At 54.6% G+C, this 203,339-nt stretch carries 156 protein-coding genes and 3 tRNA genes (1 of these 159 only partly in view); 72 read left to right on the top strand and 87 right to left on the bottom strand.

Annotated elements, in window-relative coordinates:
- Nucleotides 1-685 precede the first annotated feature (685 nt).
- The 4 genes from LAO76_12440 to LAO76_12425 all read left to right on the top strand — a co-directional run bounded on the left by LAO76_12440 (nt 686) and on the right by LAO76_12425 (nt 9,253).
- Nucleotides 686-961, top strand: a complete 276-nt coding sequence (locus LAO76_12440) for a hypothetical protein (GenBank protein MBZ5491730.1) — start codon at nt 686-688, stop codon at nt 959-961.
- 317 nt (nt 962-1,278) lie between these two features.
- Nucleotides 1,279-3,897 (top strand): hypothetical protein, encoded by a 2,619-nt coding sequence (locus tag LAO76_12435; GenBank protein ID MBZ5491729.1) that lies wholly within the window; start codon nt 1,279-1,281, stop codon nt 3,895-3,897.
- A 103-nt stretch (nt 3,898-4,000) separates the two neighbouring features.
- Nucleotides 4,001-6,658, top strand: coding sequence for a hypothetical protein (locus LAO76_12430; protein MBZ5491728.1), 2,658 nt, complete (start codon nt 4,001-4,003; stop codon nt 6,656-6,658).
- Between the two features lie 129 nt (nt 6,659-6,787).
- On the top strand, nt 6,788-9,253 hold the full coding sequence (locus LAO76_12425; GenBank protein ID MBZ5491727.1) for a hypothetical protein: 2,466 nt from the start codon (nt 6,788-6,790) through the stop codon (nt 9,251-9,253).
- Nucleotides 9,254-9,548: 295 nt separating this feature from the next.
- Here LAO76_12425 and LAO76_12420 read toward each other — a convergent pair whose 3' ends face one another.
- Nucleotides 9,549-10,502, bottom strand: a complete 954-nt coding sequence (locus LAO76_12420) for a hypothetical protein (GenBank protein ID MBZ5491726.1) — start codon at nt 10,500-10,502, stop codon at nt 9,549-9,551.
- 736 nt (nt 10,503-11,238) lie between these two features.
- On the opposite strand from LAO76_12420, the gene LAO76_12415 reads away from it, so the two are divergent.
- A complete protein-coding gene (locus tag LAO76_12415) occupies nt 11,239-12,057 on the top strand; it encodes a hypothetical protein (protein MBZ5491725.1) in 819 nt (272 codons plus the stop codon).
- Nucleotides 12,058-12,301: 244 nt separating this feature from the next.
- Here the strand turns inward: LAO76_12415 and LAO76_12410 are convergent, their stop codons facing one another.
- Nucleotides 12,302-13,021, bottom strand: a complete 720-nt coding sequence (locus LAO76_12410) for a DNA recombination/repair protein RecA (protein MBZ5491724.1) — start codon at nt 13,019-13,021, stop codon at nt 12,302-12,304.
- A 274-nt stretch (nt 13,022-13,295) separates the two neighbouring features.
- Between LAO76_12410 and LAO76_12405 the strand changes: the two genes are divergently transcribed.
- The 3 genes from LAO76_12405 (at nt 13,296) to LAO76_12395 (ending at nt 14,471) form a co-directional block, all read left to right on the top strand.
- On the top strand, nt 13,296-13,649 hold the full coding sequence (locus tag LAO76_12405; protein MBZ5491723.1) for a hypothetical protein: 354 nt from the start codon (nt 13,296-13,298) through the stop codon (nt 13,647-13,649).
- 154 nt (nt 13,650-13,803) lie between these two features.
- Nucleotides 13,804-13,998 carry a hypothetical protein gene (locus LAO76_12400; protein MBZ5491722.1) on the top strand — a complete coding sequence of 65 codons (195 nt, stop codon included), beginning with the start codon at nt 13,804-13,806 and terminating at the stop codon, nt 13,996-13,998.
- A gap of 236 nt (nt 13,999-14,234) precedes the next feature.
- Nucleotides 14,235-14,471 carry a hypothetical protein gene (locus LAO76_12395; GenBank protein MBZ5491721.1) on the top strand — a complete coding sequence of 79 codons (237 nt, stop codon included), beginning with the start codon at nt 14,235-14,237 and terminating at the stop codon, nt 14,469-14,471.
- Here the strand turns inward: LAO76_12395 and LAO76_12390 are convergent.
- Nucleotides 14,468-14,794 carry a hypothetical protein gene (locus LAO76_12390; GenBank protein MBZ5491720.1) on the bottom strand — a complete coding sequence of 109 codons (327 nt, stop codon included), beginning with the start codon at nt 14,792-14,794 and terminating at the stop codon, nt 14,468-14,470. The two genes, LAO76_12395 and LAO76_12390, sit on opposite strands and share 4 nt — an antisense overlap.
- Before the next feature lie 355 nt (nt 14,795-15,149).
- Nucleotides 15,150-15,329 carry a DUF3606 domain-containing protein gene (locus LAO76_12385; GenBank protein MBZ5491719.1) on the bottom strand — a complete coding sequence of 60 codons (180 nt, stop codon included), beginning with the start codon at nt 15,327-15,329 and terminating at the stop codon, nt 15,150-15,152.
- A 63-nt stretch (nt 15,330-15,392) separates the two neighbouring features.
- On the opposite strand from LAO76_12385, the gene LAO76_12380 reads away from it, so the two are divergent.
- The 3 genes from LAO76_12380 to LAO76_12370 all read left to right on the top strand — a co-directional run bounded on the left by LAO76_12380 (nt 15,393) and on the right by LAO76_12370 (nt 19,253).
- A complete protein-coding gene (locus LAO76_12380; GenBank protein ID MBZ5491718.1) occupies nt 15,393-16,370 on the top strand; it encodes a hypothetical protein in 978 nt (325 codons plus the stop codon).
- 128 nt (nt 16,371-16,498) lie between these two features.
- Entirely contained in the window at nt 16,499-17,527 is a 1,029-nt protein-coding gene (locus tag LAO76_12375; GenBank protein MBZ5491717.1) for a hypothetical protein, read from the top strand.
- A 649-nt stretch (nt 17,528-18,176) separates the two neighbouring features.
- Entirely contained in the window at nt 18,177-19,253 is a 1,077-nt protein-coding gene (locus LAO76_12370) for a peptidyl-prolyl cis-trans isomerase (protein MBZ5491716.1), read from the top strand.
- A 72-nt stretch (nt 19,254-19,325) separates the two neighbouring features.
- Here LAO76_12370 and LAO76_12365 read toward each other — a convergent pair whose 3' ends face one another.
- From LAO76_12365 to LAO76_12355, 3 genes are all read right to left on the bottom strand, one after another.
- Nucleotides 19,326-21,983 carry a fibronectin type III domain-containing protein gene (locus LAO76_12365; GenBank protein MBZ5491715.1) on the bottom strand — a complete coding sequence of 886 codons (2,658 nt, stop codon included), beginning with the start codon at nt 21,981-21,983 and terminating at the stop codon, nt 19,326-19,328.
- 233 nt (nt 21,984-22,216) lie between these two features.
- Nucleotides 22,217-25,075 (bottom strand): fibronectin type III domain-containing protein, encoded by a 2,859-nt coding sequence (locus LAO76_12360; protein ID MBZ5491714.1) that lies wholly within the window; start codon nt 25,073-25,075, stop codon nt 22,217-22,219.
- A gap of 534 nt (nt 25,076-25,609) precedes the next feature.
- A complete protein-coding gene (locus LAO76_12355; GenBank protein MBZ5491713.1) occupies nt 25,610-25,978 on the bottom strand; it encodes a hypothetical protein in 369 nt (122 codons plus the stop codon).
- Nucleotides 25,979-26,340: 362 nt separating this feature from the next.
- Here LAO76_12355 and LAO76_12350 point away from each other — a divergent pair, with 362 nt between their 5' ends.
- On the top strand, nt 26,341-27,420 hold the full coding sequence (locus LAO76_12350; protein ID MBZ5491712.1) for a hypothetical protein: 1,080 nt from the start codon (nt 26,341-26,343) through the stop codon (nt 27,418-27,420).
- Between the two features lie 549 nt (nt 27,421-27,969).
- Here LAO76_12350 and LAO76_12345 read toward each other — a convergent pair.
- Entirely contained in the window at nt 27,970-31,551 is a 3,582-nt protein-coding gene (locus tag LAO76_12345; GenBank protein MBZ5491711.1) for a hypothetical protein, read from the bottom strand.
- A 9-nt stretch (nt 31,552-31,560) separates the two neighbouring features.
- Entirely contained in the window at nt 31,561-32,433 is an 873-nt protein-coding gene (locus LAO76_12340; GenBank protein ID MBZ5491710.1) for an ABC transporter ATP-binding protein, read from the bottom strand.
- 424 nt (nt 32,434-32,857) lie between these two features.
- On the opposite strand from LAO76_12340, the gene LAO76_12335 reads away from it, so the two are divergent.
- From LAO76_12335 to LAO76_12305, 7 genes are all read left to right on the top strand, one after another.
- Nucleotides 32,858-34,522, top strand: coding sequence for a hypothetical protein (locus LAO76_12335; GenBank protein MBZ5491709.1), 1,665 nt, complete (start codon nt 32,858-32,860; stop codon nt 34,520-34,522).
- 152 nt (nt 34,523-34,674) lie between these two features.
- On the top strand, nt 34,675-35,469 hold the full coding sequence (locus LAO76_12330; GenBank protein MBZ5491708.1) for a hypothetical protein: 795 nt from the start codon (nt 34,675-34,677) through the stop codon (nt 35,467-35,469).
- A gap of 410 nt (nt 35,470-35,879) precedes the next feature.
- Nucleotides 35,880-36,503, top strand: coding sequence for a UpxY family transcription antiterminator (locus tag LAO76_12325; protein ID MBZ5491707.1), 624 nt, complete (start codon nt 35,880-35,882; stop codon nt 36,501-36,503).
- Nucleotides 36,504-36,508: 5 nt separating this feature from the next.
- Nucleotides 36,509-37,504, top strand: coding sequence for a DUF1702 family protein (locus LAO76_12320; GenBank protein ID MBZ5491706.1), 996 nt, complete (start codon nt 36,509-36,511; stop codon nt 37,502-37,504).
- Nucleotides 37,505-37,534: 30 nt separating this feature from the next.
- Complete coding sequence (locus LAO76_12315; GenBank protein MBZ5491705.1) at nt 37,535-43,276, top strand: SDR family NAD(P)-dependent oxidoreductase; 5,742 nt, start codon at nt 37,535-37,537, stop codon at nt 43,274-43,276.
- A complete protein-coding gene (locus LAO76_12310) occupies nt 43,263-43,697 on the top strand; it encodes an acyl-CoA thioesterase (GenBank protein ID MBZ5491704.1) in 435 nt (144 codons plus the stop codon). Before LAO76_12315 ends, LAO76_12310 begins: the two co-directional genes overlap by 14 nt.
- 39 nt (nt 43,698-43,736) lie before the next feature.
- Nucleotides 43,737-44,633, top strand: a complete 897-nt coding sequence (locus LAO76_12305) for an AraC family transcriptional regulator (GenBank protein MBZ5491703.1) — start codon at nt 43,737-43,739, stop codon at nt 44,631-44,633.
- A 77-nt stretch (nt 44,634-44,710) separates the two neighbouring features.
- Here the strand turns inward: LAO76_12305 and LAO76_12300 are convergent, their stop codons facing one another.
- The 6 genes from LAO76_12300 to LAO76_12275 all read right to left on the bottom strand — a co-directional run bounded on the left by LAO76_12300 (nt 44,711) and on the right by LAO76_12275 (nt 50,626).
- Nucleotides 44,711-45,799 (bottom strand): NAD(P)/FAD-dependent oxidoreductase, encoded by a 1,089-nt coding sequence (locus LAO76_12300; GenBank protein MBZ5491702.1) that lies wholly within the window; start codon nt 45,797-45,799, stop codon nt 44,711-44,713.
- Nucleotides 45,778-46,929, bottom strand: a complete 1,152-nt coding sequence (locus tag LAO76_12295; protein MBZ5491701.1) for a cyclopropane-fatty-acyl-phospholipid synthase family protein — start codon at nt 46,927-46,929, stop codon at nt 45,778-45,780. The genes LAO76_12300 and LAO76_12295 overlap by 22 nt, the downstream gene beginning before the upstream one ends.
- A gap of 153 nt (nt 46,930-47,082) precedes the next feature.
- Nucleotides 47,083-47,988: a universal stress protein gene (locus LAO76_12290; GenBank protein MBZ5491700.1), complete on the bottom strand. Its 906-nt coding sequence runs from the start codon at nt 47,986-47,988 to the stop codon at nt 47,083-47,085.
- A gap of 442 nt (nt 47,989-48,430) precedes the next feature.
- Nucleotides 48,431-49,213 (bottom strand): metal ABC transporter permease, encoded by a 783-nt coding sequence (locus LAO76_12285; GenBank protein MBZ5491699.1) that lies wholly within the window; start codon nt 49,211-49,213, stop codon nt 48,431-48,433.
- A complete protein-coding gene (locus LAO76_12280; protein MBZ5491698.1) occupies nt 49,210-50,022 on the bottom strand; it encodes an ATP-binding cassette domain-containing protein in 813 nt (270 codons plus the stop codon). Before LAO76_12280 ends, LAO76_12285 begins: the two co-directional genes overlap by 4 nt.
- 22 nt (nt 50,023-50,044) lie before the next feature.
- Complete coding sequence (locus LAO76_12275; GenBank protein ID MBZ5491697.1) at nt 50,045-50,626, bottom strand: sigma-70 family RNA polymerase sigma factor; 582 nt, start codon at nt 50,624-50,626, stop codon at nt 50,045-50,047.
- Nucleotides 50,627-50,882: 256 nt separating this feature from the next.
- On the opposite strand from LAO76_12275, the gene LAO76_12270 reads away from it, so the two are divergent.
- On the top strand, nt 50,883-51,935 hold the full coding sequence (locus tag LAO76_12270) for a CHAD domain-containing protein (protein MBZ5491696.1): 1,053 nt from the start codon (nt 50,883-50,885) through the stop codon (nt 51,933-51,935).
- Between the two features lie 68 nt (nt 51,936-52,003).
- On the opposite strand, the gene LAO76_12265 is transcribed toward LAO76_12270, so the two are convergent.
- Genes LAO76_12265 through LAO76_12245 form a run of 5 tightly spaced genes read right to left on the bottom strand, consistent with a single transcriptional unit; the run spans nt 52,004 to nt 57,264 of the window.
- Nucleotides 52,004-52,807, bottom strand: a complete 804-nt coding sequence (locus tag LAO76_12265) for a hypothetical protein (protein MBZ5491695.1) — start codon at nt 52,805-52,807, stop codon at nt 52,004-52,006.
- A 50-nt stretch (nt 52,808-52,857) separates the two neighbouring features.
- Nucleotides 52,858-53,757 carry a hypothetical protein gene (locus LAO76_12260; protein ID MBZ5491694.1) on the bottom strand — a complete coding sequence of 300 codons (900 nt, stop codon included), beginning with the start codon at nt 53,755-53,757 and terminating at the stop codon, nt 52,858-52,860.
- Entirely contained in the window at nt 53,745-54,368 is a 624-nt protein-coding gene (locus LAO76_12255) for a hypothetical protein (protein MBZ5491693.1), read from the bottom strand. The genes LAO76_12260 and LAO76_12255 overlap by 13 nt, the downstream gene beginning before the upstream one ends.
- A gap of 43 nt (nt 54,369-54,411) precedes the next feature.
- Nucleotides 54,412-55,374, bottom strand: coding sequence for a hypothetical protein (locus LAO76_12250; GenBank protein ID MBZ5491692.1), 963 nt, complete (start codon nt 55,372-55,374; stop codon nt 54,412-54,414).
- Nucleotides 55,375-55,392: 18 nt separating this feature from the next.
- A complete protein-coding gene (locus LAO76_12245; GenBank protein ID MBZ5491691.1) occupies nt 55,393-57,264 on the bottom strand; it encodes an ABC transporter ATP-binding protein/permease in 1,872 nt (623 codons plus the stop codon).
- A 260-nt stretch (nt 57,265-57,524) separates the two neighbouring features.
- On the opposite strand from LAO76_12245, the gene LAO76_12240 reads away from it, so the two are divergent.
- The 5 genes from LAO76_12240 to LAO76_12220 all read left to right on the top strand — a co-directional run bounded on the left by LAO76_12240 (nt 57,525) and on the right by LAO76_12220 (nt 63,363).
- A complete protein-coding gene (locus LAO76_12240) occupies nt 57,525-58,844 on the top strand; it encodes a PEGA domain-containing protein (GenBank protein MBZ5491690.1) in 1,320 nt (439 codons plus the stop codon).
- A 236-nt stretch (nt 58,845-59,080) separates the two neighbouring features.
- Entirely contained in the window at nt 59,081-59,761 is a 681-nt protein-coding gene (locus LAO76_12235) for a class D sortase (protein MBZ5491689.1), read from the top strand.
- 250 nt (nt 59,762-60,011) lie between these two features.
- Nucleotides 60,012-60,860: an alkaline phosphatase family protein gene (locus LAO76_12230; GenBank protein ID MBZ5491688.1), complete on the top strand. Its 849-nt coding sequence runs from the start codon at nt 60,012-60,014 to the stop codon at nt 60,858-60,860.
- Nucleotides 60,861-61,457: 597 nt separating this feature from the next.
- Complete coding sequence (locus tag LAO76_12225; GenBank protein ID MBZ5491687.1) at nt 61,458-62,543, top strand: YeiH family protein; 1,086 nt, start codon at nt 61,458-61,460, stop codon at nt 62,541-62,543.
- Between the two features lie 223 nt (nt 62,544-62,766).
- Nucleotides 62,767-63,363, top strand: a complete 597-nt coding sequence (locus LAO76_12220; protein MBZ5491686.1) for a hypothetical protein — start codon at nt 62,767-62,769, stop codon at nt 63,361-63,363.
- Between the two features lie 40 nt (nt 63,364-63,403).
- Here LAO76_12220 and LAO76_12215 read toward each other — a convergent pair whose 3' ends face one another.
- Entirely contained in the window at nt 63,404-64,255 is an 852-nt protein-coding gene (locus LAO76_12215) for a Ku protein (GenBank protein ID MBZ5491685.1), read from the bottom strand.
- A gap of 75 nt (nt 64,256-64,330) precedes the next feature.
- On the opposite strand from LAO76_12215, the gene ligD reads away from it, so the two are divergent.
- Nucleotides 64,331-66,808: a DNA ligase D gene (ligD, locus tag LAO76_12210; protein ID MBZ5491684.1), complete on the top strand. Its 2,478-nt coding sequence runs from the start codon at nt 64,331-64,333 to the stop codon at nt 66,806-66,808.
- 136 nt (nt 66,809-66,944) lie between these two features.
- On the opposite strand, the gene LAO76_12205 is transcribed toward ligD, so the two are convergent.
- Complete coding sequence (locus tag LAO76_12205; protein ID MBZ5491683.1) at nt 66,945-67,433, bottom strand: acyl-CoA thioesterase; 489 nt, start codon at nt 67,431-67,433, stop codon at nt 66,945-66,947.
- Between the two features lie 218 nt (nt 67,434-67,651).
- On the opposite strand from LAO76_12205, the gene LAO76_12200 reads away from it, so the two are divergent.
- Nucleotides 67,652-67,903, top strand: coding sequence for a hypothetical protein (locus tag LAO76_12200; protein MBZ5491682.1), 252 nt, complete (start codon nt 67,652-67,654; stop codon nt 67,901-67,903).
- Nucleotides 67,904-68,004: 101 nt separating this feature from the next.
- Nucleotides 68,005-69,162: a pyridoxal phosphate-dependent aminotransferase gene (locus LAO76_12195; GenBank protein ID MBZ5491681.1), complete on the top strand. Its 1,158-nt coding sequence runs from the start codon at nt 68,005-68,007 to the stop codon at nt 69,160-69,162.
- A 48-nt stretch (nt 69,163-69,210) separates the two neighbouring features.
- Here the strand turns inward: LAO76_12195 and LAO76_12190 are convergent, their stop codons facing one another.
- Both LAO76_12190 and LAO76_12185 read right to left on the bottom strand, forming a co-directional pair.
- Nucleotides 69,211-69,804, bottom strand: a complete 594-nt coding sequence (locus tag LAO76_12190; protein ID MBZ5491680.1) for a hypothetical protein — start codon at nt 69,802-69,804, stop codon at nt 69,211-69,213.
- Nucleotides 69,805-69,867: 63 nt separating this feature from the next.
- Nucleotides 69,868-71,454, bottom strand: coding sequence for a benzoate-CoA ligase family protein (locus LAO76_12185; GenBank protein ID MBZ5491679.1), 1,587 nt, complete (start codon nt 71,452-71,454; stop codon nt 69,868-69,870).
- Between the two features lie 239 nt (nt 71,455-71,693).
- Between LAO76_12185 and LAO76_12180 the strand changes: the two genes are divergently transcribed.
- Genes LAO76_12180 through LAO76_12155 form a run of 6 tightly spaced genes read left to right on the top strand, consistent with a single transcriptional unit; the run spans nt 71,694 to nt 78,515 of the window.
- Complete coding sequence (locus LAO76_12180; GenBank protein MBZ5491678.1) at nt 71,694-72,236, top strand: sigma-70 family RNA polymerase sigma factor; 543 nt, start codon at nt 71,694-71,696, stop codon at nt 72,234-72,236.
- The gene (locus LAO76_12175; GenBank protein MBZ5491677.1) at nt 72,233-74,863 is read left to right on the top strand and encodes a FecR domain-containing protein; all 2,631 of its coding nucleotides are present in this window, start codon (nt 72,233-72,235) and stop codon (nt 74,861-74,863) included. Before LAO76_12180 ends, LAO76_12175 begins: the two co-directional genes overlap by 4 nt.
- A gap of 8 nt (nt 74,864-74,871) precedes the next feature.
- A complete protein-coding gene (locus LAO76_12170) occupies nt 74,872-75,831 on the top strand; it encodes an ABC transporter ATP-binding protein (GenBank protein MBZ5491676.1) in 960 nt (319 codons plus the stop codon).
- Entirely contained in the window at nt 75,818-76,702 is an 885-nt protein-coding gene (locus tag LAO76_12165; GenBank protein ID MBZ5491675.1) for an ABC transporter permease subunit, read from the top strand. Before LAO76_12170 ends, LAO76_12165 begins: the two co-directional genes overlap by 14 nt.
- A complete protein-coding gene (locus tag LAO76_12160; GenBank protein MBZ5491674.1) occupies nt 76,699-77,649 on the top strand; it encodes an ABC transporter ATP-binding protein in 951 nt (316 codons plus the stop codon). Before LAO76_12165 ends, LAO76_12160 begins: the two co-directional genes overlap by 4 nt.
- The gene (locus LAO76_12155) at nt 77,646-78,515 is read left to right on the top strand and encodes an ABC transporter permease (GenBank protein ID MBZ5491673.1); all 870 of its coding nucleotides are present in this window, start codon (nt 77,646-77,648) and stop codon (nt 78,513-78,515) included. The genes LAO76_12160 and LAO76_12155 overlap by 4 nt, the downstream gene beginning before the upstream one ends.
- 5 nt (nt 78,516-78,520) lie before the next feature.
- On the opposite strand, the gene LAO76_12150 is transcribed toward LAO76_12155, so the two are convergent.
- The 3 genes from LAO76_12150 to LAO76_12140 all read right to left on the bottom strand — a co-directional run bounded on the left by LAO76_12150 (nt 78,521) and on the right by LAO76_12140 (nt 79,685).
- A complete protein-coding gene (locus LAO76_12150; GenBank protein MBZ5491672.1) occupies nt 78,521-79,150 on the bottom strand; it encodes an MBL fold metallo-hydrolase in 630 nt (209 codons plus the stop codon).
- A gap of 132 nt (nt 79,151-79,282) precedes the next feature.
- Nucleotides 79,283-79,573: a preprotein translocase subunit SecG gene (secG, locus tag LAO76_12145; GenBank protein ID MBZ5491671.1), complete on the bottom strand. Its 291-nt coding sequence runs from the start codon at nt 79,571-79,573 to the stop codon at nt 79,283-79,285.
- A 27-nt stretch (nt 79,574-79,600) separates the two neighbouring features.
- A tRNA-Leu gene (locus tag LAO76_12140) sits at nt 79,601-79,685 on the bottom strand.
- A gap of 718 nt (nt 79,686-80,403) precedes the next feature.
- On the opposite strand from LAO76_12140, the gene LAO76_12135 reads away from it, so the two are divergent.
- The gene (locus LAO76_12135) at nt 80,404-81,126 is read left to right on the top strand and encodes an SDR family oxidoreductase (protein ID MBZ5491670.1); all 723 of its coding nucleotides are present in this window, start codon (nt 80,404-80,406) and stop codon (nt 81,124-81,126) included.
- A 571-nt stretch (nt 81,127-81,697) separates the two neighbouring features.
- Here LAO76_12135 and tpiA read toward each other — a convergent pair.
- The 6 genes from tpiA to LAO76_12105 all read right to left on the bottom strand — a co-directional run bounded on the left by tpiA (nt 81,698) and on the right by LAO76_12105 (nt 86,671).
- A complete protein-coding gene (gene tpiA, locus LAO76_12130) occupies nt 81,698-82,447 on the bottom strand; it encodes a triose-phosphate isomerase (GenBank protein MBZ5491669.1) in 750 nt (249 codons plus the stop codon).
- On the bottom strand, nt 82,444-83,037 hold the full coding sequence (locus LAO76_12125) for an O-acetyl-ADP-ribose deacetylase (GenBank protein ID MBZ5491668.1): 594 nt from the start codon (nt 83,035-83,037) through the stop codon (nt 82,444-82,446). Before LAO76_12125 ends, tpiA begins: the two co-directional genes overlap by 4 nt.
- Nucleotides 83,038-84,249 carry a phosphoglycerate kinase gene (locus tag LAO76_12120; GenBank protein ID MBZ5491667.1) on the bottom strand — a complete coding sequence of 404 codons (1,212 nt, stop codon included), beginning with the start codon at nt 84,247-84,249 and terminating at the stop codon, nt 83,038-83,040.
- Nucleotides 84,250-84,273: 24 nt separating this feature from the next.
- Nucleotides 84,274-85,281, bottom strand: a complete 1,008-nt coding sequence (gene gap / locus LAO76_12115) for a type I glyceraldehyde-3-phosphate dehydrogenase (GenBank protein MBZ5491666.1) — start codon at nt 85,279-85,281, stop codon at nt 84,274-84,276.
- Between the two features lie 994 nt (nt 85,282-86,275).
- Nucleotides 86,276-86,395: a fibronectin type III domain-containing protein gene (locus LAO76_12110; protein MBZ5491665.1), complete on the bottom strand. Its 120-nt coding sequence runs from the start codon at nt 86,393-86,395 to the stop codon at nt 86,276-86,278.
- A gap of 15 nt (nt 86,396-86,410) precedes the next feature.
- Nucleotides 86,411-86,671, bottom strand: a complete 261-nt coding sequence (locus LAO76_12105) for a hypothetical protein (GenBank protein ID MBZ5491664.1) — start codon at nt 86,669-86,671, stop codon at nt 86,411-86,413.
- A 163-nt stretch (nt 86,672-86,834) separates the two neighbouring features.
- Between LAO76_12105 and LAO76_12100 the strand changes: the two genes are divergently transcribed.
- Nucleotides 86,835-87,593: an AAA family ATPase gene (locus LAO76_12100; protein MBZ5491663.1), complete on the top strand. Its 759-nt coding sequence runs from the start codon at nt 86,835-86,837 to the stop codon at nt 87,591-87,593.
- 26 nt (nt 87,594-87,619) lie between these two features.
- Here LAO76_12100 and LAO76_12095 read toward each other — a convergent pair whose 3' ends face one another.
- The 7 genes from LAO76_12095 to LAO76_12065 all read right to left on the bottom strand — a co-directional run bounded on the left by LAO76_12095 (nt 87,620) and on the right by LAO76_12065 (nt 94,134).
- Nucleotides 87,620-88,375 carry a cytochrome c oxidase subunit 3 gene (locus tag LAO76_12095; protein MBZ5491662.1) on the bottom strand — a complete coding sequence of 252 codons (756 nt, stop codon included), beginning with the start codon at nt 88,373-88,375 and terminating at the stop codon, nt 87,620-87,622.
- Nucleotides 88,376-88,405: 30 nt separating this feature from the next.
- A complete protein-coding gene (locus LAO76_12090) occupies nt 88,406-90,130 on the bottom strand; it encodes a cbb3-type cytochrome c oxidase subunit I (protein ID MBZ5491661.1) in 1,725 nt (574 codons plus the stop codon).
- A gap of 118 nt (nt 90,131-90,248) precedes the next feature.
- Nucleotides 90,249-91,043 carry a cytochrome C oxidase subunit II gene (locus LAO76_12085; GenBank protein ID MBZ5491660.1) on the bottom strand — a complete coding sequence of 265 codons (795 nt, stop codon included), beginning with the start codon at nt 91,041-91,043 and terminating at the stop codon, nt 90,249-90,251.
- Nucleotides 91,024-91,602: a pyridoxal 5'-phosphate synthase glutaminase subunit PdxT gene (gene pdxT / locus LAO76_12080; protein ID MBZ5491659.1), complete on the bottom strand. Its 579-nt coding sequence runs from the start codon at nt 91,600-91,602 to the stop codon at nt 91,024-91,026. The genes LAO76_12085 and pdxT overlap by 20 nt, the downstream gene beginning before the upstream one ends.
- A 182-nt stretch (nt 91,603-91,784) precedes the next feature.
- Nucleotides 91,785-92,798 carry a pyridoxal 5'-phosphate synthase lyase subunit PdxS gene (gene pdxS, locus LAO76_12075; GenBank protein MBZ5491658.1) on the bottom strand — a complete coding sequence of 338 codons (1,014 nt, stop codon included), beginning with the start codon at nt 92,796-92,798 and terminating at the stop codon, nt 91,785-91,787.
- A gap of 95 nt (nt 92,799-92,893) precedes the next feature.
- The gene (locus tag LAO76_12070) at nt 92,894-93,400 is read right to left on the bottom strand and encodes a PaaI family thioesterase (protein ID MBZ5491657.1); all 507 of its coding nucleotides are present in this window, start codon (nt 93,398-93,400) and stop codon (nt 92,894-92,896) included.
- 158 nt (nt 93,401-93,558) lie between these two features.
- A complete protein-coding gene (locus LAO76_12065; protein ID MBZ5491656.1) occupies nt 93,559-94,134 on the bottom strand; it encodes a methyltransferase domain-containing protein in 576 nt (191 codons plus the stop codon).
- A 143-nt stretch (nt 94,135-94,277) separates the two neighbouring features.
- On the opposite strand from LAO76_12065, the gene miaB reads away from it, so the two are divergent.
- The 3 genes from miaB (at nt 94,278) to LAO76_12050 (ending at nt 96,710) form a co-directional block, all read left to right on the top strand.
- The gene (gene miaB / locus LAO76_12060) at nt 94,278-95,561 is read left to right on the top strand and encodes a tRNA (N6-isopentenyl adenosine(37)-C2)-methylthiotransferase MiaB (protein ID MBZ5491655.1); all 1,284 of its coding nucleotides are present in this window, start codon (nt 94,278-94,280) and stop codon (nt 95,559-95,561) included.
- A gap of 243 nt (nt 95,562-95,804) precedes the next feature.
- Complete coding sequence (locus tag LAO76_12055) at nt 95,805-96,290, top strand: bifunctional nuclease family protein (protein ID MBZ5491654.1); 486 nt, start codon at nt 95,805-95,807, stop codon at nt 96,288-96,290.
- Nucleotides 96,291-96,386: 96 nt separating this feature from the next.
- Nucleotides 96,387-96,710, top strand: coding sequence for a hypothetical protein (locus LAO76_12050; GenBank protein MBZ5491653.1), 324 nt, complete (start codon nt 96,387-96,389; stop codon nt 96,708-96,710).
- 142 nt (nt 96,711-96,852) lie between these two features.
- Here the strand turns inward: LAO76_12050 and truB are convergent, their stop codons facing one another.
- On the bottom strand, nt 96,853-97,731 hold the full coding sequence (truB, locus tag LAO76_12045; protein ID MBZ5491652.1) for a tRNA pseudouridine(55) synthase TruB: 879 nt from the start codon (nt 97,729-97,731) through the stop codon (nt 96,853-96,855).
- Between the two features lie 49 nt (nt 97,732-97,780).
- On the opposite strand from truB, the gene LAO76_12040 reads away from it, so the two are divergent.
- Nucleotides 97,781-98,482 carry a rhomboid family intramembrane serine protease gene (locus LAO76_12040; GenBank protein MBZ5491651.1) on the top strand — a complete coding sequence of 234 codons (702 nt, stop codon included), beginning with the start codon at nt 97,781-97,783 and terminating at the stop codon, nt 98,480-98,482.
- Between the two features lie 26 nt (nt 98,483-98,508).
- Here the strand turns inward: LAO76_12040 and LAO76_12035 are convergent, their stop codons facing one another.
- The 5 genes from LAO76_12035 to LAO76_12015 are packed head-to-tail and all read right to left on the bottom strand — an operon-like array spanning nt 98,509 to nt 101,752.
- Entirely contained in the window at nt 98,509-99,231 is a 723-nt protein-coding gene (locus LAO76_12035) for an SDR family NAD(P)-dependent oxidoreductase (protein ID MBZ5491650.1), read from the bottom strand.
- Nucleotides 99,231-99,836, bottom strand: a complete 606-nt coding sequence (folE, locus tag LAO76_12030; protein ID MBZ5491649.1) for a GTP cyclohydrolase I FolE — start codon at nt 99,834-99,836, stop codon at nt 99,231-99,233. The genes LAO76_12035 and folE overlap by 1 nt, the downstream gene beginning before the upstream one ends.
- Nucleotides 99,837-99,863: 27 nt before the next feature.
- Nucleotides 99,864-100,286, bottom strand: coding sequence for a 6-carboxytetrahydropterin synthase (locus LAO76_12025; GenBank protein MBZ5491648.1), 423 nt, complete (start codon nt 100,284-100,286; stop codon nt 99,864-99,866).
- Nucleotides 100,283-100,693 (bottom strand): 6-carboxytetrahydropterin synthase, encoded by a 411-nt coding sequence (locus tag LAO76_12020; protein ID MBZ5491647.1) that lies wholly within the window; start codon nt 100,691-100,693, stop codon nt 100,283-100,285. Before LAO76_12020 ends, LAO76_12025 begins: the two co-directional genes overlap by 4 nt.
- A gap of 15 nt (nt 100,694-100,708) precedes the next feature.
- Nucleotides 100,709-101,752 (bottom strand): glycosyltransferase, encoded by a 1,044-nt coding sequence (locus LAO76_12015; protein MBZ5491646.1) that lies wholly within the window; start codon nt 101,750-101,752, stop codon nt 100,709-100,711.
- A 137-nt stretch (nt 101,753-101,889) separates the two neighbouring features.
- On the opposite strand from LAO76_12015, the gene LAO76_12010 reads away from it, so the two are divergent.
- A complete protein-coding gene (locus tag LAO76_12010; protein ID MBZ5491645.1) occupies nt 101,890-102,297 on the top strand; it encodes a TlpA family protein disulfide reductase in 408 nt (135 codons plus the stop codon).
- Between the two features lie 158 nt (nt 102,298-102,455).
- On the opposite strand, the gene LAO76_12005 is transcribed toward LAO76_12010, so the two are convergent.
- Nucleotides 102,456-103,478, bottom strand: a complete 1,023-nt coding sequence (locus LAO76_12005) for an acetamidase/formamidase family protein (GenBank protein MBZ5491644.1) — start codon at nt 103,476-103,478, stop codon at nt 102,456-102,458.
- Between the two features lie 225 nt (nt 103,479-103,703).
- Here LAO76_12005 and LAO76_12000 point away from each other — a divergent pair, with 225 nt between their 5' ends.
- Nucleotides 103,704-105,137, top strand: a complete 1,434-nt coding sequence (locus tag LAO76_12000) for an MATE family efflux transporter (GenBank protein ID MBZ5491643.1) — start codon at nt 103,704-103,706, stop codon at nt 105,135-105,137.
- Nucleotides 105,138-105,140: 3 nt separating this feature from the next.
- On the opposite strand, the gene LAO76_11995 is transcribed toward LAO76_12000, so the two are convergent.
- Nucleotides 105,141-107,651 carry a heavy metal translocating P-type ATPase gene (locus tag LAO76_11995; GenBank protein MBZ5491642.1) on the bottom strand — a complete coding sequence of 837 codons (2,511 nt, stop codon included), beginning with the start codon at nt 107,649-107,651 and terminating at the stop codon, nt 105,141-105,143.
- Between the two features lie 13 nt (nt 107,652-107,664).
- Nucleotides 107,665-107,946, bottom strand: coding sequence for a metal-sensitive transcriptional regulator (locus tag LAO76_11990; protein ID MBZ5491641.1), 282 nt, complete (start codon nt 107,944-107,946; stop codon nt 107,665-107,667).
- Between the two features lie 150 nt (nt 107,947-108,096).
- Between LAO76_11990 and LAO76_11985 the strand changes: the two genes are divergently transcribed.
- Nucleotides 108,097-108,324: a hypothetical protein gene (locus LAO76_11985; protein MBZ5491640.1), complete on the top strand. Its 228-nt coding sequence runs from the start codon at nt 108,097-108,099 to the stop codon at nt 108,322-108,324.
- Between the two features lie 17 nt (nt 108,325-108,341).
- Here LAO76_11985 and LAO76_11980 read toward each other — a convergent pair whose 3' ends face one another.
- Nucleotides 108,342-108,923, bottom strand: coding sequence for a hypothetical protein (locus LAO76_11980; GenBank protein MBZ5491639.1), 582 nt, complete (start codon nt 108,921-108,923; stop codon nt 108,342-108,344).
- A gap of 901 nt (nt 108,924-109,824) precedes the next feature.
- On the opposite strand from LAO76_11980, the gene LAO76_11975 reads away from it, so the two are divergent.
- Nucleotides 109,825-110,664 (top strand): prohibitin family protein, encoded by an 840-nt coding sequence (locus LAO76_11975; protein ID MBZ5491638.1) that lies wholly within the window; start codon nt 109,825-109,827, stop codon nt 110,662-110,664.
- Between the two features lie 38 nt (nt 110,665-110,702).
- Here the strand turns inward: LAO76_11975 and LAO76_11970 are convergent, their stop codons facing one another.
- Complete coding sequence (locus LAO76_11970) at nt 110,703-111,425, bottom strand: SIMPL domain-containing protein (GenBank protein MBZ5491637.1); 723 nt, start codon at nt 111,423-111,425, stop codon at nt 110,703-110,705.
- Between the two features lie 133 nt (nt 111,426-111,558).
- Between LAO76_11970 and LAO76_11965 the strand changes: the two genes are divergently transcribed.
- The 4 genes from LAO76_11965 (at nt 111,559) to LAO76_11950 (ending at nt 115,441) form a co-directional block, all read left to right on the top strand.
- A complete protein-coding gene (locus tag LAO76_11965; GenBank protein MBZ5491636.1) occupies nt 111,559-111,825 on the top strand; it encodes a redoxin family protein in 267 nt (88 codons plus the stop codon).
- Nucleotides 111,826-111,834: 9 nt separating this feature from the next.
- Complete coding sequence (locus tag LAO76_11960; GenBank protein MBZ5491635.1) at nt 111,835-112,143, top strand: redoxin domain-containing protein; 309 nt, start codon at nt 111,835-111,837, stop codon at nt 112,141-112,143.
- Entirely contained in the window at nt 112,144-113,379 is a 1,236-nt protein-coding gene (locus LAO76_11955) for an MFS transporter (GenBank protein ID MBZ5491634.1), read from the top strand.
- Between the two features lie 88 nt (nt 113,380-113,467).
- Entirely contained in the window at nt 113,468-115,441 is a 1,974-nt protein-coding gene (locus tag LAO76_11950; protein MBZ5491633.1) for a beta-lactamase family protein, read from the top strand.
- A gap of 95 nt (nt 115,442-115,536) precedes the next feature.
- Here the strand turns inward: LAO76_11950 and LAO76_11945 are convergent, their stop codons facing one another.
- The 3 genes from LAO76_11945 to LAO76_11935 form a co-directional block, all read right to left on the bottom strand.
- On the bottom strand, nt 115,537-116,910 hold the full coding sequence (locus LAO76_11945; protein MBZ5491632.1) for an NAD(P)(+) transhydrogenase (Re/Si-specific) subunit beta: 1,374 nt from the start codon (nt 116,908-116,910) through the stop codon (nt 115,537-115,539).
- Nucleotides 116,907-117,260 carry an NAD(P) transhydrogenase subunit alpha gene (locus LAO76_11940; GenBank protein MBZ5491631.1) on the bottom strand — a complete coding sequence of 118 codons (354 nt, stop codon included), beginning with the start codon at nt 117,258-117,260 and terminating at the stop codon, nt 116,907-116,909. The genes LAO76_11945 and LAO76_11940 overlap by 4 nt, the downstream gene beginning before the upstream one ends.
- 143 nt (nt 117,261-117,403) lie before the next feature.
- A complete protein-coding gene (locus tag LAO76_11935; protein ID MBZ5491630.1) occupies nt 117,404-118,543 on the bottom strand; it encodes a Re/Si-specific NAD(P)(+) transhydrogenase subunit alpha in 1,140 nt (379 codons plus the stop codon).
- A 246-nt stretch (nt 118,544-118,789) separates the two neighbouring features.
- On the opposite strand from LAO76_11935, the gene LAO76_11930 reads away from it, so the two are divergent.
- Both LAO76_11930 and LAO76_11925 read left to right on the top strand, forming a co-directional pair.
- Nucleotides 118,790-119,269 (top strand): hypothetical protein, encoded by a 480-nt coding sequence (locus LAO76_11930; GenBank protein ID MBZ5491629.1) that lies wholly within the window; start codon nt 118,790-118,792, stop codon nt 119,267-119,269.
- A 20-nt stretch (nt 119,270-119,289) separates the two neighbouring features.
- The gene (locus tag LAO76_11925; protein MBZ5491628.1) at nt 119,290-120,312 is read left to right on the top strand and encodes a hypothetical protein; all 1,023 of its coding nucleotides are present in this window, start codon (nt 119,290-119,292) and stop codon (nt 120,310-120,312) included.
- On the opposite strand, the gene LAO76_11920 is transcribed toward LAO76_11925, so the two are convergent.
- Entirely contained in the window at nt 120,309-121,427 is a 1,119-nt protein-coding gene (locus tag LAO76_11920) for a hypothetical protein (protein MBZ5491627.1), read from the bottom strand. The genes LAO76_11925 and LAO76_11920 overlap by 4 nt on opposite strands.
- 164 nt (nt 121,428-121,591) lie before the next feature.
- Between LAO76_11920 and LAO76_11915 the strand changes: the two genes are divergently transcribed.
- The 5 genes from LAO76_11915 (at nt 121,592) to LAO76_11895 (ending at nt 128,578) form a co-directional block, all read left to right on the top strand.
- Nucleotides 121,592-122,224 (top strand): restriction endonuclease, encoded by a 633-nt coding sequence (locus LAO76_11915; GenBank protein ID MBZ5491626.1) that lies wholly within the window; start codon nt 121,592-121,594, stop codon nt 122,222-122,224.
- Nucleotides 122,225-122,837: 613 nt separating this feature from the next.
- The gene (gene fdnG / locus LAO76_11910) at nt 122,838-126,023 is read left to right on the top strand and encodes a formate dehydrogenase-N subunit alpha (GenBank protein ID MBZ5491625.1); all 3,186 of its coding nucleotides are present in this window, start codon (nt 122,838-122,840) and stop codon (nt 126,021-126,023) included.
- A complete protein-coding gene (locus tag LAO76_11905; protein ID MBZ5491624.1) occupies nt 126,020-126,802 on the top strand; it encodes a 4Fe-4S dicluster domain-containing protein in 783 nt (260 codons plus the stop codon). The genes fdnG and LAO76_11905 overlap by 4 nt, the downstream gene beginning before the upstream one ends.
- Entirely contained in the window at nt 126,799-127,890 is a 1,092-nt protein-coding gene (nrfD, locus tag LAO76_11900; GenBank protein ID MBZ5491623.1) for a polysulfide reductase NrfD, read from the top strand. The genes LAO76_11905 and nrfD overlap by 4 nt, the downstream gene beginning before the upstream one ends.
- A gap of 484 nt (nt 127,891-128,374) precedes the next feature.
- A complete protein-coding gene (locus LAO76_11895) occupies nt 128,375-128,578 on the top strand; it encodes a cold shock domain-containing protein (GenBank protein MBZ5491622.1) in 204 nt (67 codons plus the stop codon).
- A 190-nt stretch (nt 128,579-128,768) separates the two neighbouring features.
- Here the strand turns inward: LAO76_11895 and LAO76_11890 are convergent, their stop codons facing one another.
- Nucleotides 128,769-129,167 (bottom strand): hypothetical protein, encoded by a 399-nt coding sequence (locus LAO76_11890; protein ID MBZ5491621.1) that lies wholly within the window; start codon nt 129,165-129,167, stop codon nt 128,769-128,771.
- A 101-nt stretch (nt 129,168-129,268) separates the two neighbouring features.
- Between LAO76_11890 and LAO76_11885 the strand changes: the two genes are divergently transcribed.
- Both LAO76_11885 and LAO76_11880 read left to right on the top strand, forming a co-directional pair.
- Nucleotides 129,269-129,883, top strand: coding sequence for a sigma-70 family RNA polymerase sigma factor (locus LAO76_11885; GenBank protein MBZ5491620.1), 615 nt, complete (start codon nt 129,269-129,271; stop codon nt 129,881-129,883).
- Complete coding sequence (locus LAO76_11880) at nt 129,880-130,233, top strand: hypothetical protein (protein MBZ5491619.1); 354 nt, start codon at nt 129,880-129,882, stop codon at nt 130,231-130,233. The genes LAO76_11885 and LAO76_11880 overlap by 4 nt, the downstream gene beginning before the upstream one ends.
- A 54-nt stretch (nt 130,234-130,287) precedes the next feature.
- On the opposite strand, the gene LAO76_11875 is transcribed toward LAO76_11880, so the two are convergent.
- A tRNA-Leu gene (locus LAO76_11875) sits at nt 130,288-130,377 on the bottom strand.
- A 308-nt stretch (nt 130,378-130,685) separates the two neighbouring features.
- Nucleotides 130,686-131,240 (bottom strand): hypothetical protein, encoded by a 555-nt coding sequence (locus LAO76_11870; GenBank protein MBZ5491618.1) that lies wholly within the window; start codon nt 131,238-131,240, stop codon nt 130,686-130,688.
- A 295-nt stretch (nt 131,241-131,535) separates the two neighbouring features.
- Between LAO76_11870 and bshC the strand changes: the two genes are divergently transcribed.
- From bshC to LAO76_11850, 4 genes are all read left to right on the top strand, one after another.
- A complete protein-coding gene (gene bshC, locus LAO76_11865) occupies nt 131,536-133,149 on the top strand; it encodes a bacillithiol biosynthesis cysteine-adding enzyme BshC (GenBank protein ID MBZ5491617.1) in 1,614 nt (537 codons plus the stop codon).
- A 213-nt stretch (nt 133,150-133,362) separates the two neighbouring features.
- Complete coding sequence (locus LAO76_11860) at nt 133,363-134,262, top strand: universal stress protein (GenBank protein MBZ5491616.1); 900 nt, start codon at nt 133,363-133,365, stop codon at nt 134,260-134,262.
- Between the two features lie 44 nt (nt 134,263-134,306).
- A complete protein-coding gene (locus tag LAO76_11855) occupies nt 134,307-136,919 on the top strand; it encodes a cation-translocating P-type ATPase (protein MBZ5491615.1) in 2,613 nt (870 codons plus the stop codon).
- Nucleotides 136,916-138,031, top strand: a complete 1,116-nt coding sequence (locus LAO76_11850; GenBank protein MBZ5491614.1) for an AI-2E family transporter — start codon at nt 136,916-136,918, stop codon at nt 138,029-138,031. The genes LAO76_11855 and LAO76_11850 overlap by 4 nt, the downstream gene beginning before the upstream one ends.
- A 109-nt stretch (nt 138,032-138,140) precedes the next feature.
- On the opposite strand, the gene LAO76_11845 is transcribed toward LAO76_11850, so the two are convergent.
- From LAO76_11845 to LAO76_11830, 4 genes are all read right to left on the bottom strand, one after another.
- On the bottom strand, nt 138,141-139,499 hold the full coding sequence (locus LAO76_11845) for a heparan-alpha-glucosaminide N-acetyltransferase domain-containing protein (GenBank protein MBZ5491613.1): 1,359 nt from the start codon (nt 139,497-139,499) through the stop codon (nt 138,141-138,143).
- 156 nt (nt 139,500-139,655) lie between these two features.
- Entirely contained in the window at nt 139,656-140,696 is a 1,041-nt protein-coding gene (locus tag LAO76_11840; GenBank protein MBZ5491612.1) for an inorganic phosphate transporter, read from the bottom strand.
- Between the two features lie 273 nt (nt 140,697-140,969).
- Nucleotides 140,970-141,587 (bottom strand): DUF47 family protein, encoded by a 618-nt coding sequence (locus LAO76_11835; protein ID MBZ5491611.1) that lies wholly within the window; start codon nt 141,585-141,587, stop codon nt 140,970-140,972.
- 75 nt (nt 141,588-141,662) lie between these two features.
- Nucleotides 141,663-142,283 (bottom strand): DUF4126 domain-containing protein, encoded by a 621-nt coding sequence (locus tag LAO76_11830; GenBank protein ID MBZ5491610.1) that lies wholly within the window; start codon nt 142,281-142,283, stop codon nt 141,663-141,665.
- Nucleotides 142,284-142,974: 691 nt separating this feature from the next.
- Between LAO76_11830 and LAO76_11825 the strand changes: the two genes are divergently transcribed.
- On the top strand, nt 142,975-144,912 hold the full coding sequence (locus LAO76_11825) for an OmpA family protein (protein MBZ5491609.1): 1,938 nt from the start codon (nt 142,975-142,977) through the stop codon (nt 144,910-144,912).
- 440 nt (nt 144,913-145,352) lie between these two features.
- Here LAO76_11825 and LAO76_11820 read toward each other — a convergent pair whose 3' ends face one another.
- Nucleotides 145,353-145,685 (bottom strand): antibiotic biosynthesis monooxygenase, encoded by a 333-nt coding sequence (locus tag LAO76_11820; protein ID MBZ5491608.1) that lies wholly within the window; start codon nt 145,683-145,685, stop codon nt 145,353-145,355.
- Between the two features lie 338 nt (nt 145,686-146,023).
- Nucleotides 146,024-147,349 (bottom strand): hypothetical protein, encoded by a 1,326-nt coding sequence (locus LAO76_11815; protein MBZ5491607.1) that lies wholly within the window; start codon nt 147,347-147,349, stop codon nt 146,024-146,026.
- Nucleotides 147,350-147,673: 324 nt separating this feature from the next.
- Here LAO76_11815 and LAO76_11810 point away from each other — a divergent pair, with 324 nt between their 5' ends.
- Nucleotides 147,674-148,684 (top strand): VWA domain-containing protein, encoded by a 1,011-nt coding sequence (locus tag LAO76_11810; GenBank protein MBZ5491606.1) that lies wholly within the window; start codon nt 147,674-147,676, stop codon nt 148,682-148,684.
- Nucleotides 148,685-148,702: 18 nt separating this feature from the next.
- Here LAO76_11810 and LAO76_11805 read toward each other — a convergent pair whose 3' ends face one another.
- The 12 genes from LAO76_11805 to LAO76_11750 all read right to left on the bottom strand — a co-directional run bounded on the left by LAO76_11805 (nt 148,703) and on the right by LAO76_11750 (nt 163,388).
- Nucleotides 148,703-149,953: an MFS transporter gene (locus LAO76_11805; protein ID MBZ5491605.1), complete on the bottom strand. Its 1,251-nt coding sequence runs from the start codon at nt 149,951-149,953 to the stop codon at nt 148,703-148,705.
- A gap of 53 nt (nt 149,954-150,006) precedes the next feature.
- Nucleotides 150,007-151,614, bottom strand: coding sequence for a Na+/H+ antiporter (locus LAO76_11800; GenBank protein ID MBZ5491604.1), 1,608 nt, complete (start codon nt 151,612-151,614; stop codon nt 150,007-150,009).
- Nucleotides 151,615-151,697: 83 nt separating this feature from the next.
- Nucleotides 151,698-152,684 carry a site-2 protease family protein gene (locus LAO76_11795; protein MBZ5491603.1) on the bottom strand — a complete coding sequence of 329 codons (987 nt, stop codon included), beginning with the start codon at nt 152,682-152,684 and terminating at the stop codon, nt 151,698-151,700.
- 31 nt (nt 152,685-152,715) lie between these two features.
- Nucleotides 152,716-153,456 (bottom strand): hypothetical protein, encoded by a 741-nt coding sequence (locus LAO76_11790; protein ID MBZ5491602.1) that lies wholly within the window; start codon nt 153,454-153,456, stop codon nt 152,716-152,718.
- 100 nt (nt 153,457-153,556) lie between these two features.
- Nucleotides 153,557-153,736 carry a CPXCG motif-containing cysteine-rich protein gene (locus LAO76_11785; protein ID MBZ5491601.1) on the bottom strand — a complete coding sequence of 60 codons (180 nt, stop codon included), beginning with the start codon at nt 153,734-153,736 and terminating at the stop codon, nt 153,557-153,559.
- Between the two features lie 112 nt (nt 153,737-153,848).
- On the bottom strand, nt 153,849-154,586 hold the full coding sequence (locus LAO76_11780; protein MBZ5491600.1) for a hypothetical protein: 738 nt from the start codon (nt 154,584-154,586) through the stop codon (nt 153,849-153,851).
- Between the two features lie 2 nt (nt 154,587-154,588).
- Complete coding sequence (locus LAO76_11775) at nt 154,589-156,382, bottom strand: S8 family peptidase (protein MBZ5491599.1); 1,794 nt, start codon at nt 156,380-156,382, stop codon at nt 154,589-154,591.
- A 468-nt stretch (nt 156,383-156,850) separates the two neighbouring features.
- Nucleotides 156,851-157,666 carry an ABC transporter ATP-binding protein gene (locus LAO76_11770; protein ID MBZ5491598.1) on the bottom strand — a complete coding sequence of 272 codons (816 nt, stop codon included), beginning with the start codon at nt 157,664-157,666 and terminating at the stop codon, nt 156,851-156,853.
- Nucleotides 157,667-157,674: 8 nt separating this feature from the next.
- Entirely contained in the window at nt 157,675-159,276 is a 1,602-nt protein-coding gene (locus LAO76_11765) for an ABC transporter substrate-binding protein (GenBank protein ID MBZ5491597.1), read from the bottom strand.
- Nucleotides 159,273-160,079: an ABC transporter permease gene (locus LAO76_11760; protein ID MBZ5491596.1), complete on the bottom strand. Its 807-nt coding sequence runs from the start codon at nt 160,077-160,079 to the stop codon at nt 159,273-159,275. Before LAO76_11760 ends, LAO76_11765 begins: the two co-directional genes overlap by 4 nt.
- On the bottom strand, nt 160,076-160,939 hold the full coding sequence (locus LAO76_11755) for an ABC transporter permease (GenBank protein MBZ5491595.1): 864 nt from the start codon (nt 160,937-160,939) through the stop codon (nt 160,076-160,078). The genes LAO76_11760 and LAO76_11755 overlap by 4 nt, the downstream gene beginning before the upstream one ends.
- A gap of 1 nt (nt 160,940) precedes the next feature.
- Nucleotides 160,941-163,388, bottom strand: coding sequence for a diguanylate cyclase (locus LAO76_11750; protein ID MBZ5491594.1), 2,448 nt, complete (start codon nt 163,386-163,388; stop codon nt 160,941-160,943).
- A gap of 426 nt (nt 163,389-163,814) precedes the next feature.
- On the opposite strand from LAO76_11750, the gene LAO76_11745 reads away from it, so the two are divergent.
- Complete coding sequence (locus LAO76_11745) at nt 163,815-165,095, top strand: sigma 54-interacting transcriptional regulator (protein MBZ5491593.1); 1,281 nt, start codon at nt 163,815-163,817, stop codon at nt 165,093-165,095.
- Between the two features lie 18 nt (nt 165,096-165,113).
- Here LAO76_11745 and LAO76_11740 read toward each other — a convergent pair whose 3' ends face one another.
- Both LAO76_11740 and LAO76_11735 read right to left on the bottom strand, forming a co-directional pair.
- Nucleotides 165,114-165,878, bottom strand: coding sequence for an enoyl-CoA hydratase (locus LAO76_11740; protein ID MBZ5491592.1), 765 nt, complete (start codon nt 165,876-165,878; stop codon nt 165,114-165,116).
- Nucleotides 165,879-166,093: 215 nt separating this feature from the next.
- The gene (locus LAO76_11735; GenBank protein MBZ5491591.1) at nt 166,094-168,625 is read right to left on the bottom strand and encodes an ABC transporter permease; all 2,532 of its coding nucleotides are present in this window, start codon (nt 168,623-168,625) and stop codon (nt 166,094-166,096) included.
- 421 nt (nt 168,626-169,046) lie between these two features.
- On the opposite strand from LAO76_11735, the gene LAO76_11730 reads away from it, so the two are divergent.
- Nucleotides 169,047-169,120 (top strand) — tRNA-Gln (locus LAO76_11730).
- A 2,032-nt stretch (nt 169,121-171,152) separates the two neighbouring features.
- Here LAO76_11730 and LAO76_11725 read toward each other — a convergent pair.
- Nucleotides 171,153-174,053, bottom strand: coding sequence for a DUF11 domain-containing protein (locus tag LAO76_11725; protein MBZ5491590.1), 2,901 nt, complete (start codon nt 174,051-174,053; stop codon nt 171,153-171,155).
- 669 nt (nt 174,054-174,722) lie between these two features.
- Complete coding sequence (locus tag LAO76_11720; GenBank protein ID MBZ5491589.1) at nt 174,723-176,663, bottom strand: peptidyl-prolyl cis-trans isomerase; 1,941 nt, start codon at nt 176,661-176,663, stop codon at nt 174,723-174,725.
- Between the two features lie 328 nt (nt 176,664-176,991).
- Between LAO76_11720 and LAO76_11715 the strand changes: the two genes are divergently transcribed.
- Nucleotides 176,992-177,672: a hypothetical protein gene (locus tag LAO76_11715; GenBank protein MBZ5491588.1), complete on the top strand. Its 681-nt coding sequence runs from the start codon at nt 176,992-176,994 to the stop codon at nt 177,670-177,672.
- An 85-nt stretch (nt 177,673-177,757) separates the two neighbouring features.
- Here the strand turns inward: LAO76_11715 and LAO76_11710 are convergent, their stop codons facing one another.
- The 4 genes from LAO76_11710 to LAO76_11695 all read right to left on the bottom strand — a co-directional run bounded on the left by LAO76_11710 (nt 177,758) and on the right by LAO76_11695 (nt 184,077).
- A complete protein-coding gene (locus tag LAO76_11710; GenBank protein MBZ5491587.1) occupies nt 177,758-178,483 on the bottom strand; it encodes a response regulator transcription factor in 726 nt (241 codons plus the stop codon).
- Nucleotides 178,484-178,776: 293 nt separating this feature from the next.
- A complete protein-coding gene (locus LAO76_11705; protein ID MBZ5491586.1) occupies nt 178,777-180,915 on the bottom strand; it encodes a DUF11 domain-containing protein in 2,139 nt (712 codons plus the stop codon).
- A 5-nt stretch (nt 180,916-180,920) separates the two neighbouring features.
- Complete coding sequence (locus LAO76_11700; GenBank protein ID MBZ5491585.1) at nt 180,921-181,268, bottom strand: hypothetical protein; 348 nt, start codon at nt 181,266-181,268, stop codon at nt 180,921-180,923.
- A gap of 481 nt (nt 181,269-181,749) precedes the next feature.
- Nucleotides 181,750-184,077, bottom strand: a complete 2,328-nt coding sequence (locus LAO76_11695) for a hypothetical protein (GenBank protein MBZ5491584.1) — start codon at nt 184,075-184,077, stop codon at nt 181,750-181,752.
- Between LAO76_11695 and LAO76_11690 the strand changes: the two genes are divergently transcribed.
- Entirely contained in the window at nt 184,043-184,756 is a 714-nt protein-coding gene (locus LAO76_11690) for a hypothetical protein (protein MBZ5491583.1), read from the top strand. The genes LAO76_11695 and LAO76_11690 overlap by 35 nt on opposite strands.
- A gap of 738 nt (nt 184,757-185,494) precedes the next feature.
- Here LAO76_11690 and LAO76_11685 read toward each other — a convergent pair.
- Complete coding sequence (locus LAO76_11685) at nt 185,495-188,185, bottom strand: DUF11 domain-containing protein (GenBank protein ID MBZ5491582.1); 2,691 nt, start codon at nt 188,183-188,185, stop codon at nt 185,495-185,497.
- Between the two features lie 710 nt (nt 188,186-188,895).
- On the opposite strand from LAO76_11685, the gene LAO76_11680 reads away from it, so the two are divergent.
- Nucleotides 188,896-189,345 carry a hypothetical protein gene (locus tag LAO76_11680; protein MBZ5491581.1) on the top strand — a complete coding sequence of 150 codons (450 nt, stop codon included), beginning with the start codon at nt 188,896-188,898 and terminating at the stop codon, nt 189,343-189,345.
- Nucleotides 189,346-190,227: 882 nt separating this feature from the next.
- Here the strand turns inward: LAO76_11680 and LAO76_11675 are convergent.
- Entirely contained in the window at nt 190,228-190,674 is a 447-nt protein-coding gene (locus LAO76_11675) for a hypothetical protein (protein MBZ5491580.1), read from the bottom strand.
- An 865-nt stretch (nt 190,675-191,539) separates the two neighbouring features.
- On the opposite strand from LAO76_11675, the gene LAO76_11670 reads away from it, so the two are divergent.
- The 4 genes from LAO76_11670 to LAO76_11655 all read left to right on the top strand — a co-directional run bounded on the left by LAO76_11670 (nt 191,540) and on the right by LAO76_11655 (nt 202,901).
- Nucleotides 191,540-195,292: a DUF11 domain-containing protein gene (locus LAO76_11670; GenBank protein ID MBZ5491579.1), complete on the top strand. Its 3,753-nt coding sequence runs from the start codon at nt 191,540-191,542 to the stop codon at nt 195,290-195,292.
- A 103-nt stretch (nt 195,293-195,395) separates the two neighbouring features.
- Complete coding sequence (locus LAO76_11665) at nt 195,396-196,121, top strand: Crp/Fnr family transcriptional regulator (protein MBZ5491578.1); 726 nt, start codon at nt 195,396-195,398, stop codon at nt 196,119-196,121.
- Between the two features lie 1,393 nt (nt 196,122-197,514).
- Nucleotides 197,515-198,918 carry a toll/interleukin-1 receptor domain-containing protein gene (locus tag LAO76_11660; GenBank protein ID MBZ5491577.1) on the top strand — a complete coding sequence of 468 codons (1,404 nt, stop codon included), beginning with the start codon at nt 197,515-197,517 and terminating at the stop codon, nt 198,916-198,918.
- Complete coding sequence (locus LAO76_11655; protein ID MBZ5491576.1) at nt 198,915-202,901, top strand: hypothetical protein; 3,987 nt, start codon at nt 198,915-198,917, stop codon at nt 202,899-202,901. The genes LAO76_11660 and LAO76_11655 overlap by 4 nt, the downstream gene beginning before the upstream one ends.
- Before the next feature lie 427 nt (nt 202,902-203,328).
- On the opposite strand, the gene LAO76_11650 is transcribed toward LAO76_11655, so the two are convergent.
- Nucleotides 203,329-203,339, bottom strand: the final stretch of a protein-coding gene (locus tag LAO76_11650) for a cytochrome C peroxidase (protein ID MBZ5491575.1). 2,047 nt of this gene lie beyond the right edge of the window; the window shows 11 of its 2,058 coding nt (coding positions 2,048-2,058); its start codon lies off the right edge, out of view; the stop codon is at nt 203,329-203,331.

The raw sequence follows: 203,339 nt of genomic DNA, 5'->3' as shown, positions 1-203,339 counted from the left end.
TAACTGCTCTCGACGGATAAAGGTAAGTCGTGCATTCTTATGAATGTCCATTCGGGCCTCCAGATTTGAGTTGACTGCTCATCACAATCAGCTTCTCTGGTTTTGCTCGAATGGACAACCTCTTGAAATGTCACAGCTAGCCCAGTCTTTGGGTTCGGCTTTAGTTAGATCGAACGCCGCAATTTTATTCCTTCAAGTTCATCTGGACTGATCCCACGGCCTCACGGAAGCGGGCTCGAGATAACAAGCGGTGAGCCGGAGTGTAGGGGAAGCATGGATGCTCTGGTTTGGTTCGCTTCCCGATCCAGAGATGCGTCAAAACTAAACCCGAAATTCGTTCATACCCGGTAGTGTCCTAATTTGGATCCAAATTAGGACACTGCCTTCATACCTGATCGCTTGATTTTGCGGGCCGTTGTCACGGCCCGAGAGCGCTTCCAATCCCATTACAACTGCCAGATATCTCCATCCTACAGCTGCTCCTAAAGCCAGGAAGTTCTCCATCTTATTGAATGGCCTGTATATAGGCCGTTGCTCCCAAAAAATTAAAAAGTCTAATTAGGGGTTAAGACCGCCTTAATGTCCCTTGAGCAGAATGACTCATCGGCGCAGTGCTCTGCGCGCGACCATTGTCACAACTATGAACTCGCTTTTCATAAGATGTTTTCGCTGCGCGGTGCTAGCCATGATGCTACTGCTCTCAGGGCTGGCAAGCATGGTCTGCTTCTCATATGACGCAGACGGCGACGAGAGCACTCCTCCCGTGACAATCGAGTTCAACGGTGTTGTCCCAAGCAAGAAAAGCATTCAGATCCCAAAGCCACATTCGACCGCGGCGGCCCAGCACGTTAGCAATGAGCAGCCAGCGCCCGTCGAACTACTAGTGGCCTCGAACGATTCATCATCCGCTCCGTTGCGTGACAAAGAGTCACCGCAGCTTGTGGTTCCTCTCAGGCGCTAATCCTCCAGGCCCAAACTCTCTCTTTTTTCGTCAAGTAACAGCCCAGGCAGCAAGGCACGTCTCTGTTCGCGAATGAGCGCGACAGGCACATCAAGCTAACGCAGTTCGTTTAGCAGCTTGAACCGCCTTTTGAACTTTTACCGCCAGGGAATGACGGAAAACAGCCACATACAAAATTGATCACTTTGCTGGCCAGTGTTTGTCCAGCGGAAAGATCATACCTAACCCATTAAGAACAACCAGTCAGTTGTGTGTTTGGCGTGGAAGTGTTTGCCGGACGCCAGCAGACCAATGAACGAACTCTGAGGAGATCAACAATGAAACCGTCTTCCGGGACTCTGGCTTTTGTGCGCATTTTTATCTGGGTAATCGCAATCACCGTGGCCGTTGGATATTTTGCCCATGTGCGCGCGCAGAGCGGCGGGTTACCTGAACAGGGAATGGTGATTCCGCTGCGCCCCCTGGCTCCGCTATCGACTGTTCCAGTTCCACCTGTATTCGGTATGGAAGGAATTCTTGCCGACAAAACAGCGGCGATTCAGCTGGGTAAAGCTTTGTTCTGGGACATGCAGGCGGGCAGTGATGATATTCAAGCTTGCGCCAGCTGCCACTTCAACGCGGGAGCAGACAGCCGCGCCATCAACCAGGTGAATCCTGGACAGGCCGGCGGCGACAACAACTTCCAAGTGGGCGTTTCCGCGAATGGCTCATTGGGGCCCAACTATCACTACAAAGCAGGTACGGCGGGCGCGGGTTTTGGCGGATACCACGACGGAGATTTTCCGTTCCGAAAAGTGTCCGACGTAAAAGACCGCTTCAGCGTAATTTCCGATGTGAATGACGTCTCGGGTTCACAGGGCCAATTTGGACTGACTAACGACAAGATCACGGTAGATGTTCAGGTCAAAGGCATAGGTATTGATGATGGCTCTAGTGTAAGGGAGCGCCATAACACTTCTGAGGATGGCACCAACGACGAGTTTACATACGGGATTGATACTCCGCACCAGCCCAGCAGCAGAAACCGCCCTACGAACAGTTCTAATAAAGGTAGTGGCGCAACGCAATCCAACGGCGGAAAAAGACCCGCAAACAGCGCCACCGTTACCACGTCGAACAGTATTGAGTGGACGACTTCAGTAGCTGACCCGGTTTTCTCTTATCCGAACCAGGTGGACCCAACGCAACGGGTCAACGTCCGCAGGGTAACCGGCCGCAACACGCCGAGCGCAGTGAATGCGGTCTTTAACTTCCGCAACTTCTGGGATGGACGCGCACAGAACGTTTGCAATGGCGCGAACCCGTTTGGCGCCCGTGACAGCTCACTGCACCTGCTGGTGTTGGGCACTGACGGAAAGCTTGGCCCGGCACACGTTGGCATGGCGAACTCCGCTCTCTGCTCGCAGTCTCTGGGGCCGATTCTCAGCAGCGTGGAAATGTCCGCCGATGACCGCAATTTTCACCAAGTGGGCAAAAAACTTCTGGCACGCGTTCCATTGGCAAACCAGAAGATCGATCCCACGGACAGCGTGCTAGGAATTCTCTCGAATGCTTCGGGCAAGGGTCTCAAGACCACTTACTCAGCATTGATTCAGCAGGCATTTCAGCCGGAGTGGTGGCAGTTCTCACGCCACATCTGCACCGCCGCCGATGGCAGCACGGTAACCGATGTCGATCCGGCTGCGTTTGAAACCTGCCCTGCCGGTACTGACGACTATAGCCAGATGGAATACAACTTCTCACTCTTCTGGGGAGTTGCCATCCAGATGTATGAGAGCACATTGATTGCCGACCAAACGCCCTTTGACAAATACATGGAGCAGCAGAAGACGTACACGCTCATCGGCGACAACAATAAACAGAGCTACACGATTCAACTCGATCCCGGAATTCAGCCTTATTCGCTTTCGATCATTGCGCTTGATCCTCTAGCGGACTTCACCGACCAGGAAATGGCATATGCCTTTGACTACGGTGACGGGCGCGTGATGGGCGTAGGTCTGGACAGCGGCATCATTGATTACGCCAGCGGGACGCTGACGGTGCAATTTGGAATGCCGCCGGTCAGCACCTTCCCCATCAAGATCAGCTATTCGGTGGGCGCTACGCCGATGACCACGGGACAGTTGCGCGGCCTGCTTGTGTTCCAGACAAAAGGGCGTTGCGTGAATTGCCACGGGGGGCCGGAGCTTTCCAACGCATCGGTAGGAACAGTAAGCAGTGTTGGCCCGGCAGAACGAATGATCATGGCTGACATGCAAGTCCGGGTTTATGACACGGGCTACTACCACATCGGCGTGCGGCCAACCGCGGAAGATGGCGGGCTGGCTGGCACCGATCCGGTGGCAGGGAAGTCGCTCTCGCAATCGGAATATCTGAGAGAGCGCGTCTGCAACGATCCCTCTGAAGCAATCATGATCCCGGGACGTCCTGGAGACGGCATCTCCATGGCGCCACTGAACTGCGGTGATGAAACGGCGCGAGGCGGCTTCTTTAAAGCGCCGCAGCTGCGCAACGTGGCGCTGACCGCTCCTTATTTCCACAATGGCAGCCAGTTGACGTTGGAACAAGTGGTTGAGTTCTACGACCGAGGCGGCGATTTCAACACCTTTGGTGAAGAACATCAATACATGGATGCCGACATCGACAATCTGGGACTGACGCTTCAGGACAAAACAGACCTGGTTGATTTCCTGCGCAATGCATTGACCGATCCGCGGACAGTAAGCCAGGCTGCGCCTTTTGATCACCCACAACTGCTTACCCCGAATGGTCATCCGCAAAGCTCGAATGGCTATCCGGTGATAGCGGACCCGAAACATCCAGGTCAGGCCACGACGCAGTTCATGGAAGTTCCAGCGACCGGAAAAAATGGCGGCAAACCTCTGCCGACGTTCCTGGAAAACCTACTGGGGGTGACCAATGGCGGCAATTAATTTCCGGCACAAACCAGTTCGGCAAGAGTTAGACGCTTTCCCCCTATCAGCAAGGCAGAGCACGGTAACGAAATTGAAGGACGACGACGGAAGGAGCTTCAAAATGACGGGTTTCGAACAAACAAAAAATATTCTGAGGGTAGCGGGTGTTCTGCTGTTGCTGATGATGGTGCTGGGCGCAAGCATGTCAGCCCAGAGCCTGAATCCGGTCCCTTATCCAACGCCGGCGGTAGTTCCTCCGCCAGCGGCAATCATGCCGGCCTACCAAACCATACCGGCCGGCGTTTTTCCCGCAGGGCAGATCCAGTATGCCTCTCTGGACGACTCACCAGGGCTGTGCAACAAGGACGACAATCCGGCCCCAACACCTGATAATCCGCCGCTACCCGATGGCTGCAAGATGACTGGCGGCTGGATCCAGGTGAATGACGAGTTGATCCGCGTGCCGCAAGGGACGATTGTCGTTTTCCCGAACACGTTCCTGACGTGGGAAGAAATGTTCGAGTTTAATCCGAACGTTCACCAGACAGATGCCGTGAAAGAAAGCGGCTTGGCGATGGCCGATACGGTCAGGTTCCCCGGCACGTATGAAGTTGGCATTGACGCAAACATCGTCAACGGACAGCACATTGCCGGCATCATCCGCATTGCGCAAGACCCTCTCAACACCGTTTCAGGCTTCATTGAAAAGATCGACTATGCCAACGGCGTGCTCTATGTCGCTGGACAGCGCATCCAGCTTAATGATCCGAAAATCACCATCAACATTCCGAATCCAGATGGCTCGCCAACGGGCGTGATCATCACAAAGGGCCGCTATAGCGCGGGGCAATCACCTGATCCGCGCATGGAAGTAGATCAGGGTAACCCGACGGTGCGCACAGCGATGGGGTATCCCATGTGCATACCAGTGACGCCTCCCGGAACATATAACGGCGAACTGGGTATTCCGGGCGTTCCTGATCCTTACGTTCTGGTCGCTCCCGTGGGCTTTACGTTGACTGGCATGGACGATCCGCAGTGTCCGGAAATCAACCGGCCGCGCGATCCTAACGGCCTTGGCCTGGTGCCGATCTTCATTATGAATGGTCCCGGCGATGCGCCAACGCCTGACAATCCATTCCCGCAGGACCCCTACGCGGAAATGCCTTTTGAAGTGGGCGACTTCGTGGATGTGATCGCGACGCAGGAAGTCGATGACCTGGGCCCGTACATGACGGCGACTGAAGTTGTCGGCAACGTGGGCAGCTATACCGCTCCGGGCGTCGATCCCGCTTACCTCGTGGTGGAAGTCACCATCATGGGCACGTCAGGAATGCCTGATCCTCTTTTCCCGCAAGAAGCCGGCGTCAGAACCAGGGTCGAAGGCATGATGACGGATTCCACGCGCAACATCGATGTTTCCGCCATCGATATGGACTGCAACGGCAACGTGACCTTCCGCGAACCCGCATGGGTTTCGAATTTCACGGTTGAGCCAGGATTGCCGGGCATCGGCAAGAAAGGCCGTTGGCGCGTTCGCTTCCCGCAGGGCGGAGACTTTGAGCCTCCTACGCAGAACATTGGTGCGCGCGTAAGCGGCGGCGTGCTGGGCAAAAACAAAAGCGGTCTGGATTTCAACGAGTATCAGTTGCCTACCGGAGAATTTCTCTATCCGGAACTTCTGGTGCCGGGCAATCCTCCGCCGCGCAACAATTTCCGCGACTTCCAATACCTCGTCAACGGCTCAGGCCCGCTGCCTTTGATCGGCAGTGTGTTTGAGAGCACGCAGCTTCAGTTGGGTCTGGCGCCATCGAACTTCTATCCCAATCAGAATTCAATCCAGCTCAATCCGTTCCCGGATGACACGCTGCCTCCGTTGACATGCACGCCTGGCAACTTCAGTTCAGTTGCGCGTCCTGTCTTCACATCAGCGCCGAATCCGCCGTTCGCGGGTGTAACCGTCACTTTGGATGGCACAGCCAGCACGCCTCCAACCGGTCCGTTTACCTGGTCGCAGATCATCAATCCTGGCGATCCGGTCGTAACGATTCTGAACGCCGACAAAGCTAAAGCCAGCTTCATAGCTCCCGTAGTAGCGGGACCGCAGAACCTGGCGTTCCAGCTCATTGTGGGCGGCGACGGATTTACTCCGGCTTCAGCTCCAGCAACTGTATTGGTGCCGATCGTCGTACCAGCGCCAAATACGCCTCCGACGGTTACTGCTTCAGCCTCGGGAAATCCCGTTGGCAGCGGCACACCGGTAACGCTCACGGCCAGCGCAGTTGATCCTGCGAGTGGCGCTCTCACCTTTAACTGGACGGCTCCGGCTGGAATCGTTCTTACACCGGCTGCGCCTGATGGTTCAGTGCAAACCTTCACGGCGCCAATCGTGCCGCAACTCACAGCGCCACAGACACTCACTTTCTCCGTTACGGCCACAAGTGCTGCCAGCGGTTTAACGAGTGCTCCGGTCACTGTGACTGTGGTTGTGAATCCGCAGGCTGACATTATTCAAGTCACCGTGGCTACCTATCGGACGAAGAAAGCTCGTCTCGTAGTTACCGCTACTGACTTCACTCCGGGTGTAACGATCACTTGCACTCTGGACATCATCAACCAGGCAACTGGGCTACCGTACTCCGCGGTGATGGGACCGAGCATTCCGGCGGCGCCGGGTGTGTTCCAGGTGTTCTTCACCAACATACCGTCACCCAACTTGATCACTCTCACCTCCAGCGGAGGTGGCAGCTCAACCACAGGCGTAACAACCTTGAGGTAACTGACTTAACCGGCTGCCGGACTTCGGTCCGGCAGCTTAAAAACTTTCGAATCGCTGCCAGCCTGTGAACTTCAAGCAGCAGGGTGGCAAGGAATCAGCAGAAGAATCAACTTAAGAGAGGAACCGAAAATGAACTCCAAACCTACGCGGGCCCCCAGCAAGGCTCTGCAATCGAAAAATAATTCCTTGCTAACTCGCTTCGGGACACGCATCAAGGCCATCGCACTGGTAGCTTTGTTATCCACGGCCAGCGCATTCGCTACACCTAGCACGCAGATCGCCAACCAGGGCATCAATCAACCCCGCGGCATGGTTCGTTCCACGGTGCCGAACCCTGTCATTGGCGGCCTGCCGCTTCATGATTACTGGATCTCGGATACCGTGCGCGGCTTTTGCCGCATCGACCAGGTACCCGATCCGGCCAATCCCGGATTCACGCACGGCGTGCTCAACGCAGGCACGTGCTATGCGCCCGGCATCTTTGAACCGTCCGATTACCAGGTGGAAACCAACGGTGTGAACGGCTCCAACGGCTACGTTTTCGTCGGTAGCACGCTGGGTATTAGCCGGCTCAACTTCATCGTTGATCCCGCCAATCCGGCAAAGACAGTTGTAGATACGGCGCATATAACAGTCTTCTTCGGCACCGGCTCGCTCTTCACTAACAATGTTTCCATCGGTAAAGCTCCAATTGGTGCAAGCGCCAAGCTTGGTCCCGACGGAAAACTTTATGCCAGCTTCACCGGCGCTACCGACATCTGGCGCGTGCTCAATCCGCTTTCGCCGACTTTCACGCCGGCAGGCAACAAGATTGAGCGCGTTGGCGTAAGCACCGGAATCGGCGGCGTCACCACGGACCTGGCCTGGGTCGGCCACGATCTTTGGCTTGTCGACGTCGGCTTCCTCAATCGCATCCAGAATGCTGACCAGTGCTTTTACACCTTCCCCAAGTGCGCTGCCGTTCTTCAGTTCCAGTTCTTGTCCGTCCACACAGGCCTCGAGTCTGATCAATTCATTTCCACCATCCCGAACGGCCGCTATCTGTATTTTGGCAATGGCAGCCGCGTCGTGCGGTATGACACAACTACTCCGGGCCTGCTTCAGGTCTGGAACCAGAGTGGCACCGTCAACGGCAGCGCTATTCCGCAGGGATACACGCTCATTCTGGGCATCAACTTTATTCAAAGCGCAACACCTACCCTTCTGGCTGACGGCAGCTTCTTTGAAGACATGACCGTGGTGAATGATCCTTTTGTCAACGCGCTGTTCCCGCGCGCCCCGGTCACTCCTCCGCGCAATGGCGCAGGCGTGGGGTGGCTGCTTGCGGCTAGCACGCTGCCGACCGTGGAATCGTGCGTCCAGCCCGTGGGCGTGCCCACACCTCCTCCGTGCGTCAACAGCCCGCTTGGAACTGGCGGCACGGGAACATCGCCAAATCCAGTCCCGACAAAACGCGGAATTCTGTTTGCATCCGGCATCACTCATCCTCGCGGCCTGCTCTTCCTGCAGACCAACTGGTGGGTATCGGACGAACAGTTCGGCTTCTGCCGCATCGATGTGAATCCCGTCACCGGAGCAACATCGCTCAGCCATTGCTTCCATCCGGACGCTACCTTCTATCCCGGACAAACAGCGGCTGCCGCACCCAACGCGTTGGGCCAGCAGAACGTCTATGTGCCGGACGCCTCCGGCTTCTCGTCGAACATATACAGGTTGCAGTTCACGCCTGACGCAACCGGTGGAACAGTTACGCCCACGGGAGTCCTTGCCGGAGCTGGTAGCCGCAAGGGCACCAAAGTTGAAACTGTGGCCCTGCCTACTGGTCCCTCCAATGACGGAGCTCTTTACATCGGCTATTCCGACGAAGGACTCGTTGAAAAAATCACCAACCCGGCAACCGCGCCCGGCGCGGCCCTTCCGGTTGGAAGAGCTTTCAACGGCATCGGCGTAATCAGCATGGCGTTCCAGGGTAATGACCTTTATTTGTCTGAACTAGGGCCGCCACCCATTGACGGCCAGTTCATCAAGAAGGGCGTTGTCACGGCCATCTATAAGGCTTCGCCCAGCGCGAACAACGGAGGAGCTACTCCGGTAAAGCGCGCTATCGCCCGCCTGCAGACTCCGCAGATCATCGTGGAGAATCCCGGCGGCTTCACCATGGGCCCCACCGGTGGAAGACCGTGGTGTCTGCCTCCGTTGGGTGTAAAGCTTTCACCCAGTGTGCCGGCAGATCCGGCAACTACCCCGGCCTTTTACATGGGTACGCTTGGATTAACGGCGGATGGCGTTTTCAATCCCGGCGTAACCCAGGGCCTGGGCGAACAGCCAAGAGTCGATCAATATGACTTCGTCTGCACCACGCAACTTCTGTGGGTAAATGAAGGCTCAATCGATCCGACTCGAAGCCTTAGCAGCCCCCTTGGTCCCGTCACCGCGCTCGGCTTCAGTGGCAATGATTCCTCTGCAGTCCTGGCCATCGGCGACGATCCTTCAGTCCAGGTCCCAACCCAGTCGCGGCAGCATGGCATTCTCCGCCGCAATGGGCCTCCGGGCACTGGCTCAACCGGACAAGGACACGTGTATCTGGTGTTCTAAGAAACGTAGCTGTTCAACTCTAACCGGGCCGGCGCGATTTCTGCGTCGGCCTTTTTCTTGAACCTTTTTTCTTTGAACCAAGAACGACTCTGAATTCGCCGCCCGATCAGCGATAACAACGACATGCCGTTCCGAGAGCCGAACCTACATCTCTGTCACCTTCTGCGGTACTTCCGTGAGGGACAGAGGAATCGGCTCCGCTGGCCTCAAGGATCCACAATCCGGCGCGCACGGCATGAAAGGCATCATCTCTTTCCTCCGATCCCGCGCAAATCCGCGGTAAGCCTTCCTGCTTTCACCCGATGAAGCGTTCTTGTAACACCTTACTCAACTCCAACACCTTCACCGGACACTCAGGCCAATTGTGTTTCCAGCACACAATTAGGTCGCATTGCTTCGCATCATGCATGTGTTTTAGAAAGTTGCGGCTCTCATATTCAAATTCAATCCTGATCCGTTGCCATTTGTCGTCCCCGACCAGGATCATCGCTTCGCAGTCGGGAAACTCCATTCGTATCCACGTCACTACAAATCCCAGTTCGGCGGCCACCGTGCCAAACAGAAAGAGCACGCCCAACTCGTTCATCGGCCCATGGGCCAGCGGATAAGGATGGATCAGCGCTCCATAAAACGGTCTGTCAGGGAAAGGTTGCCAGCGCTTACCTTGCCCAATCGCCGCCCGGAAGATTCTTGTTCGTTCGTCAGTTCCGCCCTGCGCTGGCTTCCACCACCACCCGCCGTTTTCTCTGACAAGCCCTTCAGGCATTCCATCTTTCCCCGCTTCCTCTTTGTCTTTCGCCGTAATCAGCTCCAGCACATCTTTCCACTCTTCCAGCCAGCCCGGTTCTTTCGCGGCTTGGGCTTGAATAAACTGTTTCAATCCGTGTGGCACCAGGTTCCATGTGCCAAAGCGCGTCACCAATGGCTTTTGGCTGTAATGGCTGTTCCTTTCGTATTCGGTGCCGCTGGGCAGTCGTTTCAAGGCCCGCACCACCATCGCCCAGTCGTGAAATAAAGTTTCCAGTGGCACCTTCGCTCCGCCTCCGTACCTCTTCAGATTGCATTCGCGCAGGGCCACCGCATAGGATCCAAAATGTCTTCTTACCTGACGCTTCGTGCAATTGCTCACTCGCATCAGTTGTTTCAGGCTGGGCGCCTCTCCCAGCCTCTCGGCGTATTCCAAAATTGCCGCCAAGATCTTTTGTCTGGTCATCTCATCAAGCTTGCTTCTGGTTACAGTCCTGTTCATCGCTCTCGCTCCGTATAGAAGAAAGTTTTTTCCTGAACTTTGTGGCACAGGCACTGCTGCCTGTGATGGATTGTGGAAGCGCATGCCCGGATCCCCATTGAGCCCGCCTTTGGCTTGGCTCGCCTGCGTCAGACTTAGCTCGTGTCGGTTCGCGGCTGTGGCTTTTGATTTTGGTCTTAGCCAATAGCCTGGCCCTGTGTTTGGCCATGAGTTGGTAGCTAGCGGCTAGAAGCCCAAGACACACATGTCCCTGCATCCTACTTAATAAACTTTTGGATTTAAGATGTACTATCTTCGGGCGGGATTCCCCGATTCCGGCGCTTTCGCGCGATTCCGGCGATTACCCGATCTTTCGTGTCTCGACACAATCTGTGGCCCAAACGGTGGGCCGGCTATGATCGCGTGGTTGCTGGCCTTTTTGGGCTTCCCGCCTCCATCTGGGATACCCTCAATCGCTAACAGCCTTGTTTTCAGCTGCTAATGACGGTTCGCCGCTGCCGCTCCCGGCGAGAACCTTAAGCGCATACTAAACGAAAGGCGAACAGAAGTCAATAGGCAAATTGAGGGGTCTTGGCGTTTACAGCCGTTTTCGAATTGCTGCAATCCGATTTCGGTAAAGAGCGCCCCCCCAGCCCCTCTTTTATAGGGGAGAGTAAGCGCAGCGAAATTGGCCGCGTTAAGGGGATATAAATTCGCTTATCATTAAAATGATGGCAGCATAGGATGTATAAAAAAGATGAATCGAAACGTATCTCAAGTCGCCCAGATTCTCGGAACTGATGTTCAGCAGGTTAAGAGGTGGGCATGGCTCTTTAGGGAATATCTTAGCAAAGGGACAAATCCCGGCAAGGGCCTTACTAGGGTGTTCACGGACATTGACGTATTGGCGTTGATCCACGTGGCCTTGCACTGGGAAGAAGATCCTGACATGGAAGCAATCCAATGCGGATTGGATGGGCGCTATGGTGATTATCGGCATTTTCTTTATCGGAACACTCCCATATTGCAGGAGCCGCCGGAGGACCTTGATGAAACAAGGGTACACGGCCTTTTGTTGAATGGGGGGCTTGTTGACGGATATTTGGAACTTGCCCGAAATTACAAACGAAGCGCAGATGCACTTCTCGACTCAGCACTGAAGAGGGGTGAGGAGGCACGTGATTGGGGCTATCCCGTATTATTTGCATACCGTCATGCCTTAGAACTATATCTGAAAATAATTGGGCGACTCGAAGAACCCACCCATTCACTCCGAGAATGCCTTGACCATATAGAAAAACGTCACAAGCAGAAAGTCGGTTCACCGATCAGAGAATGGATACTTGAGTTTGACAAAATTGACCCTCGGGGAACAGCATTTCGCTATGCCGACGATGAGGCTGCCACGCTAAAGTACGCTGAGTTTTGGGTGGATTTCTTGCAACTCAAGTACGCGATGGGTGTCATCTTTGAAGCTCTTGACCGTTGCGTCTTCGCATTGGAGAGCGACGATATGCCTGTGCGATCATGGCTCTTGCGGGAGCGCCGACAAAAAACACATTTCCAAGTTCCTTGATGGGGAGGTCTTTTGACGGATGCTCACACATTTCCGGTTTGTTCTTCGACTGACAATACTGTGGGTGCCTCATCCTTCGCCACCTTTGCGAAGGGTGGGATTTCACACAGTTTGCCGCACCATATCTGGTTTTTTTACTTACTACGATCACGTATCCATCCCAGACACAAGTGTCAGGGCGAATTAACGGCTAGCGCGAGAAGGGAATAGAGCGTCCACGCCGGCACTCAGGCCGCGGCGTGATTCATGTCCCTTGCGATATTTCGGTGGAATTGTTTCTTGTGCCCTGAACGGCTTTCCTGGTGCGTGTGCGGACAACCTCAACCTTGCATTCCACTTTTGCGAGCAAGCGGTTATGGGGCAGCGTGCCGGGTCCACTCCATTGCGCTGATGCACTCACATTCAGGGTAAGTGCCGCACAGTTCTGCGCCGCGGGGCAGGGCAGCAACATTACCAATGCCGTCGGCAGCGGTTCCATAACGCGGGCAAAGCGGAACCATGTAGTGAGCGGGATTTTCCTGATCAGCTTTTCATCCACATCTCCCAGATCAATTGCAATTATTCCAAAGCCGCCGTTCTGAATCAGAAGGTCGGCGGCCTTGAATGCCTGTTCTACAGCTTTCATCCTGCTGCCGCTGCAACGCACCCAGAGCAAACGGGAGAGACATACTCCATTAGCTTCCGCAGATTCGGGATCGAAACAATCCGTTGCGTCCACAACAGCGCAAACCTGTTCTTTGCCAGTGACTTGCGCCAGCAGCGACACCAGCATGGATGTCCTGCCCGAGGTAATTTCCGCCGGAGAGCATATCTGCGTTAAAGCGCCTTTTGGAATGCCGCCCAGTTCGCGATCGAGGGCCGCGATTCCAGTCGGAAAGACTTCTGGCGCTGAACGTTTAAAAACACTGAGGGCGCCGGGGATCTGGCGTTCAACTTGAGCACGAATTTCAGCAATAGAGGGCATGGCTGGTAAAATTATTCGCTAGTTATTCGCTCCATAAAAGAACTGTAGAACGCCGGTAATCACCTTGTCAATAACTTGTTTTGTTTTTTATTCGATAAGCCTTTGAAAACGGCAGGAATGCCTTTTTCGTCAATCTACTTTTATCTCCATCATCTTGCGACGGACGTTCATTCCTGTGCTATATTGCACGTCTCTAAATTCAACTTTAAGGACCGAGCAAAAGTCCCAGGCAGTACGGGCGGATCTGCTGATATCAGGATCAGCCCACCTTCTTATGCCGCGCATACTGTCCATCTCATACGACAAGGCGTTATTGCACACCAGAGAGCTGATGCTCTGCCGCGAAGGATTTGAAGTCGAATCGGCGGTTGGCTTCTCCGCCGCCGTTGAAGCTTGCAAAGAAGGGGAGTTTGATCTGGTGATCATGGGGCACTCCATCCCTCCGGCAGACAAAGCTGCGATTATCACGCAATTACGAGCAATGTGCGATACGCCCATTCTGGCGCTGCGCCGCCCCAATGACGCGCCTCTTAAAACCGCCGAATACAACCACGATTCTGGAGACCCTCAATCATTCCTCAGCTACGTGAAGGAAATCACGCATCATAAAACGCGATCGGCAAAGTAGCATTTACGTAATTTTCATCGCCGTAACTGCATCGCTGCGCGATAATTTACCCTGAGAGGAACGGCTGATAGTTTGCGCCCATGCAATGGGGCATCAAGGATGATGCCAGGCGTGGATTTCATTGGTTTGGCGTCGGACTGACATGGGCAGAAAAATGAGAGACGATACCAACGTGAAGATGAAGATAAAGATTGTAAGCGTGAATGAAATGGAGAAGGGAATCCTCGTGAACTTTGAGGACGGAGTCTGCGCTTTTTTTGAAGCCGAGTTCCTATACGCGCAGCTGGATAAGCGCCTCAAAGCGGATTTCGGTGACTCGTCTTCAGCTCCATCCGGCGCCGGGTGGTAAGGGACTTCCTTTGTCATCAGTGGCGGGGATAGGCGGATCCTCGCCGATCTGCCGCTGCCGCCGCAAGAATCGTGCGAAGAAAGCAAGCACTAGTTCCCAAAGCTAAACATTAGTACATATTCAGATACCCTGCTGGGCAACCATTCCAATTCTTAATGTATCTTAATGTGGGTAGGTGTTTTCTTCCCCCAAGTTTCCATTGAACCAGTTTTCCGGGTTCGTAAAGGATGCGCCAATTGGTCGCCGCCAAACAGGCCCCAGAGCCACCCAACACGAGACTCTCCGTTGGCGACTATATTGCCGACATTCTGCTGGACGCTCGCCCAAACGGCACTATTTATCATTGGATCGTGCAGCGGGTGGGTTCGGCCGCTATTATTCAATGGGGCCAGGAATACACGTTTGAGGACGCGTACTCAGCCGTCACTACTTATTTAGAAAATCTGGCCCATCCGCAGCAGGAAAAAGCTTAGCCGGCTTTCGGCGTGTCATCTTCCATCGGCGTATCGTCTTCGATTACCGGAAGTTCATACAGCCGGATTCGGGAAGTTCCGGCTTCGGCCTCATCCAGCGCGGCCTGCGTCAGTTCAAAGACGACCGCGGTACCGCATTGGGCGCAACGGGGAAAATACTGATCTCTTAGAAGAGTAACTTCATGCGGGAGCCGATGCTTCTTGTGCCGGACTTTGTAACTTCCGCTCTGGCGAACTATTTCATCGGTATGAAACCTGGGAGGTTTCACCGTCTTTTCCGGAGCGGATTTTGCAAGGAACAGCCGCGGTCCCCGGGCAGCCATTTTAAGACTCCTCCTCCCACTTAAATACGATGCCGGCCGCTCGCGCGCGGCGCACATTATTCCAGGGTCTCTCCTTGCGGTAATGACATCATTGCCGAGCAGCCAGAGAGCCTATAAACAAATTAAGATATTCACCTTGCCGCACTATATTTTTTAGCGCCATTTCGAATCTACTGCTATGAAAGGCAGGTTCATCCGACACATCCTAATTCGTCACCTCCTAAATCCGTCACACTTCTAAATTGACAGGCCAGTCTCCGGAAAGATTCTGGCCTATTTTTTTGCAGGAGTGAAGGCGGGACGATGGCCCCTTCAGGTCTTTGGTTAACGCACCGCGGCGCCGTTCCTATAGCGTTTATTTCTTCTTCAGGCCTTCCTCGATCTTTTTCACGGAGTGACCATACTTCCGCACGAATTCCTGCAACTTGGCTTTTGTAACGCCAAACTTTTTCGTCCAGTACCGCACCTCGTAATCCTCCGTTAAACTGACGCGCGATCTGTCCTGCGGGCCGCGATTCGTTTTGTCATCAGGCATATATTGGTCCCCCTCCACGGTGTTGGATGCTGCAACACAAAGGAACGCAGCATCGAATTCAATATGCAGAAAGGGGTCCGAGACAAGCCGCTCAAAAACGTGGCGCGTTTCGTCGAGCCGATGAAGCCGACCATGGTCCCCCAGCTCCCGGACGATCGCGCCAAGTGGCTGCTGGAGCCCAAGCTGGACGGCTATCGGGTCATCGCCACCAAGACAGGCGGGAAAGCCAACCTGTACAGCATGGACGCCAAGATTTACAACACAGAGTTTCCGGAAATCCATGGCGCGATAACCAAGATGCTGTCCGACAAGGTGACGCTAGACGGCGAAATAGTAGCGGTTGAACCAACGGGCCGCCCAAACTTCAACGCCCTGCAAAATCGCAAATCAACCAAGTTGCCCATTTACTTCATTGCCTTCGACTGCCTGCATTACAAAGGCCGGGACCTGCTGGACAAGCCTATTGAAGAACGGAAACGATATCTGGCCGAAATCGCCCAGGGATTCATCACACCGATCCAGCCGATCATCGTGTTCGAGAGCGACGTAAATCTGGAAACCGCGATCACGGTGGTACGCCAAACCAAGATTGAGGGCCTGGTGGCGAAACGCGCAGGCAGCCATTACCAGCCAGGCATCGAATCCGACCTGTGGCTGAAACAGCGCTTCAATCAGGAAGACAAGTTTTTCATCGGCGGGTACATTCCGGGACCTCGAGGCGTCGGGGAACTTCTGATTGGCGAATACAGGGAAGACGGCAAGCTGTACCACGTCAAACGTCTCACGGCCGGACTTAACCAATGGAACAGACAAGAAATCTTCAAAGCTTTGCAAGACCTCAAGACGAAGGATGTTCCATTCGTGAACCTGCCTGAGAATAAATCAAAACACCAACATGCAGTGACTGAAGAAGTGATGGCGCAGACGCAATGGTTGAAACCAGAGCAGCCGGCAGAAATTGAATTTGTTGAACGCACGCCACATGGGCGGCTGCGCCATGCCAGCTTCAGGCGGCTTCTGTCACGGTCAGGGGAGAAGTAGATCACACCAGTTCGCCCTGCAAACTCTGCTCGCAATTCTGCCGCCTCAGCCCGCATGGCTGCTTCCAGGCCGCCAGTTTCTGGGCCTTCATTGTCGAGGGATACACGGAAATGTTCTAATCAACCACTATGCTAACTGCTCAAGCTGAGCGCCTTCAGCAATTCGTCGAGTACGCCCAGAAGCTAAAAGGCGATGAGAAGGGCGAGGCACAAGTGTTCTGTGATCGCCTTTTCAAAGCGTTCGGACACGACGGCTACAAAGAAGCAGGCGCAACACTTGAAGACCGTCAGTACCGGCGAGGGCAGCGCACCAAGTTCATCGATCTCGTATGGAAGCCTAGATTGATCCTCGAAATGAAAAGCAAGAAGGAGAATCTAAGAGATCACTATCAGCAAGCGTTCGAGTATTGGCTTCATTCAGTTCCTCGCAGACCCAAGTATGTGGTCTTGTGCAATTTCGATGAGTTCTGGATTTATGAATTTGATGAGCAGATGGAGGAACCGATGGATCGAGTGCGGCTCCTCGACCTTCCTAAGCGATGCGATGCGCTGAGCTTTCTCCTGCCGGTGGAAAAGAAGCCACGGTTCGGTAACAACCGCGTCGCGGTCACTCGGTCCGCTGCCGACAAGCTGGCAGTTGTGTTTAATTCGATTATGAGGCGCACCAAGGATCGACTGAAGTCGCAGCGCTTTATTCTGCAATGCCTTGTAGCCATGGTGTCGGAAGACGTTGGGCTACTCCCACATGGAATATTCCTAGAGCTTCTTGAAGAGTGTGACAGTGCAGCTAAGTCGTACGATTTGATTGGGAACCTCTTTAAACAGATGAACAGCGAACGTTCCGCGCAAGGAGGCCGGTACAAGGACGTTCCGTATTTCAATGGAGGTCTCTTCAAGGAAATTGATCCGATGGAATTAACTTCGGGCGAAATCCTCTTGCTGATGCAAGCGGCAGATGAGGACTGGGGCAAAGTACAGCCAGCGGTGTTTGGTTCGTTGTTTCAAAACAGCATGGACCAAAAGGAACGTCACGCCCACGGCGCCCATTTCACTAACGAGGCGGATATTCAAAAGGTGATTCTTCCCACCGTCGTTCGCCCTTTTCGAAAGCGTTTGGAAGACGCCGACACACTCAATAATCGGCTCTTTTTTTGTTGACACATGGGCGAACAAATGGTAGAGTATAGCATTCGGCCCCAGGTTGAAGTGTGTCCTGGGCCATGATCTTTGACAACATAAGCTGCTAACTACTAGCTGCTGGCTCCTAGCTAGAACCGGACAGGCTTCGCCTGATTCAGATCGTTCGACTCCCGGCTTCGCCGTTCGCTCACGATGACAGTTTGAGGGGGCGCGATTGTTGCGCCGCGCGGCTTTGGGCGGTTGCGACCCTCTGCCGACCGAACAGTAAAAATGGAAAAAGAAGGCTGAAATTGGGCCGGATTCGACCGCTGAAAAACTCGAAAAAAAGGCTTCGACCGGTCGGTCACCGCTCGGTCGAATTGCACTTTGGCTTTTGTTTACAACAAAGGGCTATGGGGGGGTGGGGTCTATGGCTGCAGGACGCAGGCAGAAGGCCGTAAGAGCGTTAACCACAAAGGACACGAAGGATCACAAAGGGGGCCTGTGAACTCCACGTCAAGTTCGCGTCCGAATGGTGAAACAACCGACGAGCGCAATGCTGAACACAACCACCAGTCCCGGGCCTTGAGATACGGCTAAACCCAAGAAAACGTGTGCTATTATGGGCCATCAATCACCAAATTTTGCCAGTCGTAATCCATTTTCAACCGAGGTTGATTTGTCCAAAATGATCCGTCATCTGCCGTTCGTGTGTGTGTTAGCAATCGCGCCCATATTGGCGCAGGCCCAAGCTCAGCAGCCACAGCAGCCAGCGCCGCAGTCCGCGCAAAGCCCCCAGCCGCCGGCGGTCGCAAACAGGCCGCAGCCTGTGCAGCCGCAAGCGCCCGTTGCCCCGGATGCGCCTGTGCTCACGGTGCATGGCGTCTGTCCGGCGGGACAGAAGGAGCCCACGGACAAACCAGACGCATGCACTCTGGTGCTGACGCGCGCGCAGTTTGAAGCGCTGGTCTCATCGCTGAACGTTGCCAATACAAACTACCCGCCTCCGGCGCTGCGCGGCTTTGCCACAAACTACGCCAACATATTGGCGCTGGCCAAGGCCGGCGAAACCGTTGGCGTGGACAAAGACCCGCGCTTCCAGGACCTGATGAGGATCACGCGCGCCCGCGTACTTGCGGAATCCTATCGCCGCTATATTCAGGAAAAATACGCGAACCCTTCAGACGACGAGATTGCAGCCTATTACAAGCAGAACGCGGGCAGGTTTGAGCAGATGAAGATCGACCGGATCCACGTTCCTAAAGTGGATCCCACGCGGCCGCAGGACCGCAAGCCCGAGTTTGAAGCAAAAGCGAGGAAGCTTGCCGATGATATCCGCGAACGCGCAGCGCACGGTGAAGACGTTACGTCGCTGCAGGTGGAGGTATATAAAACTTTGGGCCTGAAGGCCCAGCCGCCGCAAACGGAGCTCAGCACCAGTCCGAAACCTACGTTCCCGGCGAATGTGGAGCAGGACATTAACGCGCTGAAGGCGGGCGAAGTGACGAAAGTGGAGATTGAGCCTTCTGGATACAACATATATAAGGTGCGCAGCCGGAACACGATGCCCATGGAACAGGCAAAGGCATTGATTGTCCGCGAAGTTTCACAGAAGAATATTGATGACGCCCTGAAAGCCGCCACCAGCGGCGTGACGTCTGACCTGAATGAGCAGTACTTCAGCCTTCGCCACGCAGCGCCGCCGCAGAGGATTCCGCCGCGCGCGATACCGCCAGGAGGCACGAAGACTGCGCCGCCAAAGTAGGAACTGGATTTCGATCGTTAAGCAACGGTGGTTGCCGGAGTGCAGGAGCACCCCGGCAAAACACCAATTGAGTTAGTGGACTCGAAGAACAATAGTAGCCGTTGGGTTCGAGCTGTCGATGCCGTCAAACTTGACCGTACCGCTTGGCAGCAATTGCAGGTTTGCCGGATTCGGTGCAGTGATGCCGACGGTGACAATCATCTTTTGCACTGCGGCCACGCCATTGACTGGTGGACCGCCCAGACTCGCAATCGTGCAGAGAATAATGTTGCCGCCGAGTCCTGGCGCTGGTGCTCCGCACGAAGCCGGGTTCGCACCATCGGATGGAGTAACGGTCACCGAATTGATGGTCAGAACGCTGTCAATGGTGATCGTAAAAACAACATTATTGGCCGCTGTGGATGAGTTATTGCCGACAGTCCATGTAAGGATCCCTGTGCCTCCCGGTTTGACCGTGGAAGGTGTAGCGCTGCCGGAAACCGAGACTGGAATCTTTATGTCGGGAGGTGGAGGAGGCGGGAGCGAAGGCTGAGTAGTCCGGAATGCCTTGCTGAACGTCAAAGAGACACCGTTCGCATCGAACCCGGTGACAACGGCAGTATCAGTGATGGTTGCGCCGTTCATTTGCGCAATTACGCTGATGTTAAGCACCTGTCCCGGGGCCATGCTGGCCACGTTGCAGATAGTTTGCGTAACGCCTGCTCCCACAGCGGTGCAAGCTCCCGCATCCGGTTGGACCGAGAGGATGAATGCTCCATCAACGCTGCTGAGAATGTTGTTCACTACAATATTCTGGATTGGAAACAGTGACGCGTTTGTAACCACGATTCCGTAAGTTACCTGCGTCGGTGTGGCAGCTACGCCAGCGGGGCCGTTCACCACGATTGTCGTGTTCGGTACATTCGTGATGAGCGGCGTTACGGAAAGAGAAGGCGCCGACTCAAAACCATTCCCCGCTGCGTTGGTTGCATGGACAGTGAATGTGTAGGCGGTCCCATTCGACAGGCCGGAAACTACGGCGCTACCAGTGCTCGATCCCGGAGCAGGCGGTGGAACCGTCGCGCTGATTGCTGTGGCAACTCCGTTGATGCGGGCCGTTACGGTGTAACTGGTAATGCCATTTACGCTTTGTGGAAGCGTCCAACTCACGGCAGCTTGCGCGTCGCCTGCGGTGGCCACTACAGCGCTAGGCACACCCGGAAGACTAATCCCCAGCGGTACGCTGTTGCTGGGAACTGAAAGCGGACTGCTTCCTTGCGCGTTGCTGGCCAGGACCTGGAACTGGTAAACGACTCCGGCGGTCAGTCCAGGGATGGTGACTGATGTAGGAGGATACAGCCCACCACTTGCTGGAGCGATTGCCACATCCGCGAGCGGCAGGCCGTTGGATGCGAAGTTGTTAATCACTCTGTAGCCGGTCACCGGCTGTGCAACTTGTGCAGGACTCCAGCTGACGATGGCGTTCGTACCGATTTCAGAAGCGACCACATTCAGTGGAGCGCCGGGAACGTCAGGCGCTGCCGTGGTCTGGCTGGTCTGGAATAGGCGGCCTGCTCCAGCCGTGCCCAAACCACTGGGATCGTCTCCACTGTATAGGACCAGGTTGGCCGGATCAGTACTGTCTATGACTAAAGCGCCAATGCCACTGAGCGGCGCTGCAACCGGAATTTGCGCTGAGTCGATATAGGTTAGATCGAGGCTCTGCCCTGCGGCAGCGCCCGTCACGTTGCCCACCCATGCCACATTGTTCGCTGCAAGCGCAAAATAAAGATTGTTGCCGTTGGTGGCGGGATAGGCCTGATCGCCGACCATAGCATTCGCTCCGCCAATGCCGGTTAGAGTGCTCGTCGCGCTCTTGTCCGTACACGCTGCATTGGGAGAAACAAGACAAGCCGTATCTGCGTTGCGGATGAAAAATGGCGATTTGCTGTCAACGCTCCACAGATCGTGGCCGATCCAGGCCAGGCCATTGCTACGCTTCTTGTCAGGCGTTGATGACACTACCTGAATGAAGTCCTGGCATGTGCCAAACGCTGTTGCAGTGGCGAGCGCCGGATTATTGAAGCGAATGATTACGCCGCTTCTGCCAAACCCGACCCAGAGGTTGCCCCTAGGATCAAGCACCGCTGAGTTGGGTAAACTCGGGTTTCCGGGCAAAGCGCAGCCCGTCTGTCCGCCGGGAAATACATCCGTAGTGCTGTTGCCACCCAGTGAGAACGTGCTGCTGAAATCGAATGATCCGTTGCCGCTGTCACCCTGGGGAAGGTATTGAATACGGAAAACGCCTCGCGTCGCGGAGCGGTTATCCACAAAGTACAGAAAGTTATTTACCGGCTCGAATGCCATGCTGCCGCCCGTAACTTTGGTCGAGCTAAGAGGGCAACTGCTGTTGTTGATCGCAAACGGCCCGGGTGAATCCAGATCAGGATCAACGCGGCAAACGCCTGCCGTTCCGTCTGCTACCCACAAATGCCGAACGGGCTGGCTTGTACTGGAGTTGATTGCAGTGCCAGACAGCACGATTCCGCCTTTGGCCGCTGTGATCGGGCTCGTGACATCAGGGGCCCCGGCCAACTGGATCGTATTGGTGTTGGCGTTAAGAATGTTTTGCGCGCTAGCCGCCGCACTGGCGATAGCAAGGAAAGCAACCAGGCAGTACAAAACGTGAGTGGAAGAGTTTCTTACACTCCGAGTGCCTGACTTGTCAGGGGAGTTGGACAAGGAGTTCAAGTGACGTACCTTTCTGTCTCGTAAGCTCAGGGCTTCGAGATCTTCATGTAAGCAGCACCCGTCACTCTGACAACACTGTTTGGGACAGCCGGAAGATTGCCAGAACACCACGAAAATTCAGGATTGAGATCCTCCGTGGCTGGTTCCCTAGGTATGGAGGATTAAAGCAACATCTGTAAGTTGCTGTTGCAGGCTTGCCCGGCGAGTGATCCAGGCAAGCCCGCGCAGCGGTTCTACTGTCCCACAATTTTTACCGTGAAGGACTCGTTGCCCGGCTTGGCTTCAATGCCATCAAATGAAACCGAACCGGTGCTGTTGAAAGTTCCCACGGCATTGATGACCACGTTCACCGTAACGGTAATTGTGCCGGCATTTGCCAGAGTGGGAGCGGTGCAAGTCACCGTCCCGCCCAGCGAGTTGACTGGCGGTGTGGTGCAAGCTCCCAGAGTGGTAGTTGCTGAAGTGAAGCGCAGGCCACTGGGTATGACCTGCCTGAACGTTGTATTGGGCGCGTCCACACCTTTGTTGCTGATCGTCCAGGTGTAGGCGTTGGTTGAATTCACCTTGCCGCTACCGTGCGCCGCCTTGCCGGTGATAGCAAGATCGGTTGTAACCCCGGTGGTTGAAGGCGGAGGCGGAGGCTCAGCGGTTGTGACGCTGGCGCTGCTGCTTACCAAGGCAGTGCCTGCTGTGTCAGTTCCGCTTACCGTGGCGGAGTTGGTGATGGTCTGGTTTTGCATTTGCACGAGCACGTTGATCCGTGCGACGCCGCCCGGAGCCAGCGAGCCCACGGAGCAGGCCACGGTGAATACACCAGCGCCTCCGCCGGTACACGCTACAGGTCCGCTGCCCGCAACAATATTTACCAGCGGCTGAATAGTAGCCGTGCCTGACACGCTATTCGCCACCAAGCCAGCCTGCGAATAAGTAAAGCTGGTGTTGGACGGAACAGTGGCAATCGGGAACGTGCCGTTGAAGGATGGATCAGCAACGCCGGCAACGGTTACTGTTTGGCCAAAGGCGAATGCTCGAGGCGCTGTCAGGGTGATCGTTACAACTCCGTTGGCATCGCGTGAAGCGCTGGCTATGCTGGCCGGAACTGTGTTCACCGTATCCACCACTGTGATGTTTGAAGCTGGGAACGGCGATGTGTTTGTCACCGTGATGTTGTAAGTCAGTTGCGTCGGCGTGGAGGTTACTGAAGTCGGCCCTGACATTGCGATGGATACCGTGGGCAGATTTGCCGCCGAAGGAATGACCGCATTCGACAGATTCGACGCAGCGCTGAATCCCGCGATGTTCGTCGCTTGCACCGTGAACGTGTAAGTATGGCCGTTGGTCAGGCCGCCAACCAGCGCGCTGTCAGTGTTCGATCCGAAAGCCGGCGGCGGAACCGTGACAAAGATTGCAGTGCCAACTCCGTTATCCAATACGTTGACCGTGTAGCTGGTGATGGGCGAGCCGCCATTGCTGGCGGAAACGGTCCAGGTAACGAACGCTTCGGTATCTCCCGCAACAGCAGTTGCGCCCGTGGGAGCGCTTGGCACGCCGATACCCGGAGGTGTGATCGTATTGCTTTGCGCGGAGAACGCGCTGGTACCGTTGCCGTTCGTCGCCGAAACTTCAAAGGCGTAAGAAACACCGTTCGTCAGTCCGGGGATTACAAGCGAAGTCGGCGGATAGATGGAGCCAGGCGCGGGATTGACGACGATATCCGCCAAAGGCGCGCCGACCGAGATGAAGCTGTTCCGCACGGTGTAACTGGTCACCGGCTGCGCGATTTGCGCCGGACTCCAGCTCACTGTGGCTTGCGCATTGCCAGCCACGGCGATGACATCCAGAGGTGTTCCTGGAGCCGCGGGGCCAGCGGAGGTTTGCGTTGTCTGCCACCAGCGCGCCTGGCCCAACAATGGCGGTACCACAACTGGCCCTGGATCTTCAGCCGAGTAGACCACCAGGTTCGCCGGATCTGTCCCATCCACTGCCAGGCCAACGACGCCTGCGAGCGGAGGAACGGGCGCCGGATCAGTGATATAAGTTACTGTAAGAGTCTGACCGGCCGGGCCTCCCGCCACATTACCAACCCAGGCAATCTGTGCTCCCACCCCAAAGTAAAGATTGTTGCCATTGGTCTGGGGAAAGAACTGATCTCCAACCAGGGGGCCCGTTGCCCCCACCGCGGCCAGTGTGGGTATAACCGTTCCATTTGCCGTTGTGCAATCAACGCTGGGAGGAACCAGGCAGGTTGTATCGGCATTGGGAATGACAAATGGAGAAGTTCCATCGCCGCCCCAAAGGTCGTGACCGATCCATGCCAGACCGTTGCTGGTGGCGCCGTCCGGCGTTGTTGCCACTTTTTGTACGAATTGAGCGCATGTGCTGAACCCGGTTTCTGACGCTGTGCCGGGACTGTTGAAACGCAGAATGTCGCCGCTATCCAAAAAGCCAACGTAGAGATCACCCAGAGGGCTTAGCGCCGCACCGCTCGGCTGAGTGCCGGTCGTAGGCAATATGCAGCCAGTACCACCCAGAAAGTGGTTGGCCCCTGCGCTACTGCCTAAAGTTAGTGCGGTGGTCAAATCAATCGCCCCATGACCACTATCTCCACTTGGATTGAAGCCAATACGAATAACGCCCTGGCCGGCAGCAACGTCGTCTACAAAATATAGGAAGTGTTTTGCCGGGTCATAGGCAAACTGTCCGCCAAACGGGATCGCGGCGCCGCCGCTGATAATGAAAAACTCGCAAGTACTATCGCTCATGTGCCAGGGACCGGGAGCGTCAATTTCCGGGTCCATGCGGCAGATACTGTCAAAGCTGTCCGCCACCCACAAATGGCGCACGGGCTGTCCTGTGAACTGGCTCGTGGCGGTGCCTTGCAGGATGATGCCTGCCACAGGATTGGTGTTGTGATCTTGCGGATCCTGAGCGGCCTGGCCGGAGAACAAGATCGTGTTCGTGGTGGGATTCACTGGTGTTTGAGCGCTCGCTGAAGTCGCGGCGACAAGAGCAATCATGAGGCAGAGCCACATGATCTGAAGAGAATACTGCGCACCTGAGCGCTGTGCGTCTTTAGTCGAGGGGGATGTCATTTGTACCTTCCTGTTTTTATTTGTTCTTTGTTGCATCTCTTGGCCCCCGGAAGTTGTGGCTAAGAGCAGAGGAAAAAAGGCCGGGCCTAATGGCCCGGCTGCCCAACAATAGGACTTTGTGAAGTTTTAATTTAGGAGAAAAAAATTCGCTTCTATTCTCTGAGTCCTCCTCTTGAGGTCCCCGGCGAAAAAATCGCTGACCTCAAATTGTTCTTCACTGAAAGTGACACTGGTTTACAAGCTCACCCGTGTCCGGGGCAGGTCTGCGTCGCATGCAGAGCTCTCCTGGAAACGGCGGGCATCAAGTCATGGATCATTCAGGGACAAGTGCTGCAATTCCCAAAATGCGCGATCCAAGTGCTGTTGTGCTTATGTTTTGTCGTAGCAGCAGGTTCTGCGTTTGCTTCCGATTCAGAACATTCAGGTCCAGTTGGTACTTGTCTGGGTCCTGGTTCTGTTGGCTTTCCCGTTATAGAGCAGGGAACAAGCGTTCTTCGGAATTAGCTACGACGAAAAGAGAAATTGGAACGAGAATTAGCGCCTGAGCGGAACAACAAGTTGCGGAGATCCCTTGTCCATATCCGTGGCCGGAATGGAAAGGTAATTTACAGATGCCAGAAGTTCGGTGGAAGCAGGCTGAACGTTGCCAACGTGCTGGGCAACAGTGCTCGAACGCGGACTGGAAACCTGGATACCTTTTTTGCTGGGAACAACACCGTTGAACTCAACCGTCACCGGAGGCGTGCTGTCGTCGCCGTCCGCATCGTAGGAAAAACACACCATACCGGCCATGCCTGAAAGCAGCAGCATCATGCCAAGTACGGCGCCACGAAGATATCTGATGAACAGCGGTTTCATAGTGTTGTTACACAAGTCGCCAAACAGCATTTTGGCGATGTACAAGTCTGCTCAATTGGCATTAGAAGATCCTTAATGCAAGATTAGAATTTCTAATGAATTTGAGCGGTCGAACGGGTCAAGAATGAGTGACGAAGATCACGGACATCTCCTCAACGACCTGCTAAATGTCAATGGTGTACCCCACTCCCCTGGCTAATCGTCCCTTCTGAAAGGTGCCATTAGCACAACTCTTAGAAAGTCGGCTTCAAATGGCATCTAAATCCGGCATCGCTGCAAAATCCGCTGTTCTGGAACCCAACTACGCAAAAGCAGGGAGCGCCCCGTTTAGCCTGGAGACCACTTCAGGATCCATTCCACATCGCCTCGCCAGATACTTCGCAGGGGGGCAAGATGGGCAATCGCCCGTGGGAATTAGAGTTTACCTGACGATCATATTGCTAACCTACGTTCCGATGTATCTGGCTGCGGTGGCCAGCGGTCTTCCTTTGGCGAAGCCGTCAATGTCACTGCATCTGCCCTTTCTTTACGATGTGAATGTGGCCTTCATGTTCCTGGTTTCATTTCCGGTCTTGATCGGGATCATAGTGACGGACCAGGAAGTGCTTACCTCGGCGCTCCGGCAGGTGCAACTGGAAAAAGTGTTGATCATGTCACGAGATGCCGCTCAGGGCCTTAGAACTCGCTGGGAGCGGAGATTTCGCGCTATCAATGTAGCGGCTCAGGTAATCGGCATTCTTACCGGAATCACAATTGCCTGGTGGAATTACAAGGTGTATGTGCAAGCCCCCGTGGGTTTCTGGGCTGGGCCGGATGGCAAACTGGTCTCGGTTGGATACGTGTTCCTGGTGTGCTGTGCTTTCTGCTACGCGTTTGTGCCGCTCTTTATCATTCGCTGCCTCGGTTTTTTCTTTTTCCTCAAAGACGTGGTATCCAAAGCGGAGCTCCATCTCCTGCCTTTTCACCCGGACCGGTGTGGAGGGCTGCGGTCAGTCGGACGGATTGGCATGCGCAATCAGTACGTTCTTACCTTTTTTGGGATCAATGTTGTGCTGCTGATTATTGTCTCTTTCCATTATTTTAACGTGCCGGGCTATCTCGCCTCGTTGATTGCCGCGGCAGTAGCGGCTTACTTGCTGTTTGGCCCGCTGGTCTTCATCGGCCCGCTACTGCCGTTCCGTGCCGGCATGTTGCAAACAAAAAATCTGCTCATGGGAGAAGTTGCACAACGACTTCGTATTGAATTGGAGAGGCTCCGCCAAAAACTGCCAGCAGGAATAATTGCAAAAGAGGACGAAGAGCTCATTGACCGCCTTCGAAGGATCGGCGCTATTATTGACGAACTCCCGGTCTGGCCTTTTGATGCAGGTACACTGCGCAAGTTCCTCACCGCTTACATTATTCCGGTACTAAGTGCTGTGGCGTATCCGGTGGGTAAGGCCATTTTCGATTGGCTTGTATCGAAGAACCTGCTTCCGCTTGGGTAAATTTTGACCAACCCTTCTTCTAGCCATCCGCCCACTGGTTCAGAAGCGCGTTTGTCTGACTTGCCGAAAAGCCAGCCACGGATCTGTTCATCTTGCGCGCAAATAAATCCGGCCGGCAGCTTACAATAACAAGCTATGACCTCAATAAGAGAATTCCGTTGTGAAATCTGCGGGAGGGAAACGACCGATCCCAAGCACTGGTTTGTGATTCAATGCGGAAACTCGACCCTGACTGTCATCAAATGGGATTCCGAGGCGGCCAATGCAGCGGGCGCGAGGCACTATTGCGGAGAGGCCCATGCTCAGGTTTACATTAGCAGATGGTTTGAATCTGTCTGTTCGCCGCCCAAGCCGGACTTTTTACGGCCATCGCAGCGAAGTAGTTAATGGCCGTGCGATGAAATTTATACCAAATTAAAAAAGGCCGATAACGATTCGCAAAAGATCGGGAATTTCTGCGCGCCAGGGCTGCCGAAAGCCGGTGGCAGCCAGGCCGAAAACACCGATCCGTGTCCTGACTAGCTGGTCGCTTCGAACCCACTACCGCTGTCATTTGCCGCCTACCAGGCTCACAGTCTTTGTGTTGTCATCCGGCACACGGTCTATCAGCAAGGCGAACGGGTCTATTCCGGCTTTTTCCGGCAGCGAGTTCGTCACAAATGTAAAAGTCGCGGCAGTTTGCGTGATGTGCTCTCGTTCGCGATAAAGCGTGTCACCATACTTTTTGCCCTTGGCAGGCTTGGCGAATGCGCCAATGTCGATGTAGTCGTTGATCGGGACTTCGGTCTCATTTCCCTTTGCGTCAGCTTTGTATTTGCGTGCTTCCACTTTTATCGTCACGTCATACTTACCGTCGGCGCGTGAATGGGCTGTAGCGTCAAGCGTACGGTTGGAAAAAATAGTGATGTCTTCAAACAGGTCCTTGATCAAATATTGCAACTGCGGTGGCGTTTGCTCTTGTAATGCATCCACCAGCGCATGTGACGTGGGATAAGGCGGCTGCGCATACGCATACTGCTGGATCACTTTGCGCAACGCCCGGTTGACCGCTTCTTCGCCAATCATCTCCTTGAGGTAATACAACACCACGCTTCCTTTGCGATAGTGAATGTATCCCTGGTTCGCCTCCACCGTCAGCAAAGGGCGCTCCTTTAACCGTTCCGCGCCCCGGGAGCGCAGATAATTGTCCATCTCATACTTAAGGAATTTGCGCATCGTGTCGCGGCCATATTCTTTTTCCATCACCATCAGCGCGGAATACTGCGCCAGGGTTTCAGAAAGCAGCGTAGCTCCTTCCATATCCGCGCCAATCACCTGGTGCGCCCACCACTGATGGCCCATTTCATGCGCGACCACATAAAAGACAAAATCGATATCGTCGGGCTTGTTGATGTTGGCGATAAAACCGATGGCCTCTGAATACGGCATGGTGCCGGGGAAAGCCTGGGCAAAACGGGCAACGCGAGGAAACTCAATAATGCGGGCTTCCTTATGGTAATAAGGACCGAAGTTTTTTGTGTAATAATCCAGCGATTTCTTGAGCGAATTCATCATTCGCGGGACGTTCCACGGATGTTGCCGGTCGTAATACACCTCAAGCTTGATTCCATTCCATTCCTCCCGCGCCACCTCATAGCGGGCAGACATGAAGGAATAAAAGTTCATCGACTGGTGATCGAGCTTGTATTCAAAATAGCGGCGGCCATTCTCCTGCCATTCCCGCAGGAGCGAACCCGGGGCAATTGCCAACTGGTCGGGTGAAGTGCTAATGACCGTCTGCACATCCACCCAATCGGAATGGCCGCCCAGGTATGTCTCCATGCAATCAGTCGTGCAGTTGCGCTCAAGCACCGGCATCAGATCGATGTCTTTTAATCCAAACTTTTTTCGATCATTTGGATCAGAGAGCTGGCGTTGTGAGTTATAACCAATGACCGGGCCAATCGTGTTATTGAAGAAGGTCCCGTTCTGCACCAGTTCCACCGTGCTCAACTCATTTTCAAAGCCGCGATTTTTGCTCTTGACCGTGAAGTGCATGGTGCGGCTTTCACCGGGCTGCAGAGGTGAATCGAATTTGTAAATCCGATAGTAGAGCTTCTCATCGTCTTTGCTGAGGGACGCTCCCGGTATATCAATGTCGGTCACATAGTTGGGACCAGTGGTGAAGTGAATTTCGGTAAGCGGTTGCGGATATGGGTTTTGAATTACCTGCTCCGCACGCATCGTTATGTTGCGTGACTCTGGATAGACGTCAATGGCGTACTTCACGCTGCGGACACGCGGCTGCAGTTGCTTCTCAAACTGCTTGTAACTCTTTTCGTATTCGGCCTGGCGGCGCTGCAGGGTCTTGGGGCCAACAACGCGATTGATAACCGTGGTGTTATACCAGATCCAGACGCCCGTACAGGCAAAGGCCACCAGGCACAGAAGTGTTGCCGAAATCCAGCCACCGTGGAACCGTAACGCAGCATTACGACGCCGGCCCCGCCAGCGGTCCTGTTTGCCGCGCGGCCAGAACATTACGGTAAGGATCGCCAGCACCCCGCAGAAGATGAGCCAGTAAAGCGTGTACCAATTCCATGCGGTGCGATACGGCGCTTCCCCAAACATGTCTGAATAAGTTTCGGCTGACCTGGCGCCGAACTGCACCAGCCTGGTGGCTACATTCAAAGGCCGCCATATAAACGCGTTGGCTGCAATAAAAGCGATATAGAAAAAATAGCCAAGGTACTTGTTGGGCGAAAATACATGGATCAGGAAAGCCAGCACGCTCAGAAATAGAAAACCAGATGCATCGCGAACCAGAAGCTCATATAAATAGAGGCCAATCTGGTAGCGATGGTAACCATGCCAGGCCTGTACCATTACGCCGCCCAGCAATGCCGCGCTCTGCATCAGCATAATCATCAAAATTAACGTGAGCAGGCGCGAGGCATAGGAAATCCAGTCGGGAGCGGGCGTGGAATCAGCAATTTCGTCCATGCGTTCATCACGGTCTTTCCAGACAAGCACGCCGGCATAGTAGGTAATCACGATGATCACAAACAGATACAGCGTGCCCCGTATGAGGTCGAGAATCCAATACGTGACCGGAAGCGTCTGGTTGCCATAGCCTTCAGTAGCGCTCAAGGCAAGGCTGGGAATGCAATTCAAGAGTGATGCAACAGCAATCACAACAAAGAATGTGCTTCTTGCCATACCCAGGAAGTGGATCTTGAATGAGCCTACAAATTTGGCCCACGGCGCATCGTGTAATTGCGGGCGGGGCAGAGCAATCGCGACCGGTTGGATAGCTTCTTCAGTATCGGCTTCAATGGGACGGGGCTTGGTGCTTCTTTCAGCAAAGCTGAAACGAAAATAGGCTGCGGCAAAAGTCAGGCAGCCAACGCCGACCCAAAGCAGGCGATTCCAGAACAACAGCCCCTGAAGCCCAATCGAGAGACTGTTTTTGTCCGCGACCGTCCAGTAACGTGTGACCAGATCAAAAGCGCGCGTGCCAAAAGGATCGAGAAGTGCGGCGATCTGCTCATGTTGAATGTCCTGCAGAAGATAGCCGGCGACACCATACCCAGTAAGCAGTATCAAAGCCGCAACAAACGAAACGATCTCATTGCGGGCCAGCACGGCGATGGCAAAAAGAACTGCCGCCATGAAAAATGCGTTGGGCAAAGCAAAAATGACAATGCCGTTCAGGTGCGCGGCCCAGTTCACCCGTCCCCATCGATCAGCATCGGCCCAGGGCATGTACTTGGCCAGAAGTATGCCAATAGAGACACCCAGCATGGGTATCACCGAGATAAGAGTGGCGCCAATAAAACGGCCTATCAGAAAATCAAAACGTTTGAGGGGCGTGGTAAAAATAATCTGATAGGTATTGTGGCTGAAATCACGAATGGCGGCCGCAGTTACAAATGCCGTGGACATCAGCAGCGTGAGCAGCCCAATGAACGAATAAAAATTCTGGATGACATAAGGCGCGTTGTGGTACGTGTTGGATAAAGAGTTGCCTACCTGTATCTGGTCAGTGCTGACCGCGCCGAAGATCAACAACGCGATGAGGAACAGGAAAATCCAGACCATCCAGGACCGGAGCCAGAAGCGGATTTCGAACAGCGCTATGCGTAGAAACATTGATCGCTCCTAATCCCAGTTCCGGATTTTTGTAAAGAAAACGTCTTCCAGATCTGCCTGGATGGGCAGAAACCCGTCGCCAGGCAGCTGCTCTCCAAAGACATGCAGGAAGGGTCGCCCGCCAACCAGCTTGTTGGAGACGACGCGGAAGGTCTGCTCGTAATGCGCCAGCTCTGCCTTTTCAATGGAACGTTGCCAGATCCGACCATTCAATCTGGAAATCGCGGATTGCGGCTCTCCCTGATAAAGCACTTTTCCTTCATGGATGATCGCCATGTTGGTGCAAAGGTCCATCACGTCTTCCACAATATGCGTTGAGAGGATGACGATGACCTGCTCTCCAACCTCGGCGAGCAAATTGTAGAAGCGATTGCGCTCGCCCGGATCAAGACCCGCCGTGGGTTCATCCACGATCAGCAGCTGCGGATTGCCAAGCAGCGCCTGGGCAATGCCAAAACGCTGCCGCATGCCTCCGGAAAACCCGGTCAGCGCCTTCTTGCGGACATCGTAAAGATTGCAGCGCTGAAGCATGGCGGACACGACGTCTTTGCGCTCCCGTGAGTTGGTGATGCCTTTCAGCAGCGCCAGATGGCTCAACATGTCCTGGGCGGAAATGCGAGGGTACACGCCAAATTCCTGCGGCAGATAGCCAAGGCGGCGGCGCACCTCATCTTTTTGCTTGAGAACGTCGATGTCGCCCAGCGTGACGCTGCCGCTGTCCGGCTCCTGCAGCGTGGCCAGCGTCCGCATCAGGGTGGACTTGCCCGCGCCATTCGGCCCCAGCAGGCCATACATGCCCCGCGGAATCGTGAGCGACACGTTATCCAGCGCTTTCACGCCGTTCTTATAAGTCTTGGAAAGGTTCTTGATGGTTAGTTCCATGCTCATACCTCATTGATACGTAAATATGCCGGATAAGTTTCGAAACTATGAACAAATAGTATCCTGAAATGGTATTTGCTATTGAAGAGACGCTCCAGGTATCGTTTTGTCACCGCTCGAAAGGCACTGAAATCCGCGACGCAAGCGGTCCAGCCTGCATTCGGACCCGTGGAAAGATGGTTTGCAGCGTCGTGGCGGCGATGACGAGCTCGAATCGTGGACTTCCTGCCGGGTAAGGCAGGCGCGCTTCGCGGCGTTGCAATCGTCTAATTTGTTGTGGATGTTAGCGCGCTGACAGTATAGCGGCTGCGGCAGAGCGGGTCAAAAGCTCGTAGTGCTCAATCCATTCGGAATCTGCAATGAAGTTACATGGAATGTCTCACATCAGTTGTAGCCGCTTTATAATGGCGCGGGATTTTCCAAGATGCTTGTACTCACGCGTGCTCTCTCTCTTCTGTTCGTTCTCTCTATGACTCTTTCTCTGCGGGCGCTTCCATCTGACCCTGAAGTGCTGGTGGAAGGAACAGTGATAAACAAACTGACGAGCACGCCCATAAAGGGAGCACACGTGATATACACCAGAATCGCGTCTGGCAGTGATCCGGCTGCTTCGCCCATCAGTCGTGACACGGATATTCAAGGTCATTTTCATCTTGAGCTCAAGCCAGGTTCATATCGTTTGTGGGTGGAAAGGGAAGGGTTTGCCCGCCAGAGTTACGGCTCATCTGTTCCGGAAGGTACGGGAACTATACTGACTGTTTCATCAGGCCGGGAACTTCACGATCTCGCGTTTCGAATCACTCCTTTGGGCGCGCTGTCTGGGCGAGTGTTCGATCAGGACGGCGACCCGTTACAGGGAGTCGGAATTCAGGTCTTACGCGTAAGTTATTCGAGCGGCATCCGGCAACTTATCCCCGTGGCCGGCGCCAGTTCTAACGATCGCGGAGAATATCGTTGTTACGATCTGCCAGCCGACCGTTACTTTGTCCTTGCCATTCCTAAAGGTTCGCCGCTATCTCACCCGATGGAAGCGGGTGCGCTCGTCCCTGAAGTTCAGGACGCTTATGTTCCCCTTTATTATCCCGGTGTAGTTGATCTCGAATCAGCAACTGCGGTTCCTGTACCTGAAGGCGGTGACGTTCAGCAGATTGATTTTCGCTTGCAAAGCGTTCGTGCATCCACAGTGCGCGGGCGCGTCTCCGGTCCTATGAAGTTTGACTCAAACCAGGTCCAGGTCGTCCTTGCGCACAATGATCATGGCTTCGCGTCTTACATTGATCGGTCAACGGCCGTAGTGGATCCGGCTACGGGAAAGTTTGAAATAAGACGTGTTGCTCCGGGATCGTATTTTCTGGTGGCTTCGCAGTTAGGCAACGGCCAAGTATTCTCCACCAGAGTGCCCGTTGAAGTTACGTCAGGCGTCCCTCCAGAAGAGGTGCCAATCCACATGTCGCCGGCAGTAGAGGCCCATGGAACCGTGTTGATGGACGACGGCTCGCCGCTTCCCAATAATCTTGTGGTGCGATTGTTGCCGGTCGAAGGACTATTGCCTGGTCCTCCGCCGTCTGCCGCGGTTAATTCAGACGGAAGCATTCGCCTTTCCGGAGTATTGCCGGGAACCTGGACGCTGTCAGTTGAACATTTGCCGGAAAACATCTGGATGAAGAACGTTAGCTTCGGTGATATACGCTCCGCTGGCGGGCAGTTGAACCTCCCGGCGGGCGCGCGAGGACCTTTGCGTGTTGTCTTGGCCGCAAATGGCGGCCAGGTTTCGGGCATCGTGGCAGACGAGGAGCAGCCGCGGCAAGCGACCGTGGTGCTTGTTCCCTTGGAAGCAGAGCTGCGGCTTTCGCCACATGCATATCGCTTTACTCCCACTGATAGCCGTGGCGCATTCATTTTCAAAGGAGTTCCACCGGGCAGCTATCGATTGTTTGCTTTTGAGAGCATTGCTCCCAATGCCTGGATGGATCCTGGGATTCTGAACGGTGTAGAGGATCTGGGCCAGGAGCTTGTTGTAAACGCGAGCGAAAGATTGACACGCCAGCTAAAGCCAATCTCCTATGACGCTGTGCTTCCGTCACGTTGAACGCCGGACTTCTCTCATAGTCCCTTTCAAAGTTCCATTTTGAAACTGCTGGGACGCTTATTTAGAAGATTTTCACTTTTCGCAATCCAGGAGAAGAATGTCGCTGGCCCTGAAGTTTCTAATCAAGTCTCATCTCAAGGAGACTGAAATCTATGAAAAATCCGCTGTCCAGTATGTTGACAAGATCGTTCGTGTCAAAGAGTTTGTTGGTGCTGTCGATATTTGCCGTTTCTGTATTCGCCTCGGCGCAAACGGCTGGCTACGACCTGTTGCAAACCGGGTCAGGTGCTTCCATCGATCTTAGCTCGGTCAATTTGGGCAACGTGCCTCTGAATGGCGTGCCAATTCAGGGCGGTACGGGAACCACTGACACGATCATGCATCGCACACAGGACGTGCCTCAGGGCGGTGGAACGGTACCATTGGAAGTAACCGCATTGTTCATGAAGAGCGCTTCCTCTGTTACCTTCAACGGACAGCAGGTGGATGTATACGTGACCATCAACAATTCCGGTGGAAAAGTTTCCACCAGCGTATTGCCGCAGCCGGATTCTCTTTCCGGATCCACTGGGACCATGACGGTCCGCACGGACGGCACGTTTGACTCCAGCTTCAACGTAAATGCGGATGTGATTTTTGTGAAGGCCGGCACCAGCGTTACAAATTCAGCGAATTACGTTGGGCATCAGGCAGCCAAAACGATCTCACTGAGTTCCACGAACTCCACTTACACAACAACGCCGCCTGCCGGATACCCATCCTCCTCAACATTTCCGTCGGGCGGTATATACCCAAGGCCGGTACATAATGGGCCGCATCCAGTGGTGCCGAGCAAGTGTAGCTCTGGGGTCCAGCCTGCTAGCCCGCAGTCACCCGCCGCCGCGACTTTGAGTAACGGACCCACCGGCTCCGCGACTGCTATAGCTACTTGCATCTCTGCCCAGTGAGAGTAGAGATCAAGGAATAGAACACCTGTACGGGCGGCGCGCTTCTTGCATTCGAGCAAGCGCGCCGCTTGCTCCCGCCGAACACCGGCGGCTTCTCTGGCTGCGATGTGACCTTCCCGTTTTGGAACAAAACCAAAAAAATTTTTCATACCGTTTTGTTTGCCTATTGCTAATGCAATTCTCAAGTCGTAATGTGGATTTCTCTAATCCTGGGGCTGATAGGGCGGCTCCGGGAGGAGAAACTTTAATCAGCTCGCTCGCAGCCGGCAGCAGGTCAATATTTCCGTTCGCCTGCTTGCACTTTCAAAGACTGCGTCTTTTCTCACCGCAAGAAGGGGTCCAGGTCACACATCCCTGTAAGTGACGGGGCGAAGCTTCATCCTTCACTCGTTTAGCCAATCAATACAATCGTGGGCACCCTCCCTCCATTTGACTCATTTCAGCCGCAATGGTTTGTGCTGTTCGTCCGCACAAATCAGGAAAAGACAACTGCGTCCCGGCTCGATCATCTACAAGTAAAACACTTTCTTCCGTGCTTTCGGTCGCTTCGGCAGTGGAAAGACCGCCGGGTTACGCTTGATGTGCCCTTATTTCCCGGCTACGTCTTTGTCCATCTGCCGCATGCGGAACGCATGCGCGTGCTCACACTGCCAAATGTGCTCTATTTTGTTGGTTCGGGCAGTTCTCCCGCGGTCCTCAGTGATGAAGAAATTGCGTGGATTGGACGCGGGTTGAAGTCCGGCAATGCAGTGCCGCATGAATGTCTGAATGAGGGACAGCGTGTTGTGATTACCGCTGGCGCCCTTGCGGGACTCAAGGGAATTCTGGTTCGCAAGGTGAACAACACTCGTGTCGTAGTTTCGCTTGATTCCATTGGGCGAGCGTTTGCAGTTGAAGTCGATCTCGAATCAGTGCGCACACTCAAGAGCACGCCCTTGGTTATCGATAGACCATTGCCGCAAAAGTTTCCTGTCCAGATGTCAGAGGATGAACCAATCGATCTTCCACGCATTTCATCCGGTACTCGGCGTTAGCAATGTTGCCGATTCTAAACAAATTGTTAGTCATCGACCGCCGCGAAGTTACATTCGCGCGTCGCGGATTTTTCGTTGTAAAACCCGAGGTCCGCGACCGACTGGAGCATGTGGGTACGATTTTTCTTGTGGGATATCACGAGGCCCTGCAGGAAAATAGGTTGCAAAGGCTCACTGAAAAGCTTGAGCGAGTCGAGTTGGAGTATCTAGGCTTTGCTTATGAAGGTGCGGCCATGGCGCTGGCGCTTCGCGATGCCTTAGTCCCCGGCTCGAACCTTTTTGCAGAATTTATAAAAGGTGCAGGCAAAAGACACATCTATATGCTTCACGTCGGTGCAGGATGGGCGTGCGCCCGGTTGCCGTGGTTGCGCTGGCGCATAGAGAAAGTTATCTGCAAATTCGATCCTGTACTGCGCTGGCTGGTTCTGGATGGCTATGGATTTCACCAGGGGTACTTCCATTACAAAGAACCCGTAATCAATGCCGTTAAACGCCTCTCTGCGGATGCTCGCCATGTTTTTTATCAAGGATTCGGGCGCAGCTTGTGGTTTGTCCATGGTTGTGATTTTCATCAGATCGCGATAACGATCTCCGGTTTCCCCGACATATATCAAAGCGATGCTTGGAGCGGCATTGGTTTGGCCTGCGCCTATGCTGGCGGCGCGCGGGCTGCGGAAATGAAAGATGCAGTATCACTCGCGGGCTGCTTCACTTCTGCTCTTGCGCAGGGCGCTGCTTTTGCCGCCAAAGCCAGGCAACTGGCAGGTAATAAAGCCGCGCATACGGAAGAGGCGTGTGCTGTTTTGGCCGGGATAAAAACAGAGCAGGCCGCTACCCTGTGTGACCGTGCGCTGGCACATGTCAACAAAAACTCTTCCTCTCCATATCAGCAATGGCGAGAGCTGGTACAGAACTACTTTTCAACTTCACGAACTCCAGTACGAGGGAACTCACATGATTCTGAACTCGTCCAATCGTTGGTTTCGACAAAACCTGACTAAAATTGCGGCAGCTCTGATCGTGGTTTGGGCATGAGTGAAATTGCCCTTGTCGGTATGGCGTGCCGCTATGCCGAGGCCCGTTCTCCACGTGAATTGTGGGAGAACGTGCTGGCGCAGCGGCGCTCCTTCCGCCGCATTCCTCGCCTGCGTCTTAATGTTGCCGATTATTCCGCGCCACAACAGAATGAAGACACTATTTCCGTGACCATGGCGGCGGTGCTGGAGGATTACGAATTCGACCGTGTGCGTTTTCGAGTTTCCGGCGACACGTTTCTCTCCACCGATCTCGCGCATTGGTTGGCCCTTGATGTCGCGGAGCGAGCTCTAACGGATGCGGGGATGACGAATGACAGCGCCAGTCAACGTGAGAGAACCGGCGTTTTTGTTGGCAATACGCTGACTGGAGAGTTCTCACGCGCCAACCTGATGCGCTTGCGTTGGCCTTACGTTCGGCGCGTGATCAGCGCTGCGCTCCAGAATGGCGGGAAAAAGCTTCCTGGCGATTACGCGCGCCTGATCGCCGAGATTGAGTCGCTCTACAAAAGTCCTTTTCCCGCCACGACTGAAGACTCTCTGGCCGGAGGCCTTTCCAATACGATTGCCGGCAGGATCTGCAATTACTTTGACCTGAAAGGTGGCGGCTACGTAGTGGATGGTGCTTGCGCCTCCAGCCTGCTTGCAATTGCCAATGCCTGTTCCGCGCTGCAAGCCGACGATGTTGATGTGGCTCTCGCGGGCGGTGTTGACCTGAGCCTGGATCCATTTGAACTGGCCGGTTTTTCCAAGCTTGGCGCGCTGGCCGGAGATAAGATGCGCGTATTCGATGAACACTCGTCAGGCTTCTGGCCGGGCGAAGGTTGCGGATTTGTGGTGCTGATGCGACATGAAGAAGCAGTGGCGCAACAGCATGCCGTTCGCGCTGTGATTCGCGGTTGGGGAATTTCTTCCGACGGCAGCGGCGGCATCACGCGACCGGAGTCGTCAGGACAGATTCTTGCACTCGATAGAGCTTATCGTCGTGCAGGATACGGCATCGATTCCATTAGTTATTTTGAAGGTCATGGAACAGGAACCTCTATTGGTGACGCCGTCGAGTTACAGGCGCTCTCGCAGGCAAGGCGAGCAGCTAGCGATCACGCTCCAGCGGCGGCCATCGGATCAATAAAAGCCAATATCGGACACACCAAAGCGGCAGCCGGGGTGGCCGGCTTGATCAAGGCTGCGATGGTCTTACAGGCAAAAGTCATTCCTCCGACTACAGGCTGCGACCGTCCTCATTCCGAACTCAATGGAGAGCGGCCTGCGCTACGCATCATGCGTGAAGCTGAGCTGTGGCCGGACGAAGCGCCGGCGCGCGCTGGTGTAAGCGCATTTGGTTTTGGCGGGATCAATACCCATATCACGCTTGAGGCTGCAGATCGTTCCCGTCGCAAGAGCTTTACGGGCTATGAGCAGCAGCGGCTTTCGTCCGTGCAGGATTGCGAACTTTTTCTCCTGCAAGCTTCAGACCTAAACGAATTGGCAGCTCAGCTGGATGAAATCCTCATGCTTGCCAAGGAGATTTCCTATGCGGAGATGACCGACCTGGCGGCTCATCTCGCCAATAAATTGGATAGCGGCCATAAGCCAGTGCGGGCGACATGTGTCGCGGCGACCCCACAAGAACTTGGGCACGCCATTCAGGTGCTGCGCGATTGTTGCGCATCGGGCAGCACGACGCTAATGGATTGTAGTCACGGAGTATTTCTAAACAGCGGTGATGCGCCACCGCGCATCGGCTTCCTTTTTCCCGGACAAGCTTCGCCTGTTTATGCCGATGGCGGAATTTGGTCGCGGCGGTTCAGTGATGTTCGCGACCTATACAAGCGTGCCCATCTTCCACAGGTGCGGAGTGCTGACACTGAGGTCGCTCAGCCCTGCATTGTTACGGCTTCACTTGCTGGACTGCTGCTGCTGCGCTCGTTGGGAATCGAAGCAAACATGGCCGCCGGTCATAGCCTGGGAGAGCTGGTCTCTTTGTGCTGGGCCGAAGCCATGGATGAAAAAACGCTGTTGCGTATGGTTGCAGAACGTGGACGCTTGATGTCCCAACTGGGCGATCCTACTGGCAGTATGGCATCCATTCAAGCAGCCTGTGAAGATGTAAGGCACAGGTTGAATGGCGATCCTATTGTTGTGGCTGCGGACAATGCACCGACACAGACGGTCGTCTCTGGAAAGGCATTTGCCGTAAAGCGTTTTCTAAGCCACCTGACCGCTGACGGAGTCACGGCTACCATGCTTCCCGTTTCGCACGCTTTTCATTCACCGCTGATGGCGGATGCGGCCATGGCATTCTCCCGGTATCTGGAGTCGGAACGCCTGGGGTATATGCACAAAGAACGCCGCGTATTCAGCACAGTAACGGGAACCGTTGTAGAAGAAAATGCCGATCTGCGGCAACTACTCACTGACCAGCTTACGATGCCGGTACTGTTCTCAAAGGCCGCTGGACGCATGGCTGCGGAAGCAGATCTTCTCATTGAAGTGGGACCAGGATCGATACTGACGGATATCATGTCACAGCAGTTTGGTTTGCCTGCCGTGGCGCTCAATGTTGGAGGCGATTCGCTGCGAGGATTGCTGGCCGCGGCTGGAGCTGCATTTGCACTTGGCGCAAGCGTTCATCCGAAGGCTCTTTTTGCCGATCGCTTTTACCGGCCAATTGACTTGCTGCATAAGCACAAATTCCTGCAGAACCCCTGCGAAAGCGTTCCGAATACGAGCTTTGCTCCCGCGGTCGCACCCGTTCTGCCAGTGGTCGCCAAGCCGCTGCCGGTTGTCACACCCTCGTCAACATCGGTCCTGGAAGGACTACGCAGGCTGGTCGCGCAACGGGCAGAACTTCCTTTGGAGACGATCCTGCCTGAAAACCGTTTTCTGGACGATCTTCATCTTAACTCGATCAGCATAAGCCAAATCGTGTTGGAAGCCGCCGCGCAGTCGGGATCGGTTGCGCCGCTCTCTCCGGCAGAATTTACGAATGCCACTCTGGCAGAAGCCGCGGAGATATTGGAACAGAACCGGCATCATACAGCCTCGCGCAGCGAGCAAAAGTATCCGGCAGGAGCGGAGCCGTGGATTCGAACTTTGGAAGTCGAGTTCGTGGAAAAACCGCTTCGAACTCGCCCTTCGCCGCAAAGTGGATCGAGTCAGTGGCAGGTAATGGCAATGGAGCAAGGAGATTTCACACAATCGCTGGCTCAGCAGTTTGAATCGGTTTCCGGTAGAGGAGTTATTTGCTGCGTCCCTCGCGAGCGAAGCACGGACTCAGCGAAGTTTCTGCTGCGATCTGCGCAGCAATGTTTGAAAGAGAAGATTGACCATATTGTTTTTGTCCAGAATGGGGGCGGTGCCGGAGCCCTTGCTCGTTCATTGTTCCTTGAACATCGCGAAATGACCGTCGCAGTGGTTGATGTTCCTGGAGCGTCCGCACATGCGGCTGAGTTGATTGCGCGCGAGGCGATGGGCGCATCGGGCTTTACGGAAGCTCTTTACGACGCGAATGGCATTCGCCGCGAGCCACAGTTAAAAGCGCTTTGGCCCGAGCGGAATGACACAACGAAAGCCCTGGGCGTAGATGACTTGTTGCTGGTTTCAGGGGGCGGCAAGGGAATTACGGCTGAGTGTGCCCTCACTCTGGCCCGCTCTTCCGGGTGCCGTCTGGCCTTGCTGGGACGTTCGCATCCGAAGCACGATGAAGAACTGCAGAACAACCTGAACCGTTTCCGCAATGCCAACGTAAAATTCGGATATTTTTCGGCCGATGTCACCGATGAAGCGGCTGCGTCTGAGACCATTCAACGAATCCAGTCTGAAGTGGGAACCGTGACGGCTGTGCTTCACGGAGCGGGCATCAACAATCCTAAACAGATGGAAGATCTGACAGAGCGCGACCTGCGCACCACATTGGAAGTAAAAGTAGCTGCGCTGCGCAATATATTAAGAGCTCTCGGGGCACACAATCTTCGCCTGCTGCTTACCTTTGGCTCCATTATCGGCAGGAGCGGGCTCCAGGGCGAAGGGCATTATGGGCTCGCCAACGAATGGCTCAGGATGGAAGTGGAAAATTGGCAACGTCAGCACCCTGCTTGCCGTTGTTTGAACCTGGAATGGTCAGTCTGGGCGGGCGTGGGAATGGGCCAGCGTCTGGGCGTTTTAGAGTCTTTGCAACAACAGGGAATTGTGCCGCTGCCGCTTGATCAAGCGCTTAGCTGCTTACCGGAAATGCTTGCATGGGAAAATGCGCCTGCATCCTGCATTGTTACAGCGCGAACCGGCAACTCGCCGACGCTTGGCTTTGGCCATTCTGATTTGCCTTTCCTGCGGTTTCTGGAAAATGTGCGCCTGCACTATCCCGGCATTGAGCTGATTGCCGATGCGGAAATTTCTGCCGACACAGATCCGTATCTGAAAGATCACTGCTTCCGGGGAGATCAAATCTTGCCGGCCGTAATGGGCATGGAAGCGATGGCGCAGGTGGCAAGCGCGCTGGAAGAGACTAAACAATTGCCGCAGTTTCACAAGCTCCGCTTTAATCGACCCATCGTTGTTCCTCCGGGGAAATCGATTGTGCTGCGGGTGGCTGCTGTGCGCCGCCGACCCGGAGTGATTGCAGTCGCGGTGCGCAGTTCAACCACGTCCTTTCATGTCGATCACTTCACCGGCGAGTGTGTTTACGGCGCTCCGTCGGATGGAGACATGGAGCTCACCGTAGGCGGTTTGACTCAACGGCAAATTCTTCCACTCAGTCCTGAGGGAGATCTTTACGATCGCATTCTTTTTCATCAGGGGCGCTTCTGCCGTATCACTGCATATCACGAGCTCCAAGCGAAGCGCTGTGTTGCGGGGATCTCCGGCTCCGTAAAACAGCAGTGGTTCGCGCGTTACCTTCCCGGCGACATGCTGCTGGGCGATGCAGCCATGCGAGACGCAGTCATCCATTGTGTTCAAGCCTGTATTCCTCACAAAACCGTTCTGCCGACCGGAGTAGATTCGGTCTCGACCAGCGCAACATGGACAACTCAGGCAGCTATCGTTACAGCCGAAGAACGGGAGCACAATGGCGATGATTTCATTTATGACGTAGAAGTCGAAAATTCAAATGGCCAAATTTGCGAGCGCTGGAGTGGGTTGCGACTGCATGCTGTTGCGCCCATTGAGATGCAATATGCCTGGCCGGCGGCTTTGCTTGCGCCCTATCTGGAGCGTCGACTGGCCGACATCGTGCCATCCGCCGATCTACGTATTTCTTTGAATGAAGCTGCAACGAATCAGGATTCCAAAGGTTCCTGCCATAGGCCGGACGGCAAGCCGGAAGAAGAAGCACACCCAGAAACGCAAGTTTCCCGTTCGCACTGCGGAAGTTTGATTCTCACAGCACGCTCGCAACAGCCCGTGGGTTGCGATATGGAACAGTGTACAGAACGCGATGAGGCGTCATGGAGAGCATTGCTGGGTGAACAGTGGTTTTCTGTAGCGCAGTTGATTGCGACTGAAACAAATATTCCGCTGCAAAACACGGCCACTCAGGTCTGGGCTTTGAAAGAAAGCTTAAGAAAATGCGGGGCCGCCTTCGACCAGCATCTGCAAGTTAGCACCCGGACTACAGATGGCTGGACCATTTTTTCATCAGGAGAATTGCAGGCCGCGACTTTTCGAACGTCGATTCAAGGTTTCAAGGACGGAGTTGCATTTGCCTTTATCGCCCAACAGCGCCATGAAGTTTTATGAATACAAGCAGGTGATTGGATTCGAAGAGACGAACCTGACAGGGAACGTCTATTTCACCAATTACTTCCACTGGCAGGGAAGAGCGCGCGAGTATTTTCTTCGCGAATACGCTCCTGAAATCCTTCAGCAATTGGAGGAAGGGCTTGCGCTCATTACTCTGCATTGCTCATGCACTTTTCTGGATGAATTGAAGGCCTTTGAAGAGGTGACCGTGCGAATGTTCCTGGAAGAGATCCAGCAGAACAGGATCACAATGCGTTTTGAATACTGGCGGGACGGAGCGGAACCGGTGCTGGTTGCGCGCGGGGAACAGCAGATAGCGTGCATGCGCCGTGATGAAGGGCGTCTTACGCCATCGCCTGTTCCTGAGTGTCTGCGTCGGGCCCTGGCTGGGTTCCTTGAGCCAGTTGCTTCCCACTGATGACGAGGCATATTTCAGCGACGCGGAAAGGATAACGATATGGACCAGGCAGTAGTACGTGAATCAACGACGAGGCTGCACTATGAATCGGTAAAGCGTGCCATCGCCGCCATGCGCGGGCAGATGGGGCAGCCAATGTCATTGCGCTCGCTGGCTAAAATCGGCTTTGCCAGCCCGTATCATTTCACGCGGACTTTTCGAAGTGTCACCGGCCTGCCGCCACTTCATTTTCTTTCTGCGTTGCGTCTGGACGCCGCACGCGATTTGCTTTTGCACACCCGCAGCAAGGTCATAGACATCTGCTATGACGTGGGCTACAGCAGCGTAGGTACTTTCACGCGGAGATTTACCGGCTCCTTTGGCGTTTCACCGCGCCAATTTCGCGCCCTGGCGCAATCGCCGCGCCACGCCATACGCGATCACCAGAGCTTGCCGGCTCCGCACGCCAGACTTGCTGCCGGTCCCGGTTTTTCAGGACGCGTGATATTGCCGGACGGTTTCAAGGGAATTGTCTGCCTCGGTCTCTTTTCTGCCCCGATTCCACAATCCAAGCCGCTGGCTTGCACGATTGCCGCACCGAATGGCGACTACTATATGCAGGGTGTTCCACAGGGCAAGTCTTTCCTGTTTGCTCTTGGGATGGAACTCCCAATCCAGGCTCGCGACTGTTTCTGCCATGATTCGGTTTTGCGCGCTGGTGGACAAGCCATCCGTGTGTCCGAAGATGACGTCTCTGGCGATACCGATCTCATCTTGCGCGCACCTTTGCCAACCGATCCCCCAATTCTTCTTTTTCTGGCTGACTTGATGCGAGCGATCAAAGTTGGGCGACGCAACGGCGATTTAGCATCATCGATACCCGCTCGGGATGGAATGTTCACCGCTCAACAGGCTGGCGATGCCGAAGGAACGGCAAGGCTATCAAAACCGCTATAGCCTGCATTGCAGAGACGCACCCGAATACACTTACCACTGTCCTGTATCTGGTTGCGGAAAATAGTTTTGCCGCCGCATCAACGAAGAAACCAATTCTCCACCACCACGCGACGGCAGAACCATTGTGTCTTTAGCAAAAAGTGCGCAAAGCCATTGCGCAACCAATGAGGCACGTAAGCCAGCGCTGCGGCGGACCTATGACCGCCAAATTGCTTACTAAGCAGTGCGGGATAAGCTCGCAGGCTCTCCGCGTCGTACTGTCCGTCCGCCGCCTTGATCACGCTCGCCGCAAGCAATCCTGATTCCACCGCAGGCCGGATGCCTTCGCCACTTTGAGGGAATGCAAGGCCAGCAGCATCTCCGATGAGCATCACCGAATCAGCCATTACCTTCCGCTTGCTGTAGCCGAAAAGCAGGTAAGCGTGTCCGCAGAATTTGCCGGGAAGATCAAAAACTACTTTGCCTGTGGCGCGCAGGAACCCAAGGAAATCAGCCACGTGCTTGGAAAGCGCGTGCTGGTCAAGCCGGCCCAGTCCTATATTCAAAAAATTACCTTTGCGAAAACACCAGCCATAGCCTTGTAAATCCGGACAAAAATAGAGTTCAGGGATCTCCCCCTGGATGCCGCAGAGACGCGCTTCGTCAGGAGACATCTCAAACTCAATCTCCTGCGCTACCACCGGTTCATCTGAATTGCTATTTCCCATGTGCCGCGCCACTGGACAGAAATGTCCCCCAGCCCCGACCAGCATCTTGGCTTTGATTGCGCCATTAATGATCCAGTGCTCGCCAGAGCGCTCGATCTTACTGATCCCCGTCCCTTCACGTATCTCAGAACCCGAGCGGCGGAGCAGGTACTCGTCAAACTCGCAACGCCGGATGCCATAGCTGATGACGCGGTCATATGGGATTCCGACTTCCTGCGCTCCCATTGAGCTCACGCGAAAGCCGCGAATCTCTTGCATGGTTCGGTCCAGGGAGTAATCTGCGGCGTCGATCTCAAGCGCCTGCAAGACCCACGGAGTGATCCAGCCTCCGCACACCTTGTTACGCGGGAAGCTCGCTTTATCCAGGATCACAACGTGCAATCCCGAAGAGCGCAAAGCCCAGGCGCAAGATGATCCTGCGGGACCTCCGCCTACGATTAGGACATCGCACGAGTCCATTGCACATCCTGTGAATCCTGTTCAATTGCATTGTAGAGGTGGGCCCGAGTCAACGGCTGCGACTTACAAGACCGGCCGGCAAATACAAGTTGGAATAATTGTAGAGTGCCCACTCTAAAACCGGCGATGGAACCGGCTAGATACAGCCGCCACATTCGGGCAAAAGTCAGGCCAAAGTGCTCCACCACTTGATCAAAGTGGCGTTCATAACGCTGCAACCAGAACTCAATCGTCCGCGCATAGTGCATGCGCAGATTTTCAACATCAAGTACGCTGAAGTCATGCGGTTCAAGTACGTCGATTGCCTCCCGCAGAGTAGGTGTATAAGCGCCGGGAAATATGCGTTTCCTGATCCAGACGCTGAATGGCTGCGGCTGGTTTTTTCCGATGAAATGCAAAAGGCCGCGGCCCGTATCACCAATCGACCGATGGATAATCTGCCCTAATTCTTGATAATGCTCGCGGCCAATGTGCTCTAACATTCCCACTGAGACGAACGCGTCATAATGAGCAGCGATATTACGGTAATCATCTTCAATAAATTCAACTCTGCTCTCCAGTCCTTCACGTTTTGCCTGTTCCCGGGCAAATACAATCTGCTCATGTGAGATGTTGAAAGCTTTTACCCGTACGCCGTATTCGCGGGCCATGTGGAGGCTTAGTGCGCCCCAGCCGCAACCAGCTTCCACCACGGTTTCACCTGGTTGCAACCAGAGCTTGCGGCAGACCAGGTCCATTTTTGCCTTCTGCGCGTCTTCCAGAGTTGTGTTCTCACCTGGGAAGTAAGCGCATGTATATACAAGCTTTGGATCAAGCCAGAGTTTGTAAAAATCGGTCGAGATATCGTAGTGGTGATGGATATTCTTGCGCGCAGCGCTCAGCCCGCAGGACTGAACCCATCCAAGCCAGCGCGAAATCAGGCGCGTAATAAGACGGTCGGGTGCATGGTAGAGAGCCTCCAGCGCCTTGACGAGGTCACCCTCCACATCAATGTCACCCTGGCTGTATAGATCCCCGAAATTCATTTCAGGGTTCAAGAGCACGGCAATAAGTGTTTTTCTGTCCTTCAGGCGCACGACGGGCAGCGTTGGACATAGAGACATTTGTCTCGACGAAAAGCCCAGTTCCATGCGGACCCGTGCTGATCCGGTGAGCTTATGGATACTGCTTAGCAAACGGCGGTCAAGCTTTTTGTGTGGCATGCAACCACTCCACTACAGAAAAGATGTACTACCTAATATATTCGAGGTACCAACTACAAACTTTAGTTGTCCCTGATCCGGTTACCACCCATCGCCGAAATGAGAGGTCAGCACCGGACATTCCGATTCCAGCACGACCTTGTAGGGAACCGTGTTTCGGAAATGAGTAGTAATTTCTCCAGCTTTCTTGACCCCGAAACCAATTAAGTCTACCTTTTCGGCGCGCGCATGAGTCAATATCCTCTCAGTAGGATCACCGGCTTCGACTATCAGCTTAACTTCGCAACGTGGATCAATTTGTGGAGCAAACATGCGTTGCATCGCGCTCCGCAGACTGTCAGGTTGATCCATGGCGGCAGGGTGTCTCCGATCCTCCACCGGGACAACGTGTAACAGCGTGATGCAGGCCGCGTACTCGGCTGCCACAGCCGCAAGATATGGAAACACCGCAGCTGACTCCTGGGAAAGGTCCGTCGGGAACAAGATCTGTTTGATTTCTGATTGATTATCGAACCGACTTGAAATATTCGGCCCCACAGTCAGCACCGGGCAAGGCAGGCTACGGAAGAGTTCTTCCGCCACCGATCCCATCAAGAGCCGTTTAAATCCTGTTCGTCCATGTGTGCTCAAGATGGCCAGATCAATATGGTGCTGGTGCACAATCCGGCTAAGCTCCCGTGTTGCTTCGCCACATTTCAAGATCGGCGTGACAGGCAAACCTTCAAGTTCCTTGGTTTGCATGAATTGCTCGAGCACCTCCCGGGCATCGCTTTCCTCCTTATGTTCAAGCACGGAAAGCGCCTCAGGCGTCACCATGGAATAAGGGAGAGGAGCCCAAACGTGCGCGGCAAAGATCCTGGAACCGTATTTCCGAGCAATGGCCGCAACAATAGGCAGCGCGGCCCGTGACGGTTTTGAGAAATCAGTCGTATAAAGAATATTTTTTAACCGGACGGCAGGAAGCACGGGAATGGCGACGGCATTCATAATCATCTCCACTCTTACTATGTGCGCTGCAATCCCGGCAAACAGTGACGGCTATCACACATCGCAGATCTCATTGACCGCATAGCTCATATCAAACGGCGAAGTCCATTTCGAGTTACCCTGGCCACGTGATCTGGATCACCGCAGCAAACCGGTTAAGCGATCATCATTGTCTCTGGATTTTTGTCCAGCCGAGCACGGCCGATAGGAGGCTACAATGCGATTGTTAGCAAGAGCCAGGCAAGCATTTAGCCATCCCCGGGAAACTGCGGTGCTGCCACACAACGTTTGCTCCCATGAACGCATTGGGCTTTGGTATCTGCTCGTTGCATTGCACCTGCTGTTGCTCTTAGTCAGCGCCTCCAGGGCATAACCAAGCTTCCGCCGCGAAACGTCTCTATGCTCACAAGCTACCTGCAAGAGCAGGGAACTGTGCCGGTTTTCAAACCTGTTTACGGGTGAATGAAGCAAACACAAAAGTAGCGGCAGAAACCAGGACTACCGCTGGCCCGCTGGCCCCCATCCCTTGAAATCCAGAAGAAATTGCCAGGCCGATGATTACTGCGGTTGCGCCGGCGACCGCAGAAAATGCCAGGAAAGAGCTGAGACTCGTCGCCAGTCTTCGTCCCGTAGCCGCGGGGATCATGAGCAGCGCGCCCGCAAGCAGTGCTCCAAGAAACTTCAGGCTCAGAAGAATCGTAAGACTGAACAGAAGAAGAAATTCAAGACTGAGACCACTCAGATTGATACCACTGGCAGCCGCGATATCGGGAGAAAAGAGCGCAAGAGCCAAGTGATGCCTGCGAACCAGAACCACAGTGATCACGCCTGCAGCCGCAGAGCATCCCACAATGAATTCCAACAACCCCAACGGCCGCATGCTCCCGAATAAGACTTCTTCGAGTTCCTCCCGTGGAGTAATAAGAGCGCCGACAGCAAGTGACGCAGCAAACACCACGCCAATTACGGCTTCCGTGGCAATCCCGGTTTTCTTTTCGACTCCCCAAACCAGCAAAGTGCCAATCAAGAGCGTGGAAGCTGCTCCCAGGACAGGATTTAGACGAAGCGCCAACGCAATGCCTATGCCGGGAAGCGCGAGATGAGAAACGACATCACTTGCCAGGCTCATTCTCTTCATCAGTGCAAATGAGCCGACCAGTCCTGCGGCTATTGCCACCATTACGGCAGCAGCAAACTCGTATATCTGACCGGAGGCGAGCCTCATGGTTTATTTTCCAGATTGTGAGAATGGAAGCGTAAAGGCGCACCGAAAGAGGATTCAAGAACGTCTTGCCGGAGCATGGTCCTGGCGGTTCCAAAAGACGCGACACCGGCATTGACACAGATGACGTGGGTAGCCAGATGGCCTACGAGCGCAAGATCGTGCGACACAATAATAATGGTGGTGCCACGCGACTTTCTTGTAGTTTCAAGCAATTGAAAAACGTGTTCTTCTGAGCCTTCATCCAGGCTCGCGGTTGGTTCGTCCACCAGGAGTACGTCGGGAGCGCCCATCATCGCCATCGCCAGCAGCACCCGTTGCAATTGACCGCTGGAAAGCGCACCCAGACGCTGCTCAAGCAGGCCGCCAATCGCGGCCCATGCCACGGCGTCTTCAACATTGCCGGCCGTCAGTTTTTGCACAAACGCCTTGGCCTTCAGGATTTCCCTCACTCTTATGGGCAGGTTAGGATCAGCCGACACTTTCTGGGGAACGTAGCCTTGCCTTGAGCCAGGTGCCCAGCGAATGACGCCGGTGGAGGGGAGTAACCCGAGAAGTGCTTTCAATAGCACGGTTTTTCCTGAGCCGTTAGGGCCGATCACTGCCAGACCCGAGCCTCGGGGTATCGTGAAATTTGCATCCCGGATGATGCAACGGCCACCAATTTCGATTGAGAGGTTCGAGACAGAGACAATGGGTTCCCCCCGAATTTGCTTCACATGGGGATTAACCGTCATTTCACTGGCGGTCGCGCCTGTCCGTTCGATGTCTGCCTGGTGCTTCATCGGTTTTTGCAAATGCCATGCCGGCACATTCCTTTACAAGGAGACGAAATTAACGCGACCAAGCCACTTGCGGCTGAGACGACCGGTTCAAACACGATCGAATCTGGCGATGGGCCCGGTAAAGATTAGATTTGCTGGTTCCTGGAGGAATGCCTAGGATTCGAGCTATCTCGTTGTGTTTATAACCGTCAACGTCATGCAACATTAATACCGCACGATATCCGGGCCGAAGGGCCGAAACCGCCTGGGTGAGCAGCAGCCGATTATCGAGCTGCGGCGGTCCTGATGAGAGTAGTTCCTCAAATGACCATTGGTCCTTAACGCGCCGGCTGATTTGGTTTTCTTCAAGATGGCGTTTTTTCTTGCGGAAATGCATAAATACAATATTTGTTGTCACCCGATGGAGCCAGGTACCGAATCGGGAATCGCCACGAAAATCAGAAATTTTCTTCCATGCCTGAATAAATACATCCTGTCTCAGGTCTTCAGCGGTGTCAGGGTCTTTAGTCAGTCGAAGGCATCTGCTATAGACATTTTTGCTGTAATTGTCATAGAGCATGCCAAAGGCGTGCAAATCGCCAGCCCGCGCCCTTCCGATCACCTTTTTCTCGGTTTCCCCTGACCAATTCATGCAAGACTCCAGTCGGTGAAGAACACCTGTCTAGTTTTTGCCGGGCCCCCTCTAATCACCCAGGTCAATGCCGTTGAGAGATCCATCGACAGTTTGTGCCAATCTTTGTCATTTCACTGTGATCCTTATCACTGAGCATCTCTCGCTTGAAAGGCACAATGGAAAGTGGACAGCGCAAGTCCGGCAGCTTTCATGGAACGAGCCCGGAGCACAAGAGCCTAAGGTTTCAATAGGTTAGCTACAAGGGGAGTTCACGATGAGTTCTTCCACAAATATCGCCGTCAATGCAGAGGTACGGCTACCGCTGGCCAAATTGCAGAACGAGGGACCGCATGGCAATCAAAATGGTGGAGGACAGCCTTTCTGGGAATGGACGAAACTACGCAAAATTGCTTTGCGTCAGATGGACAAGTTTATTGATCTGATTCCAGTTGTGCTGCGGGATGAAGACCTCACCGCCGTCAATCGTATGCGCGTGTATTGCCGCAGACTTGAGGAGGTACTGGATCTAATCTATGTTAAGCCGCGGCCACGCCACATTAGGAAACTCCGGCGCCGCGTGAAGTTGTGCAGACAAACCCTGGGAAAGCTTCGCAATTGTGACGCTCTGCTTGCAGCGGCGGACAATTCTATTGCCACACGAGGCCCGGACAGCGAAGCGTGGCAGGTCCTCAGAGCGCACCTGCAGTCCGTTCGAGCGCAGATTGCCGCTAGATCTTTGGAAAAGCTCGGACGCGTCAACCTTTCAGTCCCTTACCTGCGTTTGAAGCGAGATTTTGCAATGGGCCCGGAGGAGATCGCAAACAATAGTCATGAGGACAGGCCCGAGATTCATCCGGAGGTGACTGTCATTTACGCCCGTATTGTCCGTTCGCTCGACAGGCATTGGCGTGAATTTACCGACGCAGTGGAGAGATCACACCATGATCCCTGCGAGCATGTCATCCACCGCATGCGGATTGCCGCCAAAAGGCTGCGTTATCTTGCGGAGGTAATGAACAAATTGCATATCGCGGGAACCATTGACGCATTGAACTGGTTAAAAACTCTCCAGCGTACGATTGGCATCTGGCACGATCTTGAGATCATGGAAAGAGTCTTATGTGAGATTGTGCGAGGCAAAGCGTTCCATGCGGACGCAGTAATGGCGAGCCAGGTTGATCATATTATCCGGCATAATCGCGAAGTAAAAAAAACCTCGACCAAGAGGTTTTTTCAGATGACGCGCCACTCACGAGATTACCAGTTGGTAAAACACTGGGTTTCTGACGTCCTGGCATTGCATGCGGCCCACACAACCCGGCACTAAGGCTACAGACCAATAATCGATGCAAGGCCGCCCCTGAATGTGTCGCGAGGCTCGACTCGATGGCGATTTCAGTTGCCTTTCCTATCTTCTTCTTTCCTGGTGCTGGCGGTTTTGGTGCTGGGCGTTTTTTTCGTACTGCCAAATTGCACGTGGGGACGGATAAACTCTTTCAACAGATTGATCGCCAGATCGCCAGCCAGATTCATCGAACCCAGTACAACGGCGTTATGCAGGTCAGAGTGTTGCGCTGGATACCAGGTATTCGCAATGAATCCCGATCCGTACGCGCCAACAAGCCGTGACCATCCGAAGCTGCGCCCTCCACCCTCTTTTTTGGGAATAAACGTGTATGAAAGGGTGTGGCCCGCGCGCTTCAGGAACGCGTTCTTGGGATAGGTGGATAGCGGATAGCGCAGGTCTTCATGATCGAGTGTGGCGACGCCAAAACTAATCGTATCCTCAAGTACTGAGCCTCCATAAGCCGAGGCTACTCGTTTACCGAAACCTTCCGCGCCCTGGTTCCACTCCGGCGGATAGTTTCTCCACTGGCTCAAGCCAGCGCCAAAAGCAGGCATAACCACTGCCCACGGAGAAAAAGTTGCCGACCGATAATCCTGAAAGCGTTCCTTGAAATTGCGAGGAGACTCTACCGTGGGCTCTGCCGCCGGCAGCAGTTGTACTGCCGAGCTGGACACCTGCAACGGAGCGGAATTATCTGTGCTGCTGCCTGCTGACGATGCGGCGCGACTGCCGTCGCCGGCCTGTTGCGCGATCGCACCAGGGTGCAGGAACAGCAGACCACCAACCACAAGTGTCTGGCTCACCGCCAGGAAAGTGGAAGCAGCTCTATAACTTCTATTTGTTTTATTCACAATATTCTCCAATTCGTCAAAGCATTTGTTGCTGTTTCGGGATGGGGATCTCAGCGACCATGAAACAGCTCAGTCATCTGTTTGTTGAAATCCGGGATGTCATAAACAACGCCAAAATGCACCAGGACGTGCTGGCTGCTGCGCGTTAACCCAAAGTGTGGTCCGGCCTTGATTGCGAGACGTTCGCTCAGTTTCCATGACATCTCCGGCCCCAGATATTGAGGGGTGTTCTGCAAACCGAAGGAGCGCGCATCACCCAATCCGCCATAAAATTCCACTCCCGCGCTAATGCTTCTGCGACAAAAAACGCAATGTCTGTCCTTTTCAGCCGTAGAGAGAGGGCGGCTGGTCCCGAGCGAATAGCCGAATTCCCACGGCTCCCCTGCCAGGTCCTTTGCAGCCATCACGTTCCCAGCAAAGTTCCAGCCTTTGTGATCACGTGAAACAATCAGCTTCATTTCAACTTCGTGTTCATGGATCTTCCTTGTAACGCTGTTGGACAACGCAAAATCCTCTTCCGAGCCGTGTCCTTCAATTTCAGCAATGCATTTGTCAGCGGCATTGCCATCCTCCCAACTGACAACAAATGCGGAGTTAAGCCAGCGATTGGATGGAAAGAGCTTGAATTTATTCGTCCAGCTATACCCGGTAAAGATCGTGCTATCGTTCCTCGTTGTCTGCCCGTCGACCTGCACTTCGGTAGCCCAAAAGGCCGTTATGCGATATTCAAGCTCCATCTGCGAGCCAAGAAATTCATTTCCTTTCTTCGGCGCGCCCAGAACCGAGTAATTGGAAATCCCTAGATTCCCAGCCTCGTGCAGATGATGGTGTTCCGTAACAAAGTACGTATCTTCCTGTGCATTTGCTTTTCGTGCTGCCGCGACCATGAACAATGCAGCCAGCAAAAGGAACCGTCCCACCATGCGCGATTTGTTTACTAGTCGTCGCAAGACCCCCTCCCCGCGGGCAGCGCAATCGAATTCCTGAGTATGTCCACGACCATGTCCGCTTCCACGTCAAGCAGAATGAGGTCTTTATTTACAATCCGATACTCCACTTCTTCGGGGAGCCGGGGAAGATGAAGCAGAATGGTTGGGGGCATGGGGTTGTATTCCCACGTTGCCGGGTAAACATCATTAGGCTGCAACTTCCGGTCCTCTTCCGATATGCAGACCAAATTTGCGAGAATGCCTTCAGAGTTTGCGCCATACGCTGCCGCCAAGGCCCGCTCAAAGTAAGCCTTTACCTCCGGGGTAAAGATGTCGCCTTCACGAGCGTTCCTGCGTAGTTCTCCTATATGGCGTGCCATTGCGCGCTGGCGCTGCTGGATTTTCCTGATCGATCCCGTAGGTTTGAGGTGAGGAAGATGAAACGTGTCTTCAGCCTTGTGATGCACCCGCACGTAGGCTTCCACGCGCTCATTGAAGTTGTGCAGAGCACGAGCATCATGCCGGTGCTCCTGGTTTTCACCGCTGCCCATGTAACAGCCAAGGCCTGTGAGCACCGCAATGATGACCGAAGCAACATAAGGACCTTGGCGCAGCCGTTTTCCTTTTTTCATAACCGCTCCCTATTCCGATCGAAAAGAAGTCCTTCAAGCGCTATCAATCAAGACGAGCTGAGGGACTCTGAAGGCTTACGAGTTCATTGATCTTGTCTCGGACCTTGCGGCTAAACCCATCGATTTCCGCATCCGAAAATCCGCCTGCTCGAAAAGCATCACGGAGTTGCTGATCTGAGAGCTGGGTCAGGTAGCCGCCAATCCAAATGGCATTGGCGCGTGGAATATGTTTGAAATGCCAGAAATCTATGTATTCGGGACCAGCATTCTTGATCAAAGGCAATGCCTGATAGTCAGAGAGCTTGCCCTTTGTGCGCATAAAGCCTTTGCCTGCTTTTCCGAAACTTCCTCCCACGTCAGCAGCCACATAGCGTTGTTCCACGCCCTTCACGTCATACACGTGCTGCTGCACGGTCTTTAAATCCGTGTTGCAAATGATTTCCATCATGATCTTCAGACCATCGAGCTCTTTTGTTCCAACAAATGGATTCTTGTCCCATGACCAGTCGGCAACCTGGTGCTCACCCTTGTTGTGGCGTTTCAGTCTGACTCCATCGATCTTGCTGTTTTTGATCCGGTTTTGGCCGCGAGTGAGAGCTAGGTCCCCCACCTTCAATTCAGGCAGGTAATAATCCTCATTGGTGAAATAGCCCACGGCCCATATCAAGCGCGTGGCGGCCGTTTCAGGCTTGGCTTCATTGCCCATTTTCACGCCCCAGCGGATACCAGATTCGTCACGAACATCGAACTTGGGATTTACTCCATTAAACTTTTCTTCAATGAACGTCAGCTTGCCGTTCGGCATGTGGTCCGGGCCACCCTGTCCGTAGAACAAGTCTCGTGTCTTGATGTCCACTGGCTCGCGCCAAAGCACGGCAGGCGCACTTCCCAGCTTCGGAAGATCTCCCTTGCTTTTTTTCTTTCCATCCGCGGCCAGAGAATTCACGGCACACGCAAGAAGAATAATCAGGACTGACTTGGCCAAGGTGTTTCTATTGCTCAACATAATTACTCCATTCTTGGTTCAACTGACTTCGCACGTAACTCCGCCCAGGAGCGGATTGGCTTGTGACTCTTTTTCTTGATCTTCTTTTTGCGATTGCAACTGGTAGAACTGCGCATAGAGCCCGCCGGCGGCGAGCAATTCCTGATGGCTTCCACGCTCGGCGATGACGCCATCCTGCAACACGAAAATAACGTCCGCCTTCTGAATGGTCGCCAACCGATGCGCAACCATGATGGTGGTCCTGTTTTCCATGAGATGAGCGAGCCCTTCCAGGACCAGCTTTTCTGAAGCCGCATCCAGTCCGGTGGAGGGCTCGTCAAGCAGGAGGATTGGGCTGTTTCGAATGATTGCGCGAGCAATGGCGATTCGCTGGCGCTGCCCGCCGGAAAGAGTTACGCCGCGTTCTCCAATCATTGTGTTGTAACCATCGGGCAAGCGGTCGATAAATTCGTCCGCGTTGGCAAGGCAGGCAGCCCTCACAATGTCGCTCTGGGTGGCTTCCGGCTTGCCATAGGCGATGTTTTGCCAGATGGGAGCGCGAAAGAGCAGTGTTTCCTGCAAGACCAGGCTCATTTGTTGTCGAACTGTCTTGCGCTGGTACTTGCGCACGTCTACGCCGTCAATTTTGACCGCGCCGGTTGCCGGATCGTAGAAGCGGGGAATAAGGCTGATCAACGTACTCTTTCCAGATCCGGTAGCGCCCACCAAGGCGGCCATTTGTCCGGGCTGAACTCTGATGCTTATATCTTTCAGCACCATGCGATCTGGCAGGTAGCCGAAATTCACGTGCTCCATTTCAATCTCACCCTGGAAGTCAGGTGCAGGCTGGGCGCCGGGCAAATCTCGTACCTGAAGATCAATGGCAAGGAAATCTTTGATCCGCTCCCAACCAATCAGCGCTTTCGAGTAGGTGTCTGACATTTTTGAAAGTTCGCGTATCGGCTTATACATCTTGCCCAGGTACAGAAAGAAAACGACCAAGACGCCAGGCGTCAGCGCGCCGCTCAGAACCTGTCTTGATCCGAACCACAGCACCAGGGCGGTGCCGCAGGCCACAATGATTTCCACTGCCGGCGAGAGCTTAGCTTTGATATCGCGCGCTTTAAGTGCCAGATCCACACTTTCAATGCTCTCGTCTTCGAAGCGCTTTTGCTCATACTCTTCGCGGCCGAAAGCTTTCACAATGCGAATTGAGGACAACACTTCCTGCAGAGTCGAGACCATCTCGGCTTCTTTTTTGCGCAATGCGCGTGAAGCCGCCTTAATGCGCTTGGTGAACGTGTAAACAACAAGAAACAGGGCCGGGAGCACAGATAGCGCGACCAACGTGAAACGCCAGTCCAGATACATCATGATCCCAATCATGCCCAGCAGGGTCAGCGTGTAATACAAAGCATCCAGGATGCCAGAACTGACGGCGCTCTGGATGGAGTCAATATCGTTAGTTACCGTGCTGATGACTTCTCCTGTCCGCTTGTTATCGTGGTAAGACATGGAGAGTCGCTGGACGTGCCAGTAAAACATCCGTCGTAATCCATGCATTACCTGCTGGCCTACCGCGGTAATTGTTCGTTTTTCAACATAAGTGCCGATGGCTCCTACTGCGGCAATTGCGATAACGGCCAGGGCCGTAAATTTGAGAATGGCCAGGCTGTCATGGCCTAGCGTGGCAGCAATCAGACGTGATAGCCAATCTGGAGATTTTTTTGTGTGGAGAACGCTATCAAGCACAATCTTGAGTGGCCATGGTTCCAGAAGTCCGGCAACAGTTTCGGCGGCAACAGCTAACAACCCTATGAACAGCCCTTTCCAGTGCGGTTGCAAGATATGTGCCACCGTGAAATCTTTTTCAAGCTCTCGCTGCGTCAATTCTTTGTAGTGATCTGACATGCCGCTGTCTCGCTACTGATGCTTCCGCCTCTCTTTTGTAGCTGAAGGCGACCAACGCTTCCGTGATACGTGTCACATCCTGATCCGACCGTCTTCCCTCAGCAACTGGTACTTCTGCCAGATGTTGTCACTGGAGGGTGTGATCAGGCGCACAGTCTTGGAAGGCAAAGTCTTAGTAATGTCGTAGTGAACACATTAAGAAGATTGCCCTGGCATTAGGACTCCATCGTCGGAAACAGGGCAACTCTCGAGGAGGAGCAATGAAATCTTTACTATTCCGACGTTTATTCGTTCTCTTGACCGTGGTTGCAATTAGCGCATCCATGGCTTTTGCGGAAAAACCAGAGAACGCCAAAATTCGGGTGAACGTTACTCCGAGTGAGGCATACATTTTCATTGATGGGCAGCCTTATACCCATCGCAGCGCCACTCTCAGGCTCGCTCCTGGAGAGTACACAATTGGCGTGTACAACTATGGGTTTGTGCCACAGGTCCAGAAGCTCACCTTGAAAGCAGGTGACAATCCGGAGATCAATGCAAGATTGGTCGAAGTTCCGGGAATGGTTACCGGCCCATGGGGACGCATTCAGATCGAAGGTAATGTTAACGACAAGGCCGCAGTCTTCCTCAACGGCACAACCCCGGATTATTTTGTTGGACATGTGGATGAGATGAACAACAGTGTTCTGGCCAAGCAGCGCCTGATTGTTCCTGTGGGCACCTATCAACTGATCCTGGTTAACCCAAAAGAAACCACACCTTTCTTCAACGGGCAGGTTGAGGTTCGAGCCAACGAGAGAGTCATTGTCGACGTTGCTACAAAAGAGAACACGCGCACCTACAAGCCGTGGAAAAGAGGCGAAGATCATGAGCCCTTCAAACGGTTTGAGGCAGGCAGCAAGACGGCCGATATTGCCGTGGCTCCAGTAAAGGCCAGCATCGGATTGGACAAGACGCAGATTGCCTGTGGTGATTATGTCCAGCTCGGGTGGACTTCAGCTGAAGCAGCCGATGTGGTCATTACGGAAAATGGCAAGCCTCTTTTTAATTCTCCTCTAAACGGAGATCAAAAACTGCGGCCATTACAGACTACGACGTATGAACTCCGCGCAACGGGCCCCGGCGGGATCGTTACGCAAAGTACCACTGTCAACGTGGATACCACCGTAAAGACGTCTTTAACCGCTACGCCGGCTGATGTCACGTTTAACAAAGTAGGAGACAAAGTAGTTGAACAAGGCTCTTCCAACCTCGCTTGGACTGCTGCCAACGCCGATCAGGTGCGCATTGATCCAATTGGGCCAGTAACCGGCGCAAACGGCACCGAGCCTCTAACATTGGTTCCATCTCAGACTGGACTCGGAGTCGTGGATGAGACCAAAACCTACACCATCAGTGCCACTAATATTTGCGGTGGCTCTGATACGCAGACTGCCTCAGTCCATCTTACCGGAGCAATTGAGCCTGAAATGACAGCTGCTCTGCCACAAACGGCTTCTCCGCTGCCGCTGTTTGGACTCCTGGGCCTGGGCTCCGTGCTCACTGGACTTGGCATCCGTCGATTCCGTAAAGGACGTTGAACGACCTAAAGCCCACCACCTCGGGCTTGTCAGATCCACCAGATTCAATCTGGTGGGTCTTTTTTTGCTGTTACTTCGTGCGAAGCAGGCCACACAATGCCTTTTGTTTGCCGTGATCCACGTCACGGTAGCTGTTAATCCCGTTCTTCTATGGTTAGTGCATGGGAATTCCGATGCGGCGCACTGAACCAGTACTTCGAACAGGCCGGACAAGAGCACGGTTTGGAAGTAAATTCATGCGCTGGATGTCGAATTTTCTTCTAGTGATTGGTCTTGCTTTGCTAGCCGTGTACCTGGCCGCTTATCTTCACCGTATGGTGATGGTACGCGTGGGCATGAAGAGCTTTGAAGATGCAAGGCGCCAGGCAGCTGCCAGCATGACGGATTCTCAAATCAAAGAGACTGGCGCAGAAGAAGGAGTTCCAGGCTCTTCTGCGGAGAACGCAAGGTCGCTAGGCTCCGAAGGACGGGGAAGTCCCGCAGCGTCCGCCCATCGATCATGGACAGTGCCTCTTGCGATCTTGCGGATACCCCGCATCCACCTCGATGTCCCGGTTTTTGGCAGCACGGACGATATCACTTTGAACCGTGGCGTCGGGAGGATTGCCGGAACGGCTGCGCCAGGACGAAAAGGTAACATCGGAATAGCGGGCCATCGCGACAGTTTTTTCCAGAACCTAAAAGAGGTGAACCGAGGTGATGAGATCGAACTTGAAACCACCACGACCTTAGAGATATATGTTGTGGACCGTATCCTGGTTACGGGTGAAGATGACCTCAGCGTCCTGCAGCCACGCAACTCACAGTCACTCACGCTGGTTACTTGTTATCCATTCCACTATGTAGGGCCTGCGCCGCGGCGGTTCGTGGTGCAAGCGACGATAAAAGAACTCGCGAGCCCCTCACCAGAAAAATAACTGCAAGGCTCAAGACATCATAGGCAAGGGGTCGAAAAATGCTTACTCCAAGCCAGCGCGCGTCACTCAACCGAGTGATGCGTGTCACAGCCAGAGCGACACGAAGACCTTATGATCGAATGTTTGAGCGTAGCACTTTTGTGAAAATGGCTGGCGAGGTGCTCTACGTAAATCAGACAGAAATCCATCAAGCGTGTTTTGCTGAGCTGCCTGTTATGGCGTTCCGGCGGAAACAGAAAAGAGGGAAAGCATGAGACATAAACTTTGGATCGCTCTGTTAATGCTGGGCTGTGCCGCAGCAGCGTTCGCGGCCATGCCACAATCGAAGCACGTAGTAGTTATCGTGGAAGAAAACCACTCCTTTGATAACGTGATCACCCAGGGCGGAATGCCATATCTGAAATCGCTGGCAGAAAAACATACGATTCTGGTCAACTATTACGCCAATCATCATCCTTCCATGGGCAATTATTTCACCATGACAACAGGGCAGACCATCAGCACCGATGACGGTTATAAGGGTGTTGTCCAGGATGAGAATCTTGTTTCGCAGTTGATCGCGGCGAACAAGCAGTGGAAGGCATACGGACAAAGCATTCCGCGGGCGGGTTACGTGGGTGGCAACCGGAAACCTTTCGTTAAGAAGCATTTTCCCATGGCATATTTCACCAATGTTCGCGACGATGACAAACAACGCATGAATCTGGTGCCATACGAGCAGTTCATGCAGGACCTGAAAAGCGGAGCGCTTCCAGATTTCAGCATGGTCATCCCCGATCAGGACCATGACGCACATGACGGCACACTACAGGAAGCTGATGATTGGCTTAAACAGTGCGTGGGCCCGCTGCTTGAAGATCCCGGCTTCCAGCAGGACGGCGTTCTCATCATTACCTTTGATGAGGCAGCCAAGAGCGATTCCAGCCACGGGGGTGGGCACATCACCACAGTTGTGATAGGCCCGCAAGTCAAGGAAAAATTTGCCGATAATACGTTTTATCAGCATCAGTCACTGCTTGCGACAATCGAGGATCTTTTGGGGTTGCCGCGGCTGAAACAGACAGAAAAAGTGCCATCTTTCACGAACGCTTTTAAATAGGTTGGATATTTTTCAGGGAGCCGGGTTCTTGCGACTCGGCTCTTTTCTTTTGTGCTTTGAAACATAGTTTTTCTTTTTCTCATCGAATGCTTGCAGCACAGGTGGCTTCGACGCATTCGCGCCACGGCCCATGGATGTAACTCGTCCCAATTGGGAACCCGTCTATCCCCCCAAAAAAGTTGAGAATCGATTATGTTTTGACAAACATCCAACACGCTCGTAAGATACGTTCTTCGAATGACAACTCTTCGCCAGATGCCGATGTGTATGAACAACTCATGTTGTTCGTGCGTCTTGTTCGGCACATCTGGCGGGTGATTTCATTAAGGCAATAATTTAGGAAAGTTGCTGAAGCCCACTCACCAGACGTGAGTGGGCTTTTTGTTTTGTGGGAACAATCGTACACATTTGAACAACGCAATATAGAGGAGGACTAAGCAGATGGCGGATCAAGTGACACAGGAAAAATCAAAGAGAGGCCTTTCGCTAGACGGCTGGGCCGTAGGTATTGCCTTGCTGCTGGCAGCGCTCGTGAAGTTGGGCGCCTTGAAACATGTGGGTTGGTAACGCGCAACAAGATTGACTGGAGGATTAGCAATGGCAAGTACTACAACCGTATTGAGAGCAGAACCAATTCAATTGCCGCGCAAATTTCTGGCCATGCTGCCAGGCATTGGCTTGTTGACCATTGTGGGATTGGGCGGAAAGGTCCTGGAGAAGTCGATCGCTACCTATACCAAAGCCCATCATCTGGTGGTTCCTAATATCGAATACGTTTTGTGGGCGATCCTGATTGGCCTCTTGATCTCAAACACGATCGGCGTGGCTGAAGTTTTTAAACCCGGAATTGCAACCTATGAATTCTGGCTCAAGACCGGCATTGTGTTGCTGGGGGCGCGTTTTCTCTTGGCGGACGTTTTAAAGCTGGGCGCGGTCAGCCTGACTTTGGTCCTGATAGAGCTTATTCTCTCGATCGGGTTCATGACGCTTCTGGGCCGCATTTTTGGGCTCAGTCCCAAGTTGACGAGTCTGCTCGCCGTCGGCAGTTCGATTTGCGGCGTATCGGCGATTATCGCCACGAAAGGCGCGATTGAAGCGGACGACGAAGATGCCTCCTTTGCCATTGCGGCAATCCTGGCTCTGGGCGCGCTTGCGCTGTTCACCTTTCCACCTATTGGGCACTGGCTGGGAATGAGCGACCGCATTTACGGCCTGTGGTCCGGAACCGGAGTGGACAATACAGCGGAAGCGGTGGCGGCGGGAGCGCTCTATTCTGATGCGGCAGCAAAGATCGCTGTGCTGGCCAAGACTACGCGTAATGCGATGATCGGCTTTGTAGTTCTGGGATACGCGCTGTATTGGGCCGCGCGCGAAGGCCGACAGGCTGTTGGGAACAAGGCGGCGTTCCTGTGGCAGAAGTTTCCCAAGTTTGTGCTGGGATTCCTGCTGATCTCGCTGCTGGCGAGCCTGAGCATCTTCAACAAGGACCAGGTGAATAACCTCGCCAACTTGTCCAAGTGGGCGTTCCTGCTTACGTTTGCCGGCGTAGGCTTGCGCATCAATTTCAAGGAGATGAAGAAACAGGGATTGCGGCCGTTCATTGTGGGAGCGCTGGGCGAGGTTGTGATCGCGGCAATTACGCTGGGGCTTGTGCTGGGGGCGAGCAAACTTGTGAAGCTGTGACACAGGTTGCTGGGCTGTCTTCGTACCTGGCGTTAGGCAGCCTTGCGCGTGTTACATTTATTGCACGATGGATGCTGATCTTAAAAAGAAACTTCAAATAAGTCTGCTAGTATTTATTGTGATCGCGGGTATTCGGGTGGGATTCATCTTTTATGCCCGGCGAGACACAGGTGGAGGGCCCAAAAAGCCAGAGACAACATACTCATCGAACATGGATGATTATGTGACCCCGCATAAGATTTTTCCTTACAACGTGGAGTCCGCCAAGAAAGAGCTGGTGGGCAAGCCGATGTGGGTGAAGACCGGAAACGTCCTGCCGTATTATCCCTACGATGCAGCGGCCCATGCGGTGAACTTTAAGCGCCAGGAGGGACTCTTACCTCCCATCGCCAAGTTGCAAGTCAAAGACGTGGTGCTTGCCCGCGACGCGGCGCCACCTAAAGTCGGCGAGGTCACGGTTGTCCAGAAGAAGATCATGGCGGTCTTTGAAAAAGCAGGAGAGCCCGGAACGTTTGCTGCTGCCATTGGATCAAACACCAGCGATGACTATACATTCACGGTAAACGACAACTTCTTTTTCGAGGATCCGCACGAGCTCTACAAGCACTGGCCTGCAGATACATGGAACGCCATTGATCAGCACCAGGCCAAGCAGGGTATGAGCGAATTGCAGGCCAGCTTTGCGCTGGGAGCGAACATGAGCGCAAGTGAAGGAGATTACGGCAATCGGACGATTGAGTTTGCCAATGCCGGCAAACCGGTAACCGTGGTTTTTGAGAAAAACAAGGCAACAACGGTTACGCAGGGCAAGGCGCAGTAGAGCTGATCATCTTGAGTTAGCACACCCAGGATCGCTGAATTTAACCGCCGGTTTTGCGGCTTTTCCGCGCCGGGCGGTCTTCTTCCACCGGAACCGCAGGCGTCCCAGTTGAAGAGCGGATCGGTTTCTTCACTTCGGCCAGGCTCATCTTGAGCGCTTCAAGAATATCGACCACAGGCGCCTTGTGCTTGGTTTCAACGGTTTCCACAATCTGCTTGCCTTCAACCTTGGCCTGGATCATGGCCATCAGGTTTTCGCGATAGGCATCGTGGTATTTCTGAGGCTCGAATTCGGCCAGCAGGGAATCAATCAGCATCTTGGCCATGGCCAGCTCTTTTTCTTTCACAATGCTGGTGTCGGTGCGGAACTCTTCCACCTGCCGGATTTCGTCGGGATAATACATGGTGTGCAGCAGAATCCCTTTTGGTCCCGGCCGCAGCACCACGATGTGTTCGCGATTATGCATGGCAATCTTGGCCACACCCACGCACCCGCTTTGGCGTAGCGCTTCAAAAAGAAGGGCATAGGGCTTTTCGCCGGCTTCATCGGGCGCCATGTAATAGGAGCTTTCAAAGAAAATGGCATCGACTTCAGTGGCCTTCACAAACTCCAGAACTTCCATGGTCTTGGCGGTCTTCGGCGCGACCTTCTTGATGTCCTCGTCGTCAATCACTACATATTTGTCTTTCTCGTATTCATAGCCCTTGACGACTTCCGAGCGCGAAATGGGCTTATCTTCAGCCTGGCAATAAAGCACGTTCTTGACGCGAGAGTTGTCATGCTTGTGGAGTTGGTTGAAGCCGACGGATTCACTACGGGCTGCGCTGTACAATTTGACGGGAAGCGACAGCAGACCAAAAGTAAGATGTCCCTTCCAAACTGTGCTGGCCATTTCATGTTCTCCAGATAAGGGCGTAGGGGTTATGAGAGCACAAAAAGCGGTGCAATACAATCTTCCGAACAGGCTATGTCACTAGAAGAATACCGGCGAAAAAGAGTCTTTTCCAGGACACCGGAGCCTCCGGACAAGCCGAGCGGCGAGGAGGGTAACCGCTTTTTTATTCAGAGACATAGTGCCCGACGTCTCCACTATGACTTGAGGCTGGAAATGGACGGTGTACTGAAGTCCTGGGCGCTGCCGCACGGGCCAACACTTGATCCGGCGATCAAGCGTCTGGCGGTCCATGTGGAAGACCATCCGCTGGATTATGGCAGCTTTGAAGGCACGATTCCCAGCGGCAATTACGGCGCGGGTAGCGTCACGTTGTGGGACCGCGGCACGTATGAATGGCTCGGCCCCAAGACGCCGGAGCAGATGTGGGAGTCGGGCGATCTCAAGCTGCGCTTTCATGGACACAAGATCGTGGGCGAGTTTGCTCTGGTGCGCACCAATCGCGCCAAAGGGAAAGACTGGCTGCTGATCAAGAAAAAGGATTTTGCCGTGCGTGAAGGCTGGGACCCGGAAGCCGACACGCGTAGCGTTCTGCAAGGGCCTGGAGACATTTCTTCGACTGAAGGCGCGGTCAAAGCCGACATGCCGACTGCGCTAGAGCCGATGCTGGCGACGCTCGGTAATGCGGTGCCTGCCGGTAGTGACTGGCTCTATGAAGTCAAGTGGGACGGATATCGTGCTCTGTGCTTCATTGAGGCTGGCAAAGTGCGGATGCTCTCGCGGCGGGGCACCAAACTGGATAAGCAGTTTGCACCTGTGGCGCAGGCGCTGGCACAGAGCGTGAAAGCAGACACGGCGATCATTGACGGCGAAGTGGTTGCCCTGGATGACAATGGCAATCCAAGCTTTCAGCATCTGCAAAACCTCACTGGGTTCGGCACCAAACCAGCCCTCAAGGGTATGGCGCCACCGAACCTGAACTTCTTTGCATTCGATCTGCTGTATCTCAACGGATACGACCTGCGGAAAGCCGCACTGATTGACCGGCGGCAACTGTTGATGTCAATCCTGCTGCCTAGCGACATCGTGCGATATTCAGAACATTTTGTTGGCAAGGGTGACGAACTGCTGAATGCCGTGCGCGCCAAGGGCTTGGAAGGAATCATTGCCAAACAGGCGCAGAGCCGCTACGAATCGAAGCGCAGTGGCAGCTGGATCAAGATCAAGGTCACCACACAGCAGGATTTTGTTGTCTGCGGATACATTCTGGGCGAGCGCGAACCGTTTGGCTCGTTGGTGCTGGGTTATCACAAAGACAAGAAGCTTGTTTACGCGGGCAATGTGGGCTCGGGGTTTACGCAGCAATCGCTTAAGAGCCTGTTTGAGAAGATCAAACCGCTGATCACGAAGAAGCCGGTGCTGAGCGATGTGCCGAAAGAAATCGGCGAGGTCACATGGGTAAAGCCCGAGCTGGTCTGCCTGGTGAAGTTTACGTCCTGGACAAAAGACGACCGCCTGCGCGCTCCTGTTTTTATAGGATTGCGGACTGAGGTCGCGCCTGAAGAGGTGGTGCGGGAAACAGGGTTGCTGGCGGACCAAGAATCGCAGCCGGAGTCTACGCCAGAAGTCTTATTGCCTGCGGACAAAACTGAGATCACGCTCGATATCGATGGCCATCGGCTGAAATTCACCAACCTTAATAAAGTTTTCTATCCGGCAGACGGTTATACAAAGCGCGACGTCATCAATTTTTACGCCGCGGTTGCCGATCTGCTGGTGCCGCATTTGCAAGGCCGTCCGCTTTCGCTCAAGAGGTATCCCAACGGCATTGACCAGGATTATTTCTTCCAGAAAGATGCTTCCGGATTTCCTGACTGGCTGCATCGGGCAGAGCTGGAGGATGACGAAGAATCCAAAATGCGCGTGATCTGCGACGACAAAGCTTCTCTCCTTTATCTAGCCAACTTGGGCTGCATTGACCAGAACCCGTACATGAGCCGGATGGAAACGCTGGAGCATCCGGACTTTATTCTGATCGATCTTGATCCGTATCACTGCGGTTATGACCGAATTGTGGAAGCGGCGCAGCTCATCCGGGAAAAGCTGCGGCTGATCGGGTTGATGGGATATCCCAAGACCACCGGCGGAGACGGCATGCATGTCTATGTTCCGGTGGAACCAATTTACAGTTCGGCACAGACGCGGCAATTTGCAGAAATACTGGCGCGATGGGTGGCGGCCGAGCGGCCTGATCTATTTACCACACCGCGAAACGTTTCTTCGCGGGAAAAGGGCAAGGTTTATTTCGACTATCTGCAAAACGCCAGCGGCAAGACGATTTCTGCTCCATACGTTCTACGGGCACATCCGGGAGCGCCCGTGGCGACGCCGCTTAAGTGGGATGAAGTTGTGCCAGGGCTGAAACCGGCGCAGTTTCACATTGCGAATGTGCTGCGGCGCTTTGAGCGCGTGGGCGATTTGTTTGCCGGCGTATTGAAGAAGCTGCAGGAACTGGGCCCGGCGATTGAGAAGCTGAGCAAAGTGATGGTATAAAGCACATGATTCACCGCAAAGGACGCGAAGGTCGCAAAGGAAATCGGAAAAAGGAATTTGGCAGCATAGTGAGACCGTCCTGGCCCGGCATGACATAGGATTGACAGTCATGGGTGAAGCAACCTTCACTCCTTGATCACTCTTTCATAATTTTCTCTCCGGATTGTTGAGCCTTCATCGTTTGGCTGACGTAGCCCGCATGGTTGGTGGTAACGCCCGCCGCTCCTTTCTGCATGGCCGCGCGGAGATCAGCTGACAGAGGCGTTTTGGTGAGCGTGTGCTGTGTTACCAGCACGTAGACGGTTTCCGCCGCGGCGATCGGGCGATCATGACCGGCAATGCGGAATTCGGCGGCCAGCGTGAATGAAGTGTTGCCGAGGACCTTGGCAAAAACAGAAATTTCCAGTACCTGATCAAAGCGCGCCGGGGCCTTCCATTCGATGGTTTGTTTAACGAGTTGGAAGTCGAGTTCGCCGCTGAAGAGCTGCTCGCCATAGCCAAGCGCACGCAGGAATTCTGTGGTGGCCAAGTCGACGTATTCGGCATAGCGTGCGTTGAAGACAACCTTCTGGGTGTCGCATTCACCGTAACGCACGCGGAGATAGTAGCGGAAGGGCATGAGCATTTTGGTCGGAAGTGATTTTAAATGATTCGCGCGAGCGAAATCCTGCTTGTATTTTTCAATCGTTTATTAGGGACGCTGTCCCCTGACTATGCAGTGCGAGCAACCAGGCGCAAAAAAGGCTCCGAGCCGATTCGCTATTGTTTTGTAGGCGAACATACGGTAAACTGCGATGAAACAGCCAACAGGGAAAGGTAACGTGATGGGAAATCAAGTTTTCGATGAAGATTAAAAAGGACGGGAAGACCGTCCAGATGCTGATGTTATGCACGGAGTGCGGGGGAGAGCTGGAGATGGCGTCAGGGGCGACGACTGTTCGGTTCCGCTGTCGTAAGCACGGTGAATTGGGAACGCTTTCGGCAGAGGAGTTTGCTGATGGCTTGCGGCAAGCCCAGGAGAAAGCTGCCCAACAGTATGGCTTGGGGAAACCGGTCCGAATGAAGGTGGCACCGGCAGAACCGACGATCCAGTAGAAGTGGTGGAACTGAACACAAAACCTGCGCGTCGAGCGCTGCGGCGATCGAGCGGCTGACTGAGTCATGTGATAAACAACGAACCTGATATAACTCATCTAATGTTCGCATCGCGCACTGACTGGAACCTGAAACCAAACCGGCTGGCCATAGCGCTGGAGCGCCATAGATCGAGCGGCCGACGACTGCTTGATCTGAGCGCGTCGAATCCTACCGAATGTGGATTCAAGTATGACGCACCGGCCATCATGCGCTCACTTTGTGCTCCCGCATCACTGCAATATCATCCTGATCCAAAAGGCTTGCAATCCGCGAGGCAGGCCGTGAGGGATTACTATGCGGAGCACGGCGATGGCGTCTCGGTCGAAGATCTTATCCTGACTGCAAGCACCAGCGAGGCCTACTCTTTCATCTTTCGGTTGCTGTGCAATCCGGGCGACGAACTGCTGATTCCCACGCCAGGCTATCCGTTGTTTGATTTTCTGGCGGACGTGAATGACGTGAGACTGGTTCACTATCCTCTTTTCTATGACCACGGGTGGCATATCGACATGCACGCTCTAAAGCAGACAATCACTCCGCGTTCACGGGGAGTCATTGTTGTCCATCCGAATAACCCTACTGGACATTTCACCAAGCCAGAAGAAGTTGCGGAGCTCAACCAGATATGTACCGCCAACCAGATGGCCATCATCGCTGATGAAGTGTTTCTTGATTTTTCGCTCGGCGCCGTGCAAAAGAGCTTTGTCGCGAACAACGGAGCACTGACGTTCACCATGAGCGGCATCTCCAAAATTTCCGGCCTGCCACAGATGAAATTTGCATGGCTTGCTGTCAGCGGCCCGGAAGCAGAAAAAAGGGAAGCGGTGGCTAGATTGGAGATGATTGCGGATACGTATCTTTCATTGAATGCTCCGATCCAGTTGGCTGCGACCGTCTTGTTGCAGCAGCGGAAAAAGTTTCAAGAGCAGTTGATGGCCCGTGTGCACGCCAATCTTGCAGAGCTGGATGCGCAGCTTGCGGACAACCAGCACGTGAGCCGTTTGGTTGTTGAGGGAGGCTGGTATGCGGTCCTTCGCATTCCAGCTACGCGTTCGGATGAAGTGCTTGCGATTGAACTGCTGCAATCGCACGATGTGTATCTTCATCCGGGGCACTTCTATGAGTTTTCGGGCGACGGATACCTTATCGTGAGCTTAATTACTCCAACACAAGATTTCAGCGAAGGGCTACGCAGGGTCTTGTCTGCCATTGAATAATCGTGCTCCGTCGCTATCGCCCCAGACATTACAAAGAAGCCTATGCCGCTAAATCCCTGTCGCACTCAACATCAGGTCGCCTACTCCCACATGCGCATGCAAGCGATATTTGCCGGGGCCAGCGGTCTTGAATGATCGTGACAGTCTGGTCTTCGCAGTTTTGAATAACGGACCATACATATCGCCGATGCGGACAGAGAAATCTGCCTGGGCATAATCCTGTGGGTGCAGGGAATTTAGGTCCAGATTGCCGGCGAGGATTTCTATATCCTTATTGCCCTCAACATCGCCAATGCTGAGTCCGCCGGCGCTCATGCGCACGCGCAAATCGGTCTTGTGCGGGACTTCAATGATGGCATGAAAATTTGTTTTCGGTCCGGCAATCTTCACGTGGTTCTGCCCATGTCCTGAATCGATCTCTACCTTCACTTTGCGTACGGCGTCTGCATCGCTGTCATCGTACACAACGGCAATGCTATCGGAGGCGCTTGCGACAATCTGGTAATCGCCAGAGCCAAGGTCTATCACCAGCGGCCAGTTGGGATCAGGCCGAAGCTCATAGCGCCGCTCATGATTGGCTTGCGGTTGTCCCCAGGTCAGGGACGCAGAAAGCGCGAGAAAAAGAAGCAGGAGTCTTTTCATTACACGTCTCCTTGCGTTGTATATACGCCGGAAGAACGGAAAAGGTTCCTGGAAGTTGCAAACTTATTTTGATGGAATGTTCGTTGCGCCAGATGCCGATTGCCGCAGCTTGTAACGCTGGATCTTTCCCGTGGCCGTCTTGGGAAGGTCTGTGACCACCTCAAATACCTGCGGACATTTGTACGCCGCAAGTCTGCCGACAACATGCTGCCGAATCTCTTCAATCAATTGCGGTGTATTGCTCGCGTCTTTCTTGAGCACCACGTAAGCTGCGGGCTTCACTAGATTATTGCCGTCTGCGTTGCCGATGGCCGCGGCCTCCTGCACCATGGGATGCTCCATCAACACGTTCTCAATTTCGATGGGGCTCACCCACATTCCCTTCACCTTCATCATGTCGTCATTGCGGCCCACGTACCAGTAATAGCCGTCCGGATCGCGATAGTATTTGTCGCCGGTGCGGATCCAATGGCCCTCAATGGTTTCTTTTGTTTTCTCGTGCTGGTTCCAGTAAAACGCGCAGACGGAATCGCCCTTAATTAAAAGGCTGCCGACCTCGCCGTCGGGAAGGTCGTTGCCGTTTTCGTCCACGATACGCGCTTCGTATCCAGGCATGATCTGCCCGCTTGAACCCGGACGCACCGCTCCCGGCCGGTTGGCGATAAACATGTGCAGCGCTTCGGTGGATCCGATGGCGTCCAGAATCTCAACGTTAAAGCGTTGCTTGAAGCGATGGTACAGCGTGGCGGCCAGCGGCTCACCGGCGGAAACGGCGTACCGCACGGTTGAGAGATCAAAGTCCGGGCCGCCTTCGCGTTTATAAGAAAGCAGCGTCGAATAGTTTGAAGGCACGGAAAAGAACAGCGTCGGCTTGTGCTTTTCAATCACGGAGAAAATGTTAGGAGGTGACGGCGATCCTGGCCAGAGAATGCTGGTTGCTCCCACGGAGAGAGCAAAATACAGTCCGTTGCCCAGGCCATAGGCAAAGAACATTTTAGCCACGCTGAAAAACCGGTCATCTTGGGTGATCTGCAGAATGTTCCTGGCATAAAGTTCAGCGCATACCACCATGTCATGGTGCAGATGCACGCAGCCTTTAGGGAAGCCAGTGCTGCCGGAAGAGTACAGCCAGAATGCGGCATCGTCTTTTGTTGTCTGTTCCGGAGCCAGGTCAGGAGAACTTTCATTCAGAAGGTCTTGCAGTGACTCCGTGCCATCCTGCGCGTTGCCAAACACAACGATCGTCTTTAGATAGCACAACTTTTCTCGGGCAATGGCCCGTATATGTGACAGCAGAGATTCGCTCACAATCAACACACGCACACGCGAATCATTCAGGATGTATTCATACTCGCTCGGCTTCAGGAGCGTATTGATCGGGATGGGAACGGCGCCGATTTTGATAGCGCCAAAAAAGCAATAAGGAAATTCCGGTGTATCCAGCAGCAATAGGCCCACGCGCTCTTCCTGCCGGACGCCTAGTTTTTTGAGCGCATTGCCCGCGCGATTGACCCTTTCAAAGAGCTGCCGGTAGGTGACGCGCTCGTCGCCGCATTCATAGGCAATTCTGTCGCCCCGGTCTTCGGCAATGTGGCGGTCAACAAAATAGGTCGCGACGTTAAAAATCGTCGGCAGCTGGATTGATTTCATCTTGTCCATCAGTGGAATCTGCGACGCCAGTAGATCTAACCCTCGCGGAATCAGCGGCTTGTATGAAAGCTCCCGATTCAGGATTTACCTAATATAACCGGAACTTATGCGCCTTCCCAGCCGTAACTATTGCCAGCCGGGAAGCGCAAAGCGTGATAATTTTGCCATTCCGGTTAATAACAGGGTTCTTCTCTCGTCTGACATCTTGAGAGGAGCACCGTACTAAATTGCAGGCCACAATGCAAATAGCGCAGGCGAATATGGCAGTCATGGCCGGAGACAGTTACAGGCCGGGGCTGGAGCAGATATTTCTGGAGCACAAAGAGCTTGTTTACCGGGCGGCCTATCGCGTTACCGGCAATTCGAGCGACGCAGAGGATGTGTTGCAAACCGTTTTTCTGCGGCTGGTGCGGTTGGAAAAATTTCCGGAAATCTCCAACCTTCCAGGTTATCTGCACCGTTCCGCGGTGAATGCGTCTCTGGACTTGCTGCGCGGGAAAAAGGAAACCTTTTCCCTGGATGAAGACCCGAACCAGACTGAAGTGGTGTCCACAGATCATGGACCCCATTCGGCTGAACTTCGGGACTGGTTGCGCCACGCACTGGCAAAACTGAATCCACGCTGGGCGGAAATGTTTGTGCTTCGATTTATAGAGGATTACAGCAATCGTGAAATAGCCGGACTTATGAATACATCGGCTGCGGTAGTTGCTGTGGTGCTGCATCGTACGCGTGCTCAACTCAAGAAGGATTTTAAAGGACTGACGAGAGGTGCCCGATGAAGCCGGACGAAAAGAATCGCGCCATCAATCCAGGCGAAAGGCTCGACCATGCGCTTAACGCCATGCGCGCCGAGCAGCCTGATCAAGAAACCATGAACGCCGCCGGAGAGCGCGTGTGGCAGCGCGTAAGCCAGGAAGCCGCTTTTCCTTCCACCGCGCAGGTAGCCTCTATCCGCGGATGTGAAGACGTGCGCTCATTGCTGCCGCAGTATCGCAACGGGACGCTCGCTCCAGCGCGCGCATTGCTGGTGGAATCCCATCTGCATGAATGCGTTGCTTGCCGCCGTGAAGCTGACAACGGCAAACGCGAGCGCAGCGCTCTTGCGCCGTGGAAGCAGGAACTTCCGCAGGTGGCAAACACCGGCTTCCGCTGGGTCGCTGCCGCAGCTGCAATCGTCATTTTTGCCGTGGCGACTTACTTTGTGCAGGACAAGTTCTTTTCCGGACCGCAGGGCATGCGCGCCCGTGTGGAATCACTGAACGGTGTACTGACCCGCGTGGGATATAGCGGTGATCAGGCGCTCAAAGTGGGCGATGAAGTCAGTGAAGGACAGATGGTCCGCACCGGCGGCGGATCACATGCCATGTTGCGCCTGCGCGATGGCTCAGTCGTCGAGATGAATGAGCGCGCCGAATTCGGCGTTTCCATGGGCCGCAAGGACACGACTATCCAGCTTGAACGCGGAAACATCATCATTCAAGCGGCAAAACGGACCAGCGGCCATCTTTATGTAGCTGCGCGTGATTGCCGCGTCTCGGTGACTGGAACAGTATTTTCTGTCAATGCCGGCATGAAAGGATCACGCGTTTCTGTGATTGAAGGCGAAGTGCGTGTGGCGGAAGCCGGAGCGGAGAAGGTACTGCATCCCGGCGATCAGCTTACGACCAACGCCAGCCTGGGAACGGTCCCAGTAAAGCAGGAAATAGCGTGGAGCCAGAACCTGGATAAACATCTGGCGCTGCTGGCGGAGTTTGCTCACTTGAGCAACAAGCTGGAAACCGTACAGATGCCGGGCTTGCGCTTCAAGAGCAATGTACTGCCAACGCTGCCCGCGAACACCGTTGTCTTTGCCGGCATTCCCAACCTGGGCGATGCAGTCCAGCAAGCCAATAAACTTTTCCAGCAGGAATTACAGGAGTCCGCCGTGCTACGCGAGTGGTGGCAGCAAGTGCAGGCAGGGAAGAAGAACGGCCCCGAGTTTGACGAACTGATCAACTACGTCCACGATCTTGGACAGTATCTGGGTGATGAAATTGTTTTCTCCGTCGCGCTGAACGGGCACGACGGCGAGCCTCTGGTGGTCGCTCAGGTGCAGCATGACGGCCTGAAGCAATTCATCCAGCAGGAAGCGGCAAAGTATGCAGGCACAAAAGAGCACATACGGGTCGTCGACGAACAGGAGCTGAACCAGATTCCAGCGCAGAAAGGGAAGCAGTTGCTGATCCTGGTCCGCTCTGACTTTGTTGCCGCGGCCGGCGATGCCGCAACGCTCAAACAATTTGTTGCCGGACTAAACAGCGGTGGAGGCGGCTTTGCCGGCACACCATTTGGCCAGCGTATGGCTGCGCAGTACAAGAATGGCGCGGATATCCTGTTTGGCGCGAACCTGGCAGTGATGACCTCAGCGCATAGGCCGCAAAGTCCGGAACAGACCTCGCGCTATCAGCTTACTGGCCTTGCTGACGTTGAATACCTGATTGCTGAGCGAAAGGGAAGTGGTTCGCAGGTACAGAACCACGCGCAACTAACGTTCGCCAACCAGCGCCATGGACTGGCTTCATGGCTGGCTGCGCCTGCGCCAATCGGCGGACTGGACTTCGTTTCCACCGATGCCGGCGCCGTGGCCGCGTTCATCTCCAAGGACCCGGCGGACATGCTGGATGATGTCCTGAACCTTGCCGATGCTAGTGGGAATAACGGTTCGGCAAAAATTGCACAGGGCGAGTCCGAGCTGAAGATCCAGTTCCATCGTGACCTGGCCGATACGCTCGGCGGCGAAGTTACCATCGCGCTGGATGGCCCAATCCTACCGACGCCATCATGGAAGATTGTGGCTGAGGTGAAAGATCCCGGCCGCTTGCAATCCACGATCCAACAGTTGGTTACGGATGTAAATGATCACGTCAAGGGCGAGCATCCAGGCCTGGCGCTGGAACAGACTTCGGCCAATGGATTGACGTTCTATACAATCCGCCATCTCGATGAAACAAAACCATTCGAGGCTACGTATACATTTACTGACGGATACATGATTCTTGGTCCAAGCAGGGCGCTGGTTATGAATGCGATTGCCATCCACCAGAACGGGAACTCGCTGGCACACTCAGCGGATTTCCGCGCGCTCCTGCCTCAGGACGAACAGCCTGACGTTTCCGCCGTGCTCTATCAGAACCTTGCGCCGGTGATCCAGCCGATCGCACAACAGCTTAGCGCTTCGCAATTGCAATCACTCAAACAGATTGCAGCGGAGACCAAACCCAGCGTAGTCTGCGCTTATGGTGAAAGCAATGCCATACGCGTGGCCAGCAGCAGCCGGCTCTTCGGCTTTGACTTGAACACATTGGCTCTCACCACATTAATGAATGTGGTGCAGCCTTCACGAGCGCATGGAGCGCTTTCTCGGTAAGAGGCCGAATGCCTGCAACCATTGAAATGCAAAACCTGACGGTGCGGCTGGGCAACAGGGTAATCCTGAACCAGTTGAACGGCGCGCTGTCAGGTCGTTGTATTGGACTGCTGGGCCCAAACGGTTCGGGCAAGTCAACCCTGATCAATACGCTGCTGGGATTTTATGAGCCTGTGGGCGGCGAAGCCCGCATCTTTGGCAAGGAAGTTAAAAGCAATCTGCGTGAACTCCGCGCCGCGATTGGCTACATGCCGGAAAGCGACGCTTTTATTGCCGACATGACCGGCGTCCGCTTTGTTCGATACATGGCGGAACTCTCAGGCCTACCGCGCGGTGAAGCGATGGAGCGCGCCCACGAAGCGTTCTTTTATGTCGGCTTGGGCGAGGCGCGGTACCGCAAGCTCGGAACATACTCGCTGGGAATGAAGCAACTGGCAAAGTTGGCCCAGGCCATCGCCCACGGGCCAAAGCTGGTGCTGCTGGACGAACCTACGAATGGCCTTGATCCTGAGGCGCGCATTCGCATGCTGCAACTGGTGCGTGAGATTCGCGATACTGGCGAGGTCAGCGTGCTCATCTCATCACACCTGTTGCGCGATATTGAAGAATGCTGCGATCAGGTGCTGATCCTGAAAGATGGCCGCATCGCCGCGCTATGCAATCTTGAAGAAGAGCGCAAAGCGAACCTGAAGTTTTTAGAACTGGAAGTCACGCAGGGCAATGGATTTCTGGAGTCGGTGCGCGGGCTGGGCTGCGAATGTGCCAGCTTTGGCGCCGGACGAGTCCGCATTGTGCTGCCGGACAACATTGATCTGCGCCAGATCTATCGCACCGCCGCAGAGCATGAAGTGCAGATACGCCGCATGAACTATCGCAGAGACACGCTCGAAGACATCTTCCTCAAGGCGATGGCCGGAACCCCGCAGGTACCTTCAGCACAACAGGGGAGCGCCAATGGCAGTCTATAAGCGTACATACAAGGCATACCACGGACCACTTACACCGGCGTGGTCGCGCTTTACCGTGCTGACGCGCTACGGCCTGTCAACATTATTTAACTCACGACCATTCACTGCTTACACTGTCTTGTGCTTCCTACCATTTCTTGTTGGGCTGGCCTACATCTATATAGTCCATAGCGCCGCAGCCCAGGCCGTACTGGGAGTGGGCAAGACAATTCCAGGGACAGTTAACAACGTCTGGTTTCTTTCATTCCTTGGCTTTGAAGCGGGGATGGGATTCATTCTTGCCGCATGGGGCGGACCGGGAATGATTACCAAGGATTTTGCCAATCACTCCGTGCAACTTTATCTCAGCCGGCCTATTTCACGAACTGAATATCTATTTGGCAAGATTTCTGTTCTGGCTGCCCTACTGTCAGCGACTACATGGATTCCAGCCCTGCTGTTGTTCTTTGTAAAAGCTGAGCTTCAGGGCAATGGTTGGCTTTGGGACAATCTCTGGATGGCGGGTTCGATCATACTGGGCTGTTTGCTGTGGATTGCCGTGATTTCTCTTGTTTCAATGGCAGCTGCAGTCTGGGTAAAGTGGCGCATTGCCGCGACTGCCCTGATGCTGGGAATATTCTTCCTGCTGCCGGCTCTTGGAGCTGTGCTGGATGCTATCTTGCGCACGCAGTGGGGCAGCCTGATCAACTTTACCCATATGATCTCCATTGTCTGGGCGCATCTGTTCCGGTTGAAAGCAATAGAGCGCCATTCTTCCGGCTTTGACGTAGTGCCGCTATGGGCCGCATGGGCGTCGCTCTTGTCGCTTTGCACCGCCTGCTTCTGGCTGCTCGATCGTAAGCTTCGGGCGCGGGAGGTGGAGCGCTCATGACCACCGCGAACAGCAACATCATTTTTGAAAACGTCTCCAAGTTTTACGGCGAAGTTCTTGGCGTGAATCGTGTGAATCTGACTTTGCCTCCGGGCGTGACCAGCCTGGTGGGACCGAACGGTTCGGGCAAGACCACGCTAATGAACCTTGTTACAGGACTTGTCCGTCCAACCCAGGGCCGCGTTAGCGTATTGGGACTCACGCCGGACGAACCGGAAGAATTCTTTCGCCACGTAGGCTATTGCACGCAGTTCGATTCATTTCCCAAAGGCGTGACAGGCTTCGAATTCATTCAGCAATCACTGCGGCTGCGCGGAGTCAGCGGCCCTGACGCTGCACGCTTGACGACTGAAGCGATTGACCGCGTCACTATGGGCGATGCCGCTCATCGTCGCGTTGCGGGATACAGCAAGGGCATGCGCCAGCGCATCCGTCTGGCCCAGGCTATCGCACATCATCCCACAGTGCTGGTGCTCGATGAGCCGCTCAACGGCCTTGATCCCATGGCGCGCTCGGAATCCATTGCGCTATTTGAAGCGCTGGGAAAACAGGGCCTGCACGTGATCATTTCCAGCCACGTCCTGCATGAGGTCGATAAGATTTCCGATCAGGTTGTCCTCATGAGCTATGGCTACGTCGTCGCAGAAGGACAGATTCACGGCGTCCGCACGGAAGTGAAAGAGCATCCCATGCAGATTCTTATCCGCTGCGCGCGGCCAGGCTTGCTTGCGTCACGGCTGTTTGCGCAGGACCACGTGGTGGAAGCCAAGCTGAACAATGACGGCAAGGGAGTTCTGGTGCGCACAAAAGACGCCGACCAGTTTTATCAACTCCTGAACAAGATCGTAGTTGAAGACGATTTTGCCGTAGACACAGTCGCGCCCAATGATGACGACGTGAACTCCGTCTATCAATATCTCATTGGCAGCGGAGGAGGCACGGTATGAGCACAGCAGCCATCGCGCGTCCGCGCAAGCCGATCAAGGAACTTCCGTGGCAGTTATGGGCTTCACAACTTGCGGCCTTGCTGCGGATTGAGATCAAGAAGACGCTCTGGATGCGCCGCAGTATATGGATCTACTTGCTGGCCTTTGCGCCAACAGTAATGTTCGGCATCCACGCTCTTACCAGCCCCATGGGACGCAATTGCAGCATTGAAGAAGATACGCGTGTGCTGGCCTATACATTCCAGATATTTTATTTGCGCGTCGGGATTTTCTTTGGCTGCATGGGCCTGTTCACCTGGCTGTTCCGCGGTGAAATTGTGGAGAAGAGCCTGCACTATTATTTCCTCTCGCCTATGCGGCGTGAATTGCTCGTAGCAGGGAAGTTTCTGGCCGGATTGATCACAACATCGCTGATCTTTGGCGCTTCAGTGCTGCTCTGTTTCACCTTTGCCTATGGACATTTTGGCGCTCCCGGTCGCGCGTTTGTGTTCAATGGACCCGGTCTTGGACAGCTAGGCTCCTATCTGCTCGTAACGGTACTTGCCTGCCTGGGTTTCGGTTCAATCTTTCTGGCGTTAAGCCTGATCTTCAAGAACCCGATCATCCCCGGCGTCGTAGTGCTGTTGTGGGAATCGTTCCATGCCGTTGCGCCATCCTTGCTGCAGAAATTCAGCGTTACGTTTTACCTGGCCCAGCTTTCACCAGTCACCATTCCGCCCGATGGTCTCATGGCGCTATTCACTGTCATAGCTGAACCCGTTTCGCCCTGGCTGGCGATTCCAGGATTGCTTTTACTGAGCGCCGCTATTCTGGTGTTCGCCGCATTTCGAATTCGCAAGACTGAGATCAGCTATCTGGCAGACTAGGTGATTTACTTTTGCAAAAACGGATTCGTCTCGCGCTCTTCACCAATCGTCGTGATCGGCCCATGCCCGGGCACGACTTCGGTTTCATCCGGCAACGCCATCACCTGCGTATGCAATGAGCGCATGATTTTATCCATCGATCCACCTGGCAGATCTGTGCGTCCAATGCTGCCGGCAAAGAGTGTGTCTCCGGCGATCAACTTCTTTTCTTTCGGGAAATACAGGCAGATACTGCCTTCCGTGTGTCCCGGCGTGTGAATCACGTTTGAAGAGATTTCGCCGATCTTCAGCACGCGTCCCTGCCCAATTGCTTCATCCACATGAACGTCCCCAGGCGGGCGCATGCCAATCCATGCCGCCTGCATGTCGAGCATCTTCAATAGCGCATGATCATTCTGGTTCATCAGAATAGGCGCGCCCGTTGCTGCTTTAAGTTTCATTGCGCCGCCCACGTGATCGATGTGTGCATGTGTAATTACAATCTGCTTAAGCGTGAGCTTTTCCTGGCGCAGGATTTCCAGAATTCCCTCGATCTGGTCTCCAGGATCAATGACCATGGCTTCGTGGGTTTTCTCGTCGCCAATTACGGAGCAGTTGCACTGCAGCGGCCCGACGGGAAAGATTTTGTGAATCATAGAAATATGCTAATTGCAGAAGCGTTCTGCGGCCAGCGCAGGCATTAACTATCAAAAAATCTCGTCGGCAGGGGAACTCGTTTCCAACAGCAAAAGCCGCCCGCGGACGGCTCTGCTGAACTCAATCGTTGCTTACTTCTTCGGTGCTTCGGCCGGAGTTGGTACCCGGTCCATGATTGAAGATGAACCACGCACGCTGGTCATATATGTCAGCGCCATGGACGTAAGCATAAAAACGATGGCGCACCATGTCGTCAGCCGGGAAAATACGGTCGCCGTGCCGCGCGGACCAAACGCGGTCTGGCTTCCCATACCGCCAAAAGTAGCAGCAATATCGGCGCTCTTACCGTGCTGGAGCAGCACCACCACAATGAGAACCGCGCAAACAATCACATGAACAGTGGTAATTAAACCTTGCAGCATTTTGGTATTCAAAGTCCTTTCAAAACTTGGTGCGGAAGGGGGGATTTGAACCCCCACGCCTTTCGGCGCCACCCCCTCAAGATGGTGTGTCTGCCAGTTCCACCACTTCCGCTCTGGGCCTGTTTGCACCCACAAGCGCAGAACGCCGGATGGGAGAAAAAGGAAACTTGATTATAACAAACTCCATTTCCCCTGACCTCGCTTGATCAGTGCCATCAGTGCAAATCAGTGGTTAGCCTTTCCTTTTCCCATCACGAGCGCTGACGGCGATGTCGGATTCAGCCCCTCCCCCCATACCTCAATTAGCATTCCAAAGAACTTACGCGATTCAATCCCGGGGTTGGTCGACTGGATCAGACTTTCGATCTTGGCTGTTCTCAGCGTCTCCGCACCTCCGCGGTGACGTTCTGTTTTTCCGATCACGCGCGATTCCGGCGCTCACGGCGATCTTTCGTACCCCTCACCCCCGCCTTTTTCCAACTTTTGTTGCAAACAAAACACTTTCGCCATTCGACGCTTGGGCCTCCCCTGCGTCGCGCTCGGGTGGCCCTTGGGCCACGCTTGGGCCACCCAAGGGCCGCCCAATCCCAAACCCAGTCGAATTTGTGCTTCGGACAGGTCTGGCTAAAGGCTAATGGCTAAGAGCTAAAGGCTGGATTTACTCTAGCGCACTTCATGCCGGCATTCACGCGCGAACTAGTTCACTTGCAGCGGACATGTCTTGTGCAACCCTCTGCTTAACATCGTTCATTGTCCGTATGGACAATCCAAGGCTCCTCTCTTGATATCCTCATAATTGGAATAAAAAGCACTCTGGAGATGTCAGCTTCATGCAGATCAACGACCATGTTTTCCTCGTCACTGGCGCATCCTCTGGAATCGGACTGTCCACGTCAGTCGCGCTTGCGGAGCGTGGCGCCAAAGTGGCGTTGCTGGCCCGCAGCAAAAAGGCTCTCGAAGAACTCTCTGCGCGGCTCCCCGGCAGTTTCCCGATCATTGCCGACATGACGGACTTTGCAGAAGTGCGGCAAGCCGTGCATACGGCTCATCAGCGTTACGGTCGGATGGATGGCCTGATCAACAACGCTGGACGCAGCTACGCGGCGGCGGTAGAAGAGATTGATCCTGCGTTATTCGATGAAATCTTTCATCTCAACGTGCTTGGGCCCATCGTGGCAATGCAGGCCGTGATTCCCATCATGCGCGCACAGGGCGCTGGAAGTATTGTGAATGTAAACTCCGGAACGGCTTTTATGACCATTCCTCAATACAGCGTTTACTCTGCTTCCAAGCGCGCGCTTCTTGGCTTCAGCCTCACCGCGCGGGCGGAACTGGAAAAAGACAAGATTGTCGTGAGTGAAGTCTATCCATTCATCACGGCAACCAATTTCGGAAAAAATAGGATGGGCAATCCCGCAGGCGGAGGTCCCGCTGCGAACTATGCTTCCGGTGATACGCCGGAATTTGTTGCCGGTATCATTCTGCAAGCCATTGAAGAAGGGCAGGCGCAATATTTTGCCAATGATCGGTTGAAGCAGATGTCGGGCGTGTAAGTACCTTCAGCCGTCCCTGGCGCGTGTGTTTTCGCGCGCTGGGGTGGAAGTCGCAGGACCCGAAGGTGCACATTTCTGTCAAACAGCGTAGAGAGTTCTCTTCAAGTGCTCAGTTTCTGCGGGAGTCGCCTCGCGCTGACACACTGCACAAGCCGGCGAATACACCAACACAACGACCTGCTGTTCCGAGGGGCCGAACCATCATCGCTGCTGAGACCTCCGTCACGGCTCCGTGAGGAACCGAGGAATCGGCTCCGCCGGTCTCAAGATCACAATCTGCACGGGACTCATGAAGGCTTATCGCATAAGCAAATAGCAATTGGAAATTCGCGGCAATTAGCAACAGCCTTTTGCAATATCAGTGACGGTCGTTGCTGATGTCAAGAGCGCGGCACAAAAAACGAAGGAAGTAAGGCGGCGGTTTTACTTTGTTAGGCGCGCGCTTTACGTTGTAAAGCCGGGTCCGGGCCTGCCCATCTCCTCTGCGCCCTTCGCGTCCTTTGCGGTGAAACTCTTGCTTTACAATCCGTCCTGAATCAGCGTTATCCGCTATCAGCGGTAAGATTTTGTTTTACCACTGCACAATCGCCGCAAACGACTTCGCGTCCAGACTAGCCCCGCCAACCAGAGCGCCATCAATCTCCGGTTGTGACATCAAGGCCTTTGCGTTCTCCGGCTTGACGCTGCCGCCATACAAAATCCGCATCTTCGCAGCGACATCATCCCCGAAAGCTTCCGCCGCCTGGGTACGAATCACTCGATGCGCCTCGGCGGCTAGTTCCGGAGTCGCCGTTTTACCTGTGCCGATTGCCCAGCAAGGTTCATAAGCCACCACAATAGCATGGGCTCCGCCGCCGGCAATCTCACGGAAAGCGATGCTGCATTGCCGCCGCAAAATATCTTCTGTCACGCCGGCTTCGCGTTCCTGCAAAACTTCACCCACACAGACGATCGGCTTCAATCCCGCCACTAAAGCAGCGCGCAGCTTGCGGTTTACTGTGTCATCGGTCTCGCCAAAATATTGCCGCCGCTCGGAATGGCCGATGATCACGTGCGAGCAGCCTACGGCGTGCAGCATCTGCGCGGATACGGCTCCCGTGTATGCGCCTTCACTCTCCCAGAACATGTCCTGGCCGCCAAGGGCAATCTTGCTGCCGCGCAGCGCCCATCCCACCTGAGGGATCAGCACAAACGGCGGACAGAGAACAATCTCGTCTCGCTCATGTCCCGCCACCAGAGGAAGAAAAGCGGACACAAAGGCCTGCGCCTGCTCCGGAGTTTTGTACATCTTCCAGTTCGCTGCGATCAGCTTTTTTCTCATGCTTCAGCCTTGATCTTGTAGTGGGGAAAGTCGCGGCTCAGCTCCTCCGCCGCGGTTGCGTAAGCCTTGTAAGTGCGCTCGTCAAACAACACAAAGCGGACCAGCTTCACGGATTTCGGGTCATGCAGAAGATCGGCAATCGTCCGTAAGGCTATTTGCGCGGCTGGTCCCGCAGGATACCCAAACGCTCCTGTGGAAACAGAAGGGAAGCTTACGCTGGCGCACAGCTTGCGATTGGCCTGCTCCATGGAGTTGCAGTAGCAGCTCTCCAGTATCTGCGGCTCATTCACTTTGCCGCCCTGCCATACTGGCCCCACCGTGTGGATCACGTATTTTGCTTTCAGGTTCGCGCCGGAAGTAATAACCGCCTGTCCCGGCGGCAACGGGCCGCGCTGGTCACGTATTTTCTTGCATTCTGCCAGAAGCGCCGGCCCGGCAGCTCTGTGAATAGCTCCGTCCACGCCGCCCCCGCCCAGCAGCCCAGAGTTGGCGGCGTTCACGATAGCGTCAGTCGTTTCGTCGGTGATGTCGCCCATCGCCAATTCAAGAGTGGCTTTCGGGCCAATTCGATATCGCACGCTGTGCGCCATTTATTTGTTGGTGAGCGCTTCCACGCCCGGAAGTTTTTTGCCTTCCAGAAACTCCAGTGAAGCTCCGCCGCCGGTAGAAATGTGCGTGATCTTGTTCGCCAAACCGGACTGATGCACCGCCGCCACTGAATCTCCGCCGCCCACAATCGAAATCGCCCCGTGATTCCCGGCAACGGCCTCGGCAATCTTCATCGTCCCGCGCGCAAATGGCGCAACCTCAAACACGCCCATCGGGCCGTTCCATACGATGGTCTTGGCGCTGGCGATTTCTTTGCTGAAAGTGGCAATGGTGTCAGGACCAATGTCCAGGCCCACCTGATCGGCCGGAATGCCTTGATCTGTTTTGATGGTTTGAGTTTTGGCCGCTGCGTCAATCTTTTCTGCCACTACGTTGTCCCATGGCAGCAGCAGCCGGACGTTCTTTGCCTTTGCATCCTGAAGAAGAGACTTCGCCAGTTCGAGCTTGTCTTCTTCCACCAGCGATTTTCCTACCTGCTTGCCTTCGGCCTTTAGGAACGTATAAGCCATTGCGCCGCCGATCAGCAGTACGTCAACCTTCGTGAGCAGATTGCGGATGACATCAATCTTGTCTGAGACCTTGGCCCCGCCGATGATGGCGACAAAGGGCTTTTCCGGATGCGTTGTAGCTTTGCCGAGGTATTCCAGTTCTTTTTGCATCAGCAGGCCGGCTGCGGACTTATCCAGAAATTTTGTAATGCCGACAGTCGATGCATGTGCCCGATGCGCCGTGCCGAACGCGTCATTCACGTAGATATCGGCCAGCGCCGCCAGCTTGCGGGAAAAAGCTTCGTCATTGGCTTCTTCTTCGGCGTGAAAGCGCAAATTTTCCAGCAGCAGCGTCTGGCCTTTTTCCAGCTTGTGCGCCATCTCTTCCGCCGCCAGGCCGATGCAGTCCGGAGCAAACCCCACGTTGCAGGCGCGTCCCAGCTTTTCATCCAGCAGCATGCGCAGGCGTTCCGCCACCGGCCGCAGGCTCATTTTGGCATTCACTTTTCCTTTCGGACGCCCCAGGTGCGAAGCCAGGATCAGCTTTGCCCCTTTGCGCAGCGCATACTCGATTGTCGGCAGCGTCTCGCGTATCCGCGTGTCATCGGAAACGCGGCCATCTTCTGTAAGCGGCACGTTGAAGTCCACGCGCATGAAAACGCGATGGCCTTCAAGTTTCAAGTCCTGGATAGAAAGCTTGGTTATGTTCTTCTCAGTTGCTACTACCATCTACAGCCCCTTCTTTGCCATGAAGTGGATCAGGTCGCGTACGCGGCAGGAGTATCCCCACTCATTGTCGTACCATGCGATCACCTTCACGCAGTTGCCCGCCACAACGCGCGTGAGCGGCGCGTCCACAATGGAAGAGCGCTCGTCGCCGCGATAATCGACGGAAACTAGTTCCGCGGTTTCATAGCCCAGGATGCCCTTCATCGGGCCATTGGCGGCGGCTTGCAGTGCTTTGTTCACCTCTTCCACGCTGGTGGCCTTTTCCACAAAAACAACCAGATCGACAACCGAGACATTCGGCGTTGGAACGCGCATGGAAAAGCCATCCAGTTTGCCGCCCAGATCAGGAATCACCAGTTTAAGTGCCTTGGCAGCGCCAGTGGACGTGGGAATCATGGAAAGCGCGGCGGCCCGGGCGCGGCGTAGGTCTTTATGGGGAAAATCAAGAATGACCTGATCGTTGGTATAAGAATGGATCGTGGTCATCGTCCCGCTCTGGATCTTAAAACTGTCATGCAGCACCTTGGCCACCGGCGCCAGGCAGTTGGTTGTGCAGGAAGCGTTCGAGACGATATTGTGCTTGGCCGGATCGTATTTGCCTTCATTCACCCCTAGCACAATGGTGACGTCTTCATTCTTGGCCGGCGCGGAAATGATCACCTTCTTCACCGGCCCGCGCAGATGCTTTTTTGCCTGCTCCGCATCGGTGAATTTGCCGGTGGACTCGATAACGATCTGAGCGCCCACGGACTCCCAGTTGATGGCCGCCGGGTCCTTCTCTGAAAACACCTTGATCGCCTTGCCCGCAACGTTGATGGAATCGCCTGAGGCCTTAATGTCTTGCTTAAGATTGCCGAGAATCGAATCGTATTTGAGCAAGTGCGCGAGCGTTGCCGGGCTGGTCAGGTCGTTGACCGCCACAAATTCCAGGTTTGAATCGTCAAGGGCCGTGCGGAGAACATTGCGGCCAATGCGGCCAAAACCATTAATACCGACTTTAATTGCCATTATGTTTGAATCTCCTTCAAAGAAACCTGATAATCCAGCATCAGTTGGATGCAGAAAACCGCACAGTAGGACTCCGATACGCGGTTGAAACTAATCAGGTTAGCAGAGATGATTCAGGCGGCGCAATGCGGCGTGCTTCATGCGCGTGTGATATGGATCACTGACGAGAAAGCTAGAGTATGGGTTCGAAAATCGCGCCCAGAAACTCTCTGAAATATGTTTTCACATTTTCCCGGCGCTGGGTGTCCTTGGCCGAACCGAAGAGAGCGAAACGACAAAGCCGCGGATCGCAAGTCCCGCGGCTTCTTTTTGCATAAATGTGTCTTGGGGTGGTTTTCAAACTAACAAGTTTGCTGCATGGCCACACATATCCCTTCATCAGCTCCTGGCAGCCACTTCGTGTCGTGGCCGTTCATGGAACATCGAAAAGTGCTGTCGCCGCTGTGGCTCAATCTGCCAAAACGCTCAACTAACCTTTAAAAGGGAAGCACGCGGGTCCGGGGCCGTGGGCTTCGCATTCCATAGGTTTCCCTGGGGCGACAATCACTGTTTATTTAAGATGGAGTTTTCCGTGTGCCACTCAACTTCTTTGCTTGGCCCTAAATTGCTTTCTCTCTCTTCACTGCTTTTGCATATTGTCCCGTGCTGAATTGCGGGTGGCCTGAAAGCTTCTTGCTATTGCTGGTGTAGCGGGAACCCATTGCGAAGCACTTTCTTTGGATATCTTCAGATATGGGGCTGAGGCAGGAACATTCAAGCCGTCCAGTCCAATCATGTGAAGCCAGCGCCAAAGCGTCTGCGCACTTTCCTGTCGCGAAACCAATCCTTGCCACCTGCAGGGACTTTTGCCTGCCAGGAGTTTATTGAATGACTTGGTTCGGTTGCGGGCCGCCATTATAACAAGTTGCATTTGTGGTGCAACAGAAGAATTGCGTTAAAGCCCGGCCTGGTTAACTTTTTTGGTTCACCGGCCCGGGCTTTGGATGAGTCGCGGCTATTTGTGGCCTTTGGTGGTGAACTCAGCCACGCTGCTTTTGGCTTCAGTGCCGGTCCCTTCACCCTGGCCGGAATCCACCTGGAAAAAATACTTGGTGTTGGGTTTCAGGTTCTTCAAGTGGACGCGATGATTCTACGCCTTTGTCTTATCGTTGTCCGCGTACGCGGATTTCGCAGTCTGGCTTAGATGATTTGCGTCAGTTCCATAATGGATGGCGCTGCTGCCGCCGGTATTCGTAGTCCAGGCGATAACCGCCCACGTCGGACCGGTACCCTCGACGCGTGGCCCATCAGTGATCTTTTCTGCTTGCGCCTTCGGTGCCCGCTTTGGCACCGCCGTGGCCGAAGCAGCCAAAGCCGCGGCTAAAGCAATGATTGTGAATAGCTTTTTCAACTCAATACCCCCTTGGAAATCGGATCAAAAACACTAAGCGCTTCGATGCGGAGGCTCCGATTCAGGGTTTCACCCATTTCGCTGCTGAAAAACCTCCTTTGCTTGCAACTTCTTAGCTGCTTGTGTTACACACAGAAGCATGCGCAACTGGATGCGCGAGCGCATGAAGCGCCGTAAAAAAAAGCCGGAAAATGAGACCGAGGCCACTGGCAAGGTAGGCCAGCAGAAGCCTTTGGTCGATGAAGCTCACCCACAGCCCCTGATGCCGGCCTATGACGACATTGAGCCAGAGGCATCGCGCACCGCTGAGCCAGCTCCCGAAGCTGCGCAGGAAACTCAGGCAGCTAATGAGCCGCGCATGGAAACCGAGGTACAGCCGGAATCGCCGTCCGTGCCGCCGCCAGGGGCTCCGGAGCATCGTCCGGCACAGCAAGCGGGCAAGGCTTCAGGACGGCCATCCAAAGGCGTGGTGGTGTTGGCTATCGGTTTGCCGGGATCCGGTAAGACGACCTGGTTTAAGCGTCGCGGAGTCACCCCGCTTTCCAGTGACATGCTGCGTTCCATCCTTTTTGACGACATCACCGAGCAGCGCTATCAAGGCCTGGTTTTCTCCACTCTTAGGTCCCTGCTCCGCGCTCGCCTGATCGCTCGAATGCCATGGAATTATGTCGATGCCAGCAATCTGGCCCCGCATGAACGCCGTCAGTGGATCAAGATGGCTAAAGGCTTTGGATATGAAGTACATGCAGTCTTTTTCGATGTTCCACTTGAAGTTTGTCTTGAGCGCAATCGCAAACGTGAGCGCCAGGTAAAAGAGGATGTAATCCAGCGGATGGCAGCCAAACTGAAAGCACCTGGCTTTGAAGAAGGTTTCGGAAAAATTACGGTCGTACGTGTAAAGCGCTCAGGCGAACAAACTTAGTGTCGCCGATCCGGCGCTGATCTCTTTCAGCCTCGGGCGAAGTGCACCAAGGCAAAGATTCCAAACCATAAAAACGCCAGGTAATGCCAGTACCAGCCGGTAACCTCCACAGCGATTTGTTGCGACTCAAACCTTGTGGCCAGTAGCCGTCCCGCTACGGCATAAAGCAGCACCACCAACCCTCCCACCAGGTGGACAGCATGAGTGCCCGTGAGGATATAAAAGAGCGAGCGGCTGGGGTTTGAAGCCAGAAAAGCTCCCTGCGCTCGAAGGATGTTCCACACCACGAGCTGTCCCGCAAGGAAGCAAAAACCCAGAAAGACGGTGATGCCGAGCCACGGCAGGTCACGCTTGAACCGGGGAGGAACGATGCCCATAGCTGCAAACTCTTCCTTCTTCGCCATCGAACGGCGCGCCAGTTCAAGGGTCAAGCTGCTGAGCAGCAAGATCAGGGAATTTATCCATAACTGCAGATAGGGAAGGGCCAGAGGGATCCAGTCGCGGACCCAGCGATGCGCGTCTTCATCAAAACGGCCCTTGCCCATGCGGAAGACGTAAACCATGGTCAACAGGACAAAAACGGCTGTAACGGAGATGATGCACAGCGTCATGCCGATACGGTAACGGCGCATGCGCTGCTCGCGCGACCGAAAATCGCCGGAATTGCCGTGGTCGCCATCATCGCCGCCGCCGAAGCCGCGACGATGCGGAATTTTGCCCGGCCCTCCACCGCCCAGCCTGGGCTTCCGTTCGACTTCTACTCGATCGCTGATGATCGGCATAACACTACTTGAGATGTCGCTCCCACCGGTCTAGCTGGCCGGAGCGTCCTGCATCACAAAATCTTTTTTCGCTCCGGAAACATTGTACTCATAGGGTCCATGATTTATCTGAGGCCGCCGCTCGCCAAATCCCTCTGCAGGAACTGGAGAGCTCAAAGTCCACTCCAACGTGGTGCATTCCCAGGGATTAGCCTCCGCCACTTTGCCCCTGAACATGCTCCAGAATAAATTCACCAAAAATATCAGCTGTCCGCCCATCATAGCGATGGCAGCCATCGTCACAAATTTTTGCAACGGCGCCATGGCCGCTACATATTGTACGCCGCTCAGCTCGGAATAGCGCCGCGGATGTCCGGCAATTCCCAGCAAATGCATTGGCATAAATGTGGCGTAAGCGCCAAGTAGCGTAATCCAGAAATGTAGCCGTCCCAAGGTCTCATTCATCATTCGGCCAAACATTTTAGGAAACCAGAAATATGTGGCGGAAAAGATGGCAAACACACCCGCCATCGCCATGATCAGGTGAAAATGCGCAACCACGAAATATGTGTCATGCAGATAAGTATCGAGCGCGGGCTGGGCCAGGATCGGGCCGGTCAGTCCGCCAGTGATGAACAACGATACGAAGCCGGCGGAAAAGAGCAGCGGCGTGGCGTAGCGGATTCTTCCGCCGTAGAGCGTCGCTACCCAGTTAAAAGTTTTGATGGCGGAAGGAACAGCGATAGCAGTCGTCAGTGTCGAGAACGCGAAGCCCGCATACGGGTTCATGCCGCTTACGAACATATGATGCCCCCAAACCATGAAACCCAGGGCGCCAATCGCCAGCGTGGCGCCAACCATCGCTTTATATCCGAAGACTGGTTTGCGCGCGAAGACTGACAGCAGGTGCGAGGTAACACCCATCGCGGGAAGGATGGCGATGTAAACTTCTGGGTGCCCGAAGAACCAGAACAGATGTTGCCACATAAGCGGCGAACCGCCGGAATGAGCGATTGCTTTACCGCTTACCAGCAGTCCGCCGGGAATAAAGACGCTCGTCCCTGCGTGGCGGTCGAGCATCAGCAGAACCACCGCAGCCAGCAAGATGCCAAAAGCGAGGAGAATCAGGATCGAAGTGACGAACCAGCTCCAGCACGTCAGCGGCATGCGCATCCACGTCATCCCCGGTGCGCGATGACGCACAGTGGTGGCCACAAATCCCACGGCGCTCATGAGCGATGAGAGACAAAACAGCCCAATACTGACCAGCCATAGATCGGTTCCCAGACCCTGTCCGGGACCAGTCGAAGCAAGAGCACTTAGCGGTGGATATTGCGTCCATCCAGCTCCCGACGCGCCGCCCGGGACGGTGAAAGCCGCCATCAATACAAAGAATGCAAGTAAAGCTGTCCAGAAGCCCGTGGCAGTGAGCCGCGGAAATGCCATGTTCGACGTGCCCAATTGCAGAGGAAGAAAGAACGTTCCAAAACCCGCCTGCGGCACAGTCGAGAGGACAAAAAAAACCATCAACGTTCCGTGCATCGTTAGCTGAGCCAGATAATTTTCTGGTTTGATCTCACCGAGCAAGGGAATTGCAGCGTGCGGCCAGACCGGATGGATGCGCATCAGCAATGAAAGCCATGCCCCCACCAGCACGGCAGCCAGCGAGAGAAAAAAGTATCCGAGGCCGATGACTTTATGGTCAGTGCTGAAGACAAGGCGGTTTTTCTGAAATCCCGAGCGGAGCGAGGGATCCCGATTCTCACCAGAAGTCATAAGGAATATTGTTTTCTCATTACTACTAGGTATCACCGCTCCGAATCACGGTTTCCGCCCCCAGATCAATTTAACTGATACGATTCCCTCGCGGCGCTCTGGATTTCAAAAAATGAAGTCAATGCGCTCTCAACCACTTCTCAAATTCCTCTTCGCTCACCACCCGCACCATCGCGCGCATGCGATAGTGCCCAAGTCCGCACAATTCAGCGCACGCAATTTCATAGCTGCCTGTCTGAGTAGGAGTGAAATGTGAATGAATCTCCATTCCCGGGACCGTGTCCTGCTTGAAGCGCATTGCTGGGATAAAAAGACTGTGAATCACGTCCTGCGCCCGCAGATGCAGGTGCACGCTGTGACCAACGGGAACAACCATCGCCGTAGAGAGAATGTCGTCTCGCCCGGCGGGATCGCTGGGATCAATGCCCAGCGGATTGCCTTCGTCCGGGCGAGCAAACTTCTGTGCGTCGGTTCGACCAAAAACTCCGTCAGCTCCGGGATAGCGGAAATACCATTGGAACTGCGCTCCTGTGACCTCAACCTCGATCTCACCCGCCTGATTCTCCGCAGGCATTATGCTTGACCACAAGTGCTCGCCGGAAATGTTGAACCAGAAAAAGATGATCGTGACTGCAAGAGTCCAGGTGACTTCCAGCCGCCAGCTTCCTCTGGATATCCTGCCATCGTCCTGCGGCTTCTTTGACAGAACAAAGATCAGGACAAGGTGACCGACAATAAACAGCGTCCCAAATATCCAAAAGGCGATCTTGAATTGATGATCAATAGGCGCGGAACTTGCGGAGGCCCCGGCAGGGAACCAGTATGGACGAGCGAGGAAAAGATAGACACAGCCAAGGACAATCAGCAGCAGGGCGAGCCGCAGAGCTCTAGACTTATTTCCGCCGATGGCCATTCTTCACCATCTTGACGAACTCCTGGTGGACACGCGTGTCTTCCGATAATTCGGGATGGAAAGTCGCAGCCATAATTTTCCCCTGGCGCACCAGTACCGGATCGCCGCCTGCCGTAGCCAAAACCTCAACGCCTTTTCCTGTGCCCACGATCTTAGGCGCGCGAATGAACACCATCTCCAGAGGTTTTTGTCCCAGCTTGCTCTGGGCTTCGCGTATTGAGCTGTCAATCTGGCGGCCGTAGGCGTTGCGGCGGATGCGTATGTCCATCGCTGCGAGCGATTGCTGCGGCGGGTTCTCAACATGTCTGGCCAGCAGGATCGCGCCGGCGCAGGTCCCGAAAGTTGGTTTGGTGGAAACAAAGTCGCGCAGCTTTTCCAGGAATCCGCGCTCGGCCAGAAAATTCAGAAATGTGCTGGACTCGCCACCGGGAATCACAATGCCATCAATCGCATCAAGTTGCTCGGGTTTGCGCACCAGCGTGACTTCGACGTCCAACTGCTCCAGCCGCGCCTTGTGCGCTTCATAGTCACCCTGGATGGCTAAGACGCCGATTTTCATGGTTTTTCTTTGTCCCGAGCGAAGCGAGGGAACCTCTTCTTGTCCCGAGCAAAGCGAGGGAACCCTACGACTTAAATTGCTCTAAGAGGAAAAGATATGTCGCAACGCCGATTGGTGCAAATATTTTGCGAGCAAGTTTTCGTGCTGATAGGGATCCCTCGTTTTGCTCGGGATTTAAAAACCTACCATCCCCTCGTCTGCAACATATCCGCTTCCGCCATTGCCGCTACAGCCAAGCCCTTCATGGCACCGATCAAGTCCTCGCTGACTTCAAGCAATACTTTAGGATCGTCAAAATGCGTGCAGGCGCGGACGATAGCTTTCGCTCGCTTCTCCGCTTCCTTCGGCTCGCAGAAATTCAGGCCGTCAGCCATGAAGATTCCTGATCCAACGAACACGGCTTCCGCTCCAAGTTGGCGGACCAAGGCTGCGTCGGCGGGCGTCGCAATCCCGCCAGCGGAGAAGTTCGGCACAGGCAGCTTGCCCGTTTTTGCCACAAGTCGAACCAGCTCAACTGGGGCTTGCAAATCCTTGGCCTGGGCATAAAGCTCTTCTTCAGAGAGTGCCTTTAAAGTCTTCATTTCGCGCATGATCTGCCGCATGTGTTTTACGGCATGGACTACGTCGCCCGTCCCGGCCTCGCCCTTGGTACGAATCATGGCTGCGCCCTCCGCGATGCGCCTCAGCGCTTCGCCCAGGTTGCGGGCGCCGCATACAAATGGCGTCTGGAAGGCATGCTTATCCACATGGTGCGCTTCGTCAGCTGGGGTCAGGACTTCGGATTCGTCAATGTAATCCACGCCCAGCGCCTGAAGAATTTGCGCCTCAGCAAAATGGCCAATGCGGCACTTGGCCATCACCGGAATAGAAACTGTCTCCATGATCTCGCGAATCTTCTTGGGCGATGCCATACGGGCCACGCCACCCTGTGCGCGAATCTGGGCCGGAACGCGCTCCAAAGCCATCACCGCAGCAGCGCCGGCTTTTTCGGCGATCTCTGCCTGGCGAGCGTCGGTCACATCCATGATCACGCCGCCCTTGAGCATCTCTGCCAGTCCGGTCTTCAGTCGCAATCCGGAACTGCCGTTCAGCACGGTGCCACCGCCGTTGGGTGTGACCGTGACATTGTGGCCGTTGGAAACAGGTTTGTGGGCCTTTGCCGGCGTAGCTTCTTTCTTTCCCCGTGATCTAGACATTGCGAACTCCCGCGCCGTGTTCACGCTGGTGCGTCACGGCGAAACTTGTATGGCTGAACTCTTATTTTACTCGGTTGGAAGGATTTCTGCTGCAATCAGGCTTCTCTTTCGTTATCCGCAACGATGCCCGCTGGAACTCCGTGCCGGGCAAACATCTTTTCCGGATCAATGGCGATGAACGTTCCTGTACTCCGCGCCAGAACTTCACCCTTGGCATTGCTGATCTCAGCCATGTTGATGTGGCGTCGTCCATCCACGCTCTGCTCCGCGCTGGTGACGGTAAGCGGTTCGCCCAGAGGCACAGGTTTCAAATATTTGATTTCCATGGACGCCGTGAGCGCCAGCACGTTGCGAAACTTGTTCACCTTGCCCATGGCTTCATCCAGAATGGTGGCGATAATGCCGCCATGCGCGTGGCCGGGAGGTCCGGTATATTTGCGCGACAGCTTGAAGTGGCAAATGGCTTGACGCGAATCTTCGTCCAGTGAGAACTTCAGCCGCATGCCCTGGGGATTGTCGTGACCGCAGCCAAAGCAATGGTTCTTGCGCGGTTTGGGTTTGCCGACGACCGCGTGTCCGTGAGAAATTTTGCGTTTTGCCATTTGCGTGAAGCAACGATTATAGCAATCAGCAATTGGCACTCAGCATTCAGCCAAACCAATTACCGCAAAGGACGCCACGGACGCGAAGGAATAGGCGCATCTCTTCTGAATTCTGGTTCTCCTTTGCGTCCGTTGCGGTGAAAAGGTTTTGCTAAATGCTATTTCCTCGCCACCAGCTCCGCCACACCCCGCTGCTGAACTGTCTCGTGGTAATGCAACACGCGCATCGATGAAAATGCGTGTAGCAACTCATTCGGCTCAAGCAGGAACAGGGGATGACTGGGGCCACCCGCAAAGTTCTTCTGCTCGGTTGTGTAGGTTTTATAAATCAGGAACCCGCCGGGCTTGAGCGCCGATATCACGGCAGGGAAGAGCTCGCGCTGGAGAAAGAAGAAGACAAGAACCAGATCGTATTGCTCGCGGCCGAGATCTTGCACGACGTTCAGGTCGAGGACTTCGGTAAGGATCGAACTAGAGGTATTTGTGCTCTGCGCATTCTCCTGTGCCTTTTGAATGCCAACCTCTGAGATATCTAGCAGCTTCACTCGCCAACCGCGTTGCGCCAGCCAGATCGAATGCCGTCCAACTCCGCCGGCGACATCCAAGGCAAGGCCGGGAGATGTGCCAAAAAGGAACTCATCGTAAGCGCTCAGCAGAAACGGATCAGGATCGAGCGAGCCGTGCGAGCCCTCGCTGTATTTCTTGTTCCACGATGCATTTTCGTCAAGTTCCATTTAATTCTTTGTGACCTTCGCGCCCTTTGCGGTGAAGAGACACTAAAGAATAACCGCAATCGCCGCTATTTTGCTGCGTTATACTGGATGCTGTGAGCGCAGAGCAGGAAAAGACGTTTTACCTTGAAACCTTTGGCTGCCAGATGAATGTGCATGACTCTGAAAAAGTCATTGGCACGCTGGTGCATCAAGGGTACCGACAGGTCCAGACTGTCGAAGAGGCCGGACTGGTCCTTTACAACACCTGCTCCATCCGCGATAAGGCGGAACAAAAAGTTTTTCATCGCCTGAACGACTACAAGAAGCTCCAGTCACAGGGCAAGAAATTTGGCGTGCTGGGCTGTGTGGCGCAGCAGGAAGGTGAAAAGATCTTCGACAAAGCGCCCTACGTCTCGCTCGTGGCTGGCTCAGCTTCTTACCGCAACTTGCCGGCCATGCTGGTACAGATTGAGGCAGGGGACAATCGCGTAACTGGGCTGGACGATCGCCAGACCGATCTCACTTTTGAAACCGACTTCACCGCGCGCACCAACCCGCACCGGGGTTACATCACCATCATTGAAGGTTGTGATAAGTTCTGCGCCTACTGTGTGGTGCCGTACACGCGCGGCAAGGAGCGCAGCCGCACATCGGATTCAGTCATGGCCGAAGCTCGCCAGATGGCTGATCTTGGCTATACCGATATTCAACTGCTGGGCCAGAACGTAAACGCTTATGCCGATCCGCTGGGCAAGAAGACGTTTGCTGAGCTGCTGTATGCGATTGGCGAAATTCCCGGCGTTCGACGCGTGCGCTTTACCACGTCCCATCCGCGGCACTTCAGCAAGGATATTGTGGATGCCATCGTAGCCTCACCCCGCCTGTGCGACCACATTCATCTGCCGGTGCAGAGCGGATCGTCGCGTGTGCTGAAGGCCATGAACCGCGAGTACACGCGCGAAATGTATCTGGAAAAAATCTCATGGATGAAAGGCGCGAAGCGCCCGCTTTCGATCACCACGGACGTGATTGCCGGTTTCCCGAATGAGACAGCGTCCGAATTTGAGGAAACGGTTACTCTGCTGCATGAGTGCCAGTTTGACGCCGTTTTCACCTTCAAGTACTCGCCTCGTCCCAACACGCCGGCGCTGAGCATGATTGACAGCATCAGCGATGCAGAGAAGTCCAAGCGCCTGCAGATCCTGCAGGAACGCCAGCGAGAGATTCAAAGGATCAACTACGAAAAGCGAGTAGGCCAGACGCTTGAAGTAATGGTTGAAGGCATAAATGAATCACGGGGACAAATGATTGGGCGCACGTCGCAAAACATCACCCTGAACTTTACCGCGCCGAAAGAGGCCGTACCGGCCGTGGGCAGTTATGCTAACGTGCTGGTTACCAGGAGTTTCCCTAACAGTCTGTTGGGTGAAATGGTTTACTTGAGGTGATTCGGTGCGCCGATCACGCGCCGAGTCGATTAATTTAGGAGCATAATTGGGTTAACGGACGAGTGATTGACTCAGGAGCATAAATGCTGATGGCGTGAAAGTCGGCCCTTAGCGGTTTGGAGCACAGCGACATTCTGTAAGACGAGTAATGGGCGAGGCCGACCACGCGCCGAACCGATTGACATCGGAGCATAATTAGGTAACGGGCGAAGCATCCCCCCGGCGGTTTGGAGCGCAGCGACAATGGAAATAGAAATGAAAATTCGCGGATTGATGATGGATCCTGTGACCAACATGCCCATCGTCGTATTGAAGGATATTGGGAGCGATACGGTCCTGCCGATCTGGGTCGGCGTCTATGAGGCCAACGCCATCGCCCTGGAGATCGAGAAAGTCAGCACGCCACGCCCCATGACGCATGATCTGATCAAGAATCTGCTGATCGGCCTGGACACGCATGTCCACAAAATTGTGGTGAATGAGCTGCGCGACGACACATTTTTCGCCGTAATCTGGATGGAGCGTGAGGGAAGAGTCATCAGCATCGATTCCCGTCCGTCAGACGCTCTGGCGTTGGCTCTGCGTCTGGATTGCCCCATTTACGTTGAGGATGAAGTGCTCAAGACCTCCAAGGTGGCCAGCACCGCTGCGGACAAAATCTCTTCTGACGATCTGCGTAAGTGGTTGGAAGGCTTGAATGACGAGGACCTGGGTCACTACAAGATGTAGAGGCCTTTTTAGCCACGAATAAACGCGAATCTCGCGAAATCCGAATGAACTCTAATTTGTGAGTTATTCGCGTAAATTCGCGGCTCAGCTTTTTTCATGCCCAATCCCGAACACCAACTCCAGCGCCTCTATCTGGCCGGCTTTGACCTGCAAACCTTTGAGCGCTTTCCCAAGGCCGTGGGAGTCCTGCGCGACGGTTGTCTGGCATTTCTTGTCCCCGGGCCCGACGGGTTGCAGATTCTTGGCAATGTCGGCTGGCGCATGGGAGAAAGCCTTGGTCCGCTGGTACAGCGCGAAGGCCGCCAGGTTTTTGTCCATAAACAGGAAATGATCGAAGCCACGCCCGAACGGATTGCCACGCTGGAGCGGTTTCGATCCGATTTAAAGGCTATTCTTCGGGGGGAAGAGGCGATTCAGTAACAAGGTCACTTTTTCCGACCTAAGGAGCCCGCAGATCACAGCATTTCGTTTAGTTTACATAATATCTGTTATCAGACATTGTAAATGGCGAGCCAAGTCAGCCATACAGCCGCCCATTGCGATCTATAGACCGGCATTTCCATTATCCGCACAGTACTACTTTAGGTTGGAATAGCGTCCCCGCGACTCTTCGGGCGATTGCCAGCAGTTCCCTTTGCCCAGCAAACACTCTGACGATGGCTGCTTTGCTGAATTCCGGCAGGTTGACCGCGCCGCCGTGGCGGATTCTGGCCGCACTTTCAGGCGACGCAACGACGGCGGGAAATTCCGGCAGCACCAGCCGGGGATGGAGAAAGAGATCGTCAAGTGTGTTGCTCGCCTGGGCTTGTTCCAGTTGTTCCAGGCTGTGCGCTTCGTCGATCGTGAATTCACGGACAGCCGTCCGTTTAAGCGCGGCCAGATGTCCTCCGCATCCCAGCTTTTTTCCAAGATCATGCGCCAGTGATCGCAAATATGTTCCCGAACTGACCCAGGCGTGGAAGCAAACTGTCTCGCCGTCGCAATCATAGAACTCCAACGTTTTGATTTCGACTTGCTTGGGCTTAAGCTCTACTGGCTGCCCTTTGCGCGCCAGCCGATGCGCGGGGATGCCGGCAATTTTCTTGGCGGAAAATGGCGGCGGATACTGAGAAATTTCGCCAATAAACTCCCCGGCAGCGGCTTGCACCTGCTCCAATGAGAGCTCGACAGATTGTTTAAGGCCCGCAGGCTGGCCTTCCGCGTCGTAAGTGTCGGTCGCCCAGCCAAACCGAATGGTTCCTTCGTAGCGCTTGTCGGCCTCGTTATAAAACTGCGCCAAGCGGGTAAAGCGGCCAAGGACCAGCGGCAGCACGCCGGTCGCCATGGGATCGAGCGTGCCAAGATGGCCCACGGACTTTTCACCGACGATGCGGCGCACGCGCGCCACCACGTCATGCGAAGTCATTCCAGCCGGTTTGTCGACGATCAATACAGCGTCCACTTGAGTAACTCCGTTGAATCAAGCATCATACTGAAGAAGCTGCCACCGCATGTTCCCCATCCGAGACGACGCTCCCCGATCGACAACACCGTTTATCAACTACTTTCTTATCGTACTCAACATTGCGATTTTTCTTTTTGAATTGTCACTGCAGGTCTCCGGAGGACCCCGCGCCCGGGCCGACTTTGAAATGCAATTTGCGTTTGTTCCGGATCACGTAGCTGCCTGGATGAAAGGGTATCTGCCTGCGTCAGTTGCTTTTGTTCCCTTTCTCAGCTCCATGTTTCTTCATGCTTCCCTGCCTCATGTGCTGCTGAATATGTGGGGGCTGGCGATTTTCGGAGACAACGTTGAAGACCGTCTTGGTCATTTTCGTTATCTGGCCTTTTACCTTGTGTGCGGCTTGGCTGCCGGCGTCACGCATTTGATTTTCAATTTCACTTCCACAGTGCCCACCGTTGGCGCCAGCGGCGCGATTGCCGGCGTTATGGGAGCTTATCTGGTCCTTTATCCGCGGGCGCGCGTGCTAACGTGGTGGGGATTTTTTGTCTTCTGGCTGCCCGCGTGGCTGGTGCTGGGATACTGGCTCATCATCAACCTCTTGAGTGGCGCAGCTTTGTCATTATCGGAGTCCAAAGGACCTGTGGGCGGCGTGGCGTTTTGGGCGCATGTCGGCGGATTTGTGGCCGGAATGTTGTTGATCCAGCTCGTGCCTACGCGAAAAAACGTGTATGCCTTTGAAGATTACTGAGTAAGTGGGATTACCAGGTTCTGCTGCTAGAGCACCCCCGCAGCTGGCCCAATGCGAATCTCTTCAATGGCGGTGTTCGCAGGAGCTGAAACGGCATGCAGCACCGCCTGCGCCACGGTTTCAGCCGAGATCATCTTTTCTTTTGGTGCGTCCGGCCAGAACTGGCTCCAGATGTCGGTGTCCGTGGCGCCCGGCAGCAACGCAAGAACGCGGATGCCACGCTTGTGCAGGTCTTCACGCAATGCGTGCGTGAAACCCAGAGCGCCAAACTTCGACGCATTGTAAGCGGCCATGCCGGCGAACGGCTGCAACGCCGCAACCGAAAGATTGTTCACAATGGTTCCACCCGCGCGCATCAACGGCAGGGCCGCTCGCGTGACTAGGAATGTGCCAGTCAGGTTCGTATCGATGACTTCTTTCCAGGTTTCAATCGATAGCTGATCCACTGGCGCAAGCGCGTGAGCTACTCCAGCATTGTTGATCAGCACGTCGATCACGGAGTGCTGTTTGCCGATTTCGCGGAAAAGCTTTTCCACTGACGCAGGATTTCGGACGTCACAGGGAATGCCGGCAACTTGTTTTTTTTCAGAGATCGTCGCGGCGGCTTTCTGAAGGCGCTTCGCGTCCCGGCCGGTGATGACCACTGAATAGCCGCTCGCTGCGAAAATACGGGCCATCGCCAGGCCAATGCCGCTGCCGCCGCCGGTAATGACCGCGACTGGATTTTGCACGACATTCGTTGCCGGCATTAGAACGAATTTCCGTTTTTACCGTTGCGTATCAGGGAAAGAAACTCTTCTCGCGTATTCTGCGCGGTGCGGAAAGTGCCCAGCATATGCGAAGTTACAGCAGCGGAATGCTGCTTTTCCACGCCGCGCATCATCACGCACAGATGGCGCGCTTCAATCACAACGCCGACGCCCTGAGGATTGATAGCGTTCTGGATGGTTTCAGCAATTTGCACGGTCAGGCGTTCCTGCACCTGCAGGCGGCGGGCAAAGATATCGACCAGCCGGGGAATCTTGCTCAATCCCAGGACCTTGCCGTTTGGGATATAGGCAACGTGGACTTTGCCAAAAAACGGCAACATGTGGTGCTCGCACAGGCTGAACATCTCAACGTCTTTAACGATGACCATTTCATCATAAGGCACGTCAAAGAGTGCGCCCCGCAGGACCTTGTCCGCATCCTGGTCATAGCCCTTGGTCAGATATTCCAGAGACTTCTGCATGCGCTCCGGCGTTCGCAAAAGGCCGTCACGGCTGGGATCCTCACCCAGGCGCACCAGCAGTTCACGCAGTAACTCCTGCGTGCTGACTGCGGATACCGGCGAGGCTTCGTCAAATTTCTTCACAACAGCTCCTGATTTCACCAAAATCTCCTAGTAGCGGATTTCCCTGCCCCCGGCGTATTCAAAGGAATTGAGCATGGTTTCCTCAATACGAACCTTTTCGACCTCTGCATGGTGAAAGTCCCTTTCCAGAATATCGAAGACTTCAACGCACAGGTTTTCCGTGGTCGGCACGGTGGTTTGAAATTCCGCCAATGTATTGAGGTTCTGGTGATCAAAACGTTCCAGGATTTTTTCATGCACAAAAGAATCGAGATCAACCAGGTTACAAACCATGCCCGTTCGCGGGTCAACCCGGCCAGAAACCGTGACTTCAACTGAATAATTGTGGCCATGACCGTGTGGATTGTTGCACTTACCATAGACGGCCTTATTCTCCGCGTCTGACATTTCCACGCAATGCAGCCGGTGCGACGCCGAGAACAGATATCTTCTGGTCAGGTAGGCTTTCATGCTTCTCCGTAAAAATCCACAAACAGATCCGGTGTTTCATACACGCGGACGCGATGCAGTTCGGCCAAATTAAGCTTGGGCTCGAGGCGTCGCCAGATGCTAATGGCCAGATTTTCGGTCGTGGGAATCTGATCTTTGAAATCGGCAACTTCCTTGTTAAGGAAGCGATGGTCCATTGCCTCAATCACCTCGCGGTTCATGATCTCCTTTAATTCTTTCAGGTCCACCACAAATCCAGACCGCTGGTCCACATTGCCCTTTACCGTAACTTCCAGCGTGTAATTGTGTCCATGGCCGTGCGGATTGTTGCACTTGCCAAAAATGCGCTGGTTTTCCTCCGGGGTGAATTCCGGATTGTGGTAGTAATGCGACGCTGAAAACTCCGCTTTCCTTGTCAAATAAACCATCAGATTTGAGATTCCTTAGCGCAGATCGCCTTTTCGAGTAGATGAATCCGCAACTGCCTTAGGTGCAGATTGTAAGTACGTCCGCCCCTTCCATGTTAACTCGCCCCGCCGATTGAAATGGAGGTGTGACCGCAACAAAAGTGACACATAAATCGGTAACCCTATGAAGGCCATGAGGTTAGCCTTCCAGGGGAAATGCGCCTGACGAATTCGGAAAAGAAAAATCAGATAGAAAATCGTCCCTATCGCCAGGAACACTGCTCCACTCTCGAATTTGTCTAGGACCACCATGCCAAGCCCGGCTCCGAGCAGGAGCGCAATCGCAATGAACTCAAGCGCACGCCTTGCTGCCAGCAATACTGGCCGACGGAAAAGAATCGCCAGGCCCTTCGACCATCCTTCCCACATGGCGCTAAATGTACGGTACATTCTGGTGCGCACCCGTCCCGCACCATAGCCAAACCAGATTCTATGACCTGATACTTTAAAACTTTTTGCTAACTCAATGTCTTCAAGCACATTGAGCGGCAGCACTCCATGGCCTCCAAGAGCTTCATATACCTCGCGCCGAACCAGGATGTATTGCCCGTTCGCCGCCACCGTGGGGTCTGCGGGATCGTTGATTCTTTCCGACGAATAGATCCGCACAAGATCGGCAAAAACCAGCGGCATTACCGCCAGCTCCCACCATGAGGCGGTTTCCTGCTCAGGCGAGTATGAGAACAGATCGACTTTGCGGCTCTCAGCTTCACGCACGGAAGCTGCCAGCGATCCCGGGTAGTGGAAGGTATCGGCGTCAGTGAACAGCAACCATTCGGCAGTGCTTCCGGCCGCCCCGGTGACAAGCGCATTAACTTTCCCCGTCATTCCCGGCTTAAGTTCGCCCGCGCTCAGCACTCGCACCCCGGAAAATGATTCCGCAATGGCCCGGGTTCGGTCTGTCGATCCATCGTCTACCACTTTGATTTTAAAGGAGATGCCCTGCTGGGCCACAAGCGACTGAAGGCACCGGCCAAGGCAATCCTCCTCATTCCGTGCGGGAATGATGATGTCGACCATCCGTTTTGCGCGGTCAGTTTCCATCAGAATCGGGTTATTATAAGGGTGTGAAGCCCTTTCGAATTCTAATTCCGGTCCTTCTGGCGGCAGTTTTGGCAGGCTGCGTTGGCTGCAATGATCAGCCCAAATTGCGCTTTATCGGCTCACAGGCCCCGGATTTCACCGTGCAGGATACCGACCGCAAAGTCTCCCTCCATGACTACCGGGGCAAGATAGTGGTATTGAATTTCTGGTCGCCGCATTGCGCGCCTTGTATCGCGGAAATGCCTTCCCTGGTGCAATTACAGAAGCGCATGGGTGACAAGATCACCGTGGTGGGCGTAGCAGTAGATGCCACGAATGACGAGTACCACGCCTTTCTGCAAAAGCACGGTATTGACTTCCTGACTGTGCTCGACTCAGCTAAAGACAGCTACAACCTGTATGGGGCCACAGGTTATCCGGAAACGACTATCATCGATCGCAAAGGCGTGGTTCGCCGCAAGTTTGTGCTCGCGGAGAACTGGACCAGCCCGGAGATCGTGGAGTACCTGCAGAAGCTATAGTTTCTGAAATCCCAAATCCCGCAGAGCGGGTGAGGGATCGCTATTGCCAAGAGATGCTTCGCCGTTCTCGAAATTCTTATTGACCAAAGGGATCTCTCCCCTTCGACTCCGCTCAGGATCGAGATTGCAGAAAAGACGAAGCTTCGAGATGCTGCCAGTTATTTAGCCACCGCGACTTTCGGCTTCGGCAGAAAACTCTTCTTCACCTTGGCGACAATCACATAGTTGGGGTCAACCATTTCGTTCAGATGGATTTCCCCGACTTTTGATAGCAGCTCATAGGCATCCATTTCAGATAGGCCGTAGTCAGTGTGGATCCAGCCGACCAATTCCGTAAATGCAATGCGCAGAGCATCGTCCAGCGGGCGGTAAGCGCCGACGGTCATGATGTAATCGTCATTTTCAAAGCGCGGCCAGCTGATTTTCTGGCCTTTGATCACATGCACCTGCACGCGCCCTCGCAGAGGAACTTCTAAGGCGGTACCGGCAATTTCGCCGTCGCCCATGGCGGCGTGTCCGTCACCCAGAAAGAGCATTGCTCCGGGAACATTCACCGGAAAATAAACCGTGTTGCCCACGCTGGCTTCTGGCGAATCCATGTTGCCGCCGAAAGCTTCCGGCACCACGGAGGTGCGGGCCTCGCCGCCAGCCGGCGCCACGCCGATACAGCCAAAGAACGGATGCAGGGGGAACTTCACCTTGTAATTGGAATCCAGCGCCTGGAAGGTAGCGGTATTTGTGGCGTGGTCGATGGGATAAAACCAGATCTTCTCTTTGATGGGCGCATTCAGCATCGGCGTGTAATTGGTGGAATTGATCGCGCCAAATCCCGGCGCAAGCGCACCAATGCCCTGATTGCTGTCCACTTTGATTTCAAGGAACTTCACCGCCAGTGTGTCGCCCGGCTCTGCGCCGTCGATGAAGAATGGTCCGGTGAGAGGATTGTCGCCGGGAGCCATGTCTAGCGTGTCGCCCGGCTTCTTGATGGCATTGCCGAAACAGTCGACGGTATTCGTTTCCAGGATATTGCCGGATTTCAGATGCGCGACCGGACTGTACGACGCAGCGTAAGTGTATTTGAGTTCGCTGGGTTTCAGTTCGTAGCGGACAACCTTGCCTTCTTCAGAGTTTTGCGCGATCGCAGCAGCGGAGCACAGCAGCACAGCCAGAACACTTTTCATCGGTGGGACCCTCGCGCAGGATTTTACCGCAAAGGACGCGAAGGTCGCGAAGCAGAAGGACAACGATTGATGCTTTTTGATTTCCGCCTGAGTTTTGTGGTAAAAAATGCTCTACGCCGATGAAAGTCTCCTACTAATCGTCGCTTTCCTTAGTCGCCGCCAATCTTCTGGCCGCGGGAATCGTCTCGTTTTCAGTTCGTGTTGCTGACTGCCATCCGGCAGTTGATGGAGATTTTCTTGAGTTCAACTGTTACCACTTCCGTTCCTTCCCGGGCCACGCGATGGTTTGCCCTGATCAAAGAAGCCATTCTCGGCTCCAAGCAGGATTTCACCGCCATTTCTAGCGACAGGGCAATCGTACTGCTGGCCGTGCCCATGGTGCTGGAGATGGCAATGGAGTCGCTCTTCGGCATCGTCGATATTTTCTTTGTCGCGCATCTGGGCGCGGACTCAACCGCCACCGTTGGCATCACTGAAGGCATGCTGGTGCTCGTGATGGCGGTAGCTTTCGGGCTAAGCATGGGAACCACCGCTGTGGTGGCGCGTCGCGTTGGCGAGCATGACCAGAATGGCGCTGCGGAAGCCGCTGTCCAATCGATCCTGATTGGTCTGGGGTTCGCAATCCTGATCTTTGCCATTGCGTTTCCCTTCGCGCCCGCATTGCTTCGCTGGATGGGAGCCGGTCCGGGGATTGTGCGCGTTGGGTCTCTTTACACGCGAATCATGTTGAGCAGTTCCGGCATCATTCTTCTGCTTTTCCTCATCAATGCGGTCTTTCGCGGGGCTGGAGATGCGGCCATTGCCATGCGTGTTCTCTGGCTGGCCAACTTCATCAATTTGTGCCTCGATCCCTGCCTGATCAGGGGTCTTGGACCATTTCCCAAGCTCGGCGTTACAGGTGCCGCGGTTTCCACCAGCATAGGACGCAGCATTGGCATCGTTTTCCAGCTCTACCTGCTCAGCAAGGGCAGCGCGCACCTCAACATTTTGCGGAAGCACATCCGCCTGAAGTTAAAGCTGATGTGGAACATCTTCGAGGTTGCTGGGATCGGCGTCTTGCAGCTCCTGATAGCCACGGCGAGTTGGCTGGCGATGGTGCGCATGATTCAGTCTTTTGGCAGCCAGGCCACCGCGGGTTATACCGTGGCGATCCGTATTGTGATCTTTTCGACTCTTCCTTCGTGGGGGCTGGGGTCGGCGGCGGCAACGCTGGTGGGGCAGAACCTGGGAGCGAAGCAGCCAGATCGGGCCGAGCAATCGGTCTGGCGCGCGAGTTTCATTAACGCTGTCTTTCTGGCGGTAGTTTCACTGGGGTTCCTGATCTTTGCGCCGCAATTGGTTGGTGTGTTCAGCAACGATCCGCAGGTGGTCCGCTACGGCGCAAGCTGTCTGCGCATCATCAGCTGTTGCTATGTCCTGTGGGCCTACGGCGAGGTGATTGTGCAGGCCTTTAACGGAGCGGGCGATACCTGGACGCCAACGTGGATTAATTTTTTTGTGTACTGGATCGTCCAACTGCCGCTGGCATATGTCTTGAGCATGAAATTCGGGGTTGGCCCGAACGGCGCATATTACGCGATCCTTGTGGCCGAGATCCTGCTCTCGCTCATCGGCATTTACATCTTCAAAAGAGGTAAATGGAAGCTGAAGGTGGTATAGCGGTTAAAGCTTGGCTCTACGCAGACGCAGAGCATTGGCGATCACTGATACTGAACTAAAGCTCATCGCGGCGGCGGCGAATACTGGTTGCAGTAGTAATCCGGTAAATGGATACAACACGCCGGCGGCAATCGGCACGCCAAGCAAATTGTAGATAAACGCGAAAAACAAGTTCTGCCGGATATTGCTCATGGTAGCGCGACTGAGATTGCGCGCCCGCATCAGGGCGTTGAGGTCGCCTTTGATCAGGGTGACGTCGCCGCTCTCCATGGCCACGTCCGTACCGGTCCCCATGGCGATACCGACATTGGCTTGGGCCAACGCAGGCGCGTCATTGACTCCATCTCCCGCCATAGCAACGGTGCGGCCTTCGCTTTGAAGCTTTTTGACGATACTCAGTTTCTTTTCCGGCAACACCTCGGCTTCGAAATCGGTAATACCCAATTCCTTGGCGATAGCTTCCGCCGTGGCACGATTGTCGCCCGTGAGCATCACCAGGCGAAGGCCGCTACGCTTTAAGGCTGCCACAGCTTCACGAGCAGAACTCTTGATAGGATCGGCAACGGCGATCACGCCGGCAACTTTACCGTCCACCGCGGCCAATACGATTGTTTGTCCTTGACGGCTAAAGATTTCAGCTTGCAGGGATATGGAGCGCGTGTCGATTCCGCGGCTCACAAGAAAATCAGGTGTTCCTACAACAACCTGCCGCCCCAGAACTTCTCCCGTAACACCCTGGCCGGTGAAGGACTGGAATTGCGCCACCTGTGGAATCTTCAGTCGGCGTTGTTCTGCTTCGCGAACGATGGCTGCGGCTACGGCGTGTTCGCTTAGCTTCTCGACGGCCGCGACTAATAGCAGAAGGTCGACTTGAGAGATGCCACCAGTTGCAGCCATAGACGTCATCCGGGGCTTACCTTCTGTCAGCGTGCCGGTCTTGTCGAGCACTAGCGTGTCAACTTTTTCCATGAGTTCCAGAGCCGCGGCGTTTCTAACGAGAACACCGGCATGCGCGCCGCGTCCGGTGCCGACCATCACAGCCATCGGAGTAGCCAGACCCAGGGCACAAGGACAGGCAATAATGAGTACCGCAACGGCGTTGACCAGAGCATAGGCAAGTCGCGGCTCGGGGCCCCAGATTGCCCAGACTATGAAGGTGAGAACGGCCACGAGCAAGACGGCAGGCACAAAATATCCGGAAACTTTGTCGGCCAGCGATTGGATTGGAGCGCGGCTGCGTTGGGCTTCAGCCACCATGCGCACGATTTGGGCCAAGAGCGTTTCTGAACCCAGCTTTTCGGCGCGCATGATGAAAGAACCAGTTTGATTCACTGTGCCACCGACGACCTTGATACCGGGCGATTTTTCCACTGGCATCGATTCACCGGTGATCATCGATTCATCGACCGAACTATTCCCTTCTTCCACAACGCTGTCGACAGGAATACGGTCGCCCGGACGCACGCGCAGCCGGTCGCCACGCTGGATATGGTCAAGAGAGATTTCTTCATCCGATCCATCTGCACGCACGCGTCGCGCAGTTTTAGGATTGAGATTGAGCAAAGCCTTGATGGCCGAGCTTGTCTGCCGTCGAGCACGCAACTCCAACACCTGTCCCAGCAAGACCAACGTAACGATGATAGCCGCGGACTCAAAATAGACTTCTGGCCTCCCGCCGTGGCCAAGAAAAGAAGCAGGAAAAATGCCGGGCGCCAGCGTTGCAATCAAGCTGAAGAAATATGCTGTGCCGGTGCCCATGGCGATGAGCGTGAACATATTCAGGTGGCGATTGACAAGCGATGCCCAACCGCGCTGAAAGAAGGGCCAGCCTCCCCACAGCACGACGGGTGTTGCCAGCAAAAGTTGCAGCCATGCCATCCACCCTGCAGGCAGGTTGTGCAAAGGACTGCCGGAAGCCATGCCACCCATGGAGATGGCAAGCAAAGGGACACTGAGCGCGACGCCGACCCATAGCCGTTTCTGCATGCTGCGCAATTCAGAATCGTCTTCTTCATGGATTCCTGCAGCAACACGCGGCTCAAGGGCCATTCCACAGATTGGACAATTCCCCGGGCCGCTGCGGACGATTTCCGGATGCATGGGGCATGTGTACTCCACGGTTTCAGGCTCAAGCGCCATGCCGCACTTGGGACATGCTCCGGGTTTTTGCTCACGAACTTCAGGATCCATGGGGCAAACATAGGTGACGGTTCCCTTCCCGGCTGATTGGTCCGGTACAGATTTTGTTATCGGGGGAGCAGCGGCTGATGCTGGCGTGATTCCCCCGATCTGCACCATCTGGCTTTTGGGAAGTTGAGCGGCGGGCCTGGGCGCGAGATATTTTTCCGGGTCGGCGTTGAAGCGCTTCACGCATCCCAGGCTACAAAAATAGTAGGTTCGACTTTTATATTCGGACGAACCCGCGGCCCTTGCAGGATCAACGTCCATGTGGCAAACGGGATCTTTGACGAGCGTCCTGCCTGTTTTTTCCGAACTTATTCCTTCTGGATTCATGTCCCTGAGGCCTCTAGCGGGCGTGGCGGTAAAAGAGTTCTGTCAACTCGTTATAAGTGCGCTGCGCCTGTTTGTCGTCGCCGGAGCGCAATGCCTCGGTGGCGCAATGCTGCAAATGGTCTTTCATCAGGATTCTTTCCACGGCCCGCAGCGACTCATGAATGGCGGACATCTGTACCAGCACGTCCGGGCAGTAACGATCTTCTTCCACCATCTTCTGCACGCCGCGGACCTGGCCTTCAACCCGGCGCAGACGCAGCAGCAAATCCTGGCGCGCGCAGGCTTCACGCGGCATGGCGCGGTGCGATTCTTTCTGTGCTTTTCGCTTCTTCATAACGGACCTGACTTACCTCTCACTATACCCCCTAGGGGTATAACGGTCAAATCTGGATGCAAGGTTGCGATATATTGGAGGGTCACCAAAAACATTTAAGTGGAGACCCTGATGACCCTGCTGGATGTGGTTTTCAAATATGGCACGCCGCCCGGAGAGAAAGAAATGGAAGCGTTGAACAATGCCTGGGAAGTTTACGGCGTGCGCAAGATCAAGTTTGACGAGAAAGAGCACACCATCCGCGTTGAGTATGATGCTTCACGGTTGAATGATGGCGAGATTGCCGGCATCCTGCGGCGGGCCGGAATCGATCTCCGAGAAAAAGTTCAGCTCGTCTAGAAATCACGCCACCTGATTCAATGCTTTGGCGTGTTGAGACGGTATTGTGTGATGATCTCCTGGCCAGCCGCATACAACTCAGTAAGAGCATGCGTTCTTCGGTTCAATTCCGTTTCCGGTGCGCTCACCGTGTAAACGCCATTGTCAGTTATCAGGTAGAAGAAAACCTCGCCTTTTTGGGGCAAGGGATAATTTTGCGTCTTCTGCATCTTGGCACGAAACCTGCGCGCCACGGCGATAAAATTCTGGCCGGCTTGGTGAACTGATGGATAATTTTGGCCACCTCCAATAAATCCGCCTCCATTGCTTATGTAAATACTGGCAGCGCCATCAGCAAAAGCGGCGACCGTAACGTTGCGAGCACCTGTATTCAGGTCCATGAGGACTGCTAAGGGATCGTCCGGTCCGATATTTTTCAACCCAATCTTGGCCGATGTAGAGGTCAACGCCTGGGTTCTGAGACCGAGATAGACCTCCATGGCTTTTTCTGGTGGAACAGGCACGAAGCGTGGAGGCTGCTGCGAGGCTTTCATCCGGTATAACAAACCGGTGGCCGCCAGAAGAGCAAGTGCAACAACGGCTAAGAGTTTCCAGGGCATGGTTGGTCCTTATTAGGATAACTTGCTGTAAATCCAATCTGCCAAATTGCTCCATCTGCTGCCAGTACGTTCGGACCGTCCCACCAAGCTGTCTCACGTCCAGGGCAAGACGATGAGAAACGATTCGCAAAACGCAGAGATTGTACAGCAGGGATTAGCGGCAACCCTTGTGTCTAAGAATTTCAGGAATGAGAAATACAGGAATGGGCTGCGAGATCAGGTCGGGAGATTGCATCAGGACGCTCAGCAATAGCGGCAGGGCTATTTCAAATTCAGGATTTCGCCAGCAGCCACTGGTCCAGCTTCGCCTTGAACACCGGCTCAAAGCAGAGATCCTTCGCGCAAACCCGGCGCTCAGGATTTCGCGTGCGGACTCCCGTTCGGCTTGCGCCTCACTCGCGCCGGCAGTACCGCTCGAGGCAGAGATCCTTCGCGCAAACCGGGCGCTCAGGATTTCGCCTGCAGGCTCCCGGTCGGCTGCGCCTTCCTCACGCCTGCATACCGGCTCAAAATGCAACGAGGCACTTTCGAGGGATCTCTGGCCGTTAGATCCATTCGAAAGCGCCCCGATGCGCGCCACTTCGTCTGGCATGGGTTATTGCATCCTCTGTGCCATTCAATTGCGACTGAAAATAAAGGGTTTAGCAGAGTAGCTCAGTGGAAAAGCGGGTAGTAATTCCCTGCCCCTGAAAAAATTGCTCTGTGGATTTTTCTGAGACCACGTTTTCCACCCAATTATTACTTAGCCGCAATCCCTCAGCGGCCTTATTCTTAGAACCGTCACCAGCCAAATTATAAAGAAGTTGCAAAGAACCATTGTGAATCATGCCGCCGGCAGGAAATCGCCATCGTTCGCCAAGAGGCATTAACTAACCGCAACAAAGAAAAGGAGTTTTCCTGAATGTCACACTTCGATCCCAGAATTATCAGCTCAAATCCCAAGTCAATTTCCGGCACTCCCATCCTGGTCGGGACTGGGCTTGTGTTCCTCATCATCCTTTTGTGGGCTTCCGTTGCGTATGTTCCGCCGGGAAATGTGGGTGTGCTGGTTTATTTTGGAAGGGTAACGGGTGAAACGCTGCCGGCAGGCACCCATTTTGTTTCTCCATTCAAAATCAACCATGTCTTTTCCGTGCGGACACAAACGCAGGAGGAGCACACCTCCACGCCGTCCATGGAAGGCCTGAACCTGGAGATTGACACGTCTCTTATTTATCACCTGGAACAGAGCCGTGCTGCAGATGTGTACAGCAAGCTGGGACCGGACTACGCTCGCACCATCATCGATCCCAACCTGCGTTCCACTATTCGCGATACCACCGCGGGACATTCCGCCAACACGCTTTATTCAAGTTCACGAAAAGAAGTGGAGGACGAGATCAAAGCTGGATTGAAGGCCGCGCTGGAGCCAAGGGGAGTCATAGTGGAAAGCGTGCTCTTGCGCGACATTCAGCTTCCACACACGTTAAGGGCATCCATTGAAACGAAGCAGCAGGCGGAGCAGGAGTCGCTGGCGATGAATTTCCGGCTGCAAAAGGAACGCCAGGAAGCGGACCGCAAGAGGATTGAAGCCCAGGGCATTCATGACTTCCAGCAGATTGTGGCCCAGGGAATCAGCGCGCAGCTACTGCAGTGGAAAGGCATTGAGGCCACGGAAACTCTGGCTAAAAGCCCCAACGCCAAGATTATTGTGATCGGCAATCCCAAGAATGGTCTGCCGCTGATCATGGGCCAGGACTAGTCACTCAGCCGGCGCCGAAGTGTCAGCCGGCTGTGCATTTATTTCAACGCGAACAAGGCATTCACATGCGCGTTGATAGTTACCGTTTGCGGAGTGAAATCAGCCATGGGCGGCGGCGTGGCCGCAGGCGCGGCTGAGCGTGCCATGCCCTGCGCGAATACCATAGGCACGATGTTCGGCTGGTTCACGTCTACCGAGGCATAGAGAAGATCGCCCAGTGTACGTCCACCAGCACTAGCGACGGCTGCTGCCTGGTTGCGGGCTTTTTTCAGCGCATCTTCTGATGCTTTGGCCTTGGCTTGTTCAATGTCTTCCAGGGTGTAATTCACTGACTGGTTCTGCGTGTCCTCAACGTCCGCCAATTGCTCTGTAAGTGCGCCGATCTTGGTAAAGTCGCGCAGCTTCAAAGTGATGTCCGAGGTCACTCGATACCCGATCACTTTGTGTTTGGGATTTTTCCAATCGTACATGGGCTGGCCCTGATACGTCCCAAATTGCGCGGCTTTCAAATCAATGCCATTGTTCTTCAAGATCTGGCGAACGTGATCGACGGCCAAAGCTGCGCGGTCATAGGCGGCGCGCGATGTGTCCTGCTGGGAAGCAATGTCCATGCGGATGACAGCAGTGTCTGGAGCGGCTTCAAATTTGCCATCGGCGCCGGCATAAATGGTATTGAGCTGGATTGCAGCGGGAGTGCTGGAAACCTGCGCAGAGGCGACGGCGGCCAACGCCAGGACTGCCACAAAAAGTAATCTTTTCATTGGAATTATCTCCGCCAAATACTAACACCCAGTTGGCGCAAAGTTGCTGGCCCATTAGGTTGCGCTTCGCTATTGACGTACTCATTGCATAAATTTAGGCTTACCGTGCAGCATTCATGCGGAGGAAGAACTAATGCGTAGAAGAACTGCCGTCCAAATGTTGGGAACGCTAGCGCTGCTGGGGCCAACTGCCGGAACCAGCTTGTTTTCGCAAAGCGATAAGAAAGAAGAAAAAAAAGAGGCGCCCCCGGCGCAGCCTGAGCCCAAGGTCAAAGTGGGCGATACCTTCCCTGATTTTACTCTCATCGACCAGAATCGGAATAAAGTCTCTCTGCACGACTTCAAAGGTAAGAAGAATGTTGCGGTCGCATTTGTTTTTTTCGCCTTCACCCCTGGTTGAACCGCGGAGATGCAGAACTTCCAGAAGAACCTGCAAAAACTGGAAGCTGCAGACACCCAGGTACTGGGTGTAAGTATGGACAGCCCTTTCAGCAACGCTGCATGGGCGGAAAAAGAAGGAATCAAGTTCCCCATCTTGAGTGATTGGGAGGGAAACTTTACCAAAGAACTCGGCATTTACACGACACAACATCACGCACGCCGGGTGACCTTCCTGCTGGATAAGGAAGGCAAGGTTCTGGAGATGCAAATGGATCGCGAAGCTATTGATCCTACCGCCGTTGTGACCTCCTGCGAACGCCGGAAGCTCAAAGGCTAGATGCCTGTAACGGTTCAGACAGAAGCCCGCCAGGGACTTTCATCCCGGCGGGCACTTTTTTTGCTTTCAGTTTCCATTTTGCTGGCCATGTCACTGTGGTTCACCGGGACCGCCGTGATTCCGCAGATCACAACACTCTGGCATTCGGGGCTGGCGCTGGGATCATGGCTTACGATTGCGGTGCAAATTGGATTTTCTGTCGGAGCAATCACTTTTGCGCTGTTCAATATTCCCGATGTTTTTAGTCCAATTAAAGTTCTGGTTGTTTCTGCCATTGCGGCAGCGGCTGCCAATGCCGCGTTTGCTTTTTTAGCCGCGCAACCACTTCCAGCCATTCTGCTGCGAGGCGCTACAGGATTCTTCCTGGCCGGTGTTTATCCCGTAGGGATGAAGATTATTGCAGGGTGGTTCCAGCGCGGACGTGGTCTGGCTCTCGGGATAATGATTGGCGCGCTGACGGTTGGATCGGCGGTGCCCCATGCCGTGAATGCTTTAGGCAGAGTTCCCTGGCAGGGCGTGATCCTGCTAGGAAGCGCGCAAGCATTGCTGGGCGCTTTGATTGTTGCTTTGGCGGTTCGCCAAGGGCCGTATGCCATGCCGCAATCGCGCTTTGATCCAGCGCAGATTCTTGAGATTGTCCGTAACAGACCATTACGACTCGCTAATCTTGGCTATCTCGGTCACATGTGGGAGCTCTATTCCATGTGGGGATGGATCGCCGTGATCTTTTCAGTGTCAGCGGCGTGGTCCCGCTCAATGTTTGAAACCATGGCCGCATTAGCAATAGCTATTGGAGCAGTTGGCTGCATCTGGGCCGGGGCAGCTAGTGATAAATTGCAGGACCAGGCGGCTGGCATACGCGTGGCGCAGCGCGCACGCGTAACCATTATTGCCATGGCCATCAGCTCTGTATGTTGCGTGCTGGCTGCACTGGTTCTGCATCGACCGATGATTCTGATTCCACTTTCCCTGATCTGGGGAATAGCGGTCATTGCCGATTCAGCGCAATTCTCCACCATAATTAGTGAGGTATCGGATAAAAACTACGTCGGGACGGCGCTGACCTGCCAGGTAGCGTTGGGATTTCTGTTGACAGCTTTTGTCATCCGCTTGATGGCAGCCATTGCGGCGCTCTACGGATGGAACTGGGCACTGGCAAGCATGGCGCTAGGACCATTGCTCGGAATCTGGGCGATGACTGGATTGCTCAATAGACAGCGAGTTCCAACGCATTAGCCTGACCAATTCTTTGTGGCACGCATGGTATTCTTTCCCGATTGAAAACCAGGAAACGGAGTCGTTTCGTCCCATGAGACCTCGTCGCATGAAACCAAGGATGGTTCTGCCATTTGCTCTTCAGCTTGTCCTGCTCGCTTCCATTGCGATGGCGCAGGCGCCAAAAAAGACGCCGGTTCCTCCCACACCTCAGTCGCCGACGGCTGGTGAATCGAAGGTGACGGAGCCTCCGCATGAGCTTACCGCGGAAGACGTGCATGCTTTCCTGGATGGCTTTGTTCCCATGCAGCTTGAGAGAGAAGACATAGCCGGGGCAGTGGTGCTGGTGGTAAAGGATGGGGCAATCTTATTCGCCAAGGGTTACGGCTATAGTGACGTGGAAAAGAAAACTCCAGTAACGGTTGATGCCACGCTGTTCCGTCCGGGGTCGATTTCCAAGCTGTTTACCTGGACCGCCGTGATGCAACTGGTGGAACAAGGCAAGCTCGACCTCGACCGCGACATCAACGACTATTTGGACTTCAAAATCCCGGCAAAATTTGGCAAGCCGATTACGCTACGCAACATCATGACGCATACTCCGGGTTTTGAGGAGCAGATCAAAGACCTGATCACCGAAGATGCGGCACCTGTCGCCACGCTGAAGCAGCATCTTGTCACGCATATTCCGGAACGCATCTTCCCTCCTGGAACCACTCCTGCTTATTCCAATTACGGAGCTTCGCTCGCCGGATACATTGTGGAGCGCGTCTCGGGACGTCCATTCAATGATTACGTGGCAGAAAATATTTTCAAGCCGCTGGGAATGGCGCACTCGACTTTCACTCAGCCGCTGCCTGCCGACTTGAAGCCGCAGATGTCCAATGGCTACCGGCTAGGGTCGGGCAAGGCAAAGCCGTTCGAAATGATTGAAGAAGCTCCGGCTGGAGCATTAGCCGCCACTGCGGCTGATATTTCGCGATTCATGATCGCTCACCTTCAAAACGGCAAACTTGAAAACGCGCAGATTCTGCGTCCGGAGACAGTAACGCAGATGCACTCACGCCAGTTTGGGCTTAGCCCGGCGCTCAACGGCATGTGCCTGGGCTTCTATGAAGAATCGCGCAATGGGAAACGCATCATCGGCCACGGTGGAGACACGGTTTACTTCCACAGCGACCTGCATCTGATGCTGGAAAACGGTATTGGCTTCTTTGTCTCGTATAACAGCGGCGGCAAGGGCGACATTAGTCCACGCAGCGCTTTGTGGTATCACTTTTTGGATCGTTACTTTCCTTACACGCCGCCCAAAATTGAGAAGCTGGCTAGCGCTGATGCCGATGCGAAAACCGTTGCCGGTCGATATCTTACGACGCGCCGATCTGAAGGTAGTTTTCTGAAGGTTGGCGCTGTCGAAGAAAATGTCCGCGTTACACCAGAGGAGAATGGAACCATCAAAGTGGAGCCCTTCAAGGATTTCAATGGGCAGATCAAAAAATGGCAGGAGATTGCGCCGCTGGTTTATCGCTCCGTGAATGGCCAGGACCTGCTTGCTTTCGTTCGCGACTACAACGGGAATATGCTGCTGGCGCCGAACTTCCCTGCCGCTGCAGAGCAACGCGTGTCATTGGCACAAAGCGCCGATTTTAACCAGGCATTGATCGTAGGCGTTCTGATTATTCTGGGACTGACGCTGCTGTGCTGGCTGCTGGCCGCCATAATTCGAGGACACTATCACCAGCGGCTCGAACTCGATCCCAGTTACATGCGTCTGCGGCCGTGGGTGAGAGTGATCTGCGCGGTGGATATTACATTCCTGCTGATTTTTCTGACGGTGCTTACAAGCGGAGGGATTAACGTCCTGAGTTCCCGGACCGACTTCAAATTTCAAGCGATACAGTTTCTGGGAGTCGTGGGAGCGCTGGGAACAGTTGTTGTATTGCTGGCGTCACTTCGGTCATGGAGAGACCCGCATGCATGGTTCTGGGGCAAGGTCTGGAACCTCCTGCTCCTGCTGGCTTGTCTTGGCTTTGTGTGGTTCTCTTATCACTGGAACCTGCTGAACTTCAACATGAATTACTAAGCTCGGCGATTTACGGAGAATGAAACGCAATGAGCGCCACTCAAGCGTGACGCTCGATTACGTTACAGTTCAGGACTCAGGTTCTAGTCCGGAAGTTATACCTTCTGCACCGCCTGAACAAGATTTGTAAGCGATGACTTGGCATCGCCATAGAGCATCCCTGTGACCGGTTTAAAGAAGAGAGGATTTTCCAGTCCGGAAAAACCTTTTCCCTTGCCGCGTTTCAAGACAACCACCGATTTTGCCTTATCGACTTCTATGATTGGCATTCCAGCAATTAAGCTCTTGGGATTATCTCGGGCATCGGGGTTGACTACGTCGTTGGCCCCGATAACTACCGCGACGTCAGTAGATTGCATCTCAGGATTGATCTGTTCCATTTCATAAAGCGACGAGTACGGCACGTTGGCTTCCGCCAGAAGCACATTCATGTGTCCCGGCATGCGTCCGGCAACGGGATGAATTGCGTACTTCACCGAGATGCCGCGTTCTTCCAGGATATTGCCCAGCTCGCGACAGGCGTGTTGCGCCTGCGCGGTGGCCATGCCGTATCCTGGAACGAAGACAACCTGGTTAGCATAAGCAAGCTGCACCGCAACATCATCAAGCCCGACTTCGCGCATCGATCCCGTTACAGCTGTTTCTGATGTGACTGCGGCGCCAAAGCCGCCAAACAGCACATTGGTGATCGAGCGGTTCATGGCGCGGCACATCAAAATAGACAGGATAAATCCGGAGAAACCATCGAGCGTACCGGCGATGATGAGCACGTTATTGCCTAGCACAAAGCCGGTTGCTGCCGATGAAAGACCGGCGTAAGAGTTCAACAGCGACATCACCACGGGCATGTCCGCCGCGCCGATGGGAATGACCAGCATGATGCCAAACACAAAAGCGCAGCCGACCATCGCATAGAAAAATGTAGCGCCCGCAGGATTAACAATCCACGCGACAAAAGAACCGACCATCACAATAAAAAGTGCCAGATTAAAAATCTGCTGGCCTTTAAACATGATTGGAGTTCCGCGCATCAGTTCCTGAAGCTTAGCTGCGGCAATCAGCGATCCAGTCACAGTCAACGAGCCAAGCATAACTTCCAAACCCAGTGCGCCGACTTTCACCGGACCAAGCTTGCTGCCGTGAATCACGTATTCGGCAATGCCCACCATCGAAGCAGCCAGCGCGCCAAACGCGTGCGACAGCGCGGTTCGTTGTGGCATGGCTGTCATCGGCACCATGGCCATGGGAATACCAATGCTCGAACCCAGAATCAGACCGATGGCGATATATAGATAGTTATGAATATCAGGATGGAAAAGCGTGCCGATCACAGCGGCTGCCATTCCAGCGGCAGCCATAATCATGCCGCGCCGCGCCGTATCAGGATGGCTCAGCCCCTTCAAGCCCAAAACAAAGAGGCAGGAAGCGATGAGATATGTGGCTTCGAGGAAATATTGAGCGTGGCTCACTTTTTCTCCTCCGGCTTATCGGTCTTGGGCGCTTCTTTCTTGCGGAACATCTTCAGCATGCGGTCAGTAATCAGGAACCCGCCCGTCACGTTGATCATGGCGGAGGTCACCGCGGCGCAGCCCAGGATCGACGCCAGCATCTGGTGCTCGTCATAGTGCGATCCCGCAATCACAATCGAGCCAATCAGTGAGATACCTGAAATCGCGTTCGTGGCCGACATTAGCGGCGTGTGCAGCAGCGGAGGCACGCGTGAGATCACCTGATAGCCAAGAAAAGCGGCCAGGGCAAAAACATACAGAGAAGCGATGAGGACCGCCGGGTTGAAAGACAGTTCCTTTGTCCCTTCCATCATCGCCAGCGCGACGATGAATCCTACAGGATGAAACAATAAGTGCTCCATTCAGGTCTCCTTGGGCTTACTCTTTAAAGCGGCTCTATTGATTACTAACACCCAACTACTAAATACCAATTACTAACTACTAGCTTGCTGCGCTACGCTACCGGATGTCCCAACGCCGCGGCCACTTTCGGATGGACGCTCCCGCCTTCATAAGCGACGCAAGCTGGTTTCAAGATATCGTCATTCATGTCGATCTTCAGAGTGCCCTTGTCGTTGATCAGGGCTATGAACGTTGTCAGGTTGCGCGAATAAAGCTGGCTGGCGTGTCCCGGGACCGTGGCGGGCAAATTGAGCGGGCCAAGAATCGTTACGCCGTTGCGGTCCACGTCTTCACCGGGCTTGGTATAGGCAACGTTGCCGCCGGTGGAAGCCGCCAAGTCAACGATCACTGCTCCCGGACGCATGTTGTTCACCGCTTCTTCCGTCAGCATCAGCGGAGCTTTTCGTCCGGGCACCTGCGCCGTGGTAATGATTACATCGGAAGTTGCGGCGTGCTTGGCCACCATATCGCGCCCGCGCTGCAGCGCTTCAGGAGAAAGTTCCTTGGCGTATCCGCCGGCGTCCTGCGTTTCAATTCCGCCCAGGTCCACTTCAAGAAATTTCGCGCCCAGTGATTTCACGTCCTGGCCGGCGGCGGCGCGCACGTCATAAGCTTCCACCACGGCGCCAAGGCGTCGAGCGGTGGCAATAGCTTGCAATCCAGCAACGCCCGCGCCCAGCACCAGGACCTTAGCCGGAGGAACTGTGCCGGCGGCCGTCATCAGCATGGGAAACATTCGCGGCAGGCGCGCGGCGGCGATCAACACGGCTTTGTAGCCCGCAACAGTGGCCATGGAAGAGAGCGCGTCCATGGATTGAGCGCGCGTGGATCGCGGCACCAGCTCCATGGCAAATGCCGTGAGCTTGCGCTCAATGATTGGCTCCAGCGCGGCTGGCTCATCCAGCGGCTTCAGAAAGCCGATGATCACAGCTCCCGACTTCAGCTTGTTAAAGTCGCCGGGCTCCGGACGATTTACGCACGCCAGAATATCGGCTTCCGGCAGCAGATCCGCTCGCGCCATCAGGCTCGCGCCCGCTGTCTGATAGTCCGCGTCAGTAAATCCGGCGCGCAGGCCCGCGCCGGTCTCAATGCCAACCTCCGCGCCGGCTGCCACCAGCTTTTTGACCGACTCAGGCGCCAACGCTACCCGGGCTTCACCTTGCTGCTGTTCCCTTGGGACCGCAATTCTCATATGTCCGTTTCCTCTCTCACTGCAAAACTCGGTATGGTACACCCGAAATATCCAGGAGAAACATTATTCCTGAAGGCGCATATTTACAAAAGTAAGACTTTAAACGCAAGGGGCTGCGCAGACTGTGATGAGGATCACAGGAGGCTTCCGGCGGGCGGTTTCTATTACCTGTCAATTCGTGGGGTGTTGCGATCTTGTTGTATGGCTCACCCTACAACGAAATGCAGGGTTTGCTAACATTTAGCCGTGATTTTACCCGCATCCATTTCACCTTGGCTGCAAATTTTGCAGGGCCTGCTAACGCCCGTTATCGGGTTAACCACTCTTTACATCGCATGGCAGCAGTTTCAAATCAACCGACGAAAGACCATCCTTGAAAGATACGAACGGCGGCTCCAAATCTACCAGCGCATTGTCGAGATGATTCGACTTGTTACCAAGGACTTCAAGCCGGAAGTCCCTGACCTCATAAAGTTCAGCGCAGACACGGCTGAAGCCGACTTTTTATTTGGTGAAGAGATTCCCAAGTACCTCAATGAGATTTATGTTCGTGGTTTCAGCCTCAACACGGCGAACTTTGAATATCGGGATTTCACTCAGCCGATCCCTCAAGGGTATGACCATCAGAAGGTCGTAGACAGAATGACGAAAGCGGAAGAGTGGTTTATGGCTCAACCGCAAATCGCTAAGGAGAAATTTAAGAAGTACCTTGACATCAGTCAGTGAAGCCGAGGAAGGTTCGCGTAATGAAAACCACATTTGTTTTTGGTGCCGGGGCCTCGATACATGCGGGGTATCCGCTTGCCTCGAAGATGGGTGAACAGTTATTGAATTTCATGATTAAGCATTCCCATGCCTTATCTCGACATTATGGACAATTGATTGTTGACACGTTTGGAAAATCACCCAACATTGAGGACCTCATCACAGAAATTGATGCAAGAATTGAATCACTGAGAAAAGAGGGAAAGACCGAGGAGAGGAGAGTTTGGGGCAATGCTCGGGGGTGGTTTGCGGTGATGCTGCGTGAGTGGTTCCGTAAACTTCACAAAAAGCCTGCAAGGGACTATGAGGATTTTGCGAAACGAATCATTAGACCGGGGGATACGGTCATCACATTCAACTACGATGATTCTCTGGACCGTGAACTTAGACACGTTGGGAAGTGGGATTTATCGCGTGGCTATGGGTTTCCGTTGGGCAACGCTGACGCACTGTCAAAGGTGTTAATGCTCAAGCTGCACGGGAGCATGAACTGGATGTTGTCCATTAATAATGGGGCAATGGGCTTCATGCAATTTCAGCCGGGCAAGACGTTAGGAGACCATCCTGTTATTCATCCAGAGGACGCGAAGTATCTCGGATATAAGACATTCGAGGGGAGCATTTATCCGGGCGGGGGAGCGGCTATGCAGAGTCTCATCCTTCCGGGTCGATGCAAAAGATTTGTTATTGATACCTCATTTGGCCCTGAGTATGAGGGATTTTGGAATGCACTCTGGTCTAAAGCTGCTAAGGCTTTAAAAAACTCCGATAGGCTGGTTATTTGCGGGTACAGCATGCCCAAGGCGGATAAACGCGCACGCAGGTTACTACTGGGGATCAAGGACAAGGACATTAGCATAACCGTCATTTGTGGTGGGCAAAGCGAAGACATCGCGGGGTATTTTCGGAAGGCGAACTTCCGAAATGTGAAAGCGTTCAAAGGCGGGTATTTTGATAAGTGGTTGCAGTCTTCAAAAGCAGGACGGCCGAGGAAGCCCACTTAAGATTTTGAGGGATTCTTGAGGGTTTCAAGATGTTTGCTGCCGAGTGCGAGTATTCGGACACGGACGGCGGGTTTATCCGACGGCGCGGAAAACACGCCCAGAGGGTCAGCCCAAGTGTTCCACGGACGTTCGCTATGAATCGCATTGTCCCAAGCAGTGAGGGAAATAAATCCTTTATTCGCCAAGTCGATGAAAAGCTGCTCTATGTGCTTGACGGATATGCCGTACTTTTCCGATAGCTGATGCGGGTACTGCATAAACTGGTCAGGGAACTTGTGGAGCTGCGTCAGAAATTCATATTCAAATTTCGCGTAAGCACCCGCAAAAATAAGCTGCTGTCGATTTTCGCTGTGTTCTTTCCATTCCCGAATCAACTCACGTGCCTCCGCTCTCAGCGCAGCCGGGAATAACGCAACTTCGATAGTAGATGAATGGGCAAGTTTTCTCAGCCCGTTTCCCCGATGGTCGGGGTCAAGCGCACCGATCACAACACGAGCCACCTTGGCTGAAATCAGGCGATCCACGCATGATACCTTTTCATCACTGCGATTGAGGCAAGGTTCCAATGTCGTGTAGATGGTCGCACCATCAAGGGCACCACCGCTCGAAGTCGTGGTAAGACGAAATTCTGCATGCTGTCCACTCATTTTCCCGTTCGTCTGCACCGCAGTACGGCAGTCAATACCTAACAGTTGACCGTGCTTGACAGCGACTGCGCCCACCTTTGGATGTGGCTTGTCGTCTTCCGGCGTGCTTTTCTTGGCGATTCCAATCGCCATCTTCGCATAACGCTCATCCAGTTCAACTTGCACGTTCTCGACGGTCTTGACGTTCTGAAATTGCGCACGGCTGCCGTCGATGTAACCCTGCACCTGTGCTGTCTGGTTGCTTACAAATCGAATCGTGAGATATAGGGGTTGTTGGATGATGCCTGCCCGTGGATCGTCAGTAATTATTGACAACTTTTCTCCCGTCGGGAACCCTTGTGGTCGTCGATTGCTATGGAAATTGACGAAGCCGGACAGATGTCCGTCGTCCGTGGCGTCCAAGTCCAAAACCACGGGAAAAGATTGACCTTGCAGGCTGGTGATATGTCCTTCTTGATGCAGCTTCACTGCACCATAATACGCTACGCCCGACAACCTCGACCTTTGAGTTCATCGCTGCAAGCCCCGCTGGGAACGCAGATAGCGCATTGTGGATGCCAGATCGCCGTCCACGTAGATTGACTTCTCCAACCGTCTCCGGGTTATTTGACTTTCGTCTCATATTCGCTATAATGATCGCGCTTGCTTCAGCTCGTATCGGGTTACTTCTGCCCATACGTGCTTGTCGCCTCGCGCCCGGATCAAATCGAATGTTTAAAGTCAAGAAAAAGCCGAAAATCACTTCAGCCGAATTTGAGCTCCAGGTCAAGAAGTTCCTGGAGTCAACCTCCGGGAAGCTGGAGGAATTTAAAACCGAACACCTGGAGTCTATTGAGGGGACCGATGGCACCTATGAAATTGACATAACGGTAAGATTTAGAGCTTTCGGAGCGAAGTTTCTCGTTCTGGTGGAATGTAAACACCACAAAAACCGTATTATGCGCGACTACGTGCAGGTGCTGCACGCCAAACAGGTATCGCTTGGCGCGCAAAAAGCAATGATGTTTTCTACCTCTGGTTTTAACGAAGGGGCGGTAAATTACGCGCTTCAACATGGGATTGCTTTGATCCAGCTTGCTTCAGGCGAAACTCTGTACTTTACAAAGGGTGGGAATCCAACGCCCCTGCCTGATTCCCTGCCCGCTTATGTTGGATGGCTCATTGCCAAGCACGACCGCGCAACTGACGGCGTGAGTCATAGCCTCATCGCTCCAGGACATCCTGATGCCCTGAACAAGTTTCTCTTTGACTCGTCGCCGAGGTAAACAAAATCGCGCAATGCCGCGCACCCAGAAAGCGAGATTGCGGAAGCATGCTGCCGCAATCCTGAGGAAGCGCGGAGGGGTGTGGGAAGGCTCTCCAGTGATTCATGGTGCAGCGAGGGGGCTTCGTCCCCACGGGCCATCCTGGGCCCACGGATTTAAAGCCCCTTCAATAATTAGAGATTGCGAAAGCCATAACAGCGCCTTCGTCAGTGCCTTTGTTGCAAGTTGCTTAACGGCTACTCTCTACGGGCATTGGGGTATTTGTTCACAATCGCCATCCATTGCGCAGGTTGTGAAATCAAAGGTGCACATGTGGGTGAGAATACCACCGCGGACCTGCTCTACCTCCGCTGTGCTTAATTCACGGCCAAACAGGCGGCCGAGGACTCTGTTGTTTTCTGTGCTTTTTGGCATGGGAATTCTCCTTTGCAATAAAAAAGCAATTGCCAATTTGTACTACTTTTTAATCCGGTTTCTGCTGCTTCTTAATTTTGTTCCGGTATGCAGAAGTGGGAAGTCGGGGCATATTAGATCGTATTGCGATGCAACCGTGCCCGCCGCGAGGCAACCCGCTTAAACAATCGCTCCTCACAACTTGAGGGGACAAAAAAAGATGCTCCGGGAGCTGCTTGCGCGCTGGCCAGTCGTTAAACAAATCCAGACAGGTGGAGACGGAACTGGCGCGGAAGCCATGTCTGACAAGACCCACAGTCTGGGGCCGCGCACGGCTGGTGCTGAAGTGGCGCGTTCCGTCTGTCCGTATTGCGGCGTGGGCTGCGGTCAACTGGTTTACCACAAAAACAACAAGCTGGTTTCCATTGAAGGCGATCCTGAGTCTCCCATCTCCCGCGGACGACTCTGCCCCAAAGGAGCCGACAGCTTTGAGCTCCTGACCCATGCAAATCGCGAACTGAAGATGAAGTACCGTAAGCCGTTCAGCAAGAAGTGGGAAAGCCTTGATCTTGAAACGGCCATGGACATGATCGCTGACCGGCTCTGGGATGCGCGAGAACGGTCATTTGTTGAAAAGCAGGATGGACAAACCCTGATGCAGACCAAAGCGGTAGCGCATCTGGGCGGCGCCACGCTGGATAACGAAGAAAATTACCTGATCAAAAAAATGTTTACCGGCGGTCTAGGCATGGTTTGCATCAGCAACCAGGCCCGAATATGACACAGCTCCACGGTGCCCGGTCTGGGCACATCTTACGGTCGCGGCGGAGCAACCACCGCCCAACAGGACCTGCAATATTCTGACGCGATCCTGATCATGGGTTCGTCCATGGCGGAGAATCATCCCGTCGGGTTCCAGTGGGTGATGGAAGCGCGCGAGAAGGGCGCAAAAGTAATTCACATTGATCCGCGTTACAGCCGCACCTCGGCCATGGCGGATTACTGGCTGCCGTTGCGGCCCGGTTCAGACATAATTTTTCTTGGCGCGCTGATCAATTACGTCCTCACGCATGAAAAATATTTCCGCGAATATGTAGTCCATTACACCAACGCATCCACGCTGCTGCGCGACGATTTTCGCGATACTGAAGATCTTGGCGGCGTATTTTCCGGCTGGAACCAGGAAGAGAAGCAATACGACCCCAAGACCTGGCTCTATGAAGGTTCTCCGTCAAAGGACTCAGGCGGAGTGTTTGCAGGACACTCAAAACATGGCGGGGGCCATGGCAAAGATCGCGGCGGTGAAGCGGGTGACCTGGGCGAGCATAAGGACGATCCTGGTCTGGAAAATCCGCGTTGCGTCTTTCAGGTCCTGAAAAAACATTTTGCCCGCTATACGCCGGAGTTGGTTGAGTCCTCTTGCGGCATTCCAAAAGAAAAATTTCTGGAAGTTGCGGAAGTTTACACATCCGCTTCTGGTCCGGAGCGGACGGGAGCAATCTGTTACGCCGTCGGCTGGACGCAGCATTCCAAAGGCCCGCAGATCATTCGTGCGGCAGCCATCCTGCAATTACTTCTGGGGAATACAGGCCGTCCTGGCGGGGGCGTTATGGCCTTGCGCGGCCATTCGTCGATCCAGGGCTCCACCGATATACCAACTCTTTATGACATTTTGCCCGGCTACCTGCCGATGCCCTTTTTCGAAGGCGATTCGGATAGCTTGGCCACCTATCTGAAAAAGCATACCTCCGAGACAGGCTGGTGGAACCACTTTGATAAATACGCCATTAGCCTGCTCAAAGCCTGGTACGGAGAGGCCGCGACTGCCGAAAACCAATTTGGATTTCAGTTTCTGCCGCGCGTCACCGGCGACCATTCTGAATACGGTTACTGGCTTGATATGGCCGATGGCAAACTGGAAGGTCTTTTTGTGATGGGACAGAATCCGGCGGTCGGCGCGGCGAACGGAAGACTCGAGCGTTCCGCGCTGGCCAACCTGAAGTGGCTCGTCGTTCGCGACTTTGTGGAAACAGAGACAGCCGCATTCTGGAAAGACTCGCCAGAAGTCCACCGCGGCGAACTTGATCCCAAAAAGATCCCGACGGAAATCTTTTTTCTTCCCGCGGCCGGTCACGCGGAAAAAGACGGGAGTTTTACCAACACGCAACGCCTGCTGCAGTTCCACGAAAAAGCAATCGATCCGCCGGAAGATTGCCGCAGCGAAACATGGTTCATGTACCACCTGGGACGAAGGTTGAAAGCCAGAGCAACCAAACAGCAGACATCGCGCAATGCAGCTTTAAACGCGCTCACATGGGACTACGGGACGCACGGGCGCCATGCCGAGCCGAACGTTGAAGAGATCATCGGCGAAATCAACGGCTATCGCGTAAGCGACCGAACTCTGGTTTCAGGCTATAAAGAGCTAAAGAACGATGGTTCCACAGCGTGCGGCTGCTGGATTTATTCCGGAGTAATGCCCTCTCCAACAGAAAACAAGGCGCGCAAGCGCGAGCCCAAAGGCCGCTATGGACACGGGTGGGGCTACGCATGGCCAAGCGATCGCCGGATTTTGTACAACCGTGCATCCGCGCGTCCGGACGGGAAGCCATGGAGCGAGCGCAAAGCGCTGGTGTGGTGGGACGTCGACCAAAAAAAATGGACAGGCCACGACACTGCGGATTTCACAGAAGATAAAGCGCCGGACTATCGGCCAGAAAAAGGCGCTAAAGGCGATGATGCTATTGCGGGCGACAAGCCGTTCATCATGCATCCAGACGGCGTGGGATGGATCTGGGTTTCCAGCGGACTGAAAGATGGCCCGCTGCCAACGCACTATGAACCTCTGGAAAGCGTTGTTACGAATCCACTCTATCCAGACCACAGCACAAATCCCGCGGCAGACAAGAAAGAACGGCCCGACAATACGTACGCCTTTCCTGCCGGCGACGAGCGATTCCCTTACCTGCTGAGCACCTACCGATTGACTGAACACCACACCGGTGGAGGCATGAGCCGATATCTGCCGCATCTGGCGGAGCTGCAGCCGGAATTATTTGCAGAAATCTCACCACAGTTGGCGGAAGAGATCGGAGTTCGAACCGGAGAGTATCTCACCGTTACCACGATGCGCGGAATTATTGAAGCTCGCGCGTTGATCACTGAGCGAAACCAGCCGCTGGTGATCGATGGGAAACTCAGGCACACGATCTGCCTGCCGTACCAATTCGGCTACAAGGGGCTTGTCACCGGCGACGTGCCGAACGATCTGCTTTCAATTTCTGAAGAACCCAACGTGCGCATCATGGAAACCAAGGCGCTTGTTTGCAACGCGCATCCGGGACGCGTACCGCGGAACGCACAAGCATTGAAAATGTGGAGACAGGACCTGCGGAGGACGGCATGAGCACAACTGCATTTTTGACGGATTCCACGCTGTGCATCGGCTGCAAGGCCTGCGAGGTAGCGTGCAAAGAGTGGAATCAACTCGGAGAAGACGGCTTTGAGTGGAGCGGAAATTCTTATGACAACACCATGGCCGTGGGACATTCAACGTGGCGGCATGTGAAGTTTGTGGAGAACACGCCAGAGATCGGGCGCGGCGGCAACGCTGCAGAGCAACTGCCGGCCTGGGGCTTCTCCTCTGACGTCTGCAAGCATTGCGAAGTGGCCGGCTGCCTTGAAGCATGCCCGACGGGCGCAATCGTGCGCATGGAGTTTGGAGCAGTGTTCATTCAGCCGGATATCTGCAATGGCTGCTCATACTGCGTTGTTGCTTGTCCCTTTGGCGTGGTTGAAAAAAATGAAGATGATGGCCGAGCGTTCAAGTGTACGTTCTGCTCTGACCGTCAGCGGGCAGGCTTGCAGCCGGCCTGTGCCAAAGCGTGTCCGACAGAGTCGATCAAATTTGGCGAGTTAGATGTGCTCAGAGAAGAAGCTAAAGCGAGACTTGAAGTTCTGAAATCGCGCGGCGTAACAGACGCAGTGGTGTACGATCCCGTTGCAACCAGTGTTAAAGGAATACATTCTCTGTTTCTGCTGCGTGGCGATCCGTGTACCTACAATCTGCCGCCGAATCCTGAGGTCCCTACCGCCTATTTAAAGAGAGCATGGCAATCTGCCGCCGTCGCCGCTGGAGCGATGCTCGGCGCTACCCTGCTGGCATTTCTGGGAGGCAAGCGATGAGCCGAGTTCCCTTACCTGAATTGCCCGGACGTGTTCCAGATTCACAAAGCGAACGACGGCTTACCGCTTTGCGTCGCGAGGCCGCGCAATCCGGCATGGTCTCAGGAAAAGGAGTGACGCCAGCGGGAGCGCCGTTCCGGCAAGCCTCACCGAATACCGGCTACTACGGAGTGCCGCTGCTCAAGGAGCCACAGTGGAATCCGGAAGTGCCGTTGTATTTTTTTGTAGGCGGCGCGGCTGGAGCATCGGCCGTAATTGCGGATATGGCAAGCTGGCTGGGCAACGATCGCGAACTAGTGCGCAGCGCACGATGGATGGCCGCGGGCGGAGGCGCGCTTTCGTCAGCACTGTTAATCAAAGATCTGGGAATGCCATCGCGCTTCCTGAACATGCTCCGGGTGTTCAAGCCGCAAAGTCCCATGAGCATGGGCGCGTGGACGCTATCTGCTTTCTCCAGCTTCTCTGCGGCGGCGGCATTTGCCAATGTGATGCAAGTAAAGTTTGGCCTTTCAATCCCGATCCGCCTGATTGAAAATGCGGCGGGAGCGTTGGCTACTGCGACGGGACTAGTGATGTCGAGCTACACGGGAGTGTTGATTGGCGCGACAGTGATACCTGTGTGGAATGAAAACGTCGGAACGCTTCCGCAGCACTTCGCGGCTTCAGGACTCAACTCGGCGGTCTCTCTTCTAGAGCTGTTTGGACACGATTACAATCGTGCGTTGAACCTGCTGGGAATTTCCGCATCATGTTATGAGGTAGCGGAAGGGGTGTTGCTGGAAAGCAAACGCCATCGCGTAAATGAACCGTTGCGTAAAGGGTGGAGTGGCGCGATTGTGAGAGCGGGCGGAGTGTTGTCCGGACCGGTACCGCTGGCATTGCGTCTTGCCTACGCCGTGAGCGGCAATAAGAAGCTCCGCCGAGCGGCGGCGTGGTCGAGCGTTGCCGGTTCCCTGCTCACGCGTTTTGGTTGGGTACAGGCGGGACGCGCATCGGCAAGGGACCATCGAATTCCGCTGGAGCTGCCGGAAGACACGGCAGAAGTCAGGAAGACCAGCCATCAGATCGGGTTGCAGCAACCCGCATAGATCACTCACCGTTCGAAGTGCTTGTCAAAAAAAGATTCGGCACGGTGCTGCCTTGCTTACTAACGCGGGGGCCTCGGTACACAGACATGATTTAGATATTGCTCGGCGTCCTGGCAAAGCATCTGGCATTTATGACAGCGAATTGGGCCTTTGACAACAACTTTTGGACGGGACGCCGGAGGAGTGTTCACGTTGGGTGGGGTCATATGTTCAAACTACGCGCTCAGAGGATTTGCTGCAACATGAATCGGGCTGAGCCGTTATTAGTGCTTTCTCGAGGTCAAAACACGCTTCAAGATTATTTCAAGATGGTCGGTATCGATTTCTTAGGTTTCATCTCGATTCGGTGATATACTAAGACTTCCCGTTAAGTGATTCACCAACGGTTAGCGAGCCGGTCCAGCCTCAAAGCGACAACCCACCTCACAAATACCAGTCAATCTTCTTCAGCAGGAATATCAAAACAACAAAGGAACAACTACAAATGGAACAAGGAATTGTGAAGTGGTTTAACGACGCAAAAGGATTTGGATTTATTACCCGCAACAGCGGTGACGGAGACGTGTTTGTGCACTTCTCAGCGATCCAGTCCAACGGGTTCAAGAGCTTGCCGGAAGGCCAGGCCGTGGAATTCAGCGTTACCAAGGGTCCCAAAGGCCTACAGGCAGAGAACGTAAGAGTTCTGTAACAACCCCAATCACTGCCCGGATGCTTTCAAGCTCCGGGCAGTTCTGCGTTTGGGGCGCTTTCGATTGTCACTCCCCCGACACGAAACCAGAAGGGTAATTTCACTTAACAAAGCCCGCCGCATTTGAGCTTGAGCGCATTCGCTAACCTTGAAAGAGTCACGAAAGGAATGCCCTGGTAGCCGAAATTCGTTACTGTTCCTTGGGGGCCAGCACATAGGAATAGAAGAGCAAAGCCACACCGATCAGCATGGGAAACAGCCCAACCAGCGCTACAGCTTTATCGCCGGGGTCGAGAATGAACCAGAGGAAAGGCATCAGGGCCATGCCACCAGCAATCGCCACCACGCCGCCCAGCCGCTGCCCCTGGCGTTGCCTTCGCACGGCGATGCGCTCTTCCTCGCGCATGAGTTCCAGGGCTGAGGTAGCGCCCGGGCCCTGGCTTTCGGCGATTTTCTTGAGCGTCTCACTCTTGTAGTAAGCTTCCCGTTCCTTGCGGCGCGCGTCAGCCCAGGAAGCAATGGAAATAAACGTAAACACGCAAATAACAGAAACAATAGGGATAAACAGGGCAAGGGTTCCGGCGTTCATTTCGCATCTCCTGGCAGACAGATAACCGCTGCACCGGGTAAGACAGGTAGGTTCCCTCGGTGGTTGCGTTATTTTTGGGAACCGATGATTTTCAAAAAATAATGAAACCGACCGATTTGCCCCGCGGTCATACCGTGGCAGGGGGAATTGTGAGTGCCAGTGAAGACAAAGCCGACGTGGAAAAGGTCCTGGCAGGCGATGTCGAGGCATTTCAAGGCATTCTTTTGCGCTGGCAGCGGCCGCTGGTCAACCTGGCTTATCGTTATTGCCGGGACCGTGGACGAGCCGAGGAAATGGCGCAGGAAGCTTTCTTGCGCGCCTTCCGCAAACTGAGCCATTGGCGAAGCGACGCCGTTTTTTCCAGTTGGCTGTTCGCGCTGGCTGCAAATCTCTATCGTTCAGAGCTGCGGCGGATTCCGATGAAGACAGTGCCGCTGGATGAAATTCTGGAACCTAAAGATACACGGCCGTCGCAGCCGGGGCTGGAAGAAGAACAGCGCGACCGGGCGATTCGACAGGCGGTCGCCGCGCTACCTTCAAAATATCGTGATGCCGTGATCTTTTTTTATCTTCAGGAGATGGACCTGGATGCGGCGGCACGCAGCCTGGGATTGAACCAGGGCACCTTGAAGTCAAGACTCTTCCGCGCCCGTGAGATACTTCGCAAGAAGCTCCCGCATCTATCACTGGAAAGTCCCAGAGAGGCATTACCATGAACGATGACTTTGACCGCATCATGTCGGAAGAAGAAATTCTGCCGTCCTCAGGCTTTGCCGCTTCAGTGATAGAAGCGGTGCGGCGCGAAGCTGCGGCTCCTCCTCCGATTCCATTTCCGTGGAAGCGGGCGCTGCCGGGAGCGGTGTTTGCCGCCGCAACCCTGATTGGAATCCTGGCCATTTGCGCGATAGAGCTCTTCGATTCGAGCTCTTTAGCGCAAGGGCAACCTGTTTCTGTTTCAACGTGGCAGCTATTGCTTCAAGTTCACTCTCAATGGGTATTGCTGGGCCTGGCGGTTGTGTTGGCTGGGTGGAAGATGCCGTCGTTTCTTGGACTTCGCAGAAGTTAAGGCTGTTGGCGGGCGTGAACCCTGAGCGTAGTCGAAGGATCTCCAGAGTGATCATGGTGCCGAGAGGGGGACTCGAACCCCCACGCCCCTTTTAAGGGCTGCGGATTTTAAGTCCGCTGCGTCTGCCAGTTCCGCCATCCCGGCTTGGGAATATTTCATTTTATAAGGAATTTGCGTTTTGGGTGTCGGCTACCTCCGTTCCTGTCTTTCGTCGTCATCAATGCCGCGCCTGAGACCGCCTGCATCTGCTTTGCGCATTCAGCAACGATCCGGCCGATTTTGAGACGTAGCAGTGCTGCGTCTCTACGTTGAATACCCGCGTTCGCCAACTGAATCGCTACGAACGAGTCTTACGATTGACGAGGAAGGCCCCAGATGCTTGCGACTGCGTACGTAATACGCAAGTTCAATTGAAACCGGCCTTCGTCATCACTGGACGGGATCAGGCGTAGTTATGGCCGCACATCAGTACATTGAGGCGCAATTTGTTTTTTCCATCCCCTGCTGTTCTCCAGAGGACGATCAAATGTCATCGGGGTCAACGTCTCGGTGAGAGAAGAGTTGCGGCGTTCGATTGCGACCGCATAGGCCGGATGGTCGGCAGGGCTATTCGGAACAATTTGTACGGCGACGGAATACCGGGGCCAATCTTTGTCCGAGTACACCCGAACGTGCGATCCGTCTGAATAAATAGAAATACCTGTGCTGACCAGTTTGAGCTGTTCAGTTATTGCAGACAGGTCACGGGTAACGTAGGTCTGAAATTCATCGACCCGTATCGTCTTTCCGGTTACAGCGGCAGTACAGACGAGCTGCACCTGTTTTAGCGTGGGCGCCACTCGATGCAGTAGCGGGAGCCCTTCTGAACGACGAAGAGCATCCACTTGATTCGCGACCACGTTCTCGGCAGCCCTTTTCGATTTGAGAGGCCACTCTCCAGTCTGCGCTAGTAATGACATCGCCATGATGCAGACCAGAATCAGTGTGCCAATCAGCGGTTTTATCATGCCCAGATCATACCTAACGGAATGCTACACTATGACGCATCGTGATTGTTGATAACAGGCGTTTACACTCATAACGCAATAGCCAGAGAGCCGATTTGGATACGCAGCAGTGCTGCGTCTCTACGTTGATATACCCGCGTTTGCCAATTGAATCGTAATGAACGAGTCTTACGATTGACGCGGAAGGCTTCCCCGGGCTGGAAATCACATTCATCCTTTACAATCGACAAGCGCCAGAAGGTGCAGATTTTTGTGCAACCAGCGGAGCCGGCGTGAGTCCAATGAGTCTATGCAGATGGTGGAGAGCCCAAACGTGGAAACCGAGTGTCTGCCGTTTTCAAGTATTCCCCACACAACCCGCCTGTTTGACGATTATCTCCATCACTTTGACAGCGTAAAGCAGTTTTATGCCCACCCGCCCCTGAGCCAGGAGTGGTGGGCGGACGAGACCAAGAAAATCAATTATCCCGCGGAGCGCCGGCAGGCGGTAGCGGCGATTCTGGAGCGGCAGAACCGCGAATTTGGCGCGTGCGAAAAAACGCTGGCAAATATCGATCGGCTGCGGCAGGGCGCTGCGGCTGTGGTGACGGGGCAGCAAGTCGGCCTGTTCGGCGGGCCGATGTTTTGCATCCTGAAAGCCCTGACCGCCGTCATTATGGCGGAAAAAGCCGGCGCCGTGCCAATGTTCTGGCTGGCAACCGAAGACCATGATCTGGAAGAGGTCAATACCGTAAATCTGGCAGCGGGCGATCATCTGCAAAAGTTCACGGTGAATGTGCCACATGTGGAAGGCGCGCCGGTTGGGACTATTGCATTCACGGATGAGGTCACCGCAGCAACGCAGCAGGTGGAAGCGTTGTTTGGGAAATCAGAGATCAGCGAGCTTCTGGCGGCGAGCTATCGCAAAGGCGAGACGTTTGGGACCGCATTCGCCAGGTTCTACACCAAAGTATTCTCTGAGATGGGCGTGGTCTTCCTGAACCCTCTCGACAAAGAGCTGCACCGCATCGCGCAGCCGGTATTTCGCGCGGCGCTGGAGAAATCCGAAGAAATCAATCAGGCGCTGGTGGCGCGCAATCACGAACTGGAAGCCTTGGGATACCATGCGCAGGTAAAGGTAACGCCATCTCACACGCTGTGTTTCTATTTTGAAGATGGGGCCAGAACACCCGTACGCCACCAGGATGGGGAGTTTTTTATTGGCGAGCGCAAGCTGGCTGCAGCGGAATTGTTGAATGAAGCGGAGCGATGTTCAGAAAAGTTCAGCGCGAACGTGCTGCTGCGCCCGCTGATGCAGGATTATCTGTTGCCGACTCTGTGCTATATCGGCGGGCCTGCCGAGATAGCATACTTCGCGCAAATTGAAGTTGTTTACCGCAAGCTGGCAAGCAGGGTGACGCCGGTTGTCCCGCGAATTTTTGCCACGCTGATCGAACCTCGCACCGCCAAACTGATGGACCGTTATCAGCTTTCTCTTGCCGACCTTTTCAATACGCCGGAAAAAACGCGCGAACTGGTGGCCAGCCGAGCACTGCCAGACAGCATACTCAAGAGTTTTGATCTCGCAGCGGAGCATGTGGACAAGGCGCTGGCTCTGATCCAGAGCCAGCTGGAAAAGCTGGATAAAACGCTGATCGATGCTGCGGAAAACGCGGGATCGAAAATGCGGTACCAGTTGCAGGGCATTCGCGACAAAGCCGCGCGCGCAGAAGCGCGGAAGAATACCGAGGTCCTCCGCCACGCCGATGAGTTGATCACCGCACTTTATCCCAACAAAGAATTGCAGGAACGAGAGATTGGCGCGGCATATTTCCTGCTGAAGTACGGAAAAAGCATGTTGGAGCAAATCAAGGCTGCAGTCCGCACAGGATGCGGAGAGCACCAGGTCATCAAGATACAGGCAGGATAACAAACTCTTGCAGCAGGGTTGCGGCAGTGAGCCCTATCGCAACAAGCTGCTCAACGCAGTATTCTCCATATTCACACCTCCTCTTGCAGTCTTCTCAGGGAAGGGCCTCCCTGGCCTCCGTTGAGACCTTCCGAACACACCCAACGAGTGTCATGTGACCCGAATCACGGCAACACGCATGGCGCCTGTGTCCAATAGAAGAGGAGGCGTTTTATGGCCCGATGCAGCACAGAAATCGCGATTTCAAGTGTATTGCTGGCCACCGACTTTTCGGCAGAATCGGCCCAGGCAGTGGATTACGCAAGGCGATTTTGCAGCCGACAGAACGCGAAGCTCTTTGTCGTTCATGTGATGGACGTATTCCCGTTTGTATTGAGTGCAGATCATGCCGCGAAGGCCAAGATCGAGGAAATCCGGGAGAATGCCGAGGCGCAGATGAAACACTTTGTGCGCGCCAACGATCTCGAACAAGCCAGAATCGAACCTTACCTGATCGAGGGAGAGACATCCGAAGCCCTGGAAAAGTTCATTCGAGAACATGAAATTGACCTCGTCGTCCTGGGAAGCCGGGGTGACACAGGAATCAGCCGCTTGTTTGAAGGCTCAATGGCAGAAGAGGTCTTCCGCACGGCGCAATGTCCCGTGATGGTTGTAGGGCCGAATGCCAAAGTGCTGCCGAAGACCGCAATGTTCAGCCGCTTGCTGTTTGCCACAGACCTGGGCCCATTTTCCAGAATTGCTCTTCCCTATGTTGAATTCCTGCTGCATGAGGACCCTTCCGCCCGGCTGACATTGGCGCACTTTCTTGAACAGGAAGCCGACAGCGTCAATGAACGGCATCAATCACGGCGAAATCTTGAACACCAACTCACAGAGATGATCGATCCAGAGTTCCGCAGTCAGATTGCGGACGTGGTGGTTGAGGCGTGCGTTGCGCCTGAGGGAATGATCAAGTTGGCTGAAGGATTAGACGCGGATCTGCTGGTTCTTGGAGTTCGTTCCGGTGGTGCGTTTACGCGTGCTGCCACGCACGGATTATTTTCCACTGCTGCACGGGTGATCTCAGAAATACGTTGTCCGGTGCTCACGATTCGCAGTGTCACCGGAACGTGATCCAAGCAGGATGCAATAACAAAAAGGGAGCAATGACAGGGCACATGCAAAGCGTATCAGCTGACACCATTATCCAGACTGGCGATAAAACCAGAAAGGAAATTGTCGCGCCACAATGGATAGGTCTGAGCGATGATGAGGCGGCGCAACGGCTGGTCCGTTATGGGCCCAATGAGGTGCCGTCCGCGCAAGAACGCACATTCTGGCGCATTGCTTTCGATGTTCTCAAAGAACCGATGCTGCTTCTTCTTATAGGGACCGGCGGCGTGTACCTGCTGCTGGGCGATCCGACGGAAGCAGCCGTACTGCTGGTGGCAATCTTTGGCATCATTGGAATCACCCTTTACCAGGAACGAAAAACAGAACGTGCTTTGCACGCGTTGCGCGATCTTTCAAGCCCAAGAGCGCTGGTGATCCGCCAGAGTGTGCGCAAGAGAATTGCCGGGCGTGAAGTAGTGCCAGGGGACCTGGTGGTTATCTCTGAAGGTGACCGGATTCCGGCAGATGGAATCATCCTGGAATCCAGGAACGTTCAGATAGATGAATCGCTGCTGACGGGCGAGTCGCTCCCCGTAACAAAGACTCAAGGAGCTCCAGATGGCGAACTGGGACGCCCCGGGGGCGACAACACGCCAAATGCGTTCTCTGGGACTCTGGTGGTGAAAGGCCGCGGCATTATTGAAGTGCGCGCTACAGGGCTCGCCAGCGAACTGGGAAAGATCGGCACCAGCCTGGCGGGCCTGCGCCCGGATAGCACGCAGATCCAGAAGGAGACGAACAATCTCGTCAAAATCTTTGCCGTAATCGGAGTCCTGCTCTGCGGCATCGTTGTCCTGGTCTTCAGCTATACGCACGGCAACTGGCTGCAAGGAGTGCTGGCGGGCCTGACACTGGCGATCTCCATGGTCCCGGAAGAATTCCCCGTGGTGCTGACCATTTTCCTTGCCATGGGCGCCTGGCGGATGTCACGACAAAGAGTGCTGACGCGCCGCATGCCCGCGATTGAAACGCTGGGAGCTGCGACCGTGCTGTGCGTGGACAAGACGGGCACTTTGACGATGAACCGGATGTCAGTACAAGTGCTTTTCAGTGGCGGTCAGTTATGGAACGTCCGTGACGACCGCAGTGTGATCCCGGAAGGGTTCCACGAAACAGTCGAATACAGCATATTGGCAAGCAGCAGAGATCCGTTTGACCCAATGGAAAAGGCATTTCTTACTCTGGGGCAGGACTTTCTGCAATCGACGGAGCACCTGCATGCGGACTGGAGTTTAGCCCGGGAGTATCCTTTGTCTCCCGCGCTGCTCGTGATGTCTCGGGCGTGGAATGTGCCAGGGACAACGACTCGCTATATCGCCGCAAAGGGCGCTCCAGAAGCGGTTGCCCAACTTTGCCAATTATCTGCCGAAGAAGGAGCGAGACTGAAAGTTGCCACAGCGGAAATGGCAAGCCAGGGATTGCGCGTGCTGGGAGTGGCGAAAGCGACCGTCGAAGGCGATCTGCCCGCGGAGCAGGAAATGATCCCATTTCAACTGATAGGACTTGTCGGGCTTGCCGACCCCGTACGCCCTTCTGTTCCCGCAGCGCTCCAGGAGTGCTATCGCGCCGGTATTCGCGTGATCATGATTACCGGGGACTATCCAGTAACGGCGCAGAGCATCGCTGCGCAAATAGGGTTACATAACCCTGATCGGACGAACACAGGCGCGGAACTGGAAAAAATGGACGATGCACAACTAAAACAGCGTGTGCGTGACGTAAACGTCTTTGCTCGCGTGGTGCCGGAGCAAAAGCTGCGTCTGGTAAACGCATTGAAATCATTGGGTGAAGTGGTAGCCATGACCGGCGATGGAGTGAACGATGCTCCCGCGCTGAAGGCAGCGGATATCGGCATTGCGATGGGTAATCGTGGTACTGACGTGGCGCGCGAGTCCGCAGCGCTGGTGCTGCTGGACGACGATTTCAGCTCGATAGTAAACGCGATCCGGTCTGGCCGCCGCATTTACGATAACTTGAAGAAAGCCACCGCATTCGTGCTTGCGGTTCACGTGCCCATTGCCGGAGTAACACTGGTTCCGTTGCTGCTGGGATGGCCGCTGCTTTTGATTCCCATCAATGTCGTCTTTCTTGAGCTAATCATCGATCCGGCTTGTTCAATTGCGTTTGAGGCCGAACCAGAAGAGCCAAACGTAATGGCCCGACCGCCCCGAGCACGGGACGAGCGGCTGTTTGAACGCAAGAGAGTCCTGTTGAGCCTGCTGCAGGGATTTGGCGTCTTCATTACCACTCTAGCGGTGTATGGCGTCTTTCTACATCATGGACACTCTGAGACTGATTCGCGCGCCCTGGGCTTCTCTACCCTTGTGGTGGGCAATTTAGCGCTGATTTTCACGAATCGATCCTGGACCCGAACCATATGGAACAGTGTACGAGGTATGAACACGTCTCTCTGGGCGATCGCTATTGGGACGTGCGTCGCTCTATTGCTCGTTCTATATGTTCCCCCGCTCACGAGCCTGTTTCATTTTTCTCCGGTGCATCCCAGTGACATCTTCATAGCCGTGTTTGCGGGCTGCCTGGGCGTGCTGTGGTTTGAAGCTCTCAAGCTTGTAACCGGAAAACGCCTGCATCACGGTCCGGCAGAGGTGGGCAAATGATAGAGAAAAGAGACTCCGCAACTCTGTTCCTTGCCGGCATTACGGCGGTGGCGCTTTATTTGAGCTATCTTCTGATACGGCCATATGCGACGCCGATCCTCTTTGCTTCCGTCATTGCGATTATCTTTTACCCTTTGCATAGGCGCACACAGCAGATCGTTCGCCGCCGCAATCTGAATGCGGCAATCAGCACAGGTGTGACGCTCATCCTTACAGTTGTTCCGTTAACTTTCCTGCTGGTGGCGATCAGCCATGAATTGTCAGACCTTTATCAAACTCTCGTAACCAAGAGCGCTGATTCAGGCGGTGTCCTTGCATATTTGCTCCACAGCGTGGAGCAGATTGTCAGTTGGGCGGCAAACCGCCTGGGAGTACCTTCGCCAGATCTGCACGACATTCTGGCACGAAGACTTGAGAATGCAAGTGCCCAAATCGTGGGCATGGGAGCCAGCCTGATAAGCAATGCGTTTTCATTTGCGGCCGGGCTTGTAATTGCCCTCGTCATTCTTTTTTTCTTGTATCGCGATGGAGAAAAGAGTGTGGCCGCGATTATGGCTGCCCTTCCGCTGCCCGAAGACCGGATGGCCGAATTGCGCGCGCGCGTCACGTCTACCGTGGTAGCGAACTTTTATGGCGGCGTCGCCGTAGGAGCGCTTCAAGGAACGCTCACCGGTCTGGCTTTCTGGGCGCTAGGCATGGAATCTCCCGTGCTTTGGGGAGTGGTTACGGGATTTTTTTCCCTGGTTCCGGTGGTAGGATCCGCCTTGGTATGGGGACCTGCTGCCATCGTGTTAGCGCTGACGGGGCATCTAGGCAAAGCCGCGATTCTGGCTGGCGTGGGCATGGCTGTGATAGGGACAGTCGACAATATCGTTCGTCCCCTGATAATTCACAGAAGCGTCCGCTTGCATACGGTGTTTGTACTGTTTGCGCTCCTGGGCGGCGTGCAACTCTTTGGAGTTCTGGGCCTGTTTGTTGGCCCGGTAATCCTTTCAGTTACAGCAGCATTGGTCATGATGCTGCAAGAAGATCTGGCGAGCAGGAAGCAGGCGAAGGTTGTTGCAATAGCGACGGTGGCGCCAGTGAAGTCGCAGTCCGCGGGCGAGCAGTAAAAAGCATCACAGCGGAATTGTCAGCGCGGAGCAAGCACAGCTTAATTCGCAAAAAAGCAAGATGTCACCGATTGAGCTTATGCCGGAGCATGACCACCGGGGACGCGCCTTACAAATAACTGAGGAACCCGATGTCCTTTCGTCGCTGCTTCAGTCCGGCGAACCAACGGCATGGAACGTAAAGCACTGCCACCACGATCAGCCAGACCAAATAGAGCAACGCCAGATTCCAGACGTATCCTGGCGGCGAAGGCGGGTTCATCACGGGATGGTTCATGAACAGCCACGGCGCAACCGACCCGGTGCGCAGGAGCGAAACAATAATCGCAGCAAAGTGAATCAGCGGAATGTGCAGCATGTAGTAGAAGAAAGGGACACGGCCAAATATCTTCAGGACGCTTGTAACGCGACCGCCGGCATTTTCCAGTAAGGGTAATACCAATAGCATCGGCCCTAGCGTCATCAGCAGGAAGAGCAAAGAAGCCGGGTACTTGGTGGTGTTGAGGAATGAAATCCATGCCGGTGCTTGCGGCCGTCTTGGAGGAGTAACTGGTGCGGCCTGCTGCGTCGCAGGGCTTGCAGCCGAGGCCGGTGCGCCGGAAGTCGCATGCGGCGCAGTCTGACCTTGCACACTGGGCGGATGCGCTGGCGCGACCCAGGGACGCGGATCGCCATAGAGGTTAAATCCCCGCAAGACCAAAAACGCGACAATGCAGGCCGCTCCCAGCGCCAGGCACATTCTTCGGCGTGGTAACTCGTCCGTGATCATCACGCGTCCAAACACGTAGCCCAGCGCCATGACTCCGATCCAAGGGAAAATCGAATACAGCACAAACAGGATGGGTCCATGCTCGCCTATCTGGATAGGACCTCCAAAATACAGGACTTGCCACAACCAGCTCCAGTGGCTCGTCTGTAACATCGCGTACAAACTCGGCAAAGATCGATCAAGAATGTTATGTCCCAGCACAATGATCAGACCAAAGGCAACCAGGGCTCGCGTCGGCAAAAAGATCAGCCCTGCCAACAGGACCATGCACCATCCGATCCCCCAGATCACACCAGCCAGCAGGTAATGGCCGAAATCGAAGTTGAAGGTCCAGGCCACACGAAGCACGGTGAGTTCCAGCAGCACCAGCCATAGGCCCCGCGTTACAAGGAAGCGCGCCAGCGCCCTGGTATCCGCCAGTTTACGGCCGTGGAGGAAAGCCGAAGTGCCCGCTAGAAAGATGAATGCCGGAGCAACAAAGTGTGTGATCCATCGCGTAAGAAATATACCCGGAGTTGGGCCGCCGGCGGGAAGACCGCAATAAACGCGGACATGGTCAATCGCCATCAGCAACATCACGGCGCCGCGCACGATATCAATTGACTGAACGCGTGCGCCGCGGGGCGTTTCATTGCGGTCAGCCCTTACGGCTTGGGCGGGGGCTTGTCTGGATGCGACCACCGTTTCTGTTCTCAACATTTGGAACTCCCTGCGTCTGTGGAATTCACAAGAGGTCAGACGGACTGCCTAACGATTTGTCATCGGCGAAATCGTAGCACCAGCGCCGCCGCGGGCAGGTGGAGTAAACGCGGCAAGGCCGCAGGCGAGGGCGCCTACGCTCCACGTCGATGGATTTTAAGCCGTCGGAACGAAATATCGAATGGCCCAGAAGGTGAGTGCAGCGACCACGGCCGCGGCGGGAATTGTCAAAACCCAGGCCCAGACAATTTGTTTGGCCACGCCCCAGCGTACGGCGGATAGGCGCGAAGTGGACCCGACGCCGACGATCGCGCCCGTGATAGTGTGCGTGGTGCTGACAGGAATCCCGTGATAGGCAAGCACAAAAAGCGTTGCGGCGCCCGCGCCCTCAGCGCAGAATCCGCCAACGGGACGGAGCTTGGTAATTTTTGATCCCATGGTGTGAACGATGCGCCAGCCGCCCATGTATGTGCCCAACGCAATAGCGGCGTTGGCGCCCAGAATTATGTACCACTTGTAGTTTCCCCATCCGGAAGCGAATTGTGCCGGCGTGAGATAGCCGCCCGCGAGCAATGCCCCGGCGATGATGCCCATGGTTTTTTGTGCGTCGTTACCGCCATGGCCCAGGCTATAAGCGGCGGCGGAAAGAAGCTGGAGCTTGCGAAAAAGCTTGTCCACGGTGCGCGGCGCGGTGCGCTGGAAGATCCAGGAAACGGCGACCATCAGCGCGAGTCCCAGGATCAAACCGATCAGCGGAGCCAGGACAATAAAGATCAAGGTTGACATCCACTTTTCACCCAAACCGGGGATAGTACCGATGATGGGCCAATGCAGTTTGGGTTCGCGCACTAAAACATTCCAGCCCGCGCGGGCAATGGCTGCTCCGGCCAGACCGCCGATAAGCGCATGTGAAGATGACGTTGGGAGACCCCACCACCAGGTGAGGAGGTCCCAGATGATGGCGCCGACAAGAGCCGAGAGAATTACATATTGTGTTGCCTGACGCGGATCGACGAGACCGCCGGCGATGGTCTTGGCAACGGCGGTCCCAAAGACGAATGCGGCAACGAAGTTGAAGAATGCTGCCCAGATGACGGCAAGCCGGGGAGAGAGCACGCGCGTGGAGACGACGGTAGCGATGCTGTTGGCGGCGTCATGGAAGCCGTTGATGAAGTCGAAGGAAAGAGCGATCAGAATGGTGACTGCAACCAACAATCCGCTCAAGTGCACTTGATCCTCATTTCTTCTTTATGTCGCTTCGCTCCAAACCGCTTTATGAGCCTTCTCCTGGTACACATCTCTCAGCCTTGATGCGATCGGCTCGGCGCGTGGTCGGCCTCGCCGCAAGTAACTTCAAAAATGTCGCTTCGCTCCAAACCATTGCAAATTTTCTTGCCTGAAATGCATTTGTGTTCCGGTTGCAGGACACCCTTGCGCCATCATTGTGACAGCCATCAGGGTTCGTTCCACTTATGCGCTCTTTAGGACCACGCCTTCCAAAACGTTGGCCGCATCTTCAGCCTTGTCGGTGGCAGTCTCAAGGACTTCATAAAGTTCTTTGAGCTTGATCAGGGAAATAGGATCCTTTTCTTTTTCGAATAACACGGCGATGGCCGCACGGGCCACTCCGTCAGCTTCATTTTCCAGCCGATTGATTTCTACGCAATTTTCCAGCACATTATCGTGCTTCTTGCCCAGGCGCGCCAGCGCGTCAGTAAGTTGATCGGCCTGCTTGACGACAATTCCAGCCAGCAGCGAAGCGGCCGGAGGAGCGCTGGTGATCTTATACATAATCAGCCGAACGCCGGCGGCATAGATGAAATCCAAGACGTCGTCGAGCGACGAGGCCAGGCGGTAAATGTCCTCGCGATCGAAAGGCGTGATGAAAGTCTGATTGAGCTTGGTAAGAATATTGTGGGTCATGTCGTCGCCGCGGTGCTCAATGTCCTTGAGCTGCTGCACGCGGGCGTCAACATCTTTAAAGTCTTCGAGTGTCTGTTTTAGCAGACGGGCGCCGTCGCCCAGGTTGCTGGCCATTTCAGCGAACATATCGAAGAACTTTGTATCTCTAGGAACAAGGCGGACCATGTAAGCGGGAGTTCTCCTGGCACATTGTTGCTAATCGGTTAAAGTCAACCGAGAAATATCGCATGCGGCCAGCAATCAGGTCAAACTTCCTGAGGATGGACGCAGCAATGCCCGGGTCTGCTGGAATAGCCGGCGGAACGCGCGCTCCAAATAACGAACAGCCAAAATAGCCAGCACCAGACAGATCGCTACGATTACACCGGCAATTATCGGATGGCGGGTAGCGAACCACGTAAGAGAAATGGCTGCAATGTCTTCCGCAAGACTCAAGGCAATATTTGAAAACGGTTCTGGAGATGGAGTGACAGCTGCGCGGATCGCGAGCTTGCTTCCATGCGCAGCCAGCGCGATGGAGCCGCCCAACGCGGCTACTGCAATTTGCAGTCCTGGAGAAAGATGCTGCGCAGCTCCATAAGAAAGCAGCGTCGCGACCGGGACTTTTGCAAAGGTGCTCAGGGCGTTCCAGAGGAGATCGAAGACAGGGATTTTGTAAGCAAAAAGCTCGATGGCGAAAAGAACGGCACAGGCAAGGATTACCGGCCATGATCCCAGCATATGCAGCGCAGACGGCAATTGAAACGCATGAACGTGAGAAAGCAGGCCCAGGGTGGCTACGGTTGCATAAACATTCAACCCTGCGGCGAAGCTGGCGGCAATTACCACCGCTAAAATCTCATTGCTGGTAAATGGAAGCATTTTCTAGAGGGGCCAAAAAGAAAAGGCTGCCGAAGCAGCCTTTCTTTATAAGTCATTTATTTTAAACAGCTTACAAAGTACTCTCAATTTCAAAACCCCAGGCTTCCAAGAGGGGTTCTGGGATGTACTTGCTGTTTTTATTTCTGCGTGCCCACTCGCGTAGACGAGTAGACCGGATGTATTGATCAGGCGTCAGCTTGAATTCCTTGACAGCCTGCTCAAAGGAGGTGACAACGGGGATGACTGGCCCGATGGGCTCAGGCTTGCCCCAGTTTGGATTACCGCGTCGCCTTGCCATATTAGATTTCGCCCTGCCTTTAGGTAGAAGAGTGCTTACAAAGTTATGACTTACCTTTTGGATTCCCAGAACCGGCCTTTGGTTTCAATACTTAATTGAAAAACTGACGTGAAATGACCTTACCCCAGGAACTGAAGCTCACTGAAAAACCATTTATTATAAGTGACTTTTTATGGGTTTGCAATGCTTTTTATCGTCCGATAAACGCTTTTTCTTCGTGACCATCATTCTGGCTGCATAACTTGCAGATCGCCGACGCCCCCTATCCCTCTGGCAGGCTGTTGTTCAATACAGCACACCCTTTCCGCATCGACCCTTCAGCGCCCACCCAAATCAGCTTCTCTAGTATGATGGTGTGCCGTGAGTTAACCCTTATTCTCACAGGAGGTAAGAATGAAGTTCCTGGCGCGTGTTGTTGCGACAGTAATTCTGGGGTCCCTTTTTTTCATACAGGCTTTTGCGGAAGATACTGCCAACTCTTCCAGTTCGACTATTACCGAGCCCAGCGCCCCAAACGCTACTGGCAGCTCCACCGCCTATTTGGCGCCATTCATCCCTACACAAGCCACAGCCGCACCGGCCAAAACCAAGACTGACAGCAATGGCGACACCTATCCCGCAGTTGATCTTTTTGCGGGCTATTCCTTCATCCGTTTCCGCACTGACGCCGGCATTAAAGAGTCTTTCAACTTGCATGGATTCACTGGCGCTCTGGCTGGAAACGTAAATCGCTGGTTCAGTCTGGTGGGCGACTTTGGCGTTTATCGCATCAAGGACCTGCCGCCTTCCGTCAGCGGCAGCGCATATACATTTCTTTTTGGACCGCAATTCTCCCATCGTGGCGAACGCTGGACGCCCTTTGTACATGCACTTTTCGGCGCGGCCCGTCTGGCCGATATTCAGGCTTCCACCGTCCCCACAGGCTCGGCTTTTTTTAATCGATCATTTTCCCAGAACTCATTTGCCACCGCTTTAGGCGGCGGTTTCGACGCCAATATCAACAAGCATGTAGGCATCCGCATTGTTCAGTTTGAGTATTTGCTGACCAAATTCACAGATGGTGGAGACAATCAGCAGAACAATTTCCGCGCCTCTACCGGACTGGTGCTGCACTTCGGCGGCAATCCGCCACCTCCTCCGCCCAACCATCCGCCGACCGTCACACTCAGCGCCGACCCGACCAAGGTCTTTGCCGGTTCTGGAGACGGCATCGCCCTCAAGGCGCAGTGCAGCGATCCTGACAATGACACGCTGGCTTACAAGTACACAGCGACAGGCGGGACGGTTGAAGGCACTGGCGCTGACGCGCGCTGGAACTCAACAGGCGTTCAGCCCGGCAAATATACGATCACTGCCACCTGTGACGACGGACGCGGCGGAACCGCCAACGCTACTACCGACGTAACTGTTGAAGAAAAACCCAACACTCCGCCGACGATTTCGTGCGCTGCCAACCCTGCCACTGTTACCGCAGGCCAGAGTGCAACCATCACTTCAACCGCCAGTGACGCGGACAATGACAAGCTGACGTACAGCTATAAAGCCAGCGGCGGCAATGTTTCCGGTACAGGAGCCACGGCTCAATTCGATTCAAAAGGCCTTGCTCCTGGAAATTACACCGTCACTTGCCACGTGAGTGACGGTCGCGGCGGTGAAACAGACGCAACCACGCAAGTCACGGTGCAACCGGCCATTGAGCAGAAGCAGCTTGAACAGCGCCTCTCGCTGCATAGCATTTACTTCCCCACCGCTCAGCCCGCCGTCAACAGCCCGATTACCAGCGGCCTGCTCGCAAGCCAGAAAACCACGCTGCTGGCACTTGCCGGTGATTTCAAAAAGTATCTGGCTTTCAAGCCGGATGCTCATCTGATCCTGCAAGGCCATGCTGATCCTCGCGGTGGTCCGGAATACAACAAGAAACTTTCTGAACGTCGCGTGGAACGCACCAAAGCCTATCTTGTGGCCAATGGTGTTTCAGCCGACGCCATTGAAACCCAGGGCCTGGGTGAGGAACAGCCCATGAGTCCTGAACAGGTCAAGCAAGCCATTGACCAGGACCAGAACATCACCGCGGCGCAAAAGACGCAACTCAACCGCAACGCCAAAGTTCTGGCTCTCGCCCAGAACCGCCGTGTTGACGTCACGCTCAGCACTACCGGACAAACGTCGGTACGCCAATTCCCATTCAACGCTGAAGATGCTCTCAACCTGATCAACCCGCGCGGCGTGGGTGGCGCAGGCGCTAAGAAAGCTCCGGCCAAGGCGGCTCCGAAGACAGGAGCACCAAAACCCGGCACAGCCAAAAAGAAAGGCGCTGCCAAGAAGCAGTAGGATGATCAGTTCATCGCATTCCGAATTCGAGTTTGGAGGATTCGGAATCGAGAACACCTACAACGTAGAGACGTAGCATGCTACGTCTCTCTTAAAACAAAAATGCGGCAGGTCAAAAAGATCTGCCGCATTTTTTCTTGCGAGTGACACATGGACTTCTGCCTGTGTGAGGAGAATTATGTAGATTTCCTCTGTGGCACAGGCACTCCTGCCTGTGTGCACGTAGATTCTCGTGGACCGCAGGCGCCCTCGCCATTGACCTCTTCCCTTTTGTGCCCCTCGTCTGTACGCTATATCTTTTCTGGTCTTACTGTTTCCCACGGCGGGGTGGAGCAGGTCTTTAGACCTGCGGTAAAGCTGATAAATTCTCCGGCTTCAAGCCGCCGAGGTACATTGCAGCAAATACACAATAGCCTAAAAAGGTATAGCCTTCGCCAAAATTACTTGCGCGCAAAACTGCGTGACCGCGTAATCGTTGCAACGTCAATCTCGTAGTATTCATACCATTTTTGGCGGCCAATGCTTTGTGCTTCCCGATGGCGCATAAGGTTGCGCCACTCGGCCAATGAAGTCTCATCCCGCCACCACACAACTGTCAAACGCTCCCCGTCCGCCGCCTTATAGCTTTTTACGTCAACAAAGCCTGGGTTCTGTCGGACCAGCGTTTCCAATTCGGCATTCATGGCCTGGTAGTCATCACCGGCCTGGTCGGTTAGCTTTGATCGAAACAAAATGATCTGAGACGGTTTCGTTTCCTGCTCAAGGTTGGACATGCATATTGGAGATCCACCAGGCATGTTCGGTTACAGAAAAATTGTTGGCCGACCGAGGTCAAAAGCTTTTGCTTTACTATCATGGGACATCGTCGTTCAACAGCAACTTCCGCACTACCCATGCATCCCGATCCCGGCACTTACGCAGCTCAAATATGTCTTGATGAGCTGAGCCTGGCTGTGCTCGTTTCTGGACTAATGGCACAGCATCTGGCGCAGGCCTCTGGCCGTATCTGATGTCTACCGATTCAATTCCTGTGGACCGCAGCCGCCCTCGGCTGCGCAAACGTGCACTTCATTTCATGGCGTGTGCTTGTCCAGGACCTTGCGGTTCCTTCCTAACGCCGAACCTGCGCGTCCTTTCCCACCTTGTAATCCAAGGTGACCTTGCATTCCTTGCCGGCAGCAGTGGCCTTTGCCTTGCCGTGATCGCCTTCGCTATATAGCACAGGAAATCTCGCTTCGCCTTTGTCATCGGCATGGTGCGCGTCAGTTTTTTTGTCTTTGCCGAGCTCATTGGTCAATGCCAGGTCTTCACCCGGAGTGAAGCCGTGGAAGCGAACAAGAAACAGCAGGCCGGAGGGACTCTGCACCTCGACGGAGCCGGCGCATCCACCTTCACCTTTGGACTCGATCGGCACAACGATGGCGCGGACATAAGCCCGCTTGTCAGCCGAGGCCAATGCCAAGCTGATTGGCTCACCCGCCATCATCCCTCCGGCGGTGTAATGGAATTCGACGGGCTTGCCTTCGTACATCATCTTGATCAAACCCGTTTCGTCCACAGATATTGGGAATGGCATGCGACCATACGTGCCATCTATCCACTTGCTCCACATAGTGAGGTTTTCACCGGGTTGGAATCCAGTTGCGCGCAAGTCATACTCTACCCATGTGGATCCTTGCTTGGAGTAACGGCGCTTCTCCAATGCGGTCAAGGTCAGGCCAGGCGAACCTCCTTCCTCCTTCCACTCAAATGGAGGAACAGGGTGCTCATCTTCCTTCGCTTTGCGTGCCGCCTCAAGCTGCTCCGCGGAAGCTTTCTCTGGCCACCCGGAGATGAAGAACCGCACCAGCGTTCGATCGCGGAGATTCTGCTCAGCTGTTTTTGTTGCATCTTCGAGCCGGCTGCGATCTTCCTCCGGAAATACCCATGAGGCATTCAGCGTTCCCAGAACGGAGCCGTGTTCCTCGTCCGCGTAAGCCGTCACGGTCACGGGATAGGGCGTGTTCCACTGGAGATTCTTAGGTTGCCAGATGCGCCAGGAGACGTAGTCGGGCTTCAACTCCATGTCTTCCTCAAACGGTTTTTTCTCCCCGGGCGCATTCACTTTCACCGTAAGCCATACCGTGCTGGTCGAGTGGTTAGCCAGTTGATACCCAATGCCGGAAGCAATCTTCAACGGAACGTCCCCCGCTGGTGCTTTGAATATACCCTTGAACCCCATGGGCATCGGCACAACCATCAGACCACCCTTAATTTCGACTTTGCCGCCTGTGATCTCCAGCGTCTTGATAATCAGCCGTTCTTCGGGCGTTTTATTGACCCAGGGTACTTTTCGCAGGTCTGGCTGGGCATAGACGGGCGCGGCTGCGGCCATCAACAAGACCTGCACAAGGACCGCCATTACTAAACGGAATAACACTCTGTGTTTGCTTTTCATACAATCCTCCGAGCGGCGTGCCTGAAGGAGTGGGGGATTGCGGGCCCGGCGGCCAATGTACTGGGAACAGAAAGATTGGTTCCTGGCGAGGATCCAGGAGCCAGGCCTCTCTCAATGGCTCATCGCGGCCTGACTGATTTCTGCGATCTAGGTTTGCGCTGCTCTCATAAGACTAGTGTCATGGCAGTCTAATTCGTTTCAATCTTTCATGCTCTCCGCACAACTATCTGCCATCCTTGGCGATTATTCGCGGGATGTCACTAGAAACGCAGTCAAAGACAATACTGGACTCGCATGGCAAAGCGGCCTATCTTTGAATGCAGTATGCGAGTTGCGTTCATCGTCCTCTTACTGCATGGATTTGCCATTCTGCCTCTCCTCAGTGCGCAGACCCCGGAGACAGAAACTCCCGTTTACCGCGTTGACGTTCACATGGTGCTGGTGGACGCGCAGGTATTGAGCAAGAAAACGCGGCAGGCAGCGCGTGCATTGAAGAAGGAGGATTTTGAGCTATACGAAGACAATGTGCGTCAGCAAGTGAGCTCCTTCAGCCAGGACACAATGCCGCTGTCGGTTGTCCTGTTATTTGACCTTACCGACAGTGTGAGACCGGTTTTGAAGTCACTGGCAGAAGGCGCGCTTGAAGCGTTGCAGCATCTGAAACCGGAAGACGAAGTTACAGTGATGGCATACGCCGCTTCGGCGCAGGTATTGCAGGAGGCAACGACCGATCGCGCGCTGGCCGTGGCGGCCATTGAAAAGGCCAGCCGCATGGAGAGTGGAGAGGCAGCATTTTTCAATGAAGGTATCTTTCAGGCGGCAGAGCAATTGCAGAAGGGCAAGAACCCTTCCAGCCGGCGGGTGATTATCTGGCTCACGGACGACGTGCCGAACATACCATCAGAAGATTCCGTGCCGCTGCGCTACCGGAAAAGCCTGAATGGCGCGATGCCACACACCCAGAACGAGGCCCTGCGCCATCTATTGCAAACCAGTACGGTAGTGTGTTCGCTGTTAAAGCAAAGCGACCTTTCCGTGAGCGGAGAATCCGGGCTGATGTCGAAACCGGCCGAACGCATGCTCCATCCACCGGGAGAAGTTTACAAATATGCCAGTGTCACAGGCGGCCAGGTAATTGAGTTCAAGAAAAAAGAGCTGAAAGAAAAGCTTACGCTGCTGATTGATGACCTGAGGCTGCGCTACAGCCTGGGATATCACATGTCCGCGCAGAAGCCGAAAGGGAAATATTGCGCCATAAAGGTAAAGCTGACGCCCGAGGCGAAGAAAGCCATTGGCAACGTGATAGTGGAGGTGAGGCAGGGATATTATCGGTGAAGCGCTCCGGCTCTTGAATCACGGGGCCGGCGACTGAGCCTTTCGCTCTTCCGGCGGCGCCAGATGTCGAAACGCGCGCCACAGCAGTCCGTCATAAATAATTTTCAATCCGCCGCCTAGCAACAGCGGAGCGGCAAACGCCACCTGTTGCATAAAGACCCCAGCGACGGCGGACGCTGCGGCCCACGCGCCATTCCTCACGAGATTAGTCACGCCTGCGGCAAACGTCCGCTCTTCAGGTTTTACCACAGCGGCGACATAAGACTGCCGCGTCGGCACATCCATTTCCACCAGCGACTCCCGCAACAGAAAGAGCAGCACCGCCCATCGTGGCGACGGCATGAATGCTGCTGCAATCAGAAAAACGCTGGAAGGAAGATGCGTAAAGACCATGGTCTTGATCAAGCCGATTCGTCGCGCCAGCCACGCCGCACCCAGATGCGATAACGCATTTAACACGTGCACCGTAAAGAAAAGCACTGCAAGCTGGCTTTCCGCGATTCCAAAGCGCTTAAAAAACCAGTATGAGACCAGCGCGTCCGTTAAAAAACCGCCACCGAAAGCGTCAATCGCAAAAAGCGCAGAGAGTCTTTTGACAGTCGATTTTGTTTCCGGCGAAATGGCAGCCTGTGGCTGCAGCGGCAGGCCGGCCTTACGAATCTCCACTTCTGCCGACAACAACAGATACAGCAGTGCAGTCAGCACGCTGATGCTTGCGTACCCTATAAACAAAAGCCGATAGGAGTGGCCAACATCAACACTCCACCATTTTTGCGCCGCAATCGGAATACCCGCCGCCAATGCCCCCAATGCGCCGCTTGCATCCAATACCACGCTGTACCAGGCCAGCGCCCAGGTGCGCTTTTCGTCGGCTACCAATCCAGGGATCGTCGCCTGCTCCAGCGCGAATGCGGGACTCCTGTCCGTGCCCATGCCGTTGAGCATTCCCAGGAAGGCAATCACGATCATGGCCGGCAGCGCGAAATGAAATATAAGTGGAAGTGAACCGGCAGCAGTCAGCAGCGAGAGCGTAAAGAGCGTTCGCCGCCGCCCCAGACGGTCGGCCTTAAAGGTAATGAACACCGTTCCGGTCGCCGCTCCAGCCAGACCGGCGGCAATCACCAATCCAATAGCGGTCGGAGAAAATCCTTCTCGAGAAAGAAACACGCCGAGCACAACGCCCAGCAGTCCAATGCCAAACGAACGCATCCAAGCGGCGATATAGATGATGGCAAGGTTACGAGCGGATTTTTGAGGGATGGCGGCCACTTATCAGCTTACACTCTGCGTGCTTCGGCCGTTGAAGGGTTTTGGCCGCGGGTTTATGCTGCGTGAAATCGAGTTTCGCTCAAATCCAGTTCTTGTAAAAGCTGGCGTAAAACTTCATCGTTGATACGTCCGCTATTGCGAAGATTTACCGCCGTCTCTCGCTCTACGCGTAGAAGCTCCAGGGAAAGCGCCAGGAATTTCGCATAGGTTTCTACATCGGAACCATCGTGGTCGTCTCCTTCGCGGGGCAAAGATGACAAGCGGCGACGGTAATGCTCTTTCAAGTCTTCGTAGAGACCCGCGGAATCCGCCTCCATGTCTTTTTCAGATTTTGCCAGCTCCTGCAGGGCTGCTTCCGCCATGATGCGCCGCGCCTCGTTTTCTTCGTAGTTTGCTCCGGAGCGGCCGGCCAGCCCCAGAGCGCGTATCAACGCCGGCAAAGTCAGTCCTTGCAGGACAAGCGTCACAAGGATCACGCTGAACGTCAAAAAAATAATCAGGCTGCGCTGTGGAAACGGGCTTCCATCTTCAAGGTGCTCTGGCAGTGAAAGCGCTGCTGCCAGGGCGATGACGCCGCGCATACCGGTCCAGCCCGTCACAAAGATCTGCCGTGCGGGTGGACGCGATTCATTCTGGTGAAAGACGTGCTGCCGGATCCAATACGCCAGCGCCGTGCCGGGAAAAACCCACAGCAGTCGCAGAACGATCACCAGCAAACTGAACAAACCGCCATAAAGCAGCAAGGATGCGAAGCTGTAATTCCTGATCCCCTCTCTCACGATAGGCAATTGCAGCCCAATCAGCACAAACACAAAGCCGTTCAGGATGAAAGTAAACACGCTCCAAACGGCGTTGGCCTGAATTCGCACTGCCGGCGAGAAGAAATGCGCGCTCCCCCGACCCAGATAAAGACCGCACGCCACCACTGCCAGGACTCCTGAAGCGTGAATGAATTCCGCGGCAAGATAAGCGGCATAAGGAACCATGATGCTGATGGTGATTTCAATCGGGCCATCATCAATGTGGTGCTCTACCCAATGAATCACGGCTCCGATCAGCAGCCCCACCCCGATTCCCGCTGCTATCAGGTAAGTCAGTCTCAGGAATCCGGAACCAATGGTTGGTGTCTGGCCGGCTACCACGATTGCCAGACCAAACTCCAGCGCCAGCAATCCAGTGGCGTCATTAAGCAGGCTTTCGCCTTCCAACACGTCAACCACCCGTTGTGGCAGGCCAACGCGCTTGGCAATCGAGGTCGCGGCAATTGCATCCGTCGTAGCTACCACCGCGCCCAGAACCATTCCCAGCCGCCAGTCAAAGCCGGGAAAAGCCACGTGCGCCGTTCCGGCCACGCCCAGCACCGTGAACCCCACCAGCCCAAAAGCCAGAAACGAAATGCTGACAAGGTTATGGACAAAGTCCCTCCAGGAAGTAAGCCATGCAGCCGAAAAAAGCAGCGGCGGCAACACAACTAAAAAAATAAGATCGGGATTGAGCGTGACCCTTGGAATTCCCGGCACAAGACTCAATGCAAGGCCCGCAACCACCAGAACAATGGGATAAGGAGTTTGCAGCTTGCGAGCCAGCAACGTGAAACCAGCAACAAATAGAAGGAGGAGCAAAAGCACGATCTCAATGGATTGAATACCGCTCCCCTGCATGAGGCCTCCGCCTTTTGAAGATAAACCGCAATGCGGTAAGGCTCAAGCGCAGGCTCTCTCACCGACGCCGAAAAGGTCGCTCGCTAACGCAAGCCATTTCCTTGTCCCGGCACCAGCCACAGGATCATCGCCAGCGCGGTTATCACGGCCACAAAGTAAGCAGTGATGGGATTACTTGGTTCCTCCGGCGCGTCGCGAGTAAATAGGCGGATGCCCATTCCCGCCGCCACAAGTGCAAACACCCATTCACCCAGCGCATAGGCCACTGCTGCACTCACCGCCAGGACCACGGCGCGTTCTAGTTTGCTCAAAGCGTTGGTGGCGCTGCTGCCATCGAAAATCCACAGCGGGATCAAATTCAGCACGTTGAACCATGCGCCTGTCCTTGCCAGAGCGGCCCAAAGTCCATAGCCAGTCTGATGCCACAACAATGCGCAGGCTGCTGCGGCAATTGCGCCTGCGCATGGCCCTGCCAGGCTGATAGCGGAGCGGGCTTCCAGCGAGACGCCCAGCCCATTCCACTTCACATAAGCACCCAGACCAGGCAGGAACATGGGCATGTCCGCCGGCAAGCCACGCCGCTTGATGTCGATAAAGTGCCCCATCTCATGAATCAAAATCAACACCGCAAAGCCGATGCCGAACTTTGCGCCCCAGAGCGTCCAGTAAAAACCGAAAAAAGCCACAAAGCTGAAAAGTGATTTAAATTTCAACAGCGCCAGCAGGATCGGCCCAAGCGGTCCCAGCTTTTTAGCCCAGTTCGGCGTTGAGCCTGAAGCGGGATGGCTGGTTTGCGGCGAAGCACCGGCGCCCAGCTCGCGAACATGATTACGTATCCACTCAGCTTGCACCGACTGCGCTGGCAGAAGCGGCAGGCAAGCCAGCCATTTCTCGCGAGCTTCCTGGAGATCGCCATGCGCTTCCAGCGACCGTGCATGCGCCGCCAGTTGCTCCATCTGGTCGCCATGGACCAGCGTGCGACACTGCGGACACTCTAATGCGCCCGGAGGAATTTCCCGCGCACAGCGCGGACATTGTTTTTGCGCTACTTCAGAACTAAATGGGGACACGGATCAGCAATGGCCTCCTGGCTGCATCATCTCATACTGTGGCAGCCGAAGAGTTCTCATAGGGGCCTTCGATCTTGGCACGACGAGTTCCAGCCGTAATCTGCCATGCGATTCGTATGCCGACCACCAGAATGACAAGTCCGATAATTCCGTGCAAAGGGTCCTGCAGTCCCAGAAAAGGCGACGCAAGGCCAATCACCAGCAACTGCAGAATGGCGGCTCCAAAGCTAAGTTTCGGCTTGGGCTGCGCCTGGTCAGGCTGGTTATTCTCAGCATTGGTCGTGGGTTGTTGCTGTTGTGGTTGTACTGATTCAGTCTGGGATTTCGCTTTCAACTGGTAGGAGATTGCAATGGGCACGGCCGCTATTGAAACGGCTGCATAAGTCAGGATGACCGCGGCAATCTGATATCTTCTTCCGCCTATGCCCTTCGATCCAAGCATGATTGCTTTTCCCACCAACCAGCCTACCGCCAGTGAAACATAGCCAATGTAAATGCTTGTGAGTATTGTAAAAGCGGCGTAACCGGCCATTCCCACGATTGCCGCGCCTGCTCCAAAAAGCATTCCGCGCACATACCCAGCATGAGAGTCGGCTGGTTGACGGCGCTGCAGCTCCTGTACGCAGCCCTCGCATGCCATCCTGGTATTTACGCGGTAATAGCGCGCAGTCAGGGGCTGGTTGCAGGAGACACACCGATCTCCGCCGGATTTTCCTGAGTATTCGGCAGTAGTAAATTGTGGAGTCGTTTGCGCAGGATTTAGGTCAGACATTCGCCAGAAGATAGCACGGAAAAACATTTTTGCGGAAAGAAAACTACACGGTGAAATCTAAATGGATATCCACTCGCCTGACGTTGGCTATGCCCTTTAGTTACTCCAACTCCGCGCTGATCGTGTATTCGCCTGCCGTGCGGTCCCAGCTCACGTGCAGGATGTTTGGTTTGCAGCAGACCTGGCAGTCTTCCCCATATTCCTGGCGTGTTCCTGCCGAAGAATCGACGCTCGTTTCATTCCATTCGCCACATCCGGCGCATTGAAAGCCTGAAGTCATGATCGCTTATCAGATGTTAGCAGCAAAAACGAAGCGGCCAACCTATTAAGATCGGCCGCTGCATTGTTGGCCTACCACGGACCAAACATATGTCGATCAAGACCCGGTTCTCTTATGCGCTCGCTCCGGCAGTTGCACGGCTGGTGGCTTCCACTCGCATATTGGCCGCTTCGCTGGCTGCAGTTGCAGCGAAGTAACGCCTATACGATTGGAAGATCCCTGCCATGACTGGCAACACCGCCAAAGGTACCTGCCAGCCGATTTCCTGCGTGAGCGTCAGTGTCAGTCCGGCGATGCCGGCGCTCGCCACTAGATACGGGAACGAAAGCTGCAACATCTCAAGCCAAGTGCGAACCACGCTGACGGCTTCCGTCAAACCGATCACAATTGCCACCGGCACTGTGTTCACCAGCGCATACCCTGCCGCTGCGACCGCTAAACGCATTGAAGGAGAACCCACCACAGAGCTCACCGAAGGCGCTGCGTAGATCAACCGCGTTGCCGCCACAGCCAGCGTAATCGTGCTGCAATTAAATGCCGCTTGCACCAGATTGAATTTTTTGCCCTTGGGCACGCATTGGATGAATGTACTGATAAAGCCTACAGCGAGCGCTTCAGCAGTCTTCATTTCCGCCGCCGCCACAAGAATAAACGGCAAATTTACTGACATTGTTCCGGTCACTCCCGGAAGCTTGATCCTGAGTCTTGCTGCCACACATGCGACCAACAAGAACGCTAAAAACTTCGCTGTGGGCACTTGCTTAGCGTTGAGTACGGCATCCACCATGAGGAGGAGGCCCAAAATTACAATCAACGCCACGAACATTCGCGCTGAAATTGACTTCGGCATGATCAGTCTTCTCCGTCCTCGCCGTCACTTAACGCATTTACTGAATTGGCGCTCCAGACAATCGAATCGCCCCAGATGATGCTGTTTCCGGTCACGCCCGATTGTCCCCAGATAATTGAGTCGCCCCAGATGATGGAATCACTCAATACAGCGTTTCCGCCCCATACGATCGAGTTACCCCAGATGATCGAGCTTCCCCAGGTGATACTGTTGCCCCAGGTAATGGAGAGGCTGTTGTTGAGCGTGGCCTGTCCTGTCGCCGCATTGAAGTTGACCACTGGAGAAGGCGCGCCGCCATTGACCACGTCAGCGCTTTTCAATGACGAATACACGTCCAGATATCCAGCGCCGATCGTAAAAACGTCATATTGCGAAAAATAGCTCTTGCCCCATACATCATAGGCCCAGCTATTTCCCGGATAACCCTTCCATGCCGTCTTCATCATGCGGGCCTTGATGGTGTCCGGCGTAAGGGTCGGATCTTTCTGAAACATGAGCGCGGCTGCTCCGGCAACGATCGGTGTCGCCATGCTCGTCCCACTCAGCCGCGTGTATTTTCCGCTAAGGCCAGTCGTGCAGTTGTTGCCCAGCAAGCCAAGGATGCAGGTTGTAATCGGCTGAATATTCAGGCTGGCGAGCGATGTAACCAGTGTGCTATTGGGCGAAGCGAGTGAAATCACTCGGTTACCTGGCGCAACCAGGTCAGGCTTTACCACATGGTCCAGCAGGGTCGGCCCTTTTGAACTGTAACTCGCAATGGTGTCATCCAGACGGCCCGGCGTGCCATTTGTCTTGGTGGCTCCAACAGTGATCACGTTTGGATCATTGCCAGGAGCCTGGATCGTCGCATAGCCTTGCGTCCCATAGTCATTGTTGCGGCCTTCATTGCCCGCTGCCACTACCACCACAATGCCGGCTTTCCACGCCGCTTCAACGGCCTGGCACACTGGATCAAGAGCGTAAGACTCAAAAATACTGCGTCCCAGTGAGAGATTGATCACACGAATGTTGTATGTGCTTTTCAACTGTATGGCCCGCTGAATAGCGGCAATCACCTGGCTGTCAGTGCCTGCCCCGTTCGCATCGAGCACGCGCAGGTTGATGATATTGGCGTTCGGGGCAACACCGACATATTGCGTCGGATAGCCGCTCGCCGAATCATGTCCGTTGCCCGCGACGATTCCCGCTACGTGCGTTCCATGCCCGTATGCATCGTTGGTGCTTGTGTCGCCGGGAATAAAGCTTTCGCTATAGACAATGCGCGATCCCAGCCCTCCCGACTTTTGCAGATCATCGTGGTTGAAAACGCCGCTATCGATGATCGCTACGCCGATCCCGGTTCCGTCGAGTCCATATTGTTGGCGCGCAACATCACCCTCAACCGCTGGAATATCGTCATCGGAAGCGACTTTGTTCGGACGGTCCGGGCTGACATAGGCAACATCAGGATGCATCTCCAGCCATGCCAGCATTCTTACCGGTATTCGATAAGCCGCTCCGTTGATGTGATCAAACGAAAATCTTAGCTTGCCGCCCTGGGCCGCCATTTCAGAAGCGTGTGCCTTGGGCGTTTGCTTGAACTGAACAATCACGTTCACTGTGCCGTCAGAATTCAGCGGAAAATTGGCAAGGTCGGCTGCAAGTTTGCTGTGTGCATCTGGGCGTGAAGCTTTGGGTCCAGCTTGCGCACTTAACGTCACAGGAACCAATACGAGGATCGCTACCACCGCCAAAAGGAAAAACCGAAGCCAGCTTGATCTGTGCTCGGTTGCAAAATTGTTATTCTTGAATCTCATGTTGTCTTTGAACTCCGGAAGAAGTTTCTGGTTAAAGCGCTTACTTGTCTCCTGCTATGAACCCCATACAGCTGACGCCACGAATATCGAAGCGTGCTTGAGGCTGGTAAAGGCGAGGCTCAATCCAGCAACCGCTGCGATAGCGCCAAAAGTGAAAATCACGACTTTGTTTCTGAGAGACATAGGTTCGACCTCTGCCTTATCTATTGCACGCCATAAACCAAAGTCACTCTTTGTAAACTATTGATTACAAGATGGTTGCCGCAGTACATCTGTGCCACGTTGCGACATGGAGGGTGGCCCAGATTGCAGCCAAAGAGCACTTATACACGGCTAAAACATGTGTTATCAATGGGTTAAAGTGTATGCGACAACTGCGTCACATCTGGCGCGCTGGATTCTTGATCTCTTGTGCAGGGAAGAGAGTGTCTCAACTAAAAAGTTAAGTAGATTAGCTATTTCTAAGATTTAGAATGGGTTATAACGCAAGGCTTGCTCAATTTCGGCGGGGCTTGGGATGCTGGGAAGAGCCGCAATAAGCTTCCGGGTAAATGGCTGCTGCGGACTGAAAAAGATTGCTTGCGGGGTATCGCATTCCACGATCTTGCCGGCATTGATCAACGCAATCCGATGGCACAGTCCGTAAGCCGACACCAGATCATGGGAGATATAAAGCATGCTCATTCCCAGCTTGCGGTTTAGTTCGCCAAACAGGGCCAGGATTTCCGCCTGGGTCACCGCATCAAGCGCGCTGGTCGGTTCGTCGGCAATCAGCAGAGCCGGACGGTGCATGATGGCCATGCCAATTAAGACGCGTTGGGCCTGGCCCACGCTGATTTCCGAAGGGTAGCGTCGAAGGAACTCTTCCGTCGCTGGCAGCCCTACATCTCGCAACGCCTGGAAGACAGACTCTTCCATGTGGTCGCTGCCGCCCTGCCCGTGCAGCTTCCATGCCTCGTTCATTTGTGTGCCCAGCCGCAACGCTGGATTCAACGCCGACATGGGGCTTTGCGGCACAAAGGAAATCACTTTGCCTCGCAGTTTGCGCCACTCTTTTTCCTTCAATGCCAGTAATTCGTGGCCGTTCCACAGAATCGAACCACGCGCCTTGCCGCTTTTCAGATTGAGCAAACCAAGGATCGCCAGCGCCAAAGAACTCTTTCCGCAACCGCTATGTCCTACCAGCCCCAGGACTTCACCCGGACGCAATTCCAGACACAGATCATCCAGGACGGGTGGCTTGTCCTTATAGTTAATCGTCAGCCTGACAGAAAGAAGATCCATAAAAGATCCTAGTGCGCCAGCGCCAGCGTTTCCACGTTCCAGAAAGTCTGCGGGCGAAACACGCTGGGCTCGGCGTTTTTCACTGCCGGTGCAATTGCCACAAGCGCGTCTTTATTAATCAGATAAATAAAAGGTTCCTGTTCCCACGCAATCTGCTGGACGCGGTCCCAGTATTGCTTGCGCTTGTGCTCATCGCCGGACGCAGCCTGCGCTCGCATCAGCTTATCGATCTCCGCTTCCCATGCCGTTGCCGGCGATTTCTGGTTCGGGTTCCATTGATGATTGTCGGCCGAACTCAGCCACACGGCCATCTGCGAATTAGGATCGAGTTCCACGTTCTGGAAGCCCAGCAGGCAAGCTTCATAGTTGTAGGATTGCGTCATCCGCTCCAGCAGAGAGTTGAAATCCAGGGTGACCACGTTTACCTTGATCCCGATTTTCTTCAGGTCCTGCTGGATCATGGTGGCCATGCTTTCGCGCGCTCGATTGCCCGCGTTCGTGGCGATGGAAAATTCCACGGCGTTGCCGGCCTTGTCTTTCAACGTTTCTCCTTGCAGATGAAAGCCATCCTGTTGCAGCCTGTGCAACGCATCCGATGTGTCATACGCGTGCGGCTTAAGATCGCTGTTGAACCAGAACTTGTTGCTGGGCGAAATGATTCCAATAGCGGGCACCGCATGTCCGCGATAGACAATTCGCGCCAGATCATTGCGATTGATCGCTTCAGAGATGGCCCGTCGGAAGTTCGTCGAAGCAAACCATGCTTTCTTGTAGGCCGGCAGCGGCGCGCTCGGAACCTGATTAAACCAGAGCTGTTCCGTATCCGTGGAAGCACCGGCGTCCCGAACAGAAGCGTTATCGGCGGAAAGCTTTTCAAAAATTGCCGGCGAGACTGTATTAATCAACTGCACTTCGCCGCGTTTATAACGCATCGCTTCAATTTCAGGGTTCTGCTCAATATCCAGCCGGATTGAGTCGAGGTATGGAAGCTGCTTCCCTGCCGCATCTTTCTTCCAGTAATAAGGATTTCTCTTCAGCAACAGGTACGATCCGGCTTTGCGCTCTGCCACGTAGAACGGCCCCAGCGTGGCCATTTCCTTTTGTGGTGACTTTGCTGAAAGGATTGCCACCGTATCAAAAAGATTCACCAGGTTCGCCACGGGCGCCGGAAAATCAATGTCAATTTCTTTAGCGGAAATTACGTGCGTCGTTAGCTTGCCCTCAGCCGAGCGGAACGCATCGCCCGTGCTGGAGTGCAAAGCCGGGTCCATCAATTGCTGCATGGTGTACGCGACATCTTCGGCAGAGAAAGGAGTGCCGTCAGAATACTTCAATCCTTCACGCAGCTTGAACCGGATGCGCTTGCCGCCTTCTGAAGCTTTCCATGAAGTCGCCAGGTCGGGCTCAGCTTTCAGGGTGAGCCGATTCACGCGCACAAGCACGCCTCCGGTCAGGTACCGGATGGTTTCGGACGCCTCGTCTTCCACCAACAATGGATTAAATGTCTTGGGCTCAGAGCGTAGGCAGAAACGCAGCTCTCCCCCGCTTTGGGCAAGCACGGAAACTGCGCCCAGCCACAAGAGGGCAGAGACTAAATAGCGTCGTATCAAGTGCGTATCTCCTGTTTATTCAGCAATACCTGGAACGAACTGATTACCAATATAAGTACCGCAAGCGGCAGCAACCGCCAAGGTTCCGGACGTACCATGACCGAATCCTGAAGTTCCCGCAGCAGGCTGCCAAGGGACGGCAAAGGTTCAGCCACGCCCAGCCCCAGTGCACCTAGATTGGCTTCAGCAATGATGAAAACAGGAATCGAAATCCAGAATTGAGCCAGCAGCGCGCCGCGCAGATTGGGCATAAGATGCAGCCGGACCAGCTTTAATCCAGAAAAGCCTGAAGCGCGCGCCATCCATACAAATTCCGATTTCATCAGGTCTTTGGCGCCGGCGCATATCACGCGCGCTGAAGCCGCCCATCCCAGAAGCCCCAGCAAAGCAAAAGTCACGGTGACAGACGCTTCCGGTGAAACATTCAAAGGCAGGACGGCCCGGACCGTGATGAGAAGAAATAGCCAGGGCACGGAGAGAAATAGATCGATCAGCAGTTTGCAGCACCGTTCTGTCCATCCGCCAAAGTATCCCGCTATTCCGCCGACTAGCCCGGCAAGCACCGTTGTGAAAAGCGCCGCCAACGGCGCAAGCGTTAAAGAAACCCGCATTCCGTAAAGCAAGCGGGCCCAGCGGTCGCGTCCCAGCTCGTCCGTGCCCAGGAGATGATGCGTAGATGGAGCCGCCTGCGGTGTCTCGCGAAATTGCTGTTCATATCCAGCCGGAGCCAGGTAATGTGCGCCTAGAACAGTCAACGCTGTAAGAACTAGTACCCCGATGGCTGCCACACGTATGGTCTTCATGCGGCGCTCCGCCTAAAGCCTCGTTGGGCCGCATCTGAAATCAACGTGGCGCAGACGGTAACAAACGTAACCACCATGGTCAGGTTTACCAGCAATGGCAAATCGCGGGCCTGAGCTGCTTGCCACGCCAGCTGACCAATACCGGCAACGTCACTCACAACTTCAATGGGCAGCAGAACGCCAATCCCAATACTGATGGAAACGCCTACCAGCGCAATGATCTGCGGAAATGCAATCGGAGCAACGTGCCATGCCAGGACCCGCCATGGACCTGCGCCCTTTGCTCTCGCCGTAATCACGTGAGGCATTTCACTGCTCTGCTGCAGCAGATTTTGCGTGTAGCGATAAATCTTTGGGAACACCAGCAGCGCAGCCGCGAAGGCAGGAGGCCAGCGTAACAACAGGAAGACCAGCGCCAGCGCAGCCGCTGGGGTGGAAATAAAAGTTCCACTCAATCCATTGGCAAGAAAATTCAGCGCTGGGATGTCCCATGTTTGTGTGCCGATTGCCAAAGCCAGCCCCAGCAGCCAACCGACTGCGAGCGCGAATGCCAGATTCATCAATGTGGTTGGCAAACGCTCGCGCAGAAGTTCTTTCACAGGCTGATTCAGTGACCGTGAAGTTCCCAGATCGCCACCAAGGAGCGACGCAATGTACTGCGCATAAAAATGAGGAATATCTGAATCCGCGAGATGTGCGCGCCGGATTGCCTGAATGCTTTGTGCCGAGAGGCCAGAATTGAGTTCCTGGTCGTCAGAGGAAAATCCGGGTGCAATGCGCATGAGCATGGCGCCCGCAAAACCCGCCATGAGCATGACAGCCAAGAGCCGTAAGACGGCCCCAATCCAGAAGCGCAGCATCTTATCCAGCCACCGCGTCACGGATGGCAGGAGGCCGCTTTCCGTCTGTAAGAGCAGCAAATACTTTCAGAATCTTGTGGTGCTCCTGCTTTTGTATATACATGCGCCGGTCCGCTTCCGCCAGTAGTTTCTCGGCATCCACTCCGTCTTCCGGATAGATGGCGCAGCCGACGCTCAATGACAGCCATTCCACGCCACAAACTTCGCGGCCGGCATTGCCGGCCAGTTCACTCAGGCAGATGCCGCGCGCCTCCGCTGCTGACGCGCTCAGCCCAGGAGCGACAATCACGAACTCATCGCCTCCCATACGCGCAACGTAGTCATATTCACGGCAGGAGCCTTGCAAGGTTTCAGAAAAATGCCGCAGAATTCTGTTCCCTTCAAGATGGCCAAAGCGATCATTGATCTTCTTGAAACCGTCCAGGTCACAAACCATTACGGTCAAAGAAGTATCAAGACGCTTACAGCGGGCCAGTTCGCGATCAAGGTGGATAAACAACGAGCGGGCATTCGGCAATTCAGTGAGGTAGTCGGTTGTGGCCGAACTTTCGGCTTCCTGGAAGGCAAGCGCATTCTCAACAGAAAGCGCAACTTTTGAGCTGATCGCCAACAGGATGCGCAGGTGATCGGAAGTATATGCATCCGCGTCAGAGTGATAGAGCGTTAACACTCCCACTACGCCCTGCAAGCCTTCGAGCGGTATTGAAATGGCTGAGCGTAAAGGACTGAACCGGTTCGGATCGTGTAAATAGCCATGTTCCAGCGCCGGATTGCCGTTCAGCATCGGTTTGCGATTTTGCGCAACCCACCCTGACAGGCCTTCTCCCAATGGGATTCGTAACGCTGCAAACAAACGGAAGTTGTCTCCATTGACATACTCCGGAAGCAACTCGTTTCCGCGAACAATGTAGGTTGCAATGGCGTCATAAGGCACAAGGCGCTTGAGCCGTCCGCTCAGCACAGAAAGAGTTTCACTCAGGCTGAGCGAATTGCCCAGGTCCTGCGTAAGTTCAAAGAGCGCCTGCGCTTCCTGGCGCGCCGCGGCAATCGACGACAGGAAAGCGGTCTGGTTGCCTGTGTCATTGGCCTTGTCGATGGCGAACCCGTTGGCTGGGGCCTTACCGCGCTCCACTTTAAGATCGGTTGAGAGTTTCTGGCGGTCTGGCAGTTGTGACTGCGAATGGACAATCGCTTCCAGCTCTTTGTAGCTGGCCTTCAGCAGATTTATGATTCGTGGATCAAATGCCTTCCCTGCCTGATCGGCCAACCACTGCATAGCGTCGTCCAGGGGCAGCGCTTTGCGATATTGGCGATCTGTGGCCAGCGCATCCAGACAATCGACTGCGGAAAGAATTCTGGCGCCTATGGGAATTTCTTCTCCCTTCAGCCCGTCCGGATAGCCGGTTCCGTCCCAACGCTCATGGTGCGCGCGCACAATTGGAACCACGGGATATGGGAAGTGAACGCGCTCCAGTATTTCCGCGCCGACGACCGGATGGATCTTCATTTTTTCAAATTCTTCAGGAGTAAGCCTGCCCGGCTTGGAAATAATGTGCTCAGGCACAGCCAGTTTGCCAATGTCATGCAGCAAGGCGGCGGCGCGTAACGCTTCAACTTCGTCTGCGGAAAGGTGCAGCCTCTTCGCCATCTCGACTGCGTAAACGCGGACGCGTTCCAGATGGTCATGCGTGGTCTGGTCTTTGGCTTCAATAGCTAGCGCCAGAGCTTCAATAGTCCGCATGTGCAGCGCCGCCATCTCTGACACATGGTTTTTCTCGTTTTCAAGCTTGCCGAGATAAAGACGGTAAGAGCGATAGATCACAAACATTGCCGGCAAGGCCAGTAATGTCGGTTGCCAGCCTACTTTTTGTGTGAGCCATCCAAACATCGCCGCCAGCGCGCCGCCCGCAAGATAATACGGCAGTGACCAAAAATAGCAGTCAGTCCAGATCTTTTGCAGCCGCTTATTTTCCGTCAGGGCAATGATGGTTGCCACCGGAAGCGTATTGAAAAGGAAATAGACCGCGGCTGAGAGCATCAGCAGAAATGCGGCATTTGGATGAAGACGCGTTGACCACGGCCCATGATAAGTAAAATATGCGGCCGCTATGGCCACCGCTGCGCTGGAAACGTTAAACAGTACTTGTTCAATCCGGGGCCAGCGCCGCTTGGTAAAAAGGCATTGCGCCAGAATCGCGGCACACCCCAGGATTAAGGTCTCAGTAAAGGTGAGCTGGGCAATACCCAGCAGAATAAAAAGGAAGTTGACTGAGATCGTTCCGGTAATTTCCGGAAGTTCCACTTTCAGTCTGGATGCAAGCAGAGCGGTCAAAAGATAGGCGATAAACTTAGGCAGATCGTCGATCTTCCACGCAACTCCGCCATAGACTACCGTAGCCAGTCCTGCCAGGCAGATTGCATAAAGAAAGATTCGCGCTTGCTTCGACATGCCTTTTCCGTCTCCGTCCTATGGCTATGTAGGCAATTGCTTGGCCAATAAACCACGAACGGTGTTTCCTCTTGTTAAGTCAATGCTTTAGCGTTTTGCCGTCTGAGGCGGACTCGGCTGTATGCCTTACGTCTTTGCGACAGTCTTGTCGCAGCCCCCGGAGTCAACGGCGCACTAAAGTGTCACAGCAAGCCTTCCAGAACGGGCCTGTGATACGCGCAGTTTAGCCTGATATACCCGGAAAGAGCATCGGATAAAGCTGAAGTTGAGGAACTTAAGTAATCATGGCCTCCACTTCTTCAATTGCGGGTGTGACGAACTTGTCTCATCATTGGCGATAACAAGTGACAAATGCGCGCTATCCGCCCATGTTGCGCGTATATAAAGGAGAAGATTCTGTCGACCGCGGTTAAAAACGCGTGTGAGTTGACCAGTCAGATTGTTCGCAGTGACGCTTTAAAGCGCGTGATGCGACTGGTTGAGCAGGTTGCATGTCATCCGGCTGCGGTGTTGATCGTGGGCGAGACTGGCACTGGCAAGGAAATGATTGCCCGTTCCATCCACAGTCACTCGCTTCGCTGCAACAAAGCCTGGGTGGACGTAAACTGCGCCGCCATCCCTGAGCATCTGGTTGAAAGCGAACTCTTTGGATATGAAAAAGGCGCTTTTAGCGGCGCTGACGCGCAGAAAATCGGCTATTTTGAAATGGCCGATGGCGGCACTCTTTTCCTGGATGAAATCGGAGACCTCGATCCCAAAGTCCAGGTCAAGCTGCTGCGCGTATTGGATGGCGTGCCTTATTACCGCCTGGGTGGAAACAAGAAAGTCAGCGTGAATGTGCGCGTGGTGGCGGCTACCAACCAAAATCTGGAAGAATTGGTCCGCGCCGGGCGTTTTCGCAATGATTTATATCATCGCCTAGCCGAATTTAAGCTGGAAATACCGCCGCTACGTGAACGGCCGGAAGACCTGTTGGCGATCGCCGAGCAGATACTCCACCAGCATTATCCGAATTCACGTTTTTCAAGCGACGCCATCACGGCGCTGCTCACGCACGAGTGGCCGGGTAATGTGCGCGAACTGCGCAATGCCATTTTCCGTGCGATCATGCTGGCCAAGAATGCTCCGGTGGAAATCACCAGCGTGGATCTGAAGCTGCATCATGACACAACCCCCGGCCAAGGTAAGAACCCCTTGAATCGTGATCTTGACCAGGTGGAGCGGCAGATTGTGTTTGACATGTTAGACCGTTGCGGCGGCAACCAGGGCAAAGCGGCTGAAGCTCTGGGAATTTCGCGTCGCACTCTGCTTCGCAAGCTGAAAGCATATCGTGAAAATGAAAGTGAAGCCGCTGTGGGCACCTTGTGCGCGGAGCAGCAACGTTATTATCGCAAGCAGACCAGTGCTCCCGTTGAGTTGAAGCACGGCGAAGAATCAATGGAAGCCACCTTATTGAACATCAGCCTTGGTGGCGCCGGAGTTTCCCTGCATAAGATCCTGGGACAGGGCGAACCTGTGACGATTCGTTTTACCGTGCCTGAAAGCGATGTACGAGCTGAACTGCATGGGCGCATTGCATGGGCGAATAAAGAAGGGCACCACGGGATTCAGTTTGGAGAGATGCCAGCCGAGATTCGCAGTCAACTCCAGCGCTGGTTCCAATCGGAAATGAAGAAGGACGGCTGGCGCGACGAATTGGTCGGCTGATCGTCCTCACACATTCTTTCAGAATTGTGAGAAGTCCGGTTTGCGCCGCTGCATGAAAGCCATCATCGCTTCCCTTGCCTCCGGACCTTGTAAGAGAGCGGCGAACCGTTCTGTCTCCTTCGCCATCGCATCGGCAATCGTGTTAACGGATCCACGCTTCAACAAAGCTTTGGTGATGCGCAACGCTGACGGCGGCTTTTCCGCAAGTTGCCGTGCTTTGGCCATCGCCGTGTTGAAGAGTTCATTGCCGGCGACTATGGTATTCACAATTCCACCGTCTCGTGCTGTGTCCGCTGTGAATGGCTCGCCAAAGTACAGAAGTTCCGCGGCCCTGCGATGTCCCATCAGCGCCGGCAGAAGTATGCTGGAACCAGCTTCCGGACACAGTCCCAGATTGACAAAAGGAAGCTGAAAACGCGCGTCCGAAGCGGCATAAACAAGGTCGCAATGCAACAACATGGTGGAGCCGATTCCGACCGCTACTCCTCCCACAGCCGCAATCACTGGTTTCTGCGCAGCTATCAATGTTTGCAGGAAAAGAATCGCTGGACTCGTCTCTCCCGGTTTTGCGTTGGCAAAATCCACCAAGTCATTTCCAGCGGTGAAGCAGACCTCTGTTCCCGTGATCAGGACCACACGAACGTTTGGGTCAGCGTCAGCCTGCTTGAGCGCTTCGATCATCCCCAGGTACATGCCTCGGGTCAAGGCGTTCTTCTTCTCTGGCCGATCAAGGCGCAACGTGAGTATCCGGTCTTCAATTGAGACAACAATATGTTCCGCCATTCCAAGCTCCTTGGCGTCAGATTTACTTGCTATTCATGAATGGTGACAGGATACGCCAAGAGTGGCGATTCGCGCTTTGAGGGATCATACCGAAAAGAAAATTGCAGGCTGCGACCGAACATTCCTGATTCGTCGTGACTATCTCAGCCGCGAAAAACAGGTTTTCGGTTGCAGCCTGCATTCATTATTTGAGCGACGGCTATCGCTCAAAACCATTACTCTGTGCGCAAAGCCAGCATTGGCTCAGTATTCGCGGCTCTGCGGGCCGGAATCACGGCGGCGATAAACGCCGCAGCCGCCAGAACAACCGTGGTAATCACCAATACAAATGGATCATGCGGCTTGACTCCGTAGAGTTGGCTAGCCATCACTCGGCCACCAAAAATGGTGACTGGGATGCCGATGGCCAAACCGATGCCGACCTGAGCAAATGCGCCGCGCAAGACCATTCCCAACATATTCAGGCGATCTGCGCCCAGAGCCATGCGAATGCCGATCTCGCTCGTCCGCCGCTCCACTGTGTACGACGTAACGCCATAAAGGCCGATGGAGGCCAGAATCAACGCCAATATTCCGAAGAATGACGTCAGCTTGGCAATCATTGCCTGTTGCATGAAGTTTGCTTTTACCTGAAGACCAAAGCTTTGAAAATCGATCACTGCCAGATCAGGGTTTACCTGCGATAGCACTCGGCGGATATGCGTCTCAAGTCCAGACACTTCTCCATGAGTTTGTATTTCAATTGCATTCAGGTAGCGCGAGCGGTCTTCAAACTGCTGGTAACGCGGATCAGGATTATGGGCGCTCTGGCCTTCAGCCAGGAAATACATCGCTCGCATCTTGCTGGTTGCTCCCCAGTAATTCGTGTCCTCGGTCACTCCCACAATCTCAAATGCGCCCGGATGTTTCAGGTCGTCACTGAAATGCTTTCCAATGGCCTGGCCATCCTTGAAATACTTTTTCTCAAAGAAGCGATTCACCAGCGCCACGGCACGCGTCGTCGGCGTGTCCTGCTCATTGATGGCCCGACCTTCAACGATCTTCGTGCCAATTGTGTCGAAATAGCCAGGGCTCACGCGCAGCCATGATGCGCCATGGTCAGGTGTTCCAGGCGCCGGCGGCGGGTCTCCTTCGATGTATACGCCCTCGCCCCAATTGTCGCCTTCCATTGGGCTATAAAGGGAAAAGCTGACTTGCTGGACTCCAGGGATGGCAGCGATATTTTCTTTGAGCTGCCGGTAGAGTGGCTCCAATCTGTCCGTCTTGTATCCGGCCATCTGCGGATCAATATGTAAGATGTATCGATTGCTGGTATCAAAGCCGAAGTTGCGATGTTGCATATTATTCAAGCTTCGGGTCAGCAAGCCAGCGACGCATAACAGAACGAGTGACAGCGCGGCCTGCACTATCACAAGCGATTTTTGCCCTAACGTCCCTCGGCGCCCTGTGGAGCGTCCGGCGCCGCGCAAAGCTTCAGCGGGATTCGTGCTGGCGGTCATCCATGCAGGCGCAATTCCAAACAGGACGCCGGTTAAAATTGAAGTTGCGAATGCAAATGCTAGGACTGGCAGAGACGGCGTAGCCTCGATGGGCACGTAATCATTTCCAAAAGCCAACCGCAAGATCATCTTTGATCCGGCAAAGGCAATTGCAATTCCCGCTGACCCGCCCATCATTGCAAGCACAACGCTTTCCGTGAGTGCCTGCCGTACCAGAGTGGCGCGTGAAGCGCCCAGGGCGGAACGTACCGTGATCTGCTGCTTGCGCGCCGTCGCGCGAACAAGCATTAGGTTGGCCAGATTGGCGCACGCAATCAACAAGACGAAAGCTGAAATCCACATCAGCAGGTGCAGCCCGTCCTGGTATTCGTCGCGCATCCTCTGCACGCCGCCTCCGCCGGGAGAAAAATGCAGCGTCTGCTTGGCAACCAGAGGTTTGGAGCGATCTTCAACCTTGCTTTCCGGACTCAACAAGAACTGACGCAGCTCTACCTGCATTTGCGCTTCCATGGCTTTTTTGTCCGCGCCCGGGTTGATGCGTCCAATCAGGTCCAGCCAGTCCAATGCCGCATCATTCAGCACACCCACAGCCGGTTCAATCACCGGCTCGGCATTTAGCGGAAGCCAGAACGAAGGTGGATTGCTCTGCACTCTATCGCCAAAGAAACCGGGAGGCGCGATACCGACGACCGTAACCGGCTGTGAGTTCATCACAAATCCCGTTCCGATAATGGACCGATCGCCCCCGAACTTTTCCTGCCAGGTGCGAAAGCTCATTACCGCCGCCATGGGCGCTCCCTTGGTGTCGTCTTGAGGAGAAAGCATCCGGCCGGCATAGGCGGGAATTCCAAACGTTGAAAAATAATTTCCGGAAACAAACTCGGCCCGATATGACTCAGAAGGCTTGTTGTTGCCGCTCCAGCGGACTCCCATCAGGCTGTTTCCAGCCTGCATGGCGGCTAGTTCTTCGAATCCCGGGGTGTGCTCCTTAAACTGCTTGTACTGCTCAAACGAGAAGAGAGACCAGTTGTCCTGTAATCCGCCATTGATACAGCAGTTTTCTTCATTGCCCACACGCACAAGTTCTCCCGGTTTGGAAACCGGCAATGATTTGAGCAGCACAGCATGCACCAGCGTAAAGATCGCGGTCGTGGCTCCAATGCCCAGTGACAAAGTCAGGACCGCTGTCGCGGTAAATCCTGGCGCTTTTCTGAACTGCCGCAAGGCGTAACGAATTTCTTCAAAAATCTGCATTCAATTTTCCCTTGGCTTAAATCTTGCGCATTTGGATTGGCTTACTGAAAAAGTGTTGCGAAACCTGAGAAGATTTTTCATCAATAAATGGTCCATCGCACCCTTTGGAAGATATATACGGGCGCTGGAGAAAAAGGTTTCTAACTTTCTTTGTACATTTGGGATGAATTTGTCTTAATCCGAGCTGATCAAGGGCGTGAGTAAAGATTCACGGAGCTTCAATTGCTGGTTAGGGATGCAATATCGCGGATGCAATATCAAGGTCGAATGCGGGGATTTTTTTGAATTTACGTGCCAGCAGATTGATCGGAGGAACGTCTCAATATCCCCCTCGATTGAGCAGACACCGTGTGACTACGCTCACTCGAATAGGGCCCAAACAGATATGGTAAACTGCTAAGGAATCATTACATTCTGCCCCCTCGTTCAACGGCAGGACAGCTGACTCTGGATCAGCATATCGGGGTTCGAATCCCTGGGGGGCAGCCAATTAACTTCTTCTGCTTCTGTCTCTTGCACGGCTTCTAAAATCTCTTCCTCCAATTCCCTACTCTGCGTTTGCGTCCTGTTTGCGTCTGTTGCCGCCACTTTTTAGGAGTACTGTCCAGCGTGTCGATCCAAGCCACGTTTTCGCCTGGAAATCATCAGGAAAATCAAATGTTCTTCGCGCTAACGGCAGAAGCCGCCAGAAGCGGCGGAATTCGCACACTAGGCACATTACTCCCTGGTTGTGTGCTGTCCGGCAAATCGGCATCCCAGATTTTTTAGTGGGAATACCAAATGATCCCCAACCATGCATTCCTTCGTTAAGCCAATATTTCAACAACTTAGCAGTAGTCACGGGCCATCTTCTGGTAAAAATAGCCCCAGTTCAAATCTTTCTTTTTTTAATGTATTTCCAAGGTTCTATTAATATTCTGGTGTAAATTTAGGGCATCCAGAATTTCGCTTCAGCTGGATACGTGAAAGATCAGGCACAGATGTTTTTGCTGGCACATAGGTGGTTACGCGGGTTGGTTCTCGGATGCATGGTTTTTCTTGCCGCAACCGCCGCATGCTCGTGTGATTCGTATGACCCGGATCCGTACGATGATATCCCGCCTGTCGTAACTGTTGATTTCAACTATGTGGTTCCAAGCCGGGTAAACATCCGGCGTCCCCAGAGTCAGAACAAGCGTCCGATCAGAATCGATTCAGGAAACAAATCGCAAAATCCGTCATTCGCAGAGGTGGGCGGACTGTACGAGTCGCTTGTTGCATCTCCTCTTCTTCATGGCTCGCCTCAATGGGCCACTCCTCTTAGACGCTAAGAGACTCCTCCAGGACTCTGACGTGATTAGCCTCAGTTTCGCGGATTGCGGCGCATAAAAATCGCGACAGCAAACGCTCCAAACCAATTTTATTTTTTGCCATGAAGGTCCGGAGACACGTTCGGGCTGGAATGTTCGTTACACAAATGAGCGTTTGAGATTTGCGAACTGAAATTAGGATTCACGTCTTTTTGATCTCTATACCGTTCCATGAAGGACGGTAAGAGCGCCGGAATCGGGCTTCCGGCAAAGAGTCGGGCACCGGCACTGGTAGTTGGATGGGCACCGCGCATCAGCCAAAATACCAGGTTCGGTGTCCGACTTTTATATTGAAAATTTGGATATCGTATGGAAATTCTTCGGAACACCCGGGCTCTCGTCAGAATTCGCTGAAATTGACTCGGCTGTTGGCGGATTCCGGCGCCACTTCGCGGCGGGATGTGCGCCAGGCTCATCGAAAGTTGCTGCATCGATCGAATTCGCGAGGGAAGGATGTCGGGTTACTGCACAGCTCAAAAGAACCGAATACTCACGATCGGACGCTCAAGCACGGACATCTCAAAGACAAAGCGATCAAAGGACGGTAGTTGCTGTATTGCTTTGAGCGAAGCACAGGATGCAGCAGTCTCATGGAGCCCGCGGAGCGCCAGGAAAAGAGGAGTTGGATAAAACCCGCGAAGACACTCTCAGATGTTATCCAACTCCAAAATTGCAGTATTCATTCGTCGACTAGTTTTTAGGAGCAAGATCCCGGCCGCGCGACCGGAGATCTTGTTAATGCCTGGTTCGTGTTTCACCTCCGTTGGAAAGGCAGCTGGGCGAACTCCACTTCGCCCGGCTGCCCGGCTTCAGGCATCTCACTACCGTCGATAGTTCAATGCCTGATTTTTAAATCTCGCGGGGTGAGCTGTGGCTCCGCTTTCTAACACGCCGCCATACAGGCCATGGAACGCGGAATTCTCACAGGTCTTTAGAAGCGGTCTCGCCAATCAGTCATAGCCCTGGCGACATGAGTTGCCGCGGCTACGGTCATTGGTGAGACGGCTTCTAAAAATCAGGGTGCAGGTTCGCACCCCGCTTTTATTTCATTCGACTATCGGCCTGGGATTGCAACAAACCTCCCACGCCGGTAGCGACAAAACTTTTGGGATCTTTGGTTGGTCCGGGTTGCCGGGGAGGATCGCTCCCCGGCAATCGGAGTTAGAAGGTCATTACTGGGCGCCGATCGACACAGTGAACTGGTTGTTCGCTGTGTTTGGATCGCTTCCATTAACCTGGCTGGCTGAACCGGTTGTGGTGTATGCGTTGGCCGGTTCGGCGTTCGACGGTGTTGCCTGGACCGTTACCGTCGCGGCGCCGCCGCCGTTGATGGCACCGAGGCTGCAGCTCACGACGTTGCCGGAGATGCTGCAGGTACCCTGCGTGCTGCTTACCGAGGTCTGTGTCAGGCTGGCTCCGCTGGGAGCAGTCGTCACAGCTTGGAAGTTCACGCAACCGGCGTTGACGCTGCCCGTGCCGTTCTTGATCTGCCAAGTGAAGGTTACCGGGCTTCCGTGAACCGGGTTGCCGTTGTTGGAAGCGCCGCCCACCTGGATGTCAGCGGCCGACGCATTGCAAGTCGACGCGGCAACTGTGGTGGTCGAAGTAAACGAGTTGTTGGTCAGGTTCTGGTCAGAGACAAGACCGTTCGCCGGATCCGTTACGTTTACTGTCGAGGCGTTGGTGAAGCTACCGCTCTGGCCTGAAGGCAGCAGCACGGTCACGGTTACAGTAGCGTTACCTGCGACTGGCATTGCTCCCAGAGCGCAGTTGAACGTGGTCAGAGTTGGCGTGCCTGTGCAAACGCCCTGCGAGGTGGTGAAGGACACCAGCCCTGCCGGGAGGTTATCGCTGAATCCAACCGCCGGCGCTACCGCTGGGCCAGCATTGTGGATGCTGATCGTGTAGGTCACCTGCGAACCGGCATTCACGTTCGCCGGAGAGGTTTCCGACGCGCTCACGTCCGCATTCGTCGCGCAGGGGTTCGGTACCGCGACGGACAGTGCCGACGTGCCGCTGGTGCCGACAGCGTTGGTTGCCGACACTGCGAATTGATAGCTCGCCGTGGGTGAGCAAGCCAGACCAGTCACTGATCCGCCGGTGCCGGCGCCAAGGAACACAACCGGAGAACCGACCTGTACCGCGGGGGATCCCGTGAATACAGTGACCGTTGAGCTGGTCACAGCAGAATGGCCATTGCTGGGCTCTGTCCACGCAACTGCAATGGTGGAACCGTCGCCTGCAGACACGCCGACCACGTTCGTCGGTGTAGCTGGGGCTGTTGTAGCAAACGGAGTCACGATTGGGCTCAGGGGTGAGAACGAGCTGCAACCGGAGGCATTGCAAGCGTCAATCTCAAACTGATAGCCGGTGCCGACAGTCAATCCGCTGATTACGGCCGAGGTCGCCGGAGCCGTAACCGGAACACTAGTACCGGTATCCGTCGCCGGTCCGCCGGTCGGGGAAGCCAGGAATATCTCGATGTTGTAAGTGGTCGTGGGCTGTCCGTTCACGATCGGAGTCCACGCGAGTGTCGCCTGGCCTTGGTTCGGGCCAGCCGTGGCTGAGGAAATGGCGGGAGTAGCCGGCGGTCCAGGAGCCACAGGAGCTGGCGTAATTTTCCAGATCCGGCCGGTGCCGTTGATGCCGCCCTGCGTCTCGTCATCACCTGCGTAGACCGTCGCATTAGCCGGATCCAGAGGATCGGCTGTAACTCCGGTCAGGAACGAGAACGATCCGCCATAGTTCAGGTTGGCAGTCATTTGGGTTGCGCTGAGGATGTTCGTTACCCTGGTCAGGTTCGGGAATGACGCGACGTACACCGAGTTGCCGGGGAAATTCGGGTATTGGGCGTCGGTGGCCAGTCCACCCTGCGGCGCGCCTGCCGCGCTTGCCAGGATCTCGTCCGGGATCGTGTCTCCGCCTACCAATGGCTTGCCGCAGGCGGTGTTGCCGTTGACCGGCGTCAAGCAGTTAACGGCATGGAACTTCACCCAGGGAGCGATGTTGTCCGCGCCGATCAGCGTGTCGCCAATCCAGCCCAGACCGAAAGTGTGGCCGGTGCCAAACAGTTCGTCATGGGCAAGGATCGGAATCTGGATCTTCGCATTCGGGTCTTGCCCGCTGCTTCCCGCGCCCGGGCAATCCGTGTCGGGGTTGAAATTGGCCGCGTTGATGAAGCGAAGAATCGAGCCACTCCGGATCTGGCCGGTATAGAGGTTCCCATCCGGTCCCATCGCCGCGGCGTCGGGAATTTGCGGAACCAGGGATCCAGTATGCGGGTCTGTCAACTGAGGACAGCCGCCGAACGCGTTCCTGTTGGTCTGCGTTCCAATCATGCTGGTAATGTTAATCAGATCGACCATGCCCTGGCCGTTATCGCCGTCCGGGTGGTAGATGATGCGCGCGATGCCTGCGCCCACACGACTATTGTTGGATATGTACATGAAGTTGTTCTTCGCGTCCAGCGTGACCTGGCCGGGTGCGATTGCCAGTTTTTGAATGCTGATCACGCACGCCAGCGCGTTCACGTTCCATGCGCCAAAGCCGCCCACTGGGGTCGACAGATTGGCATCAAGTTCAGGGTCGATTCGGCACAGTCCGTTAATGGCATCGCCGTACCACAGGTGACGTACCGGCAAGCACTGCCCAAAAGTTGGGCTGGGAAGGTTCACCTTGCCAAAATTGGGGTTCGGAGTGACGCCGTCAGCGAGGAACAGGTTGTTGTCGACCAGCAACTGATCTTCGCAAAAAAGCGTTCCAAACTGTGGGTTCACGGTGGTGCCGTCAGCAAGCAACTGCCTCGTGTCACTTGGGTTCCTGGCATGGCTGTGCGCCGTGCCGTTCACGATAACGCCCGAGGTCGGCAGGGTGAGACCGCCGGGCCCGGTCGCGGTCACCTGTTGGACACCGGCCCACAACGTGGTGGTAGTTTGCATATCTTGAAATGTCTGCGCATTCGCTGTACTTGCGGCGAACGCAAGGATGAGAAGACAGCCCAGCATCGCGGCGATCGTTCCAATCGCTTTGCGAACTCGAAGCTGTAGAAATCTTGGCTGATTCGGGGTTTTCACTGGTTTTCTCTTTCCCGTTCCCGGAAGCTCATGGCTTCTGAAACGATTGTTGTTGAGTTAGCACTTGCAGCTCTCTCTAAGTGGCGTTGGTCGCGCCTTTTCTTTAGGCGCAGGCCATGAACGCATCACTGCGATTGCACGCAGCGGTGCGCCGTCGGTAACCAGGAAAGGAAAGATCAGTCAGGCCGAGATACGAGCCTGAAGCGGGCCATAACTGCCTAAGCCTTTTCGGTTGCTGGGCACCTCAACCGGCTCGTGGAAAGACAACTCCACTAGCCAGTCTTGCCGTACAGCTACCAACCAGCGGCATCAGCCCGATGATTTCGTCGATTTTGGCAGCAAAGATAGATTTGCTCTTCCTGGATGCGCTGCCCGCAAATGACATGCCTCTCAGGAAGTGGTTATAAGCGCCTTGCACCTTCGTGCGTACATAGCGTTATAACGCATGCCTACTATGGAAACCGATGCTTAAAGCAGCATTAAAAAGAGATTAAAAATTTTAATGTGGCCAATGTCCGGCTGGACAAGGGTTGGGTAGCCATTTTCCCGATTGGAGCGAGAAGCGGAGAGATTTTTGCGGCGAGACACGGGTGTTGTAACGGGCTTAAGCCCGAGCCGGCAACTCCCAGGTCGATGCGTTCGCGCTGCTCCGATAGAAAAAGCTCGTTGCTAATTGTGCGCGACCGTTTTTTGCGCCGCCCCAATTTGTGCAGCGCTGACGGGCTCTCCACCGGCCCGCGAGAAATATCGCTCGTTGTAGCGCGCTTGCACTGACGCTAACGGTTTCATAAGCGCCGCCATGTTCTGCTGGTAGATCTTCGTCGAAATCTCCGCTGTAACATCCTCCAGCGGAATCATTCTCCGGCTTTCCAGCTTGTAAATCACATAGGCGGTTGGGAACTCCCGCACGCTCGTGATCTCGCCTGGCTTAAGTGCAAATAATTCGGCCTCTGTCTTTTGCTCCATATTTCCACGCCGGATGGGTTGCAAGGAGCTGAGGGGAGGAGTCTTGATGCCGCGGGCTTCATAATCCGCGTAAGGACTTTGGAGGCCGAGGGTCTGGTAGGCCTCTTTCTGGAGTTTTTCCATGTCCTCGCCTTTGACCGCCCGCTCATGGAGTTGCTCAGCCAGCCGCTTCGCTTTGGCCTCGAAAACGTCGTCGCTCACAGTCTTGGGTCTTTGCCGCGGAACTGAAATATGCGTAAGCGTCAATTCCTCAAAACCCGCAAGATTCTTCTGGTAATACGCCTCGATTTCCTCTTTGGGAATGTCCCTGGCCATCTCATCTTGTTTCAGGCGGTACAAGTCGCCCAGAGCGCGCTGCCGGACCAGTTCCATCACGCCGGGAATCCGCGGGTCCTTGTCCAGCCCGGCTTTTTCGGCTGCATCCGCGTAGATCAAATCGTCAACGTAACCTTCACCGATTGCATGCGGAATGGCTCTGGTTGGACTCGTAGCGTTCATTAGCGCCATCCGGAGCAAAGGCTCGAATTGCTCGCGCGTGATTACCCGAGTGCATGGACCGGTCTCTGGTTTCTGGCTTCCGCATAAACCATGCAGGCTGATAACCGCATCGCCCGGAGCGACTTCCTTCTTCGTTGTCGAATTGCCTACTGAGCTCGCGTTGGCAGCATTTTGAAAAGCAGCCGGTGAGGTGGCAAAATACGCCTCGTTGTAATCCACGTGCACCGCGTCATGCAGCGCCTTCTCCAGCCCCTCGGTTTTGTCTCGGTACAGCAGCGTCTTAATCTCGCTTTTCTCCTCTTCGAACGGCAAAGTCTCCCGGCTGGTCCGCTTGAAAAACGTCCACAGCCCAGCAGCATCGAAAAGCGGAGTGACCTCGCCCTGTTTAAGGGCAAAAATCGCCTTCTCCTCCTCCTCTTTAAACAGCCCTGGCCGCAAGCCAAGCTTTATCCTCGGAGTTTCTTTCACGCCCAGCGCTTTCAGGGCTTCGTTCTGCAGCTTGGTGATGTCCTCTCCCTTTACCGCGCGCGCTTGCATATCCTCCGCTAATTGCTTCGCTTTAGCGCGAAACTCCGCATCGCTCAGGTTGGCCATGTTGTTCTTCGGAACCTGAAAGCGGTCCAGGTCCACTTGTTCGTAATCGCTGATGTTCTTCTTGTAATACTCTTCTATTTCCTGGTCGGGAATGTGCAGCGCCTGCTCCATTTTCTGAACGCGGTACATGTCACCCAACGCCCGCAGACGAGTAGATTCCAGCACCAACTCAAAACGAGGATCTTTATCCACTCCAGTCCTCTGCCCTGATTCCGCGTAAAGCAGCAGGCTGAAGTAGTTTTGCGCTATTTTGCGATATACAGACGGTTCAACCCCTCGCGCGGTCGCGCTCAGGGCCTTCAAGAAGCTCTCAAAATCCCGCCGGCTAACCAGCGTTCGGCAAGTACGCGCCGCGGACGCTGCATCTGCGCAAAGTCCTTCAATAGTTATCACCGGATCTGTGGCCAGTACGGTACGGCCTTTAGACTGCGCTCCGGCTGCTGCTCTTGCCGGCACGGCCGGTGCTTTTTGTGCAATCCTTTGTGCCAAAGCCGTTTCTGAACCAAAGACTGTTGTCAAAGCAAAGATAAGAAGCAATGAAATTCGTGACATTTGTAACGTCTCCCGCGCATGAAGGTTTTCTTGGACATCCAGGACTTACTCGCTCGTTGCGCGTAAGCGTTGCGGTGACTCTGGCTTCCGGTCGCTTGGGGTGCGACTTCTATAAGGCAAGAGCCTGTGGACTCGACGAGCACATATTAGCGTGTTATGTCCCCGGAGTCACGGTTTCTGGGAAAGAATTAGGGAAATTAATGATTAGAGAAATTAATGTTTCGAAAGAGGAAGGAAAGTGGCAAGATTGTTTTCGGGTTCGTTCTAATTTAGTTCCAATGAAGCGCAAGGTAGAATATGGCTGGGTTTCCGCCCTGAGCCGGAATCTATGAAGTTTTTTTCGCTGACAATTTGGATGCTTGTGGGAACTGGGATTATCGCGGCCCAGACAAACGATCCCCAACATGCGAACCTGCCCCCTGCTGCGCCCATGCAGCGAACTGGGGTTTCATCTGCGCCGGCAGGCAATCCGAATCCTGGCGCCCAGACTGCCGCGTCAACAGCTATCCCTGCGCCCATGCCGGTATATGTGCCACCCGTTCCGCCTGAAGTAACTTTTCGCGATGGAATGATTACCCTGACCGCGCCCAATTCCAGCCTGGCCAGTGTGCTGAGTGCCATCAGCTCAAAAACCGGAATTGAGTTTGAAGGCGCAGACCTCGGCGCTGCTGATCGCATGGCGCTTTCCATCGGTCCCGCCCCTGAGGCTGATGTTCTGTCTGCGATCTTTGATGGCTGGCGCTTCGACTATGTGGCTTTGGGAAAGCCAGACAATCCCGCGATTGTCCAGCGGGTGATCCTGACCGCGAAGGGCTCAGTTCCTGCGACGCCGCAACCAGGTGCAGTCCAGTCCCGCAAAGCTGACGACGATCCCGATAACGCAGCCGATAACTGGGAAACTCCAGGCGAGCGGACTGCTCAGCTGAGGCAGCAGCTGGACCAGGACCGCGAAAAGGAACTCAAGCTACGGGAATTGTATTTACAGCAACAGAAACAGCAGAACCCTTAACCCAATCCTCAGGACCCGCAAGAACCGCAACTTTAGCAGAGGCGCGCACGCGAATTTCTCCTCATAATCAGCTTGATTGATCGGCCTAGCTGCGCCCACTGGCCCGGCGCAGGCCTGAGAAGCTGCTCAACGACTTGTACTCTGCGGGAGAAGCCAGGACGTATCCTATTCCGTGTGCCGTGTGGATCAGCGGCTTATCGAAGCCGTCGTCAATCTTGGCACGGAGATAGTTGACGTACACGTCAACGATGTTGGTCAACCCTTCAAAACCAAGATTCCAGACGTTCTCCACCACCATCGTGCGCGTGACGGTCCGGCCGGCATTGCGCATTAGATACTCCAGCACACCGTATTCGCGGTGCGTCAGTTTGATTGGTTTGCCGGCTCGCGTCACGATGTGCCGCATGCGGTCGAGCTCCAGGTCCTCGATCGTGATTAGGTCCAGCAGCTCCGGCGGACGACGTAGGAGAGCATGGAGACGGGCCAGCAGCTCTTCATAAAAAAATGGTTTGACCAGGTAGTCGTCGGCGCCGGCTCGCAGTGCACAGACGCGGTCAGACTCTTCCTTCCGCGCGCTCAGAAGCAGGACCCGCGTGCCGGACCCTAACTTTCGGAGTCGTCTGAGGATTGTCAGGCCGTCGAGTTTGGGCAAGTTCCAATCGAGAATGATGGCGTCGTAATTAACCTCGGTGGCTAACTGCAGGCCTTCTTCCCCGTCCCTGGCCAGATCGACGGCAAAGTGGTCGGTCTCAAGACCCTTGGCCAGTATACGGGCTGTTTTGGGCTCATCCTCAATTATCAGAATACGCATTTCTCGACCTCCGTTTTGGCTGGCAGATTCGCCCGGCTCGAAACCGGCGGCCCTCCGGAAGCGATGGAACAATTGGAGAGCAGTCTCTAGTGTGGGTCGCTTCAAACAGGAAAAATATAACGAGGACAAGGATCGTGAAGCAAAAGTGTGCGTTTTGGAACACTTTCTCGTCCAAAAACAACCGAAAGCAGAGCATGTATTGAAAGCTTTTTAAGAACGTGCGCTTGTAGCTGGCTCGTAATCGGCGTCCGAAGAAAGAGGGCCGGCCAGAAGCTGGCTGGCCCTGCTGATGCCTACTTAGCGTTGATGGTTACCGTGAACGCGTTGTTCGCCGGGTTAGTATCCGTTCCGTTGAAGAGCGCCGATCCGATGACCGGAATTGTTCCACTTGCGGCGATGGCCACATTGACCACGACGGTCATAGTCTGTCCTCCGCCGATGCTTGACGCAACACAGGTGATCGTTCCTGAGGTGCCGGGAGCAGGCCCATCGCAGGTGCTGAGAGTCGACGTCACGGATTGAAACAGCAGCGTAGCCGGCAGCGTACTACTGAACGTGACCTGATTGGCCGTCGGACTCTGGCCGTTTTTGATCTGCCAGGTAAACGTGTCGGTGCTGCCGACCGTCGGCCCGCCGTTCTGCGCCGCGCCCACAACCTGAATATCGGTGGGCGCTGTAGCCACCGCGATCTGGGTAGTAACAGTCGCAGTATTGTTGAGCGGATTGGGATCAGCCAGCGGCGCTCCCGTTGAATCGAAGTCCTGCACCGAAGCGCTATTCACTGTGATTGTGCCCGTCAGGGTCAGCGTCACCGTAATCGTCGCGCTTCCTCCGGCTGGCAAGCCGCTCATCAGACACTGGACGCCTGCAAAGCCCGGAGGGCCGGAGCATACGCCTTGTGTAGTTGAAGCAGACACAAATGTCGCGCCGATCGGGATCGGATCGGAAACAACCACGCTTGGAGCAGCACTGGGGCCGAGGTTGGTGACAACAATGGTGTAGGTAATGTTCCCGCCCACATTCGGTGCCGGTCCCGAAGCCATCGCGATTGCCAGATCGGGCGCCCCCTGCGGCGGAGCAGTCGGCGTGACCGCGTTGGATGGCAGCGATTCCGGACTGCTGCCCACTGCGTTGGTCGCGTGCACGGTGAACGTGTAGGTGGTTCCGTTGCTTAGACCGCTCATCGTTGCCGAAGTCGCGGGCGCCACCACGAAAATACCCAGCCCCGTGGGCACGCCTCCGATATAGGACGATACTGTGTAGCTCGTAATCGGCGAGCCGCCGTTAGCGGTGGGCGCAGTCCAGGCGATAGTTGCGGCTGCGTTGCTCGGCGAGGCAACGACTGTCCCTGGCGTGCTCGGAGCAGTCACAACGTGCGGAGTAACAGAATTGCTCGGAAGTGAGAACTGGCTCGTTCCGAATGAGTTGCTGGCCGAGACTTCCCACTGGTACGAAACACCGTCAGTCAGTCCGGTGACGGTTGCAGTTGTCGGCACGAAGGTGGATCCTGCCGGAGCGCTCACCGTCACGTCGGGCACGGTCAGCCCATTCGATGAGAATGAATTGTGTACCGTGTAGCTGGTGGCGGTACCACCGCCACCCGACTGCCAGCTCACAGTGGCCTGGCCATCGCCCGCCAGCGCAGTTACTCGGATCGGTATGTCAGGTGTCGTCGGGGGAGCATTGACAATTTTGTCAATCCAACCTGCATTGGTGACCGCTGGTACATCTACCGCGGGATCGCTTCCCAGGTAGATCACTTCGTTCACCGGGTTGGAATTATCCACCGCAATCGTCAAGCCTGGCTGAATGTTTGATACCCAGGTTTCTTGCACTGCCGGGACTCCCACGCTGAGGCCGGAGATCAGCGCGATGCTCGTTCCTGTGGGGTCGAACGCATAAATATTGTTGCCGTTGGTGGCAGGATAATTCTGGTCGCTGAACATTCCCAGTGGATTTGCGACGAGAGAAACCAGAAGACCAATTCCCTTACAGGGAGTGAAGTTGTTCGCCGCAGTAAAGCACTGGTCGGCATTCCCGATTCGGAAAAGACCGATGCCGTCGGCGCCCCAGAGGTCGTGCCCGATCCAGCCCAATCCCTTGCCGATCTTCCCGTCAGAGGTTGATCCCATCACCTGGAAACCCGCGCATGGCACGGAAGCAGACTGCGGACCCAGAATGCGTATGATGTTCCCGCTCTTTCTGAAGCTGACATACAAATCGCCGTCAGGACCGAGAGCGATCGCCCAGGGAAAGTTGCCGCTCACACCGCAGCCGCCGGCATCGCCAAGAAATTCCGAGGTCACGCTAATCAGGCCCTGGCCTGAGTCGCCGTCAGGAAGCACGTGGAGGCGAGCCACCGACGACGGCTTGGCGTTGTTCACGGAATAGAGAGTGTTGATGGTTGGATCGAATGCCGTTCTTCCCGGCATGAATGCTACCCCCCGACGCTGGTAACGCAGGTGTTGGTGTTGACCGTATATGGCCCTGGGGAGTCGAGATCAGGATCGATGCGGCAAAAGCCAGCCTGATCGCCTTCCCACACATGCCGGACTGGGTTGCCAGTAATAGAGCTGATCGCCGTTCCCGGCAGGATCTGTACCGCCCACGGCAGGTTGAGTCCTTGAATCATGCCTATATCGGTGGTTGTGCTGGTGACCTGCGCCGCGGCGACTCCGGGCGCGAGGGCGACGAAAAAAACCAGAATCAGAATCGACCCTAGCGATACTCGCGATTGAAAATTGATTCTCTTCCCTGCAATGGTGGACTGCCTCAGACTCTTCATCACTTTGGCCTACTGGCCTTTCTCCGGAAGCTTGTTGTCCATCTGGATAAACCAATTAAACGTACTGCTGCCGGCCGCCGGAAGGGAGGTGAATCAAGCCAAGGCCGTGTGGAGTCCAGTTTGTCAGGAGCCGTGTGGAGTCGAGTTTGTCAGGAAATGACCGGCGAAAAGCTCTGATGGCTCTCTACCAGTCGCGCGGAGAATCCGGAAGGGAAATTAATCTAAAAAAAAACTAATAAATGTAATCTAACAAATATAGAGAACATAGAGCAACCGTTCGATATATGGTCACATGCTGATTTTAGGACATATGCGCCCTTGGCCATTAGTCTAGTCCGGGACAACGTGTATCTTTAATCCGATGCCCTCTCAATCGGCTCAATCATTGCGCCGAGCTATTAGCGCAGGTCATAGAGAAGCATCAGGCGCAGGGGCAAGAGCCCCGGCTTTCGCCGGAGCCCTTAGCTCTCCCGCGAAAACGCTAGAATGCCCGGAAGCGTTCTCCTTCGATCACCTGTGTGCGAAGACCGTTCATTGTCACGGGAATCGGCGGATGAACTTCTCCCTTGACGGTGTAGATCGCGATCGCCGTCTCACCCGGATTGTCCTTGCTGATGGCTACACCTACGCCTTGGATACCTGACTGACCCAGCAGCGTGCCGACATTGGCCTCTTTCACTGCGGAAGCCTGATCGATATCCTGCTGCGTTACTGCGGGCGCTAGGCCAGGAGCATCAAAGACAACCCTGGTACGTACGCCGCCGATGGTCGCCGGAATCGGAGCCTGAGTGACGCCGTTCACGTGGATCTCCAGCGCGCCTTCTCCCGGCGAGTCCGCACTGGCAGCGACAACGACTGAACTGATCATGGGATCACGGATCAGGAGAAGCGTGTTCGCCAAGCGTACATCGTCGACGCGCTGCTGCTCCGCCGCCGACAAGCCGGCGACAATCGGACTGAGCCTGGGAACCGTGGTGCTAAAGGCGCCGTTGGGATTGCCGCTTGGCACAGTCGCCGTAGGCACGCAGCTCACTCCATGGTCCGCGCCACCTACGATTCCAGGAATCTGCGCCGGCTTACCTTGGATGGTGAAAGCGCTGATCACATCCCGAATCGGGTTTGCCACCACGGTGGTTGACGTCCCGGCAAACAACAGCCCCACAGGTCTCGCCTGATCCGTGGTCACAATGAGGGCCCCAGAATCTCCCGGAGCAGCGAAACCGCCCCCAGTATTGTTAATGATGATCTGGTTGATGAAGGTGGAACTGAACCCGACAGGCCCGCCGCAGGTGGAATCATAATCCACAGTCACCGTCGTGAGAATGCTGCTCACTGTGGAGCAGGTAAGGCCCGTCGTCCGACCGCTCTTGGCCACGTTCAACCCTACGCTCTCAAGGGCCGTTGTTGAAGATGGTGGCGCTGCGGCAATGCTGTTCGCGCCGGCAAGGCCGAAGTCAAGAATGTTGCCGGTGGTGTCTACCTGTCCGGCCGCGACCTGCGCCAAACCAGCATCCACGTTGTCCGCTGCTTGACCCGTTGTGCCGGAGAGTGGCCTGACGAAGCCCGAGCTAAAGTTGGCTGCCACGTTCGGACTGGCAAAACACGCAGCAGGTCCAGGCTGATTGATCGCGTCGCCAACCGTTCCGGTCCCTCCGTTGGTAAGCACATGTTGAGCGCTCAGGACGAACAAGGTTCCGGAGCGGTTCATCAGCGCGCCAAGAGTTCCCACACAACATGCGGTCGGCGAGGTATTGTTCGCGTTGGATCCCGAAGTCCCGAGTTTGATGGGCGGGGTCTGCGGAGTTGACGTATCGTTGGGAAAGACCACCGTCGCGCTGGCCGAAGCGCTGATTGCAGAATTCGCTTGCGAAGTCCCGGTGATGGTGAGGGTATTGACGCCCGCACCCGGGAAGCTGGCCGGTGCTGTGTACACCCCGCCAGCGCTGATGGTTCCGACCGTCGGATTCCCATTCACAACGCCGTTCACGCTCCAGTTCACGGGCGCCCCGGTTCCGGACGCTGTGTACGTCTGCGTCTTGTTCAGCGCGATGGTTGCACCAGATGGTGAAACACTCAGCGTGAGCGACGCAGTTACTGTCAAGCTGGCGGAAGCTGTGTTGCCCGTTCCGCCATTGGTCGAACTTGCTGCGCCCGTTGTGTTGGTGAAAGTTCCACCCGACGTTCCAGTTACGTTCAACGTCACAGTGCAATTTGCACCCGCGGCAAGCGATCCTCCGCTGAGCGAGATGATCGTACTCCCCGCAACGGCGGTCGCTGTACCGGCACAGCTGTTCGTCAACCCTGGAGTCGGTGCGACCGCCAAGCCTGAAGGCAATGTGTCCAAGAACGCGACGCCAGATTCACTGACGGTGTTTGCAGCCGGGTTAGTGATGGTGAAGGTCAAACTTGTGGTTCCATTCAGCGCGATGCTGGCGGCGCCAAAAGCTTCCGCGATTGAAGGCGGAGATGCCACAGCGATCGTTGCCGAAGCACTGCCGCCCGTGCCGCCCTCAGTCGATGCGACATTGCCTGTCGTATTGATCGGCGCACCCGCCGCCGTGCCTGTCACGTTCAGTGAGAATGTACACGAGGTATTCGCAGCGAGGCTCGCGCCGCTCAGACTGATCAGACTCGTCACTTGGGTCGCGGTGAGTGTTCCTCCGCCGCAGGCTCCAGCCAGGCTGTTGGGTGTGGCAATGATCAATCCCGCGGGCAGCGTGTCACTGAAGCCCACTCCTGTAAGTCCAACTGTGTTGCCTGCAGGATTGGCAATAGTGAAGCTCAAAGTGGCGGATCCGTTCAGCGGCATGCTGGCAGCGCCAAAGGCTTCGCTGATTATCGGAGGCGCGGCAACCGCCAGGCTGGCAGTGGCGGTATTCCCTGTCCCACCGTTAGTCGAGCTCACAGTAACGCTGTTGTTTTTCGCTCCTGCGGTGGTTCCCGTCACGTTCAAGCTCAGCGTACAGGAGGCACTTGCCGACAGTGTTCCGCCTGACAGGCTTACCGCAGATGAGCCCGTTGCCGCCGCGGCTGTGCCGGTGCAGGTTGTTGTTAAGCCACTCGGTGTTGCCACCACCAGGCCCGTTGGCAAACTGTCACTAAATCCCACTCCTGTCAGCGATACCGTATTTGCCGCCGGGTTGGTGATCGTGAAGGCGAGCGAAGTAGTCCCATTCACCGCAATATTAGGAGCGCCAAATGACTCTGCTATGGTTGGCGCCGCCGGTGAACTTGGCGTTGGACTCGGACTCGGTGTCGGTAGCGGGGTAGGTGTGGGACCTGGGCCTGCACTGCCGCCCCCGCCACCACATGCCGTTAGACTCGCGGCCAAGCAACACGCGAGTATTGTCCCCCAAACGCTTGCCCCTACATTGCGACGACCATGCAACTTCATACGCCTACGTAATTTCCTTCTCCCGGAAGCATATCTGGCGACGATTGGAGCCGAAGTTGGCGAGCTGCGTCACCCAGCCACCAACTGGAATTGACCGATGTGTCGCCGGTATTTACGCCGGCGATGCCTGGAAACGGATACGTGACCCGTATTTCAGGTCCTGCTGGGACTTAATTGATTTTGTCGGGTTTTTTCAGCCGGGTGGGAGTAGATGTTGGCGTTGCCAACACAACTAACTAACAAACGACTGCGCGCGGTGAGAGTAGCTCAATTTCCGTCTACTGTTGAGGCAGATACTAGATCAGGAACTACGTAGGATGCAAGGACAAAATTCATTTTGAAACCTATTATTGTCTTTTTTCTATGTGGCGCTGGTCAAAATTGGACCGTGTCGCTTAAGTCGAAATGCGAGAACCATTACGCTTGAAGAAGCAGCGGCTTGATGTCAATGAACAGCAGCGAGCCCGACTTGCGTGGCGAGCTGTTTGTAACAGGTGCGAGAGAATCTTTTCCGAGGAGGGCTCGTTGGCGGTTTGGAGCGAAGCGACAAGAACAACGACTGGCCGGGACTTGTGTGAATCGTCTCCGGCCAGTCGCCTCCAGTGCGCGGCCATCGTTGTAGCTCACTGAAGAATCTCCTCGTAAATGAGGTTGAAAAAGTGAAGTTGGGTAATCTACGGGGGAATTACCCAACTTCCAGGTCCTGCGAAGATTCCACAGCGATCTCTCAGAGCCCTGTCCGTCGTACAGGAAGACAGCTATGGCTTTGCAGGAAGACAAAAGTGAAGAGTTCGGCTGCCAGGCGCTGAGGCCACCTGGCAGCCAGATGATTCTATCTGGGCCTGATAGTTACAGTGAACGAGTTATTGGAAATATTCGTGTCATTGCCGCTGAAGCTGCCCGAGCCAGTTGCCGAGAAGACTCCCGCTTGCGTTGGCACGAAGTTAACCGACACCAGCCACGTCTGGCCTCCAGGCAAGCTGGCCAGGTTGCAGGTGAGCGTTCCGCCGAAGCTTCCGGACGGTACTCCTCCGCATGTACCCACACTGGCAGCCCCAGAGGTGAACTGGAAGCTCGGGGGCAGCTGTAGTGTGAACACCACGTTCGAGGCGGGCGCGTTGCCGGTGTTGTTCTTGATCTGCCAGGTGAAGGTGTCGCCGGTTCCCTGGTTCGGGCCGCCGTTCTGGGCCGAACCTTTCACCTCGAGATCAGCGCTGACGCCTCCTGTGCCGCCTCCGACGCCGACAACCCCGACCACCGGAGCATTAATGTTGGTGGTGGAGCTGGCAACGTTGTTCGCGGCAACCGGATCAACAAGAAGGTTGCCGGATGCATCGCGCAGCTGCACTGAAGCGGTGTTGGTGATGGCAGTTGATCCCGCGATTACGGTCAACGTCACCTTGGCGCTGGCGCCCGAGAGCATTCCACCGAAGTTGCAGGTGAAGTTTGCCCCCGTATGCGTGCACACACCCTGCGTCGTTGCTGCGGCCTGGAAGGCTCCGGGCATAGTGTCTGTCAGAGTGACCATCGCGGCGTCTCCGGGACCATTGTTGGTCACGGTCATCGTGAAAGTCAGGAACGATCCCGCGTTAATGCTGGCCGGCGAGCTCATCGTGATCGCGATATCGGTTCCCAGCGGCGCAATCGGAGTGACGGCCGCTGACGGCGCAGATTCCGCGCTGTTGCCGGTTACATTGGTTGCGTGCACGGTAAAGGTGTAAGTTGTGCCGTTGGTCAGACCGGTAAAGTTCGTGCCGGTTTGATTTGCAGGCATGGTCAACATGAGTCCTCCGGGATTGGCGGTTATGGTGTAGTTGGCGATTGTAGATCCACCGTTGTTTGCCGGAGGAGTCCACGCGATGATCGCCGAGCCGTTGCCGGCGGACGCGACCACTCCCGTAGGAGCGCTCGGAACCGTCAATGCCCGCGGCGTGACTACAGATGTGGGAGCCGAGAATGGACTGCAGGCGGTTGCGTTACACGCTTGCACCAAGAACTCAACCGGAGTGCCGTTGGTCAAACCCGTGACTGTGCCCGAACTTGGCACAATGCCGTTCGCCCCGGCGGTTACGGTCAAGTCAGGAACACCGGAAGGCGCTCCGCCGGCTAACAGTGTGCGCACCACGTAACTGGTGGTTGCCTGGCCGTTGGGAGTTGGAATCCAGCTCACGGTTGCTGCGTTGGCAGTCGCGCTGGCAACTACACTATCCGGAATCGCCGGCGGCCCAGCCTGCGGCGGCTGCGGGACGACTTTGTAAATTGCTGCAGCGCCGTTGATTCCGCCCTGCGTGCAGTCCACGCCTACATACACGGTTTCATTGGCCAGATCACTGGTGTCGATTGTGGCGCCGGTCAAGAAACAGAAATTGCCGCCGAACTGCGGAGTAATGGCGATGTGCAATGCGTCTGTGACATTAATGACCCTGGCCATCCCGCTCAGCGTCATTGCATAGAGTGAGTTGCCGGGGAACGTCGTGTTGGGACCGTTATAGGTGAAGTCGCTGACAATGCCTCCCTGCGGGCCGGGGACAAAGGCGGCCAGGATTTCCGTTCCTGCGCCTGCCACTGGACCGCAGCGGTTAAATCCGTTGGCCGGAGTCAGACACTGGTCGGCATTGAACTTGACCCATGGCGCTATGTTGTCGGCGCCAAACAGATCGTGTCCGATCCAAGCGAGGCCGAAGGTGTGGCCCGCAGCGCCGCCCGCGCCAAACCTGGCATCGGGAGCGAAGATCGGCACATCGATGCTGGCGCAATCAGCCGGATTTCCTGGATCGAAGGTTGCCGGATGAGGAATGCGTGCGATCGTGCCATTGCGCGCCCAGCCGATATACAAATTGCCGTCCGGGCCGATCGTGGCTGCATCCATCGTAAACGGAGTCGCGCCATTGCGAGGATCGGTCACCACCGGGCACCCGCCTGCCGAATTGCGAGTGAGCTGCGAGCCCATCAACGATTCGATGTGAATCGGATCGATCGTGCCCTGTCCATTGTCGCCGCTGGGAAGGTAGTGCATGCGGATGATGCCGTTCGCCGTGCGTGGAATGTCCGCCGCGTAGATGGTGTTTGTCGAGGCGTCAAACGTGGCTTGCATCGGAGCAAATGCGCCGGCATTAATGGAGCCCACGCACGTGGTTATGATGTTGTTAAATCTGCCAATGCCAGGCGCTGCCAGTGAACCGTTCGGATCATCGATCTCCGGATCGATTCGGCAGAAGCCATTGCTGGCGTCGCCGTACCACAGGTGACGCACCGGCTTACCAGTGAACTGGCTGATGGCCGTGCCTGGCAGGATCAATCCTGAGGCCGGAAAGGTCAGTGACGAGAGCCCGAACTGGACAAAATCCTGCGTGCCGGCCCACAGAGTTGTGGTGGTGGGCACGTTGAGATTCGTCACGTTTTGCGCGCTCGCTGAGATCGAACCCGCAAACAGCAGAGCCAGACAGAACAGCACGAGCTGCACGGAAACTGGCAACTCGCGAACTGTCAGCGCAAGGTATTTTCTCTGATAGTTACTTCTCATTCAAATTCTTCCTTCTGTCCGGCAGATACCAGACTTGGTGATTCCCCGGAAGGGCGTACAGCGTTATCGACCAGCGCTGCTATGCCAGCATCATGGGAGCTGTTTCGCAGAATACGGCGCTCGGGTACACGCTCGACGATATGCAGCGCCGAGCGCAGAGCACCCAGCCCATCGCTCGATCAAGAGCAATAGACTGCACTGCATTAATGCATGCGCGCTGCCATGAAACTGGCCGCAGGCTCGGGGTGCAGCCGCACCACAGGTGAGACAACAGTTCGTGACTTCTTTTCTGTTATTTACCGCGAGTGAGGAGAACGATATGGAGCTTGTGACTGGTCTCAAGCGCTCTGCTTGTTGGCGTTGATTGGAATTCGTTTTCCACGATTTGGGTGGAATCGAATTTCCAGAAGGTCTTCGGATGGGAAAATAAGCGCCGGAAGATTGCGTATGTCTTGCCTGCTTAGCTCCCGGCTAATGCCGGTTAGACATGTACGCTGCGAAGTCCGGGCCCGCTAATACCGGGAGGGAAGATGCGGTACTGCGTCATCTTATACAGAAGCGCTTTATCGCTGATTTTGAGCTGCATGCCACCATTTTGCAGCTCCACTAGATAGCAATCAGCACGCGCTCAATGATCGATCCAAACCTGACGAACAACATTGCCAGCGCCACCACGAACGTGAACTCCGGCGTCGGCGGATCAAAGTTGAGTGCTGACATCCAAACCGTCGGCTCCTCCCAACAACGGCGGACCAGCGGTTGGCACCAACGTATTGTTCACCTGGCAGACCAAGAACAACACCGGCAACGTGACTGCTCCGAACGTTACGTTTGAAGTCACTCTGCCGTCGTCGTTCAATTTGGTGGCTGGAAGCTTGAGCACCAGGCATGGGTGGCTGCTCCATCAACGGTCAGACTCTGGATTGCACCACGGCAACGCTGCCCGGTGGCCAAACCATGATCGTGACGTACAGCATCCAGGGAACCCTTGCCTGATCGTTCACCCACCAGCGCCTCGGCAGCTCCTAAACTTCAGGGTTTTAAGCACTATCGGAACAATCGCAGAACGGCACTACAGCTGCGGCAGTCCTTTCAGGTCTCCCTGCAAAACAATGGACATTTCCCTGATCGACGGACAGGTTTTTGCCAAACGCCCTTGAGCTTTGCTGGAGCGCGGAAGTTGGGTACTTCCCCCCGTAGATTACCCAACTTTCTTTTATTAGAAATAAGGATCAGAAAACATCCCGCCTAATCTGAGCCTAAAATGAGAAATATAAATAAACCATAAAGATGCAAACACTTGCATAGGGGACATGGCCTGTCGATACAGCTCCCAATCCTTAGAGTCTTTAATGCAATTTTAATTTAGCTCTCACACTGCCAACGCATAGTCGGATTCAGCCATTCAGGCAAAATTCATGCAGCTACGGATGCTGGCAAGTCTCAATTCTTGTCTGCTCCACCTGCAAGATTCGTTGGTGGAGCAAGTCGTTTGGATCGCCGTTGTAACAAGCCGATTTTTCTCGTGGAAACGTTAAGCACTTACACGAATTCGCCACCCGAAAGCTCCGATCAGCCTGATACGGCCCTTCCCTGCTACCAATATTCGTACTTTCTCCCGACGGATTGCATGTCGACATGGTTGTTGCCTCTGCCCGCCGCTTCCCTTTCAGTAAACGTTGCCGTACAGAAGCAGCTAACTTTAGTCCATGAACGATTCCTGGAGCGCGGCCAGGAAGTTTCGCATGACTTGTTTTTGATGAGCCGGCGGAACTTTTCTTTGAAGTTGGGCGGCTCCTGTTAGATCGGGTTTGCCCAACTTCGTTTTTTCATTCGACAATTGAATCGTTTGAAAATATGCGACGGTGGATTTGTGCGTGTACTCGACTGGCCGATTCGATTGCTTTCTTAATAACTTTAATGTCGCTTTAATTTGTCTCTAATTACTAAAGTCCATTCTCTACCCATCGACGGCTTTGATGTTCTTCCGGGTTCTTCTCACGCGCTGGTCAGATTTCACAGACCGGTTTCCCGATAAAACATCAATACTGAAAAGAATATCTTTCAGACTCCTGGGTGGACCGTTGGTGCAACGCCCTGACTTGGCGGAAGCAAAGACCAATTAGGCAGGCATTACACCCGGCTCTTAGCGTGAGTTTCACGATCAAGTTAGCCGATCCTTCCTTTGGCCATTCTGCCGGCGGATTGTTTTCCATCCGGTCCCAGCGCATGCACACCATACTCCAGGAATGAATATTGATGTTGGCGGCTTTTGTCCGCCATTGCAGTGTGCAAATCACACGATGCGATTTTCTAGGAAGCGATGCTTCCGGAACGGGAAGGATGATGACGATAAAATCTCTTAACGGCGTTGTAAATAAGACTTCAACCAAATCGGTCGAGCCATGGATCCATGTGCGGGCAATGTTGATCGCAAAATTATGGATCGGATTAAAGGCGCTCTCTGTCCAGGGGACCCTGAATTTCACGCAGGAGCGCAACAGTATTCATTTGCCGGCAGCGGCACTTAACAGCCCATGAAAAAGTTTAGCTTGAGGCGATGCGAAAGGAGGCCATACCGAACAAATTTCCTAAAACGCTCTTTTCGGTGTCAATTGCAAGGAGTTGGGCAGCTGAGTGGGCTCTACCTCTCTGGCTCACAAGCTGCCCGGCCTCCGGAGATTTTAATCATTACAGCCAGCACGCAGCTTTTTATTAAACGACTGGCTGAACAGAGAGAAATAGATAAATCGCAATCATAAGATTCCTGGAGCGCGGCCAGGATGTTGTGGCAACACCTTAAGTGTTTTACCTGCACGATTTTGAAGTTGGATGGTTGATGTAAATCTGCAAGACAATCATCCAACTTCGCTTCTTCAGCAGGTTTGGTCGCGCCGATAAAAGTTTGAGCTTAAGTTGTATTTCGTAAGCAAGATTGAATGAAGGCAGTTTGTTGAAATTGGTGACATAAGTTTTTCGGCATCAGACGGGCTCTGATGTTTTTGCGGGCCATCTCACGCGCTGATCAGATAACAACCGATCAGTTCCCGGCAAACCATCAAGACTGAAAAGTTTTCAGGCTCCTGGGTGGACCCATCTGTGCTGTGGCCCTGATCGGCGGAAGTGGAAGGCAAGCATTACACCCGGCTCAAAAGCGTGACGACTCTTACGTAGTTTTAGCCAGCTTTCCTTTTACGGTCCAATCAGCCCAGCACAGCGCGCATAGCGTTTATCGCAAAGAAATAAAGTTTTTTGGCTCGCGGCGGTTCTCCGTCAAGCGGACGGGACCTCTTGCGCTCAAATGAATTTGGCTTTCTCGATTCAGTAGCCTCCAGACAGTAAAGGATGACGACGATGATGGACTTAACGGGCACGACGGATGGAACAATCAACGCAGTTCTAAGACCATGGCTCAACCTGATGGCGTGCCTGGCCTCAAGATTTTGGATCAGCCTTGTAATCTTCGCGGGCATGGCGCCTCCCACGTTAAGCGCCCAAACGCCAACGCCGTTTGCCACGGGTGTAACTTCACCCGGCGGCGGAATGGTTTTGAGTGGCACCGCAATTAATCCAAAGACCGGCGCACCATATCGTCATCTATGGACCAGTGATCAGGGAGGCTTTGGCCTTTGCCGTATTGACCCGGATGTGGACACGCCCGGGCCGCATTTTTTAAACGCCGGATTTTGTATGCCTTTTGTTGATGGCGTCCAGTTCAAGCCCGGTCAATTCGCTTTCGATCCTCTTCTTAATAACATTTATGCGGTGGACCTGCAGGCCAACTCCCGAGGGATCTTCCGATTGCACTACCTTCCCTCGGGAGGAAGCGGCCATGGCTCCGTAGATCCCATTCACACAGAGGTTCTTGGCGGCAACCAGCTCGCAGGGCGGCAGGCATTGCCCGGCTGCGGTATCGCCGGAAACGTTCCCAATTCTGCCGTGCTCGGGCCTGACGGCAACCTTTATATAGGGTTTAAAGCCAGCGGAGACATCCTGCGGGTGGCCGCCCCCCAAACCGAGCCGCTGCCTTGCGGCAATGTGCAAGTGATCGGAAGCACTGCGGACGGCAGAAAGAACTTTGGCCTGGGCTTTATTGGCCATGATCTTTTTGGCGGCGACGGACTCGCAGCGTGGGTGATTCCCAACGGCGATCAATGCCTTACGCCGCAGAATGGCAACACGCTTTGCCACGGCACCAACATTCTTGTGGCGCAAACCGCCGTGCCCAGCTTTGTAATGAGTGATCAGCTTTACCCTGCGCTCAACGGAAGAAACTTATTTGTCGGCAATCCCAGTGACGTGACCCTGGTTGATTTGGCAACCATGCAGGTCACCATGAACTATGCCTCAGGCTTTCAGTTCTTGAGCGGCATGGCGTTGGACGGCACAAACATGAACCTGTATATCGCCGATGATCCTACAGAAGGAATTGCCGGCGGCTTTGGACGCTGGTGGAATGTTGGCACTCATGGCTTGAGCATTCGTCCTGCAACGTTGGTAAAGTTTGCCGATGGCGTAACAGCTCCCGCGGGCGGCGCGGTACTGACCGGTTCGGGGATCAACCCTGCCAGCGGCAAGCCGTATCGGCATCTGTGGTCAGGCGACACAGGCGGATTTGGCTTGTGCAGGCTCGATCCTGATATTGATTCTCCCGGCCCACACTTGATGAATGCGGCCACCTGCATTCCGTTTGTTGCCGGAGTGCAGTTCAAGCCGGGACAGATGGCCTTTGATCCAAACACCAACAATCTTTACACCGTGGACATGCAATCCAACACCCACGGTGTTTTCCGTCTGCACTTTATTCCAGGGGCAGACAATGGACATGGCGGCATCGATATCATCCACCAGGAAGTGTTGGCCGGAAACGGCGGTGTAGGACGCAACGGACTTCCAGGTTGCGGCATTGCCGGGAACGTTCCTAACTCCGCGGTGCTGGGCCCTGACGATAATCTTTATGTAGGTTTTAAAGCCAGCGGCGACATTCTTCGAATAACCGCGCCATCCACAGATCCCGTGCCCTGCACCAACGTGCAGGTGATCGGCAGCACCCCGGACAACGTTCGAGATATGGGTTTGGGATGGATTGGTCACGATCTATATGGTGGTGACGGACGCGCGGCGTTCATCATTCCCAACGCCGACCAATGCATGACGCCGCAGAATGGGCTGAATCCCTGCCACGGCACCAATTTTCTGCAGAGAGAAACGGCTACTCCATCGTTTGTGATGAGCGACCAGATCTATCCTGCGCTGAATGGCCGAACTCTGTTTGTGGGGCAGCCGGGAAGCATCTCTCTGGTTGATCCAGTGTCGTTCCAGGTCAACCTGAGTTACGCCAGCGGTTTCCAGTTGCTCAGCGCCATGACTCTGGATCCCGGTGACCTGACGCTGTACGTGGCTGACGATCCGGCGGCGGGTCTTTTGCCGCAACAGGGGCATTGGTGGGTGGTAGCTCCGCAGCCGGTTACACCGGCTATTCCGGGCCCGCCGTTGAATGTGGTGGCGACAGCCGGCAATGCATCAGCGCAGGTGAGTTGGGTTCCGTCTCCAGACGGACAGGCTGTGACCAGCTACACGGTGCATAATCTATTTAATTCTCCGGGCTTGAGCATGCCGGATGTAATCGTGACTGCGCCGCCGGGCTCCACAGAGGTGCCTACATCGATCACCATCAATGGATTGGTCAACGGCGTTCGTTATCAATTTGAAGTTGCGGCAACGGATGACGTTGGAACCAGCCTATTTTCAAAACCCAGCTTGATCATCATGCCCTTTGCGCCGTCGGTGCCGAAGCCGGCGACGAACGTGGCTGCTGCTGGACACGATTCGTCAGCTTCAGTTGCATGGACTGGGGTTCCGGATTATCTGAACGGCGGATTCCCGATCATTACCTATCACGTTGATGTGGAGATTCAAAACCAGATTGAGCGATCGATCACCGTCCCGGCAGCCCAGACGTCAGTCTTAATCACTGGCTTAACGAATGGCGTTACTTATACATTCGTGGTGGTTGCGACTAACCAGGTCGGCGATAGCCTGCCATCTCTGCCGTCGAACGCGGTCACTCCATCGGCGCCGGCTCCGCCGGTGCCGCCTCCAGCGCCAGCGGTGGCGAATCTTGCGGTAAGCATCAGCGGGCCAACTTCGTTACCCACGAACTCCAATGCTGGATACGCAATCCTGGTAACGAACAACGGCAGCGCGGCAGTGCCTCAAGTAATTGTTACGGACGCTTTCGCGGCAAGCAGCGCATCGGTTGCCTCTGCAAGGCCAAGCCAGGGAACATGCACCACAGCGGCCGCAGCGGTTACGTGCAATCTTGGCAGCGTGCCTGCTGGAACTACCGTAGCTGTTGGAATCACAGAGACCGTTTTGGCGACGGTGACAAATAAATCCAGCCTACAGGCGCAAGATGCAACCGGCCACGCGATGACTTTGGCGAATCCGGCAAGTGGAATTGCCAGCGTGACAACAAATGTCGCGGATCCTCCCCCTCCCCCAAATCCGACGCCGACGCCAAGTCCGACTCCGGCTCCTGCGCCAAACCCAACACCAACGCCAGTTCCCGTTCCAAATCCCAGTCCAAGTCCGACGCCGACGCCAAGCCCAACTCCTGCACCTGCACCAGCGAGCATTACTGATCTTGAGCTGAGCGGGAGTTACGCTGATGGAGCTGCGAGTGGAACAGTCACATGGCAAGTCAGGAATCTTGGGTCGATGACGGCGAGTGGCGTTGTGCTGGTACAGCATTTGCCCGCGAGCGCAACAATTCAGTCGATGACGGACTCATTGGGCGGGACGTGCACGCAGTCGAAAGGCATCATGAATGCGACTCGCTTCGAGTGCCGGGTGGGCACTCTGCTTCCGGGCCAGAGCTGGACGGTGATCGTGGAAGTAGCGCCAAGCGCAAGCACCGCCAAAGCCGCGGCGCGAGTCAGGTTCCAGGGCAGAGATCCAAATCCGGCAAACAACTATGCACTCGTGCTGATGCCGCATGAAGTTCCAACGACCGGAAGTGGTGGCACGCCACCACCGGTCCAGCCAACGATTGATCCGAATCTTCTCAGGCGTCCGGTGGGCCCAAGGCCGCTTCCGGAGCCATGAAAAAAAAAGTTTGACGTGAGCAGAAAGCAGCGATGCCCGTTTTCCGGGCGGGCGTCGCTGCGCAAGTGCAAGATCAGTGTTTTCGCTACGGATGAGCTGACGGATGGAAAGAGACAGCAAGCCTGACAACAGAATAGTCCCTGCTTCCGGCCAGGGGACCAAAGCCCCACCTGCCTGGGCTGACGGCCCGGTGGCGTGTTTGCGCGCACCGGGTGTCAACAGCAGCGTCATTCGACTGAAAAAGAAAGATGCGGTGTTTTACCAAGCCATGCCCGCGGACTGCATATTTTATCTGCTCAAGGGGCGGATCAAGCTGACGGCTGTTTCCGCGGAAGGCAAGGAAGCGACGACTGCGCTGTTGCGAGCGGGGGATTTCCTGGGCGAAGAATGCATCGCGGCAGATGATGCGATACGCACGACAAGCGCCATTGCCATCTGCGAAGGCATGGTGCTGCGGACAGAGCGCAAAGCCATCCTTGAGGTCTTGCGACGCGACCAGCAGTTCTTCAAGTTCTTCGTGTCGTTTATCGTCGCGCGAAACGTGCGCATGCAGGAAGACATGATTGACCGGCTCTTTCATACCGCCGAGAAGCGGCTGGCCCGCGTCCTGTTGCTGCTGGCCGGCTTCGAGGGTTCAGGCCAGTCGGAGATCGTGATTCCCAAGGTGAGCCAGGAGACGCTGGCAGAGATTGTCGGCACGTCGCGATCGCGGGTAAGCACTTTCTTAAATAACTTCCGCAAGCAGGGCCTGATTGACTACGATGGTGATTACAGCGGCGACCTGCTGGTCCGCAGTTCGCTCAGATCGATTATTTCCAAAGAAAATTAGATCTCGCTTATCGACTGCGTTGATGTTGTCCTTCCGTACAAGGTCAGCGTTCCATTTTGGGAAAAGCGTATTGAACTTTTCGCCAAATGTGTTCTTTTGGGAACAGTTTGGAAGCCCGCACGAGTCCACAATGCATTCAACAAACTCTTAGTAAAAGAGATCGTTGGCGGCGGAGCCAACAAAAATCGCGCCTTTCAGAGAGGCGACGATACATCCTCACACAATAAAAATAACGCCCGCCGCGACATGCCGTTTTTCTTTTTGCCAGGACAGCGGTCCTGACAATTAAGAGGCTTGTTTTCCTTCCGGACATGAATCAGCGCTCGCTTATGGGCGATGACTGAAGTGTTTTCGGCCACGGCCACAGCTCTTCCCCGGCAACCGGGCGGGAAGGTGCTCGCCGCGACCTATTCAAAAAGTTTAAGAGGGCTTTGCCGGCCGCCAGACAAGACGCAGGCTGCCGGATAAGTTCAACTGCCTTCCAGTGGAGCTCGAAGGTGGTGCCGCACCCGGCTGGTGGAATGAATTCTTGTTTCGATTCCGTCCGCGCAGGACAGGGTCTCCCCGCCGGGTGTGGTTTTTTCCTCTTACGCAGAGGAATTCGTGAACGGAGCTTTTGTGAGCGCAGCCATGAGGGCAAGGGTTTCTGCGAGTGATAGTGCGATGGCGGTGACATGCTTTACATAGACGTGTTTTAGGCAGACGTGCTCTGCACAGACTGCCTGGAATGGTTTTGAACGACAAGTTGCGACTGTGGGCCAGCCCGATGGTTCTACAGCCGTGAACGGGGCTGCCGGCCCCGCAAAACGGCAGCCCCAAACTAAATTCTGGGGCCTATTAATTACGACAGGTGTCGGCGGCGGGAACATGCGGCAGTAGCCCGCACGGCGGAAGTTTTGAGATTGAGATAGGTAACGCGCACACGCGCTTACCAACAAGTTGCGACTGTGGGCCAGCCCGATGGTACTACAGCCGTAAACGGGGCTGCCGAAGAAATCCCCGCAAACGGCAGCCCCCAAACTACTTGCAAGAGCAGCAAACACCGCAAACCAGAGCCTTGTTACGGATTCGCCGCGCGGATGGTGGCAGAGCGCACACAGCCAAAACCAGTCTCATAAGGCGACATTATAGTTATTGCAGCCTTCTTTAATATGTCCATTGCTACAGCATCTGCTGTGTTATTGACTTTCATCTCGTGGCTTGTAAGTTTTCTCTTAACTGATGTCGATGGGAGTTTTGTGATGTGGATCACAGACCTCGAGTTTCGCTGAGAGTATGGTCAAAACTAGCTACATCAGGTCCTTTCAAAGTGGAAACCTTATCCCCCTCCTTGTAGCAAGTTGCACGCGGGTGGCAATGTCTTGCACCAGAAAGTACTTGGAGGCCAGAACGAATGAATGTATCTACCGTTTTGCCATCAATCACCTCACAACTGACCGAGCGAGAGTGGGACAAGCTAATCAATCTTATTCTTGAAGGATGCGTGGTTCCAGTGGTTGGCCCAGAACTGCTCATATCTGGTGAACCGGGACAGGAGTCGCCGCTTTACAACTTGTGGGGGCGCACATTGGCTGACCAGACCGGTTTGGCGGTTCCAAATGGCGACTCAGCATCCACTCTGTATAGAGTCACCAATGAACTGAGCCAGAAGGAGAATCTTGGGGACTTGGCATCCGACATCGACTCTGTGCTTCGAGATACAAGATGGCCTGTTCCAGGCGCGCTGCGGAAGCTGGCAGAGATCCTCAGTTTTTCTCTCTACGTGACCACTAGCATCGATCACCTGCTCAAGAACGCGCTGGAAGAGGCGCGCGCGTCACAACACCAGCGAATTGAGGAGATTATCTTTACGCCCCATGGCGCAAAAACCCGGACGGATTTGCCAGGCGACTTCACCGATTCGCACATGCTCGGTCTGTTCTACCTGTTCGGGGCCAGCAGTAAAGTAGCGGGAGACTTCGCCAAGAATGAAGACGACATGATCGAATACAGTTGGTCCCTGCTGGATCAGCAGTACGCGCCTCAACGTCTCTATGACTACCTCCAGCAAAAAGCGGTTTTGTTACTAGGCTGTAATTTCCCGGACTGGCTGGGACGGTTTTTTATTCACGCCTTACACGGAGGCGCGTTGCCGGCGGCACGGCACGAAGAAACAATCAATATCTACTACATTAGCGCGCATTGCGATGCGGGTCTGGCAGATTACCTGAAGCGCCGGCGCGCGCACGTGCTCACGGAGCAGTCTCCTGTGGCTTTCGTCGACGAACTACATAAACGCTGGCGGAGCCGGTACAAGCGGCCGGACTCTGGGGAACCGGAAGGCAAGTCGCCAGATGCACCTCCCGCTTTCAAGAGGGGCGCGGTATTTCTGAGTTACGCCAGCGAAGATCGTGCCACGGTGAGGGAAATCCGGGATCAACTGGAAGCAGCCCACATCGACACTTGGATGGACGAACGTGGTCTTGAACCGGGAGAGGAATATCAGCGGGTCATTCGGGAAAATATCGAAGACGCGTCATTCTTCATCGCAATCGTCTCCCGTTCCCTGGATCGAACCGGTGCAAAGGGACGCTTTGTCTTTCGAGAATGGAAGTGGGCCGAACGTGCTTCTGAAGTACGCCATAAAGATGACTGCTTTTTGCAGGCAGTAGTCATCGACGACACGCCCTCTAGCGCGTCATTCGTGGATGCGCCATACCGGGATTTGCACTGGACTCGTCTGCGTGACGGCGGGTTGCCGCAGGAATTCATTGAAGTTCTGAGCCGTGGAATCCGAAATTACCGGAGGTCACGATGATCGCCCATCCCCCAGCTACCGCGATTGCCATGGACAACCCGTGGCCTGGACTGACCTATTACACCGAACAACAGCACCAACTGTTCTTTGGCCGGGAACCCGAGATCGCGGAATTGGTGCGCATGATCCAGCGGGAAACACTCACTGTTCTATATGGACGGTCCGGTCTGGGCAAAACCTCGCTGCTGCGAGCCGGGGTTGTCCCTCGTTTGCGCTCCGGCGTTTACCTGCCGGTGCTGCTGCGGCTCGACTTTTCAGACGAGAAGATCGCTCCAGTCGAGCAGGTAAAACTGGAGACGCTCAAAGCCTCCAGCGAGCACGGAGTTCAGATCGAGCAGACGGCGGCCTTACCTCCAAACGCAACACTCTGGGAGTTCTTTCATGCCAGCGAGTTCTGGGGGCCGCGAAATGACCGCGTCACGCCCATTCTGATGTTCGATCAGTTTGAAGAACTCTTCACGCTTGGAAAAGGCGCTAAGCTCGCCGCTGATTTTCTGGAGCAGCTGGCCGATCTGGCAGAGAACCGTGTGCCTGTCGCGGTTCATCGCCGCATTGAGGAATCCGGCGAGCGGCTCACAATCCAAAGCGAAAGCGCGAATTGCAGGATTGTATTGTCACTGCGCGAGGATTTCGTTTCCAAACTGGATACTCTCCAGCCCGTTTTACCCGCGGTCATGCGCAATCGCTTTGCCCTCAATCCTCTCGACAGTAATCGAGCGCTCCAGGTGATTGTCAATGCAGGCCAGCCGTGGGTAAGCGAAGACGTGGCGCGTGACATCGTAGCTGTACTGGCCCATGCAGGCGAGAGAAAAGATCCCGATCCGCTTGCGGAGATCGAGCCAGCTTATCTGAGCGTGATGTGCCATGAGTTGTTTCTGCGTATGATGGCGCTGGGAAAAGAGAGTATCACCCGTGATCTTGTGGCTCATGAGAAGGGTGAGATCATTGAGGCGTTGTACGAACGCAGCCTGGAAGGGCTAGGCAGCACGGTCCGGCTGTTTGTGGAAGACCGTCTGCTTACCGCGACCGGCTTCCGCGGGACTGTTCCTGCTTCAGAAGCCGCGGCGGAAGGCGTCTCGGCAAGCGACTTAGCCACCCTGGTCGACCGGCGTCTGCTGCGGGTCGAAGAGCGGCTGGGAACCCGTCATGTGGAACTGTCGCATGATCTGCTGACAAAGGTGGTCAAGAAAAGCCGCGATGAGCGGCTGGCCCGCGAGAGGCACGCCGAGGAAGAACGCAAGCACGCGGAACTCAAACGCGCCCTGGCTCGGTCCCATGTGCGCACTGCCGTGGCAGTGGTAGTAGCAATTGTGGCAGTGGCAGCCGCGGTGTTCTGGTGGGCAGCATATGTCCACCCCTTCAAGTCCTACTACAGGGATTTCACGAAGCGCTTTGGCGTCATCAAGCCTTACGGGCGGCTGTCCTCCGAGGCCGTGCGACACCGCCAATCGTCTCTCAGAGTAGTCAAAAAAGGATTTTGGGGCGAAATTTTGGCCATGGAAGCAATTGACAGCACGGGCAGGCTTACCAAGAACAACAATGTGGGGACCTACCTCAACACTGGCTCCGAAGACGAGGATCGCTCGCCCAAAGCGTGCCGTTGGGAATTCGTTTACGACAGCGAAGGCCAGCTTGTTTACGAGACTGCCTGGGATGAAAATCACCGCATGGTATGGGGCTTCACGTATGCACCGTCAGACGCTGCTATGAACTCCGCTAGGAAGAGATCAGATGCAGTTTTGGTAAGAAAGGCGACATTCGTCGGGCCGGGCGGCTTGCCCATGCCACAGAGCAAAAGCCGGGCCGAAATCATTGAATTTCAGTACAACAATAACGGCAATGAGATCCAGCGCCGATATCTCGACAGGGACGGGAAGCCGTCGCCCGGCCCCGACCAGGCATTCGGCAAGGCTCTCGAATATGACAGTAGCGGACGTCAAACTAAAGACACCTCATTGGATAGCAACGGCCACCCGATGAACGACTCCGCCGGCAATGCGAGCTTTGTCGTCGAATATGACCACGATGGCAACCAGGTTACAGGCATCGCTCTTGACGCGAACGGCCGCGAGACGCTTCTTACTCAACGTGGCTGGAGCAAGGTGAGCTTTGGTAATGATCGGTGGGGCAACCTTAGGGAAATGAGCTTTTTCGATGTGAACAATGCGCCGGTGATCGACCAAAAAGAAGGCGCTCACATAGTGAAGTTTGCTTATGACAACCATGGAAATACCACCGAGATGCGCTATTTTGACGTCCAGGGCAACGCCATGGATCGCGTGACGGAACCGAGCTTTCACCGGATGGCATTGGTCTATGATCCGAACAATCGGCTACTGCAGTCTTCTTATTTCGACCGGCGGGGTCAGCCGGTGATAGGGCTGGAAGGAGGTTACGAGGTTCGGTACAACTACGATGCGCGCGGCTTTATGTCAACCTATGCGTATTACGGGCCGAACCAACTCCCCACAAAGGGCGTGAGTGGGTTCCATCTCGCAAGGCTCAAAAGCGATGATGAGGGTAACGAAGTTGAAGCCGCCTTTTTTGGGCCCGATCTTAAGCCCACCCTTAACAATGACCAATATCATTCCGCGCGCTCTCACTACGATGGACGTGGGCGTCTGGTTGACCAAAGCTATTATGGCATTGACGGACAGCCTTGTCTGGATTCAACGGACGGCAGCCACAAGTACACACAAAGCTATGACCGCTTCGGCAATATCTTGGTCACAGCCTACTTTGGCCCGAATGACAAACCTATATTATCCAAGCTTGGATATCATCGCAAGGAGTCTCGGTACAACCAGTTTGGCGAGCCTCGTGAGATCAAATACTTCGATGCCGCTGGGAACCCTGTAGCCGATAAGGAGGGCATCCACAGGGTGGCGTTCAGGTACGACGAACGAGGACTTCTCGTGGAGGAGACCCACTACGGTAAGGTTGACCGGCCCGTCGAAGACGATCGGCTCGCAGAAAATAAAGCTGGCATTGCGCGTATTCGCTATGAATACAATGCCAAGCGACAGCGTACCGTGGTGGAGTACTTCGGAGTCAACGGACCCAAACCGGGCCCGGTGGGCGCGCCGCGCATCTTGACGGAGTACGATGCGATCGGACGGAAGATCCGTGAAACGAAGCAGGATGGCTCTGGACATGAGATCGCCAGCGTTGAACCCGGAACAGTAAGCACCCGCCAAAAACATGACTCTATGGGGCGGGTAATTGAAGAGTCCTATCACGATGAGCAAGGTAGCCTGAAAGCGAACACAGAAGGCTATGCGATTGTCCGCTATGAGCTGGACCAGAATGGAAACCCACTTATAACCCGCTATTTTGGTACAGACGAGAAGCCAGTGATTAGACGTGGCTGGAGCGCCATTCTGCGGAAAGAGTATGACAAGAGTGGACGGGTGGTAAAAGAAGCATACTTTGACTTGAATGACAGACCTATGATCTCACCGGAGATGGGTGTGGCTAGCGGGAGCGTTCAGTACGACGCGAAAGGAAACATGATCGAACTCGCCAGCTTCGACACAAGGGGTGAGCCCCTGGAAGCGCTGAACGGATACGCACGGGTTCGGGTAGTGAAGGATTCCGCCGGCAACAAGCTCGAAACGGACTACTATGATCGGTTCAGCGTTCTCGTTCTTCGGCTAATGGCGAACGGCAACTGCATTCCCTCCGAGGCATCCCTGGCCTTCCTCCGTAACACTGGGAAGACGATAATACCGGTCGTGGCCGAACTCCCCGGCGATAGCAAGAGCATTGCCAAGACAGTTCGTCTCCATATAGGAGATGTCCTCCTGGAGTATGACGGCAGGAGCTATAACGGCCTTGAGTGGACGAAGCAGTTCGACGCGGGCCAAGACCGGATGAGGACACTTTTAGTCCTGCGCAACGGCAAGAGGCTCAGTATTCATGTTCCCAAGGGACAACTTGGGGTCAGATTTATTGGGTGTAACGCTCGAAGCGTAGTTAAATAACCGACTTGCGGCGGTCGAAGATCTAACATTCAAAGCAAAAAAGAAGGACTGGAGAAGCAGGCGTGCTATCCCAGTCCTTCAAAGTGTTGCTGATTTAGGAGAAATTTTGGGTCATCGTTTTTACTGCTGATCTTTACCTCCTTTCTTTCGGTCTAAGTGCTTCGCGCGGAAACGGAGGTGAAGGCGGCCTCCGTTCCGCACGCAGCCAGCGCCCCAGAGGAGGGAAAAGCGAGTGAGCTTGTGCAGGGCTAACTCTGCGCCGGCCATTCGTTCAAAAACTTGCCCCAGACTTGCATGGAAAGATCCGAAGGCCCCGCTGGGGGAAGGTCCTTGAGGGCCATTCGGATCTTTGCATCTGCATCTGCGCTATGCATTGAGTACATGCATTGCGGCAATGCGCTGCGCGGCTGCGCTACGACAACGGCGATCAGTTACAGC

The organism is Terriglobia bacterium, from assembly GCA_020072645.1.
Lineage (GTDB): Bacteria > Acidobacteriota > Terriglobia > Terriglobales > Acidobacteriaceae > Angelobacter.
This window is presented reverse-complemented; position numbering and strand designations above follow the sequence as displayed.

Excerpts from the sequence above, each read along its gene's own strand:
- LAO76_12435 (MBZ5491729.1), top strand. The coding sequence starts at position 1,279 with ATGAAACCGTCTTCCGGGACTCTGGCTTTTGTGCGCATTTTTATCTGG.
- ligD (MBZ5491684.1), top strand. The coding sequence starts at position 64,331 with ATGTCACTAGAAGAATACCGGCGAAAAAGAGTCTTTTCCAGGACACCG.
- LAO76_12275 (MBZ5491697.1), bottom strand. The coding sequence starts at position 50,626 with ATGAATTGGTCAGGGGAAACCGAGAAAAAGGTGATCGGAAGGGCGCGG.
- LAO76_11880 (MBZ5491619.1), top strand. The coding sequence starts at position 129,880 with ATGAACGATGACTTTGACCGCATCATGTCGGAAGAAGAAATTCTGCCG.
- LAO76_11970 (MBZ5491637.1), bottom strand. The coding sequence starts at position 111,425 with ATGAAAAGATTACTTTTTGTGGCAGTCCTGGCGTTGGCCGCCGTCGCC.
- LAO76_11750 (MBZ5491594.1), bottom strand. The coding sequence starts at position 163,388 with ATGTCGAAGCAAGCGCGAATCTTTCTTTATGCAATCTGCCTGGCAGGA.
- LAO76_12070 (MBZ5491657.1), bottom strand. The coding sequence starts at position 93,400 with ATGGCAAAACGCAAAATTTCTCACGGACACGCGGTCGTCGGCAAACCC.
- LAO76_11855 (MBZ5491615.1), top strand. The coding sequence starts at position 134,307 with ATGCAAAGCGTATCAGCTGACACCATTATCCAGACTGGCGATAAAACC.
- LAO76_11660 (MBZ5491577.1), top strand. The coding sequence starts at position 197,515 with ATGAATGTATCTACCGTTTTGCCATCAATCACCTCACAACTGACCGAG.
- LAO76_12345 (MBZ5491711.1), bottom strand. The coding sequence starts at position 31,551 with ATGTTTCTACGCATAGCGCTGTTCGAAATCCGCTTCTGGCTCCGGTCC.
- LAO76_11815 (MBZ5491607.1), bottom strand. The coding sequence starts at position 147,349 with ATGAAAAGCAAACACAGAGTGTTATTCCGTTTAGTAATGGCGGTCCTT.
- LAO76_12300 (MBZ5491702.1), bottom strand. The coding sequence starts at position 45,799 with ATGGACTCGTGCGATGTCCTAATCGTAGGCGGAGGTCCCGCAGGATCA.
- LAO76_11790 (MBZ5491602.1), bottom strand. The coding sequence starts at position 153,456 with ATGTCTGACCTAAATCCTGCGCAAACGACTCCACAATTTACTACTGCC.
- nrfD (MBZ5491623.1), top strand. The coding sequence starts at position 126,799 with ATGAGCCGAGTTCCCTTACCTGAATTGCCCGGACGTGTTCCAGATTCA.
- LAO76_12205 (MBZ5491683.1), bottom strand. The coding sequence starts at position 67,433 with ATGCTCATGCCCTTCCGCTACTATCTCCGCGTGCGTTACGGTGAATGC.
- LAO76_12305 (MBZ5491703.1), top strand. The coding sequence starts at position 43,737 with ATGGACCAGGCAGTAGTACGTGAATCAACGACGAGGCTGCACTATGAA.
- LAO76_11785 (MBZ5491601.1), bottom strand. The coding sequence starts at position 153,736 with ATGACTTCAGGCTTTCAATGCGCCGGATGTGGCGAATGGAATGAAACG.
- LAO76_12420 (MBZ5491726.1), bottom strand. The coding sequence starts at position 10,502 with ATGAACAGGACTGTAACCAGAAGCAAGCTTGATGAGATGACCAGACAA.
- LAO76_11935 (MBZ5491630.1), bottom strand. The coding sequence starts at position 118,543 with ATGAGAATTGCGGTCCCAAGGGAACAGCAGCAAGGTGAAGCCCGGGTA.
- LAO76_12235 (MBZ5491689.1), top strand. The coding sequence starts at position 59,081 with ATGCGCTGGATGTCGAATTTTCTTCTAGTGATTGGTCTTGCTTTGCTA.
- LAO76_11740 (MBZ5491592.1), bottom strand. The coding sequence starts at position 165,878 with ATGGCGGAACATATTGTTGTCTCAATTGAAGACCGGATACTCACGTTG.
- LAO76_12100 (MBZ5491663.1), top strand. The coding sequence starts at position 86,835 with ATGAAGCGCCGTAAAAAAAAGCCGGAAAATGAGACCGAGGCCACTGGC.
- LAO76_11760 (MBZ5491596.1), bottom strand. The coding sequence starts at position 160,079 with ATGAAGACCATACGTGTGGCAGCCATCGGGGTACTAGTTCTTACAGCG.
- tpiA (MBZ5491669.1), bottom strand. The coding sequence starts at position 82,447 with ATGAGAAAAAAGCTGATCGCAGCGAACTGGAAGATGTACAAAACTCCG.
- LAO76_12405 (MBZ5491723.1), top strand. The coding sequence starts at position 13,296 with ATGCCGCGCATACTGTCCATCTCATACGACAAGGCGTTATTGCACACC.
- LAO76_12035 (MBZ5491650.1), bottom strand. The coding sequence starts at position 99,231 with ATGCCGGCAACGAATGTCGTGCAAAATCCAGTCGCGGTCATTACCGGC.
- LAO76_12230 (MBZ5491688.1), top strand. The coding sequence starts at position 60,012 with ATGAGACATAAACTTTGGATCGCTCTGTTAATGCTGGGCTGTGCCGCA.
- LAO76_12250 (MBZ5491692.1), bottom strand. The coding sequence starts at position 55,374 with ATGTTGAGCAATAGAAACACCTTGGCCAAGTCAGTCCTGATTATTCTT.
- bshC (MBZ5491617.1), top strand. The coding sequence starts at position 131,536 with ATGGTGGAGAGCCCAAACGTGGAAACCGAGTGTCTGCCGTTTTCAAGT.
- LAO76_12385 (MBZ5491719.1), bottom strand. The coding sequence starts at position 15,329 with ATGCCTGATGACAAAACGAATCGCGGCCCGCAGGACAGATCGCGCGTC.
- LAO76_11895 (MBZ5491622.1), top strand. The coding sequence starts at position 128,375 with ATGGAACAAGGAATTGTGAAGTGGTTTAACGACGCAAAAGGATTTGGA.
- LAO76_11655 (MBZ5491576.1), top strand. The coding sequence starts at position 198,915 with ATGATCGCCCATCCCCCAGCTACCGCGATTGCCATGGACAACCCGTGG.
- LAO76_11755 (MBZ5491595.1), bottom strand. The coding sequence starts at position 160,939 with ATGCTGCGCTTCTGGATTGGGGCCGTCTTACGGCTCTTGGCTGTCATG.
- LAO76_12095 (MBZ5491662.1), bottom strand. The coding sequence starts at position 88,375 with ATGCCGATCATCAGCGATCGAGTAGAAGTCGAACGGAAGCCCAGGCTG.
- LAO76_12040 (MBZ5491651.1), top strand. The coding sequence starts at position 97,781 with ATGTTCCCCATCCGAGACGACGCTCCCCGATCGACAACACCGTTTATC.
- LAO76_11925 (MBZ5491628.1), top strand. The coding sequence starts at position 119,290 with ATGAAAACCACATTTGTTTTTGGTGCCGGGGCCTCGATACATGCGGGG.
- LAO76_12255 (MBZ5491693.1), bottom strand. The coding sequence starts at position 54,368 with ATGAAAAAAGGAAAACGGCTGCGCCAAGGTCCTTATGTTGCTTCGGTC.
- LAO76_11700 (MBZ5491585.1), bottom strand. The coding sequence starts at position 181,268 with ATGAAGAGTCTGAGGCAGTCCACCATTGCAGGGAAGAGAATCAATTTT.
- LAO76_11810 (MBZ5491606.1), top strand. The coding sequence starts at position 147,674 with ATGCGAGTTGCGTTCATCGTCCTCTTACTGCATGGATTTGCCATTCTG.
- LAO76_12015 (MBZ5491646.1), bottom strand. The coding sequence starts at position 101,752 with ATGGTCGACATCATCATTCCCGCACGGAATGAGGAGGATTGCCTTGGC.
- LAO76_12330 (MBZ5491708.1), top strand. The coding sequence starts at position 34,675 with ATGAAAAATCCGCTGTCCAGTATGTTGACAAGATCGTTCGTGTCAAAG.
- LAO76_12370 (MBZ5491716.1), top strand. The coding sequence starts at position 18,177 with ATGATCCGTCATCTGCCGTTCGTGTGTGTGTTAGCAATCGCGCCCATA.
- LAO76_12020 (MBZ5491647.1), bottom strand. The coding sequence starts at position 100,693 with ATGGTTTATTTGACAAGGAAAGCGGAGTTTTCAGCGTCGCATTACTAC.
- LAO76_12215 (MBZ5491685.1), bottom strand. The coding sequence starts at position 64,255 with ATGGCCAGCACAGTTTGGAAGGGACATCTTACTTTTGGTCTGCTGTCG.
- LAO76_12375 (MBZ5491717.1), top strand. The coding sequence starts at position 16,499 with ATGCTAACTGCTCAAGCTGAGCGCCTTCAGCAATTCGTCGAGTACGCC.
- LAO76_11715 (MBZ5491588.1), top strand. The coding sequence starts at position 176,992 with ATGAAGTTTTTTTCGCTGACAATTTGGATGCTTGTGGGAACTGGGATT.
- LAO76_12050 (MBZ5491653.1), top strand. The coding sequence starts at position 96,387 with ATGCCCAATCCCGAACACCAACTCCAGCGCCTCTATCTGGCCGGCTTT.
- LAO76_11845 (MBZ5491613.1), bottom strand. The coding sequence starts at position 139,499 with ATGTTGAGAACAGAAACGGTGGTCGCATCCAGACAAGCCCCCGCCCAA.
- LAO76_11835 (MBZ5491611.1), bottom strand. The coding sequence starts at position 141,587 with ATGGTCCGCCTTGTTCCTAGAGATACAAAGTTCTTCGATATGTTCGCT.
- LAO76_11665 (MBZ5491578.1), top strand. The coding sequence starts at position 195,396 with ATGGAAAGAGACAGCAAGCCTGACAACAGAATAGTCCCTGCTTCCGGC.
- LAO76_12155 (MBZ5491673.1), top strand. The coding sequence starts at position 77,646 with ATGAGCACAGCAGCCATCGCGCGTCCGCGCAAGCCGATCAAGGAACTT.
- pdxT (MBZ5491659.1), bottom strand. The coding sequence starts at position 91,602 with ATGAAAATCGGCGTCTTAGCCATCCAGGGTGACTATGAAGCGCACAAG.
- LAO76_11955 (MBZ5491634.1), top strand. The coding sequence starts at position 112,144 with ATGCCTGTAACGGTTCAGACAGAAGCCCGCCAGGGACTTTCATCCCGG.
- LAO76_12380 (MBZ5491718.1), top strand. The coding sequence starts at position 15,393 with ATGCAGAAAGGGGTCCGAGACAAGCCGCTCAAAAACGTGGCGCGTTTC.
- LAO76_12170 (MBZ5491676.1), top strand. The coding sequence starts at position 74,872 with ATGCCTGCAACCATTGAAATGCAAAACCTGACGGTGCGGCTGGGCAAC.
- LAO76_11780 (MBZ5491600.1), bottom strand. The coding sequence starts at position 154,586 with ATGCCGAAGTCAATTTCAGCGCGAATGTTCGTGGCGTTGATTGTAATT.
- LAO76_11775 (MBZ5491599.1), bottom strand. The coding sequence starts at position 156,382 with ATGAGATTCAAGAATAACAATTTTGCAACCGAGCACAGATCAAGCTGG.
- LAO76_12125 (MBZ5491668.1), bottom strand. The coding sequence starts at position 83,037 with ATGGCGCACAGCGTGCGATATCGAATTGGCCCGAAAGCCACTCTTGAA.
- LAO76_12225 (MBZ5491687.1), top strand. The coding sequence starts at position 61,458 with ATGGCAAGTACTACAACCGTATTGAGAGCAGAACCAATTCAATTGCCG.
- LAO76_12005 (MBZ5491644.1), bottom strand. The coding sequence starts at position 103,478 with ATGAAAAGTGTTCTGGCTGTGCTGCTGTGCTCCGCTGCTGCGATCGCG.
- LAO76_12180 (MBZ5491678.1), top strand. The coding sequence starts at position 71,694 with ATGCAAATAGCGCAGGCGAATATGGCAGTCATGGCCGGAGACAGTTAC.
- LAO76_11670 (MBZ5491579.1), top strand. The coding sequence starts at position 191,540 with ATGATGGACTTAACGGGCACGACGGATGGAACAATCAACGCAGTTCTA.
- LAO76_12360 (MBZ5491714.1), bottom strand. The coding sequence starts at position 25,075 with ATGACATCCCCCTCGACTAAAGACGCACAGCGCTCAGGTGCGCAGTAT.
- LAO76_11965 (MBZ5491636.1), top strand. The coding sequence starts at position 111,559 with ATGCGTAGAAGAACTGCCGTCCAAATGTTGGGAACGCTAGCGCTGCTG.
- LAO76_12240 (MBZ5491690.1), top strand. The coding sequence starts at position 57,525 with ATGAAATCTTTACTATTCCGACGTTTATTCGTTCTCTTGACCGTGGTT.
- LAO76_12195 (MBZ5491681.1), top strand. The coding sequence starts at position 68,005 with ATGTTCGCATCGCGCACTGACTGGAACCTGAAACCAAACCGGCTGGCC.
- LAO76_12290 (MBZ5491700.1), bottom strand. The coding sequence starts at position 47,988 with ATGAATGCCGTCGCCATTCCCGTGCTTCCTGCCGTCCGGTTAAAAAAT.
- LAO76_11985 (MBZ5491640.1), top strand. The coding sequence starts at position 108,097 with ATGACCCTGCTGGATGTGGTTTTCAAATATGGCACGCCGCCCGGAGAG.
- LAO76_11940 (MBZ5491631.1), bottom strand. The coding sequence starts at position 117,260 with ATGGAAGGGACAAAGGAACTGTCTTTCAACCCGGCGGTCCTCATCGCT.
- pdxS (MBZ5491658.1), bottom strand. The coding sequence starts at position 92,798 with ATGTCTAGATCACGGGGAAAGAAAGAAGCTACGCCGGCAAAGGCCCAC.
- LAO76_11980 (MBZ5491639.1), bottom strand. The coding sequence starts at position 108,923 with ATGCCCTGGAAACTCTTAGCCGTTGTTGCACTTGCTCTTCTGGCGGCC.
- LAO76_12150 (MBZ5491672.1), bottom strand. The coding sequence starts at position 79,150 with ATGATTCACAAAATCTTTCCCGTCGGGCCGCTGCAGTGCAACTGCTCC.
- LAO76_12400 (MBZ5491722.1), top strand. The coding sequence starts at position 13,804 with ATGAGAGACGATACCAACGTGAAGATGAAGATAAAGATTGTAAGCGTG.
- LAO76_12440 (MBZ5491730.1), top strand. The coding sequence starts at position 686 with ATGATGCTACTGCTCTCAGGGCTGGCAAGCATGGTCTGCTTCTCATAT.
- LAO76_11710 (MBZ5491587.1), bottom strand. The coding sequence starts at position 178,483 with ATGCGTATTCTGATAATTGAGGATGAGCCCAAAACAGCCCGTATACTG.
- LAO76_12335 (MBZ5491709.1), top strand. The coding sequence starts at position 32,858 with ATGCTTGTACTCACGCGTGCTCTCTCTCTTCTGTTCGTTCTCTCTATG.
- LAO76_12200 (MBZ5491682.1), top strand. The coding sequence starts at position 67,652 with ATGAAGATTAAAAAGGACGGGAAGACCGTCCAGATGCTGATGTTATGC.
- LAO76_11800 (MBZ5491604.1), bottom strand. The coding sequence starts at position 151,614 with ATGCAGGGGAGCGGTATTCAATCCATTGAGATCGTGCTTTTGCTCCTC.
- LAO76_12315 (MBZ5491705.1), top strand. The coding sequence starts at position 37,535 with ATGAGTGAAATTGCCCTTGTCGGTATGGCGTGCCGCTATGCCGAGGCC.
- LAO76_12175 (MBZ5491677.1), top strand. The coding sequence starts at position 72,233 with ATGAAGCCGGACGAAAAGAATCGCGCCATCAATCCAGGCGAAAGGCTC.
- LAO76_11975 (MBZ5491638.1), top strand. The coding sequence starts at position 109,825 with ATGTCACACTTCGATCCCAGAATTATCAGCTCAAATCCCAAGTCAATT.
- LAO76_12185 (MBZ5491679.1), bottom strand. The coding sequence starts at position 71,454 with ATGAAATCAATCCAGCTGCCGACGATTTTTAACGTCGCGACCTATTTT.
- LAO76_12085 (MBZ5491660.1), bottom strand. The coding sequence starts at position 91,043 with ATGGCCATCGGCGGAAATAAGTCTAGAGCTCTGCGGCTCGCCCTGCTG.
- LAO76_11825 (MBZ5491609.1), top strand. The coding sequence starts at position 142,975 with ATGAAGTTCCTGGCGCGTGTTGTTGCGACAGTAATTCTGGGGTCCCTT.
- LAO76_12090 (MBZ5491661.1), bottom strand. The coding sequence starts at position 90,130 with ATGACTTCTGGTGAGAATCGGGATCCCTCGCTCCGCTCGGGATTTCAG.
- LAO76_11820 (MBZ5491608.1), bottom strand. The coding sequence starts at position 145,685 with ATGTCCAACCTTGAGCAGGAAACGAAACCGTCTCAGATCATTTTGTTT.
- secG (MBZ5491671.1), bottom strand. The coding sequence starts at position 79,573 with ATGCTGCAAGGTTTAATTACCACTGTTCATGTGATTGTTTGCGCGGTT.
- LAO76_11695 (MBZ5491584.1), bottom strand. The coding sequence starts at position 184,077 with ATGCCGCTGAACGGATCCGCCACTTTGAGCTTCACTATTGCCAATCCT.
- LAO76_12415 (MBZ5491725.1), top strand. The coding sequence starts at position 11,239 with ATGAATCGAAACGTATCTCAAGTCGCCCAGATTCTCGGAACTGATGTT.
- LAO76_11950 (MBZ5491633.1), top strand. The coding sequence starts at position 113,468 with ATGAAACCAAGGATGGTTCTGCCATTTGCTCTTCAGCTTGTCCTGCTC.
- LAO76_12295 (MBZ5491701.1), bottom strand. The coding sequence starts at position 46,929 with ATGGAACTGGGCTTTTCGTCGAGACAAATGTCTCTATGTCCAACGCTG.
- LAO76_11915 (MBZ5491626.1), top strand. The coding sequence starts at position 121,592 with ATGATCGCGCTTGCTTCAGCTCGTATCGGGTTACTTCTGCCCATACGT.
- LAO76_11770 (MBZ5491598.1), bottom strand. The coding sequence starts at position 157,666 with ATGGATCTTCTTTCTGTCAGGCTGACGATTAACTATAAGGACAAGCCA.
- LAO76_12425 (MBZ5491727.1), top strand. The coding sequence starts at position 6,788 with ATGAACTCCAAACCTACGCGGGCCCCCAGCAAGGCTCTGCAATCGAAA.
- LAO76_12000 (MBZ5491643.1), top strand. The coding sequence starts at position 103,704 with ATGGAGATTTTCTTGAGTTCAACTGTTACCACTTCCGTTCCTTCCCGG.
- LAO76_11890 (MBZ5491621.1), bottom strand. The coding sequence starts at position 129,167 with ATGAACGCCGGAACCCTTGCCCTGTTTATCCCTATTGTTTCTGTTATT.
- LAO76_12190 (MBZ5491680.1), bottom strand. The coding sequence starts at position 69,804 with ATGAAAAGACTCCTGCTTCTTTTTCTCGCGCTTTCTGCGTCCCTGACC.
- LAO76_12025 (MBZ5491648.1), bottom strand. The coding sequence starts at position 100,286 with ATGAAAGCCTACCTGACCAGAAGATATCTGTTCTCGGCGTCGCACCGG.
- LAO76_12055 (MBZ5491654.1), top strand. The coding sequence starts at position 95,805 with ATGGAAATAGAAATGAAAATTCGCGGATTGATGATGGATCCTGTGACC.
- LAO76_12160 (MBZ5491674.1), top strand. The coding sequence starts at position 76,699 with ATGACCACCGCGAACAGCAACATCATTTTTGAAAACGTCTCCAAGTTT.
- LAO76_12430 (MBZ5491728.1), top strand. The coding sequence starts at position 4,001 with ATGACGGGTTTCGAACAAACAAAAAATATTCTGAGGGTAGCGGGTGTT.
- LAO76_12065 (MBZ5491656.1), bottom strand. The coding sequence starts at position 94,134 with ATGGAACTTGACGAAAATGCATCGTGGAACAAGAAATACAGCGAGGGC.
- LAO76_11705 (MBZ5491586.1), bottom strand. The coding sequence starts at position 180,915 with ATGCCGGGAAGAACGGCATTCGATCCAACCATCAACACTCTCTATTCC.
- LAO76_11830 (MBZ5491610.1), bottom strand. The coding sequence starts at position 142,283 with ATGCTTCCATTTACCAGCAATGAGATTTTAGCGGTGGTAATTGCCGCC.
- LAO76_11960 (MBZ5491635.1), top strand. The coding sequence starts at position 111,835 with ATGCAGAACTTCCAGAAGAACCTGCAAAAACTGGAAGCTGCAGACACC.
- LAO76_12310 (MBZ5491704.1), top strand. The coding sequence starts at position 43,263 with ATGAAGTTTTATGAATACAAGCAGGTGATTGGATTCGAAGAGACGAAC.
- gap (MBZ5491666.1), bottom strand. The coding sequence starts at position 85,281 with ATGGCAATTAAAGTCGGTATTAATGGTTTTGGCCGCATTGGCCGCAAT.
- LAO76_11870 (MBZ5491618.1), bottom strand. The coding sequence starts at position 131,240 with ATGATAAAACCGCTGATTGGCACACTGATTCTGGTCTGCATCATGGCG.
- LAO76_12285 (MBZ5491699.1), bottom strand. The coding sequence starts at position 49,213 with ATGAGGCTCGCCTCCGGTCAGATATACGAGTTTGCTGCTGCCGTAATG.
- LAO76_11850 (MBZ5491614.1), top strand. The coding sequence starts at position 136,916 with ATGATAGAGAAAAGAGACTCCGCAACTCTGTTCCTTGCCGGCATTACG.
- LAO76_11905 (MBZ5491624.1), top strand. The coding sequence starts at position 126,020 with ATGAGCACAACTGCATTTTTGACGGATTCCACGCTGTGCATCGGCTGC.
- LAO76_11860 (MBZ5491616.1), top strand. The coding sequence starts at position 133,363 with ATGGCCCGATGCAGCACAGAAATCGCGATTTCAAGTGTATTGCTGGCC.
- LAO76_12270 (MBZ5491696.1), top strand. The coding sequence starts at position 50,883 with ATGAGTTCTTCCACAAATATCGCCGTCAATGCAGAGGTACGGCTACCG.
- LAO76_12410 (MBZ5491724.1), bottom strand. The coding sequence starts at position 13,021 with ATGCCCTCTATTGCTGAAATTCGTGCTCAAGTTGAACGCCAGATCCCC.
- LAO76_11990 (MBZ5491641.1), bottom strand. The coding sequence starts at position 107,946 with ATGCCGCGTGAAGCCTGCGCGCGCCAGGATTTGCTGCTGCGTCTGCGC.
- LAO76_12135 (MBZ5491670.1), top strand. The coding sequence starts at position 80,404 with ATGCAGATCAACGACCATGTTTTCCTCGTCACTGGCGCATCCTCTGGA.
- miaB (MBZ5491655.1), top strand. The coding sequence starts at position 94,278 with ATGAATGTGCATGACTCTGAAAAAGTCATTGGCACGCTGGTGCATCAA.
- LAO76_11885 (MBZ5491620.1), top strand. The coding sequence starts at position 129,269 with ATGAAACCGACCGATTTGCCCCGCGGTCATACCGTGGCAGGGGGAATT.
- LAO76_11685 (MBZ5491582.1), bottom strand. The coding sequence starts at position 188,185 with ATGAGAAGTAACTATCAGAGAAAATACCTTGCGCTGACAGTTCGCGAG.
- LAO76_12340 (MBZ5491710.1), bottom strand. The coding sequence starts at position 32,433 with ATGGAACTAACCATCAAGAACCTTTCCAAGACTTATAAGAACGGCGTG.
- LAO76_12165 (MBZ5491675.1), top strand. The coding sequence starts at position 75,818 with ATGGCAGTCTATAAGCGTACATACAAGGCATACCACGGACCACTTACA.
- LAO76_12245 (MBZ5491691.1), bottom strand. The coding sequence starts at position 57,264 with ATGTCAGATCACTACAAAGAATTGACGCAGCGAGAGCTTGAAAAAGAT.
- LAO76_11995 (MBZ5491642.1), bottom strand. The coding sequence starts at position 107,651 with ATGAATCCAGAAGGAATAAGTTCGGAAAAAACAGGCAGGACGCTCGTC.
- LAO76_11720 (MBZ5491589.1), bottom strand. The coding sequence starts at position 176,663 with ATGTCACGAATTTCATTGCTTCTTATCTTTGCTTTGACAACAGTCTTT.
- LAO76_12390 (MBZ5491720.1), bottom strand. The coding sequence starts at position 14,794 with ATGGCTGCCCGGGGACCGCGGCTGTTCCTTGCAAAATCCGCTCCGGAA.